This is a genomic window from Enterobacter cloacae complex sp.6700776, assembly GCF_048284255.1.
Taxonomy (GTDB): domain Bacteria; phylum Pseudomonadota; class Gammaproteobacteria; order Enterobacterales; family Enterobacteriaceae; genus Enterobacter; species Enterobacter intestinihominis.
Genome location: NZ_JBLVYK010000003.1, coordinates 1 through 230,686 on the forward strand (window position 1 = coordinate 1; position 230,686 = coordinate 230,686).

General features: G+C 55.5%; 192 protein-coding genes, 4 tRNA genes, 1 pseudogene, 1 riboswitch and 1 other annotated feature (1 of these 199 cut by a window edge). Of the genes and pseudogenes, 87 read left to right on the plus strand and 110 right to left on the minus strand.

Annotated elements, in window-relative coordinates; translation table 11 throughout:
* The first annotated feature begins 3 nt into the window (after window positions 1-3).
* Window positions 4-79 (plus strand) — tRNA-Asn (locus ACNQ0T_RS06195).
* 83 nt (window positions 80-162) lie between these two features.
* On the opposite strand, the gene ldtA is transcribed toward ACNQ0T_RS06195, so the two are convergent.
* From ldtA to ACNQ0T_RS06210, 3 genes are all read right to left on the minus strand, one after another.
* Window positions 163-1,095 (minus strand): L,D-transpeptidase, encoded by a 933-nt coding sequence (ldtA, locus tag ACNQ0T_RS06200; RefSeq protein WP_155025686.1) that lies wholly within the window; start codon window positions 1,093-1,095, stop codon window positions 163-165.
* A gap of 62 nt (window positions 1,096-1,157) precedes the next feature.
* The gene (locus ACNQ0T_RS06205; protein ID WP_038416342.1) at window positions 1,158-3,851 is read right to left on the minus strand and encodes a cation-transporting P-type ATPase; all 2,694 of its coding nucleotides are present in this window, start codon (window positions 3,849-3,851) and stop codon (window positions 1,158-1,160) included.
* Window positions 3,852-3,898: 47 nt separating this feature from the next.
* Window positions 3,899-4,330, minus strand: a complete 432-nt coding sequence (locus ACNQ0T_RS06210; protein WP_023300514.1) for a universal stress protein — start codon at window positions 4,328-4,330, stop codon at window positions 3,899-3,901.
* A 472-nt stretch (window positions 4,331-4,802) separates the two neighbouring features.
* Between ACNQ0T_RS06210 and ACNQ0T_RS06215 the strand changes: the two genes are divergently transcribed.
* Genes ACNQ0T_RS06215 through ACNQ0T_RS06225 form a run of 3 tightly spaced genes read left to right on the plus strand, consistent with a single transcriptional unit; the run spans window position 4,803 to window position 9,912 of the window.
* On the plus strand, window positions 4,803-5,888 hold the full coding sequence (locus ACNQ0T_RS06215) for an efflux RND transporter periplasmic adaptor subunit (protein WP_023300515.1): 1,086 nt from the start codon (window positions 4,803-4,805) through the stop codon (window positions 5,886-5,888).
* Window positions 5,888-8,950, plus strand: coding sequence for an efflux RND transporter permease subunit (locus ACNQ0T_RS06220; RefSeq protein ID WP_150311909.1), 3,063 nt, complete (start codon window positions 5,888-5,890; stop codon window positions 8,948-8,950). Before ACNQ0T_RS06215 ends, ACNQ0T_RS06220 begins: the two co-directional genes overlap by 1 nt.
* Window positions 8,951-8,988: 38 nt before the next feature.
* Window positions 8,989-9,912, plus strand: a complete 924-nt coding sequence (locus tag ACNQ0T_RS06225) for an acyltransferase (protein ID WP_161956935.1) — start codon at window positions 8,989-8,991, stop codon at window positions 9,910-9,912.
* On the opposite strand, the gene pagP is transcribed toward ACNQ0T_RS06225, so the two are convergent.
* Window positions 9,909-10,484: a lipid IV(A) palmitoyltransferase PagP gene (gene pagP / locus ACNQ0T_RS06230; protein ID WP_023300518.1), complete on the minus strand. Its 576-nt coding sequence runs from the start codon at window positions 10,482-10,484 to the stop codon at window positions 9,909-9,911. The two genes, ACNQ0T_RS06225 and pagP, sit on opposite strands and share 4 nt — an antisense overlap.
* Window positions 10,485-10,740: 256 nt before the next feature.
* Here pagP and shiA point away from each other — a divergent pair, with 256 nt between their 5' ends.
* From shiA to ACNQ0T_RS06245, 3 genes are all read left to right on the plus strand, one after another.
* A complete protein-coding gene (gene shiA, locus ACNQ0T_RS06235) occupies window positions 10,741-12,057 on the plus strand; it encodes a shikimate transporter (protein ID WP_017383305.1) in 1,317 nt (438 codons plus the stop codon).
* 76 nt (window positions 12,058-12,133) lie between these two features.
* Window positions 12,134-13,588, plus strand: coding sequence for an AMP nucleosidase (locus ACNQ0T_RS06240; protein ID WP_022648595.1), 1,455 nt, complete (start codon window positions 12,134-12,136; stop codon window positions 13,586-13,588).
* 15 nt (window positions 13,589-13,603) lie between these two features.
* On the plus strand, window positions 13,604-15,376 hold the full coding sequence (locus ACNQ0T_RS06245; RefSeq protein WP_046619212.1) for an aminopeptidase P family protein: 1,773 nt from the start codon (window positions 13,604-13,606) through the stop codon (window positions 15,374-15,376).
* A gap of 143 nt (window positions 15,377-15,519) precedes the next feature.
* Here ACNQ0T_RS06245 and ACNQ0T_RS06250 read toward each other — a convergent pair.
* Window positions 15,520-15,595, minus strand: a tRNA-Asn gene (locus tag ACNQ0T_RS06250).
* Window positions 15,596-15,698: 103 nt separating this feature from the next.
* Window positions 15,699-17,182, minus strand: a pseudogene (gene emmdR / locus ACNQ0T_RS06255) (multidrug efflux MATE transporter EmmdR).
* 162 nt (window positions 17,183-17,344) lie between these two features.
* Between emmdR and ACNQ0T_RS06260 the strand changes: the two are divergent.
* Window positions 17,345-17,420, plus strand: a tRNA-Asn gene (locus ACNQ0T_RS06260).
* 136 nt (window positions 17,421-17,556) lie between these two features.
* Here the strand turns inward: ACNQ0T_RS06260 and ACNQ0T_RS06265 are convergent.
* The 4 genes from ACNQ0T_RS06265 to dacD form a co-directional block, all read right to left on the minus strand.
* Window positions 17,557-17,892, minus strand: coding sequence for a DUF496 family protein (locus ACNQ0T_RS06265; protein WP_000450410.1), 336 nt, complete (start codon window positions 17,890-17,892; stop codon window positions 17,557-17,559).
* A gap of 147 nt (window positions 17,893-18,039) precedes the next feature.
* Entirely contained in the window at window positions 18,040-19,098 is a 1,059-nt protein-coding gene (locus ACNQ0T_RS06270) for an FUSC family protein (RefSeq protein WP_022648598.1), read from the minus strand.
* 91 nt (window positions 19,099-19,189) lie between these two features.
* Window positions 19,190-19,663 carry a DNA gyrase inhibitor SbmC gene (gene sbmC / locus ACNQ0T_RS06275; protein ID WP_022648599.1) on the minus strand — a complete coding sequence of 158 codons (474 nt, stop codon included), beginning with the start codon at window positions 19,661-19,663 and terminating at the stop codon, window positions 19,190-19,192.
* A gap of 118 nt (window positions 19,664-19,781) precedes the next feature.
* A complete protein-coding gene (dacD, locus tag ACNQ0T_RS06280) occupies window positions 19,782-20,954 on the minus strand; it encodes a serine-type D-Ala-D-Ala carboxypeptidase DacD (protein WP_139153368.1) in 1,173 nt (390 codons plus the stop codon).
* A gap of 191 nt (window positions 20,955-21,145) precedes the next feature.
* Between dacD and sbcB the strand changes: the two genes are divergently transcribed.
* Complete coding sequence (sbcB, locus tag ACNQ0T_RS06285) at window positions 21,146-22,582, plus strand: exodeoxyribonuclease I (RefSeq protein ID WP_417929780.1); 1,437 nt, start codon at window positions 21,146-21,148, stop codon at window positions 22,580-22,582.
* 130 nt (window positions 22,583-22,712) lie between these two features.
* Here the strand turns inward: sbcB and ACNQ0T_RS06290 are convergent, their stop codons facing one another.
* The 4 genes from ACNQ0T_RS06290 to ACNQ0T_RS06305 all read right to left on the minus strand — a co-directional run bounded on the left by ACNQ0T_RS06290 (window position 22,713) and on the right by ACNQ0T_RS06305 (window position 26,138).
* Window positions 22,713-24,071: an APC family permease gene (locus ACNQ0T_RS06290; RefSeq protein ID WP_022648602.1), complete on the minus strand. Its 1,359-nt coding sequence runs from the start codon at window positions 24,069-24,071 to the stop codon at window positions 22,713-22,715.
* Window positions 24,061-24,123, minus strand: a complete 63-nt coding sequence (gene yoeI / locus ACNQ0T_RS06295; protein ID WP_099458931.1) for a membrane protein YoeI — start codon at window positions 24,121-24,123, stop codon at window positions 24,061-24,063. Before yoeI ends, ACNQ0T_RS06290 begins: the two co-directional genes overlap by 11 nt.
* A 219-nt stretch (window positions 24,124-24,342) precedes the next feature.
* Window positions 24,343-25,272, minus strand: coding sequence for a LysR substrate-binding domain-containing protein (locus ACNQ0T_RS06300; protein WP_022648603.1), 930 nt, complete (start codon window positions 25,270-25,272; stop codon window positions 24,343-24,345).
* A gap of 41 nt (window positions 25,273-25,313) precedes the next feature.
* Entirely contained in the window at window positions 25,314-26,138 is an 825-nt protein-coding gene (locus ACNQ0T_RS06305) for an SDR family oxidoreductase (protein WP_006811206.1), read from the minus strand.
* Window positions 26,139-26,310: 172 nt separating this feature from the next.
* Between ACNQ0T_RS06305 and hisL the strand changes: the two genes are divergently transcribed.
* The 9 genes from hisL to hisIE all read left to right on the plus strand — a co-directional run bounded on the left by hisL (window position 26,311) and on the right by hisIE (window position 33,527).
* Complete coding sequence (gene hisL, locus ACNQ0T_RS06310; protein ID WP_099516347.1) at window positions 26,311-26,361, plus strand: his operon leader peptide; 51 nt, start codon at window positions 26,311-26,313, stop codon at window positions 26,359-26,361.
* Window positions 26,337-26,460 (plus strand) — a sequence feature (His leader region). It overlaps the preceding gene by 25 nt.
* 45 nt (window positions 26,461-26,505) lie before the next feature.
* Window positions 26,506-27,405, plus strand: a complete 900-nt coding sequence (gene hisG / locus ACNQ0T_RS06315) for an ATP phosphoribosyltransferase (RefSeq protein WP_032623983.1) — start codon at window positions 26,506-26,508, stop codon at window positions 27,403-27,405.
* A gap of 5 nt (window positions 27,406-27,410) precedes the next feature.
* Window positions 27,411-28,715 carry a histidinol dehydrogenase gene (gene hisD, locus ACNQ0T_RS06320; protein WP_320678382.1) on the plus strand — a complete coding sequence of 435 codons (1,305 nt, stop codon included), beginning with the start codon at window positions 27,411-27,413 and terminating at the stop codon, window positions 28,713-28,715.
* The gene (gene hisC / locus ACNQ0T_RS06325) at window positions 28,712-29,773 is read left to right on the plus strand and encodes a histidinol-phosphate transaminase (protein ID WP_048966312.1); all 1,062 of its coding nucleotides are present in this window, start codon (window positions 28,712-28,714) and stop codon (window positions 29,771-29,773) included. The genes hisD and hisC overlap by 4 nt, the downstream gene beginning before the upstream one ends.
* On the plus strand, window positions 29,770-30,837 hold the full coding sequence (gene hisB, locus ACNQ0T_RS06330) for a bifunctional histidinol-phosphatase/imidazoleglycerol-phosphate dehydratase HisB (protein WP_048966311.1): 1,068 nt from the start codon (window positions 29,770-29,772) through the stop codon (window positions 30,835-30,837). The genes hisC and hisB overlap by 4 nt, the downstream gene beginning before the upstream one ends.
* Window positions 30,837-31,427 carry an imidazole glycerol phosphate synthase subunit HisH gene (hisH, locus tag ACNQ0T_RS06335; protein ID WP_003859485.1) on the plus strand — a complete coding sequence of 197 codons (591 nt, stop codon included), beginning with the start codon at window positions 30,837-30,839 and terminating at the stop codon, window positions 31,425-31,427. The genes hisB and hisH overlap by 1 nt, the downstream gene beginning before the upstream one ends.
* Window positions 31,427-32,164 (plus strand): 1-(5-phosphoribosyl)-5-[(5-phosphoribosylamino)methylideneamino]imidazole-4-carboxamide isomerase, encoded by a 738-nt coding sequence (gene hisA, locus ACNQ0T_RS06340; protein ID WP_045308616.1) that lies wholly within the window; start codon window positions 31,427-31,429, stop codon window positions 32,162-32,164. Before hisH ends, hisA begins: the two co-directional genes overlap by 1 nt.
* Window positions 32,146-32,922 (plus strand): imidazole glycerol phosphate synthase subunit HisF, encoded by a 777-nt coding sequence (gene hisF / locus ACNQ0T_RS06345; RefSeq protein ID WP_017383296.1) that lies wholly within the window; start codon window positions 32,146-32,148, stop codon window positions 32,920-32,922. The genes hisA and hisF overlap by 19 nt, the downstream gene beginning before the upstream one ends.
* A complete protein-coding gene (hisIE, locus tag ACNQ0T_RS06350) occupies window positions 32,916-33,527 on the plus strand; it encodes a bifunctional phosphoribosyl-AMP cyclohydrolase/phosphoribosyl-ATP diphosphatase HisIE (protein ID WP_046619196.1) in 612 nt (203 codons plus the stop codon). Before hisF ends, hisIE begins: the two co-directional genes overlap by 7 nt.
* 39 nt (window positions 33,528-33,566) lie before the next feature.
* On the opposite strand, the gene wzzB is transcribed toward hisIE, so the two are convergent.
* The gene (gene wzzB / locus ACNQ0T_RS06355; protein WP_023300531.1) at window positions 33,567-34,547 is read right to left on the minus strand and encodes an LPS O-antigen chain length determinant protein WzzB; all 981 of its coding nucleotides are present in this window, start codon (window positions 34,545-34,547) and stop codon (window positions 33,567-33,569) included.
* Between the two features lie 192 nt (window positions 34,548-34,739).
* Here wzzB and ACNQ0T_RS06360 point away from each other — a divergent pair, with 192 nt between their 5' ends.
* The gene (locus tag ACNQ0T_RS06360) at window positions 34,740-35,744 is read left to right on the plus strand and encodes an NAD-dependent epimerase (RefSeq protein ID WP_023300532.1); all 1,005 of its coding nucleotides are present in this window, start codon (window positions 34,740-34,742) and stop codon (window positions 35,742-35,744) included.
* A 49-nt stretch (window positions 35,745-35,793) separates the two neighbouring features.
* Here the strand turns inward: ACNQ0T_RS06360 and ugd are convergent, their stop codons facing one another.
* The 30 genes from ugd to ACNQ0T_RS06510 all read right to left on the minus strand — a co-directional run bounded on the left by ugd (window position 35,794) and on the right by ACNQ0T_RS06510 (window position 69,314).
* Window positions 35,794-36,960 carry a UDP-glucose 6-dehydrogenase gene (ugd, locus tag ACNQ0T_RS06365; protein WP_017693100.1) on the minus strand — a complete coding sequence of 389 codons (1,167 nt, stop codon included), beginning with the start codon at window positions 36,958-36,960 and terminating at the stop codon, window positions 35,794-35,796.
* Window positions 36,961-37,199: 239 nt separating this feature from the next.
* The gene (rfbA, locus tag ACNQ0T_RS06370; protein ID WP_017693099.1) at window positions 37,200-38,081 is read right to left on the minus strand and encodes a glucose-1-phosphate thymidylyltransferase RfbA; all 882 of its coding nucleotides are present in this window, start codon (window positions 38,079-38,081) and stop codon (window positions 37,200-37,202) included.
* The gene (rfbB, locus tag ACNQ0T_RS06375; protein ID WP_275062087.1) at window positions 38,082-39,167 is read right to left on the minus strand and encodes a dTDP-glucose 4,6-dehydratase; all 1,086 of its coding nucleotides are present in this window, start codon (window positions 39,165-39,167) and stop codon (window positions 38,082-38,084) included.
* Window positions 39,168-39,256: 89 nt separating this feature from the next.
* Window positions 39,257-40,663 (minus strand): NADP-dependent phosphogluconate dehydrogenase, encoded by a 1,407-nt coding sequence (gene gndA, locus ACNQ0T_RS06380; RefSeq protein WP_006811221.1) that lies wholly within the window; start codon window positions 40,661-40,663, stop codon window positions 39,257-39,259.
* 173 nt (window positions 40,664-40,836) lie between these two features.
* On the minus strand, window positions 40,837-41,304 hold the full coding sequence (gene pssE, locus ACNQ0T_RS06385; RefSeq protein WP_023300534.1) for a PssE/Cps14G family polysaccharide biosynthesis glycosyltransferase: 468 nt from the start codon (window positions 41,302-41,304) through the stop codon (window positions 40,837-40,839).
* A complete protein-coding gene (gene pssD, locus ACNQ0T_RS06390; protein WP_023300535.1) occupies window positions 41,301-41,801 on the minus strand; it encodes a PssD/Cps14F family polysaccharide biosynthesis glycosyltransferase in 501 nt (166 codons plus the stop codon). The genes pssE and pssD overlap by 4 nt, the downstream gene beginning before the upstream one ends.
* Window positions 41,785-43,005 carry a hypothetical protein gene (locus ACNQ0T_RS06395; protein WP_023300536.1) on the minus strand — a complete coding sequence of 407 codons (1,221 nt, stop codon included), beginning with the start codon at window positions 43,003-43,005 and terminating at the stop codon, window positions 41,785-41,787. The genes pssD and ACNQ0T_RS06395 overlap by 17 nt, the downstream gene beginning before the upstream one ends.
* A complete protein-coding gene (locus ACNQ0T_RS06400) occupies window positions 42,996-44,057 on the minus strand; it encodes a glycosyltransferase family 4 protein (RefSeq protein ID WP_023300537.1) in 1,062 nt (353 codons plus the stop codon). The genes ACNQ0T_RS06395 and ACNQ0T_RS06400 overlap by 10 nt, the downstream gene beginning before the upstream one ends.
* Window positions 44,035-45,309: a WzyE family oligosaccharide polymerase gene (locus ACNQ0T_RS06405; RefSeq protein ID WP_417929785.1), complete on the minus strand. Its 1,275-nt coding sequence runs from the start codon at window positions 45,307-45,309 to the stop codon at window positions 44,035-44,037. The genes ACNQ0T_RS06400 and ACNQ0T_RS06405 overlap by 23 nt, the downstream gene beginning before the upstream one ends.
* A 334-nt stretch (window positions 45,310-45,643) precedes the next feature.
* Window positions 45,644-46,540 carry a GalU regulator GalF gene (gene galF, locus ACNQ0T_RS06410; protein ID WP_023300539.1) on the minus strand — a complete coding sequence of 299 codons (897 nt, stop codon included), beginning with the start codon at window positions 46,538-46,540 and terminating at the stop codon, window positions 45,644-45,646.
* 174 nt (window positions 46,541-46,714) lie between these two features.
* On the minus strand, window positions 46,715-48,106 hold the full coding sequence (wcaM, locus tag ACNQ0T_RS06415; RefSeq protein ID WP_303755951.1) for a colanic acid biosynthesis protein WcaM: 1,392 nt from the start codon (window positions 48,104-48,106) through the stop codon (window positions 46,715-46,717).
* 12 nt (window positions 48,107-48,118) lie between these two features.
* Window positions 48,119-49,339, minus strand: a complete 1,221-nt coding sequence (gene wcaL / locus ACNQ0T_RS06420; protein WP_023300541.1) for a colanic acid biosynthesis glycosyltransferase WcaL — start codon at window positions 49,337-49,339, stop codon at window positions 48,119-48,121.
* On the minus strand, window positions 49,336-50,616 hold the full coding sequence (gene wcaK / locus ACNQ0T_RS06425; RefSeq protein ID WP_180243354.1) for a colanic acid biosynthesis pyruvyl transferase WcaK: 1,281 nt from the start codon (window positions 50,614-50,616) through the stop codon (window positions 49,336-49,338). Before wcaK ends, wcaL begins: the two co-directional genes overlap by 4 nt.
* A gap of 15 nt (window positions 50,617-50,631) precedes the next feature.
* The gene (gene wzxC, locus ACNQ0T_RS06430; RefSeq protein ID WP_126291219.1) at window positions 50,632-52,110 is read right to left on the minus strand and encodes a colanic acid undecaprenyl disphosphate flippase WzxC; all 1,479 of its coding nucleotides are present in this window, start codon (window positions 52,108-52,110) and stop codon (window positions 50,632-50,634) included.
* Between the two features lies 1 nt (window position 52,111).
* Complete coding sequence (gene wcaJ, locus ACNQ0T_RS06435; protein WP_038416372.1) at window positions 52,112-53,506, minus strand: undecaprenyl-phosphate glucose phosphotransferase; 1,395 nt, start codon at window positions 53,504-53,506, stop codon at window positions 52,112-52,114.
* Window positions 53,507-53,634: 128 nt separating this feature from the next.
* Window positions 53,635-55,005 carry a colanic acid biosynthesis phosphomannomutase CpsG gene (cpsG, locus tag ACNQ0T_RS06440; protein WP_022648631.1) on the minus strand — a complete coding sequence of 457 codons (1,371 nt, stop codon included), beginning with the start codon at window positions 55,003-55,005 and terminating at the stop codon, window positions 53,635-53,637.
* Window positions 55,006-55,113: 108 nt separating this feature from the next.
* Window positions 55,114-56,550 (minus strand): mannose-1-phosphate guanyltransferase, encoded by a 1,437-nt coding sequence (cpsB, locus tag ACNQ0T_RS06445; protein WP_063137677.1) that lies wholly within the window; start codon window positions 56,548-56,550, stop codon window positions 55,114-55,116.
* A 3-nt stretch (window positions 56,551-56,553) separates the two neighbouring features.
* On the minus strand, window positions 56,554-57,777 hold the full coding sequence (gene wcaI / locus ACNQ0T_RS06450) for a colanic acid biosynthesis fucosyltransferase WcaI (RefSeq protein WP_022648633.1): 1,224 nt from the start codon (window positions 57,775-57,777) through the stop codon (window positions 56,554-56,556).
* The gene (locus tag ACNQ0T_RS06455; protein WP_072201098.1) at window positions 57,774-58,253 is read right to left on the minus strand and encodes a GDP-mannose mannosyl hydrolase; all 480 of its coding nucleotides are present in this window, start codon (window positions 58,251-58,253) and stop codon (window positions 57,774-57,776) included. Before ACNQ0T_RS06455 ends, wcaI begins: the two co-directional genes overlap by 4 nt.
* A gap of 2 nt (window positions 58,254-58,255) precedes the next feature.
* Window positions 58,256-59,221, minus strand: coding sequence for a GDP-L-fucose synthase (gene fcl, locus ACNQ0T_RS06460; protein ID WP_015572377.1), 966 nt, complete (start codon window positions 59,219-59,221; stop codon window positions 58,256-58,258).
* Between the two features lie 2 nt (window positions 59,222-59,223).
* The gene (gene gmd / locus ACNQ0T_RS06465) at window positions 59,224-60,345 is read right to left on the minus strand and encodes a GDP-mannose 4,6-dehydratase (protein WP_003863514.1); all 1,122 of its coding nucleotides are present in this window, start codon (window positions 60,343-60,345) and stop codon (window positions 59,224-59,226) included.
* A 24-nt stretch (window positions 60,346-60,369) separates the two neighbouring features.
* Entirely contained in the window at window positions 60,370-60,918 is a 549-nt protein-coding gene (gene wcaF, locus ACNQ0T_RS06470) for a colanic acid biosynthesis acetyltransferase WcaF (RefSeq protein ID WP_003863512.1), read from the minus strand.
* 16 nt (window positions 60,919-60,934) lie between these two features.
* A complete protein-coding gene (wcaE, locus tag ACNQ0T_RS06475; protein WP_023300546.1) occupies window positions 60,935-61,681 on the minus strand; it encodes a colanic acid biosynthesis glycosyltransferase WcaE in 747 nt (248 codons plus the stop codon).
* A gap of 16 nt (window positions 61,682-61,697) precedes the next feature.
* Window positions 61,698-62,918 carry a colanic acid polymerase WcaD gene (gene wcaD, locus ACNQ0T_RS06480; protein WP_022648637.1) on the minus strand — a complete coding sequence of 407 codons (1,221 nt, stop codon included), beginning with the start codon at window positions 62,916-62,918 and terminating at the stop codon, window positions 61,698-61,700.
* On the minus strand, window positions 62,893-64,110 hold the full coding sequence (wcaC, locus tag ACNQ0T_RS06485; RefSeq protein ID WP_023300547.1) for a colanic acid biosynthesis glycosyltransferase WcaC: 1,218 nt from the start codon (window positions 64,108-64,110) through the stop codon (window positions 62,893-62,895). Before wcaC ends, wcaD begins: the two co-directional genes overlap by 26 nt.
* Window positions 64,107-64,598, minus strand: coding sequence for a colanic acid biosynthesis acetyltransferase WcaB (wcaB, locus tag ACNQ0T_RS06490; protein ID WP_023300548.1), 492 nt, complete (start codon window positions 64,596-64,598; stop codon window positions 64,107-64,109). Before wcaB ends, wcaC begins: the two co-directional genes overlap by 4 nt.
* Window positions 64,598-65,440: a colanic acid biosynthesis glycosyltransferase WcaA gene (gene wcaA / locus ACNQ0T_RS06495; protein WP_006811246.1), complete on the minus strand. Its 843-nt coding sequence runs from the start codon at window positions 65,438-65,440 to the stop codon at window positions 64,598-64,600. Before wcaA ends, wcaB begins: the two co-directional genes overlap by 1 nt.
* 122 nt (window positions 65,441-65,562) lie before the next feature.
* A complete protein-coding gene (gene wzc, locus ACNQ0T_RS06500; protein ID WP_022648640.1) occupies window positions 65,563-67,725 on the minus strand; it encodes a tyrosine-protein kinase Wzc in 2,163 nt (720 codons plus the stop codon).
* A 2-nt stretch (window positions 67,726-67,727) separates the two neighbouring features.
* The gene (gene wzb / locus ACNQ0T_RS06505) at window positions 67,728-68,171 is read right to left on the minus strand and encodes a low molecular weight protein-tyrosine-phosphatase Wzb (protein ID WP_003862078.1); all 444 of its coding nucleotides are present in this window, start codon (window positions 68,169-68,171) and stop codon (window positions 67,728-67,730) included.
* Window positions 68,172-68,177: 6 nt separating this feature from the next.
* Window positions 68,178-69,314 (minus strand): polysaccharide export protein, encoded by a 1,137-nt coding sequence (locus ACNQ0T_RS06510; RefSeq protein ID WP_022648641.1) that lies wholly within the window; start codon window positions 69,312-69,314, stop codon window positions 68,178-68,180.
* Between the two features lie 693 nt (window positions 69,315-70,007).
* Between ACNQ0T_RS06510 and ACNQ0T_RS06515 the strand changes: the two genes are divergently transcribed.
* The gene (locus ACNQ0T_RS06515; RefSeq protein ID WP_015572372.1) at window positions 70,008-71,591 is read left to right on the plus strand and encodes a TerC family protein; all 1,584 of its coding nucleotides are present in this window, start codon (window positions 70,008-70,010) and stop codon (window positions 71,589-71,591) included.
* Between the two features lie 90 nt (window positions 71,592-71,681).
* Here ACNQ0T_RS06515 and asmA read toward each other — a convergent pair whose 3' ends face one another.
* From asmA to udk, 3 genes are all read right to left on the minus strand, one after another.
* Entirely contained in the window at window positions 71,682-73,532 is a 1,851-nt protein-coding gene (asmA, locus tag ACNQ0T_RS06520; RefSeq protein WP_417929788.1) for an outer membrane assembly protein AsmA, read from the minus strand.
* 23 nt (window positions 73,533-73,555) lie between these two features.
* Window positions 73,556-74,137 (minus strand): dCTP deaminase, encoded by a 582-nt coding sequence (dcd, locus tag ACNQ0T_RS06525; RefSeq protein ID WP_417929790.1) that lies wholly within the window; start codon window positions 74,135-74,137, stop codon window positions 73,556-73,558.
* Between the two features lie 91 nt (window positions 74,138-74,228).
* Window positions 74,229-74,870, minus strand: a complete 642-nt coding sequence (udk, locus tag ACNQ0T_RS06530) for a uridine kinase (RefSeq protein ID WP_000130320.1) — start codon at window positions 74,868-74,870, stop codon at window positions 74,229-74,231.
* 342 nt (window positions 74,871-75,212) lie between these two features.
* Between udk and ACNQ0T_RS06535 the strand changes: the two genes are divergently transcribed.
* Window positions 75,213-78,542: a diguanylate cyclase gene (locus ACNQ0T_RS06535; RefSeq protein WP_417929791.1), complete on the plus strand. Its 3,330-nt coding sequence runs from the start codon at window positions 75,213-75,215 to the stop codon at window positions 78,540-78,542.
* Here ACNQ0T_RS06535 and alkA read toward each other — a convergent pair.
* A complete protein-coding gene (gene alkA, locus ACNQ0T_RS06540; protein ID WP_155024638.1) occupies window positions 78,507-79,379 on the minus strand; it encodes a DNA-3-methyladenine glycosylase 2 in 873 nt (290 codons plus the stop codon). The genes ACNQ0T_RS06535 and alkA overlap by 36 nt on opposite strands.
* A gap of 130 nt (window positions 79,380-79,509) precedes the next feature.
* On the opposite strand from alkA, the gene yegD reads away from it, so the two are divergent.
* The 11 genes from yegD to yegS all read left to right on the plus strand — a co-directional run bounded on the left by yegD (window position 79,510) and on the right by yegS (window position 96,638).
* Window positions 79,510-80,862 carry a molecular chaperone gene (gene yegD, locus ACNQ0T_RS06545; protein WP_171936079.1) on the plus strand — a complete coding sequence of 451 codons (1,353 nt, stop codon included), beginning with the start codon at window positions 79,510-79,512 and terminating at the stop codon, window positions 80,860-80,862.
* Window positions 80,863-81,071: 209 nt separating this feature from the next.
* Window positions 81,072-82,274: an MdtA/MuxA family multidrug efflux RND transporter periplasmic adaptor subunit gene (locus ACNQ0T_RS06550; protein WP_032623941.1), complete on the plus strand. Its 1,203-nt coding sequence runs from the start codon at window positions 81,072-81,074 to the stop codon at window positions 82,272-82,274.
* Window positions 82,274-85,396, plus strand: a complete 3,123-nt coding sequence (locus ACNQ0T_RS06555) for an MdtB/MuxB family multidrug efflux RND transporter permease subunit (RefSeq protein ID WP_023300557.1) — start codon at window positions 82,274-82,276, stop codon at window positions 85,394-85,396. The genes ACNQ0T_RS06550 and ACNQ0T_RS06555 overlap by 1 nt, the downstream gene beginning before the upstream one ends.
* Window positions 85,397-88,474 carry a multidrug efflux RND transporter permease subunit MdtC gene (gene mdtC, locus ACNQ0T_RS06560; RefSeq protein WP_022648648.1) on the plus strand — a complete coding sequence of 1,026 codons (3,078 nt, stop codon included), beginning with the start codon at window positions 85,397-85,399 and terminating at the stop codon, window positions 88,472-88,474.
* Window positions 88,475-89,890 carry an MFS transporter gene (locus ACNQ0T_RS06565; RefSeq protein WP_045308641.1) on the plus strand — a complete coding sequence of 472 codons (1,416 nt, stop codon included), beginning with the start codon at window positions 88,475-88,477 and terminating at the stop codon, window positions 89,888-89,890.
* Window positions 89,887-91,290 carry a two-component system sensor histidine kinase BaeS gene (gene baeS / locus ACNQ0T_RS06570; protein WP_063199105.1) on the plus strand — a complete coding sequence of 468 codons (1,404 nt, stop codon included), beginning with the start codon at window positions 89,887-89,889 and terminating at the stop codon, window positions 91,288-91,290. The genes ACNQ0T_RS06565 and baeS overlap by 4 nt, the downstream gene beginning before the upstream one ends.
* Window positions 91,287-92,009: a two-component system response regulator BaeR gene (gene baeR / locus ACNQ0T_RS06575; protein WP_015572364.1), complete on the plus strand. Its 723-nt coding sequence runs from the start codon at window positions 91,287-91,289 to the stop codon at window positions 92,007-92,009. The genes baeS and baeR overlap by 4 nt, the downstream gene beginning before the upstream one ends.
* Window positions 92,010-92,218: 209 nt before the next feature.
* Entirely contained in the window at window positions 92,219-93,580 is a 1,362-nt protein-coding gene (gene yegQ, locus ACNQ0T_RS06580) for a tRNA 5-hydroxyuridine modification protein YegQ (RefSeq protein ID WP_163347759.1), read from the plus strand.
* A gap of 409 nt (window positions 93,581-93,989) precedes the next feature.
* Entirely contained in the window at window positions 93,990-94,955 is a 966-nt protein-coding gene (locus tag ACNQ0T_RS06585; RefSeq protein WP_063854376.1) for a hypothetical protein, read from the plus strand.
* Between the two features lie 7 nt (window positions 94,956-94,962).
* On the plus strand, window positions 94,963-95,568 hold the full coding sequence (locus ACNQ0T_RS06590; RefSeq protein ID WP_023306583.1) for a hypothetical protein: 606 nt from the start codon (window positions 94,963-94,965) through the stop codon (window positions 95,566-95,568).
* Between the two features lie 170 nt (window positions 95,569-95,738).
* Complete coding sequence (gene yegS / locus ACNQ0T_RS06595) at window positions 95,739-96,638, plus strand: lipid kinase YegS (protein WP_023306584.1); 900 nt, start codon at window positions 95,739-95,741, stop codon at window positions 96,636-96,638.
* A gap of 88 nt (window positions 96,639-96,726) precedes the next feature.
* Here the strand turns inward: yegS and fbaB are convergent, their stop codons facing one another.
* Window positions 96,727-97,779: a class I fructose-bisphosphate aldolase gene (gene fbaB, locus ACNQ0T_RS06600; RefSeq protein WP_022648654.1), complete on the minus strand. Its 1,053-nt coding sequence runs from the start codon at window positions 97,777-97,779 to the stop codon at window positions 96,727-96,729.
* 259 nt (window positions 97,780-98,038) lie between these two features.
* On the opposite strand from fbaB, the gene ACNQ0T_RS06605 reads away from it, so the two are divergent.
* From ACNQ0T_RS06605 to ACNQ0T_RS06615, 3 genes are read left to right on the plus strand one after another with little or no spacing between them, the layout of a single operon-like run.
* Window positions 98,039-99,316 carry a nucleoside permease gene (locus ACNQ0T_RS06605; protein ID WP_022648655.1) on the plus strand — a complete coding sequence of 426 codons (1,278 nt, stop codon included), beginning with the start codon at window positions 98,039-98,041 and terminating at the stop codon, window positions 99,314-99,316.
* Window positions 99,313-100,317, plus strand: coding sequence for an ADP-ribosylglycohydrolase family protein (locus tag ACNQ0T_RS06610; RefSeq protein WP_022648656.1), 1,005 nt, complete (start codon window positions 99,313-99,315; stop codon window positions 100,315-100,317). The genes ACNQ0T_RS06605 and ACNQ0T_RS06610 overlap by 4 nt, the downstream gene beginning before the upstream one ends.
* A complete protein-coding gene (locus ACNQ0T_RS06615; protein WP_023300563.1) occupies window positions 100,314-101,267 on the plus strand; it encodes a PfkB family carbohydrate kinase in 954 nt (317 codons plus the stop codon). The genes ACNQ0T_RS06610 and ACNQ0T_RS06615 overlap by 4 nt, the downstream gene beginning before the upstream one ends.
* On the opposite strand, the gene ACNQ0T_RS06620 is transcribed toward ACNQ0T_RS06615, so the two are convergent.
* From ACNQ0T_RS06620 to ACNQ0T_RS06635, 4 genes are all read right to left on the minus strand, one after another.
* Window positions 101,241-101,987, minus strand: a complete 747-nt coding sequence (locus ACNQ0T_RS06620; protein ID WP_023300564.1) for a GntR family transcriptional regulator — start codon at window positions 101,985-101,987, stop codon at window positions 101,241-101,243. The genes ACNQ0T_RS06615 and ACNQ0T_RS06620 overlap by 27 nt on opposite strands.
* Before the next feature lie 41 nt (window positions 101,988-102,028).
* Window positions 102,029-102,829, minus strand: coding sequence for a bifunctional hydroxymethylpyrimidine kinase/phosphomethylpyrimidine kinase (thiD, locus tag ACNQ0T_RS06625; RefSeq protein WP_023300565.1), 801 nt, complete (start codon window positions 102,827-102,829; stop codon window positions 102,029-102,031).
* Entirely contained in the window at window positions 102,826-103,596 is a 771-nt protein-coding gene (thiM, locus tag ACNQ0T_RS06630) for a hydroxyethylthiazole kinase (protein ID WP_022648660.1), read from the minus strand. Before thiM ends, thiD begins: the two co-directional genes overlap by 4 nt.
* 35 nt (window positions 103,597-103,631) lie before the next feature.
* Window positions 103,632-103,728: riboswitch (TPP riboswitch) on the minus strand.
* A gap of 326 nt (window positions 103,729-104,054) precedes the next feature.
* Complete coding sequence (locus ACNQ0T_RS06635; protein ID WP_123906485.1) at window positions 104,055-104,795, minus strand: hypothetical protein; 741 nt, start codon at window positions 104,793-104,795, stop codon at window positions 104,055-104,057.
* Between the two features lie 945 nt (window positions 104,796-105,740).
* Here ACNQ0T_RS06635 and ACNQ0T_RS06640 point away from each other — a divergent pair.
* From ACNQ0T_RS06640 to ACNQ0T_RS06655, 4 genes are all read left to right on the plus strand, one after another.
* On the plus strand, window positions 105,741-107,027 hold the full coding sequence (locus tag ACNQ0T_RS06640) for a YadA-like family protein (RefSeq protein WP_417929794.1): 1,287 nt from the start codon (window positions 105,741-105,743) through the stop codon (window positions 107,025-107,027).
* Between the two features lie 206 nt (window positions 107,028-107,233).
* Complete coding sequence (locus ACNQ0T_RS06645; RefSeq protein ID WP_022648666.1) at window positions 107,234-107,677, plus strand: hypothetical protein; 444 nt, start codon at window positions 107,234-107,236, stop codon at window positions 107,675-107,677.
* A 311-nt stretch (window positions 107,678-107,988) separates the two neighbouring features.
* A complete protein-coding gene (locus ACNQ0T_RS06650; protein ID WP_032622473.1) occupies window positions 107,989-109,365 on the plus strand; it encodes a diaminobutyrate--2-oxoglutarate transaminase in 1,377 nt (458 codons plus the stop codon).
* 18 nt (window positions 109,366-109,383) lie between these two features.
* Window positions 109,384-110,850 carry a pyridoxal phosphate-dependent decarboxylase family protein gene (locus ACNQ0T_RS06655; RefSeq protein WP_038416407.1) on the plus strand — a complete coding sequence of 489 codons (1,467 nt, stop codon included), beginning with the start codon at window positions 109,384-109,386 and terminating at the stop codon, window positions 110,848-110,850.
* A 52-nt stretch (window positions 110,851-110,902) separates the two neighbouring features.
* Here ACNQ0T_RS06655 and ACNQ0T_RS06660 read toward each other — a convergent pair whose 3' ends face one another.
* The 3 genes from ACNQ0T_RS06660 to ACNQ0T_RS06670 are packed head-to-tail and all read right to left on the minus strand — an operon-like array spanning window position 110,903 to window position 114,671.
* Entirely contained in the window at window positions 110,903-113,092 is a 2,190-nt protein-coding gene (locus ACNQ0T_RS06660; protein WP_417929796.1) for a polysaccharide biosynthesis tyrosine autokinase, read from the minus strand.
* Window positions 113,092-113,541 (minus strand): protein tyrosine phosphatase, encoded by a 450-nt coding sequence (locus tag ACNQ0T_RS06665; protein WP_058646975.1) that lies wholly within the window; start codon window positions 113,539-113,541, stop codon window positions 113,092-113,094. Before ACNQ0T_RS06665 ends, ACNQ0T_RS06660 begins: the two co-directional genes overlap by 1 nt.
* Window positions 113,541-114,671 carry a polysaccharide export protein gene (locus tag ACNQ0T_RS06670; protein WP_417929798.1) on the minus strand — a complete coding sequence of 377 codons (1,131 nt, stop codon included), beginning with the start codon at window positions 114,669-114,671 and terminating at the stop codon, window positions 113,541-113,543. Before ACNQ0T_RS06670 ends, ACNQ0T_RS06665 begins: the two co-directional genes overlap by 1 nt.
* Before the next feature lie 455 nt (window positions 114,672-115,126).
* On the opposite strand from ACNQ0T_RS06670, the gene ACNQ0T_RS06675 reads away from it, so the two are divergent.
* Window positions 115,127-115,459, plus strand: a complete 333-nt coding sequence (locus tag ACNQ0T_RS06675) for an RcnB family protein (protein WP_022648672.1) — start codon at window positions 115,127-115,129, stop codon at window positions 115,457-115,459.
* Window positions 115,410-115,886 (plus strand): GNAT family N-acetyltransferase, encoded by a 477-nt coding sequence (locus tag ACNQ0T_RS06680; protein WP_032622520.1) that lies wholly within the window; start codon window positions 115,410-115,412, stop codon window positions 115,884-115,886. Before ACNQ0T_RS06675 ends, ACNQ0T_RS06680 begins: the two co-directional genes overlap by 50 nt.
* An 89-nt stretch (window positions 115,887-115,975) precedes the next feature.
* Here the strand turns inward: ACNQ0T_RS06680 and apbC are convergent, their stop codons facing one another.
* Complete coding sequence (gene apbC / locus ACNQ0T_RS06685; protein ID WP_022648674.1) at window positions 115,976-117,085, minus strand: iron-sulfur cluster carrier protein ApbC; 1,110 nt, start codon at window positions 117,083-117,085, stop codon at window positions 115,976-115,978.
* A gap of 137 nt (window positions 117,086-117,222) precedes the next feature.
* Here apbC and metG point away from each other — a divergent pair, with 137 nt between their 5' ends.
* On the plus strand, window positions 117,223-119,256 hold the full coding sequence (gene metG, locus ACNQ0T_RS06690; RefSeq protein WP_023300575.1) for a methionine--tRNA ligase: 2,034 nt from the start codon (window positions 117,223-117,225) through the stop codon (window positions 119,254-119,256).
* A 109-nt stretch (window positions 119,257-119,365) separates the two neighbouring features.
* Here metG and ACNQ0T_RS06695 read toward each other — a convergent pair whose 3' ends face one another.
* The 3 genes from ACNQ0T_RS06695 to ACNQ0T_RS06705 are packed head-to-tail and all read right to left on the minus strand — an operon-like array spanning window position 119,366 to window position 122,281.
* Complete coding sequence (locus ACNQ0T_RS06695; protein ID WP_015572337.1) at window positions 119,366-119,836, minus strand: DUF1456 family protein; 471 nt, start codon at window positions 119,834-119,836, stop codon at window positions 119,366-119,368.
* A gap of 46 nt (window positions 119,837-119,882) precedes the next feature.
* Window positions 119,883-120,602 (minus strand): two-component system response regulator BtsR, encoded by a 720-nt coding sequence (gene btsR / locus ACNQ0T_RS06700; protein ID WP_023300576.1) that lies wholly within the window; start codon window positions 120,600-120,602, stop codon window positions 119,883-119,885.
* Window positions 120,596-122,281, minus strand: coding sequence for a sensor histidine kinase (locus ACNQ0T_RS06705; protein ID WP_023300577.1), 1,686 nt, complete (start codon window positions 122,279-122,281; stop codon window positions 120,596-120,598). Before ACNQ0T_RS06705 ends, btsR begins: the two co-directional genes overlap by 7 nt.
* 218 nt (window positions 122,282-122,499) lie before the next feature.
* Between ACNQ0T_RS06705 and mlrA the strand changes: the two genes are divergently transcribed.
* Window positions 122,500-123,240, plus strand: coding sequence for an HTH-type transcriptional regulator MlrA (mlrA, locus tag ACNQ0T_RS06710; RefSeq protein ID WP_022648677.1), 741 nt, complete (start codon window positions 122,500-122,502; stop codon window positions 123,238-123,240).
* A gap of 69 nt (window positions 123,241-123,309) precedes the next feature.
* Entirely contained in the window at window positions 123,310-123,423 is a 114-nt protein-coding gene (locus ACNQ0T_RS06715; protein ID WP_022648678.1) for a protein YohO, read from the plus strand.
* Here ACNQ0T_RS06715 and ACNQ0T_RS06720 read toward each other — a convergent pair.
* The 5 genes from ACNQ0T_RS06720 to bglX all read right to left on the minus strand — a co-directional run bounded on the left by ACNQ0T_RS06720 (window position 123,398) and on the right by bglX (window position 129,583).
* Window positions 123,398-124,135 carry an ABC transporter permease gene (locus ACNQ0T_RS06720; protein ID WP_022648679.1) on the minus strand — a complete coding sequence of 246 codons (738 nt, stop codon included), beginning with the start codon at window positions 124,133-124,135 and terminating at the stop codon, window positions 123,398-123,400. The two genes, ACNQ0T_RS06715 and ACNQ0T_RS06720, sit on opposite strands and share 26 nt — an antisense overlap.
* Entirely contained in the window at window positions 124,119-125,069 is a 951-nt protein-coding gene (locus ACNQ0T_RS06725; RefSeq protein WP_232934179.1) for an ABC transporter ATP-binding protein, read from the minus strand. Before ACNQ0T_RS06725 ends, ACNQ0T_RS06720 begins: the two co-directional genes overlap by 17 nt.
* Window positions 125,062-126,219 (minus strand): ABC transporter permease, encoded by a 1,158-nt coding sequence (locus tag ACNQ0T_RS06730; protein ID WP_417929801.1) that lies wholly within the window; start codon window positions 126,217-126,219, stop codon window positions 125,062-125,064. The genes ACNQ0T_RS06725 and ACNQ0T_RS06730 overlap by 8 nt, the downstream gene beginning before the upstream one ends.
* 12 nt (window positions 126,220-126,231) lie before the next feature.
* Entirely contained in the window at window positions 126,232-127,149 is a 918-nt protein-coding gene (locus ACNQ0T_RS06735) for an ABC transporter substrate-binding protein (protein WP_169441232.1), read from the minus strand.
* A 136-nt stretch (window positions 127,150-127,285) separates the two neighbouring features.
* The gene (gene bglX, locus ACNQ0T_RS06740; RefSeq protein ID WP_023300580.1) at window positions 127,286-129,583 is read right to left on the minus strand and encodes a beta-glucosidase BglX; all 2,298 of its coding nucleotides are present in this window, start codon (window positions 129,581-129,583) and stop codon (window positions 127,286-127,288) included.
* Between the two features lie 189 nt (window positions 129,584-129,772).
* Between bglX and dld the strand changes: the two genes are divergently transcribed.
* Both dld and ACNQ0T_RS06750 read left to right on the plus strand, forming a co-directional pair.
* Window positions 129,773-131,530, plus strand: coding sequence for a D-lactate dehydrogenase (gene dld, locus ACNQ0T_RS06745; RefSeq protein ID WP_023330164.1), 1,758 nt, complete (start codon window positions 129,773-129,775; stop codon window positions 131,528-131,530).
* A 102-nt stretch (window positions 131,531-131,632) separates the two neighbouring features.
* Window positions 131,633-132,187, plus strand: a complete 555-nt coding sequence (locus tag ACNQ0T_RS06750; protein ID WP_058646977.1) for a GNAT family N-acetyltransferase — start codon at window positions 131,633-131,635, stop codon at window positions 132,185-132,187.
* A gap of 105 nt (window positions 132,188-132,292) precedes the next feature.
* Here ACNQ0T_RS06750 and pbpG read toward each other — a convergent pair whose 3' ends face one another.
* Complete coding sequence (gene pbpG / locus ACNQ0T_RS06755) at window positions 132,293-133,216, minus strand: D-alanyl-D-alanine endopeptidase (protein WP_006811291.1); 924 nt, start codon at window positions 133,214-133,216, stop codon at window positions 132,293-132,295.
* A 167-nt stretch (window positions 133,217-133,383) separates the two neighbouring features.
* Complete coding sequence (locus tag ACNQ0T_RS06760) at window positions 133,384-133,971, minus strand: Yip1 family protein (RefSeq protein ID WP_046619131.1); 588 nt, start codon at window positions 133,969-133,971, stop codon at window positions 133,384-133,386.
* Between the two features lie 157 nt (window positions 133,972-134,128).
* On the opposite strand from ACNQ0T_RS06760, the gene ACNQ0T_RS06765 reads away from it, so the two are divergent.
* A complete protein-coding gene (locus tag ACNQ0T_RS06765; protein WP_417929803.1) occupies window positions 134,129-134,701 on the plus strand; it encodes a DedA family protein in 573 nt (190 codons plus the stop codon).
* A gap of 101 nt (window positions 134,702-134,802) precedes the next feature.
* Here ACNQ0T_RS06765 and ACNQ0T_RS06770 read toward each other — a convergent pair whose 3' ends face one another.
* Both ACNQ0T_RS06770 and mdtQ read right to left on the minus strand, forming a co-directional pair.
* A complete protein-coding gene (locus tag ACNQ0T_RS06770; RefSeq protein ID WP_063849706.1) occupies window positions 134,803-135,567 on the minus strand; it encodes an SDR family oxidoreductase in 765 nt (254 codons plus the stop codon).
* 50 nt (window positions 135,568-135,617) lie between these two features.
* On the minus strand, window positions 135,618-137,036 hold the full coding sequence (gene mdtQ / locus ACNQ0T_RS06775) for a multidrug resistance outer membrane protein MdtQ (protein WP_045308653.1): 1,419 nt from the start codon (window positions 137,034-137,036) through the stop codon (window positions 135,618-135,620).
* 205 nt (window positions 137,037-137,241) lie between these two features.
* Here mdtQ and yohP point away from each other — a divergent pair, with 205 nt between their 5' ends.
* Window positions 137,242-137,325: a small membrane protein YohP gene (yohP, locus tag ACNQ0T_RS06780; protein ID WP_000698460.1), complete on the plus strand. Its 84-nt coding sequence runs from the start codon at window positions 137,242-137,244 to the stop codon at window positions 137,323-137,325.
* Window positions 137,326-137,370: 45 nt separating this feature from the next.
* Here the strand turns inward: yohP and dusC are convergent, their stop codons facing one another.
* On the minus strand, window positions 137,371-138,306 hold the full coding sequence (gene dusC, locus ACNQ0T_RS06785; protein WP_058646980.1) for a tRNA dihydrouridine(16) synthase DusC: 936 nt from the start codon (window positions 138,304-138,306) through the stop codon (window positions 137,371-137,373).
* A 168-nt stretch (window positions 138,307-138,474) separates the two neighbouring features.
* Here dusC and ACNQ0T_RS06790 point away from each other — a divergent pair, with 168 nt between their 5' ends.
* The 4 genes from ACNQ0T_RS06790 (at window position 138,475) to sanA (ending at window position 141,413) form a co-directional block, all read left to right on the plus strand.
* On the plus strand, window positions 138,475-138,870 hold the full coding sequence (locus tag ACNQ0T_RS06790; protein WP_003859308.1) for a CidA/LrgA family protein: 396 nt from the start codon (window positions 138,475-138,477) through the stop codon (window positions 138,868-138,870).
* Window positions 138,867-139,562, plus strand: a complete 696-nt coding sequence (locus ACNQ0T_RS06795; protein WP_022648691.1) for a CidB/LrgB family autolysis modulator — start codon at window positions 138,867-138,869, stop codon at window positions 139,560-139,562. Before ACNQ0T_RS06790 ends, ACNQ0T_RS06795 begins: the two co-directional genes overlap by 4 nt.
* 128 nt (window positions 139,563-139,690) lie before the next feature.
* The gene (cdd, locus tag ACNQ0T_RS06800; protein WP_022648692.1) at window positions 139,691-140,575 is read left to right on the plus strand and encodes a cytidine deaminase; all 885 of its coding nucleotides are present in this window, start codon (window positions 139,691-139,693) and stop codon (window positions 140,573-140,575) included.
* 127 nt (window positions 140,576-140,702) lie between these two features.
* Complete coding sequence (gene sanA / locus ACNQ0T_RS06805; protein WP_022648693.1) at window positions 140,703-141,413, plus strand: outer membrane permeability protein SanA; 711 nt, start codon at window positions 140,703-140,705, stop codon at window positions 141,411-141,413.
* A gap of 127 nt (window positions 141,414-141,540) precedes the next feature.
* Here the strand turns inward: sanA and mglC are convergent, their stop codons facing one another.
* The 7 genes from mglC to ACNQ0T_RS06840 all read right to left on the minus strand — a co-directional run bounded on the left by mglC (window position 141,541) and on the right by ACNQ0T_RS06840 (window position 149,734).
* On the minus strand, window positions 141,541-142,551 hold the full coding sequence (gene mglC, locus ACNQ0T_RS06810; RefSeq protein ID WP_022648694.1) for a galactose/methyl galactoside ABC transporter permease MglC: 1,011 nt from the start codon (window positions 142,549-142,551) through the stop codon (window positions 141,541-141,543).
* A 15-nt stretch (window positions 142,552-142,566) separates the two neighbouring features.
* Window positions 142,567-144,087 carry a galactose/methyl galactoside ABC transporter ATP-binding protein MglA gene (mglA, locus tag ACNQ0T_RS06815; protein ID WP_003859320.1) on the minus strand — a complete coding sequence of 507 codons (1,521 nt, stop codon included), beginning with the start codon at window positions 144,085-144,087 and terminating at the stop codon, window positions 142,567-142,569.
* Window positions 144,088-144,166: 79 nt separating this feature from the next.
* Window positions 144,167-145,165 carry a galactose/glucose ABC transporter substrate-binding protein MglB gene (mglB, locus tag ACNQ0T_RS06820; protein WP_022648695.1) on the minus strand — a complete coding sequence of 333 codons (999 nt, stop codon included), beginning with the start codon at window positions 145,163-145,165 and terminating at the stop codon, window positions 144,167-144,169.
* Between the two features lie 295 nt (window positions 145,166-145,460).
* Entirely contained in the window at window positions 145,461-146,483 is a 1,023-nt protein-coding gene (galS, locus tag ACNQ0T_RS06825) for an HTH-type transcriptional regulator GalS (protein ID WP_199008823.1), read from the minus strand.
* A 155-nt stretch (window positions 146,484-146,638) separates the two neighbouring features.
* Window positions 146,639-147,796 (minus strand): DUF418 domain-containing protein YeiB, encoded by a 1,158-nt coding sequence (gene yeiB / locus ACNQ0T_RS06830; protein WP_193131844.1) that lies wholly within the window; start codon window positions 147,794-147,796, stop codon window positions 146,639-146,641.
* Between the two features lie 18 nt (window positions 147,797-147,814).
* Window positions 147,815-148,483, minus strand: a complete 669-nt coding sequence (folE, locus tag ACNQ0T_RS06835; protein ID WP_017383384.1) for a GTP cyclohydrolase I FolE — start codon at window positions 148,481-148,483, stop codon at window positions 147,815-147,817.
* Window positions 148,484-148,585: 102 nt separating this feature from the next.
* Window positions 148,586-149,734, minus strand: a complete 1,149-nt coding sequence (locus ACNQ0T_RS06840; RefSeq protein WP_063841547.1) for a YbfB/YjiJ family MFS transporter — start codon at window positions 149,732-149,734, stop codon at window positions 148,586-148,588.
* A 137-nt stretch (window positions 149,735-149,871) separates the two neighbouring features.
* Between ACNQ0T_RS06840 and fghA the strand changes: the two genes are divergently transcribed.
* Window positions 149,872-150,699: an S-formylglutathione hydrolase gene (gene fghA / locus ACNQ0T_RS06845; RefSeq protein WP_038416422.1), complete on the plus strand. Its 828-nt coding sequence runs from the start codon at window positions 149,872-149,874 to the stop codon at window positions 150,697-150,699.
* A 261-nt stretch (window positions 150,700-150,960) separates the two neighbouring features.
* Window positions 150,961-152,946 (plus strand): ligand-gated channel protein, encoded by a 1,986-nt coding sequence (locus ACNQ0T_RS06850; protein WP_023306610.1) that lies wholly within the window; start codon window positions 150,961-150,963, stop codon window positions 152,944-152,946.
* A gap of 54 nt (window positions 152,947-153,000) precedes the next feature.
* Here the strand turns inward: ACNQ0T_RS06850 and ACNQ0T_RS06855 are convergent, their stop codons facing one another.
* Both ACNQ0T_RS06855 and yieE read right to left on the minus strand, forming a co-directional pair.
* Entirely contained in the window at window positions 153,001-154,470 is a 1,470-nt protein-coding gene (locus ACNQ0T_RS06855) for an amino acid permease (RefSeq protein ID WP_022648700.1), read from the minus strand.
* Window positions 154,471-154,650: 180 nt separating this feature from the next.
* Complete coding sequence (gene yieE / locus ACNQ0T_RS06860; RefSeq protein WP_017383387.1) at window positions 154,651-155,517, minus strand: DNA-binding transcriptional regulator YeiE; 867 nt, start codon at window positions 155,515-155,517, stop codon at window positions 154,651-154,653.
* A gap of 97 nt (window positions 155,518-155,614) precedes the next feature.
* Here yieE and ACNQ0T_RS06865 point away from each other — a divergent pair, with 97 nt between their 5' ends.
* Window positions 155,615-156,661, plus strand: coding sequence for a YeiH family protein (locus ACNQ0T_RS06865; RefSeq protein WP_023306611.1), 1,047 nt, complete (start codon window positions 155,615-155,617; stop codon window positions 156,659-156,661).
* Window positions 156,662-156,725: 64 nt separating this feature from the next.
* Window positions 156,726-157,583 (plus strand): deoxyribonuclease IV, encoded by an 858-nt coding sequence (nfo, locus tag ACNQ0T_RS06870; RefSeq protein WP_023300589.1) that lies wholly within the window; start codon window positions 156,726-156,728, stop codon window positions 157,581-157,583.
* 74 nt (window positions 157,584-157,657) lie between these two features.
* Here nfo and fruA read toward each other — a convergent pair whose 3' ends face one another.
* From fruA to fruB, 3 genes are read right to left on the minus strand one after another with little or no spacing between them, the layout of a single operon-like run.
* Window positions 157,658-159,343, minus strand: coding sequence for a PTS fructose transporter subunit IIBC (fruA, locus tag ACNQ0T_RS06875; RefSeq protein WP_022648704.1), 1,686 nt, complete (start codon window positions 159,341-159,343; stop codon window positions 157,658-157,660).
* A gap of 16 nt (window positions 159,344-159,359) precedes the next feature.
* Complete coding sequence (gene fruK, locus ACNQ0T_RS06880; RefSeq protein ID WP_006811313.1) at window positions 159,360-160,298, minus strand: 1-phosphofructokinase; 939 nt, start codon at window positions 160,296-160,298, stop codon at window positions 159,360-159,362.
* Window positions 160,298-161,428 (minus strand): fused PTS fructose transporter subunit IIA/HPr protein, encoded by a 1,131-nt coding sequence (gene fruB / locus ACNQ0T_RS06885; RefSeq protein WP_045308656.1) that lies wholly within the window; start codon window positions 161,426-161,428, stop codon window positions 160,298-160,300. Before fruB ends, fruK begins: the two co-directional genes overlap by 1 nt.
* Window positions 161,429-161,503: 75 nt before the next feature.
* Here fruB and ACNQ0T_RS06890 point away from each other — a divergent pair, with 75 nt between their 5' ends.
* Both ACNQ0T_RS06890 and setB read left to right on the plus strand, forming a co-directional pair.
* Window positions 161,504-161,683 carry a hypothetical protein gene (locus tag ACNQ0T_RS06890; protein ID WP_139152663.1) on the plus strand — a complete coding sequence of 60 codons (180 nt, stop codon included), beginning with the start codon at window positions 161,504-161,506 and terminating at the stop codon, window positions 161,681-161,683.
* 103 nt (window positions 161,684-161,786) lie between these two features.
* On the plus strand, window positions 161,787-162,968 hold the full coding sequence (setB, locus tag ACNQ0T_RS06895; protein ID WP_032622475.1) for a sugar efflux transporter SetB: 1,182 nt from the start codon (window positions 161,787-161,789) through the stop codon (window positions 162,966-162,968).
* Here the strand turns inward: setB and ACNQ0T_RS06900 are convergent.
* Window positions 162,965-163,219 carry a YkgJ family cysteine cluster protein gene (locus ACNQ0T_RS06900; protein ID WP_048966258.1) on the minus strand — a complete coding sequence of 85 codons (255 nt, stop codon included), beginning with the start codon at window positions 163,217-163,219 and terminating at the stop codon, window positions 162,965-162,967. The genes setB and ACNQ0T_RS06900 overlap by 4 nt on opposite strands.
* A gap of 164 nt (window positions 163,220-163,383) precedes the next feature.
* Here ACNQ0T_RS06900 and yeiP point away from each other — a divergent pair, with 164 nt between their 5' ends.
* On the plus strand, window positions 163,384-163,956 hold the full coding sequence (gene yeiP / locus ACNQ0T_RS06905) for an elongation factor P-like protein YeiP (RefSeq protein WP_003859355.1): 573 nt from the start codon (window positions 163,384-163,386) through the stop codon (window positions 163,954-163,956).
* 116 nt (window positions 163,957-164,072) lie between these two features.
* Here the strand turns inward: yeiP and uxuA are convergent, their stop codons facing one another.
* Window positions 164,073-165,263 (minus strand): mannonate dehydratase, encoded by a 1,191-nt coding sequence (uxuA, locus tag ACNQ0T_RS06910; protein ID WP_417929806.1) that lies wholly within the window; start codon window positions 165,261-165,263, stop codon window positions 164,073-164,075.
* Between the two features lie 205 nt (window positions 165,264-165,468).
* On the opposite strand from uxuA, the gene ACNQ0T_RS06915 reads away from it, so the two are divergent.
* From ACNQ0T_RS06915 to yejF, 9 genes are all read left to right on the plus strand, one after another.
* Window positions 165,469-166,935 carry a mannitol dehydrogenase family protein gene (locus tag ACNQ0T_RS06915; protein WP_241512510.1) on the plus strand — a complete coding sequence of 489 codons (1,467 nt, stop codon included), beginning with the start codon at window positions 165,469-165,471 and terminating at the stop codon, window positions 166,933-166,935.
* A gap of 123 nt (window positions 166,936-167,058) precedes the next feature.
* Window positions 167,059-168,045: a CobW family GTP-binding protein gene (locus tag ACNQ0T_RS06920; protein ID WP_045308657.1), complete on the plus strand. Its 987-nt coding sequence runs from the start codon at window positions 167,059-167,061 to the stop codon at window positions 168,043-168,045.
* A gap of 33 nt (window positions 168,046-168,078) precedes the next feature.
* Window positions 168,079-168,783 carry a phosphatase PAP2 family protein gene (locus ACNQ0T_RS06925; protein WP_023306616.1) on the plus strand — a complete coding sequence of 235 codons (705 nt, stop codon included), beginning with the start codon at window positions 168,079-168,081 and terminating at the stop codon, window positions 168,781-168,783.
* Between the two features lie 424 nt (window positions 168,784-169,207).
* Window positions 169,208-169,777 (plus strand): bifunctional murein DD-endopeptidase/murein LD-carboxypeptidase, encoded by a 570-nt coding sequence (gene mepS / locus ACNQ0T_RS06930; protein ID WP_003859364.1) that lies wholly within the window; start codon window positions 169,208-169,210, stop codon window positions 169,775-169,777.
* Between the two features lie 127 nt (window positions 169,778-169,904).
* A complete protein-coding gene (locus ACNQ0T_RS06935) occupies window positions 169,905-171,458 on the plus strand; it encodes a cyclic di-GMP phosphodiesterase (RefSeq protein WP_417929808.1) in 1,554 nt (517 codons plus the stop codon).
* Between the two features lie 75 nt (window positions 171,459-171,533).
* Complete coding sequence (locus ACNQ0T_RS06940) at window positions 171,534-173,339, plus strand: extracellular solute-binding protein (RefSeq protein WP_417929809.1); 1,806 nt, start codon at window positions 171,534-171,536, stop codon at window positions 173,337-173,339.
* Window positions 173,340-173,348: 9 nt separating this feature from the next.
* Entirely contained in the window at window positions 173,349-174,443 is a 1,095-nt protein-coding gene (locus ACNQ0T_RS06945) for a microcin C ABC transporter permease YejB (RefSeq protein WP_003859369.1), read from the plus strand.
* Window positions 174,443-175,468: a microcin C ABC transporter permease gene (locus ACNQ0T_RS06950; RefSeq protein WP_045308660.1), complete on the plus strand. Its 1,026-nt coding sequence runs from the start codon at window positions 174,443-174,445 to the stop codon at window positions 175,466-175,468. The genes ACNQ0T_RS06945 and ACNQ0T_RS06950 overlap by 1 nt, the downstream gene beginning before the upstream one ends.
* 1 nt (window position 175,469) lies before the next feature.
* The gene (gene yejF / locus ACNQ0T_RS06955) at window positions 175,470-177,059 is read left to right on the plus strand and encodes a microcin C ABC transporter ATP-binding protein YejF (RefSeq protein ID WP_032623895.1); all 1,590 of its coding nucleotides are present in this window, start codon (window positions 175,470-175,472) and stop codon (window positions 177,057-177,059) included.
* A 3-nt stretch (window positions 177,060-177,062) separates the two neighbouring features.
* Here the strand turns inward: yejF and ACNQ0T_RS06960 are convergent, their stop codons facing one another.
* The 3 genes from ACNQ0T_RS06960 to rsuA form a co-directional block, all read right to left on the minus strand.
* Window positions 177,063-177,407, minus strand: coding sequence for a YejG family protein (locus ACNQ0T_RS06960; protein ID WP_003859372.1), 345 nt, complete (start codon window positions 177,405-177,407; stop codon window positions 177,063-177,065).
* A 276-nt stretch (window positions 177,408-177,683) separates the two neighbouring features.
* The gene (locus ACNQ0T_RS06965) at window positions 177,684-178,883 is read right to left on the minus strand and encodes a Bcr/CflA family multidrug efflux MFS transporter (protein ID WP_022648730.1); all 1,200 of its coding nucleotides are present in this window, start codon (window positions 178,881-178,883) and stop codon (window positions 177,684-177,686) included.
* Between the two features lie 15 nt (window positions 178,884-178,898).
* A complete protein-coding gene (gene rsuA / locus ACNQ0T_RS06970; RefSeq protein WP_022648731.1) occupies window positions 178,899-179,606 on the minus strand; it encodes a 16S rRNA pseudouridine(516) synthase RsuA in 708 nt (235 codons plus the stop codon).
* A gap of 151 nt (window positions 179,607-179,757) precedes the next feature.
* On the opposite strand from rsuA, the gene ACNQ0T_RS06975 reads away from it, so the two are divergent.
* Window positions 179,758-181,518 carry a DEAD/DEAH box helicase gene (locus ACNQ0T_RS06975; protein WP_022648732.1) on the plus strand — a complete coding sequence of 587 codons (1,761 nt, stop codon included), beginning with the start codon at window positions 179,758-179,760 and terminating at the stop codon, window positions 181,516-181,518.
* Window positions 181,519-181,643: 125 nt separating this feature from the next.
* Window positions 181,644-181,928 (plus strand): 50S ribosomal protein L25, encoded by a 285-nt coding sequence (gene rplY, locus ACNQ0T_RS06980; protein WP_022648733.1) that lies wholly within the window; start codon window positions 181,644-181,646, stop codon window positions 181,926-181,928.
* Between the two features lie 51 nt (window positions 181,929-181,979).
* On the opposite strand, the gene yejK is transcribed toward rplY, so the two are convergent.
* Window positions 181,980-182,987: a nucleoid-associated protein YejK gene (gene yejK / locus ACNQ0T_RS06985; RefSeq protein ID WP_017693031.1), complete on the minus strand. Its 1,008-nt coding sequence runs from the start codon at window positions 182,985-182,987 to the stop codon at window positions 181,980-181,982.
* A 134-nt stretch (window positions 182,988-183,121) separates the two neighbouring features.
* Here yejK and ACNQ0T_RS06990 point away from each other — a divergent pair, with 134 nt between their 5' ends.
* From ACNQ0T_RS06990 to ACNQ0T_RS07000, 3 genes are all read left to right on the plus strand, one after another.
* Window positions 183,122-183,349, plus strand: coding sequence for a YejL family protein (locus ACNQ0T_RS06990; protein ID WP_001135586.1), 228 nt, complete (start codon window positions 183,122-183,124; stop codon window positions 183,347-183,349).
* A 19-nt stretch (window positions 183,350-183,368) separates the two neighbouring features.
* The gene (gene yejM, locus ACNQ0T_RS06995) at window positions 183,369-185,129 is read left to right on the plus strand and encodes an LPS biosynthesis-modulating metalloenzyme YejM (RefSeq protein ID WP_022648735.1); all 1,761 of its coding nucleotides are present in this window, start codon (window positions 183,369-183,371) and stop codon (window positions 185,127-185,129) included.
* A 73-nt stretch (window positions 185,130-185,202) separates the two neighbouring features.
* Window positions 185,203-185,279 (plus strand) — tRNA-Pro (locus tag ACNQ0T_RS07000).
* A gap of 66 nt (window positions 185,280-185,345) precedes the next feature.
* Here the strand turns inward: ACNQ0T_RS07000 and ACNQ0T_RS07005 are convergent.
* Window positions 185,346-185,606 (minus strand): DUF2534 family protein, encoded by a 261-nt coding sequence (locus tag ACNQ0T_RS07005; RefSeq protein WP_006811332.1) that lies wholly within the window; start codon window positions 185,604-185,606, stop codon window positions 185,346-185,348.
* Window positions 185,607-185,808: 202 nt separating this feature from the next.
* Here ACNQ0T_RS07005 and eco point away from each other — a divergent pair, with 202 nt between their 5' ends.
* Window positions 185,809-186,318, plus strand: coding sequence for a serine protease inhibitor ecotin (gene eco / locus ACNQ0T_RS07010; protein ID WP_032622478.1), 510 nt, complete (start codon window positions 185,809-185,811; stop codon window positions 186,316-186,318).
* Window positions 186,319-186,452: 134 nt separating this feature from the next.
* Here the strand turns inward: eco and mqo are convergent, their stop codons facing one another.
* A complete protein-coding gene (mqo, locus tag ACNQ0T_RS07015; RefSeq protein ID WP_417929848.1) occupies window positions 186,453-188,102 on the minus strand; it encodes a malate dehydrogenase (quinone) in 1,650 nt (549 codons plus the stop codon).
* Window positions 188,103-188,289: 187 nt separating this feature from the next.
* On the opposite strand from mqo, the gene ACNQ0T_RS07020 reads away from it, so the two are divergent.
* The gene (locus ACNQ0T_RS07020) at window positions 188,290-189,585 is read left to right on the plus strand and encodes a SulP family inorganic anion transporter (protein WP_032624810.1); all 1,296 of its coding nucleotides are present in this window, start codon (window positions 188,290-188,292) and stop codon (window positions 189,583-189,585) included.
* On the opposite strand, the gene mgtE is transcribed toward ACNQ0T_RS07020, so the two are convergent.
* The 6 genes from mgtE to ACNQ0T_RS07050 all read right to left on the minus strand — a co-directional run bounded on the left by mgtE (window position 189,548) and on the right by ACNQ0T_RS07050 (window position 196,887).
* A complete protein-coding gene (gene mgtE, locus ACNQ0T_RS07025; RefSeq protein WP_006811337.1) occupies window positions 189,548-190,984 on the minus strand; it encodes a magnesium transporter in 1,437 nt (478 codons plus the stop codon). The two genes, ACNQ0T_RS07020 and mgtE, sit on opposite strands and share 38 nt — an antisense overlap.
* Window positions 190,985-191,124: 140 nt before the next feature.
* Complete coding sequence (locus ACNQ0T_RS07030; RefSeq protein ID WP_417929812.1) at window positions 191,125-192,768, minus strand: multidrug ABC transporter permease/ATP-binding protein; 1,644 nt, start codon at window positions 192,766-192,768, stop codon at window positions 191,125-191,127.
* Window positions 192,769-192,844: 76 nt separating this feature from the next.
* Window positions 192,845-193,495, minus strand: a complete 651-nt coding sequence (gene alkB, locus ACNQ0T_RS07035; protein WP_023300603.1) for a DNA oxidative demethylase AlkB — start codon at window positions 193,493-193,495, stop codon at window positions 192,845-192,847.
* Complete coding sequence (gene ada, locus ACNQ0T_RS07040) at window positions 193,495-194,553, minus strand: bifunctional DNA-binding transcriptional regulator/O6-methylguanine-DNA methyltransferase Ada (RefSeq protein WP_417929850.1); 1,059 nt, start codon at window positions 194,551-194,553, stop codon at window positions 193,495-193,497. The genes alkB and ada overlap by 1 nt, the downstream gene beginning before the upstream one ends.
* Window positions 194,554-194,625: 72 nt before the next feature.
* Window positions 194,626-195,681, minus strand: a complete 1,056-nt coding sequence (apbE, locus tag ACNQ0T_RS07045; RefSeq protein ID WP_045620899.1) for an FAD:protein FMN transferase ApbE — start codon at window positions 195,679-195,681, stop codon at window positions 194,626-194,628.
* A gap of 114 nt (window positions 195,682-195,795) precedes the next feature.
* Window positions 195,796-196,887, minus strand: a complete 1,092-nt coding sequence (locus tag ACNQ0T_RS07050) for a porin OmpC (RefSeq protein ID WP_063841562.1) — start codon at window positions 196,885-196,887, stop codon at window positions 195,796-195,798.
* A gap of 745 nt (window positions 196,888-197,632) precedes the next feature.
* Between ACNQ0T_RS07050 and rcsD the strand changes: the two genes are divergently transcribed.
* Together rcsD and rcsB are read left to right on the plus strand one after the other, a co-directional pair.
* Window positions 197,633-200,305 carry a phosphotransferase RcsD gene (gene rcsD / locus ACNQ0T_RS07055; RefSeq protein WP_023300606.1) on the plus strand — a complete coding sequence of 891 codons (2,673 nt, stop codon included), beginning with the start codon at window positions 197,633-197,635 and terminating at the stop codon, window positions 200,303-200,305.
* Window positions 200,306-200,321: 16 nt separating this feature from the next.
* Entirely contained in the window at window positions 200,322-200,972 is a 651-nt protein-coding gene (gene rcsB, locus ACNQ0T_RS07060) for a response regulator transcription factor RcsB (protein ID WP_003859405.1), read from the plus strand.
* A 111-nt stretch (window positions 200,973-201,083) separates the two neighbouring features.
* Here the strand turns inward: rcsB and rcsC are convergent, their stop codons facing one another.
* Window positions 201,084-203,930, minus strand: coding sequence for a two-component system sensor histidine kinase RcsC (rcsC, locus tag ACNQ0T_RS07065; protein WP_023300607.1), 2,847 nt, complete (start codon window positions 203,928-203,930; stop codon window positions 201,084-201,086).
* Window positions 203,931-204,064: 134 nt separating this feature from the next.
* Complete coding sequence (gene gyrA / locus ACNQ0T_RS07070) at window positions 204,065-206,701, minus strand: DNA topoisomerase (ATP-hydrolyzing) subunit A (protein ID WP_023300608.1); 2,637 nt, start codon at window positions 206,699-206,701, stop codon at window positions 204,065-204,067.
* Between the two features lie 146 nt (window positions 206,702-206,847).
* Here gyrA and ubiG point away from each other — a divergent pair, with 146 nt between their 5' ends.
* From ubiG to yfaE, 4 genes are all read left to right on the plus strand, one after another.
* Window positions 206,848-207,576 carry a bifunctional 2-polyprenyl-6-hydroxyphenol methylase/3-demethylubiquinol 3-O-methyltransferase UbiG gene (gene ubiG, locus ACNQ0T_RS07075; protein ID WP_023300609.1) on the plus strand — a complete coding sequence of 243 codons (729 nt, stop codon included), beginning with the start codon at window positions 206,848-206,850 and terminating at the stop codon, window positions 207,574-207,576.
* Window positions 207,577-207,925: 349 nt separating this feature from the next.
* Window positions 207,926-210,211 carry a class 1a ribonucleoside-diphosphate reductase subunit alpha gene (gene nrdA, locus ACNQ0T_RS07080; protein WP_023300610.1) on the plus strand — a complete coding sequence of 762 codons (2,286 nt, stop codon included), beginning with the start codon at window positions 207,926-207,928 and terminating at the stop codon, window positions 210,209-210,211.
* Between the two features lie 100 nt (window positions 210,212-210,311).
* Entirely contained in the window at window positions 210,312-211,442 is a 1,131-nt protein-coding gene (nrdB, locus tag ACNQ0T_RS07085; protein WP_022648802.1) for a class Ia ribonucleoside-diphosphate reductase subunit beta, read from the plus strand.
* On the plus strand, window positions 211,442-211,696 hold the full coding sequence (gene yfaE / locus ACNQ0T_RS07090; protein WP_003859419.1) for a class I ribonucleotide reductase maintenance protein YfaE: 255 nt from the start codon (window positions 211,442-211,444) through the stop codon (window positions 211,694-211,696). Before nrdB ends, yfaE begins: the two co-directional genes overlap by 1 nt.
* 105 nt (window positions 211,697-211,801) lie before the next feature.
* Here yfaE and glpQ read toward each other — a convergent pair whose 3' ends face one another.
* Together glpQ and glpT are read right to left on the minus strand one after the other, a co-directional pair.
* Complete coding sequence (glpQ, locus tag ACNQ0T_RS07095; RefSeq protein ID WP_417929816.1) at window positions 211,802-212,860, minus strand: glycerophosphodiester phosphodiesterase; 1,059 nt, start codon at window positions 212,858-212,860, stop codon at window positions 211,802-211,804.
* 11 nt (window positions 212,861-212,871) lie between these two features.
* Entirely contained in the window at window positions 212,872-214,224 is a 1,353-nt protein-coding gene (gene glpT, locus ACNQ0T_RS07100) for a glycerol-3-phosphate transporter (RefSeq protein WP_022648804.1), read from the minus strand.
* 250 nt (window positions 214,225-214,474) lie between these two features.
* On the opposite strand from glpT, the gene glpA reads away from it, so the two are divergent.
* From glpA to glpC, 3 genes are read left to right on the plus strand one after another with little or no spacing between them, the layout of a single operon-like run.
* Window positions 214,475-216,103 (plus strand): anaerobic glycerol-3-phosphate dehydrogenase subunit A, encoded by a 1,629-nt coding sequence (glpA, locus tag ACNQ0T_RS07105; protein WP_417929818.1) that lies wholly within the window; start codon window positions 214,475-214,477, stop codon window positions 216,101-216,103.
* On the plus strand, window positions 216,093-217,310 hold the full coding sequence (glpB, locus tag ACNQ0T_RS07110; protein ID WP_058677674.1) for a glycerol-3-phosphate dehydrogenase subunit GlpB: 1,218 nt from the start codon (window positions 216,093-216,095) through the stop codon (window positions 217,308-217,310). Before glpA ends, glpB begins: the two co-directional genes overlap by 11 nt.
* Window positions 217,307-218,497, plus strand: a complete 1,191-nt coding sequence (glpC, locus tag ACNQ0T_RS07115; RefSeq protein WP_045620905.1) for an anaerobic glycerol-3-phosphate dehydrogenase subunit GlpC — start codon at window positions 217,307-217,309, stop codon at window positions 218,495-218,497. Before glpB ends, glpC begins: the two co-directional genes overlap by 4 nt.
* 31 nt (window positions 218,498-218,528) lie before the next feature.
* Here the strand turns inward: glpC and ACNQ0T_RS07120 are convergent, their stop codons facing one another.
* The 4 genes from ACNQ0T_RS07120 to tctD form a co-directional block, all read right to left on the minus strand.
* Window positions 218,529-219,728 (minus strand): nicotinamide mononucleotide deamidase-related protein YfaY, encoded by a 1,200-nt coding sequence (locus ACNQ0T_RS07120; protein WP_023300615.1) that lies wholly within the window; start codon window positions 219,726-219,728, stop codon window positions 218,529-218,531.
* 94 nt (window positions 219,729-219,822) lie between these two features.
* Window positions 219,823-220,362 (minus strand): YfaZ family outer membrane protein, encoded by a 540-nt coding sequence (locus ACNQ0T_RS07125; RefSeq protein WP_022648809.1) that lies wholly within the window; start codon window positions 220,360-220,362, stop codon window positions 219,823-219,825.
* Between the two features lie 129 nt (window positions 220,363-220,491).
* Window positions 220,492-221,901, minus strand: a complete 1,410-nt coding sequence (locus ACNQ0T_RS07130) for a sensor histidine kinase (RefSeq protein ID WP_023306632.1) — start codon at window positions 221,899-221,901, stop codon at window positions 220,492-220,494.
* On the minus strand, window positions 221,888-222,562 hold the full coding sequence (tctD, locus tag ACNQ0T_RS07135) for a transcriptional regulator TctD (RefSeq protein WP_417929820.1): 675 nt from the start codon (window positions 222,560-222,562) through the stop codon (window positions 221,888-221,890). Before tctD ends, ACNQ0T_RS07130 begins: the two co-directional genes overlap by 14 nt.
* A 152-nt stretch (window positions 222,563-222,714) precedes the next feature.
* On the opposite strand from tctD, the gene ACNQ0T_RS07140 reads away from it, so the two are divergent.
* Genes ACNQ0T_RS07140 through ACNQ0T_RS07150 form a run of 3 tightly spaced genes read left to right on the plus strand, consistent with a single transcriptional unit; the run spans window position 222,715 to window position 225,664 of the window.
* On the plus strand, window positions 222,715-223,695 hold the full coding sequence (locus tag ACNQ0T_RS07140) for a Bug family tripartite tricarboxylate transporter substrate binding protein (protein ID WP_022648812.1): 981 nt from the start codon (window positions 222,715-222,717) through the stop codon (window positions 223,693-223,695).
* Between the two features lie 11 nt (window positions 223,696-223,706).
* Window positions 223,707-224,138: a tripartite tricarboxylate transporter TctB family protein gene (locus tag ACNQ0T_RS07145; protein ID WP_022648813.1), complete on the plus strand. Its 432-nt coding sequence runs from the start codon at window positions 223,707-223,709 to the stop codon at window positions 224,136-224,138.
* Between the two features lie 11 nt (window positions 224,139-224,149).
* Window positions 224,150-225,664, plus strand: coding sequence for a tripartite tricarboxylate transporter permease (locus ACNQ0T_RS07150; RefSeq protein WP_023300617.1), 1,515 nt, complete (start codon window positions 224,150-224,152; stop codon window positions 225,662-225,664).
* On the opposite strand, the gene menE is transcribed toward ACNQ0T_RS07150, so the two are convergent.
* The 5 genes in view from menE to menD are tightly spaced (each overlapping or abutting the next) and all read right to left on the minus strand, a layout consistent with a single transcriptional unit that may run on beyond the window.
* Window positions 225,665-227,026: an o-succinylbenzoate--CoA ligase gene (menE, locus tag ACNQ0T_RS07155; protein WP_046619085.1), complete on the minus strand. Its 1,362-nt coding sequence runs from the start codon at window positions 227,024-227,026 to the stop codon at window positions 225,665-225,667. It lies immediately after the preceding gene.
* Window positions 227,023-227,988 (minus strand): o-succinylbenzoate synthase, encoded by a 966-nt coding sequence (gene menC, locus ACNQ0T_RS07160; RefSeq protein ID WP_023300619.1) that lies wholly within the window; start codon window positions 227,986-227,988, stop codon window positions 227,023-227,025. Before menC ends, menE begins: the two co-directional genes overlap by 4 nt.
* Entirely contained in the window at window positions 227,988-228,845 is an 858-nt protein-coding gene (menB, locus tag ACNQ0T_RS07165; RefSeq protein WP_014832749.1) for a 1,4-dihydroxy-2-naphthoyl-CoA synthase, read from the minus strand. Before menB ends, menC begins: the two co-directional genes overlap by 1 nt.
* Window positions 228,842-229,618: a 2-succinyl-6-hydroxy-2,4-cyclohexadiene-1-carboxylate synthase gene (gene menH, locus ACNQ0T_RS07170; protein WP_063150336.1), complete on the minus strand. Its 777-nt coding sequence runs from the start codon at window positions 229,616-229,618 to the stop codon at window positions 228,842-228,844. Before menH ends, menB begins: the two co-directional genes overlap by 4 nt.
* Window positions 229,615-230,686, minus strand: the 3' portion of a protein-coding gene (gene menD, locus ACNQ0T_RS07175; RefSeq protein ID WP_022648819.1) for a 2-succinyl-5-enolpyruvyl-6-hydroxy-3-cyclohexene-1-carboxylic-acid synthase. 599 nt of this gene lie beyond the right edge of the window; only the last 1,072 of its 1,671 coding nucleotides appear in the window; its start codon lies beyond the right edge, outside the window — the gene reads right to left on this strand; it ends in the stop codon at window positions 229,615-229,617. Before menD ends, menH begins: the two co-directional genes overlap by 4 nt.

A 230,686-nucleotide genomic window follows, 5' to 3' on the forward strand; every position in this document is an offset into this window, starting at 1 on the left:
GATTCCTCTGTAGTTCAGTCGGTAGAACGGCGGACTGTTAATCCGTATGTCACTGGTTCGAGTCCAGTCAGAGGAGCCAAATTTGAAAAGCCTGCTTTTGAAGCAGGCTTTTTGCTTTTCTGCGTTTGGTAATTTTGTCGGGTGGCGCTCCGCTTATCCGACCTACGGTCCTGTAGGCCCGGAAAGCGCAACGCCACCGGGCATTGCAAGCCTCACCGGCATCCCCGACCGCCGTTCCAGCTCAGCGCCCGCCCCTTCACTTATCAGCTGCGTCCTTTGCGCGGCCGAAATGGGCAGCGGCACTTTTCGGGTTGATTCAAATTCCGCGCGATTGCGTGAAAGCGGCTCGTGAACCTCTACCCAGCGGCTACCATCCGGCTCGGTGGTCATTTTTACGGGCTGATCGATAAGCTGTACCCGCGTCCCCACCGAAACGTTATCGAACAGGTATTTGATATCGTTATTACGCAGGCGAATGCAGCCCTGGCTGACGCGCAGGCCAATGCCGAAATTTGAGTTGGTACCGTGGATCGCGTACAGCCTGCCGATATAAAGGGCATACAGCCCCATCGGGTTATCCGGCCCGGCGGGAACGAACGCGGGCAACGTTTTCCCCTCTTTCGCGTAAGCACGTCGCGTGTTTGGCGTGGGTGACCAGGTTGGGCCTTCCTGCTTGCGTTCAACGGCGGTTACCCAGTTACGCGGCGTTTCGCGCCCGGCCTGACCGATGCCAATAGGCAGCACCTCAACCGTGTTGCTGCCGGGTGGATAATAGTAAAGACGCATTTCCGCGACGTTCACCACAATCCCTTCACGCACCGTTGGCGGCAGAATAAGCTGCTGCGGCACCACCAGCGCTGTACCGGCACGTGGTAAAAACGGATCTACCCCCGGGTTAGCTTCCAGCATATTGCTTAACCCTTGCCCGTGCTGCGCTGCAAACGCTTCGAGCGGCAGGGTATTGCCTTCAGGTACGGTGACAGTTATCGGCGCTCCCACCAGGCGGCTCCCCTCGGGTGGGAGTGGGTAGGTTACAGCAGATGCAGCGGGAACCAGTATACAAAGCGTAAAAACAAACGCGGCAAATCGAATCATAGTGTTCTGTACTCGGTCAAAGAGAAAGCCTGCCGGTGGGCAGGCTTAGCCTACTCATTCAGTTATCCTTTCGTCGTGCGCCATCTCCGGGTAAGGACTTTTTCCGCTTCAACAATCATGAACATTGCGAACCCGATCAGGAAGGTAATGATCCAGTAGCGGAACGGCAGCGCTTCGGTACCGAACAACATCTGCATAAACGGCGCATAAACGATCAGAAGCTGAAGGGCCAGAAGTACGCCGCTCACGATCCATATGCCCTTGTTAGCCAGCAGACCTTTACTCAGGGAGAAGCCGTCGGTGACGCGGCAGTTGAGCATGTAAAACCACTGGGCAGTGACCAGCGTTTGCAGCAACACGGTGCGGATGAACTCCGCCGAGTAACCGCGCGGTTGCAGCCAGGCCTCCAGCACAAAGGCGCTGATGGCAATCATCAGGCCGACAAACACCACGCGCCAGATGGCGTAACCGTCCATTACGTGCAGGTTAGACTTACGCGGCGGCCGGTTCATGATGTCCTTCTCACCCGCTTCAAACGCCAGACCAAACGACAGCGTTGCCGAGGTTGCCATGTTCATCCACAGGATCAGTACCGGTGTTAACGGGATCAGGTTCCCCGCCAGCAGGGCAATAATGATCAGCAGGGCCTGGGCGATGTTGCTCGGGATAACGAACAGAATGGTCTTTTTCAGGTTGTCGTAGACCCGACGCCCTTCATGGACCGCCCGGGCAATGGTGGCAAAATTATCATCCGTTAACACCATATCGGCGGCTTCTTTGGTGACTTCAGTACCTTTGATCCCCATCGCGATGCCGACATCCGCCCGCTTCAGCGCAGGCGCATCGTTCACGCCGTCCCCGGTCATCCCGACCACTTCCTGCTTACTTTGCAGCGCCTGCACCAGACGGAATTTATCTTCCGGGCTGGTTCGGGCAAAGATATCGTATTTTTGCGCCGCCTCGCTCAGCTGGTGGTCGTCCATCGCCTCCAGTTCGCGCCCGGTAATGGCGCTCGCCGCGTTGCCAATACCCAGCATCTGACCAATGCTCATCGCCGTTTGTGGATGATCCCCGGTAATCATTTTCACGCGAATGCCCGCCTGCAAGCAGTCGGCAATGGCCGAAATGGCTTCCGGGCGCGGGGGATCCATCATGCCCGCAATGCCGAGCAGTATGACCCCCTCTTGCAGATCCGCATGCGTCAGCTCGCGCTGCCCGCTGGCGGCCGGTTTCCAGGCCGCAGCCACCATGCGCAATCCTTCGCGCGCATACTCTTCAATCTTCTCTTCCCAATAGTGCAGGTTGAATGGCTCCAGCCCGTTTTGAGTCTGCTGGTGCTGGCAAAGACGGAAAAGGACGTCCGGCGCACCGGTGATTAACATCACCTCTTCGTCGCCCAGGCGATAAAGGGTGGACATGTATTTATATTGCGAATCGAATGGGATTTTACTGCGCAATTCGGCGTCAATTGGCGGAAGCGGGATTTTTGCCGCCAGCACCTTCAGCGCGCCTTCGGTAGGCCCGCCGGTGATTTTCCACAGCCCCTGCTCATCTTTGATCAGCTGGCTGTCATTACAGAGATCGACGGTGCGCAGATAGCGCTCCAGCACAGACCCCTGGGTCACGGTTACCGGTGTTGGATCGTCAACAGGGTGAATATTGCCCACCGGTTCGTAGCTGTCTCCCTCCACGCGGTAGGTGGTGTCCGCGGTAATCACCGCTTTTACCGTCATCTCATTCATGGTCAGGGTGCCGGTTTTATCCGAGCAGATCACCGTCATCGCCCCCAGCGTTTCCACGGTAGGCAGCTTGCGAATAATCGCCTTGCGACGCGCCATCGCCTGCACGCCCAGCGAGAGGATGATAGAGATAATGGCCGGTAAACCTTCCGGCACCGCCGCCACCGCAAGGCTAATCAGCGACAGCACCAGCTCTGATACGGGCATATCACGGAAGATAAGACTGAAAACGAACAGCGCCAGCATCATCACCAGAATGGTGATAAAAATGGTCTTGCCGAGCTTGTCCATTTGCACCATCAGCGGGGTACGGTGTTTTTCAATGTCCGACATCATCTGGTTGATATGGCCGAGTTCGGTCTCCCCCCCGGTCGCCACCACCAGCCCTTTTCCCCCGCCGGAGCTGACGGTGGTGCCAGAATAAAGCAGGTTGTAACGGTCGCCTAACGGCAACTCCCCGTGGAGCGCATCGCTGCTTTTCTCCACTACCGTGGATTCGCCGGTAAGAATAGCTTCTTCCACCCGCAGGTTGTGCGCCTCTATTACGCGAAGGTCGGCAGGAATGCGATCCCCGGCGCGTATCACCACGATATCTCCCGGCACCAGCGCTGTCGTCGGGATAGTTTCATGGTTGCCCTGCCGGATGACCACAGCCTCGCTGGAGAGCATATTACGAATGCTTTGCAGCGATTTCTCCGCATTGCTCTCCTGAATATGTCCAATCAGGGCGTTGATGATGGCCACCCCAAGAATGACAAACATATCCACCCAGTGTCCCATTATCAGCTTCAGCAGCGCCGCCGCCAGAAGGACGTAAATAAGGACATCGTTGAAATGGGCCAGAAAGCGCAGCCAGCCAGGTTTACCCGGTTTTTGCGGTAAGGCATTTTCACCGTATTTTTCCAGTCTGGCGGTGGCTTCTGCACTGGTAAGTCCGTCCAGGCTGGATTGGATATTTGTCAGGGTTTCATCAACGGTCTGTTGATAATACGGATGGTGAGGCTTTTCTGTTATCATCGTTCCTTCCTCGGGTTCTTTTCAGAAATCACCTTGCTTTCATGTCATTAACGAATAACGAAAACAGGAACATGTGCATAACGAACGATACTCGCCGCCTCTGACCCTAATAAATGGGTTTGAATATTGGGATTGCGCGACCCCACAATAATCGCGCCGACGTTAAGTTCATCCGCCAGTTTGATTACCTCATCACGTATATTCCCGCTGCGAACATGTAGATGGACATTTGCTTCCGGCAGGCTGATTTTTTTTACCAGCGCGGCCAGTTTTTCTTTAGCATTATTAATCATATATTCATCCATCTTTCTCGCGTCTGCAATAAAACCGCGGGTCAGTTCCGCCGAGAACTTTGGCATAACGTACAGCAGATGGACATTACCCGATGCGCTTTGCGCCAGGAATTGGGCATGCTGTAGCGCTTTATCAGACAACGCTGTTTCGTATACATCCACCGGCACCAGAATCGTTTTATACATATCAAGCATCCTTTTTATAACCAACACAACAGTGAGTGAATCAGGAGAGATCGCATCAAACCCATGGGTACAGGCGTGAATGCCTTTTACGGAAAAAAGGAATGGATGCTATTAAACGTAGCACAGGAATATCAGGATGTTATTCAAAGGGGATACGCTATCGTATCGCTTGTTTCGCCTGAGTATGTCACGCCACTAATAATGGTTATTTAACATTTATTTATTCACCGACTATGCTCATAGTCAGACATGCAACACGTTCATTCTCATTATCCCGCGCCACCTTCAACCTCATGGAGGAATGCATGTACGGTTTAAGCCTGATTCGCCTTGGTTTGTTTATTGCGCTTGCCATTATCGCCAGCACAGCAATCGGTTTATTTACCTATGTGGTCGTCTCGGCCCTGGCGGAATAGTGCCACCCCAGCATTGATGACGAAATAAATAAAACAATTATTATCAGGGGAATACTGTGAAGCGCTACCTCTCTCTTCTGCCTGCTGTTTTATTGCTGCTGACGGCGTGCGACCCCAAACCCGACCGCGCCGCACCCCTGCCAAAAATGGTAAAAGTCACAGAGGTGGTCAAGGCCGGCAACGCGCAGCAGCGCGTATTTCCCGCGCGTATCGAATCCGGCGACGCCACCGATCTCGCGTTCAAACGTGCCGGGCAGATTGAGACTCTGGACATTCGCCAGGGTGCCGTTGTCAAACAGGGGCAACGGCTCGCCAGTCTTAACGATCGCGAAGCCCGGCAGCGTCTGAACGACAGACAAACGGCGGCGACCCTGGCTCAGCGGCAGTTCGACCGCTTCCAGACCCTGGCAGGACGCCAGGCCGTGTCGAAGGCCGAGATGGATGTCCAGCGCGCAAACCGCGATTCTGCAAACGCCGCGCTACAGATTGCTCGCGAGGAATTAAGCCAGATGACGCTCGTCGCCCCCTTTAGCGGGACAGCGGCCAGCGTACATGTGCGAAATCATCAGGTCGTCTCAGCCGGCCAGCCCGTCGTCACCCTGACCCGTACCGACCTGCTGGACGTGGTGTTCAGCCTTCCAGAGAACCTGTTTAACACCTTCGATATCCGCAATGCGCAGTACAAACCGGTAGTGAGGATCAACGCCCTGCCCGGTCGCGAGTTTACCGCTGTGTACAAAGAGCACTCAGGCAGTAGCGACAGCAACACATTGACCTGGCAGGTGATTTTAACCATGCCCCGCCCGGATGATTTTCCCGTCGTGGGCGGCGTCAGCGGAACGGTCACCATCAATTTAACCAACCTACCGGCGGGCGTGGGCAGTGAGGCGCTGGTGGTGCCGGTTGAAGCGGTCTTTAACCCGGATAACCGCCCGCGCAATGAGCCACACGTCTGGGTGGTGACGGGCGAAGGCGATACGTTGCACCTGGAAGATCGTAAGGTCAGCGTCGGGCAAGTCAGCGCTGAGGGGGTCGTCATCGTCGGTGGGCTTAAGGCGGGTGAACGCGTGGTGGCCGCAGGCGTTGGGGAGTTACATCCCAACCAGCCGGTACGTATCTGGACGCGTGAACGGGGACTGTAATGGATATCTCTCGTCAGTTTATCAGCAACCCGGTTCGCGTCTGGCTGACTATTCTGCTGCTGGGCGTAGGTGGCATTATTGCCCTGTTGAACATCGGCAGACTGGAAGATCCGGCGTTTACCATCAAAACGGCGGTGGTAATCACTCATTATCCGGGCGCGTCGGCGCAGCAGGTTGAGGAAGAGGTCACCCTGCCGCTGGAAAACGCGCTTCAGCAGTTACCTTACCTGGATAACGTCAGCTCCATCTCCTCCAGCGGCCTGTCGCAGATCACGGTCAATATAGCCTCGCGCTACCACTCAAATGCGCTGCCGCAAATCTGGGATGAACTGCGACGCCGGGTGGGAGATGCCGCCCGACAGTTTCCACCGGGGGTAGTGACCCCGTTTGTGAATGACGATTTTGGCGATGTGTTCGGCTTTTTCTTTGCCATTTCCGGCGATGAATTCAGCAATCCGGAACTGGTGCGGTATGCCGAGCAGCTGCGCCGGGAGTTGGTCCTCGTGCCGGGCGTGGGCAAAGTGGCCATCGGCGGAGCCCTCACCCAGCAGATTAACGTGGACATTTCTCTGAGCAAAATGGCCGCGCGCGGGATTACGCTTAACCAGCTTTCTGCCCAGCTCAGCAGGCTGAACGTGGTTTCCAGCGCGGGAGAGATCCCCTCCGGTACTGAGTCAATTCGTCTGCATCCTACCGGTGAATTCGAAAGTATTGACGAGCTGGCCGATCTCATAGTGACCCCGCCCGGCGTTGGGGCGGCTACCCGTTTACGGGATATTGCCACCCTGTCACGCGGGCTGGATGCGTCCCCTGCCAGCATCTACCATGCCAACGGCAGAAAAGCCGTCACCATGGGCGTCTCCTTTATACCCGGCGTTAACGTGATCGACGTGGGACATGCCCTGGAGGCGAAGCTTGAGCAGATGTCAGCCGAGAAACCGGCAGGTATCCATATCGACCTGTTTTACGATCAGGCGGCGGAGGTCGGGCATTCCGTCAACGGATTTATCATTAATTTCCTGATGGCGCTGGCGATTGTCGTCGGTGTGTTGCTGATCTTTATGGGCTTACGCAGCGGGCTCATTATCGCCTTTTCCCTCGCGCTCAACGTGCTGGGCACGCTGCTGATCATGTATCTCTGGGGCATAGAACTACAGCGTATTTCACTGGGGGCGCTGATCATCGCCCTCAGTATGCTGGTCGATAACGCCATTGTGGTTGTCGAAGGGGTACTGATAGCCCGGCAGCAGGGCTCGCCCCTGCTTAACGCCATTAACGCTATAATTCGCCGCTCTGCGCTGCCGCTGCTGGGTGCGACGGTCATCGCCATCCTGGCTTTTGCGCCCGTCGGGCTGTCGCAGGATTCCACTGGCGAATACTGTAAGTCGCTGTTTCAGGTGCTGTTGATTTCACTGATGCTGAGCTGGTTCTCAGCCCTCACCATTACGCCGGTGCTGATTAAATGGTGGCTGTTTAAACATGACGCTGCACCGCCAGACGCCGACAAAACGGATCCCTACGACAAACGCATCTATCGGATCTATCAGGCGGTGCTCAACGCGCTGTTACGGCGTAAAGCGCCAACGCTGATGGTGATGGCCGCACTGCTGGCTGCCGCCATCTGGGGCTTTGGCTCGGTGCGGCAGAACTTCTTCCCCTCATCCAGTACGCCAATTTTCTTTGTCGACCTCTGGCTTCCTTACGGGACCGACATTAACTGGACCGAGAAGATGACCGGTGATATCGAGAAAACCATTAACGGTCAGCCTGGCGTGGAAACTACGGTCTCGACGATTGGTCAGGGAAGTATGCGATTTATTTTGACCTACAGCGGACAGCGGCAGTACAGCAACTATGCACAAATCATGGTGAGAATGGACGACCAGCGTAACATCCCCGCCCTGACCCGCCACGTTGATGAGTACATCGCACGGAACTACCCGCAGGTTAATGCCAGCACGAAACGGGTGATGTTTGGCCCCTCCGGTGACAGCGCCATTGAAATACGTATTAAGGGCCCCGATCCGGACAGGCTGCGTCTGATCGCCAGCCAGGTAGACAACATTCTTACGCGCGATCCGGCGACGGACAGCGTCAGGAACGACTGGCAAAACCGCAGCAAAGTGATCCGCCCGCAGTACGTCACCGCGCTGGGACGTGAGCTTGGCGTGGATAAGCAGGACGTCGATAACGCCCTGGAGATGAATTTCTCCGGCAGCCGGGCGGGACTGTACAGAGAAGGAAGCGACCTGTTACCCGTGGTGGTGCGCCCGCCGGAAAGTGAACGGCTGGACGCCAATCACCTGAATAACGTCCTGGTATGGAGCCAGACCCGTCAGCAGTATATTCCGCTGAGCAACGTCGTCAGCGGCTTCGCGCTGGAGTGGGAAGATCCGCTGATCCTGCGTCGCGACCGCTCGCGCGTGCTGACCGTGCAGACCGACCCTGACCCGCTAAGCCAGCAAACATCCGGCGATATTCTCGCCCGCGTGAAGCCGCAAATAGATGCCCTGCCTCTGCCCCACGGCTACAGCATCGAATGGGGCGGGGACGCGGAGAACTCCAGCGAAGCGCAGCAGGGGCTATTTACCACGCTGCCGCTCGGGTATCTGGTGATGTTTGTGATCACGGTGCTGATGTTCAGTTCGGTGAAAAACGCCGTCGCTATCTGGCTGACCGTGCCGCTGGCGCTGATCGGCGTTACGCCCGGTTTTTTACTTACCGGGATCCCCTTTGGCTTTATGGCACTGATTGGCCTGCTGAGCCTGAGCGGGATGCTGATCCGCAACGGCATTGTGCTGGTGGAAGAGATAGAGCAGCAGAAAGCGCAGCAGGATCAGCACAGTGCGATCGTTTACGCCGCCACGTCGCGCCTGCGTCCCATCCTGCTCACCGCCTTTACGACCGTGCTTGGCCTCGCCCCCCTGCTGCTGGATGTGTTCTTCCAGAGCATGGCCGTTGTGATTATGTTTGGGCTTGGGTTTGCTACAATCCTGACGCTGCTGGTACTCCCCGTAATTTACGCGTGTTTTCATCGTAAGGACGAAGCTGAACAACAATGAATGCGACAGGGCTGAACATCATCAAGACGCTGGGCTGTATGACGGCGGTCACCTTCTTCACCATCTACAACACCTGGGACCATTACGATTATGACTATCACTGGATCCTCGGTTTTTTAACCTTCATTTCGACCATCGCCACGCCGTTGTTTTTTGTGGTTGCAGGGTATCTGGATGGGCAATCCCGACACGGCACGCGCTGGCAGCTGGATAAGATCAAAAGCCTGGTGATCGTCTTTCTGTTCTGGGTAACCATTTACTACCTGTGGGAGCCCTATCAGCGCGGATATCTGATCCAGCCCTGGTTCGTGTTCGCGTTTGTCGTGATTTACACTTTTCATCCGGCGGTGGAGTGGCTCAGCCAGCGGCGAACGCTGTTTTGCGGGGTGATTGCCACCCTGCTGCTTTTCTCATACGGGTACGATTTGCTGTCAGCCCTCTATCCTGATGTCCACGTGCTTTCATTGTCGCCGCAGTATCGCCTGTGGACGTGGCTGCTGTTTTATCTGACGGGGCAGCTCTTTTGCGATCCGCAGATTGCGGCGTGGATCGGCCGCAAAAATGTGGTCAGGGCAGCGGTAATTGCCATACCGTTTATCTATCTCTTCACGTGGTTTTACGAACGGCATTTCTTTTTTGCGCTATTTAAAGCGGACAGAAACGCCTTTATCCTCACCGGATCGCAAATCTACATCCTGATTATTGCCTTGGTGATTGCGGCCAACGGCGTTCGTTTTCGCCGCAATGCGGAGTTTAAAGAGTCCGTGCTGGCCGCCATTAGCAAAACGATGACCGGGGTCTATATCATGCACTACTCGGTGTTTCACCTGTTGACGGCGCTCATTCCGGTAACGTCCCTGAGCACCAAACTTGCTCTGATTGTGCTCACCTTTGTTACGTCGGTCCTGTTTTCGCTGCTGATTCTGTCCAACGCAGTGGCCAAAAAAGTGATCACCCTTTAAAAGCCCAGGCGCAGCCAGGCAAACAGCACGTTGCCGTTGTTGTAGGTTCCGGGAATATAGGTGAACTGGACGGTGACGCGCTTATATCCGGCAGAGAAAAGCGGGAAGATAAACGGCAGCGGGACATAGTTAGCAAAATCGTCGCGCGCGGTGATCCCCGCGGCGGCCCCCAGCCCCAGACGGAAATCTTTTGCGTTATCCAGATACCAGCCCTTTTCCCAGCCGTAGCCCATCGCGGGCTGCCACTCGTTATGTGAATCTTTAAACATCATGGCAAAGAGCGCGCTCCAGTTGCCCTCGTCGTTGTAGCGAGAAACGCCCAGTCCGCCGCCCCACGGCATTTCGTTGTAGTTATCCGTTTTCTCTTTGTCATACATAAAGCGGGCATGCCAGCTCAGAAACGGCAGGTAGAGATCGTAACGATCTGGCTGCTCCCATGTCTGGGAAATATCGTCTGTTACCGCATCCCACCAGCGGTGGATGCGCTGTTCGCCGTAGACTTTTGGCTCCGCATGCAGCGGCGAAGCCACCAAAAACAGGACTACCCAGAGTGCAGGAAAGAGGCGTTGCATCGTTATTCCCTCAGCTTACGTCACACAGCGATCATTATTACTGTAAACCATTCAGCCATAACCGGAGCCAAACAGGCTGATTTATATTGGGACCCGATAAGATGAAATTTATTGATTCTGCGCTTTCAGGAAAGATAAAAACGTTTTCTCAGGCCGTCTGTCGCGGTAGTCTCATACGTTCCGTCAATATGACGGCTGCAACGTGAGTGACCTTTTCTTATACCAATAATTAAAAATCAGTACAGACAGGACAACTATGGACTCCACCCTCATCTCCGCTCGCCGCAACGAGGAGACACCTTCGCTTAACCGCGCCCGCCGCGCCGCTTTAGGTAGCTTCGCAGGCGCCGTCGTCGACTGGTATGACTTTCTGCTCTACGGTATTACCGCTGCGCTGGTCTTTAACCGTGAATTCTTTCCTCAGATCAGCCCCGCCATGGGCACGCTTGCTGCGTTTGCCACCTTCGGCGTCGGTTTTCTGTTTCGTCCGCTGGGCGGGATAATTTTCGGCCACTTCGGCGATCGCCTTGGCCGTAAGCGCATGCTGATGCTCACCGTCTGGATGATGGGCATTGCCACCGCGCTGATCGGTATTTTGCCCTCCTTTGCATCGATTGGCTGGTGGGCCCCGGTGTTGCTGGTGACGCTTCGCGCCATTCAGGGCTTTGCCGTCGGCGGCGAATGGGGCGGCGCGGCACTGCTGTCCGTGGAAAGCGCGCCGAAGAATAAGAAAGCGTTCTACAGCAGCGGCGTGCAGGTAGGTTATGGCGTGGGTCTGCTGCTCTCCACGGGCCTGGTGTCGCTCATAAGCCAGCTCACGACAGACGAGCAGTTCCTGAGCTGGGGCTGGCGTATTCCGTTTATCTTCAGCATTGTGCTGGTCGTGGTGGCCCTGTGGATCCGTAACGGCATGGAAGAGTCGGCTGAGTTTGAGCGGCAGCAACGCGAAAAACCGGTCGCGAAAAAACGGCTGCCGGTGATGGAAGCGCTGGTGCAGCACCCTGGCGCTTTTCTGAAAATTATCGCCCTGCGCCTGTGCGAACTGCTGACGATGTATATCGTCACCGCCTTCGCCCTCAACTACTCCACGCAAAACCTCGGTCTGCCGCGGGAATTGTTCCTGAACATTGGCCTGGTGGTGGGCGGGATCAGCTGCCTGACCATCCCCTGCTTCGCCTGGCTGGCGGATCGCTTTGGCCGTCGACGGGTGTATATCACCGGGGCGCTCATCGGCACACTCAGCGCCTGGCCGTTCTTTATGGCGCTGGAGGCCCAGTCGGTCTTCTGGATTGTCTTCTTCGCGATCATGCTCGCGAACATCGCTCACGATATGGTGGTCTGCGTGCAGCAGCCGATGTTTACCGAGCTGTTTGGCGCAAGCTACCGCTACAGCGGCGCGGGCGTGGGATATCAGGTGGCGAGCGTGGTCGGCGGCGGGTTTACGCCGTTTATCGCCGCCGCGCTGGTGACGTTCTCCGGCGGGAACTGGCATAGCGTGGCGATTTATCTGCTGGCAGGTTGCCTGCTTTCTGCTGCCACCGCCCTGTTGATGAAGGAAACCGCGCACAGCTGATCTCCTCACTTTTGTTTCACAGGCGTGTGACATACTATCGGTTATAGCCGCACACCTGTGGAACAAGGAGACAGACATGAATAATAAGGGCTCCAGCCTGACCCCGGCTCAGGCGCTGGAAAAACTCGACGCGCTGTATGAACAGTCCGTCAATGCACTGCGCAGCGCCATCAGTGACTATATCGAAACAGGGAAACTTCCCGATGAAAAGGCCAGAACCCAGGGCCTTTTTGTTTATCCATCGCTCTCTGTCACCTGGGACGGCAGCGCCAGCAGCAATCCGAAAACCCGCGCCTATGCGCGTTTCACCCACTCCGGCTGTTACAGCACGACCATCACGCGTCCTGCGCTGTTCCGCCCCTACCTGGAAGAGCAGCTTACCCTGCTGTATCAGGATTACGGCGCGCATATCAGCGTTGAACCGTCCCTGCACGAGATCCCTTACCCGTACGTGATAGACGGCTCAGCGCTGACGCTGGATCGCTCCATGAGCGCGGGGTTGACCCGCCATTTCCCGACCACTGAGCTGTCGCAGATTGGCGATGAGACGGCGGACGGGATCTATCACCCGGCAGAGTTTTCACCGCTGTCTCACTTTGATGCCCGCCGTGTCGATTTTTCGCTGGCACGCCTGCGCCACTACACCGGCACCCCAGCCGAACATTTCCAGCCGTTCGTACTGTTTACCAACTACACCCGCTATGTAGACGAATTTGTCCGCTGGGGCTGTAGCCAGATCCTTGACCCGGACAGCCCTTACATCGCTCTCTCCTGCGCGGGCGGGATCTGGATCACCGCCGAAACCGAAGCACCGGAAGAGGCCATCTCCGACCTGGCGTGGAAAAAGCACCAGATGCCCGCCTGGCACCTGGTTACCGCCGACGGTCAGGGCATTACGTTGATTAACATCGGCGTTGGCCCGTCGAATGCGAAAACCATCTGCGACCATCTGGCGGTTCTGCGCCCGGACGTCTGGCTGATGATCGGCCACTGCGGCGGCCTGCGTGAAAGCCAGCTGATTGGTGATTATGTCCTCGCCCACGCTTATCTGCGTGACGACCATGTCCTTGACGCGGTTCTGCCGCCGGACATTCCTATCCCGAGTATTGCGGAAGTACAGCGCGCCCTGTACGACGCCACCAAAGAGGTGAGCGGCATGCCGGGTGAAGAGGTGAAGCAGCGCCTGCGTACCGGTACGGTCGTCACCACCGACGATCGTAACTGGGAGCTTCGCTATTCCGCCTCCGCCCTGCGTTTCAATCTCAGCCGTGCGGTCGCGATCGATATGGAAAGCGCCACCATTGCCGCGCAGGGCTACCGCTTCCGCGTCCCGTACGGCACGCTGCTGTGCGTGTCCGATAAACCGCTGCACGGCGAGATCAAACTGCCGGGTCAGGCGAACCGTTTCTACGAAGGGGCGATCTCAGAGCACCTTCAGATTGGAATTCGCGCCATCGATTTACTGCGTGCAGAGGGCGACAAACTGCATTCCCGTAAGCTGCGCACCTTCAATGAGCCACCGTTTAGGTGATACTAAGGACACAATATGCACACCACATCACCGCTTACGGCCCTGCGCCAGTGGCTACAGGACAATCAGCTCGACGGGATGATTGTGCCGCGCGCCGATGCCTGGCAGAGCGAATCTTGCGCACCGTATGATGCAAAGCTGGCCTGGCTGACGGGCTTTGACGGCTCGGCGGGGCTGGCGCTGGTACTGAAAGACAGAGCGCTGCTGTTTGTTGACGGACGCTATCAGATTCAGGCCCGCGTACAGGTCAATCTCGACGAGGTGGAGATCCACCATCTGCACAACGAGCCGCTGGCCGAGTGGCTGGCGAAAAATGTTGCGGCCGGCACGCGCATCGGCTTTGATGCGCTGCTGATGACCAATGCAGAGTTTACGCGGCTCTCGGCCACGCCGTGCGAATTGGTACCGCTCGCGCGCTCTCCGTTCGATACCCTCTGGGTTGACCGCCCTGCCGCCCCCGCAGGGCTTATCCGCGAGATGCCTGTAGACATCAGCGGCGAAAGCAGCGCCGCCAAACGCCAGCGCGCCGCCGCCGTGCTGGCAGAGCACCGCGCGGATTATCTGGCCGTTACCCTGCCGGACAATATCGCCTGGCTGCTGAACGTGCGGGGCTCAGATATCCCCTTTTGCCCGGTGCCTCTGTCGTTTGCCCTGCTGAGCCGCGAGGGTGCGGTGGAATGGTTTGTGGATGACAGCAAGCTGAATGCGCTGCCGGATGCCGTGCGGAACGCCTTCACGATTGCGCCTCAGGAAGCCTTTATCCCGCGCTGTAGGCAGCTTGCGCAGGGTAAGCGGGTCATGATCGATCCCGATTCCGCACCGGTGGCGTTACGCTTTGCGGTTGAACCTCAGGGGGAAATTATCTGGCAGACCGACCCGATCACCCTGATGAAAGCTACGAAAAACCCGGTGGAGCTGGCGGGCTATCGTGAATGTCATCACCAGGACGGTGCGGCATGGGTGAATTTCCTGGCCTGGCTGAGCCGGGAAGTTCCTCAGCGGGCCGCGTCGGGAATGCCGCTGACCGAGCTTGACGTGCAGGCGAAACAGCTTGCGTTCCGCCTGCAACAGCCTGGCTTTGTCGAGCCGAGTTTCGCCACCATTTCCGCTTCCGCGAGTAACGCGGCGATGTGCCATTACCACTCAAGCGAGGCCAGCAACAAGCCCATCGGCCACGACCACTTTTACCTGAATGATTCCGGGGGGCAGTACCGCAACGGCACCACGGACGCGACGCGTACACTGGCCTGGGGAAAGGTCGATCCACAGCAGCGTTTGCACTACACCGCAGTGCTTAAAGGCTTCCTGTCGCTGATTACCCTTCAGTTCCCGTCCGGCACTCAGGGGCACCAGCTGGATGCCTTTGCGCGCCGTCCGCTGTGGGAGTTGGGACTGGATTACGACCACGGCACCGGGCATGGCGTAGGGCATCAGCTTCTGATCCACGAGAACCCGCACCGTTTTGCGCAAAAGGTCAACCCGTGGCCGCTGGTGGCGGGCAATATTATGACCATTGAGCCGGGTTACTACCTGGGCGATAGCCACGGTATTCGCATTGAAAACCAGGTGGAGATTGTCGAAAGCCGTCCGGGATTTTGTAAGTTTGCCTCGCTGACGCTGATCCCAATCGATTTAAGCCAGGTGGAGCTGCATCTGTTGAGCGAGTCAGAAAAACAGTGGCTGGATGAGTACCACCAGCAGGTACGAGAGGCGCTTTCACCCCGGGTGGACAGCGATGCGCGGCCGTGGCTGGTGGAGGCAACGGCGCCAATACGTGTGAACCGGTAGTGCGGCTTTTGCCGGGTGGTGGCTTCGCCTTACCCGGCCTACGATTCGATGTTTTTGTAGGTCGGGTAAGCGGAGCGCCACCCGACAATTTTACTGAACGCAGAAAAGCAAAAAGCCTGCTATAAAAGCAGGCTTTTCAAATTTGGCTCCTCTGACTGGACTCGAACCAGTGACATACGGATTAACAGTCCGCCGTTCTACCGACTGAACTACAGAGGAATCGTGTGAACGGGGCGCATATTATCGATGCGCCCTGAGGATGTCAAAGGGTGAATGCAGATTTTCAATCGTTTGCCGATTTATTCTCCACTTCGCACATTTGTCAGGCACTTGCCGTTTCCGAAACCTCCTGCTCCGGTTTTTTTCGCGGATATTTCCACAGCCAGCGTCCGCTCACCATGCGCCAGTAGAACAGCGCCCCGCGCACGGCCCAGTCAAGGAACATCCCCAGCCAGACGCCGACAACGCCCATACCTAACATTACCCCCAGCGTGTAGCCCGCCACGACGCGGCAGCCCCACATGCCGAGCATGGAGACCCACATCGCAAACCGGGCATCGCGCGCCCCTTTCAGCCCGGCAGGAAGTACCCAGGACGCGGCCCAAATTGGCATAAACGCCGCGTTGAGCCAAATCAGCACCTTCACGACCTCTTTCACGTCATTTTCATGCGTATAGAACGAGGCCATTAGCCCGGCTAAAGGCGCAGTTCCCCACGCAATCGCCGTCAGTCCAATGGTTGAAAGCCAGAAGACATGCCGAAGCTGCCGTTCCGCCTGCCCTATCTGCCCCTTTCCGAGGCGTCTGCCGGTGATGATCGTCGACGCCGATCCCAGTGCGTTTCCGGGCAGGTTAATGAGCGAGGCGATGGAGAAAGCAATAAAGTTGCCGGCGATGACGTCTGTTCCCATCCCGGCAACAAACATCTGCGTCAGCAGTTTCCCACCGTTAAACAACACGGATTCGATGCTGGCCGGAATACCGATCCCCATCACTTCCCAGATAATGGCGAAGTTAAGCGGACGGAAATAGCTTTTCAGCGTCAGGCGCAGCGATGGCGTAATTCCCGCCATCAGCACGCCGATTATCGCCGCCGCACCAATATAACGGGAAATGGTCAACCCTAATCCCGCGCCGACAAAGCCCAGCCCCTCCCAGGAAAAGACACCGTAAATCAAAACACTGCTGATAATGATGTTCAGGATGTTCATGCCGCCATTTATTAGCAGCGGAATTTTGGTATTCCCTGCGCCACGAAGCGCACCACTACCAATCAGCGCGATGGCAGCCGCAGGATAGCTCAGCACCGTCATTTCCAGATAGGTGAGCGCCAGATCCTTCACTTCACCTGTCGCTTCACCCGCGACGATGTCGATAATTTCTTTGCCGTAATAATGGATAACCGCCGCCAGGATGATCGAAAAGAGGGTCATGATCATCAGCGACTGTCTGGCCGCCTCCCGGGCGCGTTTTGGATCAAGTTTCCCAAGACTAAACGCCACCACTACCGTTGTACCGAGATCGATAGCGGCAAAGAAGGACATCACAACCATGTTGAAACTGTCCGCCAGCCCTACCCCGGCCATGGCTTCTTTACCGAGCCAGCTCACCAGGAAGGTGCTTAACACCCCCATCAACAGGACGCAGGTATTCTCCAGGAAAATAGGCACAGCAAGGGGGGTGATTTCACGCCAGAACAGAACTCGATAACTCTTACGTTTTGCATACCAGGGCGTGCGCATAATCGCCTGGCGCAGGGGTGCGGTGACGTTCAAAATGGGCCTTAACGAGAAAGTTGAAACTCCATTTCAAATGATGGGGCAGAAATGCGTATCCTGCAAAGTATTTTCCAGAAAAATTATGTTTGGATTTACAACAAAATGACGACAGAATCATCAAACAATCACTTTTGCCTGCGATCAGGTTTGACAAAAGTTTTTTCGCCGCTAAGATAAGCCTCCACAACGATTCCTCTGTAGTTCAGTCGGTAGAACGGCGGACTGTTAATCCGTATGTCACTGGTTCGAGTCCAGTCAGAGGAGCCAAATTAAAAAAGCCTGCTTTTAGAGCAGGCTTTATGCTTTTCTGCGCCACGTAAATTGTCGGGTGGCGCTACGCTTACCCGACCTAGGGTCCTGTAGGCCCGGTAAGCGCAGCGCCACCGGGCAACAGAGTGAGCGATTACTCGCCTTTAGCGTCGACGTTTTTGATTTCGCCCATCACTTTCAGCTTTTTGGAGATGTCGCGACGCTCTTTGGACAGCTCAGCGTTTTTGATGATGTAGTCATCAACGCGATCTTCATAATCGCTCTTCATGCTGGCGATGATGCCCTGAATGGCTTCAACGCTCATACCTGGCTTGATGTAGTCGCTCAGGTTGTCCAGCAGCAGGACACGTTTCTGGTTGTCACGGATCTTCTTCTCTACGTCCTGGATTTCGCGCTGTAGCTTGTTTTTGCGGCGGAACAGGCGGACGAACTCCAGAACATCCTGGAACGAAGGCTTGGTAGTTTCCATTTTTACACCCCTGATAATGTGAGATTCGGATTCGTTAAAGCAACCGTTTTAACAGACAGCGGCTGCGAATGACAATGAGTATATCGTTTAAAACCATCATAACCCTAATTGTTGCTGAATCGAAGCAGCAGGCATCACATACGCTTTTTATTTGCGCAGTGCCCGGCAAATCAGCTGCGATAACAACTCCAGCTGTCGCGCCAGCTCCATACTCAGCCAGACATAGCCGTGGATGGGCGTTTCCGACACATTGTCGCCCTGACGCTCATTCATCAGCTGTTTGAGCTCGATGACGATGTCATTCAGCCGCTCGCTGTTCGCCCGTATCGGCTGTGGGTTACCTTCGTAAAGTGCATGAGCGATGGTCAGCAGGGTTTGTTGCGTCATCTGCTGCGTCTCTTTCAGCGTATGCGCGTTGAGCATCAGAAGATGGCTGGGGCGTGAGGCCCAGTGGGCATTGATTTGCAGTTCAAGCATACAGACCAGATTACGGCTGACCGTTTGAATGGCTTCAAAAATGGCTTTCTGGATATGCGTCTCTTTGCTTGCCGGGGTAATTAACCCGCGCATTTTGACCACATCATTAAGGATTTTTTGCAGGTGCTTTTCCAGCCGCGGACGCTCAATCAGATTCGGCGAAAACCCGGCCTGGTAAACCCGGTTAAATGCCGTGACGTAGTTTGCCATCTGAATGCGCCAGTGCAGGAAGGCGCGCTGCGGCCAGATGCCGGTAAACAGCATGGCGAGCAACGAGCCGAGGATCACGTCCCCGCTTCGCCACAATGCGGTGGTCATATCGCCCGCCGGTGCGCCGACCACTACCGCGAGCGTAATGCCAATCAGCAACGCCTGATACGGTTTCTTGCCGAGGGCCAGCCATCCGCAAAGAAACATCGCCACTGCGCACCACAGCAACATGAACGGAAATGAAATTAGCTCCAGCTTCAGGGCGATAAGCCCAAGCGCCGAGCCTAAAACGGTACCACCTATGCGTTCGAAAGCGCGAGGGACCACGTTCCCCCAGAATGAGATCGGCCCCATCACCACCACCAGCGTGATCAGCGGCCACGTTCCTTCCGGGATATCCAGCAAACGAACCAGTACGAAGGTCAGCACAAACGCCAGCGCAATGCGGCAACCGTGCACCACGCGATAATGTTTGTATAACCGAATTTCAAAAGGGGTTAATGACTTGTCGGGGCGCACACCCGTCTCCAGCTTTACGGCAAACCACAATTGTACTGTGTTTTCAGCCGGGTGGATCGCGCCCGGCTGAAAAACCCTGCGTTTCGCAGGATTATCCCACTTTGTGCTCTACCGGTACAAACATCTCAATATCCCAGTAGCCGTCAGCATTGCCATCGTTCAGATAGCGTTCGAAGCAGGGTTTTGGCGCAATCTGGAATTTGCTGTCTTCCAGCAGGGAGTTGAAGAACTGATACCACGGGGTAGCGAAATCATGATTTTCGACGCGCGCGGCGGCAATAGCATACTCTCCGGCAGCAATTTCGGTCAGCATTACCCCTTCGCTGTTATCAGGGATAGTGAAATCGTCCGCTACCGTTACGGCGGTAACGCAGCGAAGCTTTTCTGCCGGCACGTCATCCGGATTGTCATAATAAACGGCCACCCACTCCTGCGGCTGAATATGTCGTCCATCTACCCACATGACCAGCTGTTCAAATCCCTGCTTGACCGTCTTTTCCCACGGTCCCACGAGATGAAAGCCAGCGATCGTACGTTTCTGTTGCTGCCTGATGCTGTAGTCCATGCTGCCTCCGTTTTTTACTGTATATATATACACTATAAAGCAGAATCGAGATTATCGGCAAACCAGGAGTGTTTATTATGTGAGCAGACTCGCAACACTGCCAGTCTGCCCGAAAAGGTTAGAGTTTATGATGCAGATAATCGCCGAGGCGGGAGAAAAGGCCGCCCTTTTCAACGCGCTCCAGCGTAACCAATGGCCAGTGCGCTACCACCTTGTCACGATCGTACAGCTGGATCTCCCCTACCCGCTGATGCGCGGCGATCGGCGCTTCCAGCTCTTTTTTATCCATTACATATTTCGCCTTGATGTTCGGCACTTCCGTTTTGGGTAATGCCAGCCAGAAATCCTGATCCGTGCCCAGCGCGATCTGCTCTTTATCGCCATACCAGATGCGTTCGGTTCCCACTTTTTTGCCGTTATGCAGGATCTGCACCGTATCGAAATTTTGCTGTCCCCAGTGGAGCAGCTTGCGCGCCTGATCTTCACGTCCTTTCGGGCTGTCTGCCCCCATCACCACCGCAATCAGTCGACGCTGACCGTCCACTGCGGAGGCGATCAGGTTAAAGCCCGCGCCCGAGGTGTGTCCCGTTTTCAGACCATCCACGTTCATGGTCTTATCCCACAGCAGGCCGTTGCGGTTCTGCTGAGTGATGCCGTTCCAGGTCAGACTCTTCTCGCTGTACATGTGGTAGAACTCAGGCTCGCCGTGGATGATGGCCCGGGAAAGCACGGCGAGATCGTAAGCGGAGCTGTGCTGACCCGGTGCATCCAGCCCGTGTACGGTTTCGAAGTGGGTATCGCGCAGGTTCAGCTTTTCAACGTAGTCATTCATCATCCTGACGAACTGCGGCTGACCGCCCGCCACGTGATCCGCCAGCGCCACGCAGGCGTCATTGCCGGAATCAACAATCAGGCCGCGGCTGAGATCGCGCACAGAAACCCGATCGCCCTGCTTCAGAAACATCAGAGACGAACCGTCAAAGACCGGATTGCCTTTTGCCCAGGCGTCACGTCCGACCGTCACAATGTCATCGGGGCTGATGCGGTGGCTATCAATGGCACGATCGACAACGTACCCCGTCATCAGTTTGGTCAGGCTCGCCGGATTACGCTGCTGATGTTCGTTGCCCGCCGTTAAGATTTGACCCGTGGTGTAATCCATCAATACCCAGGATCCTGCCTGGATGGCAGGCGGCTGAGGTGAAAAATCCAGCGGCTCGGCAGCCAGCGCGGATGAAATACTCGAAGCGAGTAAAGAAACAGCAATAAACAGACGGCGTTTCAACGGTATATCCTCAGGTCAGTAAAAATCGATGACCTTTTTACGGGAGTTCTGATGTCGTTACCTGCCTTAATTGCAAAAAAATGTGACAGCACGCAGATTTTTTCGGAACAAATCTCGCAAATTTCTTGCCTGAAGGTGCTTTTTATTCGGACTGCTCACCCCAATCGTTTACCATAGAGACGTCAATTTTTAACAGGATGAGATTACTGGTGTCTGACTCTGCCGCGCGCCCGACTTTTTTGTTCCACGATTACGAAACCTTTGGCACCCATCCGGCGCTGGACCGACCGGCGCAGTTTGCGGCTATCCGAACCGATGACGAATTTAACGTCATCGGCGAACCCGAGGTGTTTTACTGTAAACCCGCCGATGACTATCTGCCGCAGCCGGGCGCGGTGATGGTGACGGGCATCACCCCTCAGGAAGCGCGGGATAAAGGCGTTAGCGAAGCAGAATTTGCCCGTCGCATCCACGACCTGTTCACGGTGCCCAATACCTGCGTGGTGGGTTACAACAACATCCGTTTTGACGATGAAGTGACGCGCAATATCTTCTACCGCAACTTCTACGATCCGTATGCCTGGAGCTGGCAGAACCGCAATTCGCGCTGGGATTTGCTGGATATTATGCGCGCCTGCTATGCGCTGCGCCCGGAGGGAATTAACTGGCCGGAGAACGACGACGGCTTGCCGAGCTTCAAGCTCGAGCACCTGACGCGGGCCAACGGCATCGAGCACAGCAACGCCCACGACGCGATGGCAGACGTCTACGCGACCATCGCTATGGCGAAGCTCGTAAAAACCGCGCAGCCGCGCCTGTTTGAGTATCTGCTGAGCCATCGCAGCAAGCAAAAGCTGATGACGCTGATTGACGTGCCGCAGATGAAACCGCTGGTGCACATTTCAGGGATGTTTGGCGCGTGGCGCGGGAACACAAGCTGGGTGGCACCGCTTGCCTGGCATCCAGACAACCGTAACGCCGTCATCATGGTGGATCTTGCCGGGGATATCTCGCCGCTGCTTGAGCTCGACAGCGACACCTTACGTGAACGGCTTTATACGCCGAAAGAGGCGCTGGGTGACCTGCCAGCCGTACCGGTAAAACTGGTGCACATCAATAAATGCCCGGTGCTTGCGCAGGCCAACACGCTGCGCCCGGAAGACGCCGACCGGCTGGGGATTAACCGTCAGCACTGCCTCGATAACCTGAAAGTGCTGCGCGACAACCCGCAGGTGCGCGAGAAAGTCGTCGCCATTTTTGCCGAAGCAGAGCCGTTCGTGCCGTCTGAGAATGTGGATGCGCAGCTTTATAACGGCTTCTTTAGCGATGCCGATCGCGCGGCGATGAACATCGTGCTGCAAACCGACCCGCGTAACCTGCCCGCGCTGGATATCACCTTCGCAGATAAGCGTATTGAGAAGCTGATGTTTAACTACCGTGCGCGCAACTATCCCGGCTCGCTGGATGAAGCAGAGCAGGAGCGCTGGTTACAGCATCGGCGCAACGTGTTTACACCGGAGTTTCTTAATAGCTATGCCCAGGAGCTGGAGATGCTTTACGGCCAGTATGAAGGGAATGCTGAGAAACAGGCGCTGCTGAAAGCGCTGTTCCAGTACGCGCAAGAAATTGTCTGAGTAGCGGGTACAAAAAAGCCGGAGGCGATGTCTCCGGCTTTTTTTTTTGCCCGGTGGCGCTTCGCTTACGCGGGCCTACGGTGTAGAAGTCCGTAGGTCGGGTAAGGCGAAGCCGCCACCCGACACAGTCTTACGCGACGTCTTCGTACTGAGGAACCGGGTTGCGGAAGCTCTTCGTTACGCAAGCCAGGTAAATCAGACCGATTGCACCCCAGATCAGACCCAGAACCATTGAGCTCTCTTCCAGGTTGATCCACAGGGCGCCCACCGTCAGGGCACCACACACTGGCAGCACCAGATAGTTGATGTGGTCCTTCAGCGTCTTGTTGCGCTTCTCACGGATCCAGAACTGCGAAATCACGGAGAGGTTAACGAAGGTGAACGCCACCAGCGCACCAAAGTTAATCAGCGCAGTGGCCGTTACCAGGTCGAACTTGATTGCCAGCAGGGCAATTGCGCCCACCAGCAGCACGTTCCACGCCGGGGTACGCCATTTCGGATGCACGTAACCAAAGAAGCGAGTTGGGAACACACCGTCACGGCCCATCACGTACATCAGACGAGAAACGCCCGCGTGCGCTGCCATACCGGATGCCAGTACGGTGACGCTGGAGAAGATCAGCACGCCCCACTGGAAGGTTTTACCCGCCACGTACAGCATGATTTCAGGCTGCGATGCATCCGGATCTTTAAAGCGAGAGATATCCGGGAAGTACAGCTGTAAGAAATAAGACGCACCGATGAAGATCAGGCCGCCAATCAGCGCGGTCAGGAAAATCGCTTTCGGGATCACGCGCTCAGCGTCTTTGGTCTCTTCAGACAGAGAAGAGATACCGTCGAAGCCCAGGAACGAGAAGCACAGGATAGTCGCCCCGGTGATCATCGGCACAACGTGCGCACCTTCAGACCAGAACGGACGGGTGCTGGTCAGCGTACCTGCGCCCTCACCGTGGGAAACGCCGTAGATGATCAGCCCAACGATAACCGCAACAATCCCCATCTGAAGGATCACGATCAGGGTGTTGAAGTTAGCCACGGTCTTGATGCTGCGCAGGTTAGAGATGGTCATAAAGGCCACCAGCGCCACAACGAAGATCCACGACGGTACGGAAGGCACCAGCGCTTCGAAGTAAATTTTTGCCAGCAGAATGTTGATCATCGGCATGAACAGGTAGTCCAGCAGTGATGACCAGCCCACCATAAAGCCAACAGCCGGGCTAATGGATTTCTGAGCATAGGTGTACGCAGAGCCTGCGGACGGGAAACGGCGAACCAGTTTACCGTAGCTCAGCGCTGTAAAGAGAATGGCGACCAGTGCAAAGGCGTACGCCGTTGCAACGTGACCGTCAGTGAGGCCTGATACGATACCGAATGTATCGAACAGCGTCATCGGTTGCATATAGGCAAGGCCCATCATAACAACCGGAATCAACGTAAGCGTTTTACGTAATTCCACGCGAGAGGTGTTTGGAGTTGCGTTATGCGACATAGTTATTCTCCTTTACGGTGATAACCGCCACGTAAGCGAAAAATTGCCCCATTTCTTTCTTCCTCAGCGACAACAACTGTCGGATTTTAGTAAATATCTATCCGGTACGAAGCCCGGCCTCTTGGTTTTTAGTTTCGTTTCGTACATGCAAAAAAAAATAACCGACGCCTTTTATATCGTCGATTATTCATTTGTTTGCAGCGGCGGCATTTTGCCCTATTCCAGATACAAAAGGCAATACATTGAGAAACCTGCCCATAAATTAATTTTACTAACTGGTTGATTTCCCATCATCTGCCTGAGTGTAAACTGTCGCGATAGCACTATTTGCTAAAATTTCGTCTCGCCACCAGGCGCTGGCAAGCCCGGCGGTCTGTTCATTCCAGCCCACCCATACCGATTCGTTACTGCTCTGCGCTAAAACCTGTTTTTCCACCAGCGCGCCGCTTTCAATAAAGCGCTGTGCTAAATAACGGGGAAGGTAGCCGCACCCCAGGCCGCTTATTTGCAGTTCCAGCTTGGTTTTAAAATCAAAAACGGTGATGGCCTCCTGCTCATCCAGAAGCTGCGATGAAATGCCGCACTCGGGGCGGGAGCTGTCTCCCACCACAATGGCGCGATGGTTTTTAATGACGCGTCTTGAAACAGGCTCCGGTTCATTCGCCAGCGGGTGGTGAGGCGCAACGGCAAAGATCTGCTCCAGAACGCCCAGCCGGGCGAAACCAAATTCACTCAGTTGAGGAGGCTCATGCAGCGCTCCAACGATGATATCCGCCCTGCCCTGCGTTAAGGCGTCCCACGAGCCGCCCAGCACGCCGTTGATAAAAACCAGCCGCGTGACGCTATGGCGCTGATAGAACGCCTCAATAAGCGGGGTAAGCAGCGAAAAAGGGAAAGTATCATCAACCCCAATCACTAGCTCATTTTCCCAGCCCTGATGAAGTTTGACGGCCTGTTTTTCCAGCTCGCGAACCGTATGCAGCACGTCACGCCCTTTTTCCAGCAGCATCTGCCCAGTACGGGTGAAACGCGCGCGATGGCCAGTGCGGTCAAGGATTTGAATATTAAGATCGCTCTCGAGCTTTTGCACGGTGTAGCTCAGAGCCGAAGGGGTTTTATAGAGCTTCGCCGAGGCGGCGGCAAAGCTCCCCTCTTTTTCCAGCGCATCCAGAATAACAAGAACATCCAGCAACGGTTTCATCTTCGCCCCCTTGCGGTGTGCGATGGCCTCCGCCGGCGCAATTATTCCATGGGCATAACCAGCGGATCGGGATACTGATATTCAAATCCCAGTTCATGGCAAATACGATTGCCATCAATAATTTTGCCTTTGCGCTCCCCCTGCGCCTCACTGAACACCGGCGGCGCCAGACCCAGCTGGCGCGCCATCAGCGGATAAAAGGTGCTGCGTGGCGGATGCGAAGGCGCACATATATTATAGATGTGCCCCCCTTTCGGAGCCTGTAAAAGCAGCTCTATCGCACCGATAACATCTTCTAGGTGTACAAGGTTAACGCCGTGCTGACCATCCGGCGCGGATTTACCGGCAAAGAAGCGTCCCGGATGACGCCCCGGCCCCACCAGCCCGGCGAGGCGTAAAATATCCACCTGCGTGCCAGGCAGATTGTGCAGCCAGTCTTCCAGCTCTTTCAGTACCCGTCCGCTGGCGGTTACCGGACGGCGCTCGGTGTTTTCTTTCGCCGTACCGTCGATATCGCCATAGACGGAGGTCGAGCTGGTGAAAATGATACGCGGAATATGGTGCGCCAGGGCGCTGTCGACAATCTCCTGCACCGCCTGCAGGTAAAACGTCTCGCCCGGCCCGCTGCGCCGCGCCGGTAAGGTAATGACCAGTGCGTCCACATTCATCAGTTCATCCAGCTCGTCGGTATCGCAGATAAGCTCGGGTTCGAGACGCAGCTCGACACCATCAATGCCGCACATGCGCGCCGCCTCAACCCCGTCCCGCGTGGTCTTACTCCCTGTCACCTGCCAGCCTTTCGCGGCTAATGACATCGCCAGTGGCATTCCTAACCACCCTAATCCGACAATCGCGACCTTTTTCATGACATTCTCCGCTTAACGACGCCTGTTATAAGGCTACGCCAGCCTTATGGAACGCACAATTCATACCATCAATATGAAATGAATTAATGATCAAAAAAAGCCCTTGCTTTATGGCGTACAACTGGTTTAGGTTAAAAGACATCAAATGCATAAGCATTCAACGAGAATTTATATGACACGCGTTCCTTTTAAAAACCACCATCATCACCATCATCCTGACTAGTCTTTCAGGCGATGTGTGCTGGAAGACGTTTGGATCTTCCAGTGGTGCATGAACGCATGAAAAAGCCCCCGGAAGATCTTCTTCCGGGGGCTTTTTTTTGGACCGCATTCAGACAGGTTAAAACAGGTTAACGAGGAACACAGAATGTTAGATAACTCACGTTTACGCATAGCTATTCAAAAATCAGGCCGTTTAAGCGATGATTCACGCGAACTGCTGGCCCGCTGCGGGATTAAAATCAACCTGCACACCCAGCGCCTGATCGCCCTGGCTGAAAATATGCCGATCGACATTCTGCGCGTACGTGATGACGATATTCCGGGCCTGGTCATGGATGGCGTCGTTGACCTCGGCATCATCGGCGAAAACGTACTGGAAGAAGAGTTATTAACCCGCCGCGCGCAGGGCGAAGATCCACGCTACTTTACCCTGCGTCGTCTGGACTTCGGCGGCTGCCGCCTGTCGCTGGCCACGCCGGTTGATGAAGCCTGGGATGGCCCGGCCGCGCTGAACGGCAAACGTATCGCCACCTCTTACCCTCACCTGCTGAAGCGTTACCTCGATCAAAAAGGCGTGCAGTTTAAATCTTGTCTGCTGAATGGATCTGTTGAAGTGGCGCCACGCGCGGGCCTGGCCGATGCCATCTGTGACCTCGTCTCCACGGGCGCCACGCTCGAAGCGAACGGCCTGCGCGAAGTGGAGGTGATCTACCGCTCCAAAGCGTGCCTTATCCAGCGCGACGGCGAGATGGCGGAGGCTAAACAGCAGCTCATCGACAAGCTGCTGACCCGTATTCAGGGCGTGATTCAGGCGCGTGAATCCAAATACATCATGATGCATGCGCCAACCGAGCGCCTGGACGAAGTGATTGCCCTGCTGCCAGGTGCTGAGCGCCCAACCATTCTGCCGCTGGCGGGCGACCAGCAGCGCGTGGCGATGCACATGGTGAGCAGCGAAACCCTGTTCTGGGAAACGATGGAAAAACTGAAGGCGCTGGGCGCGAGTTCTATTCTGGTGCTGCCAATTGAGAAGATGATGGAGTAACGACCATGAGCTTTAACACAATCATCGACTGGAATACCTGTAGCGACGCGCAACAGCGCGAGCTGCTGATGCGCCCGGCAATTTCCGCCTCAGAGAGCATCACCCGCACCGTGGCGGAGATCCTCGATAACGTCAAAGCCCGCGGGGACGATGCGCTGCGCGAGTACAGCGCGAAGTTTGATAAAACTGAGGTCGACGCGTTACAGGTTACCGAGCAGGAAATCATTGATGCCAGCAATCGTCTGGGTGATGACATCAAACAGGCGATGGCCGTCGCGGTGAAAAATATTGATACCTTCCACACCGCGCAGAAATTGCAGGCGGTGGATGTTGAAACCCTGCCCGGCGTACGCTGCCAGCAGGTGACACGCCCGGTGGCGTCCGTTGGCCTCTATATTCCCGGCGGCTCTGCCCCGCTGTTTTCGACCGTCCTGATGCTGGCCACCCCGGCACGTATTGCCGGTTGTCAGAAGGTGGTGCTCTGCTCTCCTCCACCGATCGCCGATGAGATCCTGTATGCGGCGAAGCTGTGCGGCGTAAAGGCGATCTATAAAGTGGGCGGCGCGCAGGCGATTTCCGCCCTGGCGTTCGGGACGGAGTCTGTTCCCAAAGTCGACAAAATCTTTGGCCCGGGCAACGCATACGTTACCGAAGCGAAGCGCCAGGTCAGTCAGCGTCTGGACGGCGCGGCGATTGATATGCCTGCCGGTCCGTCTGAAGTGCTGGTGATTGCCGACAGCGGCGCTACACCGGATTTCGTGGCCTCTGACCTGCTCTCGCAGGCCGAGCACGGCCCTGACTCGCAGGTGATTTTACTGACGCCAGATGCCGACATGGCAAAACGCGTGGGCGAGGCCGTTGAGCGTCAGCTGGCCGACCTGCCGCGTGCGGAAACGGCGCGTCAGGCGCTATCGGCCAGCCGACTGATTGTGGCTCGCGATATCGACCAGTGCATCGCCATCTCCAATCAGTACGGGCCGGAGCACCTGATTATTCAGACCCGTAACGCGCGCGATCTGGTCGACAGCATAACCAGCGCAGGCTCGGTGTTCCTCGGGGACTGGTCACCGGAATCCGCCGGGGATTACGCCTCCGGCACCAACCACGTGCTGCCCACGTATGGCTATACCTCAACCTGCTCCAGCCTGGGGCTGGCGGATTTCCAGAAGCGCATGACCGTGCAGGAACTCTCCCGCGAGGGATTTGCCTCGCTGGCGTCGACCATTGAAACCCTGGCCGCCGCCGAGCGCCTGACTGCCCACAAAAATGCCGTGACGCTGCGCGTTGCCGCCCTGAAGGAGCAAGCATGAACATCGAAGAATTAGCCCGCGAAAATGTCCGTCGCCTGACGCCCTATCAGTCTGCGCGTCGTCTCGGCGGGAACGGCGACGTCTGGCTGAATGCCAACGAATACCCCACGGCGGTGGCCTTTGAGCTCTCGCAGCAGACACTGAACCGCTACCCGGAGTGCCAGCCGAAAGCGGTGATCGAGAACTATGCGCAGTACGCAGGCGTGAAGCCTGAGCAGGTGCTGGTCAGCCGCGGGGCGGATGAAGGGATTGAGCTGCTGATCCGCGCCTTCTGCGAGCCGGGCAAAGACGCGGTGATGTACTGCCAGCCCACCTACGGGATGTACAGTGTCAGCGCCGAAACCTTTGGCGTGGCCTGCCGCAACGTACAGGCGCTCGACAACTGGCAGCTGGATTTGCAGGGCATCGCCGATAACCTCGACGGCGTGAAGGTGGTGTTTGTCTGTAGCCCGAACAACCCGACCGGGCAGATTATCAATCCGCAGGATATCCGTTCCCTGCTGGAAATGACGCGCGGCAAAGCGCTGGTTGTGGCCGACGAAGCCTACATTGAGTTCTGCCCGCAGGCGACGCTGGCAGGCTGGCTTGAAGAGTATTCACATCTCGTCGTGCTGCGTACCCTGTCGAAAGCCTTCGCTCTCGCCGGTCTTCGCTGCGGTTTTACGCTGGCAAATAAAGCGGTTATCGACCTGCTGCTGAAAGTGATCGCCCCGTATCCGCTCTCAACGCCGGTTGCCGATATTGCGGCACAGGCGCTGGCCCCGCAGGGCATCAGCGCGATGCGCGAGCGTGTGGCGCAGATCCTGGAGGAGCGTCAGTATCTAGTCGATGCCCTAAAAACGATTCCGTGCGTGGAGCAGGTGTTCGACTCGGAAACCAACTACATCCTGGTGCGCTTCACCGCCTCAAGCGCGATATTTAAATCGTTGTGGGATCAGGGCATTATCTTACGAGACCAGAATAAACAACCTACCCTGAGCGGCTGCCTGCGTATCACCGTCGGCACCCGCGCGGAGAGCCAGCGCGTGATTGACGCCCTGAAAGCGGAGAAAGTATGAGTCAGAAGTATCTCTTTATCGATCGTGACGGCACCATCATCTCGGAGCCACCCAGCGATTTTCAGGTCGATCGTTTCGACAAGCTGGCCTTTGAACCCGACGTGATCCCGGTGCTGCTGAAGCTTCAGAAAGCAGGCTATAAGCTGGTGATGATCACCAACCAGGACGGTCTGGGCACAGACAGCTTCCCGCAGGCGGACTTTGACGGCCCGCACAACCTGATGATGCAGGTGCTGACCTCGCAGGGCATCGCCTTCGACGAGGTGCTGATCTGCCCGCACATGCCTGCCGACGAGTGCGACTGCCGCAAGCCAAAAGTGAAGCTTGTTGAGCGTTATCTGGCGGAAGAGGCGCTGGATAAAGCGAACAGCTATGTGATTGGCGATCGCGTCACGGACATCACGCTGGCCGAAAATATGGGCATTGCAGGCCTGCGCTATAACCGCGACACGCTAAACTGGGCGATGATTAGCGAGCAGCTCACCAGACGCGACCGCTATTCTCACGTTGAACGCAACACCAAAGAGACGCAGATCGACGTGAAGGTCTGGCTCGATCGTGAAGGCGGCAGCAAGATCCACACCGGCGTCGGTTTCTTCGACCACATGCTGGATCAAATCGCCACTCACGGCGGCTTCCGCATGGAGATCACGGTTAAGGGCGACCTGTATATCGACGATCACCACACCGTGGAAGATACCGGCCTGGCGCTGGGCGAAGCCCTGAAGCTGGCGCTCGGCGACAAACGCGGCATCAACCGCTTCGGCTTTGTTCTGCCGATGGACGAGTGCCTGGCGCGCTGCGCGCTGGATATCTCCGGACGTCCGCACCTGGAATATAAAGCCGACTTCACCTACCAGCGCGTGGGCGATCTCAGCACCGAGATGGTGGAGCACTTCTTCCGCTCGCTTTCTTACACTATGGGCCTGACGCTGCACCTGAAAACTAAAGGCAAAAACGATCACCACCGCGTCGAGAGCCTGTTCAAAGCCTTTGGCCGTACCCTGCGCCAGGCGATCCGCGTGGAAGGTGACGCCCTTCCCTCGTCGAAAGGAGTGCTGTAATGAACGTGGTGATTCTGGACACCGGATGCGCCAACCTGAACTCCGTACAGTCGGCGATTATGCGCCACGGCTACGAGCCGGTGGTGAGCCGCGACCCGGACGTGGTGCTGCGCGCGGATAAACTCTTTCTGCCGGGTGTAGGCACCGCCCAGGCGGCGATGGATCAGATCCACGAGCGCGAGCTGGTGGATCTCATCAAAGCCTGTACTCAACCGGTGCTGGGCATTTGCCTCGGCATGCAGCTGCTTGGCCGCCGAAGCGAAGAGAGCAATGGCGTTGATCTGCTGGGCATTATTGAAGAAGACGTGCCGAAAATGACCGACCACGGCCTGCCGCTGCCGCACATGGGCTGGAATCGCGTTTATCCGAAGGCGGGCAACAGGCTGTTCCAGGGAATCGAAGACGGCGCGTACTTCTATTTCGTTCACAGCTACGCCATGCCCGTGAATACCTACACCATCGCCCAGTGCAATTACGGCGAGGCGTTCACCGCCGCCGTGCAGAAAGATAACTTTTACGGCGTGCAGTTTCACCCGGAACGCTCCGGCGCCGCCGGCGCGCAGCTGCTGAAAAATTTCCTGGAGATGTGATGATAATTCCCGCTTTAGATTTAATTGACGGCACGGTTGTTCGTCTCCACCAGGGCGATTACGGGCAGCAGCGCGACTATGGCAACGACCCGCTGCCGCGATTACAGGCTTACGCCGACGAGGGCGCTGAGGTGTTGCACCTGGTCGATCTTACCGGCGCGAAAGATCCGGCGAAGCGCCAGATCCCACTGCTTAAAACACTGGTGGCTGGCGTGGACGTCCCGGTGCAGGTGGGCGGCGGCGTGCGTACGGAAGCCGATGTTGCCGCCTTACTGGACGCGGGCGTGGCGCGCGTGGTAGTCGGTTCGACCGCTGTGAAAGATCCTGAGACGGTCAAGGGCTGGTTCCGCCGCTTCGGCGCGGATGCGCTGGTGCTGGCGCTGGATGTGCGCATTGACGAACAGGGTAACAAGCAGGTCGCGGTCAGCGGCTGGCAGGAAAACTCCGGCGTGACGCTCGAAGAGCTGGTTGAGATGTATCTCCCCGTAGGGCTAAAGCATGTGCTGTGCACGGATATTTCACGCGATGGTACGCTCGCAGGCTCTAACGTCTCGCTGTATGAAGAGGTTTGCGCGCGTTATCCGCAGGTAGCGTTCCAGTCTTCTGGCGGTATCGGCGACCTGGCGGATATCGCCGCTCTGCGCGGAACCGGTGTACGCGGCGTGATCGTGGGTCGCGCGCTGCTGGAAGGCAAATTTACAGTGAAGGAGGCGATTCAATGCTGGCAAAACGGATAATTCCCTGCCTGGACGTGCGTGATGGTCAGGTTGTAAAAGGCGTGCAGTTCCGCAACCACGAGATCATTGGCGACATCGTTCCGCTGGCAAAACGCTATGCCGAAGAAGGCGCAGACGAACTGGTATTTTACGATATCACCGCCTCCAGCGATGGCCGTGTGGTGGACAAAAGCTGGGTGGCGCGCGTGGCAGAGGTGATTGATATACCCTTCTGCGTGGCGGGCGGGATTAAATCTGCTGACGATGCGGCGAAGATTCTCTCTTTCGGTGCGGACAAAATTTCCATTAACTCCCCTGCGCTCGCAGATCCGGAGCTGATTACGCGTCTGGCGGATCGCTTTGGCGTGCAGTGCATTGTCGTGGGGATCGACACCTGGTTTGATGCCGCAACGGGAAAATATCACGTTAACCAGTACACCGGCGATGAAAGCCGCACGCGCGTCACCCAATGGGAGACGCTGGACTGGGTGCAGGAAGTGCAAAAACGCGGTGCGGGTGAAATCGTGCTGAACATGATGAACCAGGACGGCGTTCGTAACGGTTATGACCTGGAGCAGCTGAAAAAAGTGCGCGCGGTGTGCCAGGTTCCGCTGATTGCCTCCGGCGGCGCAGGCACCATGGAACACTTCCTTGAAGCCTTCCGCGATGCGAACGTAGACGGCGCGCTGGCCGCTTCCGTGTTCCACAAACAGATTATCAATATTGGTGAGTTAAAAACGTACCTGGCCGACCAGGGCGTGGAGATCAGGGTATGTTAACAGAGCAACAACAGGCGCAGCTGGACTGGGAAAAAACTGACGGATTACTGCCGGTGGTTGTACAGCATGCCGTTTCAGGCGAAGTGCTGATGCTGGGATACATGAACCAGGAGGCACTGACAAAAACGATCGACAGCGGCAAGGTGACGTTTTTCTCGCGCACCAAACAGCGCCTGTGGACGAAAGGGGAAACCTCGGGTCACTTCCTGAACGTGGTCAGCATTACGCCTGACTGCGACAACGACACCCTGCTGGTGCTGGTTAACCCGATTGGGCCGACCTGCCACAAAGGCACCAGCAGCTGCTTCGGCGAGGCGAGCCACCAGTGGCTGTTCCTCTATCAGCTGGAACAGCTGCTGGCAGAGCGTAAATCAGCGGATCCTGAGAGCTCATACACGGCTAAGCTGTACGCCAGCGGCACCAAACGGATTGCGCAGAAAGTGGGTGAGGAAGGCGTTGAAACGGCGCTGGCGGCTACCGTGCATGATCGGGAGGAGCTGACGAACGAAGCGTCTGATTTGATGTATCACCTGCTAGTTCTGCTTCAGGATCAGGAGCTGGATTTAACAGCGGTGATTGAGAATCTGCGGAAAAGGCATAAATAAAAAAAGACCGGGGAGACCCGGTCTTTTTTTGTATGTAAATCAGGCTATTGGCTTGTAGTTTCTCAGCGCGTTACGGCCAAGGACGACACCAGAACCGATGATCCCGCCGAGCAGTACGGCAAGGATGAGGGTGATGGCCTTTTTCGGGCTGTCACGATTTATAGGTAAATTCGGCTTCATAACGTAACGGTATACATGAATTGTGTCAGGGTTTACGTTAAGGTTCTGAATATCCAGTAAATTCTGTTTAGTTTGGTAGTAAGCGCCTGAGAACACCAGCGGGCGAGACGCTTCGTTATCAACCATTGATTTGAGCGCTACGGTGCCCAGTAGGAACATGGTTTCCTGAGTAACGTCCTGAGTTTGTTGAAGCTGCGGTGTGCTAATCTTCGCAGCTTCAGCATTTTTCAGCGCCTCAGTTATCTGCTTGATACGCAGATCTTTTTGCTCCTGCGCAACTTTCTCTTGGTTCTGAAGGGAGTCATTTAGCGTCGTAATCTGCTGCTTGAGGTTGTCTCGAAGGTCAAGCGTCAGTTCTTTTGCAGTCTGCTCGTCAACCTGCTGGATGTACTGAGCTAATTGCTTTTGAGCTGCCTCAGCGGATTCACCCTGATAGCTTACGGTTAAAGGCAGATTTTGTCCTTTCACGGTAGGCTCAATGGTCAGTTTTTCCGGTTCTTCCTGATTCTCCAGCGCCTGTGCTAATGCTGAGAATGAGGAATTGAAACGTCCAATAGCACGATTCTGAATGTCTAACATGGAGGGAGCTGCCCCGCCATAGAGGATATTCAATGCATTGGAATAGGTGGCGATTTGTGCCGCATCAGGCTGGGCTATGATGGCTGATGACGTCCATTTCTCTTTGGCTACAGTGATGTAAACGCCAGCAAGAACGATAAAAGCAGCAATAAAAGCCCCTATTACCCACTTACCACGCCACAGCTGTAGCATTACATCAAGTAAATCAATTTGCTCCGGGTCATTGTTACGTGCGACCAGGTTATTGTTGTTTTGCGTCATACAATCCCTAACAGATGAAAAAGGGCAAAAATAATCTTGTTCCCTTAGTGTATCTGTTGCTGAAGAATTTTCTATAAGAATCCGATGAGTTATATCGGAAAGATGGGTTATGTAAGTGAAGTGCGACGCGCTATCATAGTCGGATTCTGATGTCGTGGGGCATCAACAAGAACACTGTGAATGAGGGAAGCTATGAAATTTCTGGTTACGGGCGCGGCGGGCTTTATCGGTTCTCATGTCAGCAAGCGCCTGCTTGATGCAGGGCATGAAGTTGTTGGGATTGATAATCTGAATGATTACTATGACCCAAACCTCAAGCTCGCTCGCCTCGATCTGCTCAAATCCGAGAGTTTCACCTTCCACAAGCTGGACTTAGCGGACCGCGAGGGCATGGCCGCGCTCTTCGCTGAGGAGAAATTTGACCGCGTGATCCATCTTGCCGCACAGGCGGGTGTGCGTTACTCGCTGGAAAACCCGCATGCCTACGCAGATGCTAACCTGGTAGGTCACCTGAACGTGCTGGAAGGCTGTCGCCACAACAAGGTTCAGCATCTTCTGTATGCATCATCCAGCTCTGTTTACGGCCTCAACCGTAAGATGCCGTTTTCTACTGACGACTCCGTAGACCATCCGGTTTCCCTGTATGCGGCAACCAAAAAAGCCAATGAGCTGATGTCGCATACCTATTCGCATCTGTACAACCTGCCGACCACTGGCCTGCGCTTCTTTACCGTCTATGGCCCCTGGGGACGCCCGGACATGGCGCTGTTTAAATTCACCAAAGCCATGATTGAAGGCAACAGCATCGACGTCTACAACTACGGCAAGATGAAGCGCGACTTCACCTATATCGATGATATTGCGGAGGCGATTATTCGCCTACAGGACGTCATTCCTCAGGCCGATGCCGACTGGACAGTCGAAACCGGTTCGCCAGCAACCAGCTCTGCCCCGTATCGCGTGTATAACATCGGCAACAGTTCACCTGTCGAACTGATGGATTACATCACTGCGCTTGAAGAGGCGCTGGGCAAAGAAGCGGTGAAAAATATGATGCCGATCCAGCCGGGGGACGTGCTGGAGACCAGTGCGGACACCAAAGCGCTGTATGACGTTATTGGGTTTAAACCACAAACCTCAGTCAAAGAAGGCGTGAAAAACTTCGTCGACTGGTACCGCAACTTCTATAACGTTTAAAAACAAAAAACCCGGCAGATTGCCGGGTTTTTTTATATCACGATTTTGATTAGTCACTGCCGAACAAATCGCGGGTATAGACTTTATCTTTCACGTCCGCCAGCTCTTCCGCCATACGGTTGGAGATAATCACGTCCGCTTCTTTCTTAAACGCATCCAGATCGCGGATCACACGCGAATGGAAGAACTCATCTTCCTGCATCGCCGGTTCATAAATAATGACCTGCACGCCCTTCGCCTTAATACGCTTCATGATCCCCTGAATGGAAGAAGCGCGGAAGTTATCGGAACCGCTCTTCATGATCAGGCGATACACGCCCACCACTTTCGGCTGACGCGCCAGAATAGAATCTGAGATGAAGTCTTTACGCGTGCGGTTGGCATCCACAATAGCGGAAATCAGGTTGTTCGGCACTGCCTGATAGTTTGCCAGCAGCTGCTTGGTATCTTTTGGCAGACAGTAGCCGCCGTAACCGAATGACGGGTTGTTGTAATGGTTACCGATACGCGGGTCAAGACACACGCCCTCGATGATCTGACGGGTGTTCAGACCTAAGCTCTCGGCATAGCTGTCAAGTTCGTTGAAGTAAGCCACACGCATCGCCAGATAGGTATTGGCGAAAAGCTTAATGGCCTCTGCCTCGGTGGAATCGGTGAACAGGACCGGAATATCTTTTTTGATTGCGCCTTCCTGAAGCAACGCAGCAAAACGCTCCGCACGCTCGGAACGCTCGCCAATCACGATACGGGATGGGTGCAGGTTATCGTATAACGCCCTGCCCTCGCGGAGAAATTCCGGCGAGAAGAAGACATTATCAATACCCAACTCTTCTTTAATCGATTTGGTGAAACCCACTGGAATTGTCGACTTGATGATCATCACTGCGTTCGGGTTGATTGCCGTAACGTCTTTAATCACCGCTTCAACGGTAGAGGTATTGAAGTAGTTGGTTTTAGGATCATAGTCGGTTGGCGTGGCGATGATGACGAAATCCGCATCGCGGTAAGCGTCTTCTTTGTCCGTGGTAGCGCGGAAGTTCAGCGGTTTGGTCGCGAGGTATTCTTCAATCTCTTTATCGACGATCGGGGACTTCTTCTGGTTAAGCAGGTCCACTTTTGCCTGCACGATATCCAGCGCAACCACTTCATGGTTTTGTGCAATCAGAATACCGTTTGAGAGACCAACATAGCCTGTTCCGGAGATAGTTATTTTCATTTGTTTGACTTCTACACGTTTGAGTTTTTGATGACCATAACACAGTCACCACAATGATTAACTAAGCGTTTTTTATCGCTAACCTTCATTCGCTGTCAAGGTTTCAGGTTTTTTGAAAAATGTTTTTGCTCAACAAAAAGACCTGTCGTTACACTAAGCAAAGTACCTGTTTTACAGCGACAATAAGACGTTAAAGGGCAGTCGAGAGTAAGCAGAGGAAAACTGCTTACTTCGTCAAATCAGACTAATCCCTTGGTCAGATTCAGCAGATACTGACCATACCCGGTCTTTTTCAATGGTTCAGCGAGTACCCGAAGTTGTTCGGCATCAATAAAACCTCGTCGGAACGCAATCTCTTCAGGACATGAAACTTTTAGCCCCTGTCGCTCTTCAATTGTGGCGATAAAATTGCTTGCCTCGATCATACTCTGATGCGTTCCGGTATCCAGCCAGGCATAACCGCGTCTCATCATCGCGACAGACAATCGTCCCTGCTGCATATAGATGCGGTTGATGTCGGTAATTTCGAGTTCACCTCGCTCGGACGGCGTTAAACTTTTGGCCATCTCAATCACATCGTTGTCGTAAAAATAAAGACCGGTTATTGCGTAATTACTCTTGGGTTGCTGAGGCTTCTCCTCAAGGCCAATTGCAGTACCGTCTTTATCAAACTCAACGACGCCATAGCGTTCCGGGTCACTGACATGATAGGCGAATACGGTCGCACCCTCTTGCTGGCTTGCTGCGCCTTCAAGCAGTCTGGGGAGATCGTGTCCGTAGAAAATATTATCGCCTAATACCAGCGCACAATTATCCTCACCGATAAACTCTTCACCCAGAATAAACGCCTGAGCAAGGCCATCCGGGCTCGGCTGCACTTTGTACTGGATATGCAATCCCCACTGACTACCGTTTCCGAGCAGTTGTTCAAAACGGGGAGTGTCCTGAGGCGTGCTGATAATCAGAATATCCCGTATACCTGCCAGCATAAGCGTAGAGAGCGGATAATAGATCATTGGCTTATCGTAAATTGGCAACAATTGCTTACTTACGGCCATTGTCACGGGATAAAGACGTGTACCCGATCCGCCAGCTAATATAATCCCTTTACGTTTCGTCATTTACTTACGCTCCCCATAATTCTGCTCAATCCAGCTCTTATAGGCCCCGCTTTTCACATTCGATACCCACTCCTGGTTATTTAAATACCATTCAACCGTTTTACGGATGCCGCTTTCAAAGGTTTCCAGGGGAGTCCATCCGAACTCGTCGCTAATTTTATGAGCATCAATTGCATAACGTCTGTCGTGACCTGGTCGGTCCGCGACATAAGTAATTTGTGCGCGATAGGATGTTTCTTTCGGTACCATTTCATCGAGCAGATCACAAATGGTCTGAACGACTTCAATATTTTTCTTCTCGTTATGGCCGCCAATATTATAGGTTTCGCCCGGCTTACCCGTGGTCAGAACCGTATACAGTGCACGAGCATGGTCTTCAACGTATAACCAGTCACGGATTTGATCGCCCTTACCGTAGATCGGCAATGGTTTATTATCCAGCGCACTGAGGATAACAAGAGGAATCAGCTTTTCAGGAAAGTGGTATGGGCCATAATTATTCGAACAATTTGTCACAATCCCAGGTAAACCATAGGTGCGTATCCAGGCTCGAACTAAATGGTCGCTGGACGCTTTTGACGCTGAGTAAGGGCTACTTGGCTGGTACGCTGTTTTCTCGGTAAACAGCGGTAACGGGGTGGAGTCATAATGTTCATCGGGATGAGGCAGATCGCCGTAAACCTCATCAGTTGAAATGTGATGGAAACGGAAAGTAGATTTTGCTGCCTCATCCAGTGAAGACCAGTAAGCACGGCTTGTTTCTAACAGGATATAGGTGCCAACAATATTGGTTTCAATAAACGCAGCGGGACCGGTAATAGAACGGTCGACATGGCTCTCGGCAGCCAGGTGCATTATCGCATCAGGCTGATGGGTAACAAAAATACGCGCCATTGCCTCTTTATCACATATATCGGCATGCTCAAAAACATAGCGTTCGCTATCGCTTACTTCACGCAAGGATTCCAGATTACCGGCATAGGTCAATTTATCAACGTTAACAACGCTATCCCGAGTATTGCTAATAATATGTCGGATAACCGCGGAACCGATAAAACCGGCACCGCCAGTAACTAGAATTTTCACGCAATCTATTCCATTAAACAGTAGGTGGATCGGGCAAGATAAAAAAGCCCGGTATCGCTACCGGGCTTGATGGTTTGGCTAGCCGTATATTAATCCAGCCATTCGGTGTGGAACACACCTTCTTTATCCGTACGCTTATAGGTATGCGCACCGAAGTAGTCACGCTGTGCCTGAATCAGGTTCGCTGGCAGAACGGCAGCACGATAGCTGTCGTAGTAAGCCACCGCAGCGGAGAAGGTAGGAACTGGAATACCATTCTGCACCGCGTACGCAACCACATCACGCAGCGCCTGCTGATATTCGTCTGCAATCTGCTTGAAGTAAGGTGCCAGCAGAAGGTTTGCGATACCTGCATTTTCTGCATAGGCATCGGTGATTTTTTGCAGGAACTGTGCGCGAATGATACAGCCAGCACGGAAGATCTTCGCGATCTCACCGTAGTTCAGATCCCAGTTGTTCTCGTCTGATGCCGCACGCAGCTGAGAGAAGCCCTGCGCGTAAGAGACGATTTTACCCAGGTACAGTGCACGACGGACTTTCTCAACGAACTCAGCTTTGTCGCCGGCTGGTTTAGCCTGTGGACCAGACAGCACTTTAGATGCCGCGACGCGTTGCTCTTTCAGAGAAGAGATATAACGTGCAAATACTGATTCGGTGATCAGGGACAGCGGTTCACCCAGATCCAGAGAGCTCTGGCTGGTCCATTTACCGGTACCTTTGTTAGCGGCTTCATCCAGAATCACATCAACCAGGTATTTACCCTCTTCATCTTTCTTGGTGAAAATATCTTTGGTGATGTCGATCAGGTAGCTGTTCAGCTCGCCTTTGTTCCACTCGGTGAAGGTCTCTGCGAGCTCCTCGTTGGAGAGGTTCAGGCCGCCTTTCAGCAGAGAGTAGGCTTCAGCAATCAGCTGCATGTCGCCATATTCAATGCCGTTGTGAACCATCTTCACGTAATGACCAGCGCCATCAGGACCGATATAAGTCACACACGGCTCACCATCTTCCGCAACCGCAGCGATTTTGGTCAGAATAGGCGCAACCAGTTCGTACGCCTCTTTCTGACCGCCAGGCATGATGGATGGACCTTTCAGAGCGCCTTCTTCACCGCCGGATACGCCGGTACCAATGAAGTTGAAGCCTTCAGCAGACAGTTCACGGTTACGACGAATGGTGTCGTGGAAGAAGGTGTTGCCGCCATCGATAATGATGTCGCCTTTATCCAGATACGGTTTCAGTGAATCGATAGCAGCATCGGTTCCTGCGCCCGCTTTCACCATTAACAGGATACGACGAGGTGTTTCCAGAGACTCAACGAACTCTTTAACCGTATAGAAAGGAACCAGTTTTTTGCCTGGATTCTCAGCGATAACTTCTTCGGTCTTATCACGGGAGCGGTTGAAAACGGAGACGGTATAACCACGGCTTTCGATGTTGAGCGCCAGGTTGCGCCCCATCACTGCCATACCGACAACGCCGATCTGTTGCTTGGACATTACATACTCCTGTCAGGTGTGGTCGCCGCGAATGATAGCGGCTTGGGAATCACTTCTCATAACTCTAAACAATACTAAAGTCGTTATCAAATAATTTCACAAAGCATTAACTATTTTTTATGATCAAAAGTTACCTGCAAATATTATTAAATGGCTTTAGCGATCGAGTACTATCACGCGTTATTTATATGATCAATAAACTCATCATTCTTGAAAAATCGCACTAATTCAAATTTCTTTGGCTGGAATGAACTTGCATTAATGATTAGATTTTCGAGATCTTCGATATCCCAACAAATCATTGCAAATTCCTTTTCCCCCATATATTTAGCAATGTCAGACTGATGTTTATCCAAACGATCTAAATTTGGGGCAATGATGATTTTTTTCTCGTGATCTAAAAGAGAAAATATTGATCCAGCGCCTGCATGACTGATTATAAGATCATAATGAGAATATTCGCTCTCAATAGATTGAATAAATTCAACTTCCTTGTAATTTTCTGTTTCAGGGTTTGACAGGCCATTCGCCTTTTGGCACATAAAAAAATTGTTGGCCATATGTGGAAGCGCTGAAATTGATGCAATCTGCTTGATAAGTTTATCAAACCGAGTGGTGCCTACGGTCACTAAAATTTTCATAGCACTCCGGAAAATTTGGCTTTTTTATACTGATTTAAAAGCGTCTTGTGCTGCACATAAAACTCATCCGCAATTAAAGACATGATTCTACCAGTGAAGGACTTCGTTTCGAATCTGGACCATGTTTCGAGATGAATTATTTTTGCACCAACAATATATTTAAAATAAAAAGCGGGAATAAGAGCTACACCGGGTCCCGTTGAAACGACTACTTTTATTCGATGAGTTTTATGAATCTGTAAACAGACCTTGATCTGATGTAACTGATTGAAGCGAAGCACACTAATGAACGTTGAATATTTATTTCTAAATTCACGAGTGACATAATGCTTATCAGACCATTCTTCCTTAATTTTATAATCTGAGAGACTGATTTTATTTTTATTTATTTCTCCACCAATTCTTTTCATCAATCTGTTCATCTGGGCTCGGTGTCCTCCCTCGCCGTAAATGAATAAAGCACTATCCTCTATATTCATGTTAAACTGCTTCTCCATTCTTAAAAGCCGTCCTGATCAGGATTCTAAAATAAGCGTATCTGATTAAATATAAAACCATCAGGAATAAAGACATTATTGGGATAAGATATATCACCGAAATACTAATGAAGTATTGCCATACCAAAAACAATGACAGAACCACAATAAATACAAAAAAGTTGAATATCAGTGAGATTTTTTCTTTACCAAGGAATAATATTATATTTGACTGAACTAGTGATAGTTGCGAAGAGAGAGTAAAAAGCATTACAGGCACGACGATTGCCAGTATTTCATTAAAGGTTACATAGGAAAGCGATAATTTAACATAAAAGATTAGTGGCAGGATACTACCAAAGCATACAAGCGCTGATATGATGATAACTTTTTTATTTATCGCAAGATAAACTTTTTCTTCTTTGGATTTAGCACACTCCACTAACTCTCGATAAAAGTAGTTCATGTATGCACGTGAGAAGACAGATATAATTCCAATTATGCTAATTGTGAGACCTAGTACCGACATTGATTCATCGGGAAGTAACTCACGGGAAAAGTAAGGTAATAGAAAAACGATCCCTGTAGAAATGAGCCCCACGAAGCCAACATTTAGGGAGAATTTCCAATCTAGCCCATTGAAAGCCTTGCTATCAGATACGGTTATCCACGCTCGCTTAACATATATGTAGTAAATAATTTGGTTAATTATTGTCGCGATAAAGTAAGCAAGGAAGAAAATATCAAGAGGTTTTAAAAAGACAAGATGCAGTTTGCACAGCAGCATTCCTGCCGCGAAAAGAACCAGCGCTAGCAAATCATAAATTAAGCCAGGGAGTGCCTTTTTATAATAAATATAATAATAACGATAGATTTGGTTGATAGCCAGGCATGCAAGAGAGCCAGCGAATATTAAGGTGTCAATTAAATTTAAGTCTAGTGTTGGAGTCGCCAGTGCTAAGGTAATAACCGAGGCTACTGCAATACTAAGGAGTAAAACGTAATTAAAGTATTTCATGCTCACTTCAGAGCCATCTTTAATGAGCGTTGTACCAAGTCCCTGACCGAGGAATATCACTGCAACAGTTAAGAATGAATAATAAACAGCAAAGAGCGCAATGTCTTTTTGGACAAACACAAGAGTCAATAAAAAGAAGATTATAACCCTTGCTGCTCCAGAAGATACAGTATATCCAAGCCAAATTAATTTATTAATTACAAACATTTAAACGCCTCAAGCAGCTTCGTTTGCGCTATTTCTTTCGTATAGCTGTTTAAGACCGTTTGCTTAGCCTGGTGAGACATCGCTTGAAGCGTTTGTGGTGACATCTCGAGCATTTGCTCAATTTTAATTTTATAGTGTCCGTCCTCGTAAACAATAAAACCATTTTGGTTATTATCGATGAACTCGTTGAAAGAGGGGATATTACTTAGAAGTGGAATCATCCCCGTAGCCATCGCCTCCAAAGGAACCAGTCCAAGGCTTTCACTTTCTGAAGGATAGATTAGTACATCATGTTCCTGAAAAATTTCAGCCAAGCGAACGTGCCCTACGGCAGGCGAAAATTCAATATTTGGTAAATGAGCTGCACTTTTCACTAACGAATCCAGCTCTGGACCATCCCCAACAATAGTTAAGTGAATTTTACTTTTATCATCGTCGGACAGGTTTTCAATTGCCTGTATTGCCAGATCCACACGTTTACTCTTGATGAGTCGTCCAGCAAAAAGGAGTTTAAGCGGAGCACCGAATTCACGGTTTTTAAACGCAAAAAGTTGGGTATCAACGCCGCCAGAAGGGCTTATTGCACATTTAACTTCATCGAGTTGATATTCATTTTTGGTAAATTCCAGATAAGACTTTGAAGGAAACACTATTTTTACCGCATTTTTCAACGCATTAGAAACAATTGCCTTCTTAACACGAAAGAACATTCCACTGGTTCCGTTGAGCCGCTTAACGTCACCGCCGTGTACGTGCACCACAATTTTTTTTCTTCTGACGCAATTGCCCATTTTTACCGGCAGATAGCAATGAGACGCATAATGCAAATAAAGACAATCACTTTTGGTCAAAAGAACTTTAACCAAAATAGAGATATAAAAAACAAGATAGTTATAAATTTTAGTAACTTTGCTTTTTGAGATTTTATTAAGAACACATAATTCAATATCATGTCCATTATTACGGAGCGAATCAGCTGCGTTTTTAACGAACCCGCCCAGATGTGGCGTATCCGAACCTGGATACATATTACTTATGAGCAAAATTTTCATTCGAAGGCCTTTTCAATAGACTACCAACAATCGTGCTAATCGCTTTAATGATCATTACACATAAAAAGAATTTAAATGAGATATACATAAACACTTCTAAACCGTCACGCACCCAGAAGAAGCAGTAGCCAATGCAGGTTATAAATGTAATCTTTATCGTAATCATCCTGGTTTTTTTGGTTACTGCGTCAATGATTTTTAATGTGCTTCCAGTAATAAGTCCCCAAAGCCAAAACCAGGTTGTGCCAAACATAATAATAAAGCTACCTACTATCGTTGGTGATATGGTCAACTGCGTATCCATATTCAGGATATAGGTTGTATAAAAATAGCCGTTATTCAAAAAGTTAATCGGTTTTGACTCCCATAAAAAACGAGGAACAATAATCGCAAACTCATTGAAGAAGGTTGAAAAATACTGAACATTACCTGTTTTATCAATATATTCAATAATATCTTTGATTGCATAAATCGGAGAGAAAGAATCTAAAGCGAATGAAATCATGACTGATGAGCCAGACAGAAGCATACTGATCACATCATCAAGACTGGATCCATAACGCAGAGCACCCAATACAATTAAAGCTACACAGCAACATGCTGATAGTATAGCTATTTCATTTATACGGAGTACTTTTTTCTCATAGGCAAAATAAGTTATAGCAAGAACTGCCGCGCCCATTACATTTCTTGAGCCGCCTATAACGTAGTAATAAACAGAACCACAGAAAATAGCCAATGCGGTTGCCAATATAAAACGTAATTTAGTAGGTTTACGAAGAAAGAACACAATCGAGGAAGGAACAAATGCGTACATTAAAATAATTGACAGGCCGCCACCCGAATTCTGTTCAAGACGAGCTTCGTAACCACCACCAAATGCGACCCCATTATTTTTCACATAAATCATCAAAGCAAAAATGTATAAAACCAGACCACAAACGACAAATATTTTTGAGTTAATACTTCTGAACCATGAATTAGACAAATCATCTGAATGATTATACCGAGAGGACACTTTTATTGGTGTTATAAAATATGACAAATGGATTGCGAATAAACTTAAGAATGAGAACCAAAATACCTGAGTATATCCCTCCTCTAGCGGAACACCCTGTATCCAGACAGATAGATAATATACAAAATTCACCACGAAGTAAAAAATAGTAAAAACGCGAATATATACGCCTTTTATAAAGTATATGGTGCAAATAATATATAAAAGAGGAAGTAAAAAATACAGAGATGCCATCAATCTGCCTTTAGGTAAAATATTAGCATTACTAATAAAGGGAATGAGCCACAACGCTCAATATGGTCGGGCCACGCTACCGCCCTTGGCTCCTAAGCTACCAACATGCTTATATTCTATAACAAATTTTTGAACGCCGAATACGCAGGTCCGGTCCATAAAAATATGCGGATAATTGTCTGACGTATCTCACTTAGAAACAAGCAAAAAGTTATAGACTATCGTACTAAGACTCGCTCTTATCTGTGTCAGAAACATTAAAAGGTGGTAGCGTTCTATCCATTCCGAACGCTTACCACCTTAGATCAATACTTTGCGGGAGTATACCGAAGGTTTAGTGCTCTTTAAGCAACTTCTCAATCCGGCTTCTGAACTTCGCCCCTTCCTTCAGGTTACGCAGGCCGTAGTTCACAAATGCCTGCATATACCCCATTTTCTTACCGCAGTCGTAGCTGTCACCGGTCATCAGCATGGCATCTACGGACTGTTTTTTCGCCAGTTCAGCGATCGCATCGGTCAACTGGATACGGTCCCAGGCACCCGGCTCGGTTTTTTCCAGCTCAGCCCAGATATCGGCATTCAGCACATAACGGCCGACTGCCATCAGGTCGGAGTCCAGGGTCTGCGGCTGATCGGGTTTTTCGATAAACTCAACGATACGGCTCACCTGCCCTTCCGACTCCAGCGGCTCTTTAGTCTGAATAACTGAGTACTCAGAGAGATCACCCTTCATACGTTTCGCCAGCACCTGGCTGCGACCCGTTTCGTTGAAGCGTGCAACCATTGCCGCCAGGTTGTAACGCAGCGGATCGGCAGAAGCGGTATCAATGATGATATCGGGCAGTACCACGATAAACGGGTTATCGCCTACGACCGGACGCGCGCACAGGATCGAGTGGCCCAGACCCAGCGGCTGCGCCTGACGCACGTTCATGATGGTCACGCCAGGAGGGCAGATAGACTGAACTTCCGCCAGAAGCTGACGCTTAACGCGCTGCTCAAGCAACGCTTCGAGTTCATAAGAGGTGTCGAAGTGGTTCTCTACCGCATTCTTCGAAGAGTGCGTCACCAGAACGATTTCTTTGATCCCTGCAGCAACAATCTCGTCGACGATGTACTGAATCATCGGCTTGTCAACGATCGGCAGCATCTCTTTAGGAATTGCCTTCGTGGCTGGCAACATATGCATGCCCAGACCCGCTACCGGTATGACTGCTTTCAAATTAATCATTATTTCTTCCACCTTAAAATGGTTGACGAATTATAGCTTTTAAACCTGTTTTCGCCAGCATGTTTTGCCGTAAATATGAAGTAATCCTAGGTCACCCCACCACAAATTACAGTAGTTGTAATCTGAATAGATCGCGATTTCGTTCCAGGAATTGTCGCAAAATAGTCTGGATGATTACCTGTGCGGCAGCGCAAAATTCAACCGTTCCGTATTCACCACGTGTTGATCAACGCGATCAATATCCACCGAGCTCTGCCCCTTTTCATTAACCGCTTTTATGTTCGCAAGCGACAGCAACGTCTCGTTTTTAGCCATAAACTTCCCGCGCACGTCTTTACGCAAGTCGAAGTTCATCTTCAGGGCCGGTCCCGTTGTTGACTCCTGCATCACGTTGATATTACGTAAGAAAAGGTGCTGGGGTTTGTTATGCAGCTCAAGCGTTGCCCGCTGCATCTCAACGTTGGTGATGGCAACAAACGACGTGGCATTGCCGGAGGAAATCTGTATCCCGCGCAGCTTATAGGCAAGCTGTCGGTTATCCAGGCGAATATCGTTAAGTTTGAAGTTCTGCGGTATCGACAGATAATCGCCCTTGATCACGCCATAACCAATTAGCATTCCGGCGCTGTTGACCATATCGACATTATCAATAACGAAATTATCACAGCCATAAATAGCTACTGTCGCGTTATCAATTCCGGCCTTTTTACTGAAGTCAGGGGTAATATTGCTGGCCTTGATATTACGGATCACAAAGTGTTTACCGTTTTCAACATGCACCAGCTGCCGACAGTTGCTGCCGGTGATATTTGCCACCACGAAGTTTTTAACGGTCTGCTGTTCCGGATAATCATTGTCGTACGTACTGCCGGCCAGCCCGATGCCTATGCCCCAGTTGATCTTGCCGTTGGTGCAGTTGATGTTATCGATCACGTGGTCAGAGATCAGGATGTTGCGGTCGTTAATCGCCACGTTCCACTCAATCGCGTCACCCTGCAAGTGGCTGAATTTACTGTTGGTAATGCGCGCACCGTCCACCTGATTGTGGAACCCCTGACGCAGGATCGCGTAGTTGGCCTGCGTCACGGTGATGTTATCGATGAGCAGGTTGCGCATCACTCGCCGTTTTTTACCGCCGATGTAGATCTGGGTGACGGGGCCGAAGCCGCTCATCGCCAGCCCTTTAATGACACAGTCGGAGCCACGCACGTCCAGCGTGATGTTATGCGTGCGCCCTTCTCCTTCCCCAATGACCTTGCAGCCCTCCTGAAGCACAAACCGCCCGCGCCCGTTGCCCTTCAGCGCACCGCGGATCAGCAGGGTTTTGCCATCAGGAATGAAAATGCCGGTATTGATGTTTTCACAGGTTAACCCGGCGGGAACAACAACGGTATCGCCCTCGGCAAATGCCTGCCTGAAGGCGGCGATCCAGTCGTTATTGTTGTAGCGATCGACAGAAACCGTCTTCCCGGTTGCCGCCCGCGCAGCGCGGGGCGACAACAGCGGCATGGCAGCCAGGACGGATAAAGAAGAGACAAATCGGCGTCGGGTAATCTTATTCAGCATACAACCTCAGCGTTACAGCGTTTGCAGCAGGCTCGCTAACTGGCGATTAATCACCTGCTGATTGAATTCTGCTTCAACTTTTTGCCGCGCATTTTGCAGCACAGGGATCAGCGTCTGCTGATCGATATCGCTGAACGCGGCCAGACGGTCCGCCAGCGCCAGCGCATTGTTTTCAGGAACCAGCCAGCCGGAATGCTCAGAGGTGATCAGCTCCGGGATGCCGCTGTGTAACGTCGAGACCACCGGAATGCCGACCGCCATCGCCTCCATCAGCGCCACGGGAATGCCTTCCATATCGCCGTCGGCGCCGGTTACGGAAGGCAGCAGGAACACATCCGCCTCGTCGAGCATGGCTTTCACTTCGTGGCTCGGCTTGAAGCCCGGCATCTCCACCACGTCTTCCAGCTGATACTGTTCAATCAGCGTGCGCAGGCGACGCTCCCACGGCCCGATACCCAGGATGCGGTAGTGGAAGTCCACACCGCGCGCCTTCAGTTGCCGACAAGCTTCGATGGCTACGTGCAGCCCTTTCTTTTCGGTCAGGCGGGCAACAGAGATAATTTGCAGCGGCTTGCCCGGCACCTTGACAGGTCGCTGGGTGAAGCGTTCCATATCCACGCCCATGCGTGAAACGGTGATTTTCTCGCTCGGGCACCCCATGGTTTTCAGGCGCCCGGCCCACAGGTCGCTTATCGGCAGCATCATGTCGCCACGGCGAAACAGCTGCTGATATTCCGGGGTGTAGTGGTTCAGCACTTCACGGCTGGAGATATCGATACCGTGGAAAATGGTGGCGATTTTGCCGTCAATCACCCCCAGCTCACGCAGTTTTGCCGCCGTGACGCCAGCCGGGCCAAAGTGGGCGATAAAGACATCGGCCCGGTACGGCTGGGCCGCTTGCCCGCAAATGGCGGATAAGATCAGGTTGCGGGCCTCCGCGCCATAGCGCGACATATTCAGCGCCCGCCACGTCGAGGCGCGATGCAGGCCGCGCAGCGTCTGGCTAGCGCGATGGCGCAGTTTGTTCATCCTTCCGGCGGGTTCGTCCTGCAACCAGCGGGTTTTCGCCTCCAGCCCATACTGGGTATACGCCGCATGGGTGTTTTGCGTATCGCCCTTTTGCAGGGCGATAATCTCCACGTCATACCCCATATCGATAAACGCGGTGATTTGGTTCAGCACAAAGGTTTCAGACGACAGCGGAAATTTCAGTAAGAAGAAACCAACCTTCATTTCCCCTCCCGGACGCGGTCGAGGACGGATTTCACCATGCCAATACCTTTTTCGCGTTCGGCTTTCACCGCCACCGCCAGACGTTCGTTGATCTCAGGCAGCTGACCGAGCGTGTCGCCCACCATCGCACCCAGAGATCCGTCCAGCAGATGACGAATATCGACGGCCATTTCCGGCATACCGAGCTGCTGCATAATGCCCGCGGACTTGTGTTCGTAGTTAATGGCGATGGCTGGCGTGCCGAAGTTCATCGAGATAATAGCCGAGTGCAGACGCGTGCCCACGGTCAGGTCGCAGGCGGAGAGCAGCTTGCCCATCTCAAGGTCGTTCAGCTCGTCCATCACCACGTGATAGCGGGACGGATCGTTCACCAGGTTGCGCAAGTTGAGCGCCACCATACGGTCATCTTTGTTGTAGCTGTCGATACCGGTACAGGTGGAAAGCGCCAGCACCTGGTAACCGCTGTCCAGCACGCGGTTCACCACCTCGGCAAAGGCTTTTTCATACGCCGCCTGAGTCGTGCCGAGGCGTTTATCGAAGGGAGCAAGTTCACGCAGGGTAATGGCGACGGTTTTCTGTTTTGCCGCCACGTCCAGCCAGTGCTGTACCGCGTAGCTGGCCTGGAAGCTGTCATCCTGATGATCCACCAGCCAGGCGGTGTCTACGCCGTGCTCCACTTTGGTGGTGTCGATTTCGCTGCGCTTCATCATGTCGAGGCTGACCGATTCGCGCAGGATCAGCGCGTCACAGTGGCCGAAGACATAGTTCGCCAGCTGGTTGAACTGCGGATCCTGGAACGGCCCGACGCTGTGGCCAATCATAAACAGCGGTTTTTTCGCCATAAAGGTGCAGAGCGCATGCTCAAACTGCGGCACGCCGTACAGGTCGACGAAGAACGAGCCGCCCACCTGAATAATGGCGTCATAGCCGGACAGCAGACGCACGAAATCGGTAAAGCCCTGCGCGATGGCAATGTTGCGCAGCTTGCCGGTGTCGGTTACGCGAGAAAGCAGCACCTGATGCTGGTAGCGGCGACGCAGCACTTTCTTCACGCGCCCCATCACGCCCGCAGCGTTGTTGTGCTGTTTCATCTGGCTGTAGAGCGGGTCGCCCATCACCGGGCGGTTCAGTAACCAGGATGAGCTGACCGGATAACGGCTCATCACATCCACTTCTGTCTCAGGCTTAAGGGTGTTAATTGCATCCAATAAACCGCGCAGGATGGCGCTGTCGCCACGGTTGCCGCAGGTATGGTTGCCAAGAATAAGTAATTTCATAATGGCCTCGTAAAATTAGCCTGCGCGAAGCAGCGTTTTCATTTTTTCGTTACGGCAAAACTGGCGCTTTATCTCAACCACCAGCGCATTGCGTGACAGTACAATCATCACGCCGAATGCCAGCGCGCCTGTCGCGACCTGCACCGCAAGCAGCGCCGCCAGCGGCAGATGCCCGTTGAGCACCACGCCCAGACCGTAGCTCACCGCCAGTGTCGGTAAGGAGAGATAAAACGGCAGCCACAGGCTGAGAATGTACTGACGGTAGCTGGAGCCCAGCACCGGTTTGATCATCACGAAGTAGCTCAGCACGGTATTGACGATCTGCACCAGCAGGAAGCCGAGCGTCACGCCAATGGCGCCCGCCATGTGACCGCCCACAATAATTGCCGGAATAAACAGGAAGGTTTTAAACACGTTGAACTTGAAGCTGATATCCACGCGCGCCTTCGCCATTAGCAGAGAACCAATCGGATTCCCCACCGAGCGCAGCAGCCCAACAACGCACAGCAGTTGCAGGATCGGGATGATGCTGTTCCACTTCTCGCCAAACACCAGCGGTACGAAATTGCTGGCGACCACCATCAGCCCCAGCAGCACCGGGAAGTTGATGATCCCCACGACGGAGAGCAGCTTGTAAAAGTTCACGCGCAGCTTTTCGGTATCGTCCTGAATTTTGGCGAACGCCGGGAACAGCACGCGGGTAATGATTGGGTTGAGCTTCATCGGCGGGACAACCGCGACGTTATACGCCAGGTTGTAGCCGCCCGCGACGCTCGCGCCCAGAATGCGCGCCAGCACCAGCGTAGAGAGGTTAGTATTCACATAGTTGATAATGCTGTCTGCCGTCAGCCACGCGCCGAAGCGCAGGTTGGATGAAACAGACGCCAGCGAAAAATGCAGTCCCGGGCGATAAATCTTGCGGCCAAAGAAGCCAAACAGCAGCGTGCGCACGGCAGAGTTAACGAGGTAGCCGAGAATGGCGGTCATCGCCAGCGGCCAGAAATGGGCGCTGACAACGGTGAAGGTAAAGCCCGCCAGCACGGCGCTGGTTTCAATCATGCCTATCTTATTGAACTCCAGCTCTTTCTGCATCAGCGCGCGGAACTGCTGCCCGTGCGGGATCACCACGAAAGCAAACGACAGGGTGCGCATCAGCGGCGCCAGGTCCGGGTTATGCAGCACGCCGGCAATCACATCGCTCAGCAGGAACACCAGCACAAAGACGAAGATACCCAGCCCGACGTTCAGCCAGTAGAGGGTGGTCAGCTCAAGATGGCTGATCTCTTTGCGCTGGATAATGGAGTTGGCGATACCAAAGTCCGACAGCGTATCGGCCAGGGCGATAATCACCAGCGAGACGGTCAGCAGACCAAACTGGTGGTTATCGATAATGCGCGCCAGCACCGTCATCTGCACCAGGCCGAGGCCAATGATGACGATGGTGGCCATGGCTGACCATTTTGCGCCGCTGATGGTTTTTTCTCGTAAGCTCATCTTAGTACGCCGCTTTGTTCACGAAGCCTTTGAAAATGGTCAGAAAAACAATCTTGATATCGAACCAGAGGCTCCACTCACGGATGTACTCCAGATCGAACTCGATGCGTTTTTCCATTTTTTCCAGCGTGTCGGTCTCGCCGCGCCAGCCGTTGATCTGCGCCCAGCCGGTGATGCCCGGCTTCACCTTATGGCGCAGCATGTAGCCTTCGATCAGGGTACGGTACTGCTCGTTATGGGCCACGGCGTGAGGACGAGGCCCGACGATGGACATCCCGCCGGTGAACACGTTGATGAACTGCGGCAGCTCATCGAGCGAGGTACGGCGCAGGAAGTTACCCACGCGGGTGACGCGCGGATCGTTCTGCGTCGCCTGGGTCACCACCTTGTCGTTCTCCATCACCTTCATGGAGCGGAATTTCCACACCATGATCGGCTTACCGTCCATGCCGTAGCGGGTCTGACGGAAGATGATCGGCCCCGGAGAGCTGAGCTTCACCGCCAGCGCAATGCAGCACAGCACCGGGGAGATGAGCAGCAGGATCAGGGACGAAAGTACGATATCCTCCACGCGCTTCAGCACGCGGTTAATCCCCGACAGCGGCGTGTCGTACAACGGAACAACCGGTACCCCGTTCACCTCTTCAATACGGGAGTGGAGAATATTGAAGGTAAACACGTCAGGGATGAGGATCACCGAGCAGGTGGTATCGGCAAGCTCGCGCATCAGTGTCTTGATGCGGGATTCATCTTTCATCTGCATGGCGATGTAGACGTTGTGAATTTTGCCGGCTTTCGCGTCTTCTATCAGCTGTTCGTAGCTGCCCGCCCAGTCAGATGGTACGCCGCCGGGCTTCGCGTCGTGATAAACCCCCACCACTTCAAAACCTAACCACGGCTCTTTGCGGAAGCTGTCGAGCAACACCTGTCCCACCGGCAGGTCGCCCGCCACGGCAACAAAGCGACGGTTATACCCACGGTTGCGCAGCCAGCCCGCGCCAAAGCGGATCAGCGAGCGGCAGACCACCATGCCAACGCTGGTTAACAGATACCAGCAGAGATAGGTCACAAGCCGATTATCAAAATCATGGCTGAACGCCACCAGGCCTGCGCTGAAAATCAGGCTTAAGGTCCAGTTCTGGAGCAGCAGCATCAGTTCGGTGGTCATTTTGACGCCACGCCATGAACGATAGAAATCGGTCATGCCGCCGATCATCTGAAACACCACCAGCGCAATCAACGCCATCAGCAAGTGCATGTATAAGAACGACTGCCCGCTGACCCAACACACCGCCCACAGTCCGCCGACCATGATGGTGATATCAGAAAAACGCTGCACCATAGAGATTAACGATGCATTCGTTCTCGCTCGCTCGCGCTTTTTTAGATTTGTCATCGTTGTTCCTTTAGTTCTAAACCTTTCCCCTCGCCCCTCACCCCGGCCCTCTCCCCAAAGGGGAGAGGGTGTTCAAGTTCCCTCTCCCCTTTGGGGAGAGGGTTAGGGTGAGGGGTAAGGTTTTCTTTTTACTGATTCAACAGCGCCAGAATGTCCTTCGTTCGGGCTTCCATCAGCGCGGTATCGGCGCGGGACTCCACGTTCAGGCGCACCACCGGCTCGGTGTTGGAAGAGCGCAGGTTGAAGCGCCACTGCGGGAACGCCATGCTGATACCGTCGGTACGGTCAATCTCCAGCGCATGAATGGCAAAGTGCTGTTCGACGCGGGCGATGGCCTCGGCTGGCTGTGCCAGTTTGCTGTTGATCTCGCCGCTCGCCGGGAACGCCGCCATGCGGTCGCGTACCAGTTCGCCCAGGCTCTGCCCTTTCAGGCACAGCAGCTCGGTTACCAGCAGCCACGGGATCATCCCGCTGTCGCAGTAGGCAAAATCACGGAAATAGTGGTGGGCGCTCATCTCGCCGCCGTAGATGGCGTCTTCCTCGCGCATACGCTCTTTGATAAACGCGTGGCCGGTTTTGGACATCACCGGCTCGCCGCCCGCGGCCTTCACCACGTCGACGGTGTTCCAGGAGAGGCGCGGATCGTGAATGATTTTCGCCCCCGGGTTTTTCTCGAGGAACGCTTCCGCCAGCAGGCCAACGATATAGTAGCCTTCGATAAACTGCCCTTTCTCGTCGAACAGGAAGCAGCGGTCGAAATCGCCGTCAAAGGCGATACCCATATCGGCGCCGTGCTCAATCACCGCGTTGCGGGTGTCGTCGCGGCACTCCGGCAGCAGCGGGTTAGGAATACCGTTCGGGAAGTTTCCGTCAGGCGTGTTGTGCACTTTGACGAAGGTCACCGGCACGTTCAGCGCCTTAAAGCGGGCTTCAAGTGCATCGACAACCGGGCCTGCCGCGCCGTTGCCGGAGTTAATCACCAGCTTCAGCGGTTTGAGGTTCGCCACGTTGATGTAGCCCAGCAGGTGGTCGATGTACTCTTTTTGCAGGTTGATCTGCTTATAGCTGCCGCGCTTCGCTTCGTTCACCGGCGGGAAGTCGTTGGCCTCGGCCAAACGCTGCACGTCGCGCAGACCGGTGTCGCCGCTGATAGGACGCGCGCCCTTGCGCACCAGCTTCATGCCGTTGTAGTCCATCGGGTTATGGCTGGCCGTCACTTCGATACCGCCGTCCACGCCCAGGTGGAAGGTGGCAAAATAGATCTCTTCGGTACCGGAAAGGCCAATGTCCAGCACGTCGACGCCCGCGTCCTGTAGCCCTTTCGCCAGCGCCAGCTTCAGGGATTCGCTGGTGAGACGCACGTCGCCGCCCAGCACGATAGTTTGTGGTTTCAGGTATTCGCCGTACGCGCGGCCGATGCGCCACGCAATGTCTTCGTTCAGCTCTTCGCCCAGCTTGCCGCGAATATCGTAGGCTTTAAAACAGGTTAATTTTTCCATGATGACCCCTTTTTCAGGCAACAGTTGGCCCGCCCGTTAACAGGCTTAATTGTTTTTTATTCATTCGTAGGCCGGATAAGCGAAGCGCCATCCGGCGTTAAGACGGCGCTACACCCGCCCGTAGCGGTCCTGGAAGCGCACGATATCGTCCTCTTCCAGATACGAACCGGAACGCACCTCAATTAAGTCGAGTGGAATTTTCCCCGGGTTTTCCAGGCAGTGCGTGGCACCCAGCGGAATATAAATGGACTCGTTTTCACCGAGCAGCTTCACTTCACCGTTGATGGTCACTTTGGCGGTTCCCGCCACCACTACCCAGTGTTCGGCGCGGTGATGGTGCATCTGCACCGACAGCCCTTCACCCGGCTTCACGGTGATGCGTTTCACCTGGTAACGCTCGCCGGCGTCGATGGAGTCATATTTGCCCCACGGGCGGTAGACTTCGCGGTGAATATGGTGTTCGTGGCGGCCATCGGCCTTGATCTTCTCCACCACTTTTTTAACGTCCTGCACGGCATTACGGTCGGCAATCAGCACCGCGTCTTTGGTCTGCACGACCACCAGATCTTTCACCCCTACCGTGGTGACAAGGCCAGATTCGGCGTAGACGTAGCTGTTTTCCGTTTTGTGGCTGATCACATCACCGTGATGGACGTTACCCTCCGGGGTATGGGCGCTAATCTCCCACAGTGACGACCAGGAGCCAACGTCGCTCCAGCCCGCATCCATCGGCACCACTACCGCATCTGCCGTACGTTCCATCACCGCATAGTCAATGGACTCTTCCGGACAGGCGAGGAAGGCTTCTTCGTCCACGCGGATAAAATCGAGATCCGGATCCACCACCGCCATCGCTTTTTCGCAGGCATGTAAGATATCGGGGCGATATTTTTCCAGCTCTTCCAGGTAGCGACCGGCGCGGAACAGGAACATACCGCTGTTCCAGTAGTATTCACCGCTGGCCACGTAGGCCTGGGCGGTTTCCAGATTCGGTTTTTCGACAAACTGCGCCACGTCAAAGGCCACGCTGTCGCCTTCACCAGGCGTAACGCTGCCGCGGCGAATGTAGCCATAGCCGGTTTCCGGAAGATCCGGCACGATGCCGAAGGTCACCAGCTTGCCGTTCTCAGCGTAAGGAATCGCCGCGCGAACCGCGTCGCGGAAGGCGTCTTCCTGCTGAATAACGTGGTCAGCCGCCAGCACCAGCATCAGCGGGTCGCAGTCCGGGCTGCTGCGTTTTGCTGCCAGCGCCGCAAGAGCAATAGCAGGCGCGGTGTTGCGTCCGGCAGGCTCCAGAATGATATTTTCGGTCAGTTTATTCAGCTGGCGCAGTTGCTCGGCAACGATAAAGCGGTGCTGCTCGTTACAGATCACCACCGGGCTTTCACACTCCACGCCGTGCAGACGGTTAACCGTCGTTTGCAGCATGGTGAGGTCGCCCTTCAGACACAGAAATTGTTTTGGATAAAGCACGCGGGACAGTGGCCACAACCGGCTCCCGGATCCACCCGCCATTACGACCGGATACAAAGTGGTTTGACTCATGATTTATCCCCGTATATCTGCAATAAATTGGCTCAGCACGTTCTCTTTCTCGAGCGTGCGTTCGGCATATTCACGTGCCACCGTGTTCTCTTTTGGCATGGCGAGTGCCTGCTCAATTCCGGTCACCAGCGCAGGAACCGATTCTGGCTCTACGCAAACGGCAATGCCCGGGTAGCTGTTGCACAGCTGGCCTAATTCTGTTGCGGCTTCTGCCGTAATCACCGCATTTCCGCCCACTGCCAGAATGTTGGTCAGCTTGGACGGCAGCACCGCATCCGCCGCGCCGCGTTTTTGCACCACCAGATGGCAATCCGCCATTTTCAGCAGCGCGGGCAGCGCGTCATAAGACTGAAGCGGGAAGAAGCGGATGTTGGTCAGTCCGCGCTCGCTGGCCATTTTTTCCAGCCGCGCTTTACCGCCGCCCTGCCCGACTATCACGAACATCCACGGGTGTTCGCTCAGCTGAAGCGCGGCGTCAATCACGCTCTCCAGCCCCTGTTTTTCGCCGATGTTGCCTGAGTAAAGAATGATTTTTTGATCTTCAGGCAAACCGAGCTGCGCGCGTAACGCCTGCGCATCCTGGTCTGTCACATCGCGGAAACGCGCCACTTCGGACCAGTTCGGAAAGAAGATCACCTTCTCCGCCGGGACACCCTTCTCCTGCGCCTTGTTCATCATCGAGCGCGAGATGGTCGAGACGTAATCCACGTTGTGCAGGCCGCTGCGCTCAAAGGCGCTGGCGAGCTTCGCCACCTTGCCGCCCTTGCCTTTCCCGGCCATCCCCAGTCCGAGCATGGCGTCCACTTCATAATCCTGAATGTGCAGCAGGGTGCGCGCGCCGGAGAGTTTGCCCAGCAGGCGCATGCCTGGCGTGCAGAACAGGGTCGGCACCACGCCGATGATGCGATCCGGCTTCCAGCGACGTTGCGCCATCAGCGGGAAAAAACTGCTCAGGGCAAAGCTGCCCAGATGAATTAAACGTTTCAGCGTCGAGGGCTGTTTCGGCACGTAGAGCGGGCAGCGCCAGACGGTCGCAGCCCCCTCTTCGCGGCGGTAGCGCCAGCTGGAATAGCGTTCGCCTACCTTCCACTCCGGGTAATACGGCGGGGCGGTAATCACCCGCACGTCATGTCCCTGGCTCGCCATCCACTCGACCATCTCGCCGGTGTATTTCCCGATACCGGTAAGCTCCGGCGAGTAGTTAATTCCGTAGACGAGGATTTTCATAGGCCTGGCACCTCGGCCTGACGTTCCGCAAGGAAGTACGCCCGACTGTTGTCATGGACGTTGTCGCTTGCCAGCAGCGCCTCTGGCGTTAACCAGCGGTAATCGTCATGCTGAGAATCAGGCAGACGCAGGTCTGCCTCACTCACCTTCAGGCGGAACCCCAGCACGACATAGTGCGTGGTGAACCCGGTGCCCGAAAAGTTATCGTCATAGAAGTGCTGCCAGACCCCGTAAAACTGGCCCGCTGCCATCGGCAGTTGCAGGCCCAGTTCCGCCAGAGTGAGACGCTCAAACGCATCGCTTAGCGTCTCATCCTTCTGCACGCGCCCGCCGGGCACGAACCAGAAGCCCTGTGCAGGACGATTGGTTCGTTTCCCCAGCAAGAACTCGCCGCGTTCGTTCTCCACGATCAAATCAATTGAGATGAGCGGAGTGGAACGCACCACCGTGGCAAAATCTTCCTGACTTAAAAACATCATTACCCCCGGAAGCGGTGCTGGTTTTCCAGGAACCACTGGTAGGTGCTGGCCAGCCCCTGCTCCAGTGAGACCTCGTGATACCAGCCCAGCTGATGCAGACGGGTCACGTCCAGCAGCTTGCGCGGCGTGCCGTCCGGTTTGGTGGCATCAAACACCACGCGTCCTTTGTAGCCCACCACCTGCGCGATGGTCTGCGCCAGCTCGCGAATGGTGCAGTCCACGCCGGTCCCGACGTTAATGTGCGACAGCATCGGCTCGGTGTTTTCCTGCCACACCTCGCGATCCAGCTCCATGACGTGAATGCTGGCAGCCGCCATATCGTCCACGTGCAGGAACTCGCGCATTGGCGTACCGCTGCCCCACACCACCACGTCCGGGGCGTTTTCGGCAGTCGCCTCGTGGAAACGACGCAGCAGCGCCGGGATCACGTGCGAATTACTCGGGTGGAAGTTGTCGTGCGGTCCGTAGAGGTTGGTCGGCATCACCGAGCGATAGTCGCGGTTATACTGACGGTTGTACGATTCACACAGCTTGATCCCGGCAATTTTGGCAATCGCATACGGCTCGTTGGTGGCTTCCAGCGTCCCCTGCAGCAGTTCGCTCTCGGCGATCGGCTGCTTCGCCATTTTTGGGTAGATACAGGATGAACCGAGGAACAACAGCTTGTTCACGTTGTGCAGATGCGCCGCGTGAATGATGTTGCTCTCAATCATCATGTTCTCGTAGATGAAATCCGCCGGGTAGGTGTTGTTAGCGACAATGCCGCCCACCTTCGCCGCCGCCAGATACACCTGGTCGATACGTTCGCTGGCGAAGAAGTCCTGCACCGCTTTGCTGTCAAGCAGGTTCAGCTCGTCACGCGTGCGAACAATCACCTCAACGTCGCCGCGCTGTTCAAGCTGGCGGACAATCGCGGAACCCACCATTCCGCGATGACCGGCGACAAAAATACGTTGTTTTGTCATTCTCAGGACTCCAGCGCGATGGCAACCTCGTAGCCATGGGACTTGAGCAGGGAGTGTTTTTTCGCTGCTTCAAGATCTTTGGCCACCATCTCGGATACCATTTCTTGCAGGGTGGTTTCTGGTTTCCAGCCCAGCTTCTCGTGCGCTTTGGTTGGGTCGCCCAGCAGGGTTTCCACTTCAGCAGGACGGAAGTAACGCGGATCCACCTGAACAATCACGTCGCCTGGCTTCACGCCCGGTGCGTCGTGGCCGGTCACGGAAACAACGATACCCTTCTCTTCCACGCCGGTGCCTTCGAAGCGCAGCTTGATGCCCAGCTGTGCCGCAGCCATCTCAACGAACTGACGTACGGAGTACTGCACGCCGGTCGCGATCACGAAATCTTCTGGCTGTTCCTGCTGCAGCATCATCCACTGCATTTTCACGTAGTCTTTCGCATGGCCCCAGTCACGCAGGGAGTCCATGTTGCCGAGGTGCAGGCAGGATTCCAGACCCTGAGCGATGTTGGCGATAGCGCGGGTAATTTTACGGGTCACGAAGGTTTCGCCACGACGTGGGGATTCGTGGTTGAACAGAATGCCGTTACAGGCGTACATGCCGTAGGATTCACGGTAGTTCACAGTGATCCAATAAGCGTACAGTTTCGCTACCGCGTACGGAGAACGTGGGTAGAACGGCGTAGTCTCTTTCTGCGGAATTTCCTGCACCAGACCATACAGCTCAGAGGTAGATGCCTGATAGAAACGGGTTTTCTTCTCAAGACCCAGGAAGCGAATCGCTTCCAGCAGACGCAGCGTACCCATGGCGTCCACGTCAGCGGTGTATTCCGGGGATTCGAAGGAGACCGCAACGTGGCTCATCGCGCCCAGGTTGTAGACTTCATCCGGCTGTACTTCCTGCAGGATGCGGGTCAGGTTGGAGGTATCGGTCAGGTCGCCGTAGTGCAGGTGGAATTTCGGGTTCGCCGCGTGAGGATCCTGATAAATATGATCGACACGTTCGGTGTTAAATGAAGAGGCACGACGTTTAATACCGTGTACTTCATACCCTTTTTCCAGCAGTAACTCTGCCAGGTAAGAACCATCCTGCCCGGTAACGCCGGTGATGAGAGCGACTTTAGACATGTTTATATTCCTCTACTTATGAATTTAATCAGTTTCAACGCGTTCGCGTATCACCACTGCGGGGTTGCCACGGCAAATTTTATTTGCCGGTAGCGATTTAAAAACGCTGCTGCGGGCACCGACTACCGTGCCATCGCCAACAGAAACACCGGGTGCAACAAAGACGTCTGTTGCCAGCCAGCATTTTTCACCGATCACAACAGGCGAAGCGGTAATATCAAAATGCGGGCTCATAAAATCGTGGCTGCCGGTGCACAAATAACACTTCTGTGAAACCACCGAATTTGCGCCAATCGTAATCTCGCCAAGGGTATATAACACCGCGTCATCCCCAACCCAGGCGTAATCCCCAAGCGTTAATTTCCAGGGATAAGTAATTTTCACCGAAGGACGAATGACTACGTTTTTTCCTATTTTTGCGCCAAACAGACGCAGTAAAAATGCGCGCCAGCGGTACAGTATTTGCGGCGACCAGGCAAATAACGTTGCCTGTACAGCCCACCACAGTTGAACTTTAATACCGCTCCCGCCCCGAAAACCTTTCGGCACGGAGAATCCATTTAATTCCTGCATTACGTTTCCTTATATCTCAGGCTTTGTTATATAAGGCTTTCGCTTTACCCGTCGTTTTCAGACGTAAGAAATAAGATAATTCCGCCCAGAACCCCGGTACGCGTAATATTTTACGCTGCACGTTTTTGGCATCCTGGCACAATTCCAGATTATTCGAGGTTGACACGCCGCCCATTGAAAATTCGGATACCAGTCCTTTAATTCGACGGAACGGGTAGCCAGATTTGTACAGGCTGGCGGCCAGGGCATAATCTGATGACACTTTATATTGCAAATCATAAGGCTGCTTTTTCAGGCCACTCATCGGGAAGAAAATAGCCTGATGGCTTGCCGGCAAGCTGTGGTAGATATACCAGCCTGGTTTCGCGCCGCGCAGCACTTTTTTCCCCTCGCCGAAATCAAGCAGCGCATCACCGATAAACATGGCATCTTCTTTCTGGCGCGCCAGCTGGCGTGCAAACAGCGCCACATCTTCATGGAACACGTCGCCGGAATTGAGGAAGATGGCGTAGCGCCCCTGCGCCATGTTGATGCCTTTATTCATGGCATCGTAAATGCCTTTATCTTTCTCGCTGATGTAACGTAAGTTGAACTCACCGTTAAGTTTTTCCAGGAACTCCGCCGTGCCGTCGTTCGAGCCGCCATCGACCACGATCCACTCAAAGGTGAGGCTCGGATCGCGCGCCAGGTTGCGCAGCGAGCGCCAGGTTTTTACCACCCCTTCGTGGTTACGAAAGGCGACAGTAATGACGCTAAGAAACATAAATCACCTCATTTCGTCATACGCTCGTAATATTCAACGCTTTGCGCAAAATAAACGGACATACAATTAAGAATGCATATTCCGGGCTAAATATTGACCCGGTAAAAAACAACGACACCGGTGTGAACAGATAAAGTTGCACGCGAAAGTTCTGGTTATCACCAAACGCGTTAATCATCATTTTGAAAACTTTAAACAGATACCACAGTGTCAACAGTACGGCGAACCAGGAAAAATAGATAATTAACAGATACAGACCATTGTCTATGGTTTTACCGACATCCGCACCGTTAAAGATTCCGAATGATGCAACATATTCGTAAAGTGAGCCGAATCTTACTACGCCATCAATATGGGTTAAGGAATAACCCACCATCACCAGTGGACCAATGATGCGATAATAGGACGACGAACCTTCCGTTCCCAAATCACCCAGACGTTCAGAAATGTACGGGAAGGCGAATATTACGCCCACTAAAAATACCGTCAGAGAAATGATCGCCAGCGGCAGTTTTTTCTTAATCGCCTCTTTGTTCAGGTACTGGAACGCCCACTCAAGCAGGTAAAACAGAATAAACGTCATTACCCCTGAGAACGACCCTGACAGAACGATTCCTGCAAGAATCATAGCATCGGTCTTGGGGGTTTTGATACCGAACTGTTTGATGCTGAGCCAAATTGAGATTAATGCCAGAGCAAAAAACGCCGGTTCAAAATAGAGCGCAGTGGTACGCTTGCCACCAAACTTGATGAAGTTCAGTACATAGCTGTTACTGTATATAAGATATTTCGAAATTATTTCCATCAGGCTACTGCCGCCTGTGAGAATAATTTGCGCCATCTCCAATGCCGCAAGCATAACAATCAGCCCGACGACAATATAAAAGAACCTGAGGATTTTCCTATAATTGTGCGGAGAGATAGTTTTAAAACGAATACTCCACACCATGCCAATAATGATAACGATATAAACAAACAGCATGGTGGAGGTGACATATTTGCTGGCGTCCAGCGACTGACCAAAGATGTAGTTAAACGCCGTCAGACCAAACCCGATCCCCAGCGCAATCATCAGCTTTTTGAGGTTAAGCTTGTCAACGTATAGCAACAGCAGAACCGGCAGGAAGGTGACGATGGTGATTGGGAAGCTTTCACCGAGCTGGGCAATCTTGACGTTGACCAGCAGGTAGATCAGCGGCAGCAGCAGATAACTACAGATTCTGATAGAACGAGACATACTCCTCCAGCATCTGTTGTCCACTGTACGCTTTGCGGCTGCGGTTGCGGAACGATTCCAGGTCCGTGCCAAAAACAGCCTGCGCGATATCGGCCTTCGACAGCTGCACCAGCGGCAGCACCTCGTTCTCACTGAAGGTTTTACCGCCCGATTTCTCCAGCACTTCGCGCGCCGCGTCGCTGTGGGTGGCAATCACCGGCACGCCAATGGAGAGCGCTTCGCACAGGATCAGCGGGTAGTTGTCCACGCGGGAGCTGAACACCAGCGCGTCCATACCGTTGAGCGCGCTCATCAGTTTGCGCTTGTCGGTTTCAAACCCGTGATTCACCACGTTAGCGCCTTCGAACGGCGAGAATTTGCCGAAGGTATGCAGCTCAATTTTGTCGCCGAGCGCCATCATGTCGCGCACCAGCTGTTGGTTGGTTTTGCCGTCGTAGCGCAGGTCATGGGCGACGACAGCAATTTTCGGCTTGCCGGTGGTAATGGCTACGGGCGTCAGTTCGGCCAGGATCTCTTCCGTCGCCACATCAATACCGTTGTTGATAATCTGGCAGCGCCCTGCTCCGTACAGGCTATTAAAAGCATCTGCCACGTGCTGGCTTGGAGAGATAAAGGTGCAGCCGAGCGAGAGCATGTCGCGGAACAGCTGACGCTTGCCCTCAACCAGCTGATGCGCGCGATCGACCTTCACCGGCGGATAGTTGCTGAGCGTAGGGCATTTCTGGCAGTTATCTTTCCAGCCTTCGCAGCCGTCGGTAAAGGCGCAGCGTCCGGTCACGCTCCAGTGGTCGTGTAGCGTCCAGACGAAACGGGTGTCCGGCTTGTGCGCCTTCACTTTGCCACAAAACGCTACCACCTCTTCCAGATTCAGCCAGTAGCTGTGTAGCACGTGGAAGTGCAGCACAACCGGCCCGCGGGTGCGGGTGACGGTGCGGTAGAGATTATTCAGGTTGCCGAACAGGTCGCGGTTAAACAGGCGGAACAGCGCAATATTGGCGATGGAGGTCAGACGTGGCGTCTGCTTCAACACCTGCGGATAGTTATCATGGCTGACGCTTTTCTTGCCGCCCTTGCCGTAACCGTAAACAAAGCGCGACTGTAATCCTTTTTGCAGCGCGCGCTGGTGCAGATCCAGCGCTACGCCTGCCGCCCCGCCCTCTGCGAGGCGTACGTTAAATTGCAGAATGTTCATTTAATCACCTTCACGCGGGCTTTCTCGCCCACCACCAGCGCATTGTCCGGAATGCTGTCCAGCACCACGCTGCCTGCGCCAACCGTCACGTTATTGCCCACGGTAATCTCCCCGATCATCACCACGTTGGCGCCCAACTCGACGTTATTGCCAATCACCGGGCAGGCCAGGCTGTCTGGCCCACGGTTGCCGATTGTCACCCCGTGGCGAATGGTGAAATCATCACCCGCGACGACGAACTTGTTGATGACGACCGCATAGCCGTGATGAATGGTAAAGCGGCGGCCAATGGTGGCAGCGGCCTGAATTTCATAGCCAAAAAAGCATTCGGTGATGATGCGGTACAGCACCAGCACCGGCGCGGCCCAGATATTGTTCAGCACATTTTTTTTGCGCCACACCGAGCAAAAGTGCGCAATACGGTAGGCCAGAACCATGCAGCACGGGCGCAGGCTCCAGCTGTTAGCACGGCAATCTTCCAGAAACATTATTTCCCCCGAAGCCCGTCAGCCAGACGCTTGCCGTTACGCACCGACAGCAGCGTCAGCAGCGTGCGCCAGTTCATGCGCTTATTGCGGATCTGATAGAGGGTAAAGAGCTGATACTTCCGACTGGCACGGTCAAACTTGTCCTTGTGCTTGCGGTAAAAATGGAAGTAGCCCGAGAATTTTTTCGGTGACGAGGTGATCTGCATCTCCCCGTGGTTGATGTGCAGGATCTGCGTGGCCTCTTCCACCTTCCACGGCTCGCCGTACTCCACCACCATCCGCAGGAAAATGTCGTAATCCTGTGCGGCCTTCAGCTCGGTATCGAACAGACACTCCTTAAAGCGCCAGGCCCAGGTAAACACCTGGTTGCCGATAATGTTGCGCTTGTAGAACAGGCGGCGGGAATACGGTGATTTCGGATACAGCGGCAGGCTGGCCGGCTGCGAATAGACCTCGCCCTGACAGACATAGTCGTTGGCATACAGAAACGCGTGGGTCACCAGCTGCGCTTTGTGCGACAGGAAGATCGACAGACGGTTTGGTGTCCATTCGTCATCATCGTCGATACCGGTCAGATACTGCCCTTTCGCCTGCATAATCGCCTGATTGCGCACCGCGCACGCCCCGGAGTTGATGGCGTTATGCGTGTACACCACGCGCGGGTCGTTCAGGTCTTCGACAAACTTTTGCAGCTGTTCGTAAGAGGAGGAACAGTCATCCACGATAATCAGTTCCCAGTTATCGTAATCCTGACGCAGGACCGATTTAATCGCGCGGATCGCCAGCTGCTGACGATTCCATGTCGGCATATAGATAGAAATCAAAGGGCGTTGTGTGCTCATGTATTCCTCCTGCCCCTCACCCCGGCCCTCTCCCCGGAGGGGAGAGGGTGAAAGACCGCACCAGGCAGTCCCCTCTCCCCTCAGGGGAGAGGGTTAGGGTGAGGGGTGTGGGGTGTGTTTTGTTATTTAGAGTCAGACTTGTATTCGTACTCGTAGTAGCCGTAATCCTGATAACCCGTCGCACGGCGGAAGATGGAGTTCAGAATGACCCCTTTCACCTCAATACCGTTCTGCTCAAAGCGGCTCAGGCTGGTTTCCACTTCCTTCAGGGTGTTCACCGCATAGCGTGCAACCATCAGCGTGGTGCCCGCATGACGCCCTACCACGGCGGCGTCGGTGACCGCCAGAATTGGTGGGGTATCGATCAGCACCAGGTCATAGTTTTTGCTTGCCCACTCGATCAGCTGCGTGAAGCGCTCGCTCATCAGCAGTTCAGACGGGTTCGGCGGTACCTGGCCACGCGGGATCAGGTCAAATTTCGGAATCGAGGTCGGCTTGGCGCTCTCGCTGATCTCCCCTTTACCCAGCAGGATTTCCGACAGGCCGTTAACGTTGTTGGTGCCCAGCAGCTCATGGGTGTAGCCCTTACGCATGTCGCAGTCGATCAGCAGCACGCGCTTGTTGGTCTGGCTCACCACCGCCGCCAGGTTGGCACAAACGAAGGTCTTACCAATTGACGGGCTGACACCGGTCATCATCAGGACGTTGTTTTTGGCCTGCATCATGGCGAAGTGGAGGCTGGTACGCAGGCTACGCACCGCTTCAATCGCCAGGTCGGTCGGGTTACCCACGGCCAGCAGCTGGCTCTGTTTGTAACGCTTGACGCCCTTAACGGTTTTGACGCTGTCACGGGACTTCTGCCACTCCGAAAGCGGGATGCTGGCGTACACGCTGATCCCGTTCTCTTCCAGCACCTGCGGGCTTTCGATACCGCGGTTGAACAGCGAGCGCAGCAGCACGCCGACGATAGAGAGCATCAGGCCGAGAATAATGCTGCCGAGGATAATCAGCGCTTTCTTCGGCTTCAGCACGCCCGGCTGGGTAATCGCCGGGTCAACGATACGCACGTCGCCCACGGTGCTGGCTTCGGTGATTTTCAGCTCCTGCTGCTTGTTCAGCAGTTGCATGTAAACCTGCTGGCCGGATTCCACATCACGCGTCAGGCGTACGATTTCCTGCTGCGTCTTCGGCATCGCGGTCACGCGGTCATTCAGCTTCGCCTTCTCTTCTTCCAGGGTACGACGTTTCTCGAGCAGCGTGCGGTACGCCGGGTGACGTTTGGTATAGAGCTTGGAAATTTCCGCCTCTTTAAAGGTCAGCTCGTTTAGCTGCGCATCAATATTGACCATGGAGTCGAGAACCGATTTCGCCTCCAGCGGCAGGTCGACGGAGTCTTTATCCTGACGGTATGCGTTCAGCTTGTTCTCGGCGTCATCCAGACGGGCGCGCACCTCCGGCAGCTGTTTACTGAGGAACGCGAGGCTTTTAGCGGCTTCCGCTGACTTGCGCTCAACATTCTGCTCAAGGTAGTTACGGGTGATGCTGTTCAGGATGTCGCGGATTTGATCCTTGTCTTCACCGGTGAAGGTCATGCTCAGGACGCCGGTGTCCTTGCCGTTTTCGGTGACGGTCAGGTTGTTTTGCAGATTGTTGATCATCCCGAGCGTCGAGAATTTGGTGACCGTAAACTCACCGCCCTCGTGCGCCTGGATGGCACCAACCCTGATGCTCACGCCATCTTTGGTCAGCATCTGCCCCACTTCGCCGCGCGCGCTGAAGCCTGCGTCGCTGGTCAGCTGATACTGTTTTGGTCCCAGCACGGTCAGGGTAAAGGTTTGGTCCCCTGCCCCTTTTGGAATCACGAAGTCGGTCACTTTTACCGTATCGTTACTGCGCCCCATCAGGCGATCCCAGCCTGCGCCAAACACCGGGAAGGTGTTTTTGGTGACCGCGATATCCAGCCCCAGATCGTGAACCGTTTTGCCCAATACCAGGCGCGACTGGATCAGCTGAATTTCAGCCTCCGATGCCGGCGGCTTGTTGGCCAGCGCAGAGCCGATATCCTGAACCAGCGAGTTTCCGGTATTTTGTTCGATCTGCACCAGCGCGTCGGCGCTGTAAATAGGCGTCGCGAACAGCGTATAAACGATCGCCGCCACGGCAAAGATGGCGGTTATACCCAGCACCCACCATTTCGCTTCAATAACGGTCCCGACCAGGCGACCGATATCGATTTCATCACTGCCCGACGTCGGGGCGGCAGAAGGTCTTGTTTTTTCTGTCATTGTTATCCCTGCTGAGCTTTCAGTGCCTGCGCCCACTGGCGGGCAGACTGGTCTAGTAAGGTGTATACCGCCTCAAAGGCCTCGCGGCTCTTGCGATACGGATCGGGAATTTCGCGCTCACCATCCCAGTGACCAAACAGCATCACCTTGCCGCGCATCTCCGGTGCGATATCGCACAGCGCGTGAATGTGGCGTTTTTCCATCGCGAGGATCAGGTCATATTCCCGGCACATTCGGCCAGAGACCTGACGGGCAACGTGCCCGTCGAGTGAGAGGTTATGCTCAAGGGCGACGCTTGCGGCACGTTCGTCGGCACCTTTTCCGACCAGCGCGCCCAGCCCTGCGGAGTCGACCGTTAACGCAGGCTGGTAATTTTTCAACAGCCTTTCAGCCGTGGGGGAACGGCAAATGTTCCCCACACACACCACCAGAATTTTGTTAAACATCGCGGCTTACCAGGTATGAATGTCGCTCGCCGTATCCGTCATGTAGCGAACGCCACTGATGGTAGGCAGCAACTGGTTGATCAGACGGTTCCAGCGGGCAACCGGCGCGGTGGTGACATAGACCACATCGTATGGCTGGAGACGGAACGACGTTGCCATGACCAGCGACGTCGCGTCGGACATGTCCAGCTGGTAGATGTTGGCAATCTTGCCTTTCGCGTTTTCGCCTTTGATTGGACGGATCACAAAGATGCCGCTGGCGTTGGAGGCGGTCAGATCGATACCTTCCGCGTTGCCCAGGGCTTCGGTCAGGGTCATACCGCTGAAGTCCATCTTGAGGGTGCTCTGTTTCTTCACTTCACCCATCACGAACACTTTCAGATCGTCGTTGCGCGGCACGTAAAGAATATCGCCCGGATAGAGGAGACGGTTCTGGGTCAGGTCACCGTTTTGCATCAGCGCCTGAAGCGAAATGCGCTGCTCTTTGCCGTTGTGGGTCAGCACCACGTTGCGCCAGTCAGCACCGTCGGTTAAGCCGCCTGCGGCATTGATCGCATCAAGAACGGTGAGCGGGACGTTGGTGATAGCCTGCTGGCCGGATTTGTTGACCTGGCCTGAGATATAGGCTTTCTGGGATCGGAACGCGGCGATATTAACATCCACCTGCGGGTCAGCAATGTACTGCGCCAGGCGGCCGGTAATATCACTACGGATCTCAGCAAGCGTTTTGCCCGCGACGTGCACTTTGCCAATGTAGGGATAGAACATGGTGCCATCGGACTGTACCCAGTTACCGGTGTCGCTTGAGCTACGGTACTGGCCCGCAGGTGTGGTCAGTTCCGGGTGATCCCAGACGGTCACGTTAATGACGTCACCCGGACCAACGCGATACTGGTAAGAGGCAATTTCCTGGTCCAGAGACATATTTGGCTGAGCAACATTCGGACGTGGGCGTAATTGTTCTACCAGACGTGGGGTTAATGGGTAAACATTCACCATTTTGTCGAGATCAAAATCAGCATCCTGCTGTTTAATCACATCCTTGCCCATTGTTGACATATTGCTGCCGGGAAAGACCGTGCAACCACTCATCAAGGTCACAGACACCAATAATGGCATCAATTTCATTTTGGATTTCATCATTGATTATTTATCACTTTGGCAGAGTAATTATCCTGTGCAATTAAAATAAGCGCGGGTCGTGGTGACAATCAGAATGCAGTTAATCATTTAGCAATATAACTGGCATCAGTCCTAAAAAAAGCTTATTCATCCATTGGCTATTGACAGAATAATTGAGGCTGATTCACACGCTTTCAGGCACGCTACCGCCCTTGGCTTTCAGTTACCAATCCACTGACTAAACAATGCGTTATGGTTAGACACCCTCTTGGATCAGGCCTTTTGAGAAATATATCCGCCACCTTAAACGGGTGATTGATAATGTATAACCTTCACCAAAGACTGAAACAAAAATAGCAACAAGGAGATTTAACATTTGATGCTGGAAGAATTGTTGCAGCTAACCTAATAGCAGGCAAGGAGACAACCGTCCTAATATTCGTTTTTAAGATTAATATTAAGAGCAAAGTTTTGAGGTTTTCGGATTTTCTTTATATTGACAAAATAGAGCGCCAGACCATTTATTGCGATATATCCTAAATATCGTCTTTTGTAATTAAATCTTCGCATTTAACTTATTTACACAGCCCCGCAAATGGGTTTTACCTGATTGTAGCATTAAGAGAAATCTCACCCCGGCATTGCAATTTCCGTCTGCTTTATCCATGATCGAAGTGTGACATTAGTCATATAACAGAAGGTATTGCATTTACTATGGAATGGATTGCCGATCCATCAATCTGGGCCGGGCTGGTGACGCTGGTCGTCATCGAATTAGTGCTCGGCATTGATAACCTGGTGTTTATCGCCATCCTTGCCGATAAATTACCCCCTTCACAACGCGACCGCGCCCGCGTGACGGGTCTTCTGCTCGCCATGGTGATGCGTCTGCTGTTACTGGCCTCAATATCATGGCTGGTTACGCTCACCAAACCCTTATTCAGCGTGCAGGGTCTGAGCTTTAGCGCCCGCGACCTGATCATGCTTTTCGGCGGCTTGTTCCTGCTGTTCAAAGCCACGGTTGAGCTTAATGAGCGGCTGGAAGGAAAAGACAGTGAAAACCCCACCCAGCGGCGCGGCGCTAAATTCTGGCCAGTGGTCGCGCAGATAGTGGTGCTGGATGCCGTCTTTTCTCTCGACTCCGTGATTACTGCCGTCGGGATGGTTGACCATCTGGCGGTGATGATGGCCGCCGTGATCATTGCCATCACCCTGATGGTGCTCGCCAGTAAAGCCCTGACGCGCTTCGTGAACAGTCACCCGACTATCGTCATTCTCTGTCTGAGCTTCCTGCTGATGATTGGCTTTAGCCTGGTGGCGGATGGTTTTGGCTTCCATATCCCGAAAGGATATCTGTATGCCGCCATTGGTTTCTCGGTGCTTATTGAGTTTCTTAACCAGCTGGCCATTTTCAACCGCCGCCGTTTTCTTTCCGCGAACCAGACATTACGACAGCGCACCGCAGATACGGTGATGCGCCTGCTGAGCGGCAAAAAAGAGGATGCCGAGCTGGATGCTGAATCCGCTGCGATGCTAGCCGACCACAGCGACGGGCAGATCTTCAACCCGCAGGAACGCCGGATGATAGAGCGCGTGCTTAACCTCAACCAGCGCTCGGTCAGCAGTATCATGACCTCCCGCCACGACATTGAGCATATTGACCTGACGGCACCGGAAGAGCAGATCCGTGCCCTGCTGGATAAAAACCAGCACACCCGCGTGGTGGTGACCGGCGGAGAAGAGGAAGAAGAGCTGCTGGGCGTGGTACACGTGATTGACCTGCTGCAACAGCAGCTTCACGGTGAGCCGCTCAACCTGCGCGCGCTGGTGCGCCAGCCGCTGGTCTTCCCGGAAGCGCTGCCGCTGCTCTCGGCGCTGGAGCAGTTCCGCAACGCGCGTACCCACTTCGCGTTTGTCGTTGATGAGTTTGGTTCTGTGGAAGGGCTGGTGACGCTCAGCGACGTGATGGAAACCATCGCCGGTAATTTGCCTAATGAGGTGGATGAGATCGATGCACGCCACGATATTCAGAAAAACGCAGACGGCAGCTGGACCGCCAACGGCCATATGCCGCTCGAAGATCTGGTGCAGTTCGTTCCGCTTCCGCTGGACGAGAAGCGCGAATACCACACCATCGCCGGTTTGCTGATGGAATATCTGCAACGTATTCCGCAGCCGGGCGAAGAGGTCCAGGTGGGGGATTACATGATCAAAACCTTGCAGGTAGAGAGCCATCGCGTGCAGAAGGTGCAGCTGATACCGCTGCGCGGTGAAGATGAGATGGATTTTGAGGTGTAAAAAAGCCGGGTGGCGCTTCGCTTACCCGGCCTACGGTGTCTGGCTTTTGTAGGCCGGGTAAGGCGAAGCCGCCACCCGGCACAACAGGCATCAGAGCTTATCGAGCAACTTTTTCACGTCCTTACCAGACTGAGACTCTTTATTGCGGTCCGCCCAGTCATTCAGCCGACGTTTCGCTTCATCCTGAAGGTGCTTACGCAGGATCTGATCGACCTGCAAACTGTAATTGAGTTCCTGCCATTTTCCGTACACGCGCAGCGGTATCGGCGTCTGTTTCAGGAACTCGACAAGCTGGCCTTCCCCTTCCCAGCCGGCCTTCACGCGGACGTTGAAGCGGGTGTCAACCGTCTCTTTCACCAGATCCAGCGCGCCGTTTCCGGTCAGCGCCAGCAGGGACGAGATTCCCTGCATCTCGTCGAGCGAGAGCTGACCGTTGTCGAGGGCAAGCTCGCTGGTAAAGCTGTCGAGACGGGTTGCGCTGTCGTAGTTTTCATTCGCCTTCACGCTGCTGCTGCGCTCTACCGCCTGCTGCACCAGTTGCTGGAAGTTCAGCCCTTCCATGCGCGAATCTTTTAGCTCAACGTGCGCCTGCCCCTTCCAGCTACGACGGAAGGCGTCCGCATCAATCTTCGTGCCGGAGAAATCCCCGGCCAGCGACAGCTGCCCCGTGAGGGAAATCGGGTAATTAAAGGCTTTCAGGATGGTGCCAATCTCAACGTTTTCCAGACGCGGCTGGAACGCGGCGCTGGCAACGTCTTTACGTACGTCCAGCGTGCCCGGCAGGGAGAGATTTCCTGCCCCCATTTTTCCGCTGAGCTCAGAGATGACCAGCAGGCCGTTGTGGTTGAACATCTGGCTGTTGACGTCAGTAAAATCAATCCCACGCCAGCGCACGCTGTTCGCTTTCAGCAGAATGTCGGCGGTAAATCCGCGCAGACCATTGTAGTCAGGCAGATCGAGACTGGAGGAGATCACCGGACGCGACTGCGTGACCTGGCTTTGCCCTACCTGCGCGACACCCTCATCGGTTGCATTCACCGTTTGGGCCGCGAGCAGGTTCTCAAGGTTCAGCTTGTCGAATTGCAGATCCAACACCCACTTGGGTTTCTCATCAAGCGTGACGCTCGCCTGCCCCTTCAGGGAACTGTCGTTGGCCTGGAGGTTGAGCGCGTTCAGTTCGAGCTGTTTGCGCTCTTCGTGCCACACCGCCTGCATCGTGCCCTGGCCGGCGATCCCCTTCGCGGGTAAATCCGCGCCGGTCAGCTGCCAGTTGACCTGCTGAACGTCCGCCGTCAGCTGGTGCGGGTAGTCAGAGGCGTTCACGTTCGCATTCATCGACAGGTTGAGATCGCGCTGATTACGGTTGATCCGCCCGGAGAACTCCATGGTCGCGTGATGGTTGGCGTCCTGCTCCATCTTGAGGTTGATATTGCGGACGGTGATCTGTTCGTCATCCTCATGCTGGAAAACCAGCACGCTGTCAGCGACTTTCAGATTACCAATATCGAAAGACCAGCCGGTGTCAGACGGAACGTCAGGCAAAGTATTTTCACGCGGTGCGACCGGAGCATTCGCCTGACGAACGGCTTCGGTTTGTGGCGTAAGCTGAATCACCGCCCCTTTCAGCATCACCTGTTCAACCTGGAGCTGATGGGATAAGAGCGGGATGAGCGCGACATCAAGACGCATGTTATCCGCCGTAACAAGCGGCTGCGCGGCGCCCGGCGCGGTGAGCGACATACGTCCGGAGAGAATGCTGAGCTGCGGCCAGACGTGCCAGCGCAGCGGCCCGTCCAGCTTGAGTTCATACCCGCTGCGCGTTTCAACCTGCCGCACCATATAGACCCGGAAGTCATTCGGGTTAACCAGCAGCACCAACGCTGAAAGGCCAGCCACCAGCACCACCAGCAAAATCATCAGCGTTGTCAGAACTCTTCTCATGGCTTCCTCAGTGAACTCACAGATCAGTCTTTATCGATACGGCTGGCAACCGCACCCTGCTGGTCGCGATATTTTGCGTCCTGACGGCGGTTATAAGGACGGTCTGCCGGGCCGGTCAGCGGTTCGAAGCTCAACGCACCGATAATCATTCCCGGGCGAAGCGCCAGCGGCAGTTTACCGGCGTTAAAGAACTCCAGCACGATACGGCCAGACCAGCCCGGATCGATACGGTGCGCGGTGACGTGCACCATCAGGCCCAGACGCGCCAGAGAAGAGCGTCCGTCAAGCCAGCCGACCAGATCCGCAGGCAGCGTGACCGATTCAAAGGTCACCGCCAGCGCCAGTTCGCCAGGATGGAGATAAAACGCCTCTCCTTCTTCGATGACGATTTCGTCACTCATGACGCGATCCAGCGCCGCACTGACTTCGTCTTTCGGCCCGCTGAGGTCGATAAACGGTGCCGTGTGGCCGCTGAAGGTGCGGAACTTATTCCCCAGGCGTACATCGACGGTCACGCCGTTAATACGCTCAACCGGCGGACGCGGGGTGATAGACAGGCGGCCTTCATCCAGCCAGGCTTCTATATCGCGGTCACAAAGACGCATGGCACTTTCTCCTTTCGTGCATCGCGCCCTGAATCCTTACGGCATCAGGGCAAAACCAGGTTATCTCTGAACGGTACACAATTCACACGGCTTATTCAAAAAACTGACTGATTTTCGCTTTTAAGATATCAATGGCAATACGGTTTTTACCGCCGCGAGGCACAATAATATCGGCGTATTGTTTAGAAGGCTCAATAAATTGCAGGAACATCGGGCGAACGGTTTTCTGATACTGCGCCATCACGGAGTCCATGGAGCGACCGCGTTCGTTAACGTCGCGTTTAATACGCCGCATCAGGCAGATATCCAGCGGGGTATCGACGAAAATCGAGAAGTTCATTGATTCGCGCAGACGGGCGTCGGTGAGCAGCAAAATCCCTTCAAGGATAATCACCTTCTTGGGCTCAATGCGGATCGTTTCCTGGGTGCGGGTATGTTCCACGTAACTGTAGACGGGCAGCTCAATCGCCTCGCCGCGCTTCAGCGCTTCCAGATGCTGGAACAGCAGACTGTGATCCATCGCACTGGGGTGGTCGTAGTTGGTTTTTACGCGCTCTTCCATCGAAAGATGGGATTGATCTTTGTAATAGCTATCTTCGGGAATAACACCGATATGCTCATCACCCACTTGTTCACGCAGTTCGCGATAAAGCGTACTGGCAATAAGACTTTTACCTGAAGCCGATGCGCCGGCAATGCCTATGATGACGCACTGATGAGACTTATCAGTCATAAATTTAGCGACCTGATTAACCTGGATGTAAGGAAGGACGACGCCGGAGCGTCAAACGCGGCAATTATAGGGATTTCGGTGGCGTGATACCAGTCGAATGCGCAGGTTATGCGAGGCGGGCTGAAAAGCGCCGTTTCACGCCTTTAGCGAAATTTTTACGCACGGATTTTCACCATTTCATCCCCCTTCTTCGCAGAGTAACTATTTTATAAGTCTATGAAGTCAAAATCTGAGCACTCAGCATATGAATTGTAAAATGTTTGTACTAGCATAAACCAAATTAATGATTTCACGCGTCCGGAGCTGGCTCCTGACAACACGGCGTCCCTGGATAGAGCGGTAATGAATAAACAATACCAGCGGGTTTTGGTTACTACCCCACATCCTTTACTGCGGCTTGTCTGTCTGGGTCTGGTCACGTTCATCTTCACCTTATTTTCCCTTGAGCTGACTCGCTTCGGTTCGCTGCTGGCGCCATTGTGGTTCCCGACCTCCATTATGATGGTGGCGTTTTACCGCCATGCGGGAAAAATGTGGCCCGGCATCGCCCTCGCCTGCTCCTTTGGCAATATTTTTGCCTCGTGGATGCTCTTTTCATGGGAATCAATCAACTTAACCTACACGGCAATCAATATTATTGAGGCCTGTGTTGGTGCGGTGTTGCTGCGTAAGCTGCTCCCCTGGTATAACCCGCTGCAAAACCTCAACGACTGGATACGCCTTGCCCTCGGCAGCGCCCTGGTGCCGCCGCTGGTGGGCGGCATTCTGGTTCATTTTCTGGTGCCAGGCGCGGAGCCGCTGCGTAATTTTCTGTTTTGGGTACTTTCAGAAGCCATTGGCGCACTGGCGCTTGTACCGTTAGGTCTGCTGTTTAAACCGCATTACCTGCTGCGCCACCGCAACCCGAAACTGCTGCTGGAAACGCTGGTGACCCTGGTCATCACCCTGGTCCTGAGCTGGACGGCTATCACCTGGCTGCCGTGGCCGTTCACCTGCATCATCGTTTTGCTGATGTGGAGCGCGGTACGCCTGCCGCGAATGGAAGCATTCCTGATTTTTTTATTCACCATCATGATGGTGTCCTTGATGATGGCGCGAAACCCGCCCTCCATGACACCTTCAAACATGATGGTGACCTTCAACGCGCCATGGCTTCCCTTCCTGATGATGCTGCTCCCCGCCAACATTATGACGATGGTGATGTATGCCTTCCGGGCCGAACGTAAACATATTACGGAAAGCGAAGAACGTTTTCGTAATGCGATGGAATATTCCGCGATTGGTATGGCGCTGGTGGGCATTGAGGGCCAGTGGCTTCAGGCCAACAAGGCGCTGTGCAATTTCCTCGGTTACAGTCAGTCTGAGCTTCAGTCGCTCACGTTCCAGCAGTTAACCTGGCCGGAAGATTTAAATACCGACCTGGAGCAGTTGCAACAGCTGATTAACGGGGAGATCAACAGCTACAGCCTCGAAAAACGCTACTACACCCGCAGCGGCGAGGTGGTGTGGGCGCTGCTGGCCGTTTCCGTTGTGCGCCATGCAGACGGCACGCCGCTCTACTTTATTGCCCAGATTGAAGACATCAACGACCTGAAACAGACCGAGTGGGTGAATAAGCGTCTGATGGAGCGTATCACCCTCGCGAACGAAGCCGGCGGCATCGGGATCTGGGAGTGGGATCTCGAGCCGGACGTGATCAGCTGGGATAAACGGATGTTTGAGCTGTACGAGATCCCCCCGCACATTAAACCCACCTGGCAGCTCTGGCATGCGGCCATGGTGCCTGAAGATCGTGCGCACGCCGAACAGGTACTGCGTGAGTCACTCCAGGCCAGGGTGCCTTTCAAGCTGGAATTTCGCATTCGCGTCAAGGATGGCATTCGCCACATTCGTTCGCTGGCGAACCGGGTGCTGAACAAACAGGGCGAAGTGGAGCGGCTGTTAGGGATCAACATGGATATGACCGAGGTGAAGCAGCTGAACGAGGCGCTGTTTCAGGAAAAAGAGCGCCTGCATATCACCCTCGACTCCATCGGCGAAGCGGTGCTGTGCACCGATATCGACATGAACATCACCTTTATGAACCCGGTCGCCGAGAAGATGAGCGGCTGGTCGCAAAGCGAAGCGCTGGGTCAGCCCGTTCTGAAGGTGCTGCACATTACCTTCGGCGAGAACGGCCCATTAATGGAAAACATCCACAGCGGCGATATGTCCCGTACCGATATCGAACAGGATGTGGTGCTTAACTGCCGGAATGGCGGCAGTTTCGACATTCATTACAGCATTACCCCGCTCAGCACCCTGGAGGGGCACGCTATCGGCTCGGTGCTGGTGATTCAGGATGTCACCGAGTCGCGCAAAATGCTGCGCCAGCTGAGCTACAGCGCTTCCCATGACGCCCTTACCCACCTGGCGAACCGCGTCAGTTTTGAAAACCATCTTAAGCGCCTGTTGCAGACGGTACAGGAGACCCATCAGCGTCACGCGCTGGTCTTTATCGATCTTGACCGTTTTAAGGCGGTGAACGATACCGCAGGCCACGCGGCGGGCGACGCGCTCCTGCGCGAACTCTCTTCGCTGATGCTGACCATGCTGCGCTCCAGCGACGTGCTGGCGCGTCTGGGCGGCGACGAGTTTGGCCTGCTGCTGCCGGACTGCAACGTCGAAAGCGCACGCTATATTGCGGGCCGGTTGATCGACGCCATCAACAACTATCATTTTTCCTGGGAAGGACGCCTGCACCGCATCGGCGCCAGCGCGGGGATCACGTTGATTGACGACTCTAATCATCAGACAGCGGAAGTGATGTCTCAGGCCGATATCGCCTGTTACGCCTCGAAAAACAGCGGGCGCGGTGTGGTCACCGTCTATGAACCCCAGCAGGAGCGGATCCACAGCACGCGCAGCATGATGTCGCTGGATGAGCAGTGGCACATGATCAAAGATAATCATCTGCTGATGATCGCCCGCAGCGTCGCCTCACCGCGCATTCCCGAGAGCAGTAGCTTCTGGCTGATTTCCCTGCGGTTGTGGACCAGCCAGGGGGAAGTGCTGGAAGAGCATGCCTTCCGCGCCGGGCTGGCGGAGCCGGAGCTGCTGCACGCCCTTGACCGACGTATATTCAGCGAATTTTTCCGTACCTATGCCGCACAGGTGGCGGCCAAAGGGATGGGCGTCGCGCTGCCGCTCTCAGAAGCGGGTTTAGCCAGCGTCACGCTGGTGGATGAGCTGCTCGACCTGATCACCAGAGGTCCGCTGCCGGCGCGGCTGCTGCATCTGGCGATCGCCGTTGATGTGCTGAGCAATACGGATGAAAACGTGCAGCAGGGTCTGCAAAAGCTTCGTCAGGCTGGCTGTCGCGTGGTGCTGACCCGGGTTGGACGCGATATGAACGTCTTCAGCCAGCTCAGCGCCAACACCGCTGATTATCTGCTGCTGGATGCAGACGTGGTGACCAACGTCCACGGCAATCTGATGGATGAGATGATGGTGACCATCATTCAGGGCCACGCCCAGCGTCTGGGCATAAAAACCATTGCCGGGCCATGCCATCAGTCGATCATGATGAATACGCTGTCGGGCATCGGCATTGACTTTATTTACGGCGACACCATCGGGGAAGCGCAGCCGCTCGATCTACTGCTGAATACCAGCTATTTCGCCATCAACTGACGGCGACCAGCCGTCGGTGTACCAGATATGTAACAGCGCATACGAGCGCCACGGCTGCCAGCGCTCGGCATAGCGACGGATCTGCGCGGGCGTCATACCGGCAAAGCGCTGTTTAATGAGATAATCATCCGGCAGGAAAACATCCTTCGCCTGCCAGCCGCGCAAGGCCAGATAATTTGCGGTCCAGCGCCCGATGCCGGGGCGCTGCTGTAGCGCCTTCATCCCGGCCTCGACGTTCGCAGGCGGGAACAGCGGGAATTCACCCTCCACCACCGACTGCGCCAGATGAATCAACGACTCCGCACGCTTGAGCGGCATCCCAAGGGATTTCAACGCCAGCGGATCCACCGCGGCCAGTACCTCTGGCGGAGGAAAACAGAGGTAGCCCGGCGCGTCCTGGATGGGTTCACCGCACAGCGCCACCACTCTTGACGCCAGTTTTGCCGCCATCGCCACGCTCACCAGTTGCCCGAGAATGGCGCGCACGCCCTGCTCGTAGGCATCCATCGCGCCCGGCAAACGTAACCCCGGCCGCGCCGCGCCGAGGTCGCCCAGGGTCTGCGCAATTCTTAGCGGGTCGCAATCAAGATCGAACAGGCGGGCAATGCGATCCAGGCAAATATCCGCCACCGGGATCAGGCCAGGGCTGAGCGACACCGCCAGCGTATGGGTTGCGCTGTCTGGCGTAACCCGTAAAACGCCCTGGTGCCCCGCATAGCCAAAACTGCGTTCGTAGTAATCCTCCGTAACGGTCTCAACCCCTGTGACCGCACGCGCGGCAAGAAAGCCAAACATCCACTGCCAGTCGTAGGGCGGTTGCCAGTTCAGGGTGTACATCGTCTCTCCTTTTGTATTTACCTCAGCATAAACCGAAAGATCGCGTTGCGCCTTGCTTTCATATTCCTGTTGTCGCCTGGCAGACATTTCGCTAAAGTCTCGCCCCTTCTCACCGGCATGGGGATTTATTGTGTTTATTGGATTCGACTACGGCACCGCAAACTGCTCGGTTGCGATAATGCAAAACGGACAACCGCAGCTCCTGAAAATGGAAAACGGCAGTACGCTGTTGCCGTCAATGCTCTGTGCGCCCACGCGTGAAGCGGTGAGCGAGTGGCTGTTCCGCCATCATCAGGTTCCGGCCACGGCGGCGGAAACCCAGGCGCTGCTGCGCCGTGCGGTCAGCTTTAACCGCGAGGAAGATATCGACGTTACCCCTTCCAGCGTGCAGTTCGGCCTCTCTTCCCTCGGGCAGTACATTGAAGACCCGGAAGAGGTCTACTTCGTTAAATCGCCGAAATCCTTCCTTGGCGCCAGCGGACTGAAGCCACAGCAGGTGGCGATGTTTGAAGATCTGGTCTGCGCGATGATGCTGCACATCCGCAATCAGGCGCAGTCGCAGGTGCCGGATGCCATCACCCAGGCGGTGATTGGCCGTCCGATCAACTTCCAGGGGCTGGGCGGCGACGAAGCCAACCAACAGGCGCAGGGGATCCTTGAGCGTGCAGCGCACCGGGCTGGCTTCCGTGACGTGGTGTTCCAGTATGAGCCGGTTGCGGCGGGGCTGGATTTTGAAGCCACGCTGACGGAAGAGAAACGGGTGCTGGTGGTGGACATCGGCGGTGGTACGACGGACTGTTCATTACTGCTGATGGGTCCGCAGTGGCATAATCGTCGCGATCGTGAAAACAGCCTGCTGGGGCACAGCGGCTGCCGCGTGGGCGGTAACGATCTGGATATCGCCCTGGCATTCAAGAGCCTGATGCCGCTGCTCGGCATGGGCGGTCAAACCGAGAAAGGCATCGCCCTGCCGATCCTGCCATGGTGGAATGCGATTGCCATCAACGACGTCCCTGCCCAGAGTGATTTTTACAGCACCGCGAATGGGCGTTTCCTTAACGATCTGGTGCGTGATGCGCAGGATGCAGAGAAGGTCGCGCTGCTGTATAAGGTGTGGCGTCAGCGTCTGAGCTACCGGGTGGTGCGCACCGCCGAAGAGAGCAAAATCGCCCTTTCCGATCGTCCTGAGCATGCGGTTACGCTGCCGTTTATCAGTGACGATCTGGCTACGGCTATCACCCAGGAAGGGCTGGAAATGGCGCTGGCTCAGCCGCTACAGCGTATTCTGGAGCAGGTGCAGCTGGCGCTTGAGAATGGCAAAGAGAAACCGGACGTGATTTACCTGACCGGCGGTAGCGCCCGTTCACCGCTGATCAAGAAAGCGCTGGCGGAACAGCTGCCGGGGATCCCGATTGCCGGCGGCGATGACTTTGGCTCCGTTACGGCAGGGCTGGCGCGCTGGGCGCAGGTGGTGTTTAGCTAATGGAGTTGTGCCGGGTGGCGCTGCGCTTACCCGGCCTACGGTTCGAGGATCTTGTAGGCCGGGTAAGGCGAAGCCGCCACCCGGCGAAACAACGCACCACACTCAGACCATTCCTGACAGTCTTCCATATTTCCTCCATTTTTCCGCTGTGTTACCTGACTAAACTAGTATCATTCCCCGAAAGTGTTTCAGGACGAGAACGTATAACGATGAAAGGCAGTAACAAATCCCGCTGGGCAATCGCCGTTGGTCTGATTGTGGTGGTCCTGGCCGCCGCCTGGTACTGGCACAGCCAGTCCGCGAACTCCACGGCACCTGCTGGCGCCAATAGCCCCTCACAACGTCCAACGGGCGGCGGGCGCCACGGTATGCGCGGCGCGGCGCTGGCACCGGTGCAGGCGGCAACGGCGGTGAATAAAGCGGTGCCTCGTTATCTCTCCGGGCTGGGAACCATCACCGCCGCCAACACCGTGACGGTACGTAGCCGCGTGGATGGTCAGCTGATGGCCATCCACTTCCAGGAAGGCCAGCAGGTGAAAGCCGGCGATCTGCTGGCGGAAATCGACCCAAGCCAGTTTAAGGTGGCCCTGGCGCAGGCGCAGGGGCAGCTCGCGAAAGACAAAGCCACCCTCGCCAATGCCCGCCGCGATTTAGCCCGCTATCAGCAGCTGGTAAAAACCAACCTCGTGTCGCGCCAGGAGCTGGATACCCAGCAGTCTCTGGTCAGTGAATCTCAGGGCACCATCAAGGCCGACGAAGCCGCGGTCGCCAGCGCCCAGCTCCAGCTCGACTGGAGCCGGATCACCGCGCCGATTGACGGCCGCGTGGGCCTGAAACAGGTTGATATCGGCAACCAAATCTCCAGCGGCGACACCACGGGCATCGTGGTGATCACCCAGACGCACCCTATCGATCTCGTCTTTACCCTGCCGGAAAGCGACATTGCGACGGTGATACAGGCGCAGAAGGCCGGAAAAGCGCTGGTGGTTGAAGCCTGGGATCGCACCAACAAGCAGAAGCTGAGCGAAGGTTCGCTGTTGAGCCTGGATAACCAGATCGATACCACCACCGGCACCATCAAGCTTAAAGCACGCTTCAACAATCAGGACGATGCCCTGTTCCCGAATCAGTTCGTCAATGCGCGAATGCTGGTCGCGACAGAAGAAAACGCCGTGGTGATCCCGACGGCGGCCCTGCAAATGGGCAGTGAAGGCAACTTTGTCTGGGTGCTGAACAGCGAAAACAAGGTCAGCAAACATCTGGTGAAAACCGGGATCCAGGACAGTCAGACGGTGGTGATCAGTGCCGGGCTGTCCGCTGGCGACCGCGTCGTAACCGACGGTATTGACCGTCTGACCGAAGGGGCGCAGGTCGAGGTGGTGGAAGCGCAGAATACAGGAGCAAAAGCCTGATGCAGGTGATGCCGCCGAGCTCTACAGGTGGGCCATCACGCCTGTTTATCTTACGTCCGGTTGCGACGACCCTGTTGATGGTGGCGATCCTGCTGGCCGGGATCATTGGCTACCGTTTTCTGCCCGTGTCGGCGCTGCCGGAAGTGGACTACCCGACCATTCAGGTTGTCACCCTCTATCCGGGCGCCAGTCCGGATGTGGTGACGTCCGCCATCACCGCCCCGCTGGAGCGCCAGTTCGGCCAGATGTCTGGCCTGAAGCAGATGTCCTCCCAGAGCTCCGGCGGCGCCTCGGTCGTCACGCTTCAGTTCCAGCTCACGCTGTCGCTGGACGTCGCCGAGCAGGAGGTGCAGGCCGCGATTAACGCTGCCACTAACCTGCTGCCGTCTGACCTGCCGAATCCACCGGTTTACAGCAAGGTCAACCCGGCAGACCCGCCGATCATGACCCTTGCCGTCACCTCCTCGGCCATGCCGATGACGCAGGTGGAAGACATGGTTGAAACCCGCGTGGCGCAGAAGATTTCGCAGGTGACCGGCGTGGGACTGGTGACGCTGGCGGGCGGTCAACGCCCCGCTGTGCGCGTTAAGCTCAATGCCCAGGCCATTGCCGCGCTGGGGTTAACCAGCGAAACCATTCGCACCGCCATCAGCAGCGCCAACGTTAACTCAGCGAAGGGCTCGCTCGACGGCCCAACCCGTGCGGTTACGCTCTCCGCCAACGACCAGATGCAGTCCGCCGATGAGTACCGTCAGCTGATTGTGGCCTATCAAAACGGCGCGCCGATCCGCCTCGGCGACGTGGCAACCGTCGAACAAGGCGCGGAAAACAGCTGGCTCGGGGCGTGGGCTAATAAGCAGCAGGCGATTGTCATGAACGTTCAGCGCCAGCCGGGCGCGAACATTATTGATACCGCCGACAGCATTCGCACCATGCTGCCGCAGCTGGTGGAAAGCCTGCCAAAATCGGTGAGCGTGAAAGTGCTTTCTGACCGCACCACGAATATTCGCGCCTCGGTGTCAGACACCCAGTTCGAGCTGATGCTGGCGATTGCGCTGGTGGTGATGATCATCTACCTGTTCCTGCGCAACGTTCCGGCAACCATCATTCCCGCCGTCGCCGTGCCGCTCTCGCTGGTCGGGACGTTTGCGGTGATGGTGTTCCTCGACTTTTCGATTAATAACCTGACGCTGATGGCGCTCACCATCGCCACCGGGTTCGTGGTGGACGATGCCATCGTGGTCATCGAGAACATCTCGCGCTATATCGAAAAAGGTGAAAAGCCCTTAGCCGCCGCGCTGAAGGGCGCAGGAGAAATTGGCTTTACCATTATCTCGCTCACCTTCTCGCTGATTGCGGTGCTGATCCCGCTGCTGTTTATGGGGGATATCGTCGGGCGGCTGTTCCGCGAGTTTGCCGTGACGCTGGCGGTCGCCATTCTGATCTCTGCCGTGGTGTCGCTGACGCTAACGCCGATGATGTGCGCCCGCATGCTGAGCCACGAGTCCTTGCGCAAGCAAAACCGCTTCTCGCGCGCCTCCGAGCGGATGTTCGAGCGCATTATCGCCGCCTACGGCCGCGTGCTGGCGAAAGTCCTGAACCATCCGTGGGCAACGCTCGGCGTGGCGCTCGGCACCCTGGCGCTCAGCGTCATGCTGTGGATTTTCATTCCGAAAGGCTTCTTCCCGATTCAGGACAACGGCATTATTCAGGGCACGCTTCAGGCGCCGCAGACGGTCTCCTTCGCCAACATGGCGCAGCGCCAGCAGCAGGTGTCTGAGATCATCATGAAAGATCCGGCGGTGGAAAGCCTGACTGCCTACGTGGGCGTGGACGGCACCAACCCGTCGCTCAACAGCGCGCGCCTGCAAATTAACCTTAAACCGCTTGATGACCGCGACGATCGCGTCAACGCGGTAATTGAGCGCCTGCAAAGCGCGGTGGCGCGCGTGCCGGGCATTGAGCTGTATCTGCAACCGATCCAGGATTTAACCATTGATACGCAGGTGAGCCGCACGCAGTACCAGTTTACGCTCCAGGCCACCTCGCTTGATGCACTCAGCACCTGGGTGCCGCAGCTGGTGGATAAGCTGAAAGCACTGCCGCAGGTTTCTGACGTCAGCAGCGACTGGCAGGATAAAGGGCTGGCGGCGTACGTGAACGTCAACCGCGACACCGCCAGCCGTCTGGGCATTACCATGTCCGACGTGGATAACGCCCTGTATAACGCCTTTGGTCAGCGGCTGATCTCCACCATTTACACCCAGGCCAACCAGTATCGCGTGGTGCTGGAACATAACACCGAGAACACGCCCGGGCTTGCCGCGCTGGACTCAATACGCCTGACCAGCAAAGACGGCGGGATTGTGCCGCTCAGCGCCATTGCCAGCGTGGAAGAGCGCCACACCCCGCTGTCGATTAACCATCTCGATCAGTTCCCGTCCACCACCATTTCGTTCAACGTGCCGGACGGGTATTCGCTGGGCGAAGCGGTGGAGGCCATTCTGGGCGCGGAGAAAGAACTCAGCTTCCCGTCCGATATTCAGACCCAGTTCCAGGGCAGTACGCTGGCGTTCCAGGCCGCGCTGGGCAGCACCGTCTGGCTGATTGTCGCGGCGGTGGTGGCGATGTATATCGTGCTTGGCGTGCTGTATGAGAGTTTCATCCACCCGATCACCATCCTCTCCACCCTGCCGACAGCGGGCGTGGGGGCGCTGCTGGCGCTGATGCTGGCGGGGAGCGAACTGGACGTGATTGCGATCATCGGCATCATCCTGCTTATCGGCATCGTGAAGAAAAACGCCATCATGATGATCGACTTTGCGCTGGCCGCCGAGCGCGAGCAGGGTATGGCGCCGCGCGAGGCCATTTACCAGGCCTGCCTGCTGCGTTTTCGCCCGATCCTGATGACCACTCTCGCCGCCCTGCTGGGCGCACTGCCGCTGATGCTGAGCACCGGCGTGGGGGCCGAACTGCGCCGTCCGCTGGGCATCGGCATGGTCGGCGGTCTGCTCGTGAGCCAGGTGCTGACGCTGTTTACCACGCCGGTTATCTACCTGCTGTTTGACCGTCTGGCCCTGTGGACAAAAAGCCGCTTCCCGAAACGTGAAGAGGAGGCGTAAGTGAAGTTTTTCGCCCTCTTCATTTACCGTCCTGTAGCGACGATTTTACTCTCCGTCGCTATCACTCTGTGCGGCGTGCTCGGCTTCCGGCTGCTGCCGGTGGCCCCGCTACCGCAGGTCGATTTCCCGGTGATCATGGTCAGCGCCTCGCTGCCGGGTGCCTCGCCGGAAACCATGGCCTCATCGGTGGCGACGCCGCTTGAGCGATCGCTTGGGCGAATTGCCGGGGTTAACGAGATGACCTCCAGCAGTTCGCTGGGCAGCACGCGCATCATTCTGGAATTTAACTTCGACCGGGATATCAACGGTGCGGCGCGCGACGTGCAGGCTGCGATTAACGCCGCCCAAAGCCTGCTGCCGAGCGGCATGCCGAGCCGTCCAACCTACCGCAAGGCCAACCCGTCCGATGCGCCGATCATGATCCTGACGCTTACGTCAGAGACCTACTCCCAGGGCGAGCTGTACGATTTTGCCTCCACCCAGCTGGCGCAAACCATCGCCCAGATTGACGGCGTGGGCGACGTGGACGTCGGCGGCAGCTCCTTGCCCGCCGTGCGCGTGGGGCTGAATCCGCAGGCGCTGTTTAATCAGGGCGTGTCGCTGGACGACGTGCGATCCGCCATCAGCAACGCCAACGTGCGTAAGCCGCAGGGTGCGATCGAGGACAGCAGCCACCGCTGGCAGATCCAGACCAACGACGAGCTGAAAACCGCCGCCGAGTATCAGCCGTTGATTATTCACTACAACAACGGCGCGGCGGTGCGCCTGAGCGACGTCGCCAGCGTCACCGATTCGGTGCAGGACGTGCGTAACGCCGGGATGACCAATGCCAAACCGGCGATTTTGCTGATGATCCGCAAGCTGCCGGAAGCCAACATCATTCAGACGGTGAACAGCATCCGCGCGCGGCTGCCGGAGCTTCAGGAAACCATTCCGGCGGCCATCGATCTCCAGATTGCGCAGGACCGCTCCCCCACCATCCGCGCCTCGCTTGAAGAGGTAGAGCAAACGCTGATCATCTCCGTCGCGCTGGTAATTCTGGTGGTGTTCCTGTTCCTGCGCTCGGGGCGCGCCACGCTGATCCCGGCGGTAGCGGTCCCGGTATCGCTGATAGGCACCTTTGCCGCCATGTACCTGTGCGGGTTTAGCCTTAACAACCTGTCGCTGATGGCGCTGACGATTGCTACCGGGTTTGTGGTGGATGACGCCATCGTGGTGCTGGAGAATATCTCGCGTCATCTGGAAGCGGGCATGAAGCCGCTCCAGGCGGCGCTTCAGGGGACGCGCGAAGTGGGCTTCACGGTCCTGTCCATGAGCCTGTCGCTGGTGGCGGTGTTCCTGCCGCTGCTGCTGATGGGCGGCCTGCCGGGGCGACTGCTGCGCGAATTTGCCGTCACGCTCTCCGTCGCCATTGGTATCTCACTGGTGATTTCGCTGACGCTAACGCCGATGATGTGCGGCTGGATGCTAAAGCGCAGCCAACCACACTCACAGCCGCGCAGGAAAGGCTTTGGCCACGTCCTGATGGCGATGCAGTCCGGCTACGGCAAATCGCTGAAATGGGTGCTGAACCACACGCGTATTGTCGGGCTGGTGCTTATCGCCACCATCGGGCTCAACGTCTGGATGTATATCACCATCCCGAAAACCTTCTTCCCGGAGCAGGATACCGGCGTGCTGATGGGCGGTATTCAGGCAGACCAGAGCATTTCGTTCCAGGCGATGCGCGGCAAGCTTCAGGACTTTATGAAAATCATCCGGGAAGATCCGGCCGTAGACAACGTTACCGGCTTTACCGGCGGCTCGCGCGTTAACAGCGGGATGATGTTTATTACCCTTAAGCCGCGCGGTGAACGTCACGAAACGGCGCAGCAGATCATTGACCGCTTGCGGGTGAAGCTCGCCAAAGAGCCGGGGGCAAACCTGTTTTTGATGGCCGTTCAGGATATCCGCGTCGGCGGACGACAGGCTAACGCCAGCTATCAGTACACCCTGCTCTCGGATGACTTAGCCGCCCTGCGCGAGTGGGAGCCGAAGATCCGTAAAGCGCTGGCCGCGCTGCCGCAGCTGGCGGACGTGAACTCCGACAGCCAGAACAACGGCGCGGAGATGGCGCTCACCTACGATCGTGAAACTATGGCCCGCCTGGGCATTAACGTGGAGGCGGCCAACAGCCTGCTTAACAACGCCTTCGGGCAGCGTGAAGTCTCCACCATCTATCAGCCGATGAACCAGTACAAGGTGGTAATGGAAGTTGATCCGCGCTACACCCAGGACATCAGCGCGCTGGACAAGATGTTTGTGATCAATGATGACGGCAAGGCGATCCCGCTGTCGTACTTCGCCAGCTGGCAGCCGTCGAACGCGCCGCTGTCGGTGAACCACCAGGGGCTTTCCGCCGCCTCGACCGTGTCGTTTAACCTGCCAACCGGCTCGTCGCTGTCTGAGGCCAGCGATGCCATTAACCGCGCCATGACCCAGCTCGGGGTGCCCTCCTCCGTGCGCGGCAGCTTTGCCGGTACGGCGCAGGTGTTCCAGGACACCATGAACTCGCAGGTCATTTTGATCCTGGCGGCCATTGCCACGGTGTACATCGTGCTGGGCGTGCTGTATGAAAGCTACGTGCACCCGTTGACCATTCTCTCCACGCTTCCCTCTGCGGGCGTGGGGGCGCTGCTGGCGCTGGAGCTGTTCGGTGCTCCATTCAGCCTCATCGCGCTCATTGGGATCATGCTGTTAATAGGTATTGTGAAGAAAAACGCGATAATGATGGTTGACTTTGCCCTGGACGCCCAGCGCAACGGCAACCTGACGCCGGACGAGGCGATATTCCAGGCCTGTCTGCTGCGTTTTCGCCCGATCATGATGACTACGCTGGCCGCGCTGTTCGGCGCACTGCCGCTGGTCATATCCGGCGGTGACGGCTCTGAACTGCGCCAGCCGTTGGGGATCACGATCGTTGGCGGCCTGGTGATGAGCCAGTTGCTGACGCTCTACACCACGCCGGTAGTCTATCTGTTCTTTGACCGCCTGCGGCTGCGTTTTTCGCGTAAAAAGAGAACCACGGTGACCGAGTAAATGACCGACCTACCCAGTAACGTTCGCTGGCAATTGTGGATCGTCGCGTTCGGCTTCTTTATGCAGTCGCTGGACACGACCATCGTGAACACAGCCCTCCCCTCAATGGCGAAAAGCCTGGGGGAGAGCCCGCTGCACATGCATATGGTGATTGTCGCCTACGTGCTGACGGTCGCCGTGATGCTGCCCGCCAGCGGCTGGCTGGCGGATAAAGTCGGCGTGCGGAACATCTTTTTCACCGCCATTGTGCTGTTTACCACCGGGTCGCTGTTTTGCGCCCAGGCCAATACCCTCGACCAGCTGGTGATGGCGCGCGTGCTACAGGGTGTCGGCGGTGCGATGATGGTGCCCGTCGGGCGGTTAACGGTGATGAAAATTGTTCCGCGCGCGCAGTATATGGCGGCGATGACCTTCGTCACCCTGCCCGGTCAAGTCGGCCCGCTGCTGGGCCCGGCGCTGGGCGGTATTCTGGTGGAGTATGCCTCCTGGCACTGGATCTTCCTGATCAACCTGCCGGTCGGTATTATCGGCGCGATTGCCACCCTGACGCTGATGCCGAACTATAAAATGCAGACCCGGCGCTTTGATTTCTTTGGCTTCATCCTGCTGGCAGCTGGCATGGCGACGCTCACCCTGGCGCTCGACGGGCAAAAAGGGCTGGGGATCTCCTCCCTGTCGCTCGCCCTGCTGGTAGCGCTGGGTGTCACCGCCATTCTCTGGTATCTGTGGCATGCCAGAGGCAACGCTAACGCGCTGTTTAGCCTGAACCTGTTCAAGAATCCCACCTACCGTCTTGGTCTGTTCGGCAGCTTTGCCGGACGCATCGGCAGCGGCATGTTGCCGTTTATGACGCCGGTATTTTTACAGATTGGGATGGGCTTCTCGCCGTTCCATGCCGGGCTGATGATGATCCCGATGGTGCTCGGCAGCATGGGGATGAAGCGTATTGTGGTGCAGGTGGTAAACCGCTTTGGCTATCGCCGGGTGCTAGTGGCCGCCACGCTCGGGCTGTCGCTGGTTAGTCTGCTGTTTATGACCGTGGCGCTGCTGGGCTGGTACTACATCCTGCCGCTGGTGCTGTTCTGCCAGGGGATCATCAACTCCATGCGCTTCTCGTCGATGAACACCCTGACGCTGAAAGATCTGCCGGACGAACTGGCGAGCAGTGGTAACAGCCTGCTGTCGATGATCATGCAGCTCTCTATGAGCGTGGGGGTCACGGTCGCCGGATTGCTGCTCGGCATGTACGGTCAGCACCATCTCAGCGCCGACACCCCCGTCGCGCATCAGGTCTTTTTATACACCTACCTCAGCATGGCGGTAATTATCGCCCTGCCCGCTTTTATCTTTGCCAGAGTACCGAATGACACGACCAAAAACGTTGTGATCCGACGCGGCAAAAGGAGTGCACCATGAAATTCTGGCGTCCGGGGATCACCGGTAAGCTTTTTGTGGCGATTTTCGCCACCTGTATCGTCCTGCTGATTACCATGCACTGGGCGGTGCGGGTCAGCTTTGAGCGCGGCTTTATTGACTACATCAAGCACGGTAACGAACAGCGCTTACAGGGCTTAAGCGACGCGCTGGGGGAACAGTATAGCCTGCACGGTAACTGGCGTTTTCTGCGCAATAACGATCGTTTTATATTTCAAATTCTGCGCTCGCTGGAGCACGATAATGACGACGACCGTCCGGGGCCGGGCATGCCGCCGCACGGCTGGCGCACCCAGTTCTGGGTGATTGATCAGGAGATGCGCGTGCTCGTTGGCCCACGCTCGCCGGTACCGCCGGACGGTACAAAGCGCGCCATCACCTCGAACGGCGCCACGGTGGGCTGGGTTATTGCCTCGCCGGTCGAGCGGCTGACGCGCAACACCGACATCAACTTTGACCGCCAGCAGCGCCAGACCAGTTGGCTGATTGTCGCGCTTTCTATCCTGCTTGCGGCGCTCGCCACCTTCCCGCTGGCGCGCGGCCTGCTGGCGCCGGTTAAACGCCTGGTGGAAGGCACGCATAAGCTGGCGGCGGGTGATTTCTCGACCCGCGTGGACACCCGCAGTCAGGATGAACTGGGCAAGCTGGCGCAGGACTTCAACCAGCTCGCCAGCACGCTGGAGAAAAACCAGCAGATGCGCCGCGACTTTATGGCCGACATTTCGCACGAGCTGCGCACCCCACTGGCGGTGCTGCGCGGCGAGCTGGAGGCGATTCAGGACGGCTTGCGGCAGTTCACCCCCGAATCCGTGGCCTCGCTACAGGCGGAAGTCGGTACGCTGACCAAACTGGTGGACGATCTGCATCAGCTTTCCATGTCCGATGAAGGCGCCCTGGCCTACCAGAAAGCCCCAATCGACGTGATCAATATCCTTGAAGTCGTGACCGGCGCGTTCCGCGAACGCTTCGCCAGCCGTGACCTGAAAATCAACCTCTCGCTGCCTGACAGCGCGGTGGTATTCGGTGACAGAGATCGCCTGATGCAGCTGTTCAATAATCTGCTGGAGAACAGCCTCCGCTACACCGACGGCGGCGGCGGGTTGCATATCTCCGGCAAGCAGGAAAACGGGCGCTTTGCCCTGACCTTTGCGGACTCCGCCCCTGGCGTGAAGGATGCGCAGCTGGAAAAACTGTTCGAGCGCTTCTATCGCACCGAAGGTTCGCGTAACCGCGCCAGCGGGGGCTCCGGCCTTGGGCTGGCGATTTGCGTAAACATTGTGGAGGCGCATGGTGGCACCATCCGCGCCGCCCATTCGCCTTTTGGCGGGGTTAGCATTACAGTAGAGTTACCTCTGGAACGGGATTTATCGAGGGAAGCATGACCGAGTTACCGATTGACGACAACACACCGCGTATTTTGATCGTGGAAGACGAGCCTAAACTTGGGCAACTGCTGATCGACTATTTGCGCGCTGCGAGCTATGCGCCAACGCTTATCAGCCACGGCGACCAGGTGCTGCCCTACGTGCGCCAGACGCCGCCGGATCTGATCCTGCTGGATCTGATGCTGCCGGGTACTGACGGCCTGACCCTGTGCCGGGAAATTCGTCGTTTCTCCGATGTGCCCATCGTGATGGTGACGGCCAAAATTGAAGAGATCGACCGTCTGCTGGGGCTCGAAATCGGCGCCGACGATTACATCTGCAAGCCTTACAGCCCGCGGGAGGTGGTCGCTCGCGTGAAAACCATCCTCCGCCGCTGCAAGCCGCAGCGTGAATTGCAGGTGCTGGATGCGCAAAGCCCGCTGATCGTCGACGAAAGCCGCTTCCAGGCGAGCTGGCGCAGCAAACTATTGGATCTCACCCCAGCGGAGTTCCGCCTGCTGAAAACCCTCTCCCACGAGCCGGGAAAAGTGTTTTCCCGCGAGCAGCTGCTCAACCATCTGTATGACGATTACCGCGTGGTGACCGACCGCACCATCGACAGCCACATCAAAAACCTGCGCCGCAAGCTGGAGGCGCTGGACGCCGACCAGTCGTTTATTCGCGCGGTGTACGGCGTGGGGTATCGCTGGGAAGCGGATGCGTGCAGGATTGCCTGACAACATTCTCCCCTCACCCTGCCCTCTCCCCAGGGGGGAGAGGGTGTTTTAGTCCCCTCTCCCCCCTGGGGAGAGGGTTAGGGTGAGGGGTCCGGGCTTTACCTCCCCGCCCCGCAGCGCTACAATGCCCGCCCTTAAAGTGGGGGATCTCCCCTTACCGCTGCACCTGGTGCACGCGGATCTGACCTGTCATCAGAACGAGAACAAACATGTTTAAACCGGAACTTCTTTCCCCGGCGGGAACGCTGCAAAATATGCGTTACGCTTTCGCCTATGGCGCCGACGCCGTCTACGCGGGCCAGCCGCGCTATTCGCTGCGCGTGCGTAACAACGAATTCAACCATGAGAATCTTCAGCTCGGCATCAACGAAGCGCATGCCCTGGGCAAAAAATTCTACGTGGTGGTGAACATCGCGCCGCACAACGCCAAGCTGAAAACATTCATTCGTGACCTGAAGCCGGTCGTGGAGATGGGGCCGGACGCGCTGATCATGTCGGACCCGGGTTTAATCATGCTGGTTCGGGAGAACTTCCCGGAGATGGACATTCACCTCTCGGTGCAGGCTAACGCCGTCAACTGGGCAACGGTGAAATTCTGGAAGCAGATGGGGCTGACCCGCGTCATTCTGTCTCGCGAGCTGTCTCTCGAAGAGATCGAAGAGATCCGCACCCAGGTGCCGGATATGGAGATCGAAATCTTCGTCCACGGCGCGCTGTGCATGGCCTACTCCGGCCGCTGCCTGCTCTCTGGCTACATCAACAAGCGTGACCCGAACCAGGGCACCTGCACCAACGCCTGCCGCTGGGAATATAACGTTCAGGAAGGCAAAGAGGATGACATCGGTAACATCGTGCATAAACACGAGCCGATCCCGGTCACCAACGTTGAGCCAACGCTGGGTATCGGCGCGCCTACCGACAGCGTGTTTATGATCGAAGAAGCCAAACGTCCGGGTGAGTACATGACCGCCTTCGAAGACGAGCACGGCACCTACATCATGAACTCGAAGGATCTGCGCGCCATCGCGCACGTGGAGCGTTTAACCCAGATGGGCGTGCACTCCCTGAAAATCGAAGGCCGCACCAAGTCCTACTACTACTGCGCTCGTACCGCGCAGGTGTATCGCAAAGCCATCGACGATGCCGCCGCCGGTAAACCGTTCGACACCAGCCTGCTGGAAACGCTGGAAGGTCTGGCGCATCGCGGCTATACCGAAGGTTTCCTGCGTCGACATACCCACGACGACTACCAGAACTACGAGCATGGCTACTCCATTTCCGAACGCCAGCAGTTTGTAGGCGACTTCACCGGCGAGCGTAAAGGCCCGCTGGCCGCTGTCGCCGTAAAAAACAAATTCACTAAAGGCGACAGCCTGGAGCTGATGACACCGCAGGGCAACATGAACTTCCGCCTGGAGCATCTGGAAAACAAAAAAGGTGAGGCGATTGAGGTCGCACCTGGCGACGGCCATGTGGTCTGGCTGCCGGTTCCTGAAGAAGTAAAGCTGGAGTTTGCGCTGCTGATGCGCAATTTTGAAGGTGAAAATACCCGTAATCCACACGGCAAATAGTCAATCAACGGGATTTTTTCACGCTGGGATAATTCTTAGAATCGGATCACATACCGCTTCGTTCAATACGGGTATTATCCCCCCGCTGAAAAACATAACCCATAAATGCTAGCTGTACCAGGAACCACCTCCTTAGCCTGCGTAATCTCCCTTACGCGGGCTTATTTTTTTGTTAACTCCTGAAATTTTTCCCCCTGATAAATATGGCGTTGCATTGACCCGGGAAAGGTTTGTGTCAGCATTAGGCGTATCATCTAAGCAAGTCGAACGAACAAAGGATCCTAATCACATTTTTTAATGGCTTTGAGAGGGATGAACACTATTCGGAACATTCCTAATTTTAAGTGTTAACAGGACCTTTACTCTTGATTTATTAACAATCAACGTTTCACACGGACGGAGAGATGAAGTGACATTCACAGGACAATTTTCAAAGGATCTTCCAGATTACGAACTCGCACGCAGTCTTGGTCTTGCCTCTGGCGGCGATATAAATTTCACAGCACTTGCAGGTCAACTGGACTGCAGCAGAAATTTTAGCCAGGCCGGGATTATCTACTCAGACGGTACACGTCAGTGGCTAGTACGGCCATCAAGAAGGATTGCGACACCAAACGAAAGCTCGGTTAGTCATGTAGTCATAACCAAAGTAAATGCCTCACAAGTTAACCCCGTTCACGCAACAACGGCTACGATTCAGTCCCCTTCCCTGGCGACTGAAATTGGTTCAACGGCAATTTCCTGCGGAGCCGCAATTCTTACTGTTGTACTTGCGGCAGGGGCCGGTATGGCTATACCTCTCACTGCAGGGTCTTCCGGTGCTATAGCCGCTGTGATTTTAGCCGGTGGTGTAGCAACTGGAATTCAATGTGCAAATGGGCTTGGCCGACTATCGTTGATTGCTATGAATCACGATGACTACGTTGCGTGGATGGACTCCCAGGAGTGGTATACAGCAACCAACACAGCCCTGGATGCGATTTCTCTTGCCGGGGCTGCTGCGGGTTTAAAAAGCGCTGCATTAACATATCGCCTTCTTAACCGTTCATCGTCTGAGAGTTTGCTCTCCTTATTACAAAAAATGAGCCGGGCCGACCGTACGCGATTAACAGAGGAGATTATTCGTATCCGCAATCCCGGCATCTCGAATTCAGGTGTAAAAGCAGCAATGAAGGCAGGCGTGTATCCCAAACGTTATCCGTCAGAAGCGTTGCAGTTGCTCTTACAGCGTGAGTTGCTGAATACCATTTCAAATTCTTCTGCCTTCGTTGGAAGTGCCATCTCAGGAAATATCAGAAATCCACAGAATGTTGCACAAACGGGTAAATACATTTTTGGTTTAATTCAGTCTTTTTCATTTACAGGAAGTTATTGACCCGTCCATGATGAAATACATTAAAGATAGCCTTGCATTAAGTGCTTTGGTTAAAAGTAAAATGGCGACCGATGATCCCAACCAGCTTGAAACATTAAAAGAACAGTTAAAAGATCGGTTCGGCGTTCCTGTGGGCGTCCATATGACAGGAATTCCTTTGGCAGTGAGCACGTTACTGGCTATTTTTTGCTACGCCATGCTGCAAGTATCCCTCTGGTTGTTGCTGTTTCGCTGGCTCGGCTTACCCGAATTTAAGGTTATGATGGGAGTATTCATTGCAGCGATTGTGTATTGTCTGGTAGTGATGAGCACGATGTTTCTGACTACACGAGGTTCTTTACCTGGATATAAACTGCATATTTTCGTCATTACGCTGACAGGCATAATGAGCATCATTTATTTCATCTGGACGGGGATTTCGCTTTTATTCGGCCCTGTTGAGAACTACACACCGCAAATAACCTCTTTGCTGGGGCTGGGATGTTTCTTTCTGAACATTATGTGGATGAATTCATCGATTTTTTACCGCTCCATTGCGCTAACGCTACATAATCGGGTCTGGCGTAAGCAGCTCAAAATCGAGGCAAGGCCAATGTCACACCTCAAACGTTGACCACAATAGTCAATTGAGCGGCAGTAGTATGCATTGTAAGCGCTACGGGGTTCTTTAGTCGATTTCAAAGCCCTTACGCGGGCTTATTTTTTGCCTTTCATCCTGTTCTTACCCGCTTTTTCCCTCTCTGGGATACACTCTTTCTATAGCTAAAAAAGGGAGCAACCCGGATGGCAACCTATCCAGACAGTTTATTAATTCTTAACGGCAAGAGTGCAGGCAACGATCTGCTGCGCCAGGCGATTACCGAATTGCGTGAAGACGGAGCATGCATACACGTGCGAGTAACGTTTGAAAAAGGCGATGCGGCGCGCTACATCGACGAGGGCATCAGGTTAGGTGTTCAGACCATCATTTCCGGCGGCGGCGACGGAACGATCAACGAGATCGCCGGTGCGCTCATTGACCTCAACGACGCAGCTCGCCCGGCGATGGGGATTTTACCGCTCGGTACCGCCAACGATTTTGCCACCAGCGCCGGTATTCCGGAGGATGTAGGAAAAGCGCTACAGCTGGCCATTCTCGGTAAGGCTACCGCCGTCGATATTGCTCAGGTGAATGAAAAAACCTGCTTTATCAATATGGCGACGGGCGGTTTCGGCACGCGCATTACCAGCGAAACGCCGGAAAAACTGAAGGCCGCGCTGGGCGGCGTTTCGTATCTCATCCATGGTCTGATGCGCATGGACACGCTCAGGCCCGACAGCTGTGAGATCCAAGGTGAAAACTTCCACTGGCAGGGCGACGCGCTGGTGATTGGTATCGGCAACGGGCGTCAGGCAGGCGGCGGACAGCAGCTTTGCCCGGAAGCGCTGATTAATGACGGTCAATTACAGCTGCGTATTTTTACCGGCGACGGGCTGCTGCCGGCGCTGTTTACGACGCTGACGCAGCCAGAGGAGAGCCCCAATATCATCGACGGGAAATCCGCGTGGTTTGAAGTGATCGCCCCACACGGCATGACCTTTAACCTCGACGGAGAGCCGCTCAGCGGCGAGCGATTCCGCATTGAGGTGTTGCCCGGGGCGTTGCAGTGCCGGTTGCCGCCGGACTGTCAGCTTTTGCGCTGATGTGTTGCCGGGTGGCGGCCCTCTTCCCGTATGCACTGAAGAGTCCCCTCTCCCCGTTGGGGAGAGGGTTAGGGTGAGGGGAAAAGACTTAAGCGATCGTGACCTTACTGTCCAGATAGACGTCCTGAACCGCGTTGATCAGCTTCACGCCGTCGGCCATAGATTTTTTGAACGCCTTACGGCCGAGGATCAGCCCCATGCCGCCCGCGCGTTTGTTAATCACCGCCGTGCGCACCGCATCGGTCAGGTCGGTTTCACCGCCTGCCGCACCGCCGGAGTTAATCAGCCCGGCGCGGCCCATATAGCAGTTCGCCAGCTGGTAGCGCACCAGATCGATCGGGTTGTCGCTGGTCAGCTTGCTGTAGACGCGGTCGTCGGTATAGCCAAAGTTCACCGCTTTATAGCCGCCGTTATTCTCGGCCATTTTCTGCTTCACGATGTCCGCGCCGATGGTCGCCGCAAGGTGGTTTGCCTGACCGGTCAGATCCGCAGAGACGTGGTAATCCACACCGTCTTTTTTGAACGAGCCGTTACGCAGATAGGCCCACAGCACGGTTACCATGCCCAGCTCGTGGGCGCGCTCGAACGCCGCGGAGATCTCTTCTATCTGACGACGCGACTGTTCAGAACCGAAATAGATGGTTGCCCCGACCGCCACCGCACCCATATTGAACGCCTGCTCGACGCTGGCGTAGAGCGTCTGGTCGTATTCGGTTGGGTAGCTCAGGGTTTCGTTGTGGTTCAGCTTAACGAGGAACGGAATGCGGTGGGCATAGCGACGCGACACGGAGGCCAGCACGCCGTAGGTGGAGGCCACGCAGTTACAGCCCGCCTCAATCGCCAGCTCGACGATATTTTTCGGATCAAAATAGAGCGGGTTCGCGGCAAACGATGCCCCCGCAGAGTGTTCAACGCCCTGGTCAACGGGCAGAATAGAGAGGTACCCGGTTCCGCCCAGGCGGCCGGTATTATAAAGCGTCTGCATGTTTCGCAGTACGGCAGGAGGACGGTTATTGTCGACCATGACGCGGTCTACGTAATCATGGCCAGGCAGATAAAGCTGGTCGGCTGGAATGGTCATACAACGATGCTGTAAAAGGCTGTCGGCGTCTTTGCCAAGCAGCTGCGCAATATCAGTCATAGTGATGCTCCCGTATGTCCGACATGATGTCGGAGCGTGTGATCCAAGCCCACGTTTTTGCAGGCAGACTAAGCCTGGTACCGACTTAACCTATTTTCCACCATTTGCAACTTTTTTAAGCACAATCTGCTGGCTCGTTTCATGTACAACATTTTTGTTACACTGATCAAACAATCGCCTTAAAGGTATTTAAAAGGTATTTAAAAGGTATTATCACATGGTATGTTACATGCGTACCTCTGACATGCAGGATTAAAAAATGAAAACGAAAGTCCAACTGTCATTCATGATGTTTGTTGAATGGTTTATCTGGGGCGCGTGGTTTGTGCCGCTGTGGCTGTGGCTGAGCAAGAGCGGGTTTACCGCCGGGGAAATTGGCTGGTCCTATGCCTGTACCGCTATTGCCGCGATCCTCTCTCCTATCCTGGTCGGCTCGCTGACCGACCGTTTCTTCGCCGCCCAGAAAGTGCTGGCCGTGCTGATGTTCGCTGGCGCGATTCTGATGTATTTCGCAGCACAGCAAACCCAGTTCAGCACCTTCTTCCCGCTGTTGCTGGCCTACTCCCTGACCTATATGCCGACCATCGCGCTGACGAACAGCATCGCTTTTGCGAACGTCGATGACGTGGAGGCTGATTTCCCGCGCATCCGCGTGATGGGCACCATCGGCTGGATTGCATCCGGCCTGGCGTGCGGCTTCCTGCCGCAGATGATGGGCTATAGCGACATCTCTGACACCAATATCCCGCTGCTGATGACCGCTGCCAGCTCCCTTCTGCTCGGCGTCTTCGCACTTTTCCTGCCGAATACCCCGCCGAAGAGCACCGGCAAGCTGGATATCAAAGTGATGCTGGGGCTGGATGCGCTGATCCTGCTGCGCGATAAAAACTTCCTGGTGTTCTTCTTCTGCTCATTCCTGTTCGCCATGCCGCTGGCTTTCTACTACATCTTTGCCAACGGCTATCTCACCGAAGTGGGGATGAAAAACGCCACCGGCTGGATGACCCTCGGCCAGTTCTCTGAAATCTTCTTCATGCTCGCTCTGCCGTTCTTTACCAAACGCTTTGGTATTAAGAAGGTCTTGCTGCTGGGGCTGATCACCGCCGCCATTCGCTACGGCTTCTTTGTTTACGGCGGCGCCGAACAATACTTCACCTACGCCCTGCTGTTCCTCGGCATTCTGCTGCACGGCGTAAGCTATGACTTCTATTACGTCACCGCGTACATCTACGTGGATAAAAAAGCGCCCGTGCATATGCGCAACGCGGCGCAGGGCTTGATCACGCTGTGCTGTCAGGGCTTTGGTAGCCTGCTGGGTTACCGTCTCGGCGGCGTGATGATGGAAAAAATGTTCGCCTATAAAGAGCCGGTGAATGGGCTGACCTTCAACTGGGCCGGAATGTGGACGTTTGGTGCAATCATGATTGTAGTGATTGCCGTGCTGTTTATGCTGTTTTTCCGCGAATCGGATAAAGAGATCACCGCAATTGAGGTGGTTGATGGCGATACCGCGCTGACACGAGGGGAAGTTAAATGAAACAAGACCGTATTCTCGGTGCTCTTTACGGGCAGGCGTTAGGGGATGCGATGGGGATGCCGTCTGAACTGTGGCCGCGCAAGCGGGTGAAAGCGCACTTCGGCTGGATCGACCGTTTCTTACCCGGCCCGGCTGAGAATAATGCCGCCTGCTACTTTAATCAGGCCGAATTTACGGATGATACGTCGATGGCGCTGTGCCTGGCCGACGCGATTATCGAATGCGACGGGGAAATTAATCCTGACGTTATCGGTAAGCATATTCTGGACTGGGCGCTGGATTTTGACGCGTTCAATAAGAATGTGCTCGGCCCGACCTCCAAAATTGCCCTGAACGCCATCCGTGACGGCAAGCCGGTGAGCGAGCTGGAAAATAACGGCGTCACCAACGGGGCGGCGATGCGCGCCTCCCCGCTGGGATGCCTGCTACCGGCCACGCGTCTGGCACATTTTGTTGAACAGGTTGCGTTAGCCTCCAGCCCGACCCATAAATCGGATCTCGCCATCGCCGGTGCGGTGGTGATCGCGTGGGCGGTTTCACGCGCTATCGACGGCGAGCGCTGGCAGAACATCGCCGATGCCCTGCCGGGTATTGCCCGTGCGGCGCAGGAGGCGAACACCACCACCTTCAGCGCATCGCTTTCCGCTCGTATTGAGCTGGCCCTGAAAACCGTGCGCGAAGCCAACGGTACGGAGACCGCCAGCGAGCAGATCTATCAGCTTATTGGCGCGGGCACGAGCACACTGGAGTCCGTTCCGGCGGCGATTGCGATGGTCGAACTCGCGGGCACCGATCCGAACCGCTGCGCGGTGTTATGCGCTAACCTGGGCGGTGATACTGACACTATCGGCGCGATGGCAACGGCCATCTGTGGCGCGCTGCACGGTGTACAGGCCATTGATCCGGCGCTTAAAAGCGAACTTGATGCCGTAAACCAGCTTGATTTCGGACGCTACTGCGAAAAACTGCTGCACTTCCGGGAGCAAAGGGAGGGCGTATGAGTGCTTTTGCCCGCCGTCTCGAAACCCTTCACGCTACGCGCCCCGTAACGGTGCTTGGCGCGGCGGTCATCGACGTGATTGCCGACGCCTACGCCCTGCCCTGGCGCGGGTGTGATATCGAGCTTAAGCAACAGGGAGTGAATATTGGCGGCTGCGCGCTGAATATCGCCATCGCCCTCAAGCGGCTCGGCATTGCAGCGCAAAACGCGCTTCCCGTTGGCCACGGCGTGTGGGCCGATATTATCCGTAATGCCATGGCGAAGCAGGATCTGCACAGCGCCGTGGAAGCGGAAACGGGCGATAACGGCTGGTGCCTGGCGCTGGTGGAGCCTGATGGTGAACGGACCTTCATGTCGTTTAGCGGTGTGGAGAATCAGTGGCAGCAACGCTGGCTGGATGGGTTGAGCGTGCCGGAGAAAAGCCTGGTCTATTTGTCCGGCTACCAGCTGGCGTCGCCCAGCGGCGAGCTGCTGACGGCCTGGGTGGAACGTCTTCAGGATGTGACGCTCTTTATCGATTTCGGTCCGCGCATCGCGGATATTCCCGACCCGCTGATGGCGCGGATTATGGCCCGTAAACCGGTTGTCTCGCTCAATCGGCAGGAGGCGGAACTTGCCGCCGAATGGCTTGGCGTGAACGTGGAACAGCTCGGCACTCAGTGGCAGCAACGGTTTGGCGCTGCGCTAATCGTACGCCATGATAAAGACGGGGCGGTCTGGTACGACGGTGACGCTTCCGGACACGTTCCGGCGTTTCCTGCTACCGTGGTCGATACCATCGGCGCCGGTGACAGCCATGCGGGAGGTACCCTTGCCGGGCTGGCTGCGGGATGGTCACTGCCAGAGTCGGTGCAGCTTGGCAATGCCGTGGCCGCCTGGGTAGTCAGCCATCGCGGTGGAGACTGCGCCCCCACGCGCGAGGCCCTACTCCTCGCACACAAAGACGTATAGGTCGCTGCGGCAGTAGCTGATGCTGTACTCAATTGGCCGCTGCTGTTGATCGAGCGCGACTTGCTTGATCACCAGCACCGGTATCTTATCGTCCATCTTGATATGTGCCTGAAACTCGTTGTCCGGCATCCGGGCGCTGACGCGGGAACGGGTGCGCTGCGGAAAGATATTCTGGCTGCGGAAGTAATCATAAAGCGAGACGCCAATGTCGTCCGGGTTGGGAATTAATCCTACCGGTACCCAGGACTCCTCTATCGATACCGCATCGTCATCCACGTAACGGATGCGCTTAAGCAAAAACACATCGCTTTCCGGCGCAAGGGAAAGATGGCGGGCGATCTCTTCCGGGCACTTCACGATGCGTTTATTGACCCACAGGGTGTTGGGCGTTTTGCCACGCAGCACCACCTGCTGAGAAAAGCCGCGCGCCTCTTTCAGCGAATATTCAAAGATATTGTTGATTTGCGTCCCGTATCCACGCGCGCGGGTGACGACGCCAGCCTCTTCCAGCGCCTGCATGGCTTTACGCACCGTAATACGCGACACTCCGGCCAGCTGGCTCAGATCGCGCTCGCCGGGCAAAATATTACCGTGCGCGAGCACACCGCTGCGCACCGCGTTCTTAACCGTTTCGGCAAATTTCAGATACAGCGGCGTGTTGTCCGGTGCGGCAATTCGTTCCTTGAGTTGAGCAATTAACCGGGTATGCGCTTGTTCCATCTCTGTTTTTCTCTGGCATGAGTTTCATGCCAGTATACGGCTTACCACCATGCATGAAAATGGTGAACCGGACCAATACCGTGACCCACTTCCAGAGAATCGGCTTTTGCCAGCGCGCCCGAGAGCCAGACCTTCGCCTCCTGCACCGTATCCGCCCATGTGGCGTGACGAGGACGCAGCGCCGCCAGCGCCGCCGAGAGCGTACAGCCCGTGCCGTGGGTGTTTTTGGTCTGGACACGTGGCGCGGTGAAACGTTGCGTGCCATCGTGGGTGAAAAGCCAGTCCGGGCTTTCTGCATCATCAAGATGGCCGCCTTTCATCAGCACCGCGCGACACCCCATCGCCAGCAGCGCATTCCCCTGCTCTTTCATCTCACGTTCGTTTTGCGCGTGTGGCGCATCCAGCAGCGCGGCGGCTTCAGGCAGGTTTGGCGTGATCAGCGCAACCTGCGGCAGCAGCTTTTTACGCAGGGTGTCGACAGCCGAGGCGGAGAGCAGCGGATCGCCGCTTTTGGCCAGCATCACGGTATCAAGCACCACGTTTTTTATCTGGTAGTGTTTGAGACGTTCAGCGACCGCTTCAACAATGTCCGCCTCTGCCAGCATGCCGATCTTGGTGGTGTCGATACGTACGTCGCTGAATACCGAATCCAGCTGCGCGGCGACAAAATCCGGGTCAATGCGATACACCGACTGTACGCCGCGCGTGTTTTGCGCAACCAGCGCGGTGATAACCGAGCACCCATATGCGCCGAGCGCAGAGAAAGTTTTCAGGTCTGCCTGGATCCCCGCTCCGCCGCTGGGATCGGTACCCGCAATAGTCAGGGCATTAATGCGCGTCATACCTGTTCCTCCAGCGCGTAAAGCGCGTCCAGAAACGCGGAGACAAAGCTGCCGGGCCCCCGGCTTTGAGTCAGGGCAACTGACCCTGCGCGCTTCATAAAGCCGCAGGCTGCCGCCGCGTTATCAAGCCTGTCGCCAGGCAGCGAGCAGCAGGCGGCGACGACCGCCGAGAGCGCACAGCCAGTTCCTACCACGCGGGTCATCAGCGGGTCGCCCCCCGCGACCGTACGGGTTCGCTGGCCGTCGGTGATGTGATCCACTTCCCCTGTGACGACTACAACGGCGTGGGTCTGGCGGGCAAGCACCTGCGCAGCGGTCAACGCGCTCGCTGCCGTATCGGTGGAATCGACCCCACGTCCGCCCGCACTCATTCCGGCAAGGGCGAGGATTTCGGAGGCGTTGCCACGAATGGCCGCAGGTTTAAGGGATAATATTTGCTGGCAAAAACGGGTGCGGAACGCCAGCGCGCCAACCGCGACGGGGTCCAGAACCCAGGGTGTGCCCGCGGCTACCGCGCTCTCAATAGCCCGACGCATCGACTGGGCGCGCGGCGCGGTGAGCGTGCCAACGTTGACGAGCAGGGCATCGGCAAGCGCGGCAAACTGTTCCGCTTCCTCGGCTTCGATCACCATTGCCGGGGAAGCACCGAGCGCGAGCAGAACGTTGGCGGTGAAGGTCTGCACGACATCGTTGGTCATACAGTGCGTGAGCGGGGAACGGGTTCGGAATTGATGTAAAACGTGTGAGTCGAGCAGGTCAGGCTGCATGGTTTCGCTCCTGCCGTGCGGAAAGAAGCGATGACCGGGTAGGCATCTGACTTCCCTACGCTGGCATTATCCAGATCAGGTAATACGGGTATTTCTCAAATGTTCAAGCGAACACTACCCCGAGTCAAATTACTTAGAAAACAATCATTTACACACAAACAATTTGTAGGTGTTTAGTGTAACCGGGGCCGTAGGCAGGGTGCAAGATTTTTCGAATTATCACAGTATTTATCACAGCAGTTATCACACCTGGAATAGCTAAATCACATAATGAAGCACCTGAAATGTGTTAACCCGCTTGTATACCGCTTAATGATGTTGAGCGTAGGAAAGTAGGCCGCAAAGCTAAAGCATTTGCGACCGTCGAAAGCTAAAGCCTTCCCGGTCATCGCTTCTTCACGCAAGGCAGGAGCGAACACAAAAGACTAAGAGCACCGATAAGGAAAGGCAGAAAGGAATCAATGAGAGCGACGATAGGAAGCATCAGCAATGTTTTCATAAGAGGTAATGAAACGACACGTATCAATACTATAGAGTTTATTACCTGGATCTTTTGCATCTTTATCGAGGCAAATTTTATTATGCGGATCTAACCAATCTTCATACCCTTCAAGTGTTTTGATGTCGTTAGCAAAATTAGCAAAACAACACCAACGAGGGGCAACACTACAACCTTTATAGCTAGGGAAATCTAAGTGATACTTTTCACTATAACAACGTGTAAGCATATGTACCCATAAACTATAGATTCTTGTAAGTTTTCCATTAATCGTAGTTGGTACACCCACTCCTATAAAACCAACCTCACAAACCGAGATTGCATAGGGATCTTTTACTTGTCCTGATTTTAAATTTCTTGCTCTAACCTTTGTAATGAAACCTGTATTATCAAATTTGATAGTTACGCTATCTTTGTTTGTATAATCAATGACAGTACAAAACCCACAATTGTTAGTAATGAATACATCACCAATAGTGATAGATGATTTTGGCATAATATTTACTTCCTTGTTTATCAGGCGGTATAAACAAAAACCTCCTAAATGATTAGATGATTCCCCGCCTGGAGATCTTCCTTTCATATTAGGAGGTTTCGTTATTTTATCACTAACGTGATCACAAACATGTTTTGAGAAGCTTAATTCTCGAATAAAAAAAGTTGGCAAATATTCTAATAATAAACACCAACTTAAAAACAATCAGACATTCCGGTTGTCAATAATTGTTTTTTGTTCCTGAAATTACTTATCCATCCATACATAAATAACAGGGAGCTTCGCAAGCGCTTACGATTACTTTGTATAAATATATATGGATGATTAAATAATTTCGCAAGCTGAACGCAAGCTTAATATTCCGATAAGAGGGAAAACCACAATAAGGTAAAAGGGCATAAGAGAACGATAAGGGAAATAACTAACTCTCTTATATAAATTTTATTGGCTTTTGCTTTTCTCTATCGGTGTTTTTGAATTTAATGTTTTGATTTTACTTACAACCAAATCTATGATTTGTGTTGTTATTAGAAGGATTAGAAAGTAGATTAATAACTTTCTTTAATTGCTTACCTATACGAATAAAACAAGTTTTATTCGAGTAAGTCAAAATCAAAAACATATTTACAAAGAGTAATAAGTAACTCCTGAAGTATTTATGAATTTGTAAGCTTTGCTTACTTTCATTCATTGCTCTCCTGTGTGAATATTCTCTTTTAATATTTAATTATAGCAACACTTGAAAAGGTCTTGGTGCCAGATTTTGTTACTTTTTTTACATTTTATTAAAAAATAGCACTTTTTGTTAAAAATCTTATATTAACCCGTTTTTCCTCATTCATAATGCTTACTTTCAGCTTCAATTAAAGTTAATTTCATATGAAAGTTATGAATTATGATTCAAAGTATACATTTAAAAAATCCATTGAATGAACTTGAAATATAATTTCATTTATAAACATCAACTTATACATCTAAAAACACAGCGTCTATACAACCCCTTGTTTTGTAATGCTTAAATGCCTTTAATATCACATCCAACCATTTAAGCTATATGTGCTAACTGTGATTTAGATCAACATTTCCAAACGTAAACTATTTATAGTTCAGCACCGTTACCACTTAATTAAATTAATGCGAGCCTTTCAAATGAAATGTATTAACAAATCAGTAATGGTTATTACTGTTTTTGGCATCCTGTTATCTAGTGTTGCTAAAGCTGCTACACCCGCTAGTGATGTAGTTCTTTCCAGTGGTCAGGATCTGGAAACAGCACATAGTAATTTGCAAGGTCAAGTTGATGGTCTATCGAATGATATTGCTGATGTGTATTTTAACAAAATCCCTGCAATCAATCAGGTAAATAGTCAACAAGATACAGCTATTAATGCTGCTTCCTCTGCTGCTTCTACTGCACAAGATACGGCGGATCAGGCTAAAACATTAGCTGATAAAAACGCTTCCCATATTGCGGCTTCTGATACTGTTGTAATTGAGCAAGGTAAACGCCTTACCACTGTTGAAGGTAATCAGGCTAGTGATCACGTTGAAATCCTGCGTAATGCACAAACAGCAAATAGTGCATTAACTACTGCAACAGCTAATACTTCTGCTATTGATAACGTCAACAGTGACTTACAAGGGGCTAAACAGCTTCTTGCTGATAAAGCACAGATTGCGCAAGATACAGCTAATCAAGCCGATACAAACGCTAACACTGCTCTTATCATGGCTGGTAATAACTCTACCCGCCTTACAGCATTAGAAAACGCTCCTAAGCCGACTAACGGCGTAGATGGTAAAGATGGTGTTGATGGTAAAAACGGGATCGATGGTAAAGATGGTGCTACAGGTGCGCAAGGTTTAAAAGGTGATACAGGCGCACAAGGAATAGCTGGGAAAGATGGTGCTCCAGGTGTTAAGGGTGAGAAAGGAGATAAAGGAGATTCCATCAAAGGTGATAAGGGCGACACTGGCGCTAAAGGTGATAAAGGGGATGCAGGTAAAGCTGGCTCTAACGGAATCACAACTACCATCACTAAGAAAGAAGTTGATACTAAAACTATCAATCTGGTTAAGTCACTCAATACCCAAACTACAGCACAAGCTAAAGATCTGAAAGCTGCTCAACAAGTGTTCGCACAAGCGCAAGCTAACACTAACTCTCAATTCAAGAGCCTGAAAGATGAAGTTGATAGCAATAAGAAAGAAGCCCGTTCAGGTGCTGCTAGCGCTGTAGCTATCGCCTCTATGCCTCAAGTAGAGAAAGAACAGGCTGTCATGTTCTCTGCTGGTGTAGGTAGCTTTAAAGACGAGCAAGCTGTTAGTGTGGGTGCATCCTTCCACGTTGGTAGCAACACCATCGTTAAAGCTGGCGTAAGCGATTCTACAAATAATGATCTTGCTATGGGCGCAGGCATCGGGATTGGCTTTTAAGAAAAACACGTAACTCGACTACATTCATAATAGAGGAAGCTTTTCAGGGCGACAGTACTTCGCTGATGGAAAGTATGATGATGGCCAATAACATGCTCAAACACATTTTTATTTCAGCTGCCCTGTATCTATTGCTTATTTCGGTCGGGGTCTGGATCGGCATTATGTACGTTTCTTATTATTTGTGTCGTTTTTAAGGTGATAAAATGAAAAAATCAATGATGCTAGTGTTAAGCGCTGCCGTACTTGCTGGGTGTATTTCGCCTGCACACGCCATTAGCGCACACTATCGTGCTCAGTTAGAGCGCTCGGGATGCACGCAAATTAGCGCTGGCGATGGATCTTGCGATATCAGCAAAACCAAAGCGGAAAACGCGGCACAACACGAACCAACGGCATCCGTTCACGATCCCCTTCGCGAAGCCTCGTTCTCGTCGGATACGGTTAACGCTACCCTTTCTAACGGCTTTTTTAGCGCTACCGTGAACGGCAAAAAAGCCAGCGTTAAACGTCTGAATGCGAATTTCTATGAGATCCATGGTAACGGTTTTGTGATATCGATAAGCCTGGATGAAAACGGTATTACGGACGCGTCATGGAATAAAACAAAGGGACGTGAACACGGCGTTTTACGCGTTACCCAAAAATAAACAGTCTAAGGAGGCTCTCCGCCTCCTTTTAGCCTGCCAGGCGCACAATTTGCCACACTCTTTCATCTGATTTTACAATGCTGACAATCCATATATAAGCCACTGTTTTTATTGAGAATAAACTGCATGTTTTTGCCGGAAAATGAGGTTATCCCCTCCCCTGTGCCCTGTGTCACAAAACAGTAAACAAATTAACCATTGAGCCCGGTGACAAAAGGCTCTATATTGGCGGCGTTTTTTTCAGGCCCCATCTGTTTTTTAACTTTTTATTCAATCGTTGCTCATAACGAAGCGGCGGTTGTAGGAGTGATATGATGACGGATAAAGTCCGTATTGACACCGTAGATGCCCACAAAAGCAACGAAACCTATCTGGCCCGTCAGGCCGAGTTTGAATCTAACGTCAGGAGTTATCCGCGCAAACTGCCTTTAGCGATCACGAAAGCAGAAGGCGTGTGGATCACCGATGCAGATAATAAAGAATACCTTGACTGTTTAGCAGGCGCAGGCACCCTCGCGCTTGGCCACAATCATCCTGATGTGCTGCAAAGCATCCAAAATGTCATTACCAGCGGCTTGCCGTTACATACCCTGGATCTGACTACGCCGTTGAAGGACGCGTTTTCAGAATACCTCCTCTCTCTGTTGCCTGGTCAGGGCAAAGAGTACTGCCTGCAATTCACTGGCCCGTCCGGGGCTGACGCCGTTGAAGCGGCGCTGAAGCTGGCGAAAAAAGTAACCGGTCGCAGCGGTATCATCAGTTTCTCTGGTGGTTACCACGGTATGACCCATGGTGCACTGTCCGTCACCGGTAACCTGTCTCCGAAAGAAGCGGTTGACGGTATGATGCCAGAAGTCCAGTTCATGCCTTACCCACACGAGTACCGCTGCCCACTGGGTATCGGTGGTGAAGCGGGCGTGAAGGCGCTGACCTACTACTTCGATAACCTGATCAACGACGTTGAAAGCGGCGTGCGTAAACCTGCCGCGGTGATCCTGGAAGCTGTTCAGGGCGAAGGCGGCGTGAACCCGGCTCCGGCTGAGTGGTTGCAGCGCATCCGTAAAGTGACTCAGGAACACGGCATTCTGCTGATCCTCGACGAAGTTCAGGCTGGCTTTGCCCGTACCGGTAAATTCTTTGCCTTCGAACACGCAGGCATTGAGCCTGACATCATCGTGATGTCCAAAGCAGTTGGCGGCGGTCTGCCACTGGCTGTGCTCGGTATCAAGAAGCAGTTCGATGCGTGGGCGCCTGGTCACCACACCGGTACCTTCCGCGGCAACCAGCTGGCGATGGCAACCGGTCTGACGACGCTGAAGATCCTGAAAGACCAGAATATCGCGGGCAAAGTTGCCGCACAGGGCGAATGGCTGAAAGGCCAGCTGAAAGAGATGGCGAAACGCTATCCGGTGATCGGCCACGTTCGCGGTCTGGGCATGATGATCGGTATTGAAATCGTTAAGCCACATGAAGCCGCCGACCACATGGGTTGCTTCCCGGGCGATGGCGAGCTGTCTGCACTGATCCAGAAGAAGTGCTTCGAAGCAGGCCTGATTCTGGAGCGTGGCGGCCGTAACGGTATCGTTCTGCGTCTGCTGCCGTCACTGCTGATCAGCGATGACGAGCTGAAAGTCTTCCTGGATAAATTCGAGCAGGCACTGCTTGCTGCGGGCGTTCGCCCGGCGTAACCGGAGTTGTTGATTACGATGTCTGATTCAAACCCAATTTTGTTCTCCTCTGCCCAGAGCATTGAAGCTTACCAGCAGGCGATTGAACAAAGCACTCAGGCTGTGATGCAGTGGCTGAAACAGCCTGAGATGTACCAGGGCAAAACGGTCGCGGAGCTGCGCGACCGTATTAAGCTGGATTTCAACCCGAAAGGGCTGGGCAACGAAGCGGCGATTGAACGCGCCGTGGAGTTCTTCCTGAAAGACAGTTTGTCCGTTCATCACCCGCAGTGCGTGGCGCACCTGCACTGCCCAAGCCTGGTCGTAAGCCAGGCGGCGGAAGTGCTGATTAACGCCACCAACCAGAGTATGGACTCCTGGGATCAAAGCCCGTCCGCAACCATTATTGAGATCAAGCTGATCGAATGGCTGCGTACCCGCGTGGGTTATCAGGCTGGCGACGCAGGCGTCTTCACCAGCGGCGGCACCCAGAGTAACCTGATGGGCCTGATGCTGGCGCGTGATGCGTTCTTCGCGCGTCAGGGCCACTCGGTACAGCAGGACGGTCTGGTGGGCGATCTGCGCAAAATTCGCGTGCTGTGCTCTGAAAACGCCCACTTCTCCGTGCAGAAAAACATGGCGCTGATGGGCCTGGGCTACCAGTCCGTGGTGCAGGTGAAAACTGATGAATTCTCCCGCATGGATCTCACCGATCTGGCGGCGAAAATCGAACAGTGCAACGCGAACGGCGAACAGATTCTGGCGATTGTGGCCACGGCCGGCACGACGGATGCGGGTGCTATCGATCCGCTGCGTGCCATTGCCGAGCTGGCTGCGAAACAGAATATCTGGGTACACGTTGATGCGGCCTGGGGCGGCGCGCTGCTGATGTCTGAGCAGTATCGTCACTACCTGGACGGCATCGAGCTGGTGGATTCCGTGACGCTGGACTTCCACAAGCAGTTCTTCCAGACCATCAGCTGCGGTGCCTTCTTGCTGAAAGAAGCGCGTCATTATGAGCTGATGCGCTATCAGGCGGCTTACCTGAACTCTGAGTTCGATGAAGAAGCGGGCGTGCCTAACCTGGTTTCCAAATCTCTGCAAACCACCCGTCGTTTCGACGCGCTGAAACTGTGGATGAGCCTGGAAGCGCTGGGTCAGGAGCAATATGCGGCAATTATCGATCACGGCGTGACGCTGGCACAGCAGGTTGCGGCTTACGTAAAAGAGCAGTCTGCTCTGGAACTGGTTATGCAACCCCAGCTGGCAAGCGTGCTGTTCCGCTTCCGTCCGCAGACCCAGATGGATGACGCCGGTATCGCCCTGCTGAACCAGAAAATTGGCGATGCGCTGCTGGAATCCGGCCGCGCAAACGTCGGGGTGACCGAGCATAACGGCGTCACCTGCCTGAAGCTGACCCTGCTGAACCCAACCGTGACGCTGGAGGACGTTAAAGTCCTGCTGTCTCTGGTTGAGCGTACCGCGCAGGAAGTGATGGCGAAGTAATGCTTTTCCCTCTCCCATCCGGGAGAGGGTTTATTATCCCGTCCTGACGCCCCTATCCTTTTTTCCTCGAAGCATAACCGTAGTCATACTGGCTGTACCCCGAGCTGTAAAACAGCGCTGCGGATTTAACAATATCGTTGAGGATTGTGCCGCTGACCTTCACGCCAACGTGCTGTAGACGTTTAACGGTATTCTCCATCTCTTTCACGCTGGTTTTATCGTAACGGGCAACCATTAGCGTTGTTCCGGCTGCTCTGGCAACCAGCGCGGCATCATTGACGGCAAGAACTGGGGGTGTATCGATGATGACAATGTCATATTGCTCGTTAACCCAGGACATGATGTCAATGAACCGTTCGCTTAACAGCATTTCTAACGGACGCAGGGGTTCCGGGCCGCAGGTGATGACGTCAATTCCCCCTTTTTCAGCATGCTGAATGACCTCCCCAAAGTCGCGCTTCCCTTCCAGCAGGCAGGATAATCCGTGGCGGTTCTCCAGGCCAAAAATATTATGCACATAACCCTGGCGCATATCCGCATCAATAAACAGCGCACGCTGACCGCTCTGCCCGGCAATGGCCGCCAGGTTCGTCGCCACCAGCGTTTTTCCGCAGTCCTGCGTGGGGCCAGAAATCATCACAATGCGATTCTCAGCCTCCATCATGGTGAAATGCAGACTGGTTCGCAGCCCGCGTACCGCTTCAACAAACATATCAGCAGGTCGATCGACTGGCAGGAAAGGCACATCCGAGGTTTTGTGTGTCCAGCGACGAGAAAACGGATTTTTTCTGCGCAAATGCGTTTTACTCCACAGCCACTGTGAACGTGGTAACGTCGCCAGAACCGGCATCCCCTGCGCTTCCAGCTGTTCGGAAAGCGTGATCCCACGTTTGAACGCTTGACGTACCAGTACGGTCCCCATTGAAAGGATGAGCCCGAACAGCGCGCCAAGCGCAATGATTAGCGCTTTACGCGGTTTTATCGGATCCGGGAGTGTAACCGCCTCATCAATGATCCTCACGTTCCCGACAGCGCTGGAGCGGGAAATATTCAGCTCCTGCTGACGCGTCAAAAGCTGTAAATAAATCGTGCGGCCCGACTCAACATCGCGGCTCAGGCGTAAAATCTCCTGCTGCGTGGAGGGCATAGAGGACACACGGTTATTAAGACGATCCCGTTCCCGCACAAGGGTTTGTCTTTTTTCTTGCAATGCACGGTAAGTAGGGTGACTCTTTTTAAAGAGCTGGGAAATTTCTGCCTCCCGGAACGTCAGCTCATTTAGCTGATTCTCAACGTTCACAACCTGATCCAGGACGGATTTTGCCTCTAAAGACAGATCCACAGAGTCGCGCTGCGCCCGGTAGGCATTCAGCCGCGCTTCAGCCTGATCCAGGTCCGCTCTGATTTTCGGTAACTGCTCCTGTAAAAAATCCAGACTACGCGAATCCTGAGCCTCCTGGCGCGCGATATTTTGCTGTAGATAATTTTCAGCAATCGCATTCAGCACCCGGGCGATTTTGTCAGGATCTTCACCCGTCAGGGTTAAGGTCACAATACCGCTCTGTTTCTCCGATTCCACGACCGTCAGACGCTTCTTCAGTGCATTGATCGTCTCCAGGCGCGTCAACGACTTAAGCGAAAACTGTGTGCCTGGCGTCGCCTCAATCGAGGTCACCCGCAGCACGATCCCTTGCGTAACCAGCGTTTTACCAACCTGGCCGTCTGCCTCAATGTTTTCGCCCGTCAGGTGATACCTTCCCGCTTCCTGTACGGTCAGCGTGAGTTCTTGCGCTTTGCCCTCCACCTGCGGGATCTGGAGTTCGCCTAACGTTATGTTGCCCTGGCCACGCCCTTGCAGACGCTGCCAGAGACGCCCCACCACAGGCAAAACGCGCTGCTTTGCCTGATACGTCAGATCTAATTTGTCGACGGTCTCGCCGAGGATCATGCGAGATTTCAACAGTAAAATTTCAGGGGCAACATCCGGCGAAATATCGGTGCCCAGCTGGCTCAAGCCTTTGAGCAGGCCGTTATCCTGTTTGCTTTCTATTTGCACCATAGCATCCGCCTGATAAACAGGTGGCGTAACCCAGGCATAGAGGCCCGCGCATAAAGTGAAAAGGAAAGTCACGCACAATATCATCGTGCGGTGGTCGATCATTTCGCCGAGCAAACGAACGAGATCGATTTCATTTTGTTCGGGTGCCCCTGCACCATAACTGTCTGTTGTGTAAGACGACATTAATGCTTTATTCCTTTCTGTCCTAAACGACGTGCCCATTCCTGGCTGGCTTTACCCAATAGCCCGAACACATATTCAAACGCTTCACGGCTTTTACGATAGGGGTCTGGGATATCCTGCGGCTCCAGCCACTGCCCAAAAAGCAGCGACTTCCCCCTGTTTTCCGGCGCCATGGCTGCAATGAAGCGAAGATGTTCCGGCTCCATAACCAGGATGAGATCGGATCCCTGCATCAGGCTGCGTGTCAGCCTGCGCGCCACATGACCGTCGAGGGAGATCCCATGCCGCCAGGCCACGTCCTGGGCGCACTCATCCGCCGGATACCCCTCAAGGCCAAGTATTCCCGCCGAGGTGATGTGTCTGTCGGGCAAGTGCTGGCGCAAAAGCCGTTCTCCAATCGGAGAACGGCAGACATTTCCGGTACATACCACGAGTATTGATTCGAACATTATTGCGGCCACGATCTGATATAACGAACCGTTTCGGTGAGGTCATGCACCCCGCTGATTGTCGGAACAAGCTGTGTTATTACGCGATTCCAGCGGGAGAGTGGAGCAGTGGTGACATAGACAATGTCGTAAGGCTCAAGCTGAAACTCGGTGCCCAGCACCATGGCCGAAGCGTCTTTTGCATTCAGTTGATAGATATTCGCAATTTTCCCGGACTCGCGTACCGAGCGGATAACAAAAATACCCGTCGCATCAGCCATATTCTGGTCCAGGCCACCGGCATTGCCGAGCGCTTCGGCCAACGTCATGCCGCTGCGATCCATCTTCAGCGTGCTCTGTTTAACAACTTCGCCCATCACGAATACTTTCAGCGCATCGTTGCGGGGAATAAACAAGATGTCGCCAGGGTTGAGCAGCTTATTCTGGGTTAAATCGCCATGCTGCATCAGGGCATACAGGGAAATTCGGGAATCCTGACCGTTGTGAGTCAGCACCACGTTCCGCCAGTCCGCATCAGCAGTAAGCCCACCTGCGGCATTAATGGCATCCATAACCGTCAGCGGAATGTTGGTGATGGCCTGCTGGCCAGATTTCGCCACTTCTCCCGTAACGTAGGCTTTTTGCGAACGGAAAGCGGCAACGCTGACGTCGACCTGGGGGCTTTCAATGACGTTATCCAGCCGCGCGGTGATCTCCTCGCGCACTCTGGAAACCGTTTTTCCCGCAACGTGCAGTTTACCCACGTAAGGATAAAAGAGCGTGCCATCGGCATTGACCCAGTTTCCCGTATCGCTTGCGCTGCGATACTGTCCCGCGGGCGTAGTCAGCTCCGGGTGATCCCAGACGGTGACCGTCAGGATGTCACCGATTCCAATACGGTATTCCCACTTTTTGACCTGCTCATCAAGATTAGGATTTGCCTGAGATTTAGCTGCTGCGGGACGTAGTTTCTCAATTAATCCGGGCGTAAGTGGATAAATTTCGATTTGTTTATCTAAGCTATTATTGAGATCAGCCGGCGCAATTATTTTTTTGCCTGCGGAACTTAACGTTTGGCCAGGAGAAATTACGCACCCCGCCAACTGACTTATTGCTAAGAATATTACAGATAATGCTGTTGTGTTTTTCATTTATATATACTTATCATCCCTGCTCGTAGCGAACGCCCGACGGGGCGCAGCCCTGCGCTAACCCACGCTTGAAATAAGTTTCTTTTCAACGGAATACTAAAACGTAATCTAAAAGTGAAGACACGAATTGCCCGATCTGTGACGGGCAATTAATTAAAATATAATCTTCCTGAAAATCTTAAAGCCTGTGGCAAAAAAAAGCACGATCTACAGTTTATAAAATTACGGCAACAATGTATTTTCAGAATTAATTCAGCAAAACGATAGTTACAATGAATTATTCCCGTCAGCACGCATTCATATCAAAAATACTCACAACCGCTGGCACTACACAAAACCGTTCACTTTTGTTACATTTTTTTTCAAACACACCCTGTTTTGATACTTAAAATGGGCTGTCTGCCGCACTGTCCCCCGCAGACAAGCATATCCGTAACGATTTCACTGGAGAAAAAATGGCTAAGCGTAAATTGGTGCTTCTGGGTGTATTACTGTCTCTGGCGGGCTCCGCATTCGCAGCCCCGCAAACGGCCGCCGCGCCTTCCGGCATTAAGGCTTATGAAGAGCAGGAGTTCATCGCAGACTTCACCAAATTTAAGATTGGCGATACCGCGCCCGCGCAGTATCAGACGCCAGAGTACACCATCAAACAGTACCAGCTACGTAACCTTCCCGCGCCCGATGCCGGTACGCACTGGACCTACATGGGTGAAAATTATGTTCTGATTGGCGATGCTGATGGCAAAATCTACAAAGCCTATAACGGAGATATTTTCTATCACCGCTGATACGATGATCCGGCCCTGGCAGGAGGACGACCGGCCATTTCTGCGCACGCTGTACCTGCATGCACGACGCGTGGCCTGGCCATGGCTGGACAATTCTGAATGGCAGCTTGAGGATTTTGACGCCGCAACGCGTGACGAGCAGATCTGGGTTGCGATTCACGACGGTCACCGGGTAGGGTTTGCCTCCGTCTGGGAAAATGATAACTTTTTGCACAATCTGTTTGTCGACCCGCAGTATCAGCGTCTGGGAGTTGGCCGTTTGTTACTGGAACAAGTACAGAGGACGTTTACCAGTACAGGCGCGCTGAAGTGTCTGGTGAAGAATGAGCGGGCGGTTGCGTTTTACCAGCGCCACGGCTGGCACATTGAGGCGACGGGGGATTCTCCGGAAGGAGAGTATTATTTGATGCACTATCGGCTTGGGTAAAGTCAGGTGGCGCTACGCTTACCTGACCTACAAAATCGAGGTAGGCCGGGTAAGGCGAAGCCGCCACCCGGCACTGACGCGCAGAGGCGTTACACCGCGCGGAAGGCGATCTCGCTCGGGATCACTTCCCCCTGCCAGTACAGTTGCGCCGCAACGCGCCCCGCCAGCTGACGATAGATTTCCGTGAATTCGCTATCAGGACGGCTGACCACCGTCGGCTTACCGCTATCCAGATCTTCACGCAGTGTGATATGCAGCGGCAGTTGCCCCAGCAGCTGGGTGTGATATTGCGCCGCCAGCTTCTCCGCACCGCCGGTACCGAAGATCGGCTCATGGTGTCCACAGTTGCTGCAAATGTGCATGCTCATGTTTTCGACGATGCCGAGTACCGGCACCTCCACCTTCTCGAACATCACGATGCCTTTTTTGGCGTCGATCAGCGCGATATCCTGCGGCGTGGTGACCACGACGGCGCCGGTGACCGGAATGTTCTGCGCCAGCGTCAGCTGGATATCACCGGTGCCCGGCGGCATGTCCAGCACCAGATAATCGAGGTCAGGCCACATCGTCTCCTGCAACATTTGCAGCAACGCTTTGCTGGCCATCGGGCCGCGCCAGACCATTGCGTTATCGTCCGTGACCAGGTAACCAATGGAGTTGGTCGCCAGACCGTGCGCCACGATCGGCGCCATGTGGGTACCGTCCGGCGAAGTTGGACGCTGGTTTTCAGCACCCAGCATGTTCGGAATGGACGGGCCATAAATATCAGCATCCAGAATGCCGACTTTCGCCCCTTCTGCCGCCAGCGCAAGCGCCAGGTTCACGGCGGTCGACGATTTACCCACCCCACCCTTGCCAGAACTGACGGCGATGATGTTCTTCACGCCGTTAACGCCCGGCTGATTTTTCACGCGCTTGAGCGTGGCGATGCTGTGGCTTAGCTTCCAGTCAATTGCTTTTGCGCCAGTAATGCGCAGCAGCTCAGAACTGGTTTGCTCTTTCAGGGCATCAAAGGCGCTGGTCCAGACGAACGGCATCTGCAGCTCAATGTGCAGCGTATCGTCCAGCCATGCGACATGATGAAGCGCTTTCAGCGTCGTGAGATTGTGCTTCAGGGTTGGATGCTGAAAATTAGCCAGCGTCCCGGCGACCATTGCTCGTAAGGCTTCCGGTGATTTGGCCTGGGATTGAGAACTCATCCCGACTCCTTTGTTCTTGTGAATAAGACCTTAGATGAACAAGTTTACCTGAAAGGCCGTGGTTTGTGCTTACTTAATAATGCCCCTTTTGGTAATATCGAAAACCCTTTTCACAGTTAAAAGAAGTAATGCCTACTATGACTCAAGTCGCGAAAAAAATTCTGGTAACGTGCGCCCTGCCGTACGCCAACGGCTCAATCCACCTCGGCCACATGCTGGAGCATATCCAGGCTGATGTCTGGGTCCGTTACCAGCGAATGCGCGGCCACGAGGTTAATTTCATCTGTGCGGACGATGCCCACGGCACCCCAATCATGCTGAAAGCGCAGCAGCTGGGAATTTCCCCGGAACAGATGATCGCCGAAATGAGTCAGGAGCATCAGACCGATTTTGCTGGCTTTGACATCAGCTATGACAACTATCACTCCACGCACAGCGACGAGAACCGCGAGCTGTCAGAGCTGATCTACACCCGTCTGAAAGAGAACGGTTTCATTAAAAACCGCACCATCTCTCAGCTGTACGATCCGGAAAAAGGCATGTTCCTGCCGGACCGTTTCGTCAAAGGCACCTGTCCGAAATGTAAATCCCCGGACCAGTACGGCGATAACTGCGAAGTGTGTGGCGCGACCTACAGCCCGACCGAGCTTATCGAGCCGAAATCCGTGGTTTCCGGCGCCACGCCGGTGATGCGTGACTCCGAGCACTTCTTCTTCGACCTGCCGTCGTTCAGCGAAATGCTGCAGGCATGGACCCGCAGTGGCGCGCTGCAGGAGCAGGTGGCGAACAAGATGCAGGAGTGGTTTGAATCCGGTCTGCAGCAGTGGGATATCTCCCGCGATGCGCCATACTTCGGCTTCGAAATCCCGAACGCGCCGGGCAAATATTTCTACGTCTGGCTGGATGCGCCAATCGGCTACATGGGCTCCTTCAAGAACCTGTGTGACAAGCGCGGCGATACCCTAAGCTTCGACGAGTACTGGAAGAAAGATTCCACCGCCGAGCTGTACCACTTCATCGGCAAAGACATCGTTTACTTCCACAGCCTGTTCTGGCCAGCGATGCTTGAAGGCAGCAATTTCCGCAAGCCGACTAACCTGTTCGTACACGGCTACGTAACGGTCAACGGTGCGAAGATGTCCAAATCTCGCGGGACGTTTATTAAGGCCAGCACCTGGCTGAACCACTTCGATGCGGATAGCCTGCGCTACTACTACACCGCGAAGCTCTCTTCCCGCATCGACGATATCGACCTGAATCTGGAAGATTTCGTGCAGCGCGTGAACGCGGACATCGTCAACAAGGTGGTGAACCTGGCGTCCCGTAACGCAGGTTTTATCGCTAAACGCTTTGACGGCGTGCTCTCTGCCGAACTGGCCGATCCTGAGCTGTATAAAACCTTCACCGACGCCGCCGCTGCGGTTGGCGAAGCCTGGGAAAGTCGTGAATTTGGTAAAGCCATTCGCGAAATCATGGCGCTGGCAGACGTGGCCAACCGCTATGTCGACGAGCAGGCACCATGGGTGGTGGCGAAACAGGAAGGCCGCGACGCCGACTTGCAGGCGATCTGCACCATGGGTCTGAACATGTTCCGCGTGCTGATGACCTGGCTGAAGCCGGTTCTGCCGCAGCTGGCAGCCCGCGCGGAAGCATTCCTGAACACCGAACTGACCTGGGATGCCATCCAGCAGCCGCTGCTCGGCCACAAGGTGAACACCTTCAAGGCGCTGTATAACCGCATCGAGATGAAACAGGTTGACGCGCTGGTGGAAGCATCAAAAGAAGAGGTGAAAGCGGCTGCCGCGCCGGTGACCGGCCCGCTGGCGGACGATCCGATTCAGGAGACCATCACCTTTGATGATTTCGCCAAAGTCGACCTGCGCGTGGCGCTGATCGAAAACGCGGAGTTCGTGGAAGGTTCTGACAAACTGCTGCGTCTGACGCTGGATCTGGGCGGCGAGAAACGTAACGTCTTCTCCGGCATTCGTTCCGCGTACCCTGATCCGCAGGTGCTGATCGGTCGTCAGACCGTGATGGTGGCAAACCTGGCGCCGCGTAAAATGCGCTTCGGCATCTCTGAAGGGATGGTGATGGCCGCAGGCCCGGGCGGAAAAGACATCTTCCTGTTAAGCCCTGACGAAGGCGCGAAGCCGGGTCAGCAGGTGAAGTAATAAAAAAGCCGGATGAGAATCCGGCTTTTTTTTGCCCGGCGGCGCTATGCTTGCACGGACCTACGAGTTTTTTAGACCGGGTCAGGCGAAGCCGCCACCCGGCTAAAAATCACCCCTTCTGGTTATGCACCCGCTGCGTCAACCCACGCAGGAAATAACGCAGAAACTGATCCCCACACTCGCGGTAATTTTTATGATCCGGCGCGCGCATCATGGCGGTGATTTCCGGCATCGACACGCGAAATTTCTGCTCGGTCATGATCGCCAAAATGTCGTCAGTTTTCAGGGAGAACGCAATACGCAGCTTTTTCAGCACCGTGTTGTTATTCACCCGACGCTCAAGCGCCAGCTCAGGCGCAGATTCATCTTTGCCGCGCTTGTCGTAGATCAGGCCGTTCAGGAAGCCCGACAGAATGATGTCCGGGCAGCGAACAAAACCCTCTTCATCTTCTTTAGTCATCCAGGTGTCGAACCCGGCGGACGTGGATTCCATGTCGGAGAGCGCAAGAATGCGCACCATGTCATTATTGTTCGCTTTCAGGGTGTAGCGCAGGCTACGAAGAATATCGTTACTTAGCATAGAGCCTTCGAATGTCGATGATGCAATGGCGCGCAGTGTACCAGTTTTACAGCCCTATCGCCTCTTTCAAACTTTTCAGATAGCGACGACTGACGGGCACGGTTTGCCCTGCACGTAGCACCAGTTCGGCCTGGCCGTTATCTTCCAGGCGGATCTCCTTCAGGTGCGCCATGTTCACCAGGTACTGACGATGGCAGCGGATCAGCGGCGTGCGGCTCTCCAGCGTGCGCAGGGTCAGCTCGGTAAAGCCTTCGTTACCTTCGGCGCTGGTGACGTATACCCCGCTCAGACGACTGCTGACAAAGGCAACGTCGTCCATTTGCAGGAGGTAAATCCGGCTGTGCCCGGTACAGGGGATAAACTTCAGGGGCTGCTGATGCTCCGGCAGCAGCGTCACGTCCTGCGCGGTACGCTCCTGGCGCAGACGGGTCAGGGTCTTTTCAAGGCGTTTCTCTTCAATCGGTTTCAGCAGATAATCAAACGCGTGCTCTTCAAACGCCTTTACCGCGTACTCATCAAAGGCCGTCAGAAAGACGATATAGGGGCGGTGCTCCGGGTCGAGCATGCCGACCATCTCCAGACCGCTGATGCGCGGCATCTGAATATCGAGGAACAGCACGTCCGGGCGCAGTTTATGCACAGCACCGATGCCTTCAATGGCATTGGCACATTCCCCCATAATCTCGATATCACTCTGCTCCTGCAACAGGACACGCAGGTTTTCCCGTGCTAACGGCTCATCATCAACAATCAGCACTCTTAACATGCGCTCTCCTCCAGCGGCAATCGTAAGGTAATTCGGGTATAGCGGTCTGGCTCACAGGCGACGGTGATACCGCAGTCATCACCAAAATGTGCGCGCAGGCGTTTATCCACCAGGCTCATTCCCAGACCGCCTGACGCGGAGGCTTCATACAGCCCCGCGTTATCTTCAATATCCAGCACCAGATGGTGGTTAAAACGGGAAGCGGAAATCATGATTTCTCCGGTTCCCAGCAGCTGCGACGTCCCATGCTTAATGGCGTTCTCCACAATCGGTTGCAGGGTAAAGGCCGGAAGATGCTGATACGCCAGCTCATCCGGGACGGATAACGACACCTGTAAACGTGACTGGAAGCGCGCTTTTTCAATTTGCAGATAGGCGTTTACGTGCTCAATCTCGTCCGCGAGGGTGACGATCTCCGAGGGACGCTTCAGGTTTTTGCGGAAAAATGTCGACAGAAATTGCACCAGCTGCGCGGCCTGATCGCTGTCGCGGCGGATCACCGCCTTCAGCGTGTTGAGCGCGTTAAACAGGAAATGCGGATTCACCTGAGCGTGCAGGAGCTTAATTTCTGACTGCGTCAGCAGCGCTTTTTGCCGTTCATACTGCCCCGCCAGGATTTGCGCCGAAAGCAGCTGGGCGATACCCTCCCCCAGCGTGCGGTTGATGGAGCTGAACAGGCGATTTTTGGCTTCGTAAAGCTTAATGGTGCCCATGACGCGCTGGTTTTCGCCCCGCAGGGGAATAACCAGCGTAGAGCCAAGTTTGCACTGCGGATGCAGGGAACAGCGGTACGGCACTTCATTCCCGTCGGCATACACCACTTCACCCGTTTCAATAGCGCGCAAAGTGTAGGCCGAGGAGATCGGCTTACCTGGAAGATGGTGGTCGTCCCCGGTACCGGTAAACGCCAGCAACTTTTCGCGATCGGTAATCGCCACGGCCCCGATATCCAGCTCTTTATACAGCACCTGCGCCACCTTCATGCTGTTCTCCTCGTTGAATCCCTGCCGCAGGATCCCTTCCGTCGACGCCGCAACTTTTAATGCGGTGGCAGAAAATGCCGAGGTGTATTTTTCGAACATGGCGCGTTTGTCGAGCAGAATGCGCATAAACAGCGCCGCACCAACGGTATTGGTGACCATCATCGGTGCGGCAATGCTGCTGACCAGATGTAACGCATCGTCAAACGGGCGCGCGATCAGCAGGATGATCGCCATCTGCGCCATTTCCGCCACGAAGGTGATCGCCCCGGCGGTAAGGGGACTGAACACTTTATCCGGCCGTCCGCGCTTAATCATATAGCTGTGGACGAGACCACCGAGCAGCCCTTCGACAATGGTGGAGATCATGCAGCTTAGTGCCGTCATACCGCCCATCGAATAGCGGTGCAGGCCGCCGGTTAACCCCACCAGACCGCCCACGACCGGGCCTCCGAGCAGCCCGCCCATTACCGCGCCAATGGCGCGCGTATTGGCGATGGAATCTTCAATATGGAGACCAAACCAGGTCCCCATAATGCAGAATATGGAAAATACGACGTAGCAGAGGAATTTGTGCGGCAGACGGACGGTGACCTGCATCAGCGGAATGAACAGGCGCGTTTTGCTCATCAACCAGGCGATGACAAGAAACACGCACATCTGCTGAAGCAACAGCAGCACCAGATTAAACTCGTACATACTCACAAACCGCACATTCTAAAAACGCGTAACATACACTGATGGCGGTTAACTTTCTTTGAAACGTGCCAAAAAAGCGATAAATCGTGTCCGTCATCACACCTTTTGCCGGAGATAACCTGTCTTTCGTATAATTTGTACAAAAAAGAATCAAATCTTCCTGGTTCCGCAAAGTGGGTCTACAGTTAAGCTGGGGACGCGCAAGCCTGGGGGCGAAAATGGCGCTTTACACGATAGGTGAAGTGGCACTCCTGTGTGATATCAATCCCGTTACGCTACGGGCGTGGCAGCGACGGTATGGATTGCTTAAGCCGCAAAGAACGGACGGCGGGCACCGCCTGTTTAACGATGCGGATATTGACCGGATCCGCGAGATCAAAAGCTGGATCGACAATGGCGTACAGGTAGGCAAGGTGAAATCGCTTCTGAGCCAGGACGATCCTGATACGCAGCATCTCTGGCGCGAGCAGCAGGAAACGCTGCTGAGGCTGTTGCAGACCGGCAATTTGCAGCGTCTGCGCGGCTGGATCAAAGAACAGGGTCGAGACTACCCCGCGCAAACACTGATCACCCATCTTTTTATTCCCCTACGGCGTCGGCTTCAGTGTCAGCAAACCACCTTACAGGCACTGCTCAGCATGCTTGATGGCGTGCTGATTAACTATATTTCCGTCTGTCTTGCCTCAGCGCGGAATAAAAACAGCAAAGATGCGCTGGTGATCGGCTGGAACGTCCACGATACCACCCGGCTGTGGCTCGAAGCCTGGATTGCCACCCAGCAGGGCTGGCGCGTTGACGTGCTTGCACACTCCCTGGCACAGCTCAGGCCGGAACTGTTTGAGGGGCAGACGCTGCTGGTCTGGTGTGGCGAAGTCCCCTCCGCTTCCCAGCAGCAGCTCCTGACGGAATGGCGCGAACATGGTTATCCCGTTTACTCGCTGGGGCCAAATGCGTTGTAACGGCATTTAATGGTTCATTAACAGCTGCGCTTCACCGTATAATTGTTCCGTTAACAACAGGAGCGCATGATGAAGGCAACGAAACTGGCCGTAATTACCCTTTTTGCACTGATGGCCGTCAGCGGTATCGGTGGCGTTATGCTTGCAGGTTACTCGTTTATTGTTCGCGGCGGTGTTGGCTGAGGTATCCGGCCAGGCGTTCAAACAGGCGATCCACCACAATCGCCGCCAGCGCAACCAGAACCGCCCCCTGAATAATATAAGCCGTGTTAAACCCGCTTAACCCAATAATGATTGGCGTCCCCAGCGTATTGACCCCGACCGTCGACGCGATGGTTGCCGTACCAATGTTGATGATCACGGACGTCCGCACACCGGCAATAATCACCGGTGCGGCCAGCGGCAGTTCAACCTTCAGTAGCCGCTGCCAGGCGCTCATTCCCATCCCTTCCGCTACGCTCAGCACCGATGCAGGCACCGCCGCAATGCCCGCCAGCGTCCCTTGCAGAATGGGCAACACGCCGTACAAGATCAGCGCAATGATGGCAGGCTCCTGCCCAAAACCGATCGCCGGCACGGCAATCGCCAGCACGGCCACCGGCGGGAAGGTCTGCCCCGTTGCGGCGATGGTCTCCACCAGCGGACGGAACTCCCTGCCCGCAGGCCGCGTCACCGCAATACCGGCGCCTGTGCCCAGCACGATGGCAATCACGCTTGACGCCGCTACCAGCCAGAAGTGCGCCAGGGTGAGATTAACAAAGCTCTCCTGCTGGTACACCGGGCGCGGCAGCCCGGGAATAAGCGCATTAAACAGCGCCGCGCTGTGCGGCATCAGGTAGAGTAAGGCGATAAACAGCCCTGTCAGCCAGAGTAACGGATCACGGACCCACTTCACGCGTCACCTCCCCCGCCAGCAGATCGCGAAAATGGATCGTCCCGCATGGCGTACCCTGCCCGTCCGCAACGGGCAACACCTCACACTGCCGGGCGACAAACGCCGAAAGGGCATCGCGCAGGCTCATCCCGTCATGCAGCGGTTCACCACCGATTTTCGCATCCTGCGGACGCAGATAGTCCCTGACGGTGCGCAGCGAGAGCAGCCTGACACCCAGCTCGCTGCGGCCAAAGAACTCACGCACAAAATCGTTTGCTGGCGACGTTAACAGCTCAAGCGGCGTACCCTGCTGGACGACTTCGCCGTGATCCATCAGTACCAGACGATCGGCCAGCCGCAGTGCTTCGTCGATATCATGCGTCACCAGCACGATGGTGCGCCCTAGAATACGGTGGATGCGGCTCATCTCAGCCTGAAGTGCGCCGCGGGTGACCGGATCCAGCGCGCCGAAGGGCTCATCCATCAGCAGTACCTGCGGGTTAGCGGCCAGCGCGCGCGCCACCCCGACCCGCTGCTGTTGTCCGCCGGATAGCTGGTGCGGGTAGCGGTCGCGAAGCGACGCGTCCAGGCCCAGCAGCGCCATCAACTCGTCGACACGCTCATTGATCTTCCCCCGGGACCATTTTTCCAGCTGTGGCACGGTGGCAATGTTCTGCGCCACCGTCCAGTGGGGAAACAGGCCGATGGACTGAATGGCGTAGCCCATACGCCGCCGCAGCTCCAGCACCGGCAGGCTGCGGATCTCCTCTCCGGCAAAGCGAATCGTCCCGCTGTCGTGCTCCACCAGCCGATTGATCATCTTCAGCGTCGTCGATTTTCCCGACCCCGACGTCCCGATCAATACCGAGAACGCCCCCTCGGCAAAATGCAGATTGAGATGGCTTGCCGCCGGACGGCCCGCAAAGGTTTTACTCACATCATGAAATTCAATCATTGGCTCTTCTCCTGAGCAGCGCGAGCCACAGGGCAAATAAGGCATCCAGCACGACCGCCAGCGCAATCGTGGGCACAACGCCCAGCAACACCAGATCCAGCGCGCTGCTGAGCAGCCCCTGGAACACCAGCGCCCCAAAGCCGCCCGCCCCGATCAGCGCGGCAATTACCGCCATCCCAACGGTTTGCACCGTCACCACCCGCAGGCTGCGAACAAGCAGCGGAAGCGCAAGCGGCAGCTGTATTTTCCAGAAACACTGGCGCGCACTCATCCCCATCGCATGGGCGCTTTCCAGCACGTCGGGCGGAACCTGGCTTAACCCCGCCACCACGCCGCGCACCAGTGGCAGCAGCGCATACAACACAAGGGCAATCAGCGCCGGGGTCAGCCCGGTTCCGGCAATGCCTGCCGCGGCCAACGCAGGGAAGGATTTAACCAGACCGGCGAGGGGGGCAATCAGCAGGCCAAACAGGGCAACGGAGGGGATGGTCTGAATAACGTTGAGCACGGTAAAGACGGCACCCTGGCGGCTGGGATGTCGGTAGCACCACATGCCCAGCGGCACGCCCAGCAGCAGCGCCGGGACCAGCGTCCCGAACAGGATCGTCAGATGTTGCGCCAGCGCGTTGTCAAACACCTCCTGGCGGTTGACGTACTCTTTTAACAGCGAGAGTTGATTCAGATCGCCGCTGAAGAGGATCAGCAGGGGAATAACCCAGAATTGCGCGTTCAGCAGCCAGCGCCACACAGGTATCGGCGTCAGGCGGCGAATGGCATCGCTACAGGCCAGCAGGCAGAGTGCCAGCCACAGCCACAGGCCGCTGCCAATCGACGTGCGCGCCAGCGGGCTTTCAACCGAGGCCATCTGCGTTGCCGCCTGTCCCGCGCTCCAGAACAGTACGATAAACAGCGCTTCGCTGAGCAGAAGCGTTAGCCACAGCGCGGTTCGCCCCGGCCAGTAGGCTAAGACTACGGTACTCGCCAGCGCCGCGCCCAGCAGCAGCGGCGTAAATGCCCAGATCTGCCACAGCGCACGCGGTTCGCCCGACACCAGACGGTTTGGCGCGACATTCACAAAAGGTAACGCGACCGCCACGATGGCCACACAGACCAACAGCAGCAGGACGCGGTTATGACATTTTATTGGCACAGCCTTATCCCGTTACTTCACAAGCCCTTGTTGTTTCAGGAAGTCGGCAGCCACTTTTTTGGCATCCAGCCCCTCTACGGCAATGCTGGCATTCAGCTGTTGCAGCGTTTTCGCATCCAGTTTTTCAAACACCGGTTTGAGCCAATCGTCGATCTCCGGGTAGGCTTTCAGCACCGCCTCGCGCACGACCGGGGTTGGGGCGTAAATTGGCTGAACGCCTTTCGGGTCGGTCAGGGTTTGCAGACCAAGCGCCGCGACCGGGCCGTCGGTGCCGTAAGCCATCGCCGCGTTGACGCCGGAGGTTTTCTGCGCCGCCGCCTTAATGGTCACCGCCGTGTCGCCGCCCGCCAGAGAGAGTAGCTGTGCCTGATCGAGCTTGAAATCATAAGCTTTTTCAAACGCTGGCAGGGCATCAGCGCGCTCGATAAACTCTGCCGAGGCCGCGAGCTTAAACTCGCCCTTCTCTTTCAGGTAGCGGCTGAGATCGTCAAGCGAGGTGAGCTTGCCTTTCTCGGCGATATCTTTGCGCACCGCGATGGTCCAGGTGTTATTGGCCGGTGCCGGTGTAAGCCAGACCAGCTTATTTTTTTCCGCGTCCAGCTTTTTGACTTTTTCGTACCCGGCTTTGGCATTTTTCCAGGCCGGATCGTTTTCATCCTTGAAGAAGAATGCCCCGTTGCCGGTGTATTCCGGGTAGATATCCAGCTCGCCGGAAGTGATAGCACCGCGCACGACAGGCGTGGTGCCAAGCTGCACTTTATTGACCGTTTTCACGCCGTGGCTTTCGAGTACCTGCAAAATGATATTGCCGAGCAACGCGCCCTCGGTATCAATTTTGGAACCCACCTTAACCGGCTCTGCGGCCTGTAACGGCAGGCTCAGCGCCGCCAGAAGCACCGCCGACCCTGTTATCCCCTTAATAATCGTCATTCTGCTTTCCTCATTATTTTGTGGCCTTTTTCATAGGCTTGAGAGAAAAGCGTAGCTTAAAACAGTGAATTTAACCGTTTTTCGTACCAGATGAGAGGCATCCCCCGCCAGGCGGGGGATGGGGAGGAAGGTAAGATTATTGCAGTTCGAACTCGGCTTTGTTCACGCGGGCGGAATCCACGCCGATGAAGACGTTGAATTTGCCAGGCTCGGCATCGTATTTCATCTGCTGATTCCAGAACTTCAGCGCATTTACGTCAATCGGGAAGCTGACCGTTTTGGTTTCGCCCGGTTTCAGGTTGACCTTTTCGAAGCCGCGCAGCTGTTTCACCGGACGGCTCATGGAGGCCGTGACATCCTGAACGTACATCTGGATCACCGTCGCGCCTTCGCGTTTGCCGCTGTTGGTCACTTCCACGCTGGCGGTCACTTTGCCGTCACGCTTCAGGGTCGGCGCCGACATTTTCACGTCAGAGACCTTAAACGTGGTGTAACTCAGGCCATAGCCAAACGGATAGAGCGGGCCGTTAGCCTCGTCGAAGTAACGGGACGTGTACTTGTTCGGCTTGTCGGCGTTGTACGGACGACCGGTGTTCAGGTGGCTGTAGTAAACCGGGATCTGCCCGACGGAGCGCGGGAAGGACATCGGCAGCTTGCCGGACGGGTTGTAATCGCCAAACAGCACGTCGGCAATGGCGTTACCGCCTTCGGTACCGGCGAACCAGGTTTCCAGAATGGCGTCAGCCTGCTGGTCTTCTTTCACCAGCGCCAGCGGACGCCCGTTCATCAGCACCAGCACCAGCGGCTTGCCGGTGGCTTTCAGGGCCGCGATCAGGTCACGCTGGCTTTGCGGGATAGTGATGTCGGTCCGGCTGGAGGCTTCGTGCGCCATCCCCTGCGCTTCACCTACCACGGCGACCACCACGTCGGACTGCTTCGCGGCGTTAACCGCTTCGTCGATCATCTCTTTCGGCGTGCGTGGATCCACCTTCACCGCTTCCTCGTACTGGTTGAGGAAGGTCACGATGTCTTTATCGTCGGTGACGTTTGCGCCTTTGGCGTAAACCACTTTTGCATTATCACCCACGGCGCTCTTAATGCCTGTCAGCACGGTAACGGACTGATCCGCCACGCCTGCGGCGGACCAGCTGCCCATGACGTCACGCTTGCTGTCGGCCAGCGGACCGACCACGGCAATGGTGCCGGATTTTTTCAGCGGCAGCGTGTCGAGACGGTTTTTCAGCAGTACCAGGCTTTCGCGCGCCACTTCGCGGGCTTCTTTGCGGTGCAGGCGGCTTTCAGCATTGGTGTCCGCCGGATCAGATTCCTTCGGCCCCAGATGGCTGTAAGGATCGTTAAACAGCCCCATGTCATATTTCACGTTCAGCACGTGGCGAGCGGCATCGTCCAGCTCCGCCATCGTCACCTTGCCGCTCTTCACCAGCCCCGGCAGGTATTTGCTGTAGTATTCGTCGCTCATGCTCATGTTGATGCCGGACTTGAGCGCCACGCGTACCGCATCTTCCGGGTCAGACGCTGTGCCGTGCTTTATCAGCTCTTTAATCGCCCCGTGATCCGAAACGGTGATGCCCTTGAAGCCCCACTGGTCGCGCAGCACATCTTTCAGCAGCCACGAATCGGAGGTGGCAGGCGTGCCGTTGAGAGAGTTCAATGCCACCATCACCGCGCCGCTGCCCGCGTCCAGCCCCGCTTTGTACGGCGGCATATAGTCGTTAAACAGGCGCTGCGGGCTCATGTCCACGGTGTTGTACTCTTTGCCGCCTTCCACCGCGCCATAGGCGGCGAAGTGCTTGACGCTGGTCATCACCGAGTAACGATCTGCCGGACTTTTGCCCTGCATCGCTTCCACCATGGTTTTGCCCATCGTGGCGGTTAAATAAGTATCTTCCCCAAAGCCCTCCGAAGCACGGCCCCAGCGCGGATCGCGGGAGACGTCTACCATCGGCGCCCAGGTCATGTTCAGGCCGTCGTCTGCGGCTTCATATGCCGATACGCGCCCGACGGTTTTCACCGCATCGAGGTTAAAGGAGGAGGCTAAGCCGAGGCTAATCGGGAAGACGGTACGCTGGCCGTGCACCACGTCGTAGGCGAAGAACAGGGGAATTTTCAGGCGGCTCAGTTCCATCACCTGATCCTGCATTTTGCGGATATCCTGGCGGGTAACGGTGTTAAAAATGGCTCCTACCTGCCCGTCTTTGATCATCTCGCGAATGGCTTCTTTCGGGTTCTCCGGGCCGACGCTGATCAGGCGCAGCTGGCCGATTTTCTCATCGACCGTCATCTTTTTGAGTAAATCCGTGACAAAGGCGTCGCGGGCTTCAGGCGTGAGCGGGTGATTACCAAACAAATCCTCTGCCAGCGCAGGTTGGAGCGCCAGGCTGACGGCGACACCTACAGAACATAGCCATTTCATGTTGTTATTCTCTCTCATCAATAACCGCGGGAAGCACCCGGCCAGACCGTGCGAAAAGCGCAGTGTGCCACAAAGCCTGAAAACCTTGCAGGGTTATTCTCTGATTTTTCTCATGAATACCCGACCGCTCAACGGCTAATCGCGCTATGCTTTACAGCGAGAAATTTGCCCCACCACAAGGAGTGGAAGATGTCTTCTGTTCGAACTAACGATAACACTACTTTTATTAACGAACTGTCGCGCCTGGTTGGTCACTCTCACCTGCTTACCGACCCGGCCAAAACCGCCCGCTACCGTAAGGGCTTTCGCTCCGGCCAGGGCGACGCGCTGGCGGTGGTCTTCCCCGGTACGTTGCTCGAACTGTGGCGCGTGCTCAGCGCCTGCGTTGCGGCAGACAAGATTATTTTAATGCAGGCTGCTAACACCGGCCTGACTGAAGGCTCCACGCCGAACGGCAACGATTACGATCGTGACATCGTGATTATCAGCACCCTGCGCCTCGACAAACTGCACCTGCTGGACAAGGGCGAACAGGTACTCGCCTTCCCCGGCACCACGCTCTACTCGCTGGAAAAGGCGCTTAAGCCGCTGGGTCGCGAACCGCACTCGGTGATCGGCTCTTCGTGCATTGGTGCCTCGGTGATCGGCGGGATCTGCAATAACTCCGGCGGCTCGCTGGTGCAGCGCGGCCCGGCCTACACGGAGATGTCGCTGTTTGCCCGTATCGATGAAAACGGCAAGCTGACGCTGGTTAACCATCTGGGGATCGATCTGGGTGTAACGCCAGAGCAGATCCTCAGCAAACTTGACGATGACCGCGTGAAGGACGAAGACGTTCAGCACGATGGCCGTCACGCGCATGACCACGATTACATCACCCGCGTGCGCGATATCAATGCCGATACGCCAGCGCGCTATAACGCCGATCCGGATCGCCTGTTTGAATCCTCCGGCTGCGCGGGCAAGCTGGCCGTTTTTGCGGTGCGCCTCGATACCTTCCCGGCAGAGAAAAAGCAGCAGGTGTTTTACATTGGCACCAATCAGCCGGAGGTGCTGACGGAGATCCGCCGTCATATTCTGGCCGAGTTCACTCACCTGCCGGTGGCGGGCGAGTATATGCACCGGGACATTTATGACATCGCCGAGCGCTACGGCAAAGATACCTTCCTGATGATCGACAAGCTCGGCACCGACAAAATGCCGTTCTTCTTCACCATGAAGGGCCGCACCGACGCGATGCTGGAGAAAGTGTCGCTGTTCAAACCGCACTTCACCGACCGCTTTATGCAGAAACTGGGCAACGCCTTCCCGGCGCATTTACCGGAGCGGATGAAGACCTGGCGCGATAAGTATGAGCACCACCTGCTGCTGAAAATGGCCGGGGACGGAATTGCCGAAGCGCAGAGCTGGCTCACCGAGTTCTTCAAAACTGCCGACGGGGATTTCTTCGCCTGCACGCCGGAAGAAGGCAGCAAAGCCTTCCTGCACCGCTTCGCCGCGGCGGGTGCGGCTATCCGTTATCAGGCTGTGCATTCCGAAGAGGTAGAGGATATTTTGGCGCTGGATATTGCCCTGCGTCGCAACGATACCGAGTGGTTTGAACATCTGCCGCCGGAGATTGACAGCAAGCTGGTGCACAAGCTCTATTACGGCCACTTCATGTGCTATGTCTTCCACCAGGATTACATCGTCAAAAAAGGGGTGGATGCGCATGCGTTGAAAGAGCAAATGCTGGCGTTGCTGCACGAGCGTGGCGCGCAATATCCTGCCGAGCACAACGTGGGGCATTTGTACAAAGCGCCGGAGACGCTTAAACAGTTTTATCGCAAAAATGACCCTACAAACAGTATGAACCCCGGCATTGGTAAGACAACGCGGAAGAAATACTGGAAAGAGAGTGCCGAAACAGAGGAGCACAATACGCAAGCCTCTGATGAACGCCTATAGCCAAATTTAAGAGATTGTTAAGCTCTCCTCAATCGTACTAGAGTATCTGCCTGTTGCCAGAGAAACGTTTCTCTGGCTTTCCAAACAAGGAGCGGGCAGAACATGTCGGCTGTAGAGATTTTACCCGAAACTGAAATCGAGGTGCGCGACGCCCTTCCTGACGATGCACATGCCATCTCGGCGATATACGCCTGGCATGTGCTTCATGGCCGTGCGTCCTTCGAGGAAGTTCCCCCCACCGTCGATGAGATGCGTCAGCGGATGAAGAGTGTGACCGACAGCGGTTTACCGTGGCTGGTTGCGCTGTATCGCGGCATTGTCGTCGGCTATTGCTACGCCACGTTTTATCGTCCACGCCAGGCCTACCGGTACACCCTTGAGGAATCCATCTATGTGGATGCCAGCACCACCGGGCGCGGGTTTGGTACGGCGCTGATGGATGCCCTGATTGCACGGTGTGAGCAAGGTCCCTGGCGGCAGATGATTGCTGTGGTCGGTGACGGAAACAATAATGCGGGATCGTTACGGCTGCATAAAAAACATGGCTTCGAGGTTGTCGGTCAACTGCGCAGCGTGGGGTATAAGAAGGGCGACTGGCGGGATACGTTGATCATGCAGCGTCCACTCAACGATGGTGACTGGACGCTGCCGGAGTAGGCGCTTTCGCCCGGTGGCGCTCCGCTTACCGGGCCTACGTATCGGGGCCGCTTTAGGACCGTAGGCCGGGTAAGGCGAAGCCGCCACCCGGCACAGACAGGCGACTCAGTCGTTCTGCGCTGTCGCCATCTGTTCCGCTTTCTGCTTTTTATACGCCAGCGCTGAAGCCGGCACCGGCTGCACTTTCCCGGTTTCAATCCAGGTGCGCAGGCGGCTGGCATCCGCAAAGTGGGTATATTTGCCGAAGGCATCCATCACCACCAGCGCCACTGGTTTACCGTTAAACACGGTACGCATCACCAGGCAGTGCCCTGCCGCATTGGTAAATCCGGTCTTGGTTAACTGAATATTCCAGTTATCGCGATACACCAGATGGTTAGTGTTGCGGAACGGCAGCGTATACGCCGGGTTCGAGAATGTCGCCATCTCCTCACGCGTGGTGCTGAGCTGACCAATCAGCGGGTATTGCTTACTGGCGATCAGCAGCTTGGTTAAATCACGCGCCGTCGAGACGTTATGGATCGACAGACCGGTTGGCTCCACGAAATGGGTATTTTTCATCCCCAGCGCTTTGGCTTTGGCATTCATCGCGCGGATAAACGCGTCGTAACCGCCAGGATAATGGTGGGCAAGGCTCGCCGCCGCCCGGTTCTCTGAGGACATCAGCGCCAACAGCAGCATATTTTTACGGCTGATTTCACTGTTCAGACGCACGCGAGAGTAGATCCCTTTCATCTCTGGCGTGTGGCTGATATCCACTTTTAGCTTTTCATCCAGCGGCAGTCGTGCATCAAGCACCACCATCGCGGTCATGACTTTGGTTATGGAAGCGATCGGGCGCACCAGATCCGGGTGACTGGCGTAGATCACCTTGTTGGTATTCAGGTCAACGATCATCGCGCTGCCGGACGCAATCTGGGGTTGCGCAGCAGCGGTGGCAACTGCGGGCGTTTTGGCGATGGCTGGCGCGGTAGCGGAGACGCCCAACAGTAGCGCAAGACTAAGGAGTGACACTCGAAATTTCAGCATGATGAGACTTCTGATAATGATTCACGCACGTTATGACGTACACCGCCTGTGTCGACGGATAAACACAGGCTGGCTTCGGCATCATAGCGGTCACCGTGCGTTGTCGCCAGCGGAGAATCATAACCAGATGCTGCATTGCTGGCATTTACGCCAGCAATGCAGGGGACTTAAAAGAGACGGTATCCATAACCCCAAAGAATAACTGTCAGGGCCAGTAGCGCCTCAAGGACCAGCACGCCGATGGCAAGCGTAGAGCTGGAGAAGCTCAGGCCCTCTTCTTTATTGATGTTGAGGAAGGTTGGCACTCCTACATACAGCAGATAACCGGTGTAAAAGAGGGCAACCGTACCGATCAGCGCGCACAGCCAGACCAGTGGATAGAGCGCAACAATACCGCTTAAGAACAGCGGGGTCGCGACGTATCCGGCGAAGACCATACAGTGTGCCAGCGACGGGCGCTGCGGATAGTTGCGCGCCATCCAGTGGATGACCCGCCCCATTACCGCCACCCCGGCCAGCATCAGGCCATAAAACAGAATGGCCAGGTACAGTCCGGTAAACCAGGAAAGCTGAAACACGGTGCCGTCACCAAAGTTCCAGCCTATTTGCGTAGTACCAATAAACGCGCAGACCACCGGCACCGCTGCCATCAGCAGGACGTGGTGGGTGTAGTGATGCGCGACCGTTTCGTTCTCGTTACGGATGACCTGCATTTCACGATCGGGATGGGAGAAAAGTCCCCAGACATGGTTCATAACGCCCCCTTGTTGTCGGCCCGTCAGCGATAGCTAAAGTATAATGCAGGCTTTAGATTATTTTATGTACAGTGGGAAATTTCCGTTGATTGCCGCGTGGTTGATGGATGGGGTATATGATTAACGCAGGCACAGTAAGGGAGACGACATTTACTTAATGGATATCAACGGTCATATTGAACAATATGGATACGCCGCGCTGGTCATCGGCAGCGTGGCAGAGGGTGAAACCATCACGCTGCTGGGCGGAGTGGCCGCACATCAGGGATTGCTGAAATTCCCGCTGGTGGTCGCCGCCGTCGCACTGGGCGGTATGATTGGCGACCAGCTGCTCTACTTTCTGGGACTGCGCTTTGGTCCGACGCTTTTACAACGTTTTGCTAAGCATCAAAAGAAAATTCGTCGTGCTCAGCTGCTTATCCAGCGGCATCCCTATATGTTTGTGATTGGCACCCGCTTTATGTATGGCTTTCGCATCATTGGGCCAATACTGATTGGCGCGAGCCGCTTACCGCCGAAAATTTTCCTGCCGCTGAACATTATCGGGGCGATTGCCTGGGCGCTGATTTTTACCACGCTTGGCTACGTGGGTGGCGAAGTGATAGGCCCGTGGCTGCATAATCTCGATCAGCATCTTAAACACTGGGCCTGGCTGATCCTGGTTGTTGCGGTGGTGATTGGGGTACGGCTGTGGCTCAAGCATCGTGAAAAGCGGCGGGATGAAGAGTGAGTGCGGCCTGCTGCCCCTCACCCTACCCCTCTCCCCAAAGGGGAGAGGGAACTCTATACACCCTCTCCCCTTTGGGGAGAGGGCTGGGGTGAGGGGAATGTTTATTCTGCTGGCTTAAACTGCGGATTCGCCAGCATAAAACCGCCGTCGACGATAAACGACTGCCCGGTGGTGTAGCTGGCGTCGCTGTCACACAGCCACGCCACCAGGCTGGCTATTTCTTTGGTATGCCCTGGCCGTGCCAGCGGGATTTCCGGCATTGAGCCTTCTTTCACTTCGCTGTCGTCCATATCATTCATCGGCGTGGCGATCGCACCAGGCGCAACGGCGTTCACCAGAATCTTATGTTTAACCAGCTCCAGCGCCATCGACTTTGTTAACCCGCCCAGCGCATGTTTGGCCGCCGTATAGGCGCTGGCGTCCGGCAATGGTGTATGTTCATGCACCGAGGTGATGTTCACGATCCGCCCCCCTTCTCCCTGCTTCACCATCTGACGCGCCGCGATTTGCGAGCAGAGAAACGCGCCGTCCACGTCAACGGTGAATATGTGCCGCCAGTCGTCAAACGACAGGTCCAGAAATGGCGCTTTGTTCATCGCCCCGGCATTGTTTACCAGCACATCCAGCCGCCCGAAACGCGTAATCAGGGTTTCAATGGCCTTTGCGCCTTCCGGCAAATTGCTTAAGTCGAGCTGGATGGCCTCGGCACTCTGCCCGCGCGCTTCAATTTCACGGCAGGTTGCCAGCGCCCCTTCCTCATCTGAATGCCAGGTCACCCCGATATCAAACCCGCGTTCGGCCAGCATCAGGGCCGTCGTTTTGCCAATTCCTGAATCCGATGCGGTAACAATTGCGACTCGCGTCATACTCACCTCCTGAAAATCTGCAAAGAGGTAAGTATAGATAATGCGCGATTTTAGCTGTGATGATATCCGCCACCCAGCGCGGAGGTGAGCTGGAGCGTAGCATCCACGTACTGACCTTTCAGCATCAACCCGGCAATACGCTCTTTGAGCGCCGGAATTTTTGCTTCACTCACCCGCGAGCCGGCAATGATCCCCGCGCTGAAGCGCGCCTGTGCCAGCGCAACGACGCGCGCCGCATCTTTTTCGATCTGCTGCTGGTGCTGATTTTTGGCGGTCAGGGTTTCCACTTCGCTGGCCGTCCGGGCAACCTGGTTTACGGCGTCCACTACGGCCTTGTTGTAGTTCGCCACGGAGAGGTTGTTTTGTGCCTGGGCGATATCCAGGTTCGCATTCAACCGACCACTGTCAAAAATTGGCAGCGTCAGCCCCGCGGTTACGCCCATTTGCTGAGCAGATGAGCGGAACAGGTCGCTAAGGTGCAACGCATCCTGCTGCAAGAACGCCATCAAATTGATGTCAGGGTAGAACGCGGCTCTGGCGGCATCCACTTCGCTCATGGACGCTTCGATATACCAGTGCGCCTCCTGCAAATCCGGGCGGCGAGCCAGCAGCTCATAACCGAGCGTTGACGGCAGCGACGCCTCTGCGTCAGGTAAGGCATGCCGGGCGAGCGTGACTGAAGGGGTATTGGTCAATGCATTCAGACGCGCCTCAATGGCCTTCATTTTGCCGTGCACGTCAGCGAGCTGTTCATCGGTTTTGCTGGCATTGATATCTGTTTCAACGCCTTCCACCGAGGAGGTAATGCCGTGCTGATAAAGCTCACGATCGGCACCGATGATATTTTCCTGCTCCCGTTTGATCTGCGCGAGCACGTCACCCACCGCGGCCTCGGTCTGCCAGTCCCAGTACAGCCGCGCGACGCTGCTGGCGAGCAGCTGGCGGGTCTGCTCCAGCTCCGCTTTTTGCGCATTCACCTTACCGATGCGGGCCTCAATTTGGGCGCGGTTTTTACCCCATAAATCCAGATCCCATCCGGCCGTCAGACCAAAGGTGCCGTTGGTGTACCAGGGTCCGGTTGTCCCCGCCGCCGGGTCAGTCAGGGCGAATGGCCCCATCAGCCCCTCTGCCGACATCTTTTGCCGTTCCACATCTGCGGAAAAATCCATTTGTGGACCATCAGCAGCGACAGCGGCTTTCGCCTGTGCTTCTGCCAGGGTGATGCGCTGCCGGGCAATTTGCATATCCGGTGCATCCGCCAGCGCTTTAGCAATCAGCGCGTTAAGCTGAGGGTCATTAAAATCTTTCCACCATTCGTTTTTTGGCCAGTCGGCATGACTTAGTTGGGTATTTACAGCAGCGGCGGCGGCTTGCGTTTTCACTGGAGACACCGTGGCATGTTCCGGCGCGCAGGCGGACAGCATAAAAATAAGGGGAGCACTCAGAGATAAAGTAAGAGAACGTTTCATTACGCCATAAACTCAAAAAAAATAAAGGCGCAACTTACGCTTACTGACGTTCCGTTTTTTAGTAACGCGTGGCAATCCGCATATTGTTATACATTTTCATATCCGGAAATTTATTCCTCAAGCGAATGATTTAATTTCACCTATTCATACCAATTATGAATTGACTGCTACACTTACTGACGACAGACATACGCAGGAGAGGCGAATGAAAATATTATTGTGGGCTATTTTGATTATATTTCTGATAGGGCTGCTGGTGGTAACCGGTGTATTCAAAATGATTTTCTGATACGTTTGCCCGGCTCCGCGCCGGGCAAACGTATTCACACTTCACTCAGTGCTTCGACTGGATCACACGGGCAATATCCGCCGACGTCTGTAGCGTACGGATCTCCTGAAATAATCCCAGCGCGTCGTCGTACTCTTTCCGTAAATAACTCAGCCACTGCTTAATGCGCGCGACGTGATACAACCCGGTATCGCCCTGCTTTTCCAGCCGCGTGTATTTTTGCAGGAGTTTCACCACGTCCGCCCACGGCATCCGCGGCTCATTGTATTTCACCACCCGGCTGAGGTTCGGCACGTTCAGCGCACCGCGGCCAATCATCACGGCATTACAGCCGGTCTCTTTGAGGCAGGCCTGCGCGCTCTCATAATCCCAGATTTCGCCGTTAGCAATCACCGGAATAGTAAGCCGTCTGCGGATCTCGCCAATCGCCTGCCAGTTAATGCGCTCGGCTTTATAACCATCCTCTTTGGTTCGCCCGTGCACCACCAGCTCGGTGGCGCCTGCCTGCTGCACCGCGTCGGCAATTTCAAACTGCCTGTCGCCGCTGTCCCATCCCAGACGCACTTTGACCGTCACCGGTAGATGCGATGGCACCGCCTCACGCATGGCCTTTGCGCCGCGATAAATCAATTCCGGATCTTTGAGTAACGTCGCCCCGCCGCCGCTGCCGTTGACCAGCTTTGACGGACAGCCGCAGTTAAGATCGACACCGTACGAGCCAAGCGCTACCGCGCGGGCGGCGTTTTCCGCCAGCCACTCAGGATACTGGCCGAGCAGCTGGACGCGCACCAGCGTACCGGAGGGGGTGCGGCTCTGACGATGCAGTTCCGGACAGAGACGATAAAATGATTTTTCTGGCAGCAACATATCGACCACGCGCAAAAACTCCGTCACGCAGAGATCGTAATCGTTCACCTCGGTAAGCAGCTCGCGCACGAGAGAGTCGAGCACGCCTTCCATCGGGGCCAGTAAAACACGCATTCTGAGTACCTGTGAAAAAAGACGCGCTATAGTAGCTGCTCTCTATGTATGTTGAAAGCCCGGCGTTCCATTCTGGAATGTCTGGTATGCCCAAAATTCATGATGTGATCCGTGGCACATTTTCAGGTTTAATTGTATGATGAATACGTCTCAGCAAGGACTTTCACCATGAGCAAATCACTGAATACTATCTGGCAATACCTTCGCGCCTTCGTCCTGATTTATGCCTGCCTGTACGCCGGCATTTTTATCGCGTCGCTGCTGCCTATTACCATCCCCGGCAGCATTATCGGCATGTTGATCCTGTTTGTGCTGCTGGCATTACAGGTGCTGCCCGCGAAATGGGTCAACCCGGGGTGCTTCGTTCTCATTCGCTATATGGCCCTGCTTTTTGTGCCTATCGGCGTTGGGGTTATGCAGTATTACGATGTGCTTAAGGCGCAGTTCGGCCCGATAGTGGTCTCCTGCGCCATCAGTACGCTGGTGGTTTTCCTGGTCGTCAGCTGGAGCTCACATATTGTGCATGGCGAACGTAAAGTGGTCGGGGAGAAAACAAAAAAATGATGGCGAATATTTGGTGGTCCCTGCCGTTAACCCTGGTGGTGTTCTTTGCTGCGCGTAAGCTTGCGGTTCGTTTCAAAATGCCGTTGCTCAACCCGCTGCTGGTCGCCATGGTGGTGATTATTCCTTTTCTGCTGCTCACCGGCATTTCTTATGAACGTTACTTCGCCGGGAGCAAGATCCTCAACGATTTGTTGCAGCCTGCCGTGGTGGCGCTGGCGTTTCCTTTATATGAGCAACTGCATCAGATCCGCGCGCGCTGGAAATCCATCATAACCATCTGCTTTGTGGGTAGCCTTGTTGCGATGATCACCGGTACCTCGGTGGCCTTATTGATGGGCGCATCGCCGCAGATCGCCGCCTCTATCCTGCCTAAATCCGTTACTACGCCGATTGCCATGGCCGTGGGCGGCAGTATCGGCGGCATTCCGGCCATCAGCGCCGTGTGCGTGATTTTCGTCGGTATCCTGGGCGCGGTGTTTGGTCATACGCTGCTGAATATCATGAAAATTCGGACCAAAGCGGCGCGCGGTCTGGCGATGGGTACCGCCTCGCACGCGCTGGGCACCGCACGCTGCGCGGAGCTGGATTATCAGGAAGGGGCATTCAGCTCCCTGGCGCTGGTGATCTGCGGGATTATAACCTCCCTGCTCGCGCCGTTTATCTTCCCGATCATTCTGGCAGTAATGGGCTAAAATTTGCGATGCGTCGCGCAAATTTCATTTTCATTTCATAAGTTGCATACATAATGAGATTTGGATCACATATAAAGGCCGTACGGCTCCGTACACTACCGATCCATTAACCTTGATGAGGCAACGTCATGCATCCACGTTTTCAAGCTGCTTTCTCTCAGCTTGCAGAGAATTTGCAATCAGCCCTGGCTCCGGTTCTGGCGGATGCGCATTTCCCCGCCCTGCTGACGGCAGATCAGGTCACGACGCTTAAACAGGCAACGGGGCTGGACGAAGACGCGCTGGCTTTCGCCCTGCTTCCGCTGGCGGCTGCTTGCGCCCGCGCTGACCTTTCCCATTTTAACGTAGGCGCAATTGCGCGCGGCGTGAGCGGGACCTGGTACTTCGGCGGGAACATGGAATTTCTCGGTGCGACCATGCAGCAAACCGTTCATGCGGAGCAGAGTGCCATCAGTCACGCCTGGCTGCGCGGCGAAAAGGCCCTGCGCGCCATCACCGTCAACTATACCCCTTGCGGCCACTGCCGCCAGTTTATGAATGAGCTGAACAGCGGTCTTGAACTGCGTATCAACCTGCCGGGACGCGCGCCGCATACGCTGGGTGATTACCTGCCGGATGCTTTTGGCCCTAAAGATCTTGAGATCAAAACCCTGCTGATGGACGAGCAGGACCACGGTTACGCGCTATCAGGGGATGCGCTCAGCGAAGCGGCCATTGCCGCCGCCAATAAAAGCCACACGCCATACAGCAAATCACCAAGCGGCGTCGCCCTTCAGTGCCGCGACGGCCGCATCTTCACCGGCAGCTATGCAGAGAACGCCGCGTTTAACCCGACGCTGCCTCCGCTCCAGGGCGCCCTGAACCTGCTCAGCCTGAACGGGTATGACTACCCGGATATTCAGCGCGCGATCCTCGCTGAAAAGGCCGATGCACCGCTGATCCAGTGGGACGCGACCGCAGCCACGCTGAAAGCGCTGGGCTGTTCAACCATCGACCGCGTGCTGCTGGCATAATCTGTTCGGCGGGCAGATCTGCCCGCCAGTCTGACGAAAAACCCCTCAGTTGAATCGCTGTTTCTTGCGCTAACCAGGCGGGTACAGTAGCCTGAGGGAAATTTCATCATCGGTACGAGCCATCTGCATGTTAAAGCGCGTGTTTTACAGCCTGTCTGTCCTGGTCGGCATACTGCTGTTGATCGTGCTGGGTCTCGACCGCTGGATGAGCTGGAAAACAGCTCCCTACATTTTTGATGACCTACAGGACCTCCCCTACCGCCAGGTTGGCGTGGTGCTTGGCACCGCCAAGTATTACCGCACCGGCGTCATCAATCAGTATTACCGATATCGTATTCAGGGCGCGCTGAACGCCTATAACAGCGGCAAGGTGAACTATCTGCTGCTGAGCGGCGATAACGCCCTGCAAAGCTATAACGAGCCGGTGACGATGCGCAAAGATCTGATTGCCGCAGGCGTCGACCCGGCCGATATCGTGCTCGACTACGCCGGATTCCGCACCCTTGATTCCATCGTGCGCACCCGCAAGGTGTTCGACACCAATGATTTCATCATCATCACCCAGCGTTTCCACTGCGAGCGGGCGCTGTTTATCGCCCTGCATATGGGGATCCAGGCCCAGTGCTACGCCGTGCCGTCGCCAAAAGATATGCTGAGCGTACGCGTACGTGAGTTTGGCGCCCGTTTTGGCGCGCTGGCTGACCTGTACCTGTTCAAGCGTGAACCGCGCTTTTTAGGCCCGCTGGTGCCGATCCCAACGATGCACGAAGTGCCTGAAAATGCGCAAGGCTATCCGGCGGTTACGCCAGAGCAGCTGCTGGAAATGCAGAAGAAGTAATAACTGATGTCGGGTGGCGGCTTCGCCTTACCCGACCTACGATCGCGATTTTGTAGGCCCGGTAAGCGTCGCGCCACCGGGCAAAAAAAGGCCCGCTACGTGAGCGGGCCTTTCCATTCTGAAGAACTTATTTCTTACGCGCGTACTTCAGTGAATCCAGGGCAACCGCGAAGATAATGATCGCGCCCTTGATGATGTACTGCCAGTACGGGTTCACGCCGATGTAGGTCAGGCCGTAGTTGATCACGGTGAAGATGATTACACCGGTCACCACGCCCAGCACGGTACCCACGCCGCCGCTGAAGGAGACGCCGCCGACCACGCAGGCCGCAATCGCATCCAGCTCGTACATAAAACCGAGGTTGTTGGTGGCAGAGCCGATACGGCCTGCTTCCAGCATCCCGCCGAAGGCGTAGAACACACCGGACAGGGCATAAATCATCAGCAGGTTCAGAGCCACGTTGACGCCGGAGACTTTCGCCGCTTCCGGGTTACCACCGATAGCAAAGATGTTTTTACCGAAGCGGGTTTTGTTCCACAGGATCCAGACGAACGCCACCGCAATCAGCGCATAGAAGGTGATATAGGAGAGACGGAAGCTGCCCAGCGCAACAAACCCCTGCGTGAAGGTCGAGAAGCCGCTTTCGAAGCCAGAGATTGGAGACGCGCCGACGAAATCGTAGTACAGGGAGTTGATACCATAAACGATGATCATCGTGCCAAGCGTGGTGATGAATGGCGTCACGTTCAGGTAAGCAATGATGATGCCGTTAATCAGGCCAATTACCGCGCCGATGGCGCATACGATCAGGATCACCACGAAAATCGGCATGGTCGCCATCTCCGGGAACACCTTGTTGGCGTTTTCCATCGACTGCAACAGGGTTGCCGCAATAACCGCCGCCAGACCCACCTGGCGCCCTGCCGAAAGGTCTGTCCCCTGGGTAACGATGAGCCCAGCCACGCCCAACGCGATGATAATACGTACGGAAGACTGGGTCAGAATATTACTTAAGTTCAGCAGACTTAAGAACGTTGGGTCCTGGAAAATAATTATCGCCAGCAAGACTAAAAGAACAACGTAAATACCGCCTTCTTTCAGATAAGTGAGAAAACTTTTTTTATTTAACGCACTCATGAGGAGCCCCTGATCTTAAAGGTGCAAAGACGCAAGACGCAAAATTTCGTTTTGCGTTGTCGTTTTGGTTTCAACAATACCGGCAACGAGACCATTGCTCATAACCAGAATACGGTCTGTGATCCCTAACAATTCCGGCATTTCGGAAGAAATAATAATGATCCCTTTATCTTTTTTCGCCAGCTCTGCGATCAGCTGGTAAATCTCGAATTTTGCACCCACGTCGATACCGCGCGTAGGTTCATCCAGCATCAGTATTTCAGGCTGGGTTAACAGCCAGCGACCAATAATGACTTTCTGCTGGTTCCCTCCCGAGAGTGAGCCAATTTGCGTGCGGTGGCCCGGCGTTTTCACGCGCATGGAGTCAATCACCCATTGGGTATCGCTCTTCATGCGGGAATTATCCAGCAACCCGACCTTGTTTTTGTAATTGCGAATATTAGAAATTAACGAGTTAAAGTTAATATCAAGATAAGCGTAAATACCGGTGGAACGCCGCTCTTCCGTCACCAGCGCAAAACCATTATTAATGGCTTCGTTGGCATTATGGTTGTTGATTTTCTTACCGTGCAGGGTAATGGTGCCTTCGGCTTTCTCACGGATACCAAACAGGGTTTCCACGATATCGGTGCGCTTAGCGCCCACCAGCCCTGCGATACCAAGGATCTCGCCCTTGTGCAAATCGAAAGAGACATCGCGGATGGACGGCTGACGCAGTGAGGTCAGGTTACGCACCTCCAGAATCACTTCGCCCGGCTTGTTTTCTTTATCCGGGAAGCGCTGGTTCAATGAACGGCCAACCATCATGGCGATGATCTTGTCCATGTCCAGCCCTTCCAGCGGCTGGGTGGCAATCCACTGGCCATCGCGCAGGATGGTAATTTCATCGCACAGCTGGAAGATCTCTTCCATTTTATGTGAGATATAGACAATGCCGCAGCCGCGATCTTTCAGCTTACGGATGATGGTAAAAAGGTGGTTAACCTCTTTTTCCGTCAATGACGATGTCGGTTCATCCATGATCACGATTTTCGCATCATAGGAGAACGCTTTGGCAATTTCGATCATCTGCATCTGGGAAACGGATAATGTCCCGACGCGTGCGCGCGGGTCAATATCAATATCCAGCTCATCGAAAATGGCTTTGGTGTCGCGATACATTTTATCCTGATCGACAAAGACACCTTTGGTTGGATAGCGGCCCAACCACATATTATCCATAACTGAACGTTGCAGAACCAGGTTTAATTCTTGGTGTACCATCGAGATACCGTTCTCCAGCGCTTCTTTCGCTGAATGGAAGTCGATCTCTTTTCCCTGAAAAAGAATGCTGCCAGAATCTTTTTGATAGATCCCAAAAAGGCATTTTAATAATGTTGATTTACCCGCACCGTTTTCACCCATTAACGCATGAATAGAGTGAGGACGAACTTTTAAATTAACATTATCGAGCGCCTTAACACCGGGGAATGACTTGTTAACACCGGTCATTTCCAACAAGTATTCACCGGACGACTGAGTAGTTGTGCTGACCATAATTATACCTTGTTGGCCTCGCATATCGCGTTATAAAAGGGCGCAACGAATTGCGCCCAGTGAAGACAATTCAGATAACTTATTTACCGATAAACTCAGCCAGGTTGGACTGGTCTACGCCCACGTAAGGAACGCGAACGATTTTGTTTTCAATTTTCCAGCTGGTGCCGTCAGCAGCGCCTTTACCATCAGCGAGGTTTTTCGCCAGATCGAAGGTGGCTTTCGCCTGGTTGTTAGCATCGTTCAGCACGGTACCGGCCATTGCGCCAGATTTCACCAGCGCCAGCGCTTCTGGAAGGGCATCCACACCGAATACAGGAATGGCGGATTTGTTGTGTGCTTTCAGCGCTTCAACTGCACCCATTGCCATTGCATCGTTGTTGGCGATGACCACTTCAATTTTGTTGGCGTTCGGGCCAGAGAGCCACGCATCCATCTTATCTTTCGCCTGAGCGGTGTCCCACATTGCGGTGTCTAACGCCAGCTGCTGGGTTTTCAGGCCCTTGTCGTTCAGCTCTTTAATAACGTAGGTGGTACGTGCTTCAGCATCCGGATGGCCCGGTTCGCCTTTCAGCAGAACGAACTGAATCTGACCATCTTTGTTCATATCCCAGTTTGGGTTCGCCGCCCAGTGTTTCGCAATCAGATCGCCCTGGATAATCCCGGACTCTTTGGAGTCAGTACCCACGTAATACGCTTTATCGTAGCTGTCCAGCGCTTTACGGGAAGGCTCTTTGTTGAAGAAGACAATCGGCACGTTCTGGCCGCGTGCTTTCTCGATCACCGTACCTGCCGCAGCCGGGTCAACCAGGTTAATAGCCAGCGCTTTCACGCCTTTTGCCAGAAGAACGTCAATCTGATCGTTCTGTTTAGACTGGTCATTCTGGGAGTCATTCATCAGCAGCTGCACGTCTGGCGCTGATTTAGCATCTTTTTCAATTGCTTTACGCACAACGGACATGAAGTTGTCGTCGTATTTATAGATAGTCACGCCAATACGGGTATCCGCTGCGTGTGCTGCTGCGCCAAAAAGCATGCTTGCCATGACAGCAGACAGAGTCAACACCTTCTTATTCATGGTATCTCCGGTTTTTTTTATGCAGGGTAGTTCTTGTGAAAAACGGTCGGCGGGCAGATGTTAATAAAACGTTACTGATCGCCGAAGTTCACTTATAAAATGTCCAGCTTCCGTGTTCGGTAACGCTCCAGAAATGCGTTTTATTCGTTGTTTGAGGCATTCTGGTAACGGTAAAAGTGAATAATCACCGTTACATTGTGTTTCAGCCCCTAAAACGCTGACATCATAGACAGCGGCTTGTTAAGATACTGTGAATTTACTCACAGATTGAAAACGGTTACATCACGTGATGTTATCAGTTAGTGATCGGAGCCACAGTTTGTCGGATAGCGACCGAATGGCGGCGTACTAAAGTCGGCATAAAACAATGCGTTGCGTCAGGATCTAACAGTCCTGCCGCCCCCTGTAACGCCAGCTCTGTCGCCAGTTTCGCCATCGACGCAATAGGGTAACGCACCGTTGTCAGCTGCGGATCGGTGTAACGGGCAATCGGGATATCATCAAAACCGATCAGCGATAAATGCTGCGGCACCGCAATGCCATTATCTTTCAGCGCGGTAAGCGCACCTGCCGCCATGCTGTCGTTATAGGCAAACACGGCCGTCAGCTGAAGATTACGCCCCAGCAGTTCCACCATTGCCGCTTCACCGCCCTGCATGTCCGGCGAACTGGTACCTACCCAGCTCTCCAGCGGCGCAATGCCATGTTCTTTCAGGGCGTTTTGCCAGCCCTCACGGCGCATCATGTCGTCTTCAATACCGTGGCTGGAAGCCAGATAACCAATGCGCTGATGGCCGTTGCTGATGAGCATCCGCGTCGCCATCATCGCGCCGCTGATGTTATCCAGACCGACACAGCGGTGCGCATAACCGGGGACGATACGGTTGATCAGCACCATACCGGGGATCTGCTCCATAAACCCGGCCAGCTCTTCATCGCTCAGGGCTTTTGAGTGCACAATCAGGGCGTTACAGCGCTGGCGGATCAGTACCTCAATGGCATAACGCTCTTTTTCAGCCTCGTGATAGCTGTTGCCAATCAGCACATATTTCTGGTGCTGCTGGGCAACGACATCCACCGCTTTGACCAGCGCGCCGAAGAAGGCGTCCGACACGTCCATCACCACGACGCCAATGGTATCGCTGACCTGCGTCGCCAGCGCCTGAGCATTGGCGTTTGGCCGGTACCCCAGCTGGGTCACGGCTTTCATTACGGTTTCACGCGTTTCAGGGCTGACCAGCGCACTGTTGTTCAGCACGCGGGAGACAGTAGCAACAGAAACACCCGCCTGGCGGGCGACGTCACGAATGGTGATCATATTCACCACCCTTAAAAGGATTGCAGCAACTCACAGACACCCCCTGTGTTTAGCAAGGTGGCTATTCTGGCAGCGAGAGAGAAGAGACTACGTGAAGAAGCTCACACAGATGAAAACGCTTACATCCATTTTGTTAATGATTGTGATCCAGATCGTTATCTGGATGTATTACGCAATGACACGCCCGACGCAAGGGCGGTTAACCGTCGCCATACCCACTCCAGCGGGCCCTGGCGGAAAAAACGCAGCCAGATAACTGAAAACACCACGTTAACAATCCAGACCGGAATAACAAACGTCAGCAGCGTCAGGCGGTCGAATTTCATAAACAGGCCGAATCGGTAGAAAAGCGTGGTGCATATCAGCGTTTGCAGGATGTAATTGCTTAACGCCATCCGTCCAACGCAGGCCACCGCACTGACGATCCACAGGCGAGAAAGCCGGGGCCAGAAGCCATAGATCAGCGCCGCATAGCCAATGGTCTGGAACGGCGCGCTCAGTTCGCGCGGCACCTGCAACAGGAAGGCGCACCAGCGATAATCCCACTGAAGATGCCACTGTACGATCACCGCCGGAAGGTTAATCATCACGCCGAGCAGTACCAGGCCAGCGCCTGTGAGACGATAGTGTCGCAGGCTAAATTCTCCTTTCAGCCAGCCAGTGCGCATCAGGGCTGCGCCCATCAGCATCATCCCCGCCAGCTGCCAGCCGTATTGCGCCCCCAGCGCCAGCAGGTTATCGCCGAGCATATCGGCCCGGTTGCCGATCGCTTCTATGCCGCCTTTCAGCTTCCAGAACTGCTCATATTGCAGATTGGCCGCATCCGGGATCCACGAACGACTGGTGGAAGCATCAGCGATCATGCCAAGCAGCAATAACACGGTCAGTCCCATGACATAGAGCATCACGCCAGTGTTAAAGAGGCTTTTTACACCGGGCGCGTCGCGGATCAGCCGCCAGCAAATCAGGCCCACCAGACCATACGCGAGCAGAATATCGCCGTCCCAGAAAAGCAGCCCGTGAATAAAACCGAGGATAACCAGCAGCGTTAAACGCGACTGGATCCAGCGCGTACCGCGTTTGAGGAGAAGCTGAAGTCCCGCGCCAAACAGAAGCGCAAAGAGGGTCAGAAATTTAACCTGTGCGAAGAGATCAAGGATTGCCCACGTCCAGGCGTCGCTGCGCGTGATGTCGCCATACCATGCAGGGTTCAGATAGGCGGCCTTCGGCAGACCGAAGGCGCTGATATTCAGCAGCAGGATACCGAGAATGGCGACGCCGCGAACAAAATCGAGCGTGACGTTTCGCTCCATGGTCCCTGCCCTGTCTGATTAGTTGTGGTGGCGCACGGCGCGCAGAAACTCCTGGCGGGTGTTCTGGCTCGATTTGAACAGGCCGCCCAGCGAGGTGGTGGTAGTCGCGCTGGTTGCATCACGCACGCCACGCGCTTTCACGCAGTAGTGAACCGCGTCGATAGACACCGCCACGTTGTTAGTCCCCAACAGGGTTTGCAGTGCGGTCAGGATCTGCTGCGTCAGACGCTCCTGCACCTGAGGACGCTGGGCAAAGAACTGCACGATGCGGTTGATCTTGGACAGGCCAATGACCGTATCTTTTGGAATATAGGCCACCGTCGCTTTACCATCGATGGTCACAAAGTGATGCTCGCAGGTGCTGGTCAGCGTGATATCGCGTACCGTCACCATCTCATCGACCTTCATCTTGTTTTCAATGACGGTGATTTTCGGGAAGTTCGCGTAATCCAGGCCGGAGAAAATTTCGTCGACGTACATTTTCGCAATGCGGTGTGGCGTCTCCATCAGGCTGTCGTCGCTCAGATCGAGATTCAGCAGTTGCATGATCTCCGTCATATGGCCGGCGATCAGACTCTTGCGGGTAACATTGTCCAGCTCCTGCACGGGCGGGCGCAGTGGCGTTTCAAGACCGCGCGCAACCAGCGCTTCATGGACAAGGGCTGCTTCTTTACTGAGTGATGACATTCTTTTCTCCTGCAGGTGTGGCGTCTTTTGCCCTCGTTGTGGCAAAAGTGTGCGCTCATTGTGCGTGAGGCGACGCACATAATCCAGTATTCACGTCGATAATTATTGCAATTGCTGTTGCCTTTCAGCCTGACGGTTCCAGACTAACGCTCCGCCAGCGAACAGCGCGATCCCCGCCAGCCCCAGCGCAGGTTCCAGCCGGTGCGTGAGCCAGGTCGAGAGTGCCGACGTGACCGGACCAATCAGCTGACCAATGGCATACCCGGTGGTGAGCAGTCCCGCCATATAACGCGTATGATCTGGCGCCAGCTCGCGACCGTACAGCAGAGAGAGCTGCACGGCGCAGAGGAACCCGCCGCCCACCAGCAGCCCACCCGTTAGCAAGCCGCCAATGCCCGGCAGCAGCCAGGCCGCCAGCACGCCAATCCCCTGTAACCAGAGAACAATCGCCAGCCTGCGGTTAGCGCTTGATGTATGCCGCAGGGCAATACTGAGCGCAATCCCCACCACCGAGGCGGCGCCAAATATTGGCCAGACAAACTGGGCAAACAGGCTGCCCGGGAAACGCACCGCCGCCATTTGCGACAGGAAGGTCGCAGGGAGGATATAGCCGAACCCTGCCAGGCTGTAGCTCCAGACCAGACGCCTGAGATCCGCGGTCAACAACAGCGGCTCAGGCGCGGTACCGGGGCGATGAAGCTGGCCCGCGCGCGGCAGGTAGCGCGCCACCAGCGCAATCAGCACCAACGCCAGTACGCCGTAGATTTGCCATGCCGCCCCGGCGGACAAGGATTTCGCCTGAATATAGACCGCCAGCAGGCCACTCAGGGCGATGCCGGCCCCGGGTCCGGCAAAGACGGCTGCACTAAGCCCCGGCTTGCCCAGCTGCCCCAGCCGCTCGTTGGTCCAGGCGGCAATCAGCACCATCGACCAGCCGCTCATGCAGCCGATCACAAAGCGCAGCAGACCGTGAACGACAGCATTATCTGCCGCCGCAGAGAGCAACGTCAGCGCCACCGCGCCAGTGATGCCAAGCCAGAGACGCGTTTCAACGAAGCGATGAGCGCGCATAGCATCCCATGCCCCCACCAGATAGCCCAGGTAGTTCATTGCCGCCACCAGCCCCGCGCTGGTAAGCGTGAGTTGCCCGGCGGCAATCATCAGCGGCACCTGAGGCGTGAAGGCGAAGCGCCCTATCCCCATCGCCACGACCAGAACCACAAATCCGCTGAGCGCGATACGCAGCGCCATGATCGCTCCAATTGTTAAAGAAAAGTAAATTTATGATGCAACATCTCGCCGTCCTGCGAAAGTGAAAGTTGCTCACAGGTCAATGAAAACTCTGTATTATGCGTTTTATGAATAGTCTTTCGGATAAGGAGCCCTGCATGGAACTGCTCGAAGAGCATCGTTGTTTTGAAGGTCGACAGCAGCGCTGGCGGCACGACTCCACCACGCTGAACTGTGCTATGACGTTCAGCATTTTCCTGCCCCCTGCGGACAATCCACCGGTGTTGTACTGGCTTTCAGGCCTGACCTGCAACGACGAAAATTTCACCACCAAAGCGGGCGCCCAGCGTATTGCCGCCGAACTGGGCATTGCGCTGGTGATGCCAGATACCAGCCCGCGTGGCGATGACGTGGCCGACGATGCCGGATACGATTTGGGTAAAGGCGCCGGGTTCTATCTCAACGCCACGGAACAACCCTGGGCGAGCCATTACCGCATGTATGACTACATTCGCGATGAACTGCCTGCCCTGGTGCACTCTCAGTTCGCGGTCAGCGAGCGCTGCGCGATAAGCGGACATTCGATGGGTGGCCACGGGGCGCTGATAATGGCGCTGAAAAATCCGGGGAAATACACCAGCGTGTCCGCATTTGCGCCGATTGTGAACCCAACGCAGGTGCCGTGGGGGCAAAAAGCCTTCACGCACTATCTGGGTGAGGATGCAGAGAAATGGCAGGAATGGGACAGCTGTGCGCTGTTGCTGGCAAGCCAGCCAGAAGACGCTATCCCGATGCTGGTGGATCAGGGTGATGCCGATCAGTTCCTCGCCGGGCAGTTACAGCCTGCGGTGCTGGCGGAAGCCGCGCGCCAGAAGGACTGGCCGCTGACGCTGCGCATACAGCCGGGATACGATCACAGCTATTACTTTATGGCGTCCTTTATTGAAGATCATCTTCGCTTCCATGCGACACATTTGTTCGCGTAAATACAGCTGTTTGCCCGATAGCCTCTCGCCTGTCGGGCCTTTCCCCTCATTTACATAATCCTATCCGCTTGAATCCAGCCTGTTTTCCGTCGCCCTCACTCAAACACAAATGATTTCAATTATCATTTGTGTTTACAATTCTACATTCTTTTGTACAATTCCAGGCTCTTCTCCATCTCAAAGAGTTCTTACAAGACAAAAACATACAGTTCTCAGGGTTATCCCGATGGAGTTTTTTTCATTTTTATACGGAATGTACAAATGACAATACCACGCATTAAGCTCCTGGCCGTCGCCATTGGCGCTGCCACATGTTCCCCCTTCGTTCACGCAGCCGATCAGGATACCGTTGTCGTTACCGCGACGGGTTTTGAACAAAAGATCCAGAATGCCCCCGCCTCCATCTCTGTGATTTCAAAACAGCAGATTGAAGATAAAGCCTACCGTGATGTTACCGATGCCCTGAGAGATGTCCCGGGCGTCGTCGTCACCGGCGGTGGAAGTAGCAGTGATATCAGTATTCGCGGCATGGCCTCTCAGTACACCCTGTTCCTGGTGAACGGCAAACGCGTCAGTACGCGAAGCACCCGCCCAAACAGCGACAACTCGGGTATTGAACAAGGCTGGCTGCCGCCGCTGGAGTCCATTGAGCGCATCGAGGTCATCCGCGGCCCGATGTCCTCGCTTTACGGCTCCGATGCTATGGGTGGCGTCATTAACGTCATTACCAAAAAAGTCTCGAACACCAAAGCCTGGACCGGTTCGTTGCATGGCGACGCCACCTTCCAGGAAAATCATGACTCCGGCGATATCTTCCAGACCAACGCCTACGCCTCTGGTCCCCTGATTGACGGGCTGCTGGGTGCAAAAGTGACGGGGCTGTTGTCACGCCGCGCAGAAGATAAAATCGTGAACGGCTATAACGAGCAGAAAATGCGTAACGGTGGCATTACGCTGAACTTCACGCCGGACGAGAAGAATGACTTCGACCTCGACTTTGCTCGCGAGCTTCAGGACAGAAACAGCACCCCGGGGATGTCGAAAGCGGCTGAAACCTGCCGGGGAACAACCTGTACGCCAAATACCAAAAGCGACTCGCGCTATGAGCACACGACCTACTCGTTAACCCACAGTGGTTATTACGACGACTTCAATACCACCAGCTATATCCAGCAGGAAGAGACCAATAATCCAGGTCGCAAAATGCGTTCCTACAACACCACCTTTAACAACCAGAACCAGATCTTCCTCGGCGATCATACGTTGACCCTCGGCGGACAGTACCGCTATGAGAAACTGCGCGACAACGGTAATCAGCTGGAAGCTGCTGACGGCCTGAACAAACTGACGCGCTGGAGCTGGGCCCTGTTTGCCGAAGATGAATGGTCAATGACGGAAAGCTTTACGTTGACCGGCGGCCTGCGTATGGATAAAGACCAAAACTACGGGACGAACTGGACGCCGCGCGGTTACGGCGTATGGCACCTGGCCGATCAGTGGACGTTGAAAGGCGGGGTTTCTGCTGGCTATCGTGCGCCGGATCTGCGTCAGTCGTCTGCCAGCTGGGGCCAGGTGACAGGTGGCGGCCGTCTTGACGGTATCATCGTCGGCAACCCGGATCTGAAACCCGAGAAGAGCCTGAGCGAAGAGCTCGCCCTGCTCTGGGATAACAACGATAACCTTAATGCCGGTGTGACGCTGTTTAATACCGACTTCAAGGATAAAATTACGGAAGTTCGCCGCTGTAACAGCAGCGCCGATCCCGCCTGTACGATTGGCGATCATAGCTATGATTTCGTCAGCGATCGCGTCAACGTGGACAAAGCCAATATGCGCGGTGTGGAGTCCTCCTTCGGCTGGAAAATCACGCGCGATGTGAACTGGACTGCAAACTACACCTATACGGAATCCGAGCAGAAGAGCGGCCAGTTCTCCGGCAAGCCACTGAACAAAATGCCAAAACACATGTTCAACACCACCCTGGACTGGCAGGCGACGCCCGACGTCGGCTTCTGGAGCCGTCTGAACCTGCGCGGTAAAACGTCTGAGTATCTGAGCCGCACGTCAATGTCACAGGGTACACCGTCCTACACTCAGGTTGATGTCGGTATGCGCTACAACGCCAACAAAAACCTGCTGGTTACTGCCGGTGTGTATAACGTGCTCGATAAGCAGATTGACTACGATACGTATGACACCGTGCTGGATGGCCGTCGCTATACCGTTGGCATGACCTACAGCTTCTGATCTGCCCATAAAAAAGCCCGCTCGATTGAGCGGGCTAAAAGAGAGGAAGTGCGGTTATTGTTTAAATCGTTCCGGGAAATCCATTTCACTGTAGCGAACGAAGCGCGTTCCTTTCGTCAGTTTGTAGCCAAACCAGATGATCAGGAACAACGGAATGCCAATATAGGTGGCCGTGACGGCGCCCCAGTCAATGGTGTCCGCAAGGAAGGCCTCATAGTTCTGGCCCAGGGTAATGATCAGGCACAGAACGAAGGCGAAGATCGGCCCCAGCGGGAAGAACCCTGACCGGTACGGCAGGTTATTCAGATCATGACCCTGCTTGACGTACCCGCGACGGAAACGGTAGTGGCTGATGGCAATGCCCAGCCAGGCAATGAAGCCCGTCATACCAGAGGTGTTAAGCAGCCACAGGTAGACCGTCTGGTTGCCGAACATGGAGGTCAGGAAACAGAGACCCGCAATCACCGTGGTCGCATACAGCGCGTTGCGCGGCACGCCACCGCGAGACAGTTTCGAGAAAATACGCGGCGCTTTACCGTCGCAGGCCAGGGTGTAGAGCATGCGGGTAGAGGCGTACATCCCGGAGTTACCCGCAGACAGTACCGCCGTCAGGATCACCGCGTTCATCACCGCCGCCGCAGAGAGCAGACCCGCGTGCTGGAAGACCAGGGTGAACGGGCTGACGCTGATGTCTTTCACATCGTTACGCAGCAGGCTTGGGTCGGTATACGGAATGATCAGGCTGATAATCAGGATCGCGAACACATAGAACAGCAGGATACGCCAGAACACCTGACGCACCGCGCGCGGGATGGTCTTCTCCGGGTTTTCGGATTCACCGGCCGCAATGCCAATCAGTTCGGTGCCCTGGAAGGAGAAGCCGACAATCATCGCCACGCCAATCATCGCCGAGAAGCCTCCGGCAAACGGCGCATCGCCTATTGTCCAGTTACTCCAGCCCGCCGGTTCGGCCCCTTTGAAAATACCAACGATCATCGCCACACCGACGACGATAAAGATGATGACGGTTGCCACTTTAATCAAAGAGAACCAGTATTCCGCTTCGCCGAAACCGCGCACGGAGATGTAGTTCAGCAGGAAGATGACCGCCAGGAACAGGGCGCTCCAGATCCAGCCTGGCGTGTCCGGGAACCACCAGGTCATCACCAGCTGTGCCGCGACGAGGTCAACGGCGATGGTCACCGCCCAGTTGTACCAGTAGTTCCAGCCCAGCGCGAAGCCGAAGCCTTCCTCAACGTATTTTTGTCCGTAGGTCGAAAACGAACCAGACACCGGCATGTATGCCGCCAGTTCGCCCAGGCTGGTCATCAGGAAGTAGACCATCAGGCCAATCAGGATATAAGAGAATAATGCCCCACCCGGGCCGGCTGCCGAAATTGTTGCGCCAGAGGCAACGAAAAGACCCGTACCGATGGAGCCGCCAATGGCGATCATCGTCAGGTGACGCGCCTTAAGTGCGCGACGTAGCGCGGGCGCTTCTGTGGTTTTAGTTTCTGAAACCATGTGAAAATGCTGTCCATTCAATAAATGAGGCGCGATTGTAGCAGACGATCTGCGTTGCTTCCGGCAGAAATGCTCAGTTATAAGAGAGCTTCATGACTCGGCCAGGATTATAAGTAAAGCATAAAAATGTGGAGTGATAAGCGCACCTGGCCCCGGTAAGCGAAGCGCCACCGGGAAACGTTAAATAGCGCAGTAGCGCAGAAAACGCTGGAGCGAGCTGGAAAGGTGTTTCTGACGATGGTGGATGCACCACAGCGTGCGCACCAGCTTCGGCAGCGGAACGGGGATCTCAACCAGAGAGCCGGTTTCCAGCTGTTCGGCGATCACCCGTCGGGAAAGACAGCTAATGCCCAGGCCATGACGTACGGCATGCTTAATGGCCTCGGAGTTACCTAACTCCATCCCTAGCTGGAACTGCGGCAGATGGGACAGCAGTAGATAATCGACAATCTCACGCGTGCCGGAGCCCTGCTCTCGCAGGATCCACTGCGCCTGCGCCAGACGCTCCAGCGTAACCTCGCCCTGTAGTAAAGAAGAGGCCGGGGAAGCAAACACCACCAGCTCATCCTCAAGCCAGGGCTCCGCAATGATATCGACGTTGTGGCACGGCCCTTCGATAAGACCGATGTCCACGCGGAAATCAATCACCGCGTTAATCACGTCCTGGCTGTTGCCGACGCTCATCTCCAGCGGCAGGGTCGGAAAATCCCGGCGGTAGCGGGCGATCACTTCCGGCAGGATGTAGTTACCGATCGTGCTGCTGGCGTAGACGCGAATAGCGCCGTTGTCCTCGCGGAACAGCTGTTCGATCTCCGTTGCCTGCTCAAGTAAGGCCAGGGCACGCGGATACAGCAGGCGGCCATGTTCGTTCACCACCAGTCGCTTTCCTACCCTGTCGAAAAGCTGGACGCCCAGTTGCCCTTCAAGATCGGTCAAGGCCGCGCTAACGGCGGACTGCGAGAGCGCCAGCATTTGTGACGCCTGGGTTGTCGAGCCGCTTTTCAGCACCTCGGCAAAAACTTCCAGCTGACGCAATGTAATGTGCATGGTTGCTTACCACTTATAAAGATTGATTATAAATATATAATCAATTTTATTTTTAAGCCAGAGCGCCGTAACCTTTAGCCAGACAAAGGAGAAGGTTATGTCAGAAATCACCTTACAACATCATCGTACAGTGTGGCACTTCGTGCCGGGTCTCGCGCTCAGCGCCGTGGTTACCGGCGTGGCCTTATGGGGTGGCAGTATACCGGCTGTTGCCGGTGCAGGGTTCAGCGCCCTGACGCTGGCCATTCTGCTCGGCATGGTGGTCGGGAACACCGTTTACCCGCATATCTGGAAATCCTGCGACGGCGGCGTGATTTTCGCCAAGCAGCATTTATTACGTCTCGGGATCATCCTTTATGGCTTCCGTCTCACCTTTTCGCAGATTGCGGATGTGGGTGTCAGCGGGATTGCCATCGACGTCCTGACCCTTTCGAGCACCTTTTTACTGGCGTGCTTTATCGGCCAGAAGATCTTTGGACTGGACAAACAGACCAGCTGGCTGATCGGTGCGGGTAGCAGCATCTGCGGCGCAGCGGCTGTACTGGCAACAGAGCCGGTAGTCAAAGCCGAAGCCAGTAAAGTCACGGTTGCCGTCGCGACGGTAGTTATCTTCGGTACGCTGGCGATCTTCCTGTATCCAGCCATGTATCCGCTGGTGGCGCACTGGTTTAGCCCGGAAACCTACGGCATTTATATCGGCTCAACCATGCACGAAGTGGCGCAGGTGGTGGCGGCAGGTCACGCCATTAACCCGGAAGCGGAAAACGCGGCGGTCATTGCCAAAATGCTGCGCGTGATGATGCTGGCCCCGTTCCTGATTTTCCTCGCGGCGCGGGTTAAACAGCTGGCTCCTGCAGGCGGCAGCGAGAAAAGCAAAATCACCATTCCGTGGTTTGCGATCCTGTTCATCGTGGTCGCTATCTTCAACTCTTTCCACCTGCTGCCAAAAGTGATGGTGGATATGCTGGTCACGCTGGATACGGTCCTGCTGGCGATGGCGATGGCGGCGCTGGGCGTCACCACGCACGTCAGCGCGCTGAAAAAAGCCGGGGCGAAACCGCTGCTGATGGCGCTGGTGCTGTTCATCTGGCTGATTGTTGGCGGCGGTGCGATTAACCTTGCGGTACACAGCCTGTTGGCATAAACCATCTCGTCCTTCTCCTGTTAACCCGCTATCATAGGCATTTCGGGTTAACAGGAGTCTTTTTATGAAATATGTTGGAGCGCACGTCAGCGCTGCCGGTGGCCTTGCGAATGCCGCCATTCGCGCCGCCGAAATCGAGGCGACCGCTTTCGCCCTGTTCACCAAAAACCAGCGCCAGTGGCGCGCAGCTCCCCTCACCGCGGAAGTGATTGATGACTTCAAAGCCGCCTGCGAGAAATACCGCTATGGGCCTGGGCAGATCCTCCCGCACGACAGCTACCTGATTAACCTCGGCCACCCGGTTGCTGAGGCGCTGGAAAAATCCCGCGAAGCATTCCTGGATGAGGTTCAGCGCTGTGAACAGCTGGGGCTGACGCTGCTGAACTTCCATCCCGGTAGCCATCTGATGCAAATCGACGAAGACGCCTGTCTGGCGCGCATCGCCGAGTCCATCAACATGACGCTGGATAAAACCCAGGGCGTGACGGCGGTGATTGAGAATACCGCCGGTCAGGGCAGCAACCTCGGCTTTAAGTTTGAGCATCTGGCGGCGATCATCGACGGCGTGGAAGACAAATCCCGCGTGGGCGTGTGCATAGATACCTGCCACGCGTTTGCCGCCGGGTATGATCTGCGCACAACCGAGGCCACAAAAAATACCTTCGAGGAGTTCGAGCGTATTGTTGGCTTTAAGTATCTTCGCGGTATGCACTTAAACGATGCGAAAAGCGCGTTCGGCAGCCGCGTAGACCGTCACCACAGCCTGGGCGAAGGTAATATCGGCCACGATGCGTTCCGCTTTATCATGCAGGATCCCCGCTTCGACGGCATTCCAATGGTGCTGGAAACCATCAATCCGGATATCTGGGCAGAAGAGATTGCCTGGCTGAAGGCACAGCAGACCGCTGAACAGGCGGCATAAAAAAAGCCGGGCGCTTAACGCGACCCGGCTTTTTTGTAGGTCGGGTAAGGCGAAGCCGCCACCCGACACCTCTTTTAGGCTGCTTTTGCGACCACTTCCGCTTCCGGACGCTTCAGCACCGCGTAAGACAGACCCGCCACCAGCGTACCGGCAACAATCGCCAGCAGGTAGCCCAGCACCGGCGTGATGGCGCCAGGGATCAGCAGGACGAACAGACCGCCGTGCGGTGCCATCAGTTTCGCACCTACCGCCATGGAGATAGCTCCCGTTACCGCACCGCCGACGATACAGCATGGCAGAACACGCATTGGATCGCGCGCCGCAAACGGGATTGCGCCTTCGGTAATGAAGCACAGACCCAGCACCAGCGCCGCTTTGCCGCCTTCCTGCTGCGCTTTATCGAACTTACGACGGGCAATGATTGTCGCCAGGCCAAGTGCCAGCGGAGGCACCATACCTGCCGCCATGATCGCCGCCATCGGCGCGTAGGTCTGGGTACTCAGCAGGCCAACGCCGAACGCGTATGCCGCTTTGTTTACCGGACCGCCCATGTCGGTACACATCATACCGCCGAGGATTGCGCCCAACAGCACCGCGTTCGCCGTCCCCATGGTTTGCAGCCAGTGGGTCAGACCTTCCAGAATGCCCGCGACCGGCTTACCAATCAGGTAAATCATCGCCAGACCGACCACCAGGCTGGAAATCAGCGGGATGATCAGGATAGGTTTCAGCGCCTCCATACTCTGCGGCAGCTTCAGCTTAGAGCTGATGAGCTTCGCCACGTAACCGGCAAGGAAACCGGCGATGATACCGCCGATGAAGCCAGAACCAGTGCTCACGGCCAGCATACCGCCGATAAGACCCGGCGTCAGACCCGGACGGTCAGCAATGGAGAAGGCGATAAAGCCCGCCAGCACCGGCACCATCAGCGCAAACGCGGAGCCGCCGCCAATCTGCATCAACGCTGCCGCCAGCGTGCCCTGCTCTTTAAAGGCTTCGATACCAAAGGCAAAGGAGAGCGCAATACACAGGCCGCCCGCCACCACCATCGGCAGCATGTAGGAAACCCCGGTTAACAGGTGACGATAGGCACCCGCAGACTCTTTCTTACCTTCGCCAGGCGTCTTAGCCGCACCGGTCGCCTGATAAGGTTTGGCTTCCGCCAGCGCTTTATCAAACTCCTGCGCAGTTTTCTTCAGCGCCAGGCCGGTTGAGGTGCGGTACATCGGCTTACCGGCAAACTTCGCCAGATCCACTTCGATATCGGCCGCCACGATCACCAGATCGGCTTCGGCCACCTCTTCCGGTGTGATGGCATTACCCGCGCCAACAGAGCCGCGAGTTTCAACCTTCACCCACCAGCCGCGTTTTTTCGCTTCGGTTTCAATGGCTTCAGCCGCCATAAAGGTGTGAGCCACACCTGTCGGGCAAGCCGTTACCGCAACAATGCGTTTCGGCCCAGCGGTTGCGACCGGCGCGGCCTCAACGGGTGCGCTGTAAACCGTCGCATGACCTTTTGCTTCGCTCAGAAACAGTTCAGGGTGTGCCACCGCGCGGTTAATATCGCCCAGCCACACTTTTTTGCCGTTCAGGGCGCTGTCCGCGGGGATTTTGTCACCCAGAACAATCGCCATTTCAGCATCACCCGGGTTATCAATGATATCCAGATGCGCTTTTTGTGCCGCCGCGCCCAGCAGGGTCTTCGCCATATAGGCGCGAGCCTGTCCGAGACCGGAGTCAATGATCAGCAGCGTTTTCATTATTCCTCTCCTGCTGTTAGTTAAAAGGTTTTAAGTCAACGCGCGCCATCATCGCGGCTAACTGGGTACGATCGGTAATACCGACATTGCTCTGGCTCACGGCCAGGGCCGCAACGGCGGTAGCAAGGCGTAGGGTATGTTCACTGGATTCGCGCATCAGCAGACCGTAGATCAGGCCGCCAACCATCGAATCCCCGGCACCCACGGTGCTGACCACTTCCATAGAAGGCGGTTTGGCAATCCATTCCCCGGAGGCGTTAACCCACAGGGCACCTTCTGCACCCAGCGAAATCACCACATGAGCGATACCCTGCTCGCGCAGCGCATGGGCAGCGTCAATCACATCCTTTAATTCTGGCAGCTTACGGCCCGCCCAGATTTCCAGTTCACGGCGGTTAGGCTTAACCAGCCATGGCGAGGCTTTCAGACCGGCGACCAGCGCGTCGCGGCTGCTGTCAAAAATAATGCACGGGCACTGGCTGCGCAGGCGCGTCATCCAGTCGGTGAACGCTTCCGGGCTGACGCCGGACGGCAGGCTGCCGCTGACGCACACCATGTCAAACTGGCCCAGCCAGCTCAGGGAATCGGCAACGAAGCGCTCCCAGTCAGCCGGGGTCACTTCGAAGCCGGAGAAGTTCAGATCGGTTACTTCACCGTCTTTCTCGGTCAGCTTAACGTTAATACGGGTACGGCCCTGCACAACCTGAAAACGGTTGGCGATGCCCAGTTCACTGAACAACTGCTGAAAACCGTCCTGGTTGTCTTTGCCAAGGAAGCCGCCAACGGTGACGTCGATGCCGAGATCTTTCAGCACCTTCGCCACGTTAATCCCTTTCCCTGCGGCATGCAGGCCGGTGGTTCGCACCAGGTTAACTTCGCCACGCTCAATTTCCGGGCAGAAGCCCACCAGATCGTAAGCCGGGTTCAGCGTAATGGTCGCAACACGTCTGCTCATTATGCGCCCTCCCCCAGACCGGCCGCGATGGCGTCGCCAATCGCTTTTAGCGCCTGTTCAGCATCAGCACCCTGCGCGGTAAAACGCAGACGATGGCCTTTCTTCACACCCAGCGCGACAACTTTCATCAGGCTGCGCCCGTTGGCTGGTTTACCCGAACCGTCCAGATTGGTCACGGTGATCTCACTTTCAAATTGTTTAATGGTATTCACCAGCATGGTGCCCGGACGGGCATGCAGGCCGTGTTCGTTACGCACCACGTACTCCGCGCTCAGCAGGTTGTCCGTCAGCGCATCGTCGCTGGTCAGCAGGGCCAGCACCGTCGCCGCGTCTGCGTTCAGCAATTTTTCAGCTTTATTGTTCAGCAGCAGATCGCCAAGGCGCTTCAGGACGGATACCGGCTGATCGTCAGCCATGGCAACGGTTACCAGCATCGCGGCGCGTTCGCCGTCTGTCTCAAAGGCAACCGCAGCACGGCTGACCGCGATAGCACTGCGCAGGTTGCCTTCAGCACTGTCGTTCAGCCAGATGCCCTGACCCAGGTTTAAAGGCTTATCATTGATGGTGCGGGTCACAAAGGCGGTATCAGCCGCCCCCACCTCTTTCAGGCGAGCCGCGTTCAGCGCCTGGAGCGTCACCAGATCGGACGCAACGACGTCCAGCATCAGGGTTTCATTATCCAGCTTCAGCGCTTCGCTCTGTTTTTCGCCCATCAGCAGGGCACGCAGCTCTTCAGCAGTGGTGGCGGATTTAAGCTGTTCCGCGACGGCATCATCGCTCAGCACGTGCGTCAGCTGACGCAGCAGGCCCAGGTGTTCGTCACCGCTGGCCGCGATACCGATCGCCACGTAAGCCACCTGCCCCTCGCCCCAGAGCACGCCCTGCGGGAACTGGTAAACCTGCACGCCGGTTTTCAGCACCTGATCGCGGGTGTCCGTGGTGCCGTGCGGAATTGCAATACCGTTACCGAGGAAGGTGGAGGTCTGCTGTTCACGCGCCAGCATGCCGTTGACGTAGCCGTCCGCCACGTTGCCAGCCTGCACGAGCGCAGCGGCGACCTGGCGAATAGCCTCTTCTTTATTCCCGGCCTGTTCGCCCGGGTGGATATCCTGAACAGATAACTGGAACATGATTCTCCTCTCCTGCTGAAATTGAATCGTTTCAGCTTAACTGAGAAAATATGCGCTAACCTGCTTCTACAGGACATGCAAGATAGCGCTGAAACGTTTCAAGAAGTCTTGTCTTTTCTACAAAAGGTTGCAAGAAAAGTTACATTTCTTGTTGCAGAATTTAGAAGTGCAGCACATTTCTTCTTCAATAGGGAGGTTTTTGCTGATGTTCAGCAAACAGGTTCAGCACGCTTCAGCGAAACAGCGTTAAACTGAAATGCTATTTTGATTTATTGTGGCAATCTTGATTTTGCCCTCTGTTTATTTAATGACAGGCGGCGTAAACTCCGCCTCTCTCTGTTACTCGCAAAGACTGAACATGCATAACACCCCCGCTGCCGCCTCACCAAAGCCCTTTGATTTGACGTCAACGGCGTTTTTGATTGTTGCTTTCCTCACCGGTATTGCCGGTGCGTTACAAACGCCTACGCTGAGCCTGTTTCTGACCAACGAAGTCCACGCGCGTCCGGCGATGGTTGGCTTCTTCTTCACCGGGAGCGCCATCATTGGCATCCTGGTCAGCCAGTTTCTGGCCGGGCGTTCCGACAGAAAAGGCGATCGCAAAAGCCTGATTGTTTTTTGCTGTCTGCTGGGCGTTTTCGCCTGCGTGTTGTTTGCCTGGAACCGCAACTATTTCATTCTGCTGTTTGTTGGGGTGTTCCTGAGCAGCTTCGGCTCGACCGCCAACCCGCAGATGTTCGCCCTTGCCCGCGAGCACGCCGACCGCACCGGGCGGGAAGCGGTGATGTTCAGCTCGATACTGCGCGCGCAGGTGTCGCTTGCGTGGGTGATTGGCCCCCCGCTCGCCTACGCGCTGGCAATGGGTTTTGGCTTTACGGTAATGTACCTCAGCGCGGCGGTAGCCTTCGTGGTGTGTGGCGCAATGGTATGGTTCTTCCTGCCTTCCATGCGTAAAGAGCCGAAAGTGGCGACCGGTACGCTGGAAGCACCGCGGCGTAACCGGCGCGACGCACTACTGTTATTCATTATCTGTACGCTGATGTGGGGAACGAACAGCCTCTATATCATTAATATGCCGTTGTTTATTATTGATGAGCTGCATCTGCCGGAGAAGCTGGCCGGGATCATGATGGGAACCGCCGCGGGGCTTGAGATCCCCACCATGCTGATTGCGGGCTATTACGCGAAGCGCTTCGGCAAGCGCTTTTTGATGCGCATCGCCGCCGTTGCCGGGCTGCTGTTTTATGTCGGCATGCTGACGGTCCATACGCCAGCGCTGCTTCTTGCTTTACAGCTGCTGAACGCCATTTATATCGGCATTCTGGCCGGTATCGGCATGCTCTACTTCCAGGATCTGATGCCGGGTCAGGCAGGCGCTGCCACCACCCTTTATACTAATACCACCCGCGTGGGCTGGATTATTGCAGGCTCACTGGCGGGCGTTGTGGCTGAAATCTGGAACTATCATACGGTGTTCTGGATTGCGCTGGTGATGTGCGTCCTGACGCTGAGCTGCCTGACGCGAATTAAGGACGTTTAAGGCGCGGTGAGCGCTTCCAGCTCAAGCAGATAAGTGATGGCCTGCTGGCGCGTACTGCCGCACATTTCGGCGTCAGGCTGGAGCCCGGAGCACACCTTCGGGCGTAAAGGCGAGCCAAATATCATGCACAGGTTAGATTCAGAGAGCTGAACGCAGCGGGTATTGGCAGGCTTGCCTTGTGGCATGCCTGGAATGGGGCTTGAGATGGACGGTGCGGTACAGCACGCGCCACAGTCGGAACGACAATCCATACATGCTCTCTGTTGGTGGCAGATGCCCGCGCAGTCGGGCATTGCGCGCACAGTAACACCTTTTATGTATTGATAGCAAAACCCACGAATTCCGCTTGCCTGAAAGGCCGCGCGCGAGTAATTTGGCGCGATATTTTTTACCTCCCGTAAACAGGATTACTGCAATGCCAAGAGCGAACGAAATCAAGAAAGGTATGGTACTGAATTACAACGGCAAACTGCTGATTGTGAAAGATATCGACATTCAGGCACCCAGCGCCCGTGGCGCAGCAACGCTGTATAAAATGCGTTTCTCCGATGTCCGTACCGGCCTGAAAGTGGAAGAACGTTTTAAAGGCGACGATATCGTGGATACCGTGACCCTGACCCGTCGCTACGTTGATTTTTCTTATATCGACGGCAACGAATACGTGTTCATGGATAAAGAAGATTACACCCCGTATATCTTCACCAAAGATCAGATCGAAGAAGAGCTGCTGTTTATTCCTGAAGGTGGAATGCCGGACATGCAGGTGCTGACCTGGGATGGCGTGCTGCTGGCGCTGGAGCTGCCGCAGACCGTTGATCTGGAAATCGTTGAAACGGCACCGGGCATCAAAGGCGCGTCTGCAAGCGCGCGTAACAAACCGGCTACCCTGACTACCGGTCTGGTCGTACAGGTGCCAGAATACCTGTCAGCGGGCGAGAAAATCCGTATCCATATCGAAGAAAAACGCTATATGGGTCGCGCTGACTGATTGTGGCGTTTGCCGGGTGGCGGCTGCGCCTTACCCGGCCTACAAAAACACAAAAACCGGCCTCAGAGCCGGTTTTTCGTAGGCCCGGTAAGCGTAGCGCCACCGGGCAATCAGGCTTACAGAAGCTCTGGATACTTCGTCATTTTCAGCGCCAGCTCGATACCGCGCACTTCCGCCATCCCTTTCAGACGGCCAATCGCCGAATACCCTGGATTCGTTTTCTTGCGCAGATCGTCCAGCATCTGATGCCCGTGATCCGGACGGAACGGGATAGGACGTAGATCCCCCGCCTGCTTACGACGTACTTCTTCAGAGAGAATGGCATCCACCACCGCAACCATGTTCACGTCGCCGCCAAGGTGGGCTGCTTCATGGAAGGTTTTTGGATTCTCTTCACGGCAGGTTGCACGCAGGTGAGTGAAATGAATGCGATCCCCAAAGGTTTCGATCATCCGCACCAGATCGTTATCCGCACGCACGCCATAAGAGCCCGTACACATGGTAAAGCCGTTGTAGATGCTGTCCACCGTCTCTTTTAGCCACTGCATATCCTCAATGGTCGACACGATACGCGGCAGGCCAAGGATTGGACGCGGAGGATCGTCCGGATGAACCGCCAGCCGCACGCCCGCTTCTTCTGCCACCGGCACGATAGCGCGCAGGAAGTGCGCCATGTTTTCACGCAGCTGGTTTTTATCGATATCGCCATATTCCGCCAGGCGAGCGCGGAACTGATCGAGGGTATAGCCCTCTTCCGCCCCCGGCAGGCCCGCGATAATATTGCGAACCAGCTTCTCAATGTCCGCTTCACTGGCGGCATTGAACCACGCCAGCGCCTGCTGCTGCTCTTCGGCGGTGTAGTCTGCTTCCGCCCCCGGACGCTTCAGAATGTGCAGCTCGAAAGCCGCAAAAGCGATTTGATCGAAACGCAGCGCCTTCGAACCATCGGCCATTTCATATTCCAGGTCGGTACGCGTCCAGTCCAGAATTGGCATAAAGTTATAGCAGACGGTATCAATACCGCAGGCCGCCAGGTTACGAATGCTCTGCTGATAATTCGCAATCCAGGTTTCACACTCACCGGAGTGGGTTTTGATATCTTCGTGAACCGGAATACTTTCCACGACAGACCAGGTTAGACCCTTCTCTGCCAGCTGTGCCTGACGCTTTTGGATTTCCTCCACCGGCCACACCTGACCGTTCGGAATATGATGCAGCGCCGTGACCACACCCGTTGCGCCAGCCTGACGCACATCATCAAGAGAAACCGGATCGTTCGGCCCGTACCAACGCCAGGTTTGTTCCATTGCCCCACCCTCTCAAGTTGTTATACCAATATGGATTACCTCAATGACGACTACCATACATGTTTAATCGAAGTGGTCAACACAGCGCGCGACATTGATTGATCAAACTCACATAACCGGGATATTTACGGCTTACCAATTTAATTTGTTGTCATATAACTTTACACTGGCATTGTTAATTAATGGTTAATCAGGTGTGTACTACATGAAGACTATTGCCTCCACCGCGCTTCCTGCTCATGTCCAGCAGCCCCGCTACGATCGCGAGCAGTTACGCTCCCGCATCGTCCATTTCGGCTTTGGCGCGTTCCACCGGGCGCATCAGGCGTTGTTAACAAACCGGGTGCTGAACGCCAAAGGAGGCGACTGGGGTATTTGTGAGATTAGCCTCTTTAGCGGCGATGTTCTCATGCGCCAGCTCCGCGCGCAGGATCATCTGTTTACCGTGCTGGAGAAAGGTGCCGAAGGCAATCAGCCCATTATTATCGGTGCGGTAAAAGAGTGCCTGAACGCAAAACTCGACTCGCTGGCAGCCATTATTGAGAAGTTCTGCGAACCGCAGGTGGCCATTGTCTCCCTCACCATTACCGAAAAAGGCTACTGCATCGATCCGGCGACGGGGAAACTGGATATGCACAACAGCCGCATTCTGCACGATCTTGAGCATCCGTCTGAGCCGCATTCCGCGCCGGGTATTCTGGTCGAAGCGCTTCATCGCCGCCGCGAGCGCAGCCTGCCAGCGTTTACCGTGCTCTCCTGCGACAATATTCCCGACAACGGCCACGTGGTGAAAAATGCCGTTCTCGGCATGGCCGGAAAGCGATCCGCAGAGCTGGCCGGATGGATCGAGGCGCACGTGAGCTTCCCTGGCACCATGGTCGACCGAATCGTGCCCGCCGCCACTGACGCCTCACTCGCGGAAATCACCCAGGAACTTGGCGTTGAAGATCCCTGCGCCATCAGCTGTGAACCGTTCATTCAGTGGGTAGTGGAAGATAACTTTTTCGCCGGGCGTCCGGAATGGGAGGTTGCAGGCGTACAGATGGTTGAAGATGTCCTGCCCTGGGAGCAGATGAAGCTGCGGATGCTGAACGGCAGCCACTCCTTCCTGGCGTATCTGGGCTACCTTGCCGGCTACGCGCACATAAATGAATGTATGCAGGACGACAGCTTCCGCGAGGCTGCCCGCAGGCTGATGCTGAATGAGCAGGCCCCTACGCTGCGCATCACCAACGTCGATCTGACAGCCTATGCTGACAGCCTGCTTGACCGCTTCGCCAACCCGGCGCTACAGCACCGCACCTGGCAAATCGCTATGGACGGCAGTCAGAAGCTGCCTCAGCGCATGCTGGATGGGATCCGCATGCATCTTGAGCGTAACACCGCCTGGCCATTACTGGCGCTGGGCGTCGCAGGCTGGATGCGCTACGTCAGCGGGACGGACGACCAGGGCAACGCCATTGACGTGCGCGATCCGCTGAGCGACAAGTTTCAGGCCATTGTCGCTTCCAGCAGTGACGCAGAACGCGTTAGCGCCCTGCTGACGCTAAAAGAAATCTTTGGCGACGACCTGCCGCAAAACCCTGTCTTTGTCGAGGCAATCACCGGCGCGTACCAACGCCTCGTCCGGCTCGGCGCGCGTCAGGCCGTTATCGAAACGTTAAAAATTTAGCGATTATTGCGTTTAAGGCGAACGGTTTTACGCTCCGTTCGCCCTCCCTCTTCTCAATGCCCGATTTTTTCGTCAGGATGATAGATAGTTGTTACTACATCACAATTATTTATCGGAGCGCACGTGACCAAAACCAACCTGATCACCGGTTTTCTCGGCAGCGGTAAAACTACGTCCATTCTGCATTTGCTGGCCAATAAAGATCCGGCGGAAAAGTGGGCCGTGCTGGTCAACGAATTTGGCGAAGTGGGGATCGACGGCGCGTTGCTCGCCGACAGCGGCGCGATGGTGAAAGAGATCCCGGGCGGGTGTATGTGCTGCGTGAATGGTCTGCCGATGCAGGTCGGGCTGAATACGCTGCTGCGTCAGGGCAAGCCTGACCGTCTGCTGATTGAACCCACTGGGCTGGGTCATCCGAAGCAAATTCTTGATTTACTGACCGCCCCGGTCTACGAGCCGTGGCTTGAGTTGCGTGCGACGCTTTGCCTGCTCGACCCCCGCCAGCTGCTGGATGAAAAAGCGATCAATAACGACAATTTCCGCGACCAGCTCGCCTCGGCAGACATCATCGTGGCGAATAAATCCGATCGCGCGACGGCTGAGAGTCAGGCCGCGTTCAATGCCTGGTGGCAGCAGGCTGGCGGTGGACGTCAGTACGTGCAGACCACCCAGGGCAACATTGATGGCGCCCTGCTCGATCTTCCCCGCCTCAACCAGACGCAACTGCCTGCCAGCGCTGAGCATTCGCATAGCCACGGCGCGAAGCAAGGTCTGGCTGCGCTGAGCCTGCCGGAACATCAGCGCTGGCGTCGAAATCTGAACAGCGGCCAGGGACACCAGGCCTGCGGCTGGATCTTCGATGCCGATACGGTTTTCGACACCATTGGTATACTGGAATGGGCAAGACTGGCGCCGGTTGAGCGGGTAAAAGGGATCATGCGCACCCCGGATGGTCTGGTGCGCATTAATCGTCAGGGCGAGGATTTCTTTATAGAAACCCAGAACGTCGCGCCACCCGACAGCCGGATAGAGTTAATTAGTGCGGTTAATACCGACTGGAATGCCCTCCAGTCAAGCCTGTTGAAGCTTCGTTTAAGTTTGGGCGGCTAACGTTGCCCCTGATTTCACACATTGCTGAAGACTATGACGACTCGACTTCCTGCTATTTTATTGCTCAACGCTGCCGGTCTGGCGCTCTTTTTCTCCTGGTATATCCCGGCGGATCACGGATTCTGGTTCCCGCTGGATTCCGGGCTGTTCCACTTCTTTAACCAGGCGCTGGCGAAGAGTGAAGCCTTCCTGTGGCTGGTGGCGATCACCAACAACCGCGCGTTTGACGGCTGTTCGCTGCTGGCAATGGGCTGTCTGATGCTCTCCTTCTGGCTGAAGGAGGACAAAACGGGTCGTCGCCGTATTCTGATTATCGGCCTGGTCATGCTGCTGGCAGCCGTGATTATCAACCAGCTGGCGCAGCATCTGATGCCGGTTAAACGCGCCAGTCCGTCGCTCTCTTTCCCGAATATTAACCGCGTCAGCGAGCTGCTTCATATTCCAACCAAAGACGCCTCGAAGGACAGCTTCCCGGGCGACCACGGTATGATGCTGCTGATTTTTGCTGGCTTCATGCTGCGCTATTTCGGTAAAAAAGCCTTCGCCATCGCCCTGGTTATTGTGGTGGTATTTGCATTCCCGCGGGTGATGATTGGCGCTCACTGGCTGACAGATATCGCCGTAGGCTCCCTCACGGCGGTGTTAATTGGTTTACCGTGGGTGCTGATGACTCCCCTGAGCGATCGCGTAATAAGTATTTTTGATCGCTATCTTCCCGGCAAATTTAAACAAGTCTGAAACAAATAAATAACGCTAATTAACACCATTCATCAGGGATCGTTTTCGATCCCTGAGTCACTTCTTTCCGGCATCATTCAGCGCTGTCATCATTCCGTCATACAATTCGTGATAAAAATGAAGCAATTGCAGGGATTACCGGTATGAATGGCGGCATTTTGAGCAATTCCGCGCTGTAACGTTGTGTATCACATTTTCTTATAAAAAAACGGTCTTTTTTGCTCGCAATGCCCTTTGCAATCGGTTAACCTCGAACTCGTTTTGCCCCATTGAGATAATTATTATCGTGGTGAATAATTTTGTGCGTTGTGCCACAGATTTCACCATAAAGAATTGTCTCATTGTGAACAGATAATTAGTCTCGTCACGGTTGGCATTTTTATAACGATATTTTCGTTAAGGACTTCAAGGGAAAACAAACAAAATGGTCAAATCTCAACCAATTTTGAGATATATCTTGCGGGGGATCCCGGCGATTGCAGTGGCGGTTCTGCTTTCGGCATGTAGTACGACGAACACCGCGAAGAATATGCATCCTGAGACGCGTGTTGTGGGAATGGAAGATTCCTCTTCACTGCAAGCCTCTCAGGATGAATTTGAAAATATGGTACGTAATCTCGACGTTAAGTCGCGTATTATGGATCAGTATGCTGACTGGAAAGGCGTGCGCTACCGCCTGGGCGGCAGCACCAAGAAAGGCATCGATTGCTCCGCATTCGTACAGCGTACTTTCCGTGAGCAGTTTGGGTTAGACCTTCCGCGTTCTACTTATGAACAGCAGGAAATGGGCAAGTCCATTTCGCGCACTAAACTGCGTACGGGCGATTTAGTCCTGTTCAGAGCAGGTTCAACCGGTCGACACGTTGGCATCTATATCGGTAACGATCAGTTTGTCCATGCTTCCACCAGCAGTGGTGTGACGATTTCCAGCATGAACGAACCTTACTGGAAGAAGCGCTACAACGAAGCTCGCCGCGTTCTGAGCCGTAGTTAATATTGCTGTCGTATCGTTGGTTATCCCTTGGCTGGCGATACGATTAAAAAAGCACTGCTCCGGCAGTGTTTTTTTTTGCCCGTTACACTGATAGACATCCAGCGTCATTTCAGGAATCACGACATCTATGTTTACCCGCTACTTCTCCAGCAACCGCAAGATACTGTTTCTCAGTATTCTGACGGGGTTGTTTACCGCCCTGCTTCTGAGTGCGTTACAGTTTTACTGGAGTTATCACAAGCGAGAAGTCAGGTACGATATCCTCATTACGGATTTAAGCGTCTACATGGAGAGCTTTTTCGACGAGCTTAAAACCTCTATTGATACGCTCCAGCCGCTCACGCTGAACAGCTGTGAAGAGGTCAGTGCGGCGCTCACCTCACGCGCGGCCTTCAGTATTAACGTGCGCGCCTTTTTGCTGGTCCGGGATAAACAGGCCTTCTGCTCTTCGGCAACAGGTCCGATGAATACCCCAATGGAAACGCTTATCCCTCAGCTACACATCAGCAAACCTGTTGATATCGCGCTCCTGCCGGGCACGCCCATGCTGCCGGATAAACCCGCGATCGCTATCTGGTATCGCAATCCGCTGGTAAAAGACGGCGGCGTATTTACCTCCGTGAACATCAACCTGACGCCTTACCTTCTTTATACGTCACGTCAGGATGAATTTTCCGGAATATCGATCGTCATTGGCGACTCCGCGTTATCCACCCAGTCCGGAATGCTGGTTCAGGCGCGGGATTTGCCTGACGTCCCCGATCGCACCGCCACGCTGAAAAATATTCCTCTGACCGTTAACGTTTATGCGCAAGCCTGGAAGACCGATGAACTGCTCTACGCCGTGTTCTTCGGCCTGGTCTGCGGCATTGCGGCAGGTCTGCTGAATTTCTATATTCTCACTATCCGTCTGAATCCCGGGAAAGAGATCCTTACGGCCATCAAGCACGACCAGTTCTACGTGGTCTATCAGCCCGTCGTGGATGCGCAGTCGCTCAGAATGACCGGGCTGGAAGTCCTGATGCGCTGGAAGCACCCGGTGATGGGCGAAATTCCACCGGATGCCTTTATTAATTTTGCTGAAGCGCAGAAGCTGATTGTCCCGCTGACGCTGCATCTTTTTGACCTGATTATCCGCGATGCCCCTGTCCTGCAAACGGTGCTCCCGCCTGGTGCCAAGTTTGGGATCAACATCGCGCCCGGTCATCTGCATGCGGAAAGCTTTAAGGAGGATATGCGCGCGTTTGCCGCTGCCCTTCCGCCCGATCACTTCCAGATTGTGCTGGAAATAACCGAGCGCGACATGATCAACCACCGCGAGGCAAATCAGCTGTTTGAATGGCTGCACAATGAAGGTTTTGAAATCGCCATCGATGATTTTGGCACCGGCCACAGCGCGCTGATCTATCTGGAACGCTTCACGATGGATTACCTGAAAATTGACCGTGGCTTCGTGAATGCCATCGGGACTGAAACCGTTACCTCGCCAGTGCTTGACGCGGTGCTGACGCTGGCAGAACGCCTGAATATGTTAACCGTCGCCGAGGGTGTTGAAACGCCCGAGCAGGCGGCGTGGCTGCGCGAGCATGGCGTGAACTATCTTCAGGGCTACTGGATCGGCCGACCAATGCCGCTGGAGCAGTTCAGGACGTGGCAACCCGACATCACGCTCGGGGAATAATTTCACAATCACGGCGCTGTCCCTTATTATTCTCCTCAACCGAGCCTGCCTGTGAACAAAGGGATCCGCCGCACTATGATTATGCGCGTTGTATTGATGCTGTTGGCGCTGGTGAGCCTGTCGGGCCAGTCGCAGACCATCAAAGAGAGCACGGCCTTTGCCGTCATTGGCGAGCCGAAGTATGCGGTCAACTTTACTCACTACGATTATGTGAACCCCGCCGCCCCGAAAGGCGGGAACGTGACGCTTTCCGCGACCGGAACGTTTGACAACTTTAACCGCTTCGCCCTGCGCGGCGTGGCGGCAGCGCGTACCGAATCCCTCTATGACACGCTGTTCGTCACCTCCGACGACGAGCCCGGCAGCTATTATCCCCTGGTCGCTGAGAACGTGCGTTACGCCGATGATTTTAGCTGGGCAGAAATCGCGATTAATCCGCGGGCGCGTTTTCACGACGGTACGCCGGTTAGCGCCCGCGATGTGGCGTTCACCTTTCATAAATTTATGACCGAAGGCGTGCCGCAGTTTCGTCTGGTGTACAAGGGCACCACGGTGAAAGCCATCGCCCCGCTGACCGTGCGAATCGAACTCCCTGAGCCAAACAAAGAGAATATGCTGAGCCTGTTCTCCCTGCCCGTCATGCCCGAATCATTCTGGAAAAACCATAAGCTGAGCGATCCCCTCTCTTCCCCGCCGCTGGCCGGAGGACCGTATCGCATTACCGACTGGCGAATGGGCCAGTACGTGATCTATTCCCGCGTGAAAGATTACTGGGCAGCCACGCTGCCGGTAAACCGGGGCCGCTGGAACTTCGATACAATCCGCTACGACTACTACCTGGATGATAACGTGGCCTTCGAGGCGTTTAAGGCAGGCGCATTTGATTTACGTGTCGAGAACAGCGCCAAAAACTGGGCGACCCGGTATATCGGAAAAAATTTCGCGAAAGGCTATATCGTTAAAGACGAACATAAAAACGAATCCGCGCAGGACACGCGCTGGCTGGCGTTTAATATTCAGCGCCCGGTTTTTTCCGATCGTCGGGTGCGTGAAGCTATTACCCTGGCGTTTGATTTCGAATGGATGAACAAAGCGCTGTTTTACGGAGCCTACAGCCGGGCGAACAGCTATTTCCAGAATACTGAATATGCCGCCCGTGATTATCCCCACGCGGACGAGCTGGTTTTGCTGGCGCCAATGAAAGCGGAGCTCCCGCCGGAAGTGTTCACCCGCCTATTTGAACCGCCAGAATCCGACGGAAATGGGTTCGACCGGGACAACCTGCTGAAAGCCAGCAAACTGCTGGATGACGCTGGCTGGGTGTTGAAAAATCGGCTACGAGTAAATGTTAAAACTGGTAAGCCGTTCAGCTTCGAACTGCTGATTGCCTCCGGCGCAAACGATCAGTGGGTGCTGCCCTTTAAAAAGAACCTTGCCCGTCTTGGGGTGACCATGAATATCCGCCAGGTCGATATTGCCCAGCTGACCAACCGCAAGCGCAGTCGCGATTACGACATGATGCAAACCCTGTGGGCTGCCCAGCCGTGGCCGAGTTCAGACCTGCAAATCTCCTGGGCATCGGGGTATATCGACTCCTCCTACAACGCTCCGGGGGTAAAGAGTCCGGTGATTGATGCGCTGATCGCGAAAATCGTTGCCGCTCAGGGCGATAAAGAGAAACTTCTGCCGCTCGGGCGCGCGCTTGACCGGGTGTTAACCTGGAACTATTACATGCTGCCGATGTGGTACATGGGTGAAGATCGCGTGGCCCGCTGGGACAAATTCTCCCTGCCCGCCGTTCGCCCGGTTTATACGCTTGGTTTTGATACGTGGTGGTATGACGTGAATAAAGCCGCAAAACTGCCCGCAGCGCGGCGTTGAGGAGTGACGATGGGCGCTTATCTTATCCGCAGGCTGCTGCTGGTTATCCCGACGCTATGGGCCATCATTACCATTAACTTTTTTATCGTGCAGATTGCCCCCGGCGGCCCGGTGGACCAGGCGATTGCGGCCATAGAATTTGGTCACGCTGGCGGCATGCCGGGCGGCGGCGGTGAAGGAATGGGGGCCAGCCATGCCCGGACGGGCGTGGGCAATATCAGCGAAAGCCACTACCGGGGCGGTCGGGGACTGGATCCGGAGGTGATCGCCGAGATCACCCATCGCTATGGTTTTGACAAGCCGCTGCACGAGCGTTATTTCAGGATGCTCTGGGATTATGTCCGTTTCGATTTTGGCGACAGCCTGTTTCGCAGCGCCTCGGTGCTAACCCTGATCAAGCAAAGCCTTCCGGTTTCCATCACGCTCGGACTGTGGGGGACGCTGATTATTTATCTGGTCTCCATTCCGCTGGGGATCCGCAAAGCGGTCTACAACGGTAGCCGTTTTGATATCTGGAGCAGCACGTTCATTATCATCGGCTACGCTATCCCGGCGTTTCTGTTTGCCGTGCTGCTGATTGTCTTTTTCGCTGGCGGCAGTTATTTCGACCTCTTCCCGCTGCGCGGGCTGGTCTCTGCGGATTTCAGCACGTTGCCGTGGTATCAGAAAATCACCGATTACTTCTGGCACATCACGCTTCCGGTGCTGGCGACGGTTATCGGCGGTTTTGCGGCGCTTACGATGCTGACCAAAAATGCCTTTCTTGATGAGATCCGCAAACAGTACGTCGTCACCGCGCGCGCCAAAGGCGTCGGTGAAAAGCAGATTATGTGGAAGCACGTTTTTCGTAACGCCATGCTGCTGGTGATTGCCGGTTTTCCCGCCACGTTCATCAGTATGTTTTTTACCGGCTCTCTGCTGATAGAAGTGATGTTCTCTCTCAACGGTTTAGGGCTGCTCGGCTATGAGGCCACCGTCTCCCGTGATTACCCGGTGATGTTTGGCACACTGTACATTTTCACCCTGATCGGCCTGCTGCTGAATATCATCAGCGATATCAGCTATACGCTGGTCGACCCCCGTATCGATTTTGAGGGCCGCTGATGTTGCGTTTAAGCCCCGTCAATCAGGCCCGCTGGGCGCGCTTTCGCCACAACCGTCGCGGCTACTGGTCGCTGTGGATCTTCGCCGTCCTGTTCGCCTTAAGTCTGTGTTCCGAACTGATTGCCAACGATAAACCCCTGCTGGTGCATTTCAAAGATCGCTGGTACGTGCCGGTGCTTACTACCTATAGCGAAAGCGATTTTGGCGGTCCGTTTGCGACGCCAGCCGAGTATCAGGATCCCTGGTTACGTGAACAGATCGCGCAGCACGGCTGGGCGCTTTGGGCACCGATTCGTTTTGGCGCGAACAGTATTAACTACGCCACGTCCACCCCCTTCCCTTCCCCGCCTTCCTCGCAGAACTGGCTGGGAACGGACGCCAACGGCGGCGATGTGCTGGCGCGCATCCTCTATGGCACCCGCATCTCGCTCCTGTTTGGGCTGCTGCTGACGCTCTTTAGCAGCGTAATGGGCGTCGTGGCGGGCGCCGTGCAGGGCTATTACGGTGGAAAAATCGATTTGTGGGGGCAGCGCGTAATTGAAGTCTGGTCCGGTATGCCGACGCTGTTTCTGATTATCCTGCTTTCCAGCGTAGTACAGCCTGGCTTCTGGTGGCTGTTAGGCATCACCGTTCTGTTCGGCTGGATGGCACTGGTCGGCGTGGTGCGCGCGGAGTTTCTGCGCACGCGAAATTACGATTATATTCGCGCCGCGCAGGCGTTAGGCGTGAGCGATCGCGCAATTATCTTCCGTCACATGCTTCCCAATGCGGTGGTGGCGACCCTCACCTTCCTGCCGTTTATTTTGTGTAGCTCCATTACCACCCTGACGTCGCTTGATTTTCTTGGTTTCGGTTTGCCGCTGGGCTCACCGTCTCTTGGCGAACTGCTGTTGCAGGGCAAAAACAACCTCCAGGCCCCCTGGCTGGGCATCGCCGCATTCCTCTCCGTGGCGGTGCTGCTTTCCCTGCTGATTTTTATTGGCGAAGCCGTGCGCGATGCCTTCGATCCCAACAAGGCGGTATGACATGACCCGGCCTCTTCTGAGCATAGAAAATCTGTCGATTGCGTTTTCAAAGCAGGGCGAATCTCGCCCGGTGGTGACGGATTTATCGTTGCAGATCCAGCGCGGAGAGACGCTGGCGCTGGTCGGGGAATCCGGCTCCGGTAAGAGCGTTTCGGCTCTGTCGGTGCTGCGCCTGCTCCCTTCCCCGCCGGTTAGCTATCCGCAGGGGGATATTCTGTTCCATGGACAATCCCTGCTGAACGCTGATGAGCAAACCCTGCGCGGCATTCGTGGCAATAAGATTGCCATGATTTTTCAGGAGCCGATGGTGTCGCTCAATCCATTGCATACGCTGGAAAAACAGCTCTATGAAGTGCTGTCACTTCATCGGGGAATGCGTAAAGAGGCAGCGCGGGGGGAAATTCTGGACTGCCTTGAACGCACCGGCATTCGTAATGCGGCGAAACGGCTGAACGATTTCCCGCATCAGCTTTCCGGCGGCGAGCGCCAGCGCGTGATGATCGCGATGGCGCTGCTGACGCGCCCCGAACTGTTGATTGCGGATGAACCCACCACCGCGCTGGACGTCACGGTGCAGGCGCAAATTCTGCAACTGCTGCGTGAACTGCGCGACGAGCTGAACATGAGCCTGCTGTTTATTACGCATAACCTGGGCATCGTGAAAAAGCTCGCTGACGCGGTGGCCGTGATGCAAAACGGCCGCTGTGTCGAACAGAACAGGGCAACTGCCCTGCTGAGCGCGCCTCAGCACCCGTATACACAGCGCCTGCTCGATAGCGAACCCTCTGGCGACCCGGTTCCGCTTAACGCTGACAGCGCACCGTTGCTGAAGGTTGAGGACCTGTCGGTGTCATTCCCGATCCGCAAAGGCATTTTGCGTCGCGTGGTCGATCACAATCATGTTCTGAAAAACATGAGCTTCTCTCTGCGTCCGGGCGAGTCGCTTGGGCTTGTGGGCGAATCCGGTTCGGGCAAAAGCACCACCGGCCTGGCGCTGCTGCGCCTGATCGCCTCGCAGGGAAGCATTCTCTTTGACGGCATGCCGCTGCAAAACCTGAGCCGCCGGCAAATGCTGCCCGTCCGCCCGCGGATGCAGGTGGTCTTTCAGGATCCGAACTCTTCGCTGAACCCGCGGCTGAGCGTATTGCAGATTATTGAAGAGGGCCTGCGCGTTCATCAGCCCGCGCTGACGGCACAACAGCGTGAAATCGACGTGAAGCGGGTGATGGCGGAAGTGGGTTTAGATCCCGAGACCCGGCACCGGTATCCGGCTGAGTTTTCCGGCGGACAGCGCCAGCGTATAGCGATTGCCCGCGCGTTGATCCTTAAACCGGAGCTGATCGTGCTGGACGAGCCTACCTCTTCACTGGACCGCACCGTGCAGGCGCAAATTCTGGCGCTGCTGAAGGGGCTACAGGAAAAGCATCGGCTGGCCTATATCTTTATCAGCCACGATTTACAGGTGGTGCGTGCGCTTTGCCATCAGGTGGTGGTATTGCGGCAGGGAGAAGTCGTTGAGCAGGGAGAGTGCCAGCGCGTATTCACTGCGCCTGCGCAGGATTACACGCGCCAGCTATTGTCCGCTGACTAGCACTCAGAAAGGATATTGACCGGAGAACGGTTCGGCAATGGCCACGCCGAAGTTTTTCAGACGGCAGGTCGCAGCAAATTCATCCTGGCTGTTAACAAACAGGCACGGCTCACCTTCGCATTCCAGCACGGAGCTGTCTACTTCGATGTCCGTCAGCGCCTGGCTGAGACGTTCCATAACCGGCCACGCATTTTCATCGCTCGGGCTAAGCAGCTTGAGCGCCACCAGACAATTATCCTCCCCGGCAACGCTTTGCGGAATCGGTTCAACTTTCGAACCTGCAAAACCCGTCGACCAGCGATAGCTCTGGGGCAAGCGATGGACAATGGAGAGTTGTAATGTATTCACGTTCAGATCCCCGGAAGCAAATTTACTTCACAATTTATTTACATTTATAGTAACACATCATCGCCAACCTGCACTGTTTAGCGGATTTTATAGGCGTTGCAGGCTCGCGTCGGCGCTATATGTACCCGTTTCTGCGATCTAACTCAACCTTTTTAAATACAATGATGTGACTTTTTACATAAATAGATTTTACATAAAAGAAACAAACACCGGGTAAACGAACCGAGGGTTGGTTGATATGGGTCAACAAAAAGGCCCGTTTCGGGCCTTAAGTGCTCATTTATGCGCCGTCTTACGGGGCCGGCTGGCGTAAAGATAGAAGAGGATGGAGCAAGTCGCGCAGAGGGCAATCGCCCACAGCATCGGCCAGGCAGTATTAAACGTCGCCATTGAGAGCAGTGCCCCGACAATCGCGCCAATCCCGAAACGGAACGTCCCTGCCAGCGACGAGGCGGTGCCCGCCATATGCGGGAATTCGTCGAGGATCACCGCCATCGCGTTGGATGAGACCATCGAGACGCAGCCAACAAACGCCGCCACGCCCACCACCAGCGCCCAAAAACCTACGCCCAACAATGCGCTCAATACCAGCCAGATAGCCATCACGAACTGGATCCACAGCCCGGCGCGGAACATATTCAGCGCCCCGACCCGCCGGACAAAGCGGCTGTTGATAATGGTCATCACAAACAGGAACACGATATTCAGCGCGAAGTAGTAACCAAAGTGCTGGGGTGACACATGGTTCAGTTCGATGTACACAAACGGCCCCGCGCTCAGGAACGAAAACATCCCGGCAAAGCTAAAGCCGCTGGCCAGCATATAGCTCAGCACGCGCTTATGGCGAAACAGCGAGGCAAAGTTGCCAAGCGTGGTGCGGACGTGAAACTTCTGACGGCGCTCGACCGGCAGCGTTTCATCGATAAAGACGAAGATCATCACCGAGGCCAGCAGCGCGGCAATCGCCAGGATCCAGAAAATCGCATGCCAGCTGAACCACACCAGCACCGCCCCGCCCACCATGGGGGCGACCAGCGGCGCAATGGTTGTGACCAGCATGACGAACGACATCATGCGTGAGAACTCTTCCTTCGGGTAGATGTCGCGCATCAGCGCGTTAATCACCACGCTTGCCGCAGCCGCAGCCAGGCCATGGAAGAAACGCATCACGATCAGCTGATCGATACTCTGCGCCAGCGCGCAGGCCACCGCCGCCGCGGCAAATATCAACGTCCCGCCCAGAATAACGGGTTTGCGCCCCAGGCTGTCTGCCATTGGGCCATAAAAGAGCTGGCCGAGCGCAAAACCAAGAATGTAGGTGCTGAGCGTCATCTGTGCGCTGCCTGCCGGTACGCCAAACTGCGCGGAAATCACCGGCAGCGCGGGCAGATACATATCGATAGACAGCGGCATCAGCATGGCCAACAGGCCAAGGATAAATACGATTTTAAACGACGAGTGTGGCCTGGTGGTCACAGGGTTCTCCTGAATTTAGCGTGAAAGCAGCCCGACGCTGGCAATCTCTTCTTCCGTCAGCGGGCGATATTCCCCTGGCGCCAGGTCTGGATCGAGTTCAATCGCGCCGATACGTTCACGATGCAGCCCCACAACGTGGTTGCCCACGGCGGCAAACATCCGTTTCACCTGGTGGTAACGGCCTTCACTGATGGTCAGACGGACGTCCGTTGGGGTAATGACTTCCAGCACCGCCGGTTTGGTCAGATCTTTTTCATTATGTAGCTGAACGCCTTTCGCGAATTGCTCTGCCGTGTCATCCGAGACCGGCGACTCAAGTGTCACCCGATAGGTTTTCTCACAGTGATGGCGCGGGGAGGTGATGCGGTGCGACCACTGACCGTCATCGGTCATCAGCACCAGGCCGGTGGTATCAATATCCAGACGCCCTGCCGCATGCAGCTTGTGCGCCACAGGTTCGTCGAGGAAGTAGAGCACCGTCGGGTGATCCGGATCGTCCGTTGAACAGACGTAACCTTCCGGTTTGTTGAGCATGAAGTAGCGCGGGCCATTCTGCTGGGTCAGCGGGTTGCCGTCATACTCCACCTGGTGGTCAGGCTGGAGTTTAAAAGCGCTGTCTTTCACAATGTCGCCGTCCACGGTTACGCGGCTGGCGCGAATTTCACGCCCGGCAATAGCGCGGCTTACGCCGAGTTGCTGAGCGATAAACTTATCAAGTCGCATGAAATCTTTTTAGCCTTAATGGTGCTGGAAGTCGGACTACGCGTCCGAAAAAGAAGCAGTCAGAAACAGTTCAGTATAATGGTCTGGTTGCGCCACTCAAGGGAAAAAGTTTCGTGGCATACTATATGCGAGTTAACTGAATAGAGAAGCCATGACGTTCACACTACGCCCCTATCAGCAAGAAGCCGTTGATGCCACCCTCGCCTGGTTTCGCAAGCACCGGGAACCCGCCGCCATCGTGCTCCCGACCGGAGCCGGTAAAAGCCTGGTGATTGCCGAACTGGCGCGCCTGGCTCGCGGGCGCGTGCTGGTGCTGGCGCACGTAAAAGAGCTGGTGGCGCAAAACCACGCCAAATATTGCGCGCTCGGCCTGGAGGCCGATATTTTTGCCGCCGGGCTGAAGCGCAAAGAGAGCCACGGGAAAGTGGTGTTTGGCAGCGTACAGTCCGTTGCGCGCAACCTGGACCTGTTTCGCAGCGAGTTTTCCCTGCTGATTGTCGATGAGTGTCACCGCATCAGCGATGACGACGACAGCCAGTATCAGCAAATCCTCACTCATCTGAGAGAGGTGAACCCTCACTTACGCCTGCTTGGCCTGACCGCCACGCCATTTCGTCTGGGCAAGGGCTGGATTTATCAGTTTCATTATCACGGCATGGTGCGTGGCGATGAAAAGGCCCTGTTCCGCGACTGTATCTATGAGCTTCCGCTGCGCTACATGATCAAGCATGGCTATCTGACGCCACCGGAGCGGCTGGATATGCCGGTCGTGCAGTACGATTTCAGCCGCTTACAGGCGCAGAGCAACGGGCTGTTCAGCGAGGCGGATCTTAACCATGAGCTGAAAAAACAGAAGCGGATCACGCCGCATATCATCAGCCAGATTGAAGAATTTGCGCAAACGCGTAAAGGGGTGATGATTTTTGCTGCTACCGTCGAACACGCGCGTGAAATCACGGGGCTTCTGCCCACCAACGACGCGGCGTTAATTACCGGTGAAACCCCCGGGCCGGAGCGCGACAGCCTGATTGAGGCTTTCAAAGCCCAGCAGTTCCGCTACCTGGTGAATGTCTCCGTATTAACCACCGGGTTTGACGCACCGCACGTTGACTTGATTGCGATTCTTCGCCCAACCGAATCCGTCAGCCTGTACCAGCAGATTGTCGGCCGTGGCCTGCGCCTGGCACCGGGCAAAACCGACTGTCTGATCCTCGATTATGCCGGTAATCCGCACGATCTCTACTCCCCGGAAGTGGGCACGCCAAAAGGCAAGAGCGACAACGTGCCGGTACAGGTGTTTTGTCCGGCCTGCGGGTTTGCCAACACTTTCTGGGGCAAAACTACCGCCGACGGCACGCTGATCGAACATTTTGGCCGCCGCTGTCAGGGCTGGTTTGAAGACGATGAAGGCCATCGCGAACAGTGTGATTTCCGCTTCCGCTTCAAAAACTGCCCGCAGTGCAACGCCGAGAACGATATCGCTGCCCGCCGCTGTCGGGAGTGTGACACGGTGTTGGTCGACCCGGATGACATGCTGAAAGCGGCGCTGAAACTGAAAGATGCGCTGGTGCTGCGCTGTTCCGGCATGGTCTTACAGCCCGGTGCGGATGAAAAAGGCGAGTGGCTAAAGATTACCTATTACGACGAGGACGGCGCAGACGTGAGCGAGCGGTTCAGGGTCCAGACGCCCGCCCAGCGCACCGCGTTCGAACAGCTCTTTATCCGCCCGCATACCCGCACGCCCGGCGTGCCGCTGCGCTGGATAACCGTTGCCGATATCGTGCGCCAGCAGGCGCTGCTGCGCCATCCTGATTTTGTTGTCGCCCGTAAAAAAGGGCAGTTCTGGCAGGTGCGTGAGAAGGTCTTTGACTATGAAGGACGCTTTCGCCGGGCAAACGAATTGCGCGGTTAACGGGACTTTTCGTTGATGCGCGAGCCATTTGAGTATAAAATGCCGCCCGCTTCACATCCGTGAGGCAGAACACTCACCTGCTGCTGGGTCGCCTGTAGCAGGGTTTTAAATACAGAGAGAAATCAATGTTCACTATCGAAGCAGAAGTACGTAACGTGCAGGGTAAGGGTGCGAGCCGCCGCCTGCGTAACGCTAACAAGTTCCCGGCTATCGTTTACGGTGGCGAAGCTGCTCCAGTTGCAATCGAACTGGATCACGACAAAGTGTGGAACATGCAGAATAAAGCTGAATTCTACAGCGAAGTTCTGACCATCGTTGTTGGCGGTAAAGAAGAAAAAGTGAAAGTTCAGGCTGTTCAGCGTCACCCGTTCAAGCCAAAACTGTCTCACATCGACTTCGTTCGCGCGTAATCGCAAACCTGTCGAGAAAAACCCCGCTTCTGCGGGGTTTTTTTATGGCCGCTACTTACCGCCTGAGGTGCGACGCTGGAGCTGATCGCGCAGATTCGGCGGCGTGCCTTTAATGGTCAGCGTGTCGGTCGCCGGATCCCAGAAGATACGTTCCCCGAGCAGCATGGCATCAAAGTTAATGGTTAACCCACCGCCGCTACCGGCAAATTTCGTCAGCTGACGCAGCGTACTGCGATCCGCCGGGAAGCTCTCTTCCAGCTCATAGCCTTTTTCTGCGGTAAATTCCTGGAAGCTGACTTCGCTGACGCCCGCCAGCTCTTTGGACAGCGACTCCAGCTCAATCTCTTCCCCGGCCTGTAACTGCTCGTTACAGTAGCTGTAAACCTGCTGACGCACGGTCTGACGCTCAGATTTATCCAGCTGCGCCTCAGCGGTAAAGTCATCCACCGCCTGGAGCAGACCTTTGTTCTGCGCTTTGGCGTTCAGCCCTTCACTGGCACCGAGGAAGTCCATAAAGAAATCGGCCACTTTGCGGCCCACGCGGCCTTTAAGGAAGGTCAGGTAGCGCGTCGATTCCGGATTGGTTTCCCATTCAGTTAAATCAATACGCGCCACAATATCCGCATGGTTGATATCCAGATAGTGCGTTGAGCTGATATCCAACTGCTCGTTCACACGCATGCTGCTTAAATTATTCAGCACGGTGACCAGCAGATACTCTACCGCCAGATAGCGGTAGTGGCAGAACAGGACGATACCGCCATCGGCGAAGGGATATTTCGCCAGTTCGTCACGAAGACGGCCGGTTGCAGCGCGGCTGAATGCCAGGAAATCCTCTTCGCCCTGACGTTGCAGGCGCAGGCTATCCGCCAGCTCGCTCTCTTCGCTGAACAAGCCATAGGCTTTATTTTTCGCGCTGTAGACGCGATGCAACTCCGCCATCATCTCGACAACGGTAGGCGTTGGTTCCAGTAACGAATCGCGTAGCACCACTTCAAGGGTTTGCTCATCACGCTTGATAAGCTGGTGCAAGGCAATCTGGTTGATTTCCAGACTCATGATAAACTCTCCTTTTAGACCGGGCGGTATTCAACCACCACCAACGCATGTGTGCAACAGAAGATAAAAAAGGGGAAAAAAAGCTGTTGCTACGGTAATATGTCGCCCTTCTCTCAACAAACTGATTTTGATTTATGCCACAACATTCCCGCTACAGTGACGAACACGTTGAACAACTGCTCAGTGAGCTGGTCAACGTACTGGAAAAACATAAAACGCCAACCGATCTCTCCCTGATGGTTTTGGGAAATATGGTTACCAACCTGATCAATACCAGCGTTGCTCCGGCTCAGCGTCAGGCGATCGCCAAATCTTTCGCCCAGGCTTTGCAGTCATCAGTTAGCGACGACCAGGCACACTAAGGGAAACGAACAACAGTTTATGGTGACGAATCGTCAGCGCTACCGTGAAAAAGTCTCCCAGATGGTCAGCTGGGGGCACTGGTTTGCCCTGTTCAACATTCTGTTGGCGATGGTGCTCGGCTGCCGTTATCTGTTTGTGGCAGACTGGCCAACCACGTTAACCGGGCGTATCTACTCGTGGATGAGCCTTGTTGGTCACTTTAGCTTTCTGGTCTTCGCCACCTATCTGCTGATCCTGTTCCCACTGACGTTTATCGTCATGTCGCAGCGGCTGATGCGCTTCCTGTCCGCCATTCTTGCGACGGCGGGCATGACGCTGTTGCTTATCGACAGCGAAGTCTTTACCCGGTTCCACCTGCACCTGAATCCTGTCGTCTGGGAGCTGGTGATTAACCCGGATCAGAACGAGACCGCCCGCGACTGGCAGCTGATGTTTATCAGCGTGCCGATTATCCTGCTGATCGAAATGTTGTTCGCGACGTGGAGCTGGCAAAAGCTCCGCAGCCTGACCCGACGCCGACATTATGCGAAGCCCGTCGCGGCGCTCTTTTTCGCCTCATTTATCGGTTCGCACCTGATGTATATCTGGGCAGATGCGAACTTCTACCGCCCTATTACCATGCAGCGCGCGAATCTGCCGCTCTCCTATCCGATGACGGCACGTCGTTTCCTTGAAAAACACGGTCTGCTGGACGCGCAGGAGTATCAGCGTCGTCTGGTCGAACAGGGTAATCCGGAAGCGGTCAGCGTGCAGTATCCCCTGAGCGATCTGAAATATCGCGACATGGGGCGCGGTCAGAACGTGCTGCTGATTACCGTCGATGGCCTGAACTATTCTCGCTATGAGAAGCAAATGCCTGCCCTGGCTGAATTCGCTGAGAACAACATCGTATTCACTCAGCACATGAGTTCCGGTAATTCGACCGACGCGGGTATTTTCGGTCTGTTCTACGGCATTTCACCGAGTTATATGGACGGCGTGCTGTCGGCCCGTATTCCGGCTGCATTGATTACCGGGCTTAATCAGCAGGGCTACCAGCTGGGGCTGTTCGCCTCTGATGGTTTCAACAGCTCGCTGTACCGCCAGGCGCTGCTGTCTGATTTCTCACTGCCAGCCGCGCAGAGCCAGTCTGACGATCGGACTGCTGACCAGTGGATAGACTGGCTGAAGCGCTATGCACAGGAAGATAACCGCTGGTTCTCCTGGGTTGCGTTTAACGGCACAAATCTTGATGACAGCAATCAGAAAGGCTTCGCGCGCCGCTATAGCCGTGCGGCGGGTGATGTCGATGCGCAGATCGCTCGCGTGCTGACCGCCCTGCGCGACGCGGGCAAGCTGGACAATACGGTCGTCATTATCACGGCGGGGCATGGCGTGCCGCTCGGCGACGAAGCGAAGGGCATGGACTGGTCGCGTCCGAACCTGCATGTCCCGCTGGTGATCCACTGGCCGGGCACTCCCGCGCAACGCATCAACATGCTGACCGACCATAAAGACGTCATGACCACGTTAATGCAGCGGCTGCTGCACGTTAGCACGCCGGCAATTGAATACTCGCAGGGACAAGACCTCTTTAGCGCCACGCGGCGTCATAACTGGGTCACGGCTGCTGGCGAAAACACGCTGGTGGTGACCACGCCGACGCTGTCCCTTGTGCTGAACAGCAACGGCAATTACCAGACGTACAGCCTCGAAGGTGAGAAGCTGAAAGACCAGAAACCGCAGCTCAGCTTGCTGTTGCAGGTGCTGACAGACGAGAAGCGCTTTATCGCTAACTGATTATTTATGAATCAGTTAGCGTTGCTTCCCCCTTGCAATCAAAAAGGAATCGAGTAGTATTCCTTTTATGCGTCGGCACGTAGCGCAGCCTGGTAGCGCACCGTCATGGGGTGTCGGGGGTCGGAGGTTCAAATCCTCTCGTGCCGACCAAAACTACACAAAAAAACCAGCCGCTTATGGCTGGTTTTTTATTGCCTGTCTTCGCATGCACAATGCTTAGTGCTTCTCACGCCCACCGAGAAAGAAAATCCCCAGCGGAATCGCCAGCAGAACGGTGAACACCAGACTGTAAACAAAGATCATCGCTGATTGCAGGACAAACATGCTGGTTGTCCACGCAGAGAGCGGGATGTTGTACTGCTCGATCACGCCGACAATGGTTGCTCGCCCCACGCATGCAGCAGCAATCATAAACACAACCAGTAACGCCAGCAGGAACTTGCGGCCTTCAGGTGTCTTCAGTTTTTCCCGTACCATCTCTTCTCCCTTTACAGATGAATAACAATAATTAACGCGTAAAATAACACGATCTCTGCACCGACTCCACCACAGCATTAAACACCAATAAAAGAGCATAAAAGCAGTTCTTTACTCCGTTTAAAATGAAAATGTGAGTAAATTACGCCAACCATTCACATACATTATGTTAGTCTTTCCGGGATCGTTTTAACAAAAAGGAATGACAGTGAAAAACGCACCTAAATTTGCCATCGCCCTTATCGCCGCTGCGTGCGCGAGCACCAGCGCTTTCGCCAGCGAAACCCCAAAAGAGCAGCCGCTGGAAAAAGTTGCCCCGTATCCGCAAGCGGACAAAGGGATGAAGCGCCAGGTTATTCAGCTCCCGGCTCAGCAGAATGAAGGGAATTTCAAAGTCGAGCTGTTAATCGGCCAAACGCTGGAAGTGGACTGCAACCAGCATCGTCTGGGCGGCCAACTGGAAAGCAAAACACTGGAAGGCTGGGGTTATGACTACTATGTCTTCGACAAAGTAACCTCGCCAGTCTCCACCATGATGGCGTGCCCGGACGGCAAGAAAGAGAAGAAATTTATCACCGCCTATCTGGGTGATAACAGTCTGCTGCGCTATAACAGCAAGCTGCCGATTGTCGTTTATACGCCGGAAAACGTGGATGTGAAATATCGCGTATGGAAGGCGGATGAGACGGTAGGACAAGCAGTAGTTCGTTAAAAATAAGTCGGGTGGCGCTCACGCTTACCCGACCTGGAAAGGGTGCGTTCTGGTGCCCTCACCCCAACCCTCTCCCGGTGGGAGAGGGAGAAAACACGAAAAACGGTAACGGATGTTACCGTTTTGCGTTTACCTTACAGCGCGATATCCGCAACCGGCTTGTTTTCCGCCTGAGGCTTCATCTCTGCCTGTGGCGCAGCATCCGCAGCCTGCGGTTTGACGTATTGCAGTTGCAGAACGCGACTGGTGTATTCCAGCTCTTGTTCCGTGGCGTCAACGTTACCGTTCAGCTTCGTACCGTAGGATGGAATAATGGTTTTCAGCTTCGCCTGCCATTCCGGGCTGGATACTTTGTCCTTAAACACTTTTTCCATCAGGTGTAGCATGATTGGCGCAGCGGTAGACGCCCCCGGGGATGCTCCCAGCAGCGCGGCAATAGTGCCATCCTTATCGCTTACTACTTCGGTACCCAGACGCAGCACGCCGCCCTCTTTCGGATCGCGTTTGATGATCTGCACGCGCTGACCCGCCTGCCACAGGCGCCAGTCTTCTTTCTTCGCCTGCGGATAGTACTCTTTCAGCGCCTCGAAGCGTTCTTCATCAGAGAGCATCACCTGGCTAATCAGGTATTTCACCAGATCGAAGTTATCCAGCCCCACGTCCATCATTGGCTTGACGTTTGACGTCGTGGTCGCGCTCAGCAGATCCCAAAGGGAACCGTTTTTCAGGAACTTGGTGGAGAATGTGGCGAACGGCCCGAACAGCACTACGCGCTTACCGTCCAGCATACGGGTGTCGATATGGGGAACGGACATCGGTGGCGCACCAACAGAAGCCTGACCGTACACTTTAGCCAGATGACGGTTAACCACTTCAGGGTTTTCCGACACCAGGAACTGGCCGCCAACCGGGAAGCCGGCGTAGTCGTCCGCTTCCGGAATACCGGACTCCTGCAACAGTTTCAGCGCCGCGCCGCCAGCACCGATAAACACGAACTTCGCCTTAATCACATGCTCGGCTTCGTTGTTTTTCAGATCGGCAACGGTCACGCTCCAGCTGTTATCCGCGTTGCGCTTGAAACCACGCACTTCGGAGCTGAGTTGCAGGTTAAAGTTCTCTTTTTTCTTCAGAGAGGCCACCAGCTGACGGGTGATTTCACCGTAGTTAACGTCAGTACCAATTTCAGTGCGGGTCGCCGCCACTTTCTGGTTCGGATCGCGGCCTTCCATAACCAGCGGCGCCCACTCTTTGATTTGAGCGTGATCTTCAGAGTATTTCATCCCGCGGAACAGCGTGCTCTGTTGCAGGGCAGCGTAGCGCGCACGCAGGAAGTTGACGTTTTGATCGCCCCACACAAAGCTCATGTGCGGAACGGTGTTGATGAAGGAGTGCGGATTGTGCAACACACCGCTGTTCACCTGGTGAGACCAGAACTGACGTGAGATCTGGAACGCTTCGTTGATCTCTACCGCCTTCTCGATACTAATGGAACCGTCCTTTTTCTGCGGCGTATAGTTCAGTTCCATAAGTGCCGAGTGCCCCGTCCCGGCGTTATTCCAGCCGTTAGAGCTTTCCTGCGCCACGCCATCAAGGCGCTCGACCATGGTCATGGACCAGTTCGGCTCTAATTCCTGAAGATATGTGCCCAGCGTGGCGCTCATGATGCCGCCACCAATTAAAAGGACATCCGTTTCCTGCTCTTTTGGTGCGTCAGCCTTCGCCGCCAGCGAGACGGCGTTCAGCCCCACGGCCAGAGAAAAGAGCACGGCAGTCATTTTTTTCATCATTTATGCCTTAGTTGAATAGTGCTTGATGCGTGGAAATTACAGGTGAAACACGCTGCGGTGGCACGGTAGCAACTTTTAAATATTGTTTAAAGGTTACGAAATTATTGTAATTGTGAAATTTAATGATGGATTGTTTGTAGGGTTTTGGCATACAGGCTGGCACCCGACGATTTTCCTGGCTATGATGCTGCACTTTGTGATCGCGCGCACGGAAGCCTGCCCCTACCAGCGAATTGTTATGTCATTACCTCACTCGTCTGTACCCCAAGAAGGCCATGTCGCCACCGTTTTACGTTCGCCTCAACGTCTGATGCGCGAAACCCTGGCCGGCGTGATTACCGCGCTGGCGCTGATCCCGGAAGTGATTTCGTTTTCCGTGGTCGCGGGCGTGGATCCGAAAGTGAGCCTTATCGCCTCCGTGGTGCTCTGTTTCGCCCTTTCCCTGCTCGGCGGGCGTCCGGCCATGGTGACGGCGGCGGCCGGTTCCGTCGCGCTGGTGATTGGCCCGATGGTCCATCAACACGGCGTACAGTACATTCTGCCCGCGGTGGTGATGGCTGGCGTGATTCAGATCCTGTTCGGCGCGCTGGGAATGGCGCGGCTGATGCGCTTTATTCCCCAGTCGGTGATGACCGGGTTTGTTAACGCCCTTGGCATTTTGATTTTCTTTGCCCAGGTGCCCCATTTCTGGAGCCGAAGCCCGCTGATAGTGGGCCTGTTCGTGCTGACGCTGCTGATTGTGCTGTGGGTGCCACGCTATATTAAAAGCGTACCCTCCCCACTGATTGCCATTGTGCTGCTGACTTTGTTCACCGTCACCAGCGGGCAAATCCTGCCAACGGTAGGGGATGAAGGCTCCATGAGCGGCGGTTTGCCGGGCTTTACGCAACTGCTGGTGCCGCTCAATCTGGAAACCCTGAGCATTATCTGGCCGTGTGCGCTAAGTATCGCTTTTGTTGGCCTGCTGGAATCCTTGCTGACGGCAAAACTGGTGGATGAACTGACCGTTACCCCTTCAAGCAAGCGCCGCGAGAGCATCGGTCTGGGCGTGGGGAATATTATGGCCGGGTTCTACGGCGGCATTGCGGGCTGCGCGATGATTGGGCAGACCATCGTTAACGTGGAGATGGGGAAAGGCAGAAGCCGTATCTCCACCCTTGCGGCGGGTATCGTACTGCTGGTGCTGGTTACGGCGCTCAGCGAGGTGATGGCCAAAATCCCGATGGCGGTACTGGCGGGTATTATGGCCATTGTGGCCGTCAAGACCTTTAGCTGGCATAGCGTTCAGCCCGGAACGCTGAAAAACGCGCCGGTGGCTGAAACCGTCGTGATGCTGGTGACGGTTGTGGCAACGGTTTACACCGGCAACCTGGCGATTGGCGTGCTGGGCGGGATTGTGATGATGTTCATCCTCCCTGCCCGACTTAAGCAAAAAGCACTGGCTACAGAAGAAAAATCGTCGCCAGTCCAAGAAAAATAAAGAAACCGCCGGTATCGGTAATGGCGGTGATCATCACGCTCGACCCCACCGCGGGGTCGCGCCCCAGCCGGGTCATCGTCAATGGGATAATCACGCCCATCATCGCCGCCACCAGCAGGTTCAGCACCATCGCCAGCATCATGACCCCGCCCAGCGCCATATCATCGTACAGCCACCAGGTAATGCCGCCCATGATGCCGCCCCAGACCAGGCCGTTAATCAGCGCGACGCCCATCTCCCTGAAAATCAGCCACGAAAAATTACCCGGCTGAATGTTTTCCAGCGCCAGGGCGCGAACGATCATGGTGATTGTCTGGTTGCCGGTGTTCCCGCCGATCCCCGCCACAATCGGCATCAACGACGCCAGGGCCACCAACTGGGAAATGGTATGTTCGAAGCCGTCAATAACGCGGGACGCCACGAACGCGGTGCATAAATTGATGGCGAGCCACGCCCAGCGGGTTTTGACGGCCTTGCCGACGGAGGCATGAACATCGTCTTCGGCACTGATACCGCCAAGGGCACGCAGGTCGTTATCGGTCTCTTCATAGACCACGTCAACGATCTCATCAATGGTCAGACGCCCCATCAGCTTGCCCACCGAATCCACCACCGCCGCGCTCACCAGGTCATCACGTTCGAAGGTACGCGCCGCTTTTTCGGCATCGTCTTCCGGCGAGAAGACCATCGGCTCGGTTTCCATGACCTCACTTACCCGCTGCTGGGTGCTGTTCAGCAGGATCGTTTTCAGCTCCAGCTCCCCGAGCAGGGTTTTATCCCGCGAGGTGACGAACAGTTTATCGGTGTTGTCCGGCATACTGCCCAGGCGACGAAGATAGCGCTGCACCGTACCCAGGGTGACGTCCGGACGCACGGTGATGACGCCAAACTCCATGATCGCGCCGACGCTGTTTTTCTCGTAGTGCATCACCTGACGCACGCGCGCCCGCTCCTCGGCAGGCAGGGAAGCCAGCAGGCGTCCGGTCAGGTTGCGCGGAAGATGCTGAACGAGGTAAATCTGCTCATCGATATCCAGCGTTTGCAGGGCGTCAAGAATGTCCCGATCGCTCATCTCATCGATAAGGTCATCCCAGACGTTTTCCGAGGCTTCAAGCAGCACCTGACCGCGCTCATGATCCTGCACCAGCCTCCACAGGGCGTGGCGCTCCTCGGAAGGCAATGCCTCCAGGGTGTCCGCCAGATCCGGAGGTGGTAAATGTGCAACCAGCGCACCTACCTCAGCAATATCGTCGGCCAGCGTGCCGACATCATATTGCTCAGCCAGGGTTAGCTTACCCAATAACGTTGACGTGACCGCTTTATCGGTCGTCAGGAGCCAGATGAGCCGCGCACGCTCCTGGTCACGCTGCCTGGCGCTGTTTTTCTTTAATACCGACATCAATCATAAATCCATTAAATGAGTTGGCGTTAAGCATAGCGCGGGGATATGTAAATAAGAATAAACGGCGGGTCGGGATGGAGAAAAAAACGGCATATATGAAAAATGAGTGTGCCGGGGGCCACCCGGCACAATTGCAATCAGGCCGTGCGCGCCACCGCGTCCCGTGACGCCGCATCGCGCTCATCGCCGGTCAGCTCGCTCAGTTTGCCGTCGCGCATCTCCAGCAGACGGTCGGCGTGAATGAAGTAGTGATCGTCATGGCTGATGGCAAAAATGGTTTTCCCCATCGCCTGCATCAGCGGCAGCAGGACCTGATAAAACTCGCGACGGAAGTGCGGGTCCTGATCGGCGGCCCATTCATCCAGCAGGATGATGTCGCGCTCTTCGGCCAGCGCCAGCAACAGCGCCACGCGCTTCTTCTGCCCTTTCGACAGCTTGAGATTCAGGATTTTGCCATCCTGTAGCTCCAGCTTGTGTGACATTTGCAGATGCGCAAGCCACTTCTCCACCAGCGCCGGATCTGCCTGCTGCCCTTCCGGGCCCAGCAGCCGGTCGAACAGCCAGACGTCGGTAAATACCGCCGAAAAGAGCTTGCGGTAGTCCTCCGGTTTCTCCGCGCTCAGCGCTTTACCATCCAGCAAAATTTCGCCTGACTGCGGCTGGTAGAGGCCCGCCAGCAGCATCGCCAGCGTGGATTTGCCGCTGCCATTACCGCCGATCAGGAACAGCAGTTCGCCCCGGTGAATGGTCAGATTTATCGGCCCCACGGAGAAGGCGTTATCCTGATAGCGGAAGGTCACGTTACGCAGCTCAAGCGTTTGCCAGTTCGGGAAGGCCTGCGGGCGCGGGAACTCAGCCTTAAACGGCGCAAGGTCGAACTTCTTCAGCTTGTTGAAGGCCACCTGAGCGCTCAGCAGCGTCGGCAGTGCGCCAACGGCCGACAGCAGCGGCGTGCGTAAAAACAGCAGCGTCAGGGAGTAGGTTGCCGCCACGTTGGTATCCGCCCACCCCAGGCTGTTCGCCATCCAGAACACCAGGCCAATCGCGCCCAGCATCATGATGTTGGACCAGTTCACGGCGCTCAGGTGGAACGTATCGGCGCGGATAATGTGATGACGATATTCGTGCGCATCCGGGATATAAAGATGGTTGAAGATATGCTCGGCACGCTCGCGGTTCAGCGTCAGCTCTTTGCGCCCTTCCAGCACCGTCTGATAATCGTTATAGAGCTTGTCTTCCGTTTCGCGCAGCACTGCCATGTGCTTATAGACGCGTGATACCAGCAGGAACCCGCCCCAGATGGTAATAACAATCCACAGCGCCGTTACCGCCAGCATTTTGCTGGAGAGCCAGGCGAGATAGGCTGCCGAGCCAAAGGTCAGGATGATCCCCTGCACCAGCTCCGGCAGGCGCACAAAGGCGATGGTAATGGCGCGCACATCGCTGGTCAGCCCCGCCAGCAGAGAAGCACTTCCCAGCTGTTCGATGCGTTCCACTTGAGTATCAAGGATCCGTTTGATGAACTCGCTGCGCAGACGGAAAACGAAGTGGTGGCCGAGCGCGGTCAGCGCCAGCTGTGACCCGAGCGTGACAGCCATCAGCAGCAGCAGTAAACCCAGAAATTCCGGCAGGACGGAGAGTGACGTGTCGACCATTTCGATCAAACGCACGTTAATGAAGGCAATCAGGCCGATCCCCAGCGCCGCGCTGGCAAGGCTTAGCGCCATCACCGCGATAAAAGGCCAGCGATACTGCCGCCAGACAAGAAGAAGTAGTTGCATGCAGAGCAATCCGGACAAGAAAAATCAGCCAGCAGTGTAAACTGCCTTTCACACACATCAAGAATAATTCTTATTTTTATTCTCTGTACGCTGCCTGGCGGAACGTGAGGTTGTAGCGAAACGCCCCCGCCACCGGGTGATCGCCATTTTTAAGCGGCTGAATGCCGTGATAAAAAAGCCGTGATTCACCGCCCCAGACCACCACATCGCCATGCTCCAGCATCAGCCGTTTGAGCGGGTCGTTGCGCCGCAGGCCGCCAAACTGAAAGACAGCGGGCAACCCAAGGGATACCGAGACAATCGGCGCGCGCAGGTCAGGCTCGTCCTTATCCTGATGCAGGGAGAGTTTAGCGCCGACGGCATAGCGGTTGATAAGACAGGCGTCGGGTCGAAAATCAGGATAGCCGGCCGCCACGGCGGCATCGTGACACAGCGCCTGAAACGCCTCCGGCATCGGCGGCCACGGCCTATCCGTCAGCGGGTCGTTCGCGGCATATACATAGCCCCGCTCATTCGTCGCCCATCCCAGTTCGCCGCAGTTGGTCATCGCCACGGACATGGTATACCCGCCCGGCGTGACCATATGGCGAAACGGCGAACGGGCGGTGACGGTATCAATACCGTCGAACAGCGCCGCCGCGCGGGAAAGCGCAAAACGTCTCAGGATCGTCGCCCCCGGCGCGAGCGGCTCCTGCCAGGGTTCAGCATCAGCAAAAAGATCGAGCATTATCCCTCCGGGTTGTTCGCCTCACGTTTCAACAATAGCACCTTACGCGCTGCGCCCCAGCGATAACCCGACAGCGCACCGTCGTTACGCACCACGCGGTGACAGGGGATAACTATCGCCAGTTTGTTGGCTCCGCAGGCCCCCGCCACGGCACGTACGGCATTGGGTTTACCAATGGCCTTCGCCACCTGCTGATAGCTTGCCGTATCACCGCAGGGGATAGCCCGCAGCGCCTGCCAGACCTGCTGCTGGAAGGCGGTACCCCGGATATCCAGCGGTAACGTCAACGGCGTCGCGCGGCTGTCGACAGAGGCAATCACCTGACGAACACGCCCGGCAAATGCGCCTTCCATCGGTTCACGGACGGCAAGCGGAAACAGTGACAGCAGCTCAGCCGTCAGCCCGGCGTCGTCATCACCCAGCAGTATTGCGCAGATCCCGCGCTCGCTTTCCGCCACCAGACAGTGGCCCAGCGAGCAGTCGCTGATGGCATAGCGGACCGCAGCCTCTCCGTTACGGTACTGTTTCGCCGTCATGCCCAGCGCGCCGTTGGCTTTACGGTAGTAGCTGCTGCCGTCCGGGAAGCCAGCGGCCAGTACGGCGTCGGTGATTTTACCGCCCTGTGCAAGCAGGCTACGCAGGCGTTGTTCACGCGCGGCCTGCTGCCATGCTTTCGGCGTCATGCCGGTGACGGATTTAAACAAGCGGTGGAAATGGAACGGACTCATGCCAACCTGCTGCGCCAGTGCCTCCAGGTTCAGCGCGGCATCCTGCTCAAGCAGTCGGCAGGCCAGCGCAACGTTGGCCTTTTTCTGCGCCATAGGGTCGACCTGGTCCGGCCTACAGCGCTTACAGGGGCGGAAACCCGCCTGCGCGGCCTGGTGAGCATCAGGATAAAAGCAGACATTTTTACGCAGCGCGTGGCGGGCGCGGCAGGACGGACGACAATAAATGCCGGTCGTCTGCACGGCAAAGACAAACTGGTTATCCGCACGCGGATCGCGGGCCAGAACAGCCTGCCAGCGATCCTCATCGGTAAGATAGGTTGTGTTTTTCATCATCGGCTCCTCTTACAAGCATACGCTCAGCTTGCCTGAACGCCACCGAACAAAAACCCGCAACCTTGCTTTTTAATTTTTTTCGCTCACCAGGAAGCTGTTGAACTGCGGTGAACTCCAGGTTTTAAACCCGTCAGCCTCTTTGGTGATCATATAAACGGCCAGCCCTTCCTGACGCACCACCTCTTTGGCCTTCTCCGTGCCGAGCACCATCAATCCGGTATCCCAGGCGTCGGCTTCCAGCGCAGTTGGCGCTATCACCGTCACGGACACCAGGTTGTGGGTAATCGGGCGTCCGGTTTGCGGATCAATCACATGCGAGATACGTTTGCCATCCAGCTCGTAATAGTTGCGGTAGCTTCCGGAGGTGCTGATACCGTGCCCGTTGATGTCGACAATCGCCTGCACCGCGTTCTGCTGATCGGTTGGTTTTTGGATGGCCACTCGCCACGGCCTGCCGCTGGCGTTCATGCCCCGGCTGACGAGCGCGCCCCCGACGGAAACCAGATAACGGGGAATACCTTCCTGCGCCATCAGGGCCGCGAGATGATCCGCAGCATACCCCTCGCCTACCGTGGAGAGATCCACAAACAGGTCGGGAATGTCTTTTTGCAGGTATTGCTGACCGTACTGGGAGATCACCGCCAGATGCTGTAACCCTGTACGCGCGCGGGCGTCGTCGATGGCGGCTTGATCGGGTGTGGTCACCGGCTGCTTGTTGGGGCCAAATCCCCACAGGTTCACCAGCGGCCCAACGGTCACATCCATTGCGCCGTTGGTTTTGTAGCCCACGCGCATGGCTTCCGTGACGATATCGGCCATTGCTTCGCTCACCGGCCACAGCGAGGTGCTGCTGGAGCGATTGAAACGCATCAGCGCTGAGTCATTTTTATAGGTAGAGAGTAGCTGATCGTCGGCATCCAGCTGCGCCTGAATTTTACCGCGTAGTTCTTCAGCGCGGGATTTATCGATATTCATCACGCTGACGCGCCAGAAGGTCCCCATGGTTTTCCCTTCCAGCACCGTCGCGGCGGGTGCGTCGATTTTTGCGGGCTGTGTAGAAGAGTCACACGCGGTCAGGAGTAAAAAAGTCGCCAGAACGCTGGCGCGTAAAAAAGTCATATCCATTGGTTATTATCCTCATGCCAGGGCGGCAAGAGTACACTAAAACAGCGTATTTGTAAGACCCTAAAAAAGCATGAAAAAAGGGGCCTGATGGCCCCTTTGTTGCTGTATGAGCAATTAGAACTGGTAAACCAGACCCAGCGCGACGATATCGTCAGTACCGATACCTGTCTGACGGGTGAAGTCATTTTCATCCAGCAGGTTGATTTTGTAATCAACATAGGTGGACATGTTTTTGTTGAAGTAGTAAGTCGCACCCACGTCAACATACTTCAGGATATCCTGATCGCCATAGTTTTCGATGTCTTTACCTTTAGACTGCAGGTAAGCCACGGATGGACGCAGGCCGAAGTCGAACTGATACTGAGCAACCACTTCGAAGTTCTGTGCTTTGTTAGCCCAGCCCTGATCGCCAACGCGGGTCGCGTTGTAAGTCTGAGTATACTGTGCAGCCAGGTAGATGTTGTTCGCGTCATATTTCAGACCACCGGTGTAGGTCTCTGCGCGATCGCCTTCACCGTAGTAGCCCGCAGCGTTCTGGTCAGCAGTACGTTTAGAACTGGTGACTGCCGTACCGATAGCGAAGCCTTCGCCCAGATCATAGGTCAGAGAGCCGCCGTAGCCATCACCGTTCTGACGCAGTGCCTCACGACCGTTGTTGGTCTGGCCTTCGCCGCTTGCGCTGCCGTTTTTACCCTGGTACTGCAACGCGAAGTTCAGACCATCAACCAGACCGAAGAAGTCCTGGTTACGGTAGGTCGCGAAGCCGTTACCACGCTGCTGCATGAAGTTGTCAGAACCGTAGGTATCGCCGCCGAACTCCGGCAGAACGTCGGTCCAGGAAGTCACATCGTAAACAACGCCGTAGTTACGACCGTAGTCGAATGAACCCGCATCAGCGAATTTCAGACCTGCGAACGCCACACGCGTCCATGAGTTGTTTTCGTTCTCACCAGAGTTACCCTGGATCTGGTATTCCCACTGGCCGTAACCGGTCAGCTGGTCGTTAACCTGAGTTTCGCCTTTGAAGCCCAGACGCATGTAGGTCTGGTCGCCGTCTGCACTGTCGTCATCAGAGAAATAGTGCAGGCCATCCACTTTACCGTACAGATCTAATTTGTTGCCGTCTTTGTTATAAATTTCAGCCGCATTTGCTGCGCCTGCCACCAGCAGAGCTGGTACCAGGAGGGACAGTACTTTAACTTTCATTTTATTAACCCTCTGTTATATGCCTTATTATTTACCACTGCTTACTGGTCAACCCTCTTAACCAGTCGGCAAGTTCATTCTCCTCAAAAATGCAGAATAATCCAACAGGAATATGATACGAAAACTTTGAAGATGTTTCACTTTACCATCAAGATGTTTCAATATGTAAATTTCAAGGAACTTTCACAAAGCATCAAAAGTTTAAAAATATAGCACGGATAATCAAAACAAAAATATATCCTATAAAATTCAAAAGACTATCTTAAAAAAGAGTACAGCACTGAATGACAAAAAAATTCCCGTCAACACCACTAAAATAACCCTCGCTATCATCATTAACTTTATTTATTACCGTCATTCAGTTCTGAATGTCTGTTTATCCCTAATTGAACCGGATGCTCCGCATTCGGTTTTTTTTTACCTTTCTTTACGTCAACAGACATTTTATGTGCTACCCGTCTGTAATGATAACGACTATTAACTAAATCCATCGCCCGGCGTTTACAGATTTTCCTTTTCACTTTCAAAATTAATTTCTTGTTAATTCGTGCTATTTTACTGCCGTTGTAACAGCATATTTGTACATTTCACTGGGTTTTGTACATCTTTCACACGGATGACGTTGAAGCGGGTTGCGACAGATAAAAAGTCAAGGTCATACCGATAACGACGCTGGAAATTCAGTTATTACCCTTTATACTGCCCTATCCCATTACCGCGCGGCCATTACGGGTTAAACACATCGATGAGTCAGACTGAAACTACCGCCCCGAGCAAATTCTCCCTTCTACCGGGCAGCATCACCCGTTTCTTTCTTCTGTTGATCGTTGTGCTGTTAGTCACAATGGGAGTGATGGTTCAGAGCGCCGTGAATACCTGGCTTAAAGATAAAAGCTATCAAATTGTCGATATCACCCATGCGGTGCATAAGCGCATTGATACGTGGCGCTACGCGACCTGGCAAATCTACGACAATATCGCCGCCGCACCTGCCACCTCATCAGGCGAAGGGTTGCAGGAAACGCGCCTTAAGCAGGATGTGTATTACCTTGAAAAACCGCAGCGTAAGACGGAAGCCCTGATTTTCGGCTCGCACGACAGCGCAACGCTTGAGATGACGCAGCGGATCTCCTCCTATCTGGACACCCTGTGGGGCGCCGAGACCGTACCGTGGTCCATGTATTACCTGAACGGTCAGGACAACAGCATGATCCTGATCTCGACCCTGCCGCTTAAGGATCTCTCGTCGGGCTTTAAAGAGACCACCGTTGGCAGCATTGTCGATTCCCGTCGGGCAGAAATGCTGCAACAGGCCAACGCGCTGGACGAGCGCGAAAGTTTCTCGTCATTACGCCGTCTTGCCTGGCAGAATGGCCACTACTTTACGCTGCGAACCACCTTTAACCAGCCGGGCCATCTGGCGACCGTGGTTGCCTTCGATCTGCCAATTAACGATCTTATCCCGCCGGATATGCCGCTGGACAGTTTCCGACTGGAGCCAGACAACAGCACCCAAAATATGCGCACGCCGTCGGATAAAGAAGGCCCGGACAGCGTAGCGATCTCATTTAATGGCTCGAAGATTGAGATTGCCTCATCGCTCAACTCAACCGGTATGCGGCTGGTGTGGCAGGTGCCTTTTGGCACCCTGATGCTTGATACCCTGCAAAACATTATGCTGCCGCTGCTGTTGAATATCGGCCTGCTGGCGCTGGCGCTGTTTGGCTACAGCACCTTCCGTTTCCAGTCGGGCCGCCAGAGCGACTCGACGTCGGTATCAGCCGGGACCAGCAACGAGTTGCGTGTTCTTCGTGCCCTGAATGAAGAGATTATTTCCGTGCTGCCGCTTGGGGTGCTTGTTCACGATCAGGAGGCAAACCGGACGGTGATGAGCAACAAAATTGCCGATCACCTTCTGCCGCATCTTAACCTGCAAAATATTACGGCCATGGCGGACCAGCATCAGGGCGTCATTCAGGCCACCATTAATAATGAACTGTATGAGATCCGTCAGTTCCGCAGTCAGGTCGCCTCGCGCACGCAAATCTTCATCATCCGCGATCAGGATCGCGAAGTGCTGGTGAATAAAAAGCTCAAGCAGGCGCAAAGGCTGTATGAGAAAAACCAGCATGGCCGCGCGGCGTTTATGCAAAACATTGGCGATGCCTTTAAACAGCCGCTGAAGTCACTCGCCACGCAGATTGCTGATTTAAGCACGCCGGAAAGCCGACAGCTTAGCAGCCAGGCCGACTCGCTGGTTCGTCTGGTGGACGAAATCCAGCTTGCGAACATGCTGGAGAATGACATCTGGAAGGGCACCCCTACGCTCTTCTCCATCCAGGATCTGATTGATGAGGTGGTTCCGGAAGTCCTGCCGGTGATCAAGCGCAAAGGGCTCCAGCTGCTGATCAACAACCATTTACCGGCCAATGACGAGCGTCACGGCGATCGCGATGCCCTGCGTCGCATCCTGATGATGTTGATTCAGTATGCCGTCACCACGACACAGATCGGCAAGATCACCCTTGAAGTCAGCACCGATGAGTCCACCGACGATCGTCTGACGTTCCGTATTCTGGATACGGGCGAAGGCGTCACCGTGAGCGAAATCGATAACCTGCACTTCCCGTTCCTGAACGATACCCAGCGCGACCACTACGGTAAGGCGAATGCCCTCACCTTCTGGCTCTGCGATCAGCTGGCGCGTAAGCTGGGCGGTCATCTGAACATTAAGGCGCGCGAATCCCTCGGCACCCGCTACTCCTTGCATGTTAAAATGGCGGCGAATCCTCAGGAAGAGGATGAAGAGCGTCTGCTGGATGATGTGGTGGTGATGGTGGACGTGACCTCCAGTGAGATCCGTAATATCGTCGTTCGTCAGCTGGAAAACTGGGGCGCGTCCTGCATTACCCCGGACGAAAGGCTCGCGAGTCAAGAATTTGATCTATTTTTAACTGATAATCCGTCTAATCTTACTGCCTCCGGCTTGCTTTTAAGCGATGATGAGCCAGGCGTGCGGAAAATCGGCCCTGGGCAGCTGCGCGTCAACTTTAATATGAGCAATGCAATGCAGGAAGCTGTATTACAACTGATTGAAGAGAATCTGGCGCAGGAAGAGATCCTGGAGTCACCGTTAGGCGGCGATGAAAATGCCGAACTCCATGCCAGCGGATATTATTCGCTCTTCGTTGATACAGTACCAGATGATGTTAAGCGGTTGTATACTGAGTCCGCTGCGCAGGATTTTGCAGCGCTGGCACAGACAGCACACCGGCTTAAAGGGGTGTTTGCCATGCTTAATCTGGTTCCCGGCAAGCAGTTATGTGAAACGCTGGAACATCTAATTCGTGAGAAAGATGCCTCTGGCATTGAAAAATACATCAGCGACATTGACGCTTACGTCAAGAGCTTGCTGTAGCAAGGTAGCCTTATACATGAACAATATGAACGTAATTATTGCCGATGACCATCCGATTGTACTGTTCGGTATTCGCAAATCACTTGAACAGATCGAGTGGGTGAATGTAGTCGGTGAATTTGAAGATTCCACAGCCCTTATTAACAACCTGCCTAAACTTGATGCGCACGTGCTCATTACCGATCTCTCCATGCCTGGGGATAAATACGGTGATGGGATTACGCTCATCAAATACATTAAACGCCACTTCCCGGACATTTCGATCATTGTTCTGACCATGAACAATAACCCTGCGATCCTGAGCGCCGTTCTGGATCTTGATATTGAAGGGATTGTGCTGAAACAAGGCGCACCTACCGATCTGCCTAAAGCGCTGGCGGCGTTACAGAAAGGGAAGAAATTCACGCCTGAGAGCGTCTCACGCCTGCTTGAAAAAATCAGCGCAGGTGGCTATGGCGACAAGCGTCTCTCGCCTAAAGAGAGTGAAGTTCTGCGTCTGTTCGCTGAAGGTTTCCTGGTTACTGAAATCGCCAAGAAACTGAACCGCAGTATCAAAACCATCAGTAGCCAGAAAAAATCCGCGATGATGAAGCTGGGTGTGGATAACGATATCGCCCTGCTGAACTATCTCTCTTCCGTGACGCTGAGCGCAACGGACAAAGATTGATCGTCGCTGTCTACGCCGGGTGACCCTCGCGGTTACCCGGTCTAAAGACCCCGTAGGCCCGCGCAAGCGCAGTGCCGTCGGACACATAAAAAAGGCCCTTTCGGGCCTTTTTTATTGTCTCGCTTTTCGCACCCGCTCCGCATACACGGATAGCGTCTGCTTCAGTACATCCAGCGTGACCGGCTTCGACAGGCAGCTGTCCATTCCCGACTCCAGACAGCGCTGCTTCTCCTCCGCCAGTGCGTTGGCTGTCACCCCCACCACCGGCAGCGTCAGCCCCAGCTGTCGGATACGCTGCGTCAGACGATAGCCGTCCATGTTAGGCATGTTCACATCGCTGAGCACAATATCAATATGATTCTTACTTAAGACATTCAGGGCATCCACGCCATCATTGGCCGTTTTACACTGATAGCCCAGAGAGCCAAGCTGGTCTGCGAGCAGACGACGGTTAATCGGATGATCGTCGACGACCAGAATCATCATATCGTCATTCACCGATGCCAGCTCATCAGGGGAAGCCAGCACGGTAGCGCCATCGCTGTCCTCAAGCTGTACACTGTAAATACGCGCCAGCAAGCCCAACATTTCGTGCGGTGTCGCCACACTGTGCACCCATACCCCGGGCGAACGCTCAATCGGAATACCGATATGACGGCGGCAGAACATCACCACGCCCCGCCCCGCCCACGCCTTGTCTGGCTCAACGTCAGTAATCAGCATATCATCTGCGTCCGGCGTCTGGCCTTCATAGCGTGAGACCCGCACGCCGCTGCTGGTCAGCATCGAGGTCAGGAAATCATGTAAGGAGGCGTTGTGCACCGCCAGCCAGCAGTGCTTTTCGCTCAGCCCGTCGACCGTGGTTTTCACCGGATAGTGTGCCGAGTAGAGCGGGATACGGATGGTGAACTGGCTGCCCATACCCGGCTCGGTATCGACGGAGATATCCCCGTCCATCATGCTGATAAGCTTCTCGCAAATCGCCAGACCCAGCCCGGTCCCCTGGAAATTACGCTGGACGCCCGTCCCCACCTGGAAGAACGGATCGAACAGGCGAACGACCTCTTTCGCCGGAATGCCAACACCCGTGTCGCGTACGCGAATAGTCAGGTACTCCCCTGCCCGGCAGACATGCAGCACAATACAGCCGATATCGGTGAATTTGATGGCGTTGCTTAGCAGGTTCGAGATGACCTGTTGCAGACGCATCGGATCGCCATGCAGCGTCAGCGGCACATCCGGCTCGATAAAGCAGTACAGCCCCAGCTGTTTGCGCACCACCAGCGGCAGATAGTTGGCGCTGATATGGTTCATCACCTCGCGCGGGGAAAACTCACGCGGTTCTATTTTCAACTGCTCGGATTCAATTTTAGAGAAGTCGAGAATATCGCTGATAATTTTCAGCAGCAGGCTGGACGAGTTGTTCATCGCCGTCACCAGGCGGTCGACCCCTTTCGGCAGCTCTTTGGTCTGGAGAAGATCGAGGTTACCGATAATGCCGTACAGCGGCGTACGCAGCTCATGGCTGACGGTCGCGAGGAACATCGATTTCGACTGGCTGGCCTGCTCCGCCGCCTGCGCCATATCCTGCAATGACTCTTCCATCTTAACGCGCGCGGAGACGTCCACCAGCACGCAAATCGCCACGTTTTCATTGCGGTAGCGCGAATGGACGAAGCTGATTTGCAGGTTGGTGTGCGTGCTGGTCAGCACATCCACAAAGTTAACCTGTTGCCCACAGATGATCTGCGTTAACCGCTGGCGGTCTTCATGCGTGAGCATGTTCAGGTAGTTATGGGCAAGCTCGTTACTGAGGATATTTGTCCCGTCCTGAGTACGCAGGATACAGATCCCTACCGGCGCCGAGGCGACAATCTTACGGTTAAACTGCTCGTGCTCCTCCAGACGCTGAGCATCCGCTTCCGCCGGAATAAAGATCCGCCGCTCATACATTCTCGCCAGCATAAACAGCGCGACGCCTACCGCGATGTTCAACAAAATGGCGTTAAGGATCAGGATGCGAATGCGCTCCAGCACCTTGTCCACCGGCAGCGAATAGACAATGCTCAGCGACGATGGCGGCAAACTTTTCTTCAGCACCAGCTCACGGAACCCGGAGGTATAGCCAAACCATGACCGCTCCTGCATCCAGCTGGGCTCCACCTTCAGGCGGTTTTCAGGCCCGGTAAGGGAGATGAGTGGGTGGCCGTTCTCATCCAGAATGGTCACGCCCATCGGCAGACTGCCCGGCGTGAAGAAGTTTTCCATGCGGATGGTTTGTTCAATCCCCAGCAGCGCTTGCAGGCGGTTTCCGAGGTAAACCGGAGTCAGGGCATAGAAATAGCCGACGCCCATGCGCGGCCCCTGGCTTATCCAGAAGATGTTGTTCCCGCGCTCTTCCTGAGGCGCATTGCGGTATTTCACTATGCGCTCATGCAGGCTTTTCAGCGCGTCTTCGCGTTCGACGGGCATATCTCGCAGACCGAAGTCCGCCATGCAAAGATTTTCGTTGCCAATCAGGTAGACGCGGTTTAGATCGTAAGCAGCCGAAAAATTATCGCGCCAGTAGCGCATAAACCATGACAGGGACTCCAGTGAGCCACGCCAGGCTTTGCCCATCGCGGAACAATCGGAGTCCGGGAAGAGCGGTTCGAAATCAGGTACTTCGGTTTTTTCATCCCGACCGCGGAGGGCAAGAATGCCGTTCTCCGCCGTCAGTCGATTCTCAGCGATATACTTAAGCTCTTTCATCACATCAGACGTGCGCTGGATATAGCGCTGGGCCTGATCCGAGCTTAAGTTAAACTCCTGGCGGATCTCCGCTTCTTTCTGGTGTAACGCGTTAACGATGTAAAATACCGAGAGCAGTGCCACCAGCAACCATAGCAGTAGCGCAAGCGCCCGAAACAGATAGCGAGAGACTTTTAACGTGGTACGAAAGGAGACGAGGTATTTCAAAGGGGCGAGGCTCCGCCATCGGGGAAAAAAGAATGTGGTTAAGGTAGCGGTAAACGCGGCTTGTCGCAACGTTCACTTGTCTGCTTGCGCAAAACAAAAGGGCCGGAAACCGGCCCTTTATGCGTCAGGAGACGTTACTCGTCAGCGTCATCCGCTGCTTCATCATCGGTGTCCGCTTCCGGGACGATTTCATCATCCCCTTCCGCGACGCTGCCGTCGATAGAGTCGAGCTCTTCGTCATCCACCGGCTCAGCAACGCGTTGCAGACCGACGACGTTTTCATCTTCCGCAGTACGGATGAGGATAACGCCCTGGGTGTTACGACCCACCACGCTGATCTCTGACACGCGGGTACGCACCAGCGTACCGGCATCGGTGATCATCATGATCTGGTCCGCGTCGTCCACCTGTACCGCGCCAACAACGGAACCGTTGCGCTCGGTCACTTTGATGGAGATAACGCCCTGCGTGCCGCGAGACTTGGTCGGGTATTCGCTTTCCGCCGTACGTTTACCGTAGCCGTTCTGGGTGACGGTCAGGATTGCGCCTTCGCCACGCGGAACGATCAGGGAAACCACGCTGTCTTCACCCGCCAGCTTGATACCACGCACGCCGGTCGCCGTACGACCCATTGCGCGCACGGCGTTCTCTTTAAAGCGCACCACTTTACCGGCCGCAGAGAACAGCATCACTTCATCGGAACCAGAGGTCAGATCCACGCCGATCAGCTCGTCGCCTTCGTTCAGGTTCACCGCGATGATCCCGGCGGAACGTGGACGGCTGAATTCGGTCAGCGCGGTTTTCTTCACGGTACCGCTCGCGGTTGCCATAAAGACGTTCACGCCCTCTTCGTACTCGCGTACCGGCAGAATGGCGGTGATACGTTCGTTCGCTTCCAGCGGCAGCAGGTTAACGATAGGTCGACCCCGCGCGCCACGGCTCGCTTCCGGCAGCTGATAGACTTTCATCCAGTACAGACGGCCCCGGCTGGAGAAGCAGAGGATCGTGTCGTGGGTATTGGCCACCAGCAGACGGTCAATGAAGTCTTCTTCTTTAATACGCGCCGCAGATTTGCCTTTACCGCCACGACGCTGTGCTTCGTAGTCGGTCAACGGCTGATACTTCACGTAACCCTGGTGAGACAGCGTCACGACCACGTCTTCGCGGTTGATCAGATCTTCAATGTTGATATCAGAGCTGTTGGCCGTGATTTCGGTGCGACGCTCGTCGCCGAACTGATCGCGAACCAGCTCCAGCTCTTCACGGATCACTTCCATCAGGCGCTCTGCGCTACCCAGGATATGCAGCAGCTCGGCAATCTGCTCCAGCAGCTCTTTGTACTCGTCGAGCAGTTTTTCATGCTCAAGGCCGGTCAGTTTCTGCAAACGCAGATCCAGAATCGCCTGGGCCTGCTGTTCAGTCAGATAGTACTGACCGTCACGCACGCCGAATTCCGGCTCCAGCCACTCAGGACGCGCAGCATCATCGCCGGCACGTTCCAGCATCGCCGCCACGTTGCCCAGATCCCATGGACGCGCAACCAGCGACGCCTTCGCTTCTGCCGGCGTCGGCGCACGGCGAATCAGCTCGATGATCGGGTCGATGTTCGCCAGCGCAACGGCCAGTGCTTCAAGGATATGGGCACGATCGCGCGCTTTGCGCAGTTCAAAGATGGTACGGCGAGTCACCACTTCACGGCGGTGACGCACAAACGCGCTCAGGATCTCTTTCAGGTTCATGATCTTCGGCTGGCCATGGTGTAGCGCAACCATGTTGATACCGAAGGAGACCTGAAGCTGAGTCTGGGAGTAAAGGTTGTTCAGCACAACTTCACCCACCGCGTCGCGCTTGATTTCAATCACGATGCGCATACCGTCTTTGTCAGACTCGTCGCGCAGCGCGCTGATGCCTTCAACGCGTTTTTCTTTTACCAGCTCGGCGATTTTTTCAATCAGACGCGCTTTGTTCACCTGATACGGGATCTCGTGAACAATAATGGTTTCACGGCCGGTTTTGGCGTCCGCTTCCACTTCGGCGCGGGCACGGATGTAAATCTTGCCGCGACCGGTACGGTACGCTTCTTCAATACCGCGACGGCCGTTGATGATTGCCGCCGTCGGGAAGTCCGGGCCCGGGATGTGTTCCATCAGCCCTTCAATGCTGATGTCTTCATCGTCGATGTAGGCCAGGCAGCCGTTAATCACTTCCGTGATGTTGTGCGGCGGAATGTTGGTTGCCATACCCACTGCGATACCGGACGAACCGTTCACCAGCAGGTTTGGGATCTTCGTTGGCATAACGTCAGGAATTTTTTCCGTGCCGTCGTAGTTATCAACGAAATCAACCGTCTCTTTTTCCAGGTCAGCCATCAGCTCATGGGCAATCTTCGCCAGACGGATTTCCGTATAACGCATTGCCGCGGCGGAGTCGCCGTCGATAGAACCAAAGTTACCCTGACCATCTACCAGCATGTAACGCAGCGAGAAAGGCTGCGCCATACGGACAATGGTGTCGTACACCGCGGAATCACCATGGGGATGGTATTTACCGATTACGTCACCAACGACACGGGCAGATTTTTTGTAGGCTTTATTCCAGTCATTGCCCAATACGTTCATGGCGTATAGTACGCGACGGTGTACCGGCTTAAGGCCATCGCGGACGTCCGGCAGCGCACGGCCAACAATGACCGACATCGCATAGTCCAGATAGGAGCTTTTCAGCTCTTCCTCGATGTTAACCGGTGTAATTTCTCTCGCAAGGTCGCTCATCTAACCGCTATCCCTCTACTGTATCCCGGATTCAAAGGTCGCAAATTATAACACAGCCGCGGTGATACAGGTAAACCTATACGCTTTATTCACAGGGATTGCCTGATATACTCATTTGTCTTGCTAAATAAGGAGTAAAAGCGCCCATGAATGCCGAAAAATCCCCGGTGGCTCACAACGTTGACCACGAAGAGATTGCCAAATTTGAAGCGGTGGCGTCCCGCTGGTGGGATCTCGAAGGTGAGTTCAAACCTCTGCATCGTATTAACCCGCTACGTCTGGGCTATATCGCGGAGCGTTCCGGCGGTCTGTTCGGTAAGAAAGTGCTCGACGTCGGCTGCGGCGGCGGCATCCTGGCGGAAAGCATGGCGCGCGAAGGGGCCACCGTCACCGGTCTGGACATGGGCTTCGAACCTCTACAGGTTGCGCGTCTTCATGCGCTGGAGTCCGGCGTACAGGTAGAATATGTCCAGGAAACCGTGGAAGAGCACGCGGCTAAACATGCGCACCAGTATGACGTGGTGACCTGCATGGAGATGCTGGAGCACGTTCCCGATCCGCAGTCGGTCGTCAGCGCCTGTGCACAACTGGTGAAACCGGGTGGACAGGTCTTCTTCTCGACCATCAACCGCAACGGCAAAGCCTGGCTGATGGCCGTGGTAGGCGCGGAATATGTGCTGCGCATGGTGCCGAAAGGGACGCACGACGTGAAGAAGTTCATCAAGCCTGCCGAACTGCTGGGCTGGGTTGACCAGACATGGCTTAAGGAGCAGCACATGACGGGTCTGCACTACAATCCTCTGACGGATAAATTCAAACTTGCCCCGGGCGTGGATGTTAACTATATGTTGCACACAACCGCCAAAAACGACTAACGTCATTCGTTATTCTTATAAAGATTGCGCGACATCATGTTGCGCAATTCTGACCTCCCGTTGAAGAAATCAGCACTCGATCAAATTTTGAATTTTTTTTCTGGAATATTGACATCTCTTCCAGGCCTTACGGTACGAGGACTTAGCCTTTTTTACCCTTTCACAACCTCAATTTAACGTCAAAATCAACCCTTGTGCTGAAAAGATTCGATACTAGAATACTCACCATATAGCGTTCTTCTTATCGCAAAACCCCTATATGTAGTATTTATCCACAGAGTTAGTCACAAGACGGTTCTGTGGATAAGCGGGGGATATTTTTTTATTTCACGGACAGGTAAAAACCCACATGAATCAGAGTCTGCTGGTGACAAAGCGCGACGGTACTACCGAGCGTATCAATCTGGACAAAATCCATCGAGTTCTCGACTGGGCAGCAGAAGGACTGAACAACGTATCTATATCCCAGGTCGAACTGCGTTCTCACATTCAGTTCTACGACGGCATCAAAACGTCTGATATCCACGAAACCATTATCAAAGCAGCGGCAGATCTGATCTCCCGCGACGCACCGGATTATCAGTACCTCGCTGCGCGTCTGGCGATTTTCCACCTGCGTAAGAAAGCCTACGGCCAGTTCGAGCCGCCGAAGCTTTACGATCACGTAGTGAAAATGGTTGAGCTGGGCAAATACGACACGCATCTGCTGGAAGACTATACGGAAGAAGAGTTCGAGCAGATGAACGGGTTTATCGATCACTGGCGCGACATGAACTTCTCCTACGCGGCGGTGAAGCAGCTCGAAGGCAAATACCTGGTTCAGAACCGTGTGACGGGCGAAATCTACGAGAGCGCCCAGTTCCTCTATATTCTGGTGGCCGCCTGCCTGTTCTCTAATTATCCACGTGAAACCCGTCTGGACTACGTGAAGCGTTTCTACGATGCGGTCTCTACGTTCAAGATTTCTCTGCCTACGCCAATCATGTCTGGCGTGCGTACCCCTACCCGTCAGTTCAGCTCCTGCGTACTGATCGAGTGTGGTGACAGCCTGGATTCCATCAACGCGACCTCCAGCGCCATCGTAAAATACGTCTCCCAGCGTGCTGGTATCGGCATCAACGCTGGTCGTATCCGTGCGCTGGGCAGCCCGATCCGCGGCGGTGAAGCGTTCCACACCGGCTGTATCCCGTTCTACAAGCACTTCCAGACGGCAGTAAAATCCTGCTCTCAGGGCGGCGTGCGCGGTGGCGCTGCCACCCTGTTCTACCCAATGTGGCACCTGGAAGTGGAAAGCCTGCTGGTTCTGAAGAACAACCGCGGCGTGGAAGGCAACCGCGTGCGTCACATGGACTACGGCGTGCAGATCAACAAGCTGATGTACACCCGCCTGCTGAAAGGTGAAGATATCACCCTGTTCAGCCCATCCGACGTCCCGGGTCTGTACGACGCGTTCTTCGCCGATCAGGACGAATTCGAGCGTCTGTACACCAAATACGAAAAAGACGACAGCATCCGCAAGCAGCGCGTGAAGGCGGTCGATCTGTTCTCCCTGATGATGCAGGAACGTGCCTCTACCGGCCGTATCTACATCCAGAACGTTGACCACTGCAACACCCACAGCCCGTTCGATCCGGTGGTTGCGCCAGTGCGCCAGTCCAACCTGTGCCTGGAGATCGCCCTGCCGACCAAACCGCTGGACGATGTGAACGATGAAAACGGTGAAATCGCCCTGTGTACGCTCTCTGCGTTCAACCTGGGTGCGATTAAGAGCCTGGACGAGCTGGAAGAGCTGGCCGTGCTGGCGGTTCGTGCGCTCGACGCCCTGCTGGACTACCAGGATTACCCAATCCCGGCGGCAAAACGCGGCGCAATGGGCCGTCGCACTTTAGGTATCGGCGTGATCAACTTCGCCTACTGGCTGGCGAAAAACGGCAAGCGTTACTCCGACGGCAGCGCCAACAATCTGACGCACCAGACGTTCGAAGCCATTCAGTACTACCTGATGAAAGCCTCCAACGAGCTGGCGAAAGAACAAGGCGCGTGCCCGTGGTTCAATGAAACCACCTACGCGAAAGGCATTCTGCCGATCGACACCTACAAAAAAGACCTGGATGCGATCGTCAGCGAGCCGCTGCACCTCGACTGGGAAGGCCTGCGCGAGTCCATTAAAACTCACGGCCTGCGTAACTCCACGCTCTCTGCCCTGATGCCGTCCGAGACCTCTTCGCAGATCTCCAACGCCACCAACGGTATTGAGCCACCGCGCGGCCACGTCAGCATCAAAGCGTCGAAAGACGGCGTGCTGCGTCAGGTGGTACCGGATTACGAAACGCTGGGCAACAACTACGAGCTGCTGTGGGAAATGCCAAACAACGATGGCTACCTGCAACTGGTGGGTATCATGCAGAAGTTTATCGACCAGTCGATCTCTGCCAATACCAACTACGACCCGACGCGCTTCCCGTCAGGCAAGGTTCCGATGCAGCAACTGCTGAAAGACCTGCTCACCGCCTACAAATTTGGCGTGAAGACCCTGTACTATCACAACACCCGTGATGGTGCGGAAGACGCCCAGGACGACCTGGCGCCGTCAATTCAGGACGATGGCTGCGAAAGCGGCGCATGTAAGATCTAAGCACTTCGCCGGGTGGCGCTACGCTTACCCGGCCTACGGTTTTGTAGGCCCGGCAAACGCAGTGCCGCCGGGCAATAAAATCTCAACAGGACTCACCGCAATGGCATATACCACCTTTTCACAGACGAAAAACGACCAGCTCAAAGAGCCGATGTTCTTCGGCCAGCCGGTCAACGTGGCACGCTACGATCAGCAAAAATATGACATCTTCGAAAAGCTGATTGAAAAGCAACTCTCCTTCTTCTGGCGTCCGGAAGAAGTTGACGTTTCCCGCGACCGTATCGATTTCCAGGCGCTGCCGGAACACGAAAAGCACATCTTCCTCAGCAACCTGAAATACCAGACGCTGCTGGACTCCATTCAGGGTCGTAGTCCGAACGTGGCGCTGCTGCCGCTGATCTCGATTCCTGAGCTGGAAACCTGGGTTGAGACCTGGGCGTTCTCCGAGACGATCCACTCCCGCTCTTACACCCACATCATCCGCAACATCGTTAACGATCCGGCGGTGGTGTTTGATGATATCGTCACCAACGAACAGATCCAGAAGCGCGCCGAAGGCATTGCGCACTACTATGACGAACTGATCGAGATGACCAGCTACTGGCATCTGCTGGGCGAAGGTACGCACAACGTGAACGGTAAAACCGTCACCGTAAACCTGCGGACCCTGAAAAAACAGCTCTATCTGTGCCTGATGAGCGTCAACGCCCTGGAAGCGATCCGCTTCTACGTGAGCTTCGCCTGCTCCTTCGCGTTTGCCGAGCGCAAACTGATGGAAGGCAACGCCAAAATTATCCGTCTGATTGCCCGTGACGAAGCCCTGCACCTGACCGGGACTCAGCATATGCTGAACCTGCTGCGCAGCGGTGCAGACGATCCGGAGATGGCGGAAATTGCGGAAGAGTGCAAACAGGAATGCTACGACCTGTTCGTGCTGGCGGCCCAGCAGGAGAAAGAGTGGGCAGACTACCTGTTCCGCGACGGCTCCATGATTGGCCTGAACAAAGACATTCTGTGCCAGTACGTTGAGTACATCACCAATATCCGCATGCAGGCCGTCGGTCTCGACCTGCCGTTCCAGACGCGCTCTAACCCAATCCCGTGGATCAACACCTGGCTGGTGTCCGATAACGTGCAGGTCGCGCCACAGGAAGTGGAAGTGAGTTCTTACCTGGTCGGTCAGATTGATTCTGAAGTCAACACCGACGACCTGAGCGATTTCCAGCTCTGATGAGCCGCGTAACGCTGAGCCTTTCGGGTACAGAGGTGTTGTGCCAGGAAGAGCACCCTTCTCTGCTGGTGGCGCTTGAAGCACATCAGGTAGAAGTCGAGTACCAGTGTCGTGAAGGCTACTGCGGCTCCTGCCGCTGCCGTCTGGTCGCAGGCCAGGTAGACTGGCTGACCGAACCGCTAGCCTTTATCAGTGAAGGGGAAATTTTGCCCTGCTGCTGCCGGGCAAAAGGCGATATAGAGATCGAGATGTGATGTTGTCCTTATCCCCTCTCCCGGTGGGAGAGGGTTAGGGTGAGGGCATCAGGCCGCAGAGCCTGATTGTCGGGTGGAGGCTTCGCCTTACCCGACCTACAAAACCTACTTCCGGTGAATGAATTCGACCGCTTTATCCGGGAAATCCGTAAACAATCCGTCCACATCCGCCTGGTTATACAGCACGTCGTAAAGCTGATCCACGTCCTTCGCATACTCCGGCAACTGGTCTGCACGCACGGTATACGGATGCACCTGCATCTTGCTCGCATGCGCCTCTTTCACCATCGCCGTCAGCTTCACGTGGCCCGGCGTTGAGCCTTCCGCCACCAGCATGTGGTAATCCGGCCCGATGCCGTCGGCGTACTGCGCAATCTGCTTCATCGCGCCCGGCTTAAACATCCAGTCGTAGCTGTAGTTCACCCACTTCCCGTCCGGCTGTTTTTCCTGAGTTTCATTCCAGTCGGTATAGGCAATCAGCTGCACCAGATTGAGATCCATCCCCATCTTCGGCTCCAGCTCAGTTTTGATGCGCTTCAGTTCCGCGGCATCGAAACATTGCAGGAAAACCTTATCCTGCTTGCTGGTGTAGCCGTACTTTTTCAGTACCTCCAGCGTCTTCGCGGCAATGTCTTTTCCTTCCTGATGGTGGAACCACGGCGCTTTGATTTCCGGGTAGATACCGATATTTTTGCCCGTCGAGTGGTTCAGCCCCTGAACAAACTCGATCTCCTCTTCGAAGGTGTGAATACGGAAGTCAGACTTGCCCATCGGGAAACGCCCCGGATAGACCTGCACCTTCTTACCGTTCTCAATCTCGAAGCCCTCGGTAAACTTCAGCGAGCGGATCTCCGCCAGCGTGAAGTCGATGGCGTAGTAGCGGCCATCTTTACGGGCGCGGTTCGGGAAACGCTCCGCCACGTCCGTCACGCGGTCAAGATAGTGGTCATGCAGAACGACCAGCTGGTCGTCCTTCGTCATCACCAGATCCTGCTCCAGATAATCCGCGCCCTGGGCATAGGCCATCGCTTTTGCCGGCAGCGTATGCTCTGGCAGATAACCGCTGGCGCCACGGTGGGCGATCACGATTTTATCCGCCGCCAGCGCGGAGCCTGTCATCAGGCCCGCCAGCAGCAGGCCTGTCGCTAACTGAGTTAATTTCATCGCAATGCTCCTTACTGACGACGCGCCAGCACCTCGGCATGGTGACGTTTTTCACCGATCATCACGACGATCAACAGCAGAACCGCCAGCACGCTGCCGCCAATCATCACCATAAAGCCACCGTCCCAGCCGAAGAAATCGACGGTGTAACCGACGATGGCACTTGCCGCCACTGAACCGCCGAGGTAGCCAAACAGACCGGTAAAGCCTGCCGCCGTGCCTGCCGCTTTCTTCGGCGCCAGCTCCAGCGCGTGCAGGCCGATCAGCATAACCGGACCATAAATCAGGAAGCCGATTACGATCATACAGGCCATATCCACACCCGGATTACCCGGCGGGTTAAGCCAGTAAACGACCGTCGCGATGGTCACCAGCGTCATAAAGAACACGCCCGTCGCCCCACGGTTGCCCTTAAACACTTTGTCCGACATCCAGCCGCAGATCAGCGTGCCGGGAATGCCCGCGTATTCATACAGGAAATAGGCCCAGGAGGATTTATCCAGCGCGAAGTGCTTCACCTCTTTCAGGTAAGTCGGGGACCAGTCGAGGATGCCGTAGCGCAGCAGGTAGACAAACACGTTCGCCACCGCGATGTACCACAGCAGCTTGTTTGGCAGCACATACTTCATGAAGATCTGTTTCGCGGTCAGCTCTTCTTCGTGCTTCTCGCTGTAATCATCCGGGTAGTCGTTTTTGTACTCTTCAATCGGCGGCAGGCCGCAGGACTGCGGCGTGTCGCGCATCAGGGCGAAGGCGATAATCGCCACCAGAATGGCGCCAAAGGCAGGCATATAGAGCGCCGCGTGCCAGTCGTTGAACCAGGCCATCCCCAGCAGGAACAGCAGCGGCGGAAGCCCGCCCCCGACGTTATGCGCGCAGTTCCAGACCGATACAATCCCACCGCGCTCTTTCTGTGACCACCAGTGCACCATGGTACGTCCGCATGGCGGCCACCCCATCCCCTGGAACCAGCCGCAGAGGAACAGCAGTACGAACATGACGGCAATGCTGGAGGTCGCCCATGGCACAAAGCCCATGAACAGCATCACCGCTGCCGCGAGGATCAGACCGGCGGGCAGGAACACGCGCGGATTCGAGCGATCCGACACCGACCCCATAATGAACTTCGAAAAACCGTACGCGATGGAGATCCCCGACAGCGCAAAGCCCAGATCGCCGCGGGAGAAGCCTTGTTCCACCAGGTATGGCATGGCGAGCGCAAAGTTTTTACGTACCAGATAGTACGCCGCATACCCGAAGAAGATCCCGAGGAAGATTTGCCAACGCAGACGGCGGTAGAGAGGATCAATCTCTGCCTCTGGCAGTCGCGCCCGGTGTGGCGCAGGTTTAAAGATACTGAGCATAACAGCCTCCGTGGCCTTTCAAAAAATGACCGGGCATCTCGCGCCCGGCTACAGAGGCGGCGATGTTAAGAAATCACGGTGAATGTTACTGTGAATCAACGCACAGATTGTTACAGAAATATGACAGAATGCGCAAAAAAGCGCATGAAATCACGTTTCACTTTCGAATTTCGCGCGTTTATGTTCGAAATCAAACAAACCACGCGATCAATGTGGCTAAATGCTAAAAAACGAACATAGAGGAAAGGCAATGACTATTCACGATCCACGCTTCAGCGATGTGATTATCATTGGCGGTGGCGCGACGGGTGCCGGCATCGCACGCGACTGCGCCCTGCGGGGATTGAGCGTCACGCTTCTGGAACGCCACGACATCGCCACCGGCGCAACGGGGCGTAACCACGGTCTGTTGCACAGCGGTGCCCGCTATGCGGTCACTGACGCTGAGTCCGCGCGCGAGTGTATTGCTGAAAACCAGATCCTCAGGCGCATCGCCCGCCACTGCGTTGAACCGACCAACGGCCTTTTTATCACCCTTCCCGAAGATGATCTCGGCTTTCAGCAAACCTTTATCACCGCCTGCACGGCGGCAGGCATTCAGGCCGAGGCGCTCGATCCTGCGCAGGCGTGCCGTCTGGAACCCTCGGTGAACCCGGCATTACTGGGCGCGGTAAAAGTGCCTGACGGAACCATTGATCCTTTCCGCCTGACCGCCGCCAATATGCTCGACGCGCGGGAACACGGCGCACAGATCCTGACCGGGCATCACGTCACCGGGCTTATTCGTGAAGGTAATACCGTGCGCGGGGTGCGCGTGTGTGATACGCAGTACAATGAACACCGCGAGCTGTATGCCACCGTCGTGGTCAATGCGGCGGGGATCTGGGGCCAGCGCATCGCGGAATACGCCGATTTATCCGTCCGCATGTTCCCGGCCAAAGGCTCGCTGCTGATCCTCGACCATCGCATCAATAATCATGTCATCAACCGCTGCCGTAAACCGTCTGACGCCGACATCCTCGTGCCGGGGGACACCATTTCGTTGATCGGCACGACCTCAATGCATGTGGACTACAGCGAAATTGATTACAACCGCGTTACCGCCGAAGAGGTGGATATTCTGCTGCGCGAAGGGGAAAAGCTGGCCCCGGTGATGGCGCAGACGCGTATTCTGCGTGCCTACGCGGGCGTGCGTCCCCTCGTCGCCAGCGACAACGATCCGAGCGGGCGTAACGTCAGCCGCGGCATCGTGCTGCTCGATCACGCCGAACGCGACGGCATGGACGGGTTTATCACCATTACCGGCGGCAAGCTGATGACCTACCGGCTGATGGCGGAGTGGGCCACCGATGCCGTCTGCCGTAAGCTCGGTAACACCGCGCCGTGCGTGACGGCGGAGCGGGCCCTGCCCGGCTCGCAGCAATCGACAGAAAAAACGCTGCACAAAATCATTTCACTTCCTGCCCCGCTTCGCGGTTCGGCGATTTACCGCCACGGCGACCGCACCCCGACCTGGCTTGGTGAAGGGCGACTCAGCCGCAGCCTGGTGTGCGAATGCGAAGCCGTGACCGCAGGCGAGGTGCAATATGCCGTGGAAAACCTGACGGTGAACAACCTGCTTGATTTACGCCGCCGCACGCGAGTCGGGATGGGCACCTGTCAGGGGGAGCTGTGCGCCTGCCGTGCCGCCGGGCTGCTGCAACGTTTTCATGCCACCTCCTCAACCCAGTCGCTCGCCCAGCTCAGCGATTTTTTAAATGAGCGCTGGAAAGGCATTCAGCCCGTCGCCTGGGGCGATGCCCTGCGCGAAAGTGAGTTTACCCGCTGGGTCTATCAGGGACTTTGCGGTCTGGAGAAGGAGCGCAACCATGAAATTTGATACCGTGATTGTGGGTGGAGGGCTGGCGGGCCTGCTGTGCGGTCTCAAACTGACGCAGCGGGGTCTGCGCTGCGCCATTGTCACTCGCGGTCAAAGTGCCCTGCACTTCTCTTCCGGCTCGCTGGATTTACTGGGCGCGCTATCGTTCGCCGATCTGCCGCCTGAACATCCCTACCGCCTGACGGGCGCAGAGAATATGGCCCGCTTTGCCTGCGAAACCGAACACCTGCTGACCGCCTGCGGCGCACGCATGCAGGGTGACGCCGAGCAAAATCATCAGCGCGTCACGCCGCTCGGCACTCTGCGCGCCGCCTGGCTTAGCCCGGAAGAGGTGCCTGTCGCCCCCATCGCTGCCGGGCACGTGCGGGTGGTGGGGATCAGCGGTTTCCTCGATTTCCAGCCGCATCTTGCCGCCGCGTCTCTCAGACAGCAAGGGATTCAGGTGGATACGGCGGAGATTGATCTCCCCGAGCTCGACGTGCTGCGCGAAAACCCCAGCGAGTTTCGTGCGGTGAACATTGCCCGCCTGCTGGATAATGAACGCTACTGGCCGCAGCTGTACGCGGCGCTTCAACCGCTCGGCGAGACCTGCGACGCCCTGTTTATGCCCGCCTGTTTTGGCTTAACGGACAACCGGCTCTGGCGCTGGCTCTCGGCGCGCCTGCCCTGTACGCTCGGTTTACTGCCGACGCTCCCCCCTTCCGTGCCCGGCATTCGTCTGCATACCCAGCTTCAGCGTCAGTTTGTCGCCCAGGGTGGCGTCTGGATGGCAGGCGACGAGGTGAAAAAAATCACCCTGGCAGAGGGCGCGGTAAGCGAAATCTGGACCCGCAACCACGGCGACATCCCGCTTCGTGCACGCTATACGGTGCTGGCAAGCGGCAGCTTCTTCAGTAACGGTCTGCTGAGCAGCCGGGATGGCGTGCGTGAGGCAATTCTCGGGCTGGATGTCCGGCAAAGCGCTTCCCGCGCGGACTGGTATCAAAGCGATTTCTTCACCCCGCAGCCCTGGCAGCAGTTCGGCGTGATCGTCGACACCCAGCTGCGCCCGCAGCTGGGCGGGGAACCGGTTGAAAATCTTTACGCCATCGGCTCGGTTCTGGGCGGGTACGATCCCGTGGCACAGGGCTGCGGTGGCGGCGTCTGCGCCGTCACCGCGCTGCATGTCGCGGAGCAGATTATCCAGCGCAGGGAGGGAGCACAATGAACGACACCCGATTTGAAAGCTGTATCAAATGCACGGTCTGCACCACGGTTTGCCCGGTCAGCGGCGTCGATCCGCGCTATCCCGGCCCGAAACAGGCCGGCCCCGACGGGGAGCGTCTGCGCCTGAAGGACGGCGCACTCTACGACGAGGCGCTGAAATACTGTATCAACTGTAAACGCTGCGAAGTTGCCTGCCCGTCGGACGTGAAAATAGGCGATATCATCCAGCGCGCCCGCGCCCGCTACAGTACGCAAAAACCGACGCTGCGCGACGCGATACTGAGCCACACCGATCTGATGGGCAGCCTCTCGACGCCTTTCGCGCCGGTCGTCAATGCCGCCACCGCCCTGAAGCCGGTGCGCAGGCTGCTGGATGCGACGCTCAAAATCGACCATCACCGCAGTCTGCCGAAATATTCTCACGGCACCTTCCGCCGCTGGTATAAATCCGTGGCGGCAGAACAGGCGCAGTTTGCTGAGCAAGTTGCCTTCTTCCACGGCTGCTACGTGAACTACAACCATCCGCAGCTGGGGAAAGACCTGCTGAAAGTGCTGAACGCCATGGGGACGGGCGTTCAGCTGCTGAGCAAAGAGAAGTGCTGCGGCGTTCCGCTGATTGCCAACGGTTTTACCGACAAAGCGCGCAGGCAGGCGAAAAGCAACGTCACCTCTTTACGTGAGGCGATCGTCGACAAAGGGATACCGGTACTGGCGACGTCGTCAACCTGTACCTTCACGCTGCGCGATGAATATCCGCATCTGCTGGATGTGGATAACACCGGCCTGCGCGAGCACATTGAGCTGGCGACCCGTTTTCTCTGGCGCAAGCTGGACAGCGGGCAGACGTTACCGCTGGGCAAATTGCCGTTGAAGGTGGTGTATCACACGCCATGTCATATGGAGAAGATGGGCTGGTCGATCTATACGCTGGAGCTGCTGCGGCTGATCCCGGGGCTGGAGCTGACGGTGCTGGACTCACGCTGCTGCGGCATCGCTGGCACCTACGGATTCAAGCGTGAAAACTACCCAACGTCACAGGCCATTGGCGCGCCGCTGTTCCGGCAGATTGAAGAGAGCGGCGCAGATATCGTGGTGACGGATTGTGAAACCTGCAAGTGGCAGATCGAGATGTCCACCAGCAAACGCTGTGAACATCCCATTACCTTGCTGGCAAACGCACTGGCGTAACCGTTGCCGGGGACACTCCCCCGGCACATTCTCACTCTACAAACAGCGATTCCACGACGTTGATCCAGCCGTGCTCGCTGGCGACCTCTTTCCCGTTCAGCCAGCGGCGCAGCATGTTCAGCGCCATCATCGCGCACACCTCCTGACGCACGGCCAGGCTGTGGCGGGTAATACTCATCTTCACCCGCAGGGCGTGGGTCCCTTCCGGCGTTGCCAGGGCGAAGTTGAGATGCTCCTCATCCAGCCCGCCCACAAAAAGCGCCAGTCCGGCGAAATGCTTCACTCTGCGCTCGGATGCCCAGCGCGCCGTCTGCGCCAGCGTCTCCTGCTGGAACGGCACCACTTCACTGGCCAGCAGCGGCGCACCCGCCCGGGTAAGCTGAAGCGCCAGAAGCCCACCGGTAAACTGCTCGCTTAACGTCACGCTCAGCTGGCGGGACTGCAAATGCGCTGCGATCTGCGCCGGCAGCCCTTCCGTTCCTTCGAAAATCAGGCTTTCCCCGGCGACGCGCTGCACTTCCGGCCACAGTGCCAGCATAGCGGCTTTCTCTGACGCCGGTCCGGTCAGCTTCAGTTCAATAATCGGCATGGAGGAGCGATAGCCCATCGACACGCCGGGAGGCAGTTGCAGGTGATCGAGGCTCTGAGCCAGGTCGCTTTCCGAGCGGCCAAAGGTGGTCAGACGCAGGCACAGCGGCGGTTCAGGCAGCGTGAAGCGCGCGCGCAGGCGCGGCAGGATCTGCTGCTCGACCATCACTTTAAATTCCGACGGCACGCCCGGGGTGAAGAACATCAGGCAGCGGTTCAGCTGAACGGCAAACCCGCAGGCGGTGCCGACCGGGTTATCAATCAGTTCCGCGCTGGCGGGAATTTCAGCCTGCTTGCGGTTGCTGGGGGCCATCACGCGGCCACGCTCGGAGAAAAATCGCTCCATCTGTGCCAGCCACGCCTCGTGCAGGACCAGGCCTTCACCTCTGGCCGTGGCGGCGGCCAGCGCGCTGAGATCGTCGCTGGTGGGCCCAAGCCCGCCGTTCACAATCAGCACGTCGCAGCGTTCGCTGCGCTCGCGCAGAACGTTGACCAGCGACTCAAGATTGTCACCCACGGTGTTGCGGCGCGTTAACGGTAATCCTTGCTCAAAGAAGAGATCGGCGAGCCAGGCGGCATTGGTATCAATGATTTGCCCATGCAGCACTTCGTCGCCAGTGGATAACATTTCCACGTTTATCATTGTGTTCTCCCATTTCAATGGTCAAAACACTATAGCGCAATCGAAGACCGGGGGAAGAGAGAAACTGGCGCGACTGAACGCCGCGCCGAAAGGATTAGAAACCTGCGCTCACACCGATGTAGGGACCATCTGCCAGCGCGTTGTCGCGGTGGCCGTCTTTACCCGCCAGGTTCAGATAACGATAACCCGCTTCGATGGTGACAGGACGGATGATGGTCCAGCGTCCACCCACGTTGGCTTCCTCATAGCTATCGATACCGCTGGAGAGGGAATCCGGAGAGTAGTAGTACTCACCGAACAGGCCAAAGCTGTCGCCGATTTTCCACTGCAAACCGCCGCCCACTGCCGCCGCATAACCTTCGTCGCCGTCGTTCGGGTTGGTGTAAATCCCTTTACCGCCGACGGTCGCCAGGAAAGGACCCAAAGGTACGTTGAAGCCCAGCCCCAGGCTTGCCGCATCCCCATCGTCGTCGTTATGCGTCCAGCCGCCGGTCATCGCCAGGCCTGCGCTATCCGTGCCAAGACCAAAGCCCAGGTGGGTATAATCTTCGCCCGCCGAGCCGTTGAAGGAAATAGCGTTGGCTGCTGCCGATACAAACATCAGGCCTAAGCCCATTAATGCCACTTTTTTCATTGTCGTGATCCCGCACAATATATTCAGAGATGTCCAAAAACCGCGAGATTTTAACCTGACTGTCTGTGGGATCAATGCGCTCAGTGGACATCGGGCAATTAGTTTGTAACGATTTGATAATATCGGTATTTATATCATCAATAAAAAACGCATTTTTACGCACAGGCCGCCCAGATTTTCACTGGGCATCAGCTGAAGATGGCTGCGGTGCAGGCGGGCAATATCGTTGGCCAGCGCCAGGCCAATGCCGGACCCGGCGGCATCGCCCACGTTATCCAGCCGATGAAACGGCAGCATGGCCTGGGAGATCTGGTCTTCGGCAATACCCGGTCCGCTGTCCTCCACGCTCAGCTCAACGGCATCGTTATCCATGCGCAGGTACACCGTCACGATGCCCTGCTCCGGCGTGTATTTGATCGCGTTCTCCAGCAGGTTAGCGCAGAGTTCGCCCAGCAAAACGTCATCCCCCTCAATCATTACCGGCTGCTGTACGCCGTCATAACCGAGATCGATACCCTTGCTGCGCGCCTGTGCCAGCCGCGAAAAGCAGCAGTTTTGCACCACCTGCACCAGATCGACAGGGGCAAACTGTCGCTCCCCCTGCTCTTTCCGCTTCACCGCCGAAAGCTGTAACAGCCTTTCCGTCAGCACGATGGTGTTATCCAGCGTAACGTTCATTGCCCGTAAGCTCTCCTGCCACAGCGCCGGATCGTTACGCGTCAGAGCAACGGATACCTGCGTTTTTAGCACCGCCAGCGGCGTTTTGAGCTGGTGTGAGGCATCGGCATTGAAGCGCTCCTGCCGCGAAAGTACGCCGCGCAACCGGTCGATGTAACGGTTAAACGCCACAATCAGCAGCCGCGTTTCCGACCAGGGCAGCAGCTCCGGCAGCGGGGCCAGCAGCCCGGGCTCACGGCGCACCATCAGCGAAGAGAGTTGCCGCATTGGGCGCAGCACGCGGCGCAGCAGCCAGGCGGTCAGGACCAGCGTCAGCAGCACCAGCAGCCCCTGCGACACGAGTGAGGAAAACAGCAGCTGTGTGGCCAGATAGCGCCGCGACTGCAACGTTTCTGCGACGTAAATTTCCGCCATCCCGAACACGTTATCTTCGTTAACCGGCTGGAGCAGCTTCGCCACGCGGATCGCCTGCCCGCGATACTCGGTATGATAAAACCACGCCAGCGCCGGATAGTGAGTGGTGCGCGACGTGGAGGGAGGCATATTTGGCAGATCGTCATAGCCGGAGATCGTCCGCCCGTCAGGGTCAACCACCTTGTAGTAGAGGCGATCGTTCATGTTCAGCTCAAAGCTGTCGAGCACGACCCAGGGCACGTTCACCAGCAGCTTGCCCTTGTGCACCACCAGCCGCTCAGACACGGTGCGCGCCGAGGATAACAGCGTACGGTCATAGGCCTGCGTCGCCGCCTGTAGCGCGCTAACGTAGCTGTTAAAGGCTGACAGCCCCCATAACAGCAGCAGCGGCAAACCCAGAAAGAGCAAAAGTTGCAGGTAAAGCGACTGCGGCTTAACCCACTTCATCGCCGCACTCCAGCACGTAGCCCAGTCCCCGGAGGGTGGTGATCCGCACGCCGCTGCCGGTCAGCTTCTTACGCAGGCGGTGAATATAGAGATCGATACTCTCGGGGCTGACGTCGTCGTTCAGGCTGAACACCTGGTCGAAGAGCTGTTGCCGGGAGACGGGACGGGTCCGGCGGTGCATCAGCACCTTCAGTAAAGAGAGCTCCCGCGGCGTGAGGGAAAGAGGTTCATCGCGCAGCAGAAAAAAGCCTTCATCATCGTACTCCAGCTCTCCCAGCCGCTGGCGCTCCTGGGTTCGTCCTTCACTGCGGCGCAGCAGCGCACGCAGGCGGGCATCAAGCTCCTCCAGCTCGAACGGCTTCGGCAGATAGTCATCCGCCCCGGCATTCAGCCCTTTCACCCTGTCTGCCACGTTGCTGCGGGCGGTGAGAAATAGCACCGGCAGCGTCTGCCCGCGCTTTCTCAGACGATGCACCACTTTCAGCCCGTCGAAGCCGGGCATGCCGATATCAAGGATCGCGACGGCATAGTTTTCCCCCTGTAAAAGGTGATCGGCCGCCCGTCCATCGTTGACGCAATCCACGGCAAATCCGTTTTGTACCAGCGCTTTTTCCAGCCAGTGAGCCAGCTCACGATTATCTTCCGCCAGTAAGAGACGCATATCACATCCTGTAAAGTTGGTGTCGCAGTGAAAGGGAAATGAAAGGTTATTGTTTTAACAATCACGCAACGGAACCGCTACAAGGTGGTTCACATAATCAGAAAAAAGACACCCGTACTCGTACTCCCGGTTCTCCGGCGTGAGGATAAACGATGAAAAAACAATTACTTTCTACCCTTGCTGCAAGCGCATTGCTGTTGAGTGCCTCTGTCGTCCAGGCGCAGGACACCCCGTCCCGCACCGAGTGTATCGCCCCGGCCAAACCCGGCGGCGGCTTCGACCTGACCTGTAAGCTGATTCAGGTCAGCCTGCTGGAGACGAAGGCCATTGAGAAACCGATGCGCGTCACCTACATGCCCGGCGGCGTGGGCGCGGTAGCCTATAACGCCATCGTCGCCCAGCGCCCTGCTGAACCCGGCACCGTGGTGGCCTTCTCCGGCGGCTCGCTGCTGAACCTGTCGCAGGGGAAATTTGGTCGTTATGACGTGAATGACGTGCGCTGGCTCGCCACCGTGGGCACCGATTACGGCATGATCGCCGTTCGCGCGGACTCCCCGTGGAAATCCCTGAAAGATCTGCTGACCGCCATGGAAAAAGATCCGAACAGCGTGGTGATTGGCGCAGGCGCCTCTATCGGCAGCCAGGACTGGATGAAAGCCGCGCTGCTGGCGCAGCAGGCCAAAGTGGATCCGCACAAAATGCGTTACGTGGCCTTTGAAGGCGGCGGTGAGCCGGTGACGGCGCTGATGGGCAATCACGTGCAGGCAGTATCGGGCGATCTCAGCGAAATGGTGCCCTACCTGAGCGGGGATAAGATCCGCGTGCTGGCGGTCTTCTCGGAAAACCGTCTGCCGGGCCAGCTGGCAGACGTCCCAACCGCCAAAGAGCAGGGTTATAACCTGGTCTGGCCGATCATCCGTGGCTTCTTCGTCGGGCCAAAAGTGACCGACGCCGAGTACCAGTGGTGGGTGGATACCTTCGCAAAACTTCAGCAAACCGAGGAGTTCAAAAAACAGCGCGATCTGCGCGGGCTGTTTGAGTTCAACCTGAACGGCAAGCAGCTGGACGAGTACGTGAAAAAACAGGTGAATGACTACCGCGAACAGGCGAAAGCCTTTGGTCTGGCGAAATAACCGGAGGCGCTATGAGCGATCGCATTTTTGCCGGGATATGGCTGCTGCTCTGCATTGGCGGCCTGTTCGTCGCCTGGCAGATCCACAGCGAATACAGCTATGAACCCGTGGGGCCACGCCCCTTTCCCGTAGGCATTGTTGGCCTGATGCTGCTCTGTTCGGTGGCCCTGCTGCTGCGCCATCCGGACACCGTGGAGTGGCCGCCACGCCGCACGCTGCAACGTCTGCTGGTAATGGTGATTGTTCTGCTGATGTACGCGTGGGGCTTTGAGTGGCTCGGCTTCCCGATCGCCACCGCCCTGCTGACGATGGTGATTGGCATACTGTTTAACGCCTCGCTGCCTGCGGCGGGGATCTCCGGGGTCGTACTGGGCATTTTACTCTGGTACGCCTTCGACCGCCTGCTGGACGTGACCCTGCCGCTCGGCGCATGGTTTAACTAACGGAGCACGCTATGGATACCTGGATCTATCTCTCTCAGGGGTTCGCGGTAGCGATGACCCCGGAAAACCTGGTGATCGCCCTGATCGGCTGTTTCGTCGGGACGATCGTTGGCCTGCTGCCGGGCCTTGGGCCTATCAACGGCGTGGCGATTTTACTGCCGCTGGCCTTTGCGCTGCACCTGCCTGCGGAATCGGCGTTGATCCTGCTGGCGACGGTTTATATCGGCTGCGAATACGGGGGGCGTATTTCCTCAATACTGCTTAACGTTCCCGGCGATGCCGCCGCCATTATGACCGCGCTGGATGGCTATCCGATGGCACAGCAGGGACGCGGCGGCGTGGCGCTCTCTATTTCCGCCGTCAGCTCGTTCTTTGGCTCCCTGATCGCCATTGGCGGCATCATCCTCTTCGCCCCGGCGCTGGCCCAGTGGTCGCTGGCGTTTGGTCCGGCCGAGTATTTTGCCCTGATGGTATTTGCCATCGCCTGTCTCGGCAGCATGATGGCGCAGAATCCGCTGAAGTCGTTTTTGTCTGCGTTGATTGGCCTCAGTCTGGCCACCGTCGGCGTGGATGCAAACACCGGGGTTTATCGTTTTACCTTCGACAGCGTCCACCTGTCTGACGGCGTGCAGTTTATCGTCGTGGTGATTGGTCTGTTCTCTGTCTCAGAAATCTTACTGATGCTGGAACATACCAGCAGCGGGCAGACGCTGGTGCGTAAAACCGGACGTATGCTCTTTAATGCCAAAGAGGGGGCGCAGTGTGTGGGTGCCACCCTGCGTTCGTCGGTGATCGGTTTCTTCGTCGGCATTCTGCCCGGCGCGGGGGCGACTATCGCCAGCGCCATCACCTACATGACCGAGAAAAAGCTGAGCGGTAACAGCGACAGCTTCGGCAAAGGCGATATCCGCGGCGTGGCGGCGCCGGAGGCGGCGAATAACGCCTCGGCCTGCGGCTCGTTTATCCCGATGCTGACCCTCGGCGTACCAGGCTCCGGCACCACCGCGGTGATGATGGGCGCGCTGACGCTCTATAACATCACTCCCGGTCCGGCGATGTTTACCGAGCAGCCCGATATCGTCTGGGGCTTGATTGCGGCGCTGCTGATCGCCAACGTGATGCTGCTGGTGATGAACATCCCACTGATCGGGCTGTTCACCCGTATGCTGACCATTCCCCTGTGGTTCCTGGTCCCGGCCATCGCCGCCGTCTCTGCGGTTGGGGTATACGCGGTGCACAGCACCACCTTCGACCTGGTGTTAATGGTGCTGCTCGGCGTGCTGGGCTACATTCTGCGCAAGATGCACTTCCCGATGTCGCCGCTGATTTTAGGGTTTGTGCTGGGAGAAATGCTGGAGCAGAACCTGCGCCGCGCCCTCTCCATCAGCAATGGCAACATGGCGATCCTGTGGGAGAGCAGCGTGACGAAGATCCTGCTGGCGATGGCGATCATGGTGATTGTCGTGCCGCCGGTGCTGCGCTGGATGCGTCGACGCCAGCAGAAACCGCAGCCGGATATCGGCTGATTAGCCCCTCAACAGGGCATTGACCCACTGCCTTAACGCCTGGCGGGAGATCTTTATCCCGCCATTTTTCAGTTCTGACGGCAGCGCCAGCCAGTGTACCGGCTGCTCAAAGCGTGCCAGCCTGCCCTGAACCCACTCCGGCAACAACGTGATATCCGTGCCCGGCTCACATTCCACTACCGCCACCGGGCGTTGCCCGTATTCGGCGTCATCCAGCGGGACGATAAACACCTGGCTAACCTGCGGATGTGTGACGATAACGCGCTCCAGCGCTTCCGGCTGGATCCCTTCTCCGCCGCTGAAAAAGAGATTGTCCATTCGGCCCAGAATGGTCAGGCGTCCGTCATGCCACTCGCCGCGATCGCGGGTGGCGAACCAGCCCTGCTCGTTGACCAGCGGCAGTAAGGCGCCGTCTCGCCAGTAGCCCGCCGCCATGCTTTCCGCCCGGATCCAGACTTCACCGTTCACCACCTGAAGGTCTCTGCCCGGCAGCGCGCTGCCCACGTCCGGCGCGCCGTCGGCCTCTTTGGCGCACACGGTGGAGGCGAACTCGGTCAGACCGTAGCCGCAGAACGTGCGGATCCCCTGCTTACGCGCCTGTTCGGTCAGCTCAACGGGGATTTCCGCCCCGCCGAGCAGCACGGCTTTCAGCGCAACGGGATGGTGTGAATTGAGCAGCCGCCACAGCTGCGTCGGCACCAGCGAGGCGTGGGTACAGCCCTGCAGGGCCTGCTCCAGCGGCTGTTTTTCACGCACGGTGAGACGGCCTCCGCCCTGCAACCAGCGCCACAAAATCCCCTGACCGGAGACGTGAAACAGCGGCAAGGACAGCAGCCAGTCGTCATCACCGCCATAAGGCATCAGCGACAACACGCCTTTTGCGCTGGCAAGGTGGGCGGCACAGGTGTGCACCGCCGCTTTTGGCAAGCCGGTGGAGCCGGAGGTGAGCGTCATCGAGGCCAGCCGTTCTGCCTGCCACGTCACGCCGCCCTGCCCCTCACCCTCTCTTAATGCCAGCGCGGGCAGACCGTCATACTCACCGTTAAGCACCAGCGCAAAGCGCAGGGTCATCTGCGGCAGGAGGACGTCCAGCAGCGGACGGGGAAGCTGAGGGTTCACCGGCAAAATGCGGGCGCCGCACTGAAGCAGCGCCAGCCAGGCCAGCAGGGTCTGCGGATGGTTGTGGGCGAGGAGCATCACGCCGTCCCCGTCCCTGACACCCTGAGACTGAAAACCGGCTGCCAGACGATCGATACGCTCGCCCAACTGTGACCAGTTGAGCGTTATATCGTCTAAACGCAGCGCGGGTGTATCGGCACTCCTGGAGCGCCAGTGCCGCCACGGCCAGTCGGTAAAAGTCATTGCAGCGGCTCCAGCGTCCCGACATCGAGGCACGGCAAGGTGCTGTCCGGCCACTGGCGAATCAGCTGGGCCTGCATCAGGTTTAGCGTATCAAGACCGGGAACGGTGTCCGGCGTTAACCATGCAGCGATGCGCGCCAGTTGCGTCAGCCCGAGGCTGGATTCGATGGATGAACTGATCACCGCCGTCAGCCCTGCGGCATGGGCCGCCGCAACCTGCTCGCGCACCTTGTCGAGGCTGCCGGTCAGCGTTGGCTTAATGACCACGGCACCGACGCCCGGCTCGGCGGCAAACGTAAAACCGGCTTCGCGCAGGCTCTCATCCCAGGCAATGGCAATGCCGGTTTCCCGGGCGAAGGCGCGAGAGTCGTCGCGCGTTTTGCACGGCTCTTCGAGAAACGCGATGCGGTTGCGGTACGCCGGGTTGACGTACTTCGCAAACTGCTGCGCCCTGAGCGGCGTCCAGGCGCGGTTGGCGTCCAGGCGCAGGTGCAGATCGGGAATGGCTTCCAGTAACAGGTTAACCACCATCCCGTCGCGCACCGCTTCGTACAGGCCGACCTTAATTTTCGCCACCTTCTCGCCAGGCATCCCGGAGAGCAGCGCGAAAAGTTCATCCGGATCGCCGGAACAGAGCGGCGCGGCGCGATAATTCGCCGCATCCGGCAAACGGCCGTCCAGCTCTGCCAGCGCGCAGCTGATGCCGAACGCGACGGAAGGAACGTCCGGCAGCGACGGATCTGCCCCCTCACGCCATTCGTGCGTCCAGGCCATCAGCGCCGCCTGCGCCTCATCCAGCGTTTCCAGGCTAAAGCCCGGAAGCGGGGCGATTTCACCCCACCCTTCCCGCTCGCCCTGCCGGAGATGCACGAAAAAGCCATCACGGGTTTTTAACCGCCTTTCACGCAGTACCACGCCCGCGTCCATCGGTATCTGCCAGCGGTAAACCTGCGCGCGACGCATTACGGGTTCCGTTTGTATTTGCTGAAGTCTGGCTGGCGTTTTTCGTTGAACGCGTTGCGCCCTTCCTGACCCTCTTCGGTCATATAGAACAGCATGGTGGCGTTACCCGCCAGCTCCTGAAGTCCCGCCTGACCGTCACAGTCGGCGTTGAGGGCCGCTTTCAGGCAGCGCAGCGCCATTGGGCTGTTTTGCAGCATTTCGCGACACCAGCGCACGGTCTCTTTTTCCAGATCGGCGATCGGCACCACGGTGTTAACCAGCCCCATGTCCAGCGCTTCCTGGGCGTTGTACTGACGGCACAGGAACCAGATTTCGCGGGCTTTTTTCTGGCCGACAATGCGCGCCATGTAGGACGCCCCCCAGCCGCCGTCGAAGGAGCCAACTTTCGGGCCAGTCTGGCCGAAAATGGCATTTTCCGCCGCGATAGTCAGGTCACACATCATGTGCAGCACGTGACCGCCGCCGATGGAATAACCTGCCACCATCGCAACCACCGGTTTTGGACAGGTGCGGATCTGGCGCTGGAAATCCAGCACGTTCAGGTGGTGCGTGCCGGCATCATCCTGGTATCCGCCGTAGTCGCCGCGGACTTTCTGATCGCCGCCCGAGCAAAAGGCTTTCTCCCCTTCCCCGGTGAGGACGATGACGCCGATGTTGTCGTCGTAGCGTGCATCCGCCAGCGCCTGGATCATCTCTTTTACGGTCAGCGGACGAAACGCGTTGCGTACCTGTGGACGATTGATGGTGATTTTGGCGATACCATCGGTGGATTTGTGGTAGCGAATGTCGGTGTAGCCTTCGGAGCAGTCCTGCCATTCAACCGGCGCGTAAAGCATGTTTTCATCAGGATAGATCATAGCGTGTCCTTTGTTCGATAACGCAGTATCTGAGCCAGACTCGCGGCAACCGCTTCCGGGTTGTCCCGGTGGGCGTTGTGTCCGGCATGAGGGATAGCATGACGCATGGCGTTAAGTTCAGCAGCGATGGCTGCAAACTTCCCGTCACGTTCGCCATAGAGATAGTCGAAAGAAAAATCACGCGCGGTGAGCGCGGGACGTAAATCAGGCTGAACGGCAAGCGAGGTGGCTTCCAGCATCTCAGCCAGCCTCGGGCCGTTGTTCCGGCTACGCAGCGCGATCAGCGCGTTGCGCTGTTCATCCGTAAGGGAGGTAAAGACCGGCTGTTGATACCAGTCGGCAAAGACGGCTTCAAGCGGCTCACTGCGAAAACGTGACGCCCAGCGGCGGTCCGAGGTCAGCCGCGCCTGGCGCGCCTCGACGTCTTGCAGCCCAGGGTGTCCACCTTCCACAATCACGCCGTCTAACCCCGCAGGATGCTGGCAGGCATGGAACATCGCAATGCGGCCACCGAGTGAGTACCCTACCAGCCAGTAATTTAGTATGTTGTAACTAATTAAGGTATACGTGAGCAATTCACTTACCTCTGCAAACCCCGTCACGCCCGTATCCGCTGAACCACCGTGCCCGGGCAGGTCAAGGTAGAGCCTGGGGTAGTCATGCAGCGACGCCCCAACGGTCTGCCACTCACGACAGTCGCCGGAAAAACCGTGCAGGAAAACCAGCCAGGGGTAGCCTGGTTTTCCGGGCTGAGTGACGCCAGCGAGGATCACAGGTGACTCACCTGCGCCAGCAGATGTTGCAGCTTCTGCGCGCCGTCAGAATCGTTTACCACCAGCTCAATCAGCGTCGCGCCAGGCTGCCGCCAGGCGGTGTTCAGCGCCGTCTCCAGCGCGTCCCAGTTTTCCGGGCGATGGTACTTCAGGCTGAACATGGCGGCGGCGTGTTCGAACTGCACGTTTTGCGGCATCAGATAGAAGCGCTCACGTTCGCTTTGCGGCGTCGGCAGCAGGGAGAAAATCTGTCCGCCGTTATTGTTAACAACAATCAGCACGAACGGAGCCGACGCCTGACGCAGGAGCGCCAGCGCGTTGAGATCGTAGAGGGCTGAGAGATCCCCCACAATCGCCAGCGTGGATTTTGCGCTGGCCCGCTGTACGCCAGCGGCGGTGGAGATCAGCCCGTCAATGCCGCTCGCGCCCCGGTTGCTGTATACCGGATAACCCGCGGGCAGCTGCGAAAAGGCGTCAATCAGGCGCACCACCAGGCTGTTACCGACAAAAAGTTGCCCCTGCTCGGGAAGATATTTGCGGATACGGTGCGCCAGCCCGGCTTCACTGAACTCCTCGCACTGCGCTTTGGTGAGTTCCCACGCCTGACGCGACAGCGCCGGGATCTCCACCGCCCAGGGTTTGCGTTTTTCCGCCGGATGCAATTCCAGCCAGCTGTCAATATCGCTCACCAGGCGGCGACCGCGATGGTGCGCCGGGTCAAGGCGTCCTTCGAGCGGATCCACCAGCCAGTACTCTTCTGGCGTACAGGTGGCCTGCCACTGGAGCAGTCGCTTGCCCGTCAGGCTCGAGCCCAGCTGGACGACAATTTGCGCCTGCGCCAGCTCGGTGACCGCTTTCGCGTTCCCCAGCCAGAGGTCAGCGCAGGGCAGCGGCTGGCCCGTCTGGGAAAGCACATCACCAATCAGCGGCCAGCCAAGCGTTTGTGCCCACTCCGCCGCCAGCTTGCCTTCTGCCGCACTCATCCGCCCGGCAATCACCACCCCGCGCTTCTGGCGCCAGAAGAACCAGTCGCGCTGCTTAGCGCTTTCCAGATGCGTCTGCTCACGC

What these genes read in the sequence shown, in the direction of transcription:
- ACNQ0T_RS06305 (WP_006811206.1), bottom strand. Translation starts at nt 26,138, where the DNA reads ATGAAAAAGGTCGCGATTGTCGGATTAGGGTGGTTAGGAATGCCACTG.
- mdtQ (WP_045308653.1), bottom strand. Translation starts at nt 137,036, where the DNA reads ATGAAACGTTCTCTTACTTTATCTCTGAGTGCTCCCCTTATTTTTATG.
- apbC (WP_022648674.1), bottom strand. Translation starts at nt 117,085, where the DNA reads ATGAGTTCTCAATCCCAGGCCAAATCACCGGAAGCCTTACGAGCAATG.
- ACNQ0T_RS06615 (WP_023300563.1), top strand. Translation starts at nt 100,314, where the DNA reads ATGAGTGCTTTTGCCCGCCGTCTCGAAACCCTTCACGCTACGCGCCCC.
- udk (WP_000130320.1), bottom strand. Translation starts at nt 74,870, where the DNA reads ATGACTGATAAGTCTCATCAGTGCGTCATCATAGGCATTGCCGGCGCA.
- wcaB (WP_023300548.1), bottom strand. Translation starts at nt 64,598, where the DNA reads ATGTTTCTGGAAGATTGCCGTGCTAACAGCTGGAGCCTGCGCCCGTGC.
- shiA (WP_017383305.1), top strand. Translation starts at nt 10,741, where the DNA reads ATGGACTCCACCCTCATCTCCGCTCGCCGCAACGAGGAGACACCTTCG.
- ACNQ0T_RS06770 (WP_063849706.1), bottom strand. Translation starts at nt 135,567, where the DNA reads ATGACGCGAGTCGCAATTGTTACCGCATCGGATTCAGGAATTGGCAAA.
- thiM (WP_022648660.1), bottom strand. Translation starts at nt 103,596, where the DNA reads ATGCAGCCTGACCTGCTCGACTCACACGTTTTACATCAATTCCGAACC.
- apbE (WP_045620899.1), bottom strand. Translation starts at nt 195,681, where the DNA reads ATGGATATGACTTTTTTACGCGCCAGCGTTCTGGCGACTTTTTTACTC.
- hisH (WP_003859485.1), top strand. Translation starts at nt 30,837, where the DNA reads ATGAACGTGGTGATTCTGGACACCGGATGCGCCAACCTGAACTCCGTA.
- hisD (WP_320678382.1), top strand. Translation starts at nt 27,411, where the DNA reads ATGAGCTTTAACACAATCATCGACTGGAATACCTGTAGCGACGCGCAA.
- ACNQ0T_RS06590 (WP_023306583.1), top strand. Translation starts at nt 94,963, where the DNA reads ATGATGAAATACATTAAAGATAGCCTTGCATTAAGTGCTTTGGTTAAA.
- rcsD (WP_023300606.1), top strand. Translation starts at nt 197,633, where the DNA reads ATGAGTCAGACTGAAACTACCGCCCCGAGCAAATTCTCCCTTCTACCG.
- wzb (WP_003862078.1), bottom strand. Translation starts at nt 68,171, where the DNA reads ATGTTTAACAAAATTCTGGTGGTGTGTGTGGGGAACATTTGCCGTTCC.
- yeiB (WP_193131844.1), bottom strand. Translation starts at nt 147,796, where the DNA reads ATGGAGCGAAACGTCACGCTCGATTTTGTTCGCGGCGTCGCCATTCTC.
- glpQ (WP_417929816.1), bottom strand. Translation starts at nt 212,860, where the DNA reads ATGAAATTAACTCAGTTAGCGACAGGCCTGCTGCTGGCGGGCCTGATG.
- yegQ (WP_163347759.1), top strand. Translation starts at nt 92,219, where the DNA reads ATGTTTAAACCGGAACTTCTTTCCCCGGCGGGAACGCTGCAAAATATG.
- wcaM (WP_303755951.1), bottom strand. Translation starts at nt 48,106, where the DNA reads ATGCTGAATAAGATTACCCGACGCCGATTTGTCTCTTCTTTATCCGTC.
- ACNQ0T_RS06760 (WP_046619131.1), bottom strand. Translation starts at nt 133,971, where the DNA reads ATGAACCATGTCTGGGGACTTTTCTCCCATCCCGATCGTGAAATGCAG.
- pbpG (WP_006811291.1), bottom strand. Translation starts at nt 133,216, where the DNA reads ATGCTGAAATTTCGAGTGTCACTCCTTAGTCTTGCGCTACTGTTGGGC.
- ACNQ0T_RS06750 (WP_058646977.1), top strand. Translation starts at nt 131,633, where the DNA reads ATGTCGGCTGTAGAGATTTTACCCGAAACTGAAATCGAGGTGCGCGAC.
- ACNQ0T_RS06245 (WP_046619212.1), top strand. Translation starts at nt 13,604, where the DNA reads ATGCACACCACATCACCGCTTACGGCCCTGCGCCAGTGGCTACAGGAC.
- mglC (WP_022648694.1), bottom strand. Translation starts at nt 142,551, where the DNA reads ATGAGTGCGTTAAATAAAAAAAGTTTTCTCACTTATCTGAAAGAAGGC.
- cpsG (WP_022648631.1), bottom strand. Translation starts at nt 55,005, where the DNA reads ATGGAAAAATTAACCTGTTTTAAAGCCTACGATATTCGCGGCAAGCTG.
- thiD (WP_023300565.1), bottom strand. Translation starts at nt 102,829, where the DNA reads ATGACGCGCATTAATGCCCTGACTATTGCGGGTACCGATCCCAGCGGC.
- uxuA (WP_417929806.1), bottom strand. Translation starts at nt 165,263, where the DNA reads ATGGAACAAACCTGGCGTTGGTACGGGCCGAACGATCCGGTTTCTCTT.
- yohP (WP_000698460.1), top strand. Translation starts at nt 137,242, where the DNA reads ATGAAAATATTATTGTGGGCTATTTTGATTATATTTCTGATAGGGCTG.
- glpA (WP_417929818.1), top strand. Translation starts at nt 214,475, where the DNA reads ATGACTATTCACGATCCACGCTTCAGCGATGTGATTATCATTGGCGGT.
- ACNQ0T_RS06795 (WP_022648691.1), top strand. Translation starts at nt 138,867, where the DNA reads ATGATGGCGAATATTTGGTGGTCCCTGCCGTTAACCCTGGTGGTGTTC.
- pssD (WP_023300535.1), bottom strand. Translation starts at nt 41,801, where the DNA reads ATGGAGAAGCAGTTTAACATGAATATAGAGGATAGTGCTTTATTCATT.
- gndA (WP_006811221.1), bottom strand. Translation starts at nt 40,663, where the DNA reads ATGTCCAAGCAACAGATCGGCGTTGTCGGTATGGCAGTGATGGGGCGC.
- yejF (WP_032623895.1), top strand. Translation starts at nt 175,470, where the DNA reads ATGACCCGGCCTCTTCTGAGCATAGAAAATCTGTCGATTGCGTTTTCA.
- yieE (WP_017383387.1), bottom strand. Translation starts at nt 155,517, where the DNA reads ATGCACATTACATTGCGTCAGCTGGAAGTTTTTGCCGAGGTGCTGAAA.
- wcaF (WP_003863512.1), bottom strand. Translation starts at nt 60,918, where the DNA reads ATGCAGGAATTAAATGGATTCTCCGTGCCGAAAGGTTTTCGGGGCGGG.
- ACNQ0T_RS06715 (WP_022648678.1), top strand. Translation starts at nt 123,310, where the DNA reads ATGAAGGCAACGAAACTGGCCGTAATTACCCTTTTTGCACTGATGGCC.
- alkB (WP_023300603.1), bottom strand. Translation starts at nt 193,495, where the DNA reads ATGCTCGATCTTTTTGCTGATGCTGAACCCTGGCAGGAGCCGCTCGCG.
- sbcB (WP_417929780.1), top strand. Translation starts at nt 21,146, where the DNA reads ATGAGATTACTGGTGTCTGACTCTGCCGCGCGCCCGACTTTTTTGTTC.
- hisA (WP_045308616.1), top strand. Translation starts at nt 31,427, where the DNA reads ATGATAATTCCCGCTTTAGATTTAATTGACGGCACGGTTGTTCGTCTC.
- ACNQ0T_RS06675 (WP_022648672.1), top strand. Translation starts at nt 115,127, where the DNA reads ATGGCTAAGCGTAAATTGGTGCTTCTGGGTGTATTACTGTCTCTGGCG.
- sanA (WP_022648693.1), top strand. Translation starts at nt 140,703, where the DNA reads ATGTTAAAGCGCGTGTTTTACAGCCTGTCTGTCCTGGTCGGCATACTG.
- nrdA (WP_023300610.1), top strand. Translation starts at nt 207,926, where the DNA reads ATGAATCAGAGTCTGCTGGTGACAAAGCGCGACGGTACTACCGAGCGT.
- yejK (WP_017693031.1), bottom strand. Translation starts at nt 182,987, where the DNA reads ATGAGTCTGGAAATCAACCAGATTGCCTTGCACCAGCTTATCAAGCGT.
- ACNQ0T_RS06290 (WP_022648602.1), bottom strand. Translation starts at nt 24,071, where the DNA reads ATGTCGCATAACGCAACTCCAAACACCTCTCGCGTGGAATTACGTAAA.
- nrdB (WP_022648802.1), top strand. Translation starts at nt 210,312, where the DNA reads ATGGCATATACCACCTTTTCACAGACGAAAAACGACCAGCTCAAAGAG.
- ACNQ0T_RS06840 (WP_063841547.1), bottom strand. Translation starts at nt 149,734, where the DNA reads ATGGCGCTGCGTATCGCGCTCAGCGGATTTGTGGTTCTGGTCGTGGCG.
- ACNQ0T_RS06405 (WP_417929785.1), bottom strand. Translation starts at nt 45,309, where the DNA reads ATGGCATCTCTGTATTTTTTACTTCCTCTTTTATATATTATTTGCACC.
- galF (WP_023300539.1), bottom strand. Translation starts at nt 46,540, where the DNA reads ATGATTAATTTGAAAGCAGTCATACCGGTAGCGGGTCTGGGCATGCAT.
- ACNQ0T_RS07125 (WP_022648809.1), bottom strand. Translation starts at nt 220,362, where the DNA reads ATGAAAAAAGTGGCATTAATGGGCTTAGGCCTGATGTTTGTATCGGCA.
- ACNQ0T_RS06900 (WP_048966258.1), bottom strand. Translation starts at nt 163,219, where the DNA reads ATGGATTGTCGTTCCGACTGTGGCGCGTGCTGTACCGCACCGTCCATC.
- ACNQ0T_RS06610 (WP_022648656.1), top strand. Translation starts at nt 99,313, where the DNA reads ATGAAACAAGACCGTATTCTCGGTGCTCTTTACGGGCAGGCGTTAGGG.
- ACNQ0T_RS06865 (WP_023306611.1), top strand. Translation starts at nt 155,615, where the DNA reads ATGTCAGAAATCACCTTACAACATCATCGTACAGTGTGGCACTTCGTG.
- wcaC (WP_023300547.1), bottom strand. Translation starts at nt 64,110, where the DNA reads ATGAACATTCTGCAATTTAACGTACGCCTCGCAGAGGGCGGGGCGGCA.
- galS (WP_199008823.1), bottom strand. Translation starts at nt 146,483, where the DNA reads ATGATCACCATTCGTGACGTCGCCCGCCAGGCGGGTGTTTCTGTTGCT.
- yeiP (WP_003859355.1), top strand. Translation starts at nt 163,384, where the DNA reads ATGCCAAGAGCGAACGAAATCAAGAAAGGTATGGTACTGAATTACAAC.
- ACNQ0T_RS07150 (WP_023300617.1), top strand. Translation starts at nt 224,150, where the DNA reads ATGGATACCTGGATCTATCTCTCTCAGGGGTTCGCGGTAGCGATGACC.
- btsR (WP_023300576.1), bottom strand. Translation starts at nt 120,602, where the DNA reads ATGTTAAGAGTGCTGATTGTTGATGATGAGCCGTTAGCACGGGAAAAC.
- ACNQ0T_RS06670 (WP_417929798.1), bottom strand. Translation starts at nt 114,671, where the DNA reads ATGAAAAACACAACAGCATTATCTGTAATATTCTTAGCAATAAGTCAG.
- hisC (WP_048966312.1), top strand. Translation starts at nt 28,712, where the DNA reads ATGAACATCGAAGAATTAGCCCGCGAAAATGTCCGTCGCCTGACGCCC.
- ACNQ0T_RS06515 (WP_015572372.1), top strand. Translation starts at nt 70,008, where the DNA reads ATGGAATGGATTGCCGATCCATCAATCTGGGCCGGGCTGGTGACGCTG.
- fruK (WP_006811313.1), bottom strand. Translation starts at nt 160,298, where the DNA reads ATGAGCAGACGTGTTGCGACCATTACGCTGAACCCGGCTTACGATCTG.
- wcaD (WP_022648637.1), bottom strand. Translation starts at nt 62,918, where the DNA reads ATGTCTCGTTCTATCAGAATCTGTAGTTATCTGCTGCTGCCGCTGATC.
- ACNQ0T_RS07030 (WP_417929812.1), bottom strand. Translation starts at nt 192,768, where the DNA reads ATGCAACTACTTCTTCTTGTCTGGCGGCAGTATCGCTGGCCTTTTATC.
- wzzB (WP_023300531.1), bottom strand. Translation starts at nt 34,547, where the DNA reads ATGACGCAAAACAACAATAACCTGGTCGCACGTAACAATGACCCGGAG.
- ACNQ0T_RS06680 (WP_032622520.1), top strand. Translation starts at nt 115,410, where the DNA reads ATGGCAAAATCTACAAAGCCTATAACGGAGATATTTTCTATCACCGCT.
- alkA (WP_155024638.1), bottom strand. Translation starts at nt 79,379, where the DNA reads ATGTACACCCTGAACTGGCAACCGCCCTACGACTGGCAGTGGATGTTT.
- fghA (WP_038416422.1), top strand. Translation starts at nt 149,872, where the DNA reads ATGGAACTGCTCGAAGAGCATCGTTGTTTTGAAGGTCGACAGCAGCGC.
- ACNQ0T_RS06395 (WP_023300536.1), bottom strand. Translation starts at nt 43,005, where the DNA reads ATGTTTGTAATTAATAAATTAATTTGGCTTGGATATACTGTATCTTCT.
- ACNQ0T_RS06510 (WP_022648641.1), bottom strand. Translation starts at nt 69,314, where the DNA reads ATGATGAAATCCAAAATGAAATTGATGCCATTATTGGTGTCTGTGACC.
- ACNQ0T_RS06565 (WP_045308641.1), top strand. Translation starts at nt 88,475, where the DNA reads ATGACCGACCTACCCAGTAACGTTCGCTGGCAATTGTGGATCGTCGCG.
- ACNQ0T_RS06205 (WP_038416342.1), bottom strand. Translation starts at nt 3,851, where the DNA reads ATGATAACAGAAAAGCCTCACCATCCGTATTATCAACAGACCGTTGAT.
- ACNQ0T_RS06945 (WP_003859369.1), top strand. Translation starts at nt 173,349, where the DNA reads ATGGGCGCTTATCTTATCCGCAGGCTGCTGCTGGTTATCCCGACGCTA.
- hisB (WP_048966311.1), top strand. Translation starts at nt 29,770, where the DNA reads ATGAGTCAGAAGTATCTCTTTATCGATCGTGACGGCACCATCATCTCG.
- ldtA (WP_155025686.1), bottom strand. Translation starts at nt 1,095, where the DNA reads ATGATTCGATTTGCCGCGTTTGTTTTTACGCTTTGTATACTGGTTCCC.
- hisIE (WP_046619196.1), top strand. Translation starts at nt 32,916, where the DNA reads ATGTTAACAGAGCAACAACAGGCGCAGCTGGACTGGGAAAAAACTGAC.
- ACNQ0T_RS06225 (WP_161956935.1), top strand. Translation starts at nt 8,989, where the DNA reads ATGACGGCGGTCACCTTCTTCACCATCTACAACACCTGGGACCATTAC.
- yfaE (WP_003859419.1), top strand. Translation starts at nt 211,442, where the DNA reads ATGAGCCGCGTAACGCTGAGCCTTTCGGGTACAGAGGTGTTGTGCCAG.
- ACNQ0T_RS06950 (WP_045308660.1), top strand. Translation starts at nt 174,443, where the DNA reads ATGTTGCGTTTAAGCCCCGTCAATCAGGCCCGCTGGGCGCGCTTTCGC.
- ACNQ0T_RS06990 (WP_001135586.1), top strand. Translation starts at nt 183,122, where the DNA reads ATGCCACAACATTCCCGCTACAGTGACGAACACGTTGAACAACTGCTC.
- tctD (WP_417929820.1), bottom strand. Translation starts at nt 222,562, where the DNA reads ATGCGTCTCTTACTGGCGGAAGATAATCGTGAGCTGGCTCACTGGCTG.
- ACNQ0T_RS06850 (WP_023306610.1), top strand. Translation starts at nt 150,961, where the DNA reads ATGACAATACCACGCATTAAGCTCCTGGCCGTCGCCATTGGCGCTGCC.
- dcd (WP_417929790.1), bottom strand. Translation starts at nt 74,137, where the DNA reads ATGCGTCTTTGTGACCGCGATATAGAAGCCTGGCTGGATGAAGGCCGC.
- dusC (WP_058646980.1), bottom strand. Translation starts at nt 138,306, where the DNA reads ATGCGTGTTTTACTGGCCCCGATGGAAGGCGTGCTCGACTCTCTCGTG.
- ACNQ0T_RS06725 (WP_232934179.1), bottom strand. Translation starts at nt 125,069, where the DNA reads ATGATTGAATTTCATGATGTGAGTAAAACCTTTGCGGGCCGTCCGGCG.
- ACNQ0T_RS06620 (WP_023300564.1), bottom strand. Translation starts at nt 101,987, where the DNA reads ATGGAACAAGCGCATACCCGGTTAATTGCTCAACTCAAGGAACGAATT.
- asmA (WP_417929788.1), bottom strand. Translation starts at nt 73,532, where the DNA reads ATGAGAAGAGTTCTGACAACGCTGATGATTTTGCTGGTGGTGCTGGTG.
- wcaE (WP_023300546.1), bottom strand. Translation starts at nt 61,681, where the DNA reads ATGTTTCTTAGCGTCATTACTGTCGCCTTTCGTAACCACGAAGGGGTG.
- ACNQ0T_RS06890 (WP_139152663.1), top strand. Translation starts at nt 161,504, where the DNA reads ATGCAAGATAGCGCTGAAACGTTTCAAGAAGTCTTGTCTTTTCTACAA.
- ACNQ0T_RS07120 (WP_023300615.1), bottom strand. Translation starts at nt 219,728, where the DNA reads ATGATAAACGTGGAAATGTTATCCACTGGCGACGAAGTGCTGCATGGG.
- ACNQ0T_RS06660 (WP_417929796.1), bottom strand. Translation starts at nt 113,092, where the DNA reads ATGTCGTCTTACACAACAGACAGTTATGGTGCAGGGGCACCCGAACAA.
- ACNQ0T_RS06695 (WP_015572337.1), bottom strand. Translation starts at nt 119,836, where the DNA reads ATGCTAAGTAACGATATTCTTCGTAGCCTGCGCTACACCCTGAAAGCG.
- ACNQ0T_RS06360 (WP_023300532.1), top strand. Translation starts at nt 34,740, where the DNA reads ATGAAATTTCTGGTTACGGGCGCGGCGGGCTTTATCGGTTCTCATGTC.
- ACNQ0T_RS07005 (WP_006811332.1), bottom strand. Translation starts at nt 185,606, where the DNA reads ATGGTACGGGAAAAACTGAAGACACCTGAAGGCCGCAAGTTCCTGCTG.
- ACNQ0T_RS07130 (WP_023306632.1), bottom strand. Translation starts at nt 221,901, where the DNA reads ATGAAGTGGGTTAAGCCGCAGTCGCTTTACCTGCAACTTTTGCTCTTT.
- hisF (WP_017383296.1), top strand. Translation starts at nt 32,146, where the DNA reads ATGCTGGCAAAACGGATAATTCCCTGCCTGGACGTGCGTGATGGTCAG.
- ACNQ0T_RS06455 (WP_072201098.1), bottom strand. Translation starts at nt 58,253, where the DNA reads ATGTTTTTAAGTCAGGAAGATTTTGCCACGGTGGTGCGTTCCACTCCG.
- ACNQ0T_RS06935 (WP_417929808.1), top strand. Translation starts at nt 169,905, where the DNA reads ATGTTTACCCGCTACTTCTCCAGCAACCGCAAGATACTGTTTCTCAGT.
- ACNQ0T_RS06210 (WP_023300514.1), bottom strand. Translation starts at nt 4,330, where the DNA reads ATGTATAAAACGATTCTGGTGCCGGTGGATGTATACGAAACAGCGTTG.
- wzxC (WP_126291219.1), bottom strand. Translation starts at nt 52,110, where the DNA reads ATGAGCTTACGAGAAAAAACCATCAGCGGCGCAAAATGGTCAGCCATG.
- ugd (WP_017693100.1), bottom strand. Translation starts at nt 36,960, where the DNA reads ATGAAAATAACTATCTCCGGAACAGGCTATGTTGGTCTCTCAAACGGT.
- menB (WP_014832749.1), bottom strand. Translation starts at nt 228,845, where the DNA reads ATGATCTATCCTGATGAAAACATGCTTTACGCGCCGGTTGAATGGCAG.
- ACNQ0T_RS06705 (WP_023300577.1), bottom strand. Translation starts at nt 122,281, where the DNA reads ATGTACGAGTTTAATCTGGTGCTGCTGTTGCTTCAGCAGATGTGCGTG.
- wcaA (WP_006811246.1), bottom strand. Translation starts at nt 65,440, where the DNA reads ATGAGCACACAACGCCCTTTGATTTCTATCTATATGCCGACATGGAAT.
- rplY (WP_022648733.1), top strand. Translation starts at nt 181,644, where the DNA reads ATGTTCACTATCGAAGCAGAAGTACGTAACGTGCAGGGTAAGGGTGCG.
- ACNQ0T_RS07140 (WP_022648812.1), top strand. Translation starts at nt 222,715, where the DNA reads ATGAAAAAACAATTACTTTCTACCCTTGCTGCAAGCGCATTGCTGTTG.
- ACNQ0T_RS06940 (WP_417929809.1), top strand. Translation starts at nt 171,534, where the DNA reads ATGATTATGCGCGTTGTATTGATGCTGTTGGCGCTGGTGAGCCTGTCG.
- ACNQ0T_RS07020 (WP_032624810.1), top strand. Translation starts at nt 188,290, where the DNA reads ATGCTGCACTTTGTGATCGCGCGCACGGAAGCCTGCCCCTACCAGCGA.
- ada (WP_417929850.1), bottom strand. Translation starts at nt 194,553, where the DNA reads ATGAAAAACACAACCTATCTTACCGATGAGGATCGCTGGCAGGCTGTT.
- wcaJ (WP_038416372.1), bottom strand. Translation starts at nt 53,506, where the DNA reads ATGACAAATCTAAAAAAGCGCGAGCGAGCGAGAACGAATGCATCGTTA.
- ubiG (WP_023300609.1), top strand. Translation starts at nt 206,848, where the DNA reads ATGAATGCCGAAAAATCCCCGGTGGCTCACAACGTTGACCACGAAGAG.
- ACNQ0T_RS06220 (WP_150311909.1), top strand. Translation starts at nt 5,888, where the DNA reads ATGGATATCTCTCGTCAGTTTATCAGCAACCCGGTTCGCGTCTGGCTG.
- ACNQ0T_RS06655 (WP_038416407.1), top strand. Translation starts at nt 109,384, where the DNA reads ATGTCTGATTCAAACCCAATTTTGTTCTCCTCTGCCCAGAGCATTGAA.
- fcl (WP_015572377.1), bottom strand. Translation starts at nt 59,221, where the DNA reads ATGACAAAACAACGTATTTTTGTCGCCGGTCATCGCGGAATGGTGGGT.
- ACNQ0T_RS06400 (WP_023300537.1), bottom strand. Translation starts at nt 44,057, where the DNA reads ATGAAAATTTTGCTCATAAGTAATATGTATCCAGGTTCGGATACGCCA.
- wzc (WP_022648640.1), bottom strand. Translation starts at nt 67,725, where the DNA reads ATGACAGAAAAAACAAGACCTTCTGCCGCCCCGACGTCGGGCAGTGAT.
- ACNQ0T_RS06550 (WP_032623941.1), top strand. Translation starts at nt 81,072, where the DNA reads ATGAAAGGCAGTAACAAATCCCGCTGGGCAATCGCCGTTGGTCTGATT.
- pssE (WP_023300534.1), bottom strand. Translation starts at nt 41,304, where the DNA reads ATGAAAATTTTAGTGACCGTAGGCACCACTCGGTTTGATAAACTTATC.
- ACNQ0T_RS06605 (WP_022648655.1), top strand. Translation starts at nt 98,039, where the DNA reads ATGAAAACGAAAGTCCAACTGTCATTCATGATGTTTGTTGAATGGTTT.
- ACNQ0T_RS06640 (WP_417929794.1), top strand. Translation starts at nt 105,741, where the DNA reads ATGAAATGTATTAACAAATCAGTAATGGTTATTACTGTTTTTGGCATC.
- pagP (WP_023300518.1), bottom strand. Translation starts at nt 10,484, where the DNA reads ATGCAACGCCTCTTTCCTGCACTCTGGGTAGTCCTGTTTTTGGTGGCT.
- metG (WP_023300575.1), top strand. Translation starts at nt 117,223, where the DNA reads ATGACTCAAGTCGCGAAAAAAATTCTGGTAACGTGCGCCCTGCCGTAC.
- hisG (WP_032623983.1), top strand. Translation starts at nt 26,506, where the DNA reads ATGTTAGATAACTCACGTTTACGCATAGCTATTCAAAAATCAGGCCGT.
- dld (WP_023330164.1), top strand. Translation starts at nt 129,773, where the DNA reads ATGTCTTCTGTTCGAACTAACGATAACACTACTTTTATTAACGAACTG.
- yegS (WP_023306584.1), top strand. Translation starts at nt 95,739, where the DNA reads ATGGCAACCTATCCAGACAGTTTATTAATTCTTAACGGCAAGAGTGCA.
- glpB (WP_058677674.1), top strand. Translation starts at nt 216,093, where the DNA reads ATGAAATTTGATACCGTGATTGTGGGTGGAGGGCTGGCGGGCCTGCTG.
- mglB (WP_022648695.1), bottom strand. Translation starts at nt 145,165, where the DNA reads ATGAATAAGAAGGTGTTGACTCTGTCTGCTGTCATGGCAAGCATGCTT.
- ACNQ0T_RS06925 (WP_023306616.1), top strand. Translation starts at nt 168,079, where the DNA reads ATGACGACTCGACTTCCTGCTATTTTATTGCTCAACGCTGCCGGTCTG.
- ACNQ0T_RS07145 (WP_022648813.1), top strand. Translation starts at nt 223,707, where the DNA reads ATGAGCGATCGCATTTTTGCCGGGATATGGCTGCTGCTCTGCATTGGC.
- menE (WP_046619085.1), bottom strand. Translation starts at nt 227,026, where the DNA reads ATGACTTTTACCGACTGGCCGTGGCGGCACTGGCGCTCCAGGAGTGCC.
- cpsB (WP_063137677.1), bottom strand. Translation starts at nt 56,550, where the DNA reads ATGAGTCAAACCACTTTGTATCCGGTCGTAATGGCGGGTGGATCCGGG.
- nfo (WP_023300589.1), top strand. Translation starts at nt 156,726, where the DNA reads ATGAAATATGTTGGAGCGCACGTCAGCGCTGCCGGTGGCCTTGCGAAT.
- setB (WP_032622475.1), top strand. Translation starts at nt 161,787, where the DNA reads ATGCATAACACCCCCGCTGCCGCCTCACCAAAGCCCTTTGATTTGACG.
- ACNQ0T_RS06665 (WP_058646975.1), bottom strand. Translation starts at nt 113,541, where the DNA reads ATGTTCGAATCAATACTCGTGGTATGTACCGGAAATGTCTGCCGTTCT.
- mglA (WP_003859320.1), bottom strand. Translation starts at nt 144,087, where the DNA reads ATGGTCAGCACAACTACTCAGTCGTCCGGTGAATACTTGTTGGAAATG.
- mepS (WP_003859364.1), top strand. Translation starts at nt 169,208, where the DNA reads ATGGTCAAATCTCAACCAATTTTGAGATATATCTTGCGGGGGATCCCG.
- ACNQ0T_RS06790 (WP_003859308.1), top strand. Translation starts at nt 138,475, where the DNA reads ATGAGCAAATCACTGAATACTATCTGGCAATACCTTCGCGCCTTCGTC.
- rsuA (WP_022648731.1), bottom strand. Translation starts at nt 179,606, where the DNA reads ATGCGACTTGATAAGTTTATCGCTCAGCAACTCGGCGTAAGCCGCGCT.
- ACNQ0T_RS07050 (WP_063841562.1), bottom strand. Translation starts at nt 196,887, where the DNA reads ATGAAAGTTAAAGTACTGTCCCTCCTGGTACCAGCTCTGCTGGTGGCA.
- ACNQ0T_RS06265 (WP_000450410.1), bottom strand. Translation starts at nt 17,892, where the DNA reads ATGGAAACTACCAAGCCTTCGTTCCAGGATGTTCTGGAGTTCGTCCGC.
- menC (WP_023300619.1), bottom strand. Translation starts at nt 227,988, where the DNA reads ATGCGTCGCGCGCAGGTTTACCGCTGGCAGATACCGATGGACGCGGGC.
- baeR (WP_015572364.1), top strand. Translation starts at nt 91,287, where the DNA reads ATGACCGAGTTACCGATTGACGACAACACACCGCGTATTTTGATCGTG.
- rcsB (WP_003859405.1), top strand. Translation starts at nt 200,322, where the DNA reads ATGAACAATATGAACGTAATTATTGCCGATGACCATCCGATTGTACTG.
- mlrA (WP_022648677.1), top strand. Translation starts at nt 122,500, where the DNA reads ATGGCGCTTTACACGATAGGTGAAGTGGCACTCCTGTGTGATATCAAT.
- ACNQ0T_RS06645 (WP_022648666.1), top strand. Translation starts at nt 107,234, where the DNA reads ATGAAAAAATCAATGATGCTAGTGTTAAGCGCTGCCGTACTTGCTGGG.
- fruB (WP_045308656.1), bottom strand. Translation starts at nt 161,428, where the DNA reads ATGTTCCAGTTATCTGTTCAGGATATCCACCCGGGCGAACAGGCCGGG.
- wcaL (WP_023300541.1), bottom strand. Translation starts at nt 49,339, where the DNA reads ATGAAGGTTGGTTTCTTCTTACTGAAATTTCCGCTGTCGTCTGAAACC.
- gmd (WP_003863514.1), bottom strand. Translation starts at nt 60,345, where the DNA reads ATGTCTAAAGTCGCTCTCATCACCGGCGTTACCGGGCAGGATGGTTCT.
- glpT (WP_022648804.1), bottom strand. Translation starts at nt 214,224, where the DNA reads ATGCTCAGTATCTTTAAACCTGCGCCACACCGGGCGCGACTGCCAGAG.
- sbmC (WP_022648599.1), bottom strand. Translation starts at nt 19,663, where the DNA reads ATGGACTACAGCATCAGGCAGCAACAGAAACGTACGATCGCTGGCTTT.
- fruA (WP_022648704.1), bottom strand. Translation starts at nt 159,343, where the DNA reads ATGAAAACGCTGCTGATCATTGACTCCGGTCTCGGACAGGCTCGCGCC.
- folE (WP_017383384.1), bottom strand. Translation starts at nt 148,483, where the DNA reads ATGTCATCACTCAGTAAAGAAGCAGCCCTTGTCCATGAAGCGCTGGTT.
- wcaI (WP_022648633.1), bottom strand. Translation starts at nt 57,777, where the DNA reads ATGAAAATCCTCGTCTACGGAATTAACTACTCGCCGGAGCTTACCGGT.
- ACNQ0T_RS06555 (WP_023300557.1), top strand. Translation starts at nt 82,274, where the DNA reads ATGCAGGTGATGCCGCCGAGCTCTACAGGTGGGCCATCACGCCTGTTT.
- ACNQ0T_RS06735 (WP_169441232.1), bottom strand. Translation starts at nt 127,149, where the DNA reads ATGACGATTATTAAGGGGATAACAGGGTCGGCGGTGCTTCTGGCGGCG.
- ACNQ0T_RS06855 (WP_022648700.1), bottom strand. Translation starts at nt 154,470, where the DNA reads ATGGTTTCAGAAACTAAAACCACAGAAGCGCCCGCGCTACGTCGCGCA.
- mgtE (WP_006811337.1), bottom strand. Translation starts at nt 190,984, where the DNA reads ATGTCGGTATTAAAGAAAAACAGCGCCAGGCAGCGTGACCAGGAGCGT.
- glpC (WP_045620905.1), top strand. Translation starts at nt 217,307, where the DNA reads ATGAACGACACCCGATTTGAAAGCTGTATCAAATGCACGGTCTGCACC.
- ACNQ0T_RS06535 (WP_417929791.1), top strand. Translation starts at nt 75,213, where the DNA reads ATGAATAAACAATACCAGCGGGTTTTGGTTACTACCCCACATCCTTTA.
- gyrA (WP_023300608.1), bottom strand. Translation starts at nt 206,701, where the DNA reads ATGAGCGACCTTGCGAGAGAAATTACACCGGTTAACATCGAGGAAGAG.
- ACNQ0T_RS06915 (WP_241512510.1), top strand. Translation starts at nt 165,469, where the DNA reads ATGAAGACTATTGCCTCCACCGCGCTTCCTGCTCATGTCCAGCAGCCC.
- cdd (WP_022648692.1), top strand. Translation starts at nt 139,691, where the DNA reads ATGCATCCACGTTTTCAAGCTGCTTTCTCTCAGCTTGCAGAGAATTTG.
- mqo (WP_417929848.1), bottom strand. Translation starts at nt 188,102, where the DNA reads ATGAAAAAAATGACTGCCGTGCTCTTTTCTCTGGCCGTGGGGCTGAAC.
- baeS (WP_063199105.1), top strand. Translation starts at nt 89,887, where the DNA reads ATGAAATTCTGGCGTCCGGGGATCACCGGTAAGCTTTTTGTGGCGATT.
- yejM (WP_022648735.1), top strand. Translation starts at nt 183,369, where the DNA reads ATGGTGACGAATCGTCAGCGCTACCGTGAAAAAGTCTCCCAGATGGTC.
- ACNQ0T_RS06240 (WP_022648595.1), top strand. Translation starts at nt 12,134, where the DNA reads ATGAATAATAAGGGCTCCAGCCTGACCCCGGCTCAGGCGCTGGAAAAA.
- ACNQ0T_RS06650 (WP_032622473.1), top strand. Translation starts at nt 107,989, where the DNA reads ATGATGACGGATAAAGTCCGTATTGACACCGTAGATGCCCACAAAAGC.
- eco (WP_032622478.1), top strand. Translation starts at nt 185,809, where the DNA reads ATGACAGTGAAAAACGCACCTAAATTTGCCATCGCCCTTATCGCCGCT.
- ACNQ0T_RS06300 (WP_022648603.1), bottom strand. Translation starts at nt 25,272, where the DNA reads ATGAAACCGTTGCTGGATGTTCTTGTTATTCTGGATGCGCTGGAAAAA.
- bglX (WP_023300580.1), bottom strand. Translation starts at nt 129,583, where the DNA reads ATGAAATGGCTATGTTCTGTAGGTGTCGCCGTCAGCCTGGCGCTCCAA.
- wcaK (WP_180243354.1), bottom strand. Translation starts at nt 50,616, where the DNA reads ATGAAATTACTTATTCTTGGCAACCATACCTGCGGCAACCGTGGCGAC.
- ACNQ0T_RS06975 (WP_022648732.1), top strand. Translation starts at nt 179,758, where the DNA reads ATGACGTTCACACTACGCCCCTATCAGCAAGAAGCCGTTGATGCCACC.
- fbaB (WP_022648654.1), bottom strand. Translation starts at nt 97,779, where the DNA reads ATGACTGATATTGCGCAGCTGCTTGGCAAAGACGCCGACAGCCTTTTA.
- rfbA (WP_017693099.1), bottom strand. Translation starts at nt 38,081, where the DNA reads ATGACGAAACGTAAAGGGATTATATTAGCTGGCGGATCGGGTACACGT.
- ACNQ0T_RS06765 (WP_417929803.1), top strand. Translation starts at nt 134,129, where the DNA reads ATGGATATCAACGGTCATATTGAACAATATGGATACGCCGCGCTGGTC.